The organism is Lelliottia sp. JS-SCA-14 (assembly GCF_035593345.1).
GTDB classification, from domain to species: Bacteria; Pseudomonadota; Gammaproteobacteria; order Enterobacterales; family Enterobacteriaceae; genus Enterobacter; species Enterobacter wanjuensis.
The window spans coordinates 1,435,970-1,666,655 of record NZ_CP141606.1; the positions used below are offsets into that span (position 1 = coordinate 1,435,970).

208 protein-coding genes, 12 tRNA genes and 1 riboswitch (2 of these 221 cut by a window edge) are annotated in these 230,686 nt (G+C 56.8%); of the genes, 114 read left to right on the plus strand and 106 right to left on the minus strand.

Annotated features, from left to right (window positions below; translation table 11 throughout):
* The 6 genes from holA to U9O48_RS06775 all read right to left on the minus strand — a co-directional run.
* Window positions 1–893 carry the 5' portion of a DNA polymerase III subunit delta gene (gene holA, locus U9O48_RS06750; protein WP_285148734.1) on the minus strand. Its footprint begins 139 nt before the window's first position, so 893 of the gene's 1,032 nt are visible here — the first part of the coding sequence; its start codon is at window positions 891–893; its stop codon lies off the left edge, out of view.
* A complete protein-coding gene (gene lptE / locus U9O48_RS06755) occupies window positions 893–1,462 on the minus strand; it encodes an LPS assembly lipoprotein LptE (protein ID WP_282493787.1) in 570 nt (189 codons plus the stop codon). The genes holA and lptE overlap by 1 nt, the downstream gene beginning before the upstream one ends.
* A 14-nt stretch (window positions 1,463–1,476) precedes the next feature.
* A complete protein-coding gene (leuS, locus tag U9O48_RS06760; protein WP_324723918.1) occupies window positions 1,477–4,059 on the minus strand; it encodes a leucine--tRNA ligase in 2,583 nt (860 codons plus the stop codon).
* A gap of 160 nt (window positions 4,060–4,219) precedes the next feature.
* A complete protein-coding gene (locus U9O48_RS06765) occupies window positions 4,220–4,495 on the minus strand; it encodes a hypothetical protein (RefSeq protein WP_285148738.1) in 276 nt (91 codons plus the stop codon).
* Between the two features lie 53 nt (window positions 4,496–4,548).
* Entirely contained in the window at window positions 4,549–13,125 is an 8,577-nt protein-coding gene (locus tag U9O48_RS06770; RefSeq protein WP_324723919.1) for a GH36-type glycosyl hydrolase domain-containing protein, read from the minus strand.
* Window positions 13,126–13,282: 157 nt separating this feature from the next.
* Window positions 13,283–13,447, minus strand: coding sequence for a YnfU family zinc-binding protein (locus U9O48_RS06775; protein WP_164971751.1), 165 nt, complete (start codon window positions 13,445–13,447; stop codon window positions 13,283–13,285).
* A gap of 173 nt (window positions 13,448–13,620) precedes the next feature.
* Here U9O48_RS06775 and U9O48_RS06780 point away from each other — a divergent pair, with 173 nt between their 5' ends.
* Complete coding sequence (locus U9O48_RS06780) at window positions 13,621–14,103, plus strand: zinc ribbon-containing protein (RefSeq protein ID WP_095281227.1); 483 nt, start codon at window positions 13,621–13,623, stop codon at window positions 14,101–14,103.
* Between the two features lie 107 nt (window positions 14,104–14,210).
* Here U9O48_RS06780 and rihA read toward each other — a convergent pair whose 3' ends face one another.
* The 10 genes from rihA to miaB form a co-directional block, all read right to left on the minus strand.
* Window positions 14,211–15,146, minus strand: a complete 936-nt coding sequence (gene rihA, locus U9O48_RS06785) for a pyrimidine-specific ribonucleoside hydrolase RihA (RefSeq protein ID WP_324723920.1) — start codon at window positions 15,144–15,146, stop codon at window positions 14,211–14,213.
* A gap of 121 nt (window positions 15,147–15,267) precedes the next feature.
* Entirely contained in the window at window positions 15,268–15,993 is a 726-nt protein-coding gene (locus tag U9O48_RS06790) for an amino acid ABC transporter ATP-binding protein (protein ID WP_324723921.1), read from the minus strand.
* Window positions 15,990–16,667: a glutamate/aspartate ABC transporter permease GltK gene (gene gltK / locus U9O48_RS06795; protein WP_282493780.1), complete on the minus strand. Its 678-nt coding sequence runs from the start codon at window positions 16,665–16,667 to the stop codon at window positions 15,990–15,992. The genes U9O48_RS06790 and gltK overlap by 4 nt, the downstream gene beginning before the upstream one ends.
* Complete coding sequence (locus tag U9O48_RS06800) at window positions 16,667–17,407, minus strand: amino acid ABC transporter permease (RefSeq protein ID WP_102104168.1); 741 nt, start codon at window positions 17,405–17,407, stop codon at window positions 16,667–16,669. The genes gltK and U9O48_RS06800 overlap by 1 nt, the downstream gene beginning before the upstream one ends.
* A gap of 156 nt (window positions 17,408–17,563) precedes the next feature.
* Complete coding sequence (locus tag U9O48_RS06805) at window positions 17,564–18,469, minus strand: amino acid ABC transporter substrate-binding protein (protein ID WP_282493779.1); 906 nt, start codon at window positions 18,467–18,469, stop codon at window positions 17,564–17,566.
* A 472-nt stretch (window positions 18,470–18,941) separates the two neighbouring features.
* Window positions 18,942–20,480 carry an apolipoprotein N-acyltransferase gene (lnt, locus tag U9O48_RS06810; RefSeq protein ID WP_324723922.1) on the minus strand — a complete coding sequence of 513 codons (1,539 nt, stop codon included), beginning with the start codon at window positions 20,478–20,480 and terminating at the stop codon, window positions 18,942–18,944.
* Window positions 20,481–20,485: 5 nt separating this feature from the next.
* Window positions 20,486–21,364, minus strand: coding sequence for a CNNM family magnesium/cobalt transport protein CorC (gene corC, locus U9O48_RS06815; protein WP_095281233.1), 879 nt, complete (start codon window positions 21,362–21,364; stop codon window positions 20,486–20,488).
* A 101-nt stretch (window positions 21,365–21,465) separates the two neighbouring features.
* The gene (gene ybeY / locus U9O48_RS06820) at window positions 21,466–21,933 is read right to left on the minus strand and encodes an rRNA maturation RNase YbeY (protein WP_282493777.1); all 468 of its coding nucleotides are present in this window, start codon (window positions 21,931–21,933) and stop codon (window positions 21,466–21,468) included.
* On the minus strand, window positions 21,930–22,976 hold the full coding sequence (locus U9O48_RS06825) for a PhoH family protein (protein ID WP_282493776.1): 1,047 nt from the start codon (window positions 22,974–22,976) through the stop codon (window positions 21,930–21,932). The genes ybeY and U9O48_RS06825 overlap by 4 nt, the downstream gene beginning before the upstream one ends.
* A gap of 134 nt (window positions 22,977–23,110) precedes the next feature.
* Window positions 23,111–24,535: a tRNA (N6-isopentenyl adenosine(37)-C2)-methylthiotransferase MiaB gene (miaB, locus tag U9O48_RS06830; protein WP_100777211.1), complete on the minus strand. Its 1,425-nt coding sequence runs from the start codon at window positions 24,533–24,535 to the stop codon at window positions 23,111–23,113.
* Between the two features lie 136 nt (window positions 24,536–24,671).
* On the opposite strand from miaB, the gene ubiF reads away from it, so the two are divergent.
* A complete protein-coding gene (gene ubiF / locus U9O48_RS06835) occupies window positions 24,672–25,847 on the plus strand; it encodes a 3-demethoxyubiquinol 3-hydroxylase (RefSeq protein WP_285148748.1) in 1,176 nt (391 codons plus the stop codon).
* 112 nt (window positions 25,848–25,959) lie between these two features.
* Here the strand turns inward: ubiF and U9O48_RS06840 are convergent.
* The 7 genes from U9O48_RS06840 to U9O48_RS06870 form a co-directional block, all read right to left on the minus strand.
* A tRNA-Gln gene (locus U9O48_RS06840) sits at window positions 25,960–26,034 on the minus strand.
* Between the two features lie 36 nt (window positions 26,035–26,070).
* Window positions 26,071–26,145 (minus strand) — tRNA-Gln (locus tag U9O48_RS06845).
* A gap of 44 nt (window positions 26,146–26,189) precedes the next feature.
* A tRNA-Met gene (locus U9O48_RS06850) sits at window positions 26,190–26,266 on the minus strand.
* Window positions 26,267–26,282: 16 nt separating this feature from the next.
* A tRNA-Gln gene (locus tag U9O48_RS06855) sits at window positions 26,283–26,357 on the minus strand.
* Window positions 26,358–26,389: 32 nt separating this feature from the next.
* A tRNA-Gln gene (locus tag U9O48_RS06860) sits at window positions 26,390–26,464 on the minus strand.
* Window positions 26,465–26,487: 23 nt separating this feature from the next.
* Window positions 26,488–26,572: transfer RNA gene (locus U9O48_RS06865), tRNA-Leu, on the minus strand.
* Between the two features lie 9 nt (window positions 26,573–26,581).
* Window positions 26,582–26,658: transfer RNA gene (locus U9O48_RS06870), tRNA-Met, on the minus strand.
* A gap of 42 nt (window positions 26,659–26,700) precedes the next feature.
* Between U9O48_RS06870 and U9O48_RS06875 the strand changes: the two genes are divergently transcribed.
* Complete coding sequence (locus tag U9O48_RS06875; protein ID WP_282494138.1) at window positions 26,701–26,868, plus strand: hypothetical protein; 168 nt, start codon at window positions 26,701–26,703, stop codon at window positions 26,866–26,868.
* A gap of 14 nt (window positions 26,869–26,882) precedes the next feature.
* Here U9O48_RS06875 and asnB read toward each other — a convergent pair whose 3' ends face one another.
* From asnB to nagB, 5 genes are all read right to left on the minus strand, one after another.
* A complete protein-coding gene (gene asnB / locus U9O48_RS06880; RefSeq protein ID WP_285146617.1) occupies window positions 26,883–28,547 on the minus strand; it encodes an asparagine synthase B in 1,665 nt (554 codons plus the stop codon).
* Window positions 28,548–28,797: 250 nt separating this feature from the next.
* A complete protein-coding gene (gene nagD / locus U9O48_RS06885; RefSeq protein WP_285146616.1) occupies window positions 28,798–29,550 on the minus strand; it encodes a ribonucleotide monophosphatase NagD in 753 nt (250 codons plus the stop codon).
* A gap of 47 nt (window positions 29,551–29,597) precedes the next feature.
* Window positions 29,598–30,818, minus strand: coding sequence for a DNA-binding transcriptional regulator NagC (nagC, locus tag U9O48_RS06890; protein ID WP_324723923.1), 1,221 nt, complete (start codon window positions 30,816–30,818; stop codon window positions 29,598–29,600).
* 7 nt (window positions 30,819–30,825) lie between these two features.
* A complete protein-coding gene (nagA, locus tag U9O48_RS06895) occupies window positions 30,826–31,974 on the minus strand; it encodes an N-acetylglucosamine-6-phosphate deacetylase (protein ID WP_324723924.1) in 1,149 nt (382 codons plus the stop codon).
* Window positions 31,975–32,028: 54 nt separating this feature from the next.
* A complete protein-coding gene (gene nagB / locus U9O48_RS06900) occupies window positions 32,029–32,829 on the minus strand; it encodes a glucosamine-6-phosphate deaminase (RefSeq protein WP_095281242.1) in 801 nt (266 codons plus the stop codon).
* A gap of 331 nt (window positions 32,830–33,160) precedes the next feature.
* On the opposite strand from nagB, the gene nagE reads away from it, so the two are divergent.
* The 4 genes from nagE (at window position 33,161) to chiQ (ending at window position 39,244) form a co-directional block, all read left to right on the plus strand.
* On the plus strand, window positions 33,161–35,179 hold the full coding sequence (gene nagE, locus U9O48_RS06905; RefSeq protein ID WP_282494134.1) for an N-acetylglucosamine-specific PTS transporter subunit IIBC: 2,019 nt from the start codon (window positions 33,161–33,163) through the stop codon (window positions 35,177–35,179).
* 179 nt (window positions 35,180–35,358) lie between these two features.
* Window positions 35,359–37,026 (plus strand): glutamine--tRNA ligase, encoded by a 1,668-nt coding sequence (gene glnS / locus U9O48_RS06910; RefSeq protein WP_285148752.1) that lies wholly within the window; start codon window positions 35,359–35,361, stop codon window positions 37,024–37,026.
* Between the two features lie 441 nt (window positions 37,027–37,467).
* A complete protein-coding gene (gene chiP, locus U9O48_RS06915) occupies window positions 37,468–38,868 on the plus strand; it encodes a chitoporin ChiP (RefSeq protein ID WP_285153503.1) in 1,401 nt (466 codons plus the stop codon).
* Between the two features lie 46 nt (window positions 38,869–38,914).
* A complete protein-coding gene (gene chiQ, locus U9O48_RS06920; protein ID WP_416382212.1) occupies window positions 38,915–39,244 on the plus strand; it encodes a ChiQ/YbfN family lipoprotein in 330 nt (109 codons plus the stop codon).
* 105 nt (window positions 39,245–39,349) lie between these two features.
* Here chiQ and fur read toward each other — a convergent pair whose 3' ends face one another.
* The 4 genes from fur to ybfF all read right to left on the minus strand — a co-directional run bounded on the left by fur (window position 39,350) and on the right by ybfF (window position 41,968).
* Entirely contained in the window at window positions 39,350–39,796 is a 447-nt protein-coding gene (fur, locus tag U9O48_RS06925; RefSeq protein WP_064325325.1) for a ferric iron uptake transcriptional regulator, read from the minus strand.
* Between the two features lie 293 nt (window positions 39,797–40,089).
* Window positions 40,090–40,620: a flavodoxin FldA gene (gene fldA / locus U9O48_RS06930; RefSeq protein ID WP_059178645.1), complete on the minus strand. Its 531-nt coding sequence runs from the start codon at window positions 40,618–40,620 to the stop codon at window positions 40,090–40,092.
* Window positions 40,621–40,777: 157 nt separating this feature from the next.
* Window positions 40,778–41,065, minus strand: coding sequence for a LexA regulated protein (ybfE, locus tag U9O48_RS06935; RefSeq protein ID WP_102104162.1), 288 nt, complete (start codon window positions 41,063–41,065; stop codon window positions 40,778–40,780).
* A gap of 129 nt (window positions 41,066–41,194) precedes the next feature.
* Entirely contained in the window at window positions 41,195–41,968 is a 774-nt protein-coding gene (gene ybfF, locus U9O48_RS06940; RefSeq protein WP_285146610.1) for an esterase, read from the minus strand.
* 183 nt (window positions 41,969–42,151) lie between these two features.
* Here ybfF and seqA point away from each other — a divergent pair, with 183 nt between their 5' ends.
* Together seqA and pgm are read left to right on the plus strand one after the other, a co-directional pair.
* A complete protein-coding gene (seqA, locus tag U9O48_RS06945) occupies window positions 42,152–42,694 on the plus strand; it encodes a replication initiation negative regulator SeqA (RefSeq protein ID WP_324723926.1) in 543 nt (180 codons plus the stop codon).
* Window positions 42,695–42,718: 24 nt separating this feature from the next.
* Window positions 42,719–44,359, plus strand: a complete 1,641-nt coding sequence (gene pgm, locus U9O48_RS06950) for a phosphoglucomutase (alpha-D-glucose-1,6-bisphosphate-dependent) (protein WP_324723927.1) — start codon at window positions 42,719–42,721, stop codon at window positions 44,357–44,359.
* Between the two features lie 144 nt (window positions 44,360–44,503).
* On the opposite strand, the gene potE is transcribed toward pgm, so the two are convergent.
* From potE to kdpF, 9 genes are all read right to left on the minus strand, one after another.
* Entirely contained in the window at window positions 44,504–45,823 is a 1,320-nt protein-coding gene (gene potE / locus U9O48_RS06955) for a putrescine-ornithine antiporter (RefSeq protein WP_282494142.1), read from the minus strand.
* A complete protein-coding gene (gene speF, locus U9O48_RS06960; protein ID WP_324723928.1) occupies window positions 45,817–48,015 on the minus strand; it encodes an ornithine decarboxylase SpeF in 2,199 nt (732 codons plus the stop codon). Before speF ends, potE begins: the two co-directional genes overlap by 7 nt.
* Window positions 48,016–48,270: 255 nt before the next feature.
* Complete coding sequence (gene speFL, locus U9O48_RS06965; RefSeq protein WP_106875989.1) at window positions 48,271–48,375, minus strand: leader peptide SpeFL; 105 nt, start codon at window positions 48,373–48,375, stop codon at window positions 48,271–48,273.
* Window positions 48,376–48,654: 279 nt separating this feature from the next.
* A complete protein-coding gene (kdpE, locus tag U9O48_RS06970; RefSeq protein ID WP_282494117.1) occupies window positions 48,655–49,332 on the minus strand; it encodes a two-component system response regulator KdpE in 678 nt (225 codons plus the stop codon).
* Window positions 49,329–52,016 (minus strand): two-component system sensor histidine kinase KdpD, encoded by a 2,688-nt coding sequence (gene kdpD, locus U9O48_RS06975; RefSeq protein ID WP_324723929.1) that lies wholly within the window; start codon window positions 52,014–52,016, stop codon window positions 49,329–49,331. Before kdpD ends, kdpE begins: the two co-directional genes overlap by 4 nt.
* On the minus strand, window positions 52,017–52,592 hold the full coding sequence (kdpC, locus tag U9O48_RS06980) for a potassium-transporting ATPase subunit KdpC (RefSeq protein ID WP_324723930.1): 576 nt from the start codon (window positions 52,590–52,592) through the stop codon (window positions 52,017–52,019).
* Between the two features lie 12 nt (window positions 52,593–52,604).
* Window positions 52,605–54,653, minus strand: coding sequence for a potassium-transporting ATPase subunit KdpB (kdpB, locus tag U9O48_RS06985; protein WP_324723931.1), 2,049 nt, complete (start codon window positions 54,651–54,653; stop codon window positions 52,605–52,607).
* A gap of 19 nt (window positions 54,654–54,672) precedes the next feature.
* Window positions 54,673–56,352, minus strand: coding sequence for a potassium-transporting ATPase subunit KdpA (kdpA, locus tag U9O48_RS06990; RefSeq protein WP_285149031.1), 1,680 nt, complete (start codon window positions 56,350–56,352; stop codon window positions 54,673–54,675).
* The gene (gene kdpF / locus U9O48_RS06995) at window positions 56,352–56,441 is read right to left on the minus strand and encodes a K(+)-transporting ATPase subunit F (RefSeq protein ID WP_003858638.1); all 90 of its coding nucleotides are present in this window, start codon (window positions 56,439–56,441) and stop codon (window positions 56,352–56,354) included. The genes kdpA and kdpF overlap by 1 nt, the downstream gene beginning before the upstream one ends.
* A 309-nt stretch (window positions 56,442–56,750) precedes the next feature.
* On the opposite strand from kdpF, the gene U9O48_RS07000 reads away from it, so the two are divergent.
* The 10 genes from U9O48_RS07000 to nei all read left to right on the plus strand — a co-directional run bounded on the left by U9O48_RS07000 (window position 56,751) and on the right by nei (window position 64,893).
* Window positions 56,751–56,957 carry a YbfA family protein gene (locus U9O48_RS07000; RefSeq protein WP_095281257.1) on the plus strand — a complete coding sequence of 69 codons (207 nt, stop codon included), beginning with the start codon at window positions 56,751–56,753 and terminating at the stop codon, window positions 56,955–56,957.
* Between the two features lie 228 nt (window positions 56,958–57,185).
* A complete protein-coding gene (gene phrB, locus U9O48_RS07005; RefSeq protein ID WP_324723932.1) occupies window positions 57,186–58,598 on the plus strand; it encodes a deoxyribodipyrimidine photo-lyase in 1,413 nt (470 codons plus the stop codon).
* Between the two features lie 10 nt (window positions 58,599–58,608).
* Window positions 58,609–59,352 carry a type 2 GTP cyclohydrolase I gene (locus U9O48_RS07010; RefSeq protein ID WP_282494141.1) on the plus strand — a complete coding sequence of 248 codons (744 nt, stop codon included), beginning with the start codon at window positions 58,609–58,611 and terminating at the stop codon, window positions 59,350–59,352.
* A gap of 14 nt (window positions 59,353–59,366) precedes the next feature.
* Window positions 59,367–60,023 carry a 5-oxoprolinase subunit PxpB gene (gene pxpB / locus U9O48_RS07015; protein ID WP_282494110.1) on the plus strand — a complete coding sequence of 219 codons (657 nt, stop codon included), beginning with the start codon at window positions 59,367–59,369 and terminating at the stop codon, window positions 60,021–60,023.
* Complete coding sequence (gene pxpC, locus U9O48_RS07020; RefSeq protein WP_324723933.1) at window positions 60,017–60,949, plus strand: 5-oxoprolinase subunit PxpC; 933 nt, start codon at window positions 60,017–60,019, stop codon at window positions 60,947–60,949. Before pxpB ends, pxpC begins: the two co-directional genes overlap by 7 nt.
* Entirely contained in the window at window positions 60,939–61,673 is a 735-nt protein-coding gene (gene pxpA, locus U9O48_RS07025) for a 5-oxoprolinase subunit PxpA (RefSeq protein WP_324724385.1), read from the plus strand. Before pxpC ends, pxpA begins: the two co-directional genes overlap by 11 nt.
* Before the next feature lie 49 nt (window positions 61,674–61,722).
* Window positions 61,723–62,442: a DUF969 domain-containing protein gene (locus U9O48_RS07030; RefSeq protein ID WP_282494107.1), complete on the plus strand. Its 720-nt coding sequence runs from the start codon at window positions 61,723–61,725 to the stop codon at window positions 62,440–62,442.
* The gene (locus tag U9O48_RS07035) at window positions 62,439–63,434 is read left to right on the plus strand and encodes a DUF979 domain-containing protein (protein ID WP_282494106.1); all 996 of its coding nucleotides are present in this window, start codon (window positions 62,439–62,441) and stop codon (window positions 63,432–63,434) included. The genes U9O48_RS07030 and U9O48_RS07035 overlap by 4 nt, the downstream gene beginning before the upstream one ends.
* 9 nt (window positions 63,435–63,443) lie before the next feature.
* On the plus strand, window positions 63,444–64,088 hold the full coding sequence (gene pcp / locus U9O48_RS07040; protein ID WP_285149036.1) for a pyroglutamyl-peptidase I: 645 nt from the start codon (window positions 63,444–63,446) through the stop codon (window positions 64,086–64,088).
* A 13-nt stretch (window positions 64,089–64,101) separates the two neighbouring features.
* Entirely contained in the window at window positions 64,102–64,893 is a 792-nt protein-coding gene (gene nei, locus U9O48_RS07045; protein ID WP_324723934.1) for an endonuclease VIII, read from the plus strand.
* A 300-nt stretch (window positions 64,894–65,193) separates the two neighbouring features.
* Here the strand turns inward: nei and U9O48_RS07050 are convergent, their stop codons facing one another.
* Entirely contained in the window at window positions 65,194–66,480 is a 1,287-nt protein-coding gene (locus tag U9O48_RS07050) for a citrate synthase (RefSeq protein WP_282494103.1), read from the minus strand.
* A gap of 761 nt (window positions 66,481–67,241) precedes the next feature.
* Here U9O48_RS07050 and sdhC point away from each other — a divergent pair.
* From sdhC to sucD, 8 genes are all read left to right on the plus strand, one after another.
* On the plus strand, window positions 67,242–67,646 hold the full coding sequence (sdhC, locus tag U9O48_RS07055) for a succinate dehydrogenase cytochrome b556 subunit (protein WP_282494102.1): 405 nt from the start codon (window positions 67,242–67,244) through the stop codon (window positions 67,644–67,646).
* Window positions 67,640–67,987: a succinate dehydrogenase membrane anchor subunit gene (gene sdhD, locus U9O48_RS07060; RefSeq protein ID WP_095281269.1), complete on the plus strand. Its 348-nt coding sequence runs from the start codon at window positions 67,640–67,642 to the stop codon at window positions 67,985–67,987. Before sdhC ends, sdhD begins: the two co-directional genes overlap by 7 nt.
* Window positions 67,987–69,753: a succinate dehydrogenase flavoprotein subunit gene (gene sdhA / locus U9O48_RS07065; RefSeq protein ID WP_285149038.1), complete on the plus strand. Its 1,767-nt coding sequence runs from the start codon at window positions 67,987–67,989 to the stop codon at window positions 69,751–69,753. Before sdhD ends, sdhA begins: the two co-directional genes overlap by 1 nt.
* Window positions 69,754–69,768: 15 nt before the next feature.
* Window positions 69,769–70,485: a succinate dehydrogenase iron-sulfur subunit gene (locus U9O48_RS07070; protein ID WP_103948365.1), complete on the plus strand. Its 717-nt coding sequence runs from the start codon at window positions 69,769–69,771 to the stop codon at window positions 70,483–70,485.
* 247 nt (window positions 70,486–70,732) lie between these two features.
* The gene (gene sucA / locus U9O48_RS07075) at window positions 70,733–73,540 is read left to right on the plus strand and encodes a 2-oxoglutarate dehydrogenase E1 component (RefSeq protein WP_282494099.1); all 2,808 of its coding nucleotides are present in this window, start codon (window positions 70,733–70,735) and stop codon (window positions 73,538–73,540) included.
* 14 nt (window positions 73,541–73,554) lie between these two features.
* Window positions 73,555–74,781: a 2-oxoglutarate dehydrogenase complex dihydrolipoyllysine-residue succinyltransferase gene (gene odhB / locus U9O48_RS07080; RefSeq protein ID WP_103948364.1), complete on the plus strand. Its 1,227-nt coding sequence runs from the start codon at window positions 73,555–73,557 to the stop codon at window positions 74,779–74,781.
* Between the two features lie 152 nt (window positions 74,782–74,933).
* Window positions 74,934–76,100: an ADP-forming succinate--CoA ligase subunit beta gene (sucC, locus tag U9O48_RS07085; protein ID WP_059355295.1), complete on the plus strand. Its 1,167-nt coding sequence runs from the start codon at window positions 74,934–74,936 to the stop codon at window positions 76,098–76,100.
* A complete protein-coding gene (sucD, locus tag U9O48_RS07090) occupies window positions 76,100–76,969 on the plus strand; it encodes a succinate--CoA ligase subunit alpha (RefSeq protein WP_095281274.1) in 870 nt (289 codons plus the stop codon). Before sucC ends, sucD begins: the two co-directional genes overlap by 1 nt.
* A gap of 82 nt (window positions 76,970–77,051) precedes the next feature.
* Here sucD and U9O48_RS07095 read toward each other — a convergent pair whose 3' ends face one another.
* Genes U9O48_RS07095 through U9O48_RS07105 form a run of 3 tightly spaced genes read right to left on the minus strand, consistent with a single transcriptional unit; the run spans window position 77,052 to window position 81,501 of the window.
* Window positions 77,052–78,986 (minus strand): heparinase II/III domain-containing protein, encoded by a 1,935-nt coding sequence (locus U9O48_RS07095; protein ID WP_324723936.1) that lies wholly within the window; start codon window positions 78,984–78,986, stop codon window positions 77,052–77,054.
* A 17-nt stretch (window positions 78,987–79,003) separates the two neighbouring features.
* Window positions 79,004–80,215, minus strand: coding sequence for an alginate lyase family protein (locus U9O48_RS07100; protein ID WP_324723937.1), 1,212 nt, complete (start codon window positions 80,213–80,215; stop codon window positions 79,004–79,006).
* Window positions 80,216–80,241: 26 nt separating this feature from the next.
* Window positions 80,242–81,501, minus strand: coding sequence for an MFS transporter (locus tag U9O48_RS07105; protein WP_285149041.1), 1,260 nt, complete (start codon window positions 81,499–81,501; stop codon window positions 80,242–80,244).
* Window positions 81,502–81,864: 363 nt separating this feature from the next.
* Between U9O48_RS07105 and U9O48_RS07110 the strand changes: the two genes are divergently transcribed.
* The 19 genes from U9O48_RS07110 to pnuC all read left to right on the plus strand — a co-directional run bounded on the left by U9O48_RS07110 (window position 81,865) and on the right by pnuC (window position 95,179).
* Window positions 81,865–82,620 carry an oligogalacturonate-specific porin KdgM family protein gene (locus U9O48_RS07110; protein ID WP_285149042.1) on the plus strand — a complete coding sequence of 252 codons (756 nt, stop codon included), beginning with the start codon at window positions 81,865–81,867 and terminating at the stop codon, window positions 82,618–82,620.
* 796 nt (window positions 82,621–83,416) lie between these two features.
* Window positions 83,417–84,985, plus strand: a complete 1,569-nt coding sequence (gene cydA / locus U9O48_RS07115; protein WP_095281278.1) for a cytochrome ubiquinol oxidase subunit I — start codon at window positions 83,417–83,419, stop codon at window positions 84,983–84,985.
* Between the two features lie 15 nt (window positions 84,986–85,000).
* Window positions 85,001–86,140 carry a cytochrome d ubiquinol oxidase subunit II gene (gene cydB / locus U9O48_RS07120; RefSeq protein ID WP_282494094.1) on the plus strand — a complete coding sequence of 380 codons (1,140 nt, stop codon included), beginning with the start codon at window positions 85,001–85,003 and terminating at the stop codon, window positions 86,138–86,140.
* Window positions 86,141–86,154: 14 nt separating this feature from the next.
* Complete coding sequence (gene cydX, locus U9O48_RS07125) at window positions 86,155–86,268, plus strand: cytochrome bd-I oxidase subunit CydX (protein ID WP_095281280.1); 114 nt, start codon at window positions 86,155–86,157, stop codon at window positions 86,266–86,268.
* A 136-nt stretch (window positions 86,269–86,404) separates the two neighbouring features.
* A complete protein-coding gene (gene ybgE, locus U9O48_RS07130; protein WP_282494139.1) occupies window positions 86,405–86,686 on the plus strand; it encodes a cyd operon protein YbgE in 282 nt (93 codons plus the stop codon).
* Window positions 86,687–86,835: 149 nt separating this feature from the next.
* Window positions 86,836–87,240, plus strand: a complete 405-nt coding sequence (gene ybgC / locus U9O48_RS07135) for a tol-pal system-associated acyl-CoA thioesterase (protein ID WP_032617092.1) — start codon at window positions 86,836–86,838, stop codon at window positions 87,238–87,240.
* Entirely contained in the window at window positions 87,237–87,929 is a 693-nt protein-coding gene (gene tolQ, locus U9O48_RS07140) for a Tol-Pal system protein TolQ (protein WP_100777167.1), read from the plus strand. The genes ybgC and tolQ overlap by 4 nt, the downstream gene beginning before the upstream one ends.
* A 3-nt stretch (window positions 87,930–87,932) precedes the next feature.
* Window positions 87,933–88,361 carry a colicin uptake protein TolR gene (tolR, locus tag U9O48_RS07145; protein WP_095281284.1) on the plus strand — a complete coding sequence of 143 codons (429 nt, stop codon included), beginning with the start codon at window positions 87,933–87,935 and terminating at the stop codon, window positions 88,359–88,361.
* A gap of 28 nt (window positions 88,362–88,389) precedes the next feature.
* Window positions 88,390–89,658 carry a cell envelope integrity protein TolA gene (gene tolA / locus U9O48_RS07150; RefSeq protein WP_324723939.1) on the plus strand — a complete coding sequence of 423 codons (1,269 nt, stop codon included), beginning with the start codon at window positions 88,390–88,392 and terminating at the stop codon, window positions 89,656–89,658.
* A 134-nt stretch (window positions 89,659–89,792) separates the two neighbouring features.
* Window positions 89,793–91,085, plus strand: coding sequence for a Tol-Pal system beta propeller repeat protein TolB (gene tolB, locus U9O48_RS07155; RefSeq protein WP_285158584.1), 1,293 nt, complete (start codon window positions 89,793–89,795; stop codon window positions 91,083–91,085).
* A 35-nt stretch (window positions 91,086–91,120) separates the two neighbouring features.
* Window positions 91,121–91,642, plus strand: coding sequence for a peptidoglycan-associated lipoprotein Pal (gene pal / locus U9O48_RS07160; protein WP_003858578.1), 522 nt, complete (start codon window positions 91,121–91,123; stop codon window positions 91,640–91,642).
* Between the two features lie 9 nt (window positions 91,643–91,651).
* Entirely contained in the window at window positions 91,652–92,446 is a 795-nt protein-coding gene (gene cpoB, locus U9O48_RS07165) for a cell division protein CpoB (RefSeq protein WP_324723940.1), read from the plus strand.
* 162 nt (window positions 92,447–92,608) lie between these two features.
* Window positions 92,609–92,684 (plus strand) — tRNA-Lys (locus U9O48_RS07170).
* A gap of 134 nt (window positions 92,685–92,818) precedes the next feature.
* Window positions 92,819–92,894 (plus strand) — tRNA-Val (locus U9O48_RS07175).
* A 3-nt stretch (window positions 92,895–92,897) separates the two neighbouring features.
* Window positions 92,898–92,973, plus strand: a tRNA-Lys gene (locus U9O48_RS07180).
* Window positions 92,974–93,002: 29 nt separating this feature from the next.
* Window positions 93,003–93,078: transfer RNA gene (locus tag U9O48_RS07185), tRNA-Lys, on the plus strand.
* 29 nt (window positions 93,079–93,107) lie between these two features.
* Window positions 93,108–93,183: transfer RNA gene (locus tag U9O48_RS07190), tRNA-Lys, on the plus strand.
* A 195-nt stretch (window positions 93,184–93,378) separates the two neighbouring features.
* Window positions 93,379–94,422: a quinolinate synthase NadA gene (nadA, locus tag U9O48_RS07195; protein ID WP_324724386.1), complete on the plus strand. Its 1,044-nt coding sequence runs from the start codon at window positions 93,379–93,381 to the stop codon at window positions 94,420–94,422.
* Window positions 94,423–94,459: 37 nt separating this feature from the next.
* Window positions 94,460–95,179, plus strand: a complete 720-nt coding sequence (gene pnuC, locus U9O48_RS07200) for a nicotinamide riboside transporter PnuC (protein WP_324723941.1) — start codon at window positions 94,460–94,462, stop codon at window positions 95,177–95,179.
* Here pnuC and zitB read toward each other — a convergent pair.
* Together zitB and U9O48_RS07210 are read right to left on the minus strand one after the other, a co-directional pair.
* Window positions 95,176–96,114: a CDF family zinc transporter ZitB gene (zitB, locus tag U9O48_RS07205; RefSeq protein ID WP_324723942.1), complete on the minus strand. Its 939-nt coding sequence runs from the start codon at window positions 96,112–96,114 to the stop codon at window positions 95,176–95,178. The two genes, pnuC and zitB, sit on opposite strands and share 4 nt — an antisense overlap.
* Before the next feature lie 107 nt (window positions 96,115–96,221).
* A complete protein-coding gene (locus tag U9O48_RS07210; protein ID WP_282492526.1) occupies window positions 96,222–96,620 on the minus strand; it encodes a YbgS-like family protein in 399 nt (132 codons plus the stop codon).
* Window positions 96,621–96,937: 317 nt separating this feature from the next.
* On the opposite strand from U9O48_RS07210, the gene aroG reads away from it, so the two are divergent.
* Complete coding sequence (aroG, locus tag U9O48_RS07215; RefSeq protein WP_282492222.1) at window positions 96,938–97,990, plus strand: 3-deoxy-7-phosphoheptulonate synthase AroG; 1,053 nt, start codon at window positions 96,938–96,940, stop codon at window positions 97,988–97,990.
* A 62-nt stretch (window positions 97,991–98,052) separates the two neighbouring features.
* Here the strand turns inward: aroG and gpmA are convergent, their stop codons facing one another.
* From gpmA to modE, 7 genes are all read right to left on the minus strand, one after another.
* Window positions 98,053–98,805 carry a 2,3-diphosphoglycerate-dependent phosphoglycerate mutase gene (gpmA, locus tag U9O48_RS07220; RefSeq protein ID WP_102105244.1) on the minus strand — a complete coding sequence of 251 codons (753 nt, stop codon included), beginning with the start codon at window positions 98,803–98,805 and terminating at the stop codon, window positions 98,053–98,055.
* Window positions 98,806–99,063: 258 nt separating this feature from the next.
* Window positions 99,064–100,104 carry a galactose-1-epimerase gene (gene galM / locus U9O48_RS07225; RefSeq protein WP_285146582.1) on the minus strand — a complete coding sequence of 347 codons (1,041 nt, stop codon included), beginning with the start codon at window positions 100,102–100,104 and terminating at the stop codon, window positions 99,064–99,066.
* Window positions 100,098–101,246 (minus strand): galactokinase, encoded by a 1,149-nt coding sequence (galK, locus tag U9O48_RS07230; RefSeq protein ID WP_324723945.1) that lies wholly within the window; start codon window positions 101,244–101,246, stop codon window positions 100,098–100,100. Before galK ends, galM begins: the two co-directional genes overlap by 7 nt.
* Before the next feature lie 3 nt (window positions 101,247–101,249).
* Window positions 101,250–102,296, minus strand: a complete 1,047-nt coding sequence (galT, locus tag U9O48_RS07235; protein ID WP_324723946.1) for a galactose-1-phosphate uridylyltransferase — start codon at window positions 102,294–102,296, stop codon at window positions 101,250–101,252.
* A 9-nt stretch (window positions 102,297–102,305) separates the two neighbouring features.
* Window positions 102,306–103,322 carry a UDP-glucose 4-epimerase GalE gene (galE, locus tag U9O48_RS07240; protein ID WP_285146580.1) on the minus strand — a complete coding sequence of 339 codons (1,017 nt, stop codon included), beginning with the start codon at window positions 103,320–103,322 and terminating at the stop codon, window positions 102,306–102,308.
* Window positions 103,323–103,529: 207 nt separating this feature from the next.
* Window positions 103,530–105,002, minus strand: a complete 1,473-nt coding sequence (gene modF / locus U9O48_RS07245) for a molybdate ABC transporter ATP-binding protein ModF (RefSeq protein ID WP_285146579.1) — start codon at window positions 105,000–105,002, stop codon at window positions 103,530–103,532.
* 67 nt (window positions 105,003–105,069) lie between these two features.
* Entirely contained in the window at window positions 105,070–105,858 is a 789-nt protein-coding gene (gene modE / locus U9O48_RS07250) for a molybdenum-dependent transcriptional regulator (RefSeq protein WP_285146578.1), read from the minus strand.
* Between the two features lie 129 nt (window positions 105,859–105,987).
* Here modE and U9O48_RS07255 point away from each other — a divergent pair, with 129 nt between their 5' ends.
* The 4 genes from U9O48_RS07255 to modC all read left to right on the plus strand — a co-directional run bounded on the left by U9O48_RS07255 (window position 105,988) and on the right by modC (window position 108,839).
* Window positions 105,988–106,137, plus strand: a complete 150-nt coding sequence (locus U9O48_RS07255; protein ID WP_072241805.1) for an AcrZ family multidrug efflux pump-associated protein — start codon at window positions 105,988–105,990, stop codon at window positions 106,135–106,137.
* Window positions 106,138–106,315: 178 nt separating this feature from the next.
* Window positions 106,316–107,089, plus strand: a complete 774-nt coding sequence (gene modA, locus U9O48_RS07260) for a molybdate ABC transporter substrate-binding protein (RefSeq protein WP_324723948.1) — start codon at window positions 106,316–106,318, stop codon at window positions 107,087–107,089.
* Window positions 107,089–107,778, plus strand: coding sequence for a molybdate ABC transporter permease subunit (gene modB / locus U9O48_RS07265; protein ID WP_282492231.1), 690 nt, complete (start codon window positions 107,089–107,091; stop codon window positions 107,776–107,778). Before modA ends, modB begins: the two co-directional genes overlap by 1 nt.
* Before the next feature lie 2 nt (window positions 107,779–107,780).
* Complete coding sequence (modC, locus tag U9O48_RS07270) at window positions 107,781–108,839, plus strand: molybdenum ABC transporter ATP-binding protein ModC (protein WP_285149049.1); 1,059 nt, start codon at window positions 107,781–107,783, stop codon at window positions 108,837–108,839.
* On the opposite strand, the gene U9O48_RS07275 is transcribed toward modC, so the two are convergent.
* A complete protein-coding gene (locus U9O48_RS07275; protein WP_324723949.1) occupies window positions 108,840–109,658 on the minus strand; it encodes a pyridoxal phosphatase in 819 nt (272 codons plus the stop codon).
* Window positions 109,659–109,786: 128 nt separating this feature from the next.
* Between U9O48_RS07275 and pgl the strand changes: the two genes are divergently transcribed.
* Entirely contained in the window at window positions 109,787–110,782 is a 996-nt protein-coding gene (pgl, locus tag U9O48_RS07280) for a 6-phosphogluconolactonase (protein WP_285146574.1), read from the plus strand.
* Window positions 110,783–111,050: 268 nt separating this feature from the next.
* Complete coding sequence (tisB, locus tag U9O48_RS07285; RefSeq protein ID WP_282492235.1) at window positions 111,051–111,140, plus strand: type I toxin-antitoxin system toxin TisB; 90 nt, start codon at window positions 111,051–111,053, stop codon at window positions 111,138–111,140.
* Window positions 111,141–111,192: 52 nt separating this feature from the next.
* On the opposite strand, the gene U9O48_RS07290 is transcribed toward tisB, so the two are convergent.
* Window positions 111,193–112,476, minus strand: a complete 1,284-nt coding sequence (locus tag U9O48_RS07290; RefSeq protein WP_324723950.1) for a putative acyl-CoA thioester hydrolase — start codon at window positions 112,474–112,476, stop codon at window positions 111,193–111,195.
* A 224-nt stretch (window positions 112,477–112,700) separates the two neighbouring features.
* Here U9O48_RS07290 and hutI point away from each other — a divergent pair, with 224 nt between their 5' ends.
* The 5 genes from hutI to hutH all read left to right on the plus strand — a co-directional run bounded on the left by hutI (window position 112,701) and on the right by hutH (window position 118,944).
* Complete coding sequence (gene hutI / locus U9O48_RS07295; RefSeq protein ID WP_324723951.1) at window positions 112,701–113,924, plus strand: imidazolonepropionase; 1,224 nt, start codon at window positions 112,701–112,703, stop codon at window positions 113,922–113,924.
* Window positions 113,921–114,859: a formimidoylglutamase gene (hutG, locus tag U9O48_RS07300; RefSeq protein WP_324723952.1), complete on the plus strand. Its 939-nt coding sequence runs from the start codon at window positions 113,921–113,923 to the stop codon at window positions 114,857–114,859. The genes hutI and hutG overlap by 4 nt, the downstream gene beginning before the upstream one ends.
* Window positions 114,860–114,876: 17 nt before the next feature.
* Entirely contained in the window at window positions 114,877–115,611 is a 735-nt protein-coding gene (locus U9O48_RS07305) for a histidine utilization repressor (protein WP_324723953.1), read from the plus strand.
* Window positions 115,612–115,738: 127 nt separating this feature from the next.
* Complete coding sequence (gene hutU, locus U9O48_RS07310) at window positions 115,739–117,424, plus strand: urocanate hydratase (protein WP_324723954.1); 1,686 nt, start codon at window positions 115,739–115,741, stop codon at window positions 117,422–117,424.
* Window positions 117,424–118,944 carry a histidine ammonia-lyase gene (hutH, locus tag U9O48_RS07315; RefSeq protein WP_285149057.1) on the plus strand — a complete coding sequence of 507 codons (1,521 nt, stop codon included), beginning with the start codon at window positions 117,424–117,426 and terminating at the stop codon, window positions 118,942–118,944. Before hutU ends, hutH begins: the two co-directional genes overlap by 1 nt.
* 83 nt (window positions 118,945–119,027) lie before the next feature.
* Here the strand turns inward: hutH and U9O48_RS07320 are convergent, their stop codons facing one another.
* Both U9O48_RS07320 and bioA read right to left on the minus strand, forming a co-directional pair.
* Window positions 119,028–119,504, minus strand: a complete 477-nt coding sequence (locus U9O48_RS07320) for a kinase inhibitor (RefSeq protein WP_282492244.1) — start codon at window positions 119,502–119,504, stop codon at window positions 119,028–119,030.
* 69 nt (window positions 119,505–119,573) lie between these two features.
* The gene (gene bioA / locus U9O48_RS07325; protein WP_416382180.1) at window positions 119,574–120,863 is read right to left on the minus strand and encodes an adenosylmethionine--8-amino-7-oxononanoate transaminase; all 1,290 of its coding nucleotides are present in this window, start codon (window positions 120,861–120,863) and stop codon (window positions 119,574–119,576) included.
* A gap of 88 nt (window positions 120,864–120,951) precedes the next feature.
* Here bioA and bioB point away from each other — a divergent pair, with 88 nt between their 5' ends.
* From bioB to bioD, 4 genes are read left to right on the plus strand one after another with little or no spacing between them, the layout of a single operon-like run.
* Window positions 120,952–121,980 carry a biotin synthase BioB gene (gene bioB, locus U9O48_RS07330; RefSeq protein ID WP_282492246.1) on the plus strand — a complete coding sequence of 343 codons (1,029 nt, stop codon included), beginning with the start codon at window positions 120,952–120,954 and terminating at the stop codon, window positions 121,978–121,980.
* The gene (gene bioF, locus U9O48_RS07335; RefSeq protein WP_324723957.1) at window positions 121,977–123,131 is read left to right on the plus strand and encodes an 8-amino-7-oxononanoate synthase; all 1,155 of its coding nucleotides are present in this window, start codon (window positions 121,977–121,979) and stop codon (window positions 123,129–123,131) included. The genes bioB and bioF overlap by 4 nt, the downstream gene beginning before the upstream one ends.
* Entirely contained in the window at window positions 123,115–123,870 is a 756-nt protein-coding gene (gene bioC, locus U9O48_RS07340; protein ID WP_324723959.1) for a malonyl-ACP O-methyltransferase BioC, read from the plus strand. The genes bioF and bioC overlap by 17 nt, the downstream gene beginning before the upstream one ends.
* Window positions 123,863–124,564 (plus strand): dethiobiotin synthase, encoded by a 702-nt coding sequence (bioD, locus tag U9O48_RS07345; RefSeq protein ID WP_324723960.1) that lies wholly within the window; start codon window positions 123,863–123,865, stop codon window positions 124,562–124,564. Before bioC ends, bioD begins: the two co-directional genes overlap by 8 nt.
* On the opposite strand, the gene U9O48_RS07350 is transcribed toward bioD, so the two are convergent.
* Window positions 124,527–125,249 (minus strand): ABC transporter ATP-binding protein, encoded by a 723-nt coding sequence (locus U9O48_RS07350; protein WP_324723961.1) that lies wholly within the window; start codon window positions 125,247–125,249, stop codon window positions 124,527–124,529. The two genes, bioD and U9O48_RS07350, sit on opposite strands and share 38 nt — an antisense overlap.
* Window positions 125,250–125,956: 707 nt before the next feature.
* On the opposite strand from U9O48_RS07350, the gene uvrB reads away from it, so the two are divergent.
* Window positions 125,957–127,972: an excinuclease ABC subunit UvrB gene (gene uvrB, locus U9O48_RS07355; protein ID WP_282492252.1), complete on the plus strand. Its 2,016-nt coding sequence runs from the start codon at window positions 125,957–125,959 to the stop codon at window positions 127,970–127,972.
* A gap of 106 nt (window positions 127,973–128,078) precedes the next feature.
* On the opposite strand, the gene yvcK is transcribed toward uvrB, so the two are convergent.
* Complete coding sequence (gene yvcK / locus U9O48_RS07360) at window positions 128,079–128,987, minus strand: uridine diphosphate-N-acetylglucosamine-binding protein YvcK (RefSeq protein WP_324723962.1); 909 nt, start codon at window positions 128,985–128,987, stop codon at window positions 128,079–128,081.
* A gap of 227 nt (window positions 128,988–129,214) precedes the next feature.
* Window positions 129,215–129,348: riboswitch (molybdenum cofactor riboswitch) on the plus strand.
* On the opposite strand from yvcK, the gene moaA reads away from it, so the two are divergent.
* The 6 genes from moaA (at window position 129,336) to U9O48_RS07390 (ending at window position 132,807) form a co-directional block, all read left to right on the plus strand.
* Window positions 129,336–130,325 (plus strand): GTP 3',8-cyclase MoaA, encoded by a 990-nt coding sequence (gene moaA, locus U9O48_RS07365; protein ID WP_324723963.1) that lies wholly within the window; start codon window positions 129,336–129,338, stop codon window positions 130,323–130,325. (Overlaps the previous riboswitch by 13 nt.)
* A 22-nt stretch (window positions 130,326–130,347) precedes the next feature.
* On the plus strand, window positions 130,348–130,860 hold the full coding sequence (gene moaB / locus U9O48_RS07370; RefSeq protein WP_095281318.1) for a molybdenum cofactor biosynthesis protein B: 513 nt from the start codon (window positions 130,348–130,350) through the stop codon (window positions 130,858–130,860).
* Between the two features lie 3 nt (window positions 130,861–130,863).
* Window positions 130,864–131,349, plus strand: coding sequence for a cyclic pyranopterin monophosphate synthase MoaC (gene moaC, locus U9O48_RS07375; RefSeq protein ID WP_324723964.1), 486 nt, complete (start codon window positions 130,864–130,866; stop codon window positions 131,347–131,349).
* The gene (gene moaD / locus U9O48_RS07380) at window positions 131,342–131,587 is read left to right on the plus strand and encodes a molybdopterin synthase sulfur carrier subunit (RefSeq protein ID WP_282492257.1); all 246 of its coding nucleotides are present in this window, start codon (window positions 131,342–131,344) and stop codon (window positions 131,585–131,587) included. Before moaC ends, moaD begins: the two co-directional genes overlap by 8 nt.
* Window positions 131,588–131,589: 2 nt before the next feature.
* Entirely contained in the window at window positions 131,590–132,042 is a 453-nt protein-coding gene (gene moaE, locus U9O48_RS07385) for a molybdopterin synthase catalytic subunit MoaE (RefSeq protein WP_285146559.1), read from the plus strand.
* 57 nt (window positions 132,043–132,099) lie between these two features.
* Window positions 132,100–132,807 carry a Bax inhibitor-1 family protein gene (locus U9O48_RS07390; RefSeq protein WP_095281322.1) on the plus strand — a complete coding sequence of 236 codons (708 nt, stop codon included), beginning with the start codon at window positions 132,100–132,102 and terminating at the stop codon, window positions 132,805–132,807.
* Window positions 132,808–132,885: 78 nt separating this feature from the next.
* On the opposite strand, the gene U9O48_RS07395 is transcribed toward U9O48_RS07390, so the two are convergent.
* The 3 genes from U9O48_RS07395 to U9O48_RS07405 are packed head-to-tail and all read right to left on the minus strand — an operon-like array spanning window position 132,886 to window position 135,847.
* Complete coding sequence (locus tag U9O48_RS07395; RefSeq protein ID WP_282492259.1) at window positions 132,886–133,848, minus strand: lysylphosphatidylglycerol synthase transmembrane domain-containing protein; 963 nt, start codon at window positions 133,846–133,848, stop codon at window positions 132,886–132,888.
* On the minus strand, window positions 133,848–135,089 hold the full coding sequence (gene clsB, locus U9O48_RS07400; RefSeq protein WP_324723966.1) for a cardiolipin synthase ClsB: 1,242 nt from the start codon (window positions 135,087–135,089) through the stop codon (window positions 133,848–133,850). The genes U9O48_RS07395 and clsB overlap by 1 nt, the downstream gene beginning before the upstream one ends.
* Window positions 135,086–135,847 (minus strand): endonuclease/exonuclease/phosphatase family protein, encoded by a 762-nt coding sequence (locus tag U9O48_RS07405; protein ID WP_324723967.1) that lies wholly within the window; start codon window positions 135,845–135,847, stop codon window positions 135,086–135,088. The genes clsB and U9O48_RS07405 overlap by 4 nt, the downstream gene beginning before the upstream one ends.
* A 133-nt stretch (window positions 135,848–135,980) precedes the next feature.
* On the opposite strand from U9O48_RS07405, the gene U9O48_RS07410 reads away from it, so the two are divergent.
* Complete coding sequence (locus U9O48_RS07410) at window positions 135,981–136,391, plus strand: YbhQ family protein (RefSeq protein WP_282492262.1); 411 nt, start codon at window positions 135,981–135,983, stop codon at window positions 136,389–136,391.
* On the opposite strand, the gene U9O48_RS07415 is transcribed toward U9O48_RS07410, so the two are convergent.
* From U9O48_RS07415 to cecR, 5 genes are read right to left on the minus strand one after another with little or no spacing between them, the layout of a single operon-like run.
* Window positions 136,353–137,459 (minus strand): ABC transporter permease, encoded by a 1,107-nt coding sequence (locus U9O48_RS07415; RefSeq protein WP_095281327.1) that lies wholly within the window; start codon window positions 137,457–137,459, stop codon window positions 136,353–136,355. The genes U9O48_RS07410 and U9O48_RS07415 overlap by 39 nt on opposite strands.
* A 55-nt stretch (window positions 137,460–137,514) precedes the next feature.
* Window positions 137,515–138,648, minus strand: a complete 1,134-nt coding sequence (locus tag U9O48_RS07420) for an ABC transporter permease (protein ID WP_282492263.1) — start codon at window positions 138,646–138,648, stop codon at window positions 137,515–137,517.
* On the minus strand, window positions 138,638–140,377 hold the full coding sequence (locus U9O48_RS07425; RefSeq protein WP_324723969.1) for an ATP-binding cassette domain-containing protein: 1,740 nt from the start codon (window positions 140,375–140,377) through the stop codon (window positions 138,638–138,640). Before U9O48_RS07425 ends, U9O48_RS07420 begins: the two co-directional genes overlap by 11 nt.
* A complete protein-coding gene (gene hlyD, locus U9O48_RS07430; protein ID WP_285155147.1) occupies window positions 140,370–141,365 on the minus strand; it encodes a secretion protein HlyD in 996 nt (331 codons plus the stop codon). Before hlyD ends, U9O48_RS07425 begins: the two co-directional genes overlap by 8 nt.
* Window positions 141,362–142,039, minus strand: a complete 678-nt coding sequence (cecR, locus tag U9O48_RS07435; protein ID WP_324723970.1) for a transcriptional regulator CecR — start codon at window positions 142,037–142,039, stop codon at window positions 141,362–141,364. Before cecR ends, hlyD begins: the two co-directional genes overlap by 4 nt.
* Before the next feature lie 233 nt (window positions 142,040–142,272).
* On the opposite strand from cecR, the gene rhlE reads away from it, so the two are divergent.
* From rhlE to ybiB, 4 genes are all read left to right on the plus strand, one after another.
* On the plus strand, window positions 142,273–143,667 hold the full coding sequence (rhlE, locus tag U9O48_RS07440; protein ID WP_202674773.1) for an ATP-dependent RNA helicase RhlE: 1,395 nt from the start codon (window positions 142,273–142,275) through the stop codon (window positions 143,665–143,667).
* Between the two features lie 72 nt (window positions 143,668–143,739).
* A protein-coding gene (locus U9O48_RS07445) for an IS3 family transposase (RefSeq protein WP_285143722.1) occupies window positions 143,740–145,103 on the plus strand; the annotation gives its coding sequence in 2 pieces (ribosomal slippage) (window positions 143,740–144,217 and window positions 144,217–145,103; 1,365 coding nt in all).
* Between the two features lie 111 nt (window positions 145,104–145,214).
* Window positions 145,215–147,392, plus strand: a complete 2,178-nt coding sequence (gene dinG / locus U9O48_RS07450) for an ATP-dependent DNA helicase DinG (protein WP_324723971.1) — start codon at window positions 145,215–145,217, stop codon at window positions 147,390–147,392.
* Between the two features lie 66 nt (window positions 147,393–147,458).
* Window positions 147,459–148,424, plus strand: coding sequence for a DNA-binding protein YbiB (ybiB, locus tag U9O48_RS07455; RefSeq protein ID WP_324723972.1), 966 nt, complete (start codon window positions 147,459–147,461; stop codon window positions 148,422–148,424).
* A 117-nt stretch (window positions 148,425–148,541) separates the two neighbouring features.
* On the opposite strand, the gene ybiJ is transcribed toward ybiB, so the two are convergent.
* From ybiJ to mcbA, 3 genes are all read right to left on the minus strand, one after another.
* On the minus strand, window positions 148,542–148,802 hold the full coding sequence (gene ybiJ, locus U9O48_RS07460; protein ID WP_100777112.1) for a DUF1471 family protein YbiJ: 261 nt from the start codon (window positions 148,800–148,802) through the stop codon (window positions 148,542–148,544).
* Window positions 148,803–149,087: 285 nt separating this feature from the next.
* A complete protein-coding gene (locus U9O48_RS07465; RefSeq protein ID WP_282492272.1) occupies window positions 149,088–149,354 on the minus strand; it encodes a DksA/TraR family C4-type zinc finger protein in 267 nt (88 codons plus the stop codon).
* A 119-nt stretch (window positions 149,355–149,473) separates the two neighbouring features.
* Window positions 149,474–149,740, minus strand: a complete 267-nt coding sequence (gene mcbA, locus U9O48_RS07470; RefSeq protein ID WP_285146548.1) for a DUF1471 family periplasmic protein McbA — start codon at window positions 149,738–149,740, stop codon at window positions 149,474–149,476.
* 247 nt (window positions 149,741–149,987) lie between these two features.
* Between mcbA and rlmF the strand changes: the two genes are divergently transcribed.
* On the plus strand, window positions 149,988–150,905 hold the full coding sequence (gene rlmF, locus U9O48_RS07475) for a 23S rRNA (adenine(1618)-N(6))-methyltransferase RlmF (protein WP_285149082.1): 918 nt from the start codon (window positions 149,988–149,990) through the stop codon (window positions 150,903–150,905).
* A 34-nt stretch (window positions 150,906–150,939) separates the two neighbouring features.
* Here rlmF and ybiO read toward each other — a convergent pair whose 3' ends face one another.
* The 6 genes from ybiO to rhtA all read right to left on the minus strand — a co-directional run bounded on the left by ybiO (window position 150,940) and on the right by rhtA (window position 157,552).
* A complete protein-coding gene (ybiO, locus tag U9O48_RS07480) occupies window positions 150,940–153,153 on the minus strand; it encodes a mechanosensitive channel protein (protein ID WP_285149083.1) in 2,214 nt (737 codons plus the stop codon).
* A 137-nt stretch (window positions 153,154–153,290) separates the two neighbouring features.
* The gene (gene glnQ / locus U9O48_RS07485) at window positions 153,291–154,013 is read right to left on the minus strand and encodes a glutamine ABC transporter ATP-binding protein GlnQ (protein ID WP_095281340.1); all 723 of its coding nucleotides are present in this window, start codon (window positions 154,011–154,013) and stop codon (window positions 153,291–153,293) included.
* The gene (gene glnP / locus U9O48_RS07490) at window positions 154,010–154,669 is read right to left on the minus strand and encodes a glutamine ABC transporter permease GlnP (protein ID WP_095281341.1); all 660 of its coding nucleotides are present in this window, start codon (window positions 154,667–154,669) and stop codon (window positions 154,010–154,012) included. Before glnP ends, glnQ begins: the two co-directional genes overlap by 4 nt.
* 79 nt (window positions 154,670–154,748) lie before the next feature.
* Complete coding sequence (gene glnH / locus U9O48_RS07495) at window positions 154,749–155,495, minus strand: glutamine ABC transporter substrate-binding protein GlnH (protein ID WP_095281342.1); 747 nt, start codon at window positions 155,493–155,495, stop codon at window positions 154,749–154,751.
* A 362-nt stretch (window positions 155,496–155,857) separates the two neighbouring features.
* A complete protein-coding gene (gene dps, locus U9O48_RS07500) occupies window positions 155,858–156,361 on the minus strand; it encodes a DNA starvation/stationary phase protection protein Dps (protein ID WP_095281343.1) in 504 nt (167 codons plus the stop codon).
* A 303-nt stretch (window positions 156,362–156,664) separates the two neighbouring features.
* Complete coding sequence (rhtA, locus tag U9O48_RS07505) at window positions 156,665–157,552, minus strand: threonine/homoserine exporter RhtA (protein WP_282492276.1); 888 nt, start codon at window positions 157,550–157,552, stop codon at window positions 156,665–156,667.
* A 355-nt stretch (window positions 157,553–157,907) separates the two neighbouring features.
* On the opposite strand from rhtA, the gene ompX reads away from it, so the two are divergent.
* Complete coding sequence (gene ompX, locus U9O48_RS07510; RefSeq protein ID WP_282492277.1) at window positions 157,908–158,426, plus strand: outer membrane protein OmpX; 519 nt, start codon at window positions 157,908–157,910, stop codon at window positions 158,424–158,426.
* A gap of 99 nt (window positions 158,427–158,525) precedes the next feature.
* Here ompX and U9O48_RS07515 read toward each other — a convergent pair whose 3' ends face one another.
* Both U9O48_RS07515 and mntS read right to left on the minus strand, forming a co-directional pair.
* Window positions 158,526–160,109 (minus strand): phosphoethanolamine transferase, encoded by a 1,584-nt coding sequence (locus tag U9O48_RS07515; protein WP_324723977.1) that lies wholly within the window; start codon window positions 160,107–160,109, stop codon window positions 158,526–158,528.
* A 280-nt stretch (window positions 160,110–160,389) separates the two neighbouring features.
* Window positions 160,390–160,518: a manganase accumulation protein MntS gene (gene mntS, locus U9O48_RS07520; RefSeq protein WP_282492279.1), complete on the minus strand. Its 129-nt coding sequence runs from the start codon at window positions 160,516–160,518 to the stop codon at window positions 160,390–160,392.
* Window positions 160,519–160,701: 183 nt separating this feature from the next.
* Here mntS and mntR point away from each other — a divergent pair, with 183 nt between their 5' ends.
* The 9 genes from mntR to U9O48_RS07565 all read left to right on the plus strand — a co-directional run bounded on the left by mntR (window position 160,702) and on the right by U9O48_RS07565 (window position 171,384).
* Window positions 160,702–161,175: a manganese-binding transcriptional regulator MntR gene (mntR, locus tag U9O48_RS07525; protein ID WP_282492280.1), complete on the plus strand. Its 474-nt coding sequence runs from the start codon at window positions 160,702–160,704 to the stop codon at window positions 161,173–161,175.
* Window positions 161,172–162,281: an anion transporter gene (locus tag U9O48_RS07530; RefSeq protein WP_324723978.1), complete on the plus strand. Its 1,110-nt coding sequence runs from the start codon at window positions 161,172–161,174 to the stop codon at window positions 162,279–162,281. Before mntR ends, U9O48_RS07530 begins: the two co-directional genes overlap by 4 nt.
* A gap of 102 nt (window positions 162,282–162,383) precedes the next feature.
* On the plus strand, window positions 162,384–163,469 hold the full coding sequence (locus tag U9O48_RS07535; RefSeq protein ID WP_282492282.1) for an HlyD family secretion protein: 1,086 nt from the start codon (window positions 162,384–162,386) through the stop codon (window positions 163,467–163,469).
* A complete protein-coding gene (locus U9O48_RS07540; protein WP_285145495.1) occupies window positions 163,466–165,037 on the plus strand; it encodes a DHA2 family efflux MFS transporter permease subunit in 1,572 nt (523 codons plus the stop codon). Before U9O48_RS07535 ends, U9O48_RS07540 begins: the two co-directional genes overlap by 4 nt.
* Window positions 165,037–166,560 (plus strand): efflux transporter outer membrane subunit, encoded by a 1,524-nt coding sequence (locus U9O48_RS07545; RefSeq protein WP_285145494.1) that lies wholly within the window; start codon window positions 165,037–165,039, stop codon window positions 166,558–166,560. The genes U9O48_RS07540 and U9O48_RS07545 overlap by 1 nt, the downstream gene beginning before the upstream one ends.
* A gap of 108 nt (window positions 166,561–166,668) precedes the next feature.
* A complete protein-coding gene (locus U9O48_RS07550) occupies window positions 166,669–167,706 on the plus strand; it encodes an aldo/keto reductase (RefSeq protein ID WP_324723979.1) in 1,038 nt (345 codons plus the stop codon).
* Between the two features lie 194 nt (window positions 167,707–167,900).
* Window positions 167,901–169,277, plus strand: a complete 1,377-nt coding sequence (locus U9O48_RS07555; protein WP_324723980.1) for a glycoside hydrolase family 1 protein — start codon at window positions 167,901–167,903, stop codon at window positions 169,275–169,277.
* A gap of 52 nt (window positions 169,278–169,329) precedes the next feature.
* The gene (locus U9O48_RS07560) at window positions 169,330–170,652 is read left to right on the plus strand and encodes a PTS sugar transporter subunit IIC (protein ID WP_324723981.1); all 1,323 of its coding nucleotides are present in this window, start codon (window positions 169,330–169,332) and stop codon (window positions 170,650–170,652) included.
* Between the two features lie 15 nt (window positions 170,653–170,667).
* Window positions 170,668–171,384, plus strand: a complete 717-nt coding sequence (locus U9O48_RS07565) for a GntR family transcriptional regulator (RefSeq protein ID WP_103948755.1) — start codon at window positions 170,668–170,670, stop codon at window positions 171,382–171,384.
* Between the two features lie 48 nt (window positions 171,385–171,432).
* On the opposite strand, the gene ldtB is transcribed toward U9O48_RS07565, so the two are convergent.
* Window positions 171,433–172,353 (minus strand): L,D-transpeptidase, encoded by a 921-nt coding sequence (ldtB, locus tag U9O48_RS07570; protein WP_282492289.1) that lies wholly within the window; start codon window positions 172,351–172,353, stop codon window positions 171,433–171,435.
* A gap of 223 nt (window positions 172,354–172,576) precedes the next feature.
* Here ldtB and U9O48_RS07575 point away from each other — a divergent pair, with 223 nt between their 5' ends.
* On the plus strand, window positions 172,577–174,172 hold the full coding sequence (locus tag U9O48_RS07575) for an ABC-F family ATPase (protein ID WP_282492290.1): 1,596 nt from the start codon (window positions 172,577–172,579) through the stop codon (window positions 174,170–174,172).
* Window positions 174,173–174,308: 136 nt separating this feature from the next.
* Here U9O48_RS07575 and U9O48_RS07580 read toward each other — a convergent pair whose 3' ends face one another.
* Entirely contained in the window at window positions 174,309–176,672 is a 2,364-nt protein-coding gene (locus U9O48_RS07580; protein WP_324723984.1) for a glycoside hydrolase family 31 protein, read from the minus strand.
* Window positions 176,673–176,689: 17 nt separating this feature from the next.
* Complete coding sequence (locus tag U9O48_RS07585; RefSeq protein ID WP_285145490.1) at window positions 176,690–177,991, minus strand: MFS transporter; 1,302 nt, start codon at window positions 177,989–177,991, stop codon at window positions 176,690–176,692.
* Window positions 177,992–178,280: 289 nt separating this feature from the next.
* On the opposite strand from U9O48_RS07585, the gene U9O48_RS07590 reads away from it, so the two are divergent.
* Window positions 178,281–179,354, plus strand: a complete 1,074-nt coding sequence (locus U9O48_RS07590) for a LacI family DNA-binding transcriptional regulator (protein WP_324723987.1) — start codon at window positions 178,281–178,283, stop codon at window positions 179,352–179,354.
* On the opposite strand, the gene U9O48_RS07595 is transcribed toward U9O48_RS07590, so the two are convergent.
* From U9O48_RS07595 to U9O48_RS07610, 4 genes are all read right to left on the minus strand, one after another.
* Window positions 179,351–180,607 (minus strand): DUF1479 domain-containing protein, encoded by a 1,257-nt coding sequence (locus U9O48_RS07595; RefSeq protein WP_282492294.1) that lies wholly within the window; start codon window positions 180,605–180,607, stop codon window positions 179,351–179,353. The two genes, U9O48_RS07590 and U9O48_RS07595, sit on opposite strands and share 4 nt — an antisense overlap.
* Before the next feature lie 158 nt (window positions 180,608–180,765).
* On the minus strand, window positions 180,766–181,575 hold the full coding sequence (locus U9O48_RS07600; RefSeq protein ID WP_324723989.1) for a Cof-type HAD-IIB family hydrolase: 810 nt from the start codon (window positions 181,573–181,575) through the stop codon (window positions 180,766–180,768).
* Window positions 181,576–181,824: 249 nt separating this feature from the next.
* Window positions 181,825–184,257: a formate C-acetyltransferase/glycerol dehydratase family glycyl radical enzyme gene (locus U9O48_RS07605; RefSeq protein WP_324723990.1), complete on the minus strand. Its 2,433-nt coding sequence runs from the start codon at window positions 184,255–184,257 to the stop codon at window positions 181,825–181,827.
* A gap of 4 nt (window positions 184,258–184,261) precedes the next feature.
* The gene (locus U9O48_RS07610) at window positions 184,262–185,161 is read right to left on the minus strand and encodes a glycyl-radical enzyme activating protein (RefSeq protein WP_285149095.1); all 900 of its coding nucleotides are present in this window, start codon (window positions 185,159–185,161) and stop codon (window positions 184,262–184,264) included.
* Between the two features lie 126 nt (window positions 185,162–185,287).
* On the opposite strand from U9O48_RS07610, the gene fsa reads away from it, so the two are divergent.
* On the plus strand, window positions 185,288–185,950 hold the full coding sequence (fsa, locus tag U9O48_RS07615; RefSeq protein ID WP_285149096.1) for a fructose-6-phosphate aldolase: 663 nt from the start codon (window positions 185,288–185,290) through the stop codon (window positions 185,948–185,950).
* Window positions 185,951–186,248: 298 nt separating this feature from the next.
* Here the strand turns inward: fsa and moeB are convergent, their stop codons facing one another.
* Entirely contained in the window at window positions 186,249–187,001 is a 753-nt protein-coding gene (gene moeB, locus U9O48_RS07625; protein ID WP_285149097.1) for a molybdopterin-synthase adenylyltransferase MoeB, read from the minus strand.
* Between the two features lies 1 nt (window position 187,002).
* Window positions 187,003–188,235, minus strand: coding sequence for a molybdopterin molybdotransferase MoeA (gene moeA / locus U9O48_RS07630; RefSeq protein ID WP_285149098.1), 1,233 nt, complete (start codon window positions 188,233–188,235; stop codon window positions 187,003–187,005).
* Between the two features lie 189 nt (window positions 188,236–188,424).
* Between moeA and iaaA the strand changes: the two genes are divergently transcribed.
* The 7 genes from iaaA (at window position 188,425) to U9O48_RS07665 (ending at window position 196,484) form a co-directional block, all read left to right on the plus strand.
* Complete coding sequence (iaaA, locus tag U9O48_RS07635; RefSeq protein WP_285149099.1) at window positions 188,425–189,363, plus strand: beta-aspartyl-peptidase; 939 nt, start codon at window positions 188,425–188,427, stop codon at window positions 189,361–189,363.
* Between the two features lie 11 nt (window positions 189,364–189,374).
* On the plus strand, window positions 189,375–191,240 hold the full coding sequence (gene gsiA / locus U9O48_RS07640; RefSeq protein WP_324723992.1) for a glutathione ABC transporter ATP-binding protein GsiA: 1,866 nt from the start codon (window positions 189,375–189,377) through the stop codon (window positions 191,238–191,240).
* Window positions 191,241–191,273: 33 nt separating this feature from the next.
* Entirely contained in the window at window positions 191,274–192,812 is a 1,539-nt protein-coding gene (gsiB, locus tag U9O48_RS07645) for a glutathione ABC transporter substrate-binding protein GsiB (protein WP_282492302.1), read from the plus strand.
* Window positions 192,813–192,860: 48 nt separating this feature from the next.
* On the plus strand, window positions 192,861–193,781 hold the full coding sequence (gene gsiC, locus U9O48_RS07650; protein ID WP_095281371.1) for a glutathione ABC transporter permease GsiC: 921 nt from the start codon (window positions 192,861–192,863) through the stop codon (window positions 193,779–193,781).
* 1 nt (window position 193,782) lies between these two features.
* Entirely contained in the window at window positions 193,783–194,694 is a 912-nt protein-coding gene (gsiD, locus tag U9O48_RS07655) for a glutathione ABC transporter permease GsiD (protein ID WP_282492303.1), read from the plus strand.
* Between the two features lie 179 nt (window positions 194,695–194,873).
* Window positions 194,874–195,257 (plus strand): biofilm formation regulator BssR, encoded by a 384-nt coding sequence (gene bssR / locus U9O48_RS07660; RefSeq protein ID WP_095281373.1) that lies wholly within the window; start codon window positions 194,874–194,876, stop codon window positions 195,255–195,257.
* 108 nt (window positions 195,258–195,365) lie between these two features.
* Window positions 195,366–196,484: a PQQ-dependent sugar dehydrogenase gene (locus U9O48_RS07665; protein WP_324723996.1), complete on the plus strand. Its 1,119-nt coding sequence runs from the start codon at window positions 195,366–195,368 to the stop codon at window positions 196,482–196,484.
* Here the strand turns inward: U9O48_RS07665 and U9O48_RS07670 are convergent, their stop codons facing one another.
* Window positions 196,485–197,111: a glutathione S-transferase family protein gene (locus tag U9O48_RS07670; protein WP_095281375.1), complete on the minus strand. Its 627-nt coding sequence runs from the start codon at window positions 197,109–197,111 to the stop codon at window positions 196,485–196,487.
* 258 nt (window positions 197,112–197,369) lie between these two features.
* On the opposite strand from U9O48_RS07670, the gene dacC reads away from it, so the two are divergent.
* Window positions 197,370–198,572 (plus strand): serine-type D-Ala-D-Ala carboxypeptidase, encoded by a 1,203-nt coding sequence (dacC, locus tag U9O48_RS07675; protein WP_285149104.1) that lies wholly within the window; start codon window positions 197,370–197,372, stop codon window positions 198,570–198,572.
* A 268-nt stretch (window positions 198,573–198,840) separates the two neighbouring features.
* On the opposite strand, the gene deoR is transcribed toward dacC, so the two are convergent.
* The 3 genes from deoR to U9O48_RS07690 all read right to left on the minus strand — a co-directional run bounded on the left by deoR (window position 198,841) and on the right by U9O48_RS07690 (window position 201,011).
* Window positions 198,841–199,599 carry a DNA-binding transcriptional repressor DeoR gene (gene deoR, locus U9O48_RS07680; RefSeq protein WP_285149105.1) on the minus strand — a complete coding sequence of 253 codons (759 nt, stop codon included), beginning with the start codon at window positions 199,597–199,599 and terminating at the stop codon, window positions 198,841–198,843.
* A gap of 67 nt (window positions 199,600–199,666) precedes the next feature.
* Window positions 199,667–200,275, minus strand: coding sequence for an undecaprenyl-diphosphate phosphatase (gene ybjG, locus U9O48_RS07685; RefSeq protein ID WP_285149106.1), 609 nt, complete (start codon window positions 200,273–200,275; stop codon window positions 199,667–199,669).
* A gap of 7 nt (window positions 200,276–200,282) precedes the next feature.
* On the minus strand, window positions 200,283–201,011 hold the full coding sequence (locus U9O48_RS07690) for a phosphatase PAP2 family protein (RefSeq protein ID WP_282492309.1): 729 nt from the start codon (window positions 201,009–201,011) through the stop codon (window positions 200,283–200,285).
* Between the two features lie 168 nt (window positions 201,012–201,179).
* Here U9O48_RS07690 and U9O48_RS07695 point away from each other — a divergent pair, with 168 nt between their 5' ends.
* Window positions 201,180–202,409 (plus strand): MFS transporter, encoded by a 1,230-nt coding sequence (locus tag U9O48_RS07695; RefSeq protein WP_285149107.1) that lies wholly within the window; start codon window positions 201,180–201,182, stop codon window positions 202,407–202,409.
* Window positions 202,410–202,508: 99 nt separating this feature from the next.
* Here the strand turns inward: U9O48_RS07695 and U9O48_RS07700 are convergent, their stop codons facing one another.
* Together U9O48_RS07700 and U9O48_RS07705 are read right to left on the minus strand one after the other, a co-directional pair.
* Entirely contained in the window at window positions 202,509–203,321 is an 813-nt protein-coding gene (locus U9O48_RS07700) for a Cof-type HAD-IIB family hydrolase (RefSeq protein ID WP_282492311.1), read from the minus strand.
* The gene (locus U9O48_RS07705) at window positions 203,311–204,525 is read right to left on the minus strand and encodes an MFS transporter (RefSeq protein WP_282492312.1); all 1,215 of its coding nucleotides are present in this window, start codon (window positions 204,523–204,525) and stop codon (window positions 203,311–203,313) included. The genes U9O48_RS07700 and U9O48_RS07705 overlap by 11 nt, the downstream gene beginning before the upstream one ends.
* 80 nt (window positions 204,526–204,605) lie before the next feature.
* On the opposite strand from U9O48_RS07705, the gene U9O48_RS07710 reads away from it, so the two are divergent.
* Window positions 204,606–205,148: a TetR/AcrR family transcriptional regulator gene (locus U9O48_RS07710; protein ID WP_285149108.1), complete on the plus strand. Its 543-nt coding sequence runs from the start codon at window positions 204,606–204,608 to the stop codon at window positions 205,146–205,148.
* Here the strand turns inward: U9O48_RS07710 and U9O48_RS07715 are convergent.
* Entirely contained in the window at window positions 205,145–205,933 is a 789-nt protein-coding gene (locus tag U9O48_RS07715; RefSeq protein WP_285149109.1) for an SDR family NAD(P)-dependent oxidoreductase, read from the minus strand. The genes U9O48_RS07710 and U9O48_RS07715 overlap by 4 nt on opposite strands.
* Window positions 205,934–206,040: 107 nt before the next feature.
* On the opposite strand from U9O48_RS07715, the gene U9O48_RS07720 reads away from it, so the two are divergent.
* Entirely contained in the window at window positions 206,041–207,078 is a 1,038-nt protein-coding gene (locus U9O48_RS07720; RefSeq protein ID WP_285149110.1) for a S66 family peptidase, read from the plus strand.
* A gap of 275 nt (window positions 207,079–207,353) precedes the next feature.
* On the opposite strand, the gene U9O48_RS07725 is transcribed toward U9O48_RS07720, so the two are convergent.
* Window positions 207,354–207,965: a GIY-YIG nuclease family protein gene (locus tag U9O48_RS07725; protein ID WP_285149111.1), complete on the minus strand. Its 612-nt coding sequence runs from the start codon at window positions 207,963–207,965 to the stop codon at window positions 207,354–207,356.
* Between the two features lie 78 nt (window positions 207,966–208,043).
* On the opposite strand from U9O48_RS07725, the gene U9O48_RS07730 reads away from it, so the two are divergent.
* Window positions 208,044–208,298, plus strand: a complete 255-nt coding sequence (locus U9O48_RS07730) for a hypothetical protein (protein ID WP_285149112.1) — start codon at window positions 208,044–208,046, stop codon at window positions 208,296–208,298.
* Window positions 208,299–208,560: 262 nt separating this feature from the next.
* Here U9O48_RS07730 and U9O48_RS07735 read toward each other — a convergent pair whose 3' ends face one another.
* Complete coding sequence (locus tag U9O48_RS07735) at window positions 208,561–210,246, minus strand: aspartate:alanine antiporter (protein WP_285149113.1); 1,686 nt, start codon at window positions 210,244–210,246, stop codon at window positions 208,561–208,563.
* A gap of 277 nt (window positions 210,247–210,523) precedes the next feature.
* Between U9O48_RS07735 and U9O48_RS07740 the strand changes: the two genes are divergently transcribed.
* On the plus strand, window positions 210,524–210,895 hold the full coding sequence (locus tag U9O48_RS07740; protein WP_285145470.1) for an inner membrane protein YbjM: 372 nt from the start codon (window positions 210,524–210,526) through the stop codon (window positions 210,893–210,895).
* A gap of 29 nt (window positions 210,896–210,924) precedes the next feature.
* Here the strand turns inward: U9O48_RS07740 and U9O48_RS07745 are convergent, their stop codons facing one another.
* Window positions 210,925–211,194, minus strand: coding sequence for a GrxA family glutaredoxin (locus U9O48_RS07745; protein ID WP_095281388.1), 270 nt, complete (start codon window positions 211,192–211,194; stop codon window positions 210,925–210,927).
* 186 nt (window positions 211,195–211,380) lie between these two features.
* Between U9O48_RS07745 and nfsA the strand changes: the two genes are divergently transcribed.
* From nfsA to U9O48_RS07800, 11 genes are all read left to right on the plus strand, one after another.
* Window positions 211,381–212,103, plus strand: coding sequence for a nitroreductase NfsA (gene nfsA / locus U9O48_RS07750; protein ID WP_282492322.1), 723 nt, complete (start codon window positions 211,381–211,383; stop codon window positions 212,101–212,103).
* Between the two features lie 70 nt (window positions 212,104–212,173).
* The gene (gene rimK, locus U9O48_RS07755; protein WP_282492323.1) at window positions 212,174–213,076 is read left to right on the plus strand and encodes a 30S ribosomal protein S6--L-glutamate ligase; all 903 of its coding nucleotides are present in this window, start codon (window positions 212,174–212,176) and stop codon (window positions 213,074–213,076) included.
* A 55-nt stretch (window positions 213,077–213,131) separates the two neighbouring features.
* Window positions 213,132–213,608 carry a YbjN domain-containing protein gene (locus tag U9O48_RS07760; RefSeq protein ID WP_282492324.1) on the plus strand — a complete coding sequence of 159 codons (477 nt, stop codon included), beginning with the start codon at window positions 213,132–213,134 and terminating at the stop codon, window positions 213,606–213,608.
* Window positions 213,609–213,964: 356 nt separating this feature from the next.
* On the plus strand, window positions 213,965–215,077 hold the full coding sequence (potF, locus tag U9O48_RS07765) for a spermidine/putrescine ABC transporter substrate-binding protein PotF (protein ID WP_282492325.1): 1,113 nt from the start codon (window positions 213,965–213,967) through the stop codon (window positions 215,075–215,077).
* 97 nt (window positions 215,078–215,174) lie between these two features.
* Window positions 215,175–216,308 carry a putrescine ABC transporter ATP-binding subunit PotG gene (gene potG, locus U9O48_RS07770; protein ID WP_285149114.1) on the plus strand — a complete coding sequence of 378 codons (1,134 nt, stop codon included), beginning with the start codon at window positions 215,175–215,177 and terminating at the stop codon, window positions 216,306–216,308.
* A 9-nt stretch (window positions 216,309–216,317) separates the two neighbouring features.
* On the plus strand, window positions 216,318–217,271 hold the full coding sequence (gene potH / locus U9O48_RS07775) for a putrescine ABC transporter permease PotH (protein ID WP_285149115.1): 954 nt from the start codon (window positions 216,318–216,320) through the stop codon (window positions 217,269–217,271).
* Window positions 217,268–218,113 carry a putrescine ABC transporter permease PotI gene (gene potI, locus U9O48_RS07780; RefSeq protein ID WP_095281394.1) on the plus strand — a complete coding sequence of 282 codons (846 nt, stop codon included), beginning with the start codon at window positions 217,268–217,270 and terminating at the stop codon, window positions 218,111–218,113. Before potH ends, potI begins: the two co-directional genes overlap by 4 nt.
* A gap of 42 nt (window positions 218,114–218,155) precedes the next feature.
* Entirely contained in the window at window positions 218,156–218,653 is a 498-nt protein-coding gene (locus tag U9O48_RS07785; protein ID WP_324724387.1) for a YbjO family protein, read from the plus strand.
* Between the two features lie 40 nt (window positions 218,654–218,693).
* Window positions 218,694–219,821, plus strand: a complete 1,128-nt coding sequence (gene rlmC, locus U9O48_RS07790) for a 23S rRNA (uracil(747)-C(5))-methyltransferase RlmC (RefSeq protein WP_324723998.1) — start codon at window positions 218,694–218,696, stop codon at window positions 219,819–219,821.
* Between the two features lie 229 nt (window positions 219,822–220,050).
* Window positions 220,051–220,758: a response regulator transcription factor gene (locus U9O48_RS07795; protein ID WP_324723999.1), complete on the plus strand. Its 708-nt coding sequence runs from the start codon at window positions 220,051–220,053 to the stop codon at window positions 220,756–220,758.
* A complete protein-coding gene (locus U9O48_RS07800; RefSeq protein WP_324724000.1) occupies window positions 220,742–222,214 on the plus strand; it encodes a sensor histidine kinase in 1,473 nt (490 codons plus the stop codon). The genes U9O48_RS07795 and U9O48_RS07800 overlap by 17 nt, the downstream gene beginning before the upstream one ends.
* Before the next feature lie 169 nt (window positions 222,215–222,383).
* Here U9O48_RS07800 and artJ read toward each other — a convergent pair whose 3' ends face one another.
* The 6 genes from artJ to U9O48_RS07830 form a co-directional block, all read right to left on the minus strand.
* Entirely contained in the window at window positions 222,384–223,115 is a 732-nt protein-coding gene (artJ, locus tag U9O48_RS07805; protein WP_324724001.1) for an arginine ABC transporter substrate-binding protein ArtJ, read from the minus strand.
* A 171-nt stretch (window positions 223,116–223,286) separates the two neighbouring features.
* Entirely contained in the window at window positions 223,287–223,955 is a 669-nt protein-coding gene (gene artM, locus U9O48_RS07810; RefSeq protein ID WP_285145462.1) for an arginine ABC transporter permease ArtM, read from the minus strand.
* On the minus strand, window positions 223,955–224,671 hold the full coding sequence (gene artQ, locus U9O48_RS07815) for an arginine ABC transporter permease ArtQ (RefSeq protein ID WP_324724002.1): 717 nt from the start codon (window positions 224,669–224,671) through the stop codon (window positions 223,955–223,957). Before artQ ends, artM begins: the two co-directional genes overlap by 1 nt.
* Window positions 224,672–224,677: 6 nt before the next feature.
* Entirely contained in the window at window positions 224,678–225,409 is a 732-nt protein-coding gene (gene artI / locus U9O48_RS07820; protein WP_285145461.1) for an arginine ABC transporter substrate-binding protein ArtI, read from the minus strand.
* 19 nt (window positions 225,410–225,428) lie between these two features.
* Window positions 225,429–226,157 (minus strand): arginine ABC transporter ATP-binding protein ArtP, encoded by a 729-nt coding sequence (gene artP / locus U9O48_RS07825; RefSeq protein ID WP_282492335.1) that lies wholly within the window; start codon window positions 226,155–226,157, stop codon window positions 225,429–225,431.
* Window positions 226,158–226,374: 217 nt separating this feature from the next.
* Complete coding sequence (locus U9O48_RS07830; RefSeq protein ID WP_282492336.1) at window positions 226,375–226,893, minus strand: lipoprotein; 519 nt, start codon at window positions 226,891–226,893, stop codon at window positions 226,375–226,377.
* Window positions 226,894–227,000: 107 nt separating this feature from the next.
* On the opposite strand from U9O48_RS07830, the gene U9O48_RS07835 reads away from it, so the two are divergent.
* Both U9O48_RS07835 and U9O48_RS07840 read left to right on the plus strand, forming a co-directional pair.
* On the plus strand, window positions 227,001–227,324 hold the full coding sequence (locus U9O48_RS07835; protein ID WP_012016782.1) for a heavy metal-binding domain-containing protein: 324 nt from the start codon (window positions 227,001–227,003) through the stop codon (window positions 227,322–227,324).
* Window positions 227,321–228,148 carry an N-acetylmuramoyl-L-alanine amidase gene (locus U9O48_RS07840; protein WP_285149121.1) on the plus strand — a complete coding sequence of 276 codons (828 nt, stop codon included), beginning with the start codon at window positions 227,321–227,323 and terminating at the stop codon, window positions 228,146–228,148. Before U9O48_RS07835 ends, U9O48_RS07840 begins: the two co-directional genes overlap by 4 nt.
* Here the strand turns inward: U9O48_RS07840 and U9O48_RS07845 are convergent, their stop codons facing one another.
* Together U9O48_RS07845 and U9O48_RS07850 are read right to left on the minus strand one after the other, a co-directional pair.
* The gene (locus U9O48_RS07845; protein ID WP_095284225.1) at window positions 228,149–229,162 is read right to left on the minus strand and encodes an NAD-dependent epimerase/dehydratase family protein; all 1,014 of its coding nucleotides are present in this window, start codon (window positions 229,160–229,162) and stop codon (window positions 228,149–228,151) included.
* A gap of 92 nt (window positions 229,163–229,254) precedes the next feature.
* Window positions 229,255–230,686 carry the 3' portion of an SDR family oxidoreductase gene (locus U9O48_RS07850; protein ID WP_285149122.1) on the minus strand. Its footprint extends 5 nt past the window's final position, so 1,432 of the gene's 1,437 nt are visible here — the last part of the coding sequence; its start codon lies off the right edge, out of view; the stop codon is at window positions 229,255–229,257.

A 230,686-nucleotide genomic window follows, 5' to 3' on the forward strand; every position in this document is an offset into this window, starting at 1 on the left:
AGCTGCTCGGTGCTTAAGCGGTTGACGGCTTCGGTGGTCATGGCGCGGCGGTTTTGCCAGACGCGATGTTTATCAAACAGCGCGCGCAACGGCGTACTGGCCGACTGGCGTTTCAGGGTGTTGAGCAGCAGCAGTTCGCGCTGCAGGGTGCGCAGTAAAATCACCGGTTCGCTGCCTTCGAGCCGCAGCTGCTGCAAAATATGCAGCGCGCGTTTGCTCTTTGCTGCCAGCAGCGCATCGACCCAGTGGAACGGGGTAAAGTGCGCCGCATCGTTCACCGCCTGTTCGACACGCGGTAGGGTCAGTTTGCCGTCCGGCCACAGAAGAGACAGACGATCCAGCGCTTGCGCCAGGGCCAGTAAATTCCCTTCGTAGCAGTAACAGAGCAGCTGATTGGCGGCGTCATCCAGCTGCAGATTATGTTGCTTCGCGCGTACCGCGACCCACTTTGGCAGCTGCGCCTGTTCGGGCGTCTGGCAGGTCACCTGCACGGAATGCGTCGCAAGCTGGGTAAACCAGGCGGCGTTTTCCTGCGCTTTGGTGAGTTTGTTCCCGCGCACGATCAGCAGTAAATCTGAATGCAGAAGCGTGACCAGCGTGGCGAGCTGTTCGTTGATCGCCGCGTTCGGGCCGTTATCCGGCAGCTGGATCAAAATCGTCTGGCGAGAGGCAAACAGGCTCATCGCCTGGCACAGGGAAAAGATCGTCTGCCAGTCGGTGCTGTTGTCTATCTGGAAGGCGTGATGTTCATCGAAGCCCTGAGTCGCGGCCACCTGGCGCACGGCATCCTGGCTTTCCTGAAGTAAAAGGGGATCGTTTCCGAGAAGCAGATACGCCGCGCGCAGCCCTTCATTGAGCTGCGCGCGGAGTTGTTCAGGATACAACCGAACCATTAGTTACCCAGGGTTCCGGTAACTTGCGGCGTGGTGTCCAGCGGAACAGAGTGTTCCGTGCTGGTCTCTTTCGAGGCGACCTGAATGCTTGGCAGTTTACGGATCAGCTGTTCCGCCGCCTTGTCGTACATTTCGTTGATGATAATTTGCTGCTCAGCATCTTTCGCCAGCGCAGTTTGTGGGTTATCAAAGAACGAACGATAGACTTTGGTACTGATCGGATAAATATCTTTACCCGGGATCAGCACGGCAGCACTCACCGACATCACCATCTGGTATTCCGCCGTACGACCATCCTGGAAGATGGACGCCGTGTCTTTGCTCAGTACAGAGCTCAGGACACGGAAGGACGGCACATCCTGACGCAAGGTGCCTTTTTCGATCAGCTCCACGCCATTGAGGCGCAGCTGGTTACGAATCGCCCGGCTCAATGGACCGTTCGGATCCCCGGAATCGAAGATCATCGTTTTCATCTGAGCGGGCACTGCCGTGGTATTGCGCAGATGCCAGCCACAACCAGCGGTGACAAGCACCGCCAGAGATAAGAGTATTGTTGCCAGTTGTCGCACGTTTCCTCCCGCGCTTAGCCAACGACCAGATTCAGCAGTTTACCCGGTACGTAGATCACTTTACGCACGGTAACGCCATCAAGGTACTTCGCCACCAGATGTTCCTGGCCTGCGCGTTCACGAACCTGTTCTTCCGTTGCATCGACGGCAACAGTAATTTTACCGCGCACTTTACCGTTAACCTGAACCACCACCAGCGTGGTGTTTTCAACCATAGCGGCTTCATCGGCAACCGGCCACGGTGCGTTATCGATATCGCCTTCGCCTTTCAGCTCCTGCCACAGGGTAAAGCTGGCATGAGGGGTGAACGGGTTCAGCATGCGAACGATAGCCAGCAGAGCTTCACGCATTAAGGCACGATCCTGCTCGCCTTCCTGCGGGGCTCTCGCCAGTTTGTTCATCAGTTCCATAATAGCCGCAATTGCGGTGTTGAAGGTCTGACGACGACCAATATCATCGGTCACTTTAGCGATAGTTTTGTGAACATCGCGACGCAGCGCCTGCTGATCTTCGCTCAGGGCCGCCACGTTCAGCGCCGGAGCCTCACCCTGAGAGGTGTGCTCGTAAACCAGTTTCCAGACGCGTTTCAGGAAGCGGTTCGCGCCTTCTACGCCAGATTCCTGCCATTCCAGGGTCATATCCGCTGGAGACGCAAACATCATGAACAGACGCACGGTGTCTGCGCCGTAGCGCTCAACCATCACCTGCGGGTCGATGCCGTTGTTTTTGGACTTCGACATTTTGCTCATGCCGGTATACACCAGCTCATGACCTGCCGCGTCTTTCGCTTTTACGATACGACCTTTCTCATCGCGCTCAACGATGGCGTCAACCGGAGAGACCCAGTTACGCTCGCCGTTTTCGCCGAGATAGTAGAACGCATCCGCCAGAACCATGCCCTGACACAGCAGCTGTTTGGCTGGCTCATCAGAGTTCACCAGGCCCGCATCGCGCATCAGTTTGTGGAAGAAGCGGAAGTAGAGCAGGTGCATGATCGCGTGTTCGATACCGCCGATGTAGATATCCACTGGCAGCCAGTAGTTGGCGGCTTTGGAATCCAGCATCCCTTCCTGATACTGCGGGCAAGTGTAGCGCGCGTAGTACCAGGACGATTCCATAAAGGTATCGAAGGTGTCGGTTTCACGCAGGGCAGGCTGACCGTTAACGGTGGTTTTTGCCCACTCAGGATCGGCTTTGATTGGGCTGCTGATACCGTCCATGACCACATCTTCCGGCAGGATCACCGGGAGCTGATCTTCAGGGGTTGGGATCACAGTGCCGTCTTCCAGGGTCACCATCGGAATTGGCGCGCCCCAGTAACGCTGACGGGAAACACCCCAGTCGCGCAGACGATAGTTCACTTTACGCTCGCCCACGCCCAGCGCAGCCAGTTTGTCAGCGATGGCGTTGAAGCCCTCTTCGAAGCTCAGGCCGCTAAATTCGCCGGAGTTGAACAGGGTGCCTTTTTCGGTCAGCGCTTGCTCGGAGAGATCCGGTTCAGAACCGTCTGCCGCCAGGATAACCGGCTTGATGTTCAGGCCGTATTTGGTCGCAAATTCGTAATCGCGCTGATCGTGGCCGGGAACCGCCATCACAGCGCCGGTGCCGTATTCCATCAGCACGAAGTTTGCCGCCCAAACCGGGATCGCTTCACCGGTCAGCGGGTGAATAGCGTTAAAGCCGGTCGCGACGCCACGTTTTTCCATGGTCGCCATTTCGGCTTCGGCCACTTTGGTGTTGCGGCATTCGTCGATGAAAGCAGCCAGTTCAGGGTTCGTTGCCGCCGCCTGCTGTGCCAGCGGATGACCCGCGGCCACGGCCAGGTAGGTGGAACCCATGAAGGTGTCAGGACGGGTGGTGTAGACGGTCAGTTTCTGATCGCTGTTCTGCACGTCAAAGGTGATCTCGACGCCTTCAGAACGGCCAATCCAGTTGCGCTGCATGGTCTTAACGGTATCTGGCCAATGGTCCAGATTATCCAGGTCGCGCAGCAGTTCGTCGGCGTAAGCGGTGATTTTGATAAACCACTGTGGGATCTTTTTACGCTCAACTTTGGTGTCGCAGCGCCAGCAGCAGCCGTCGATAACCTGTTCGTTCGCGAGAACGGTCTGGTCGTTCGGGCACCAGTTCACGGCAGAAGTTTTCTTGTACACCAGGCCTTTTTTGTACAGCTCGGTGAAGAATTTCTGCTCCCAGCGGTAATATTCCGGGGTGCAGGTCGCCAGCTCGCGGCTCCAGTCATAACCGAAGCCCAGCATTTTGAGCTGGTTTTTCATGTAGGCGATGTTGTCGTACGTCCACGGCGCAGGGGCAGTGTTGTTTTTCACCGCCGCGCCTTCAGCAGGCAGGCCAAACGCATCCCAGCCGATTGGCTGCAGAACGTTTTTACCCAGCATACGCTGGTAGCGAGCAATCACATCGCCGATGGTGTAGTTACGCACGTGGCCCATGTGTAGTCGACCAGAAGGATAGGGAAGCATCGACAGGCAGTAATACTTCTCTTTGCTCTCGTCTTCAGTGACTTCAAAGGTACGCTTCTCGTCCCAGTGTTGCTGGACTTTCGATTCTATCTCTTCCGGGCGGTATTGCTCTTGCATGGCAGCCAGTGGTCCTGTTCTCAATACAGCTACAAACGTAGCCAATGGATGTGGTATTTCAGATCCGCATAGCATAGCCCAAACGCCCGCGTCAAAACAGCCCTTATCTGTCTGCGCAGAAGGTGGCGTGAATTGACGTTTTTAGCCGGGTCACACAGGATCAGGTTTCATATTCCGATAACTGCCTGCGGGATTCGTTCTCTTTAATGTACTGAAAAGGCAGCAGATGTATTTTTGCGTCGTGGAAAAACCACTCGGCGTTGTTGCGCTCGAGGGTATCGCCCGGTTGAAAGCACACGCCTGACGCCTCGCGCACGATGGCATATTTACCATTGCTGAAGACCACGCTGTGGATGCAGAAAGGGTGACAGGTTTCGCCGAGCCGTCGGCTTTCGATGATATGCCCTTCAATAAACACCGCTTTTTTGGTTTTCATAAGCCCCTCTCTGCACACGGCAATCATGGATAGACCCTGTTAAGTATAGGTCTTTAATGCTGGATAATTTCCACCTGATGATGATTCCCGTCATCGACCAGCGGGATCTGGTCATCCGGTAGCACAACGTCGTCCAGGGTGACCTGGTACGCCTCGCTGCCCTGTGAAATCCTGATCTGATACTGACTCTGCCCCTGCTGATAGGAGATGCTGAGCGACGGCCATTGCGCCGGGAGCTGTGCATGGACCGTCAGGACATTGCCGAAGCGCTTAATCCCCAGCAGCTCCTCGGTCAGCAGGCGATACGCCCAGCCTGCAGAGCCGGTATACCAGCTCCAGCCGCCGCGTCCGATATGCGGGGCCACGCTATAGACGTCGGCGCTCATGACGTACGGCTCGGTTTTATAGCGCTCCACGTCATCGGGCGTGAGGGCATGGTTGACGGGGTTGATCATCGACCACAGCTCCCACGCGCGCTCGGTGTTCCCCATTCGCGCAAAGGCCATCACCGCCCAGATCGCACCGTGAGTATACTGCCCGCCGTTTTCCCGCACGCCGGGCAGATAGCCCTGAATGTAGCCCGGATTTGGCCCGTGACCGTCGAACGGCGGCGTCAGGAGTTTGATTAGCCCCGCGTCGTTATCCACCAGCAGCTTATCCAGCGACTGCATGGCGCGTTGGCTTCGCGACGGTTCGGCGGCCCCGGAGAGCACCGACCAGCTTTGAGCGATGGCATCAATCCGACACTCCTGCGAGGCTTTCGAACCCAGCGGTTCACCGCCGTCAAAATAGCCGCGCCGGTACCACTCTCCGTCCCAGGCGGAGGTTTCGAGGTTTTTCTGTAGACGCGAGGCTTCGGTGCGGCACAGCTCTGCTATCGTGGCGTCCTGGCGCTGTTCGGCGAGATCCGCGACGCGCTGCAAAATATCGAACAGGAAAAAGCCCAGCCAGACGCTTTCGCCTTTTCCGTCGATGCCGACCCGGTTCATCCCGTCATTCCAGTCCCCCGCGCCCATCAGCGGCAGGCCGTGCGAGCCAAACTGCAAACCGTGCCGAATGGCTTTCACGCAGTGCTGCCACAGCGTCTCTTCGACGGCGCTGATGACCGGCGTATCGTAGACCGACTCTTCGCCAGGCTGGAGCGGACGCCCTTCCAGATAGGGAATGCGCTGCTCAAGCACGCCAGTGTCACCGGTGGTTTGCACGTAGTGGCAGACCGCCAGCGGCAACCAGAGATAATCATCCGAGCAGCGGGTACGCACGCCGTTGCCGTGTGGCGGGTGCCACCAGTGCTGCACATCGCCTTCGATAAACTGCCGCGAGGCGCAGAGGATAATTTGCTCGCGCAGACGCTCCGGTGCGGCGTGGCTCAGGGCCAGCGTGTCCTGCAGCTGATCGCGGAATCCAAACGCACCGCCCGACTGATAGTAGCCGCTGCGCGCCAGCAATCGGCAGGCCACCGTCTGATAGAGCAGCCAGCCGTTGGTGAGTAGATTGACGGCGCTATCCGGCGTGTGGACGACGATTTTATCCAGCACGCTGTGCCAGTATCGGTGAACGCGGCTGAGCTCTTCGCGGGCGGCCTCTTCGTTCAGGTATCGCGCGAGAAGCGTCTGGGCTTCGACCGGATCTTCGCCGACCCCCAGCACAAAGATAAAGGTCTTCTGATCGCCATCGATCAGCGTAACGGCGGATTGCACCGCGCCGCAGGGATCCAGCCCGGCCCCGGTTTTATCCGACAGCCAGCGCAGACGCATCGCCGCGGGGTTGTGCTGAGCCCCGTTGCGACCGAGAAACTCGCGGCGGTCGCCCGTCAGGGAGCAGTGCGCGCCCGTCACGGCGAAAAAGGCGGTGCGCCCGGCGCCGTTGCTGCCGTAAAAATTGTTCGCCATCACGCCGCAGCCGTCCGCGACGCTGGCCGCATGGGTCACGATGTGCAGCGCCGATGAGGTGCGTGACTCGCCGAGCGTCCACTCCACGTAGCCCGTTGCGGAGAGTTTTCGCGTCCGCCCGGAGTTATTGCTGATGGTCAGGATGGCCAGTTTGACCGGTGCCTCTTCGGCGACCAGCACCGTCAGTTCGCTGTCGATGCCGCTCTCACGGTGGGCAAATACGCTGTAGCCGAAGCCGTGGCGAGAGAGATAATCCCCCTGGCCGCGCACCGGTAAGGTGGTCGGAGACCAGCAGGCGCCGCTCTCTTCGTCGCGCAGATAAAACACTTCGCCGGAGCGATCGCTGACCGGGTCGTTTTCCCACGGCGTCAGGCGATATTCATGGGCGTTTTCATACCAGCTGTAAGCTTGCCCGGCCTCAGACAGTACGCTGCCGAAACGGGCGTTGGCCAGCACGTTTGACCAGGGTGCGGGCGTCGGTGCATTTTCCCGCAGCACAATCTGGTACTCGCGACCGTCCTGTGAAAACCCGCCGTGGCCGTTGAAATGCACAAGTTGATCCGTATCCGGCGTCCAGGGGATATGCAGATTGACGCCGGGTATGAGGTGGGGAACGAAAGGTCGCGGAACCGTTTTTAGCGCGTGCAGGCGCTGATCGAGCTGTTCGTTCAGCCCGCCCGCGCGGTCATCCAGAGACAGATGCGCGACGCTTTGCAGCAGCAGGTTGTCTTCGGCGGAGAGATGTTCGCCGTTACGGACAAAAATCCCCCCCGACTTATCCAGCAGGCTGGCCTCGGACCCGGCATAGATCAGATCCATGATGTGATTTTGCAGCGCCTGCTGATAGCCGCCGGGGCTTTCGTTGAGGATCACCAGATCCACCGCCAGCCCTTTCAGCCGCCAGTAGCGGTGCGCCTGAATCAGCGTGGTAATCGACAAAATGCTCTCTTCGCTGCTGATGCTGAGCAGCACGATCGGCAAGTCGCCGGAAATCGCCCAGCCCCACAGGCCGGACTGGCCGCGCCGGTTGCGGCTGATGGTCAGGTTGTCGGCGCGCAACTCCTGGCATGGATAAAGAATGGCACCCGCAAGCCGGTTAAACAGCGCGGCGTCATCTTCGTTGGCGTTAATCTGGCGCAACACCACCAGGCTGTGCGACCAGGCGAGCTCAAAGACGCGGTCGGCGATCGGGTGATCGCGATATTTTTCCAGCAGCGCCAGGCTCTGCTGGCGATTCTCGCTCACGCCATACAGGATATCGACGGTGACCGGCAGGCCGGGTTGCAGGGTGAGGGTCTGGCGGATCGCCAGCATCGGGTCCAGCACTGAGCCGGAGCTATTACTGAGCGCGCCCGATTGCCCGGCGGCCTGCGCATCCGCCGGATGCCTGCCGCGCCCGAGGAACTTCGCCCGGTCGGTTTCAAACGAGACGCCGCTTTGGCTGCTGCCATGCACCACCATCATGTGGAATAACCACGGGCTTTTTTCGTCCGGCGCGCGCGGGCGGCGGTGGCACAGGATGGCGTTCTGCGCGGGGACAAGCTCCGTCTGGATAAACAGATTGCTGAAGGTCGGGTGCGCCAGATCGCTGGTGGCCGGGGCGAGTACGACTTCGGCGTAGGTGGTCAGTTCAATGGTGCGCGCCTGACGCCCGCGATGCAGCAGGGTGACGCGCCGCAGCTCGATATCGTCTTCCGGCGACACCACCACCTGGGTTTTCACGCTCACCGTGCCCAGCGTGCGTTTAAATTCCGCCCCCGCATCGGTAAAGATCACTTCGTCGTTGCTGTCCGTTTCACCGGTCGGCTGCCAGGTATTGCTCCAGATATCGCCCGATTGCAGATCGCGGATGTAGCAGAACGCCCCCCAGTTATCGCGGGTGGTATCGCTGCGCCAGCGGGTGAGGGCCAGATCGTTCCAGCGGCTGTAACTCCCGCCGGTGTGGGTCATCATCAGATGGTAATGGCTGTTGGAGAGCAGCTGCACCTCAGGGATCAGGCTGTCGGCGGCGGTGAAAATACGCGGTTCGTAGCGAACGGGTTTAACGCGCCCTTCGTGCGATTCAAAGTGACGGCGCGGGCTGTAGAGATCGACCGCATCCGGCACGCGCTCCTGCAGCAGCAGGCTCGCCGACTGGAAGGCGGTGCTGGCCATAAACCGGTCGGCCATCGGCGCGTCGAGCAACACGTGCGCCAGGGCCTGGAACGCCATCCCCTGATGGTGCGCCATCCACGACTGTACCACGGCGTAAAGTTGCCCGGTGGCGAGGCGCGACGGCGTATAGTCCAGGGCTTCATAGAAACCAAACTCGCCGCGCGCGCCGTTTTTCTCCAGCCGCGCCAGATTGTCGCAGGCTTTTTGCGGGGCAATCATCAGGGCCAGCAGCGTGGCGTAAGGGGCGACGACCATATCGTCCGCCAGCCCACGGCGCAGGCCGAGGCCCGGAACCCCGAAGGCCTGATACTGATAGTTCTGCTGCACGTCAAAAGCGTGATAGCCAGATTCCGACACGCCCCAGGGCACACCGCGCTCTTTGCCCCAGTGGATCTGACGCATCACCGCCGACTGGCTCATCTCATCCAGCAGGCTGCCGGGCCAGGTCGGCATCACCAGATTCGGCATCAGGTATTCAAACATCGAACCGCTCCAGGACATCAGGGCGGTATCACGATCGATGGTGGTAAACAGCCGCCCCAGCGCGTACCAGCTTTTCAGCGGCAGCTGGTTGGTGGCGATGGCGATAAAACTGGTGAGGCGAATTTCGGAGGGCAGCAGGTCGTAGTGGCTTTTATCCAGCATATTGCTGTCGCAGTTGTAGCCGATGCTGAGCAGGCTGGTCACTTCGCTGTAGAGGAAGGTGAAATCCATCCGCGCGTGCTCGTTCAGCCTCTGCTCCAGTTCGGTGATGATATCCAGGCGCATACGCGCCAGGGCAATCGCCGAGGCGGACGGCGTGCCTTCCCCGCTGTGTTTTGCATTCGCCAGCCAGCTCAGGGACGGCAGGGTCTGCGTGTCCCAGGCGGGCGTGATCCAGCCGAGGAGATGCGACCACTCGTGGCACAGCATCACCAGCTGGCGCTGCAGATGGTCGATCCAGCGCAGGGTGAGGGCATCGTCCTGATGGCATAACGCCGTCAGGTGGTTGCTCTGGGTGCGCATCTGCTTCAGCTCGATATAGAGCTGTGCCGGAGAGAGCGACGTCGCGCCGAGACAATGTTTACGCAACAGTCGTAGCCCCGTCGGGGCGTTCTGCCCCCAGTGTTTTTCCAGAATCCCAAGAGTGTCGTTCAGCCCGGCCAGCACCTGAGCGCTGTTTAACACCGGCTGGTTGCGCATCGCCGACAGCCCTTCGCGCAGGGTCAGCAGATGGCCCGCCATGTTGCCGCTGTCGACGCTGGAGACATAGCGCGGACTCAGCGGAGCGAGGGTCTGCGTGTCGTACCAGTTATACAAATGGCCGCGGAAATGCTCCATTTTATCGAGCGTGTCGAGGGTCAACGTTACGCGCTGCAACACCTCGCCGGACGGGAGATAGCCGAAATCCCAGGCCGTCAGATTCGCCATCAGCGACAGGCCAATGTTCGTCGGCGATGTGCGATGGGCAATGACCGGGTGCGGGATCTCCTGATAGTTATCCGGCGGCAGCCAGTGTTCTTTGGCGGTGACGAAGGTTTCGAAAAAGGCCCAGATTTCACGGCTCGTCTGGCGCAGGAGCTGCTTTTGCTCTCTGTTCGGCGAAAACACGCTGCGGGCGGGCGAGCGACTCATCCAGCTCAGCAGGAGCGGCGTCAGGCACCACAGCAAACTGACCGGCAGCGCGATAAAGGAAAACAGCGGCGCAATATGCGCGGTCAGAACGGTGAGCGCCACGCCGGTGGCGACGTTCATCCACATCGCCCGGTAAAAGCGGATCGGGGACGTTTTTTCCCGATCGTTGTCCGGGCTGTAGCTGGCCCACTGGCTCAGATTGCGCTGGCTGAATCCCAGACGCCAGAGCGTCACGGCAATCGCATACAGGGAATATCCGGCCTCATGGGGCAGGGTGGCGAAATTCATCCCGACGCGGGACAGGCGTTTCAGCGCACCGGTGGCGACCAGCAGCAGATGCTGCACAACAGGGCGGCGGGTCGGTTTGTTAAGCAGATCCCACGCGACCGCCAGCCCGGTCGGCAGGAGCCACACCAGCATCAACACGCCCAGCCAGTAAAACGGATTCGGCACCCACAGCAGGGTGCAAAACAGCAGCGCCAACAGGGACGGAGCGACCAGGCTACGGCGCAGGTTATCGAATAATTTCCAGTACGACAGAGCGGAGAGCGGGTTTTTATCGTGGGTGCCATCCGCTTTCCTGACCCGTGGTTTAAGCCAGTTCAGCAGCTGCCAGTCGCCGCGGATCCAGCGGGTCCGGCGCGCGGCGTCCGAGAGATAGTTGTTCGGATACTGCTCGTAAAGCAACACTTCGCTCAGCAGCCCCGAGCGGGCGTAACACCCTTCCAGCAGATCGTGGCTGAGGACCAGGTTTTCCGGGCAGGTGTTGTGCGTGGCCTGCACAAAGATATCGACATCGTAAATGCCTTTGCCGACGAAGGAGCCTTCGTTGAACAGGTCCTGATAAATATCAGACGACATCATCGAATAGGGGTTATTCCCGGCGATGCTGCTGCACATGGCGGCATAGCGCCCCTGTCCGTTGCGCGGCATCTCTTCGGCGAGGCCCGGCTGCAGGATGCCGTAGCCTTTCACCACGCGCTGACGCGCGGCGTCGTATTCCGGTTTATTGAGCGGGTGCGCCATGGTGGCGACCAGCTTATGCGCCGTATCGCGCGGCAGCAGCGTGTCGCTGTCCAGCGTGACGACGTATTTTATCCGCTCCGGCAACTGGTGCGCGGGCAGCTCGGCGACGCTGGAAAATTGTTTGTCTGGCTGGCGTAGCCAGCTGTTCAGCAGCGCCAGTTTCCCGCGTTTGCGTTCGTAGCCCATCCAGGCGCCCTGGGTTGGGTTCCATTCGGGGGCGCGGTGGAGGAGATAAAAACGCGGGCGAGTGGCCGGATAGCGGCGGTTGAGATCCTGCGTCAGTGATATCGCCTGTTCGAGCAGGGCGTTGTTTTCCGCTGAGGGCTCATTCGCCGAATCGGTAAAGTCGGTTAACAGGGCGAAGCAGAGATGCTCACTTTGGTTGCCCAGCCAGCACACTTCCAGACTGGCGATCAATTTGCTGATCCCGTCTGGGCTGGTGAGCAGGCAGGGGATCACCACCATAGTGGCGGAATCCGCCGGGATCCCGCTGGAAAAATCCATCCGCGGCAGCGGGCGCGGCGTGCGAAAACGGGTGGTCGCCTCGCTGAGCAGATCGCTCGCAAGCTGGCTGAGGACGATAATCAGCGGTATCGCGAGGAGGATCAGCAGCCAGCCCAGGCCCTGCTGCGCAGTGCGGTGCAGGATTTCGGCGGTGGCCGCGGTGGTCAGCAGACTCAGGCTGCCGAGCCAGGACATCAGCGGGATCTGATTGAAACTGTGCCGTAGGCGGATAAGGCGCGAGGCATCGGCTGATAAGAGGATTTCCAGGCGCTGACGCCCTTCGCCCATCAGGTAATAACCGATATGCGCACCCGGCGTGTCGGGGGCGTTTTCACCGGCAAGCGCCAGCACGCGGCGGGCCACTTCCGGCTCGCTGAAATGGCTGTCTCGCGCCAGAAGTTCAATCACGTGGCGATAGTGGTCGCGTGTATCGAAATGCATCAGCGGGTAAATCCCGGCCGGATCCTGGCGCAGCGTTTGTTCCACCACGCTCATGGCCTCGGCGAAATCTGCCCAGTTGGTTTCACTCAGCAAGCGCAGGCCCGCGATGCTGTTACTCACGGAAAGCTGGCTGGCGGCTAACTGCTGATTGAAGCGGTGAATGAGGGTATCGGTGGTCACGCCCTGTTCGGTCAGGCGCTGTTCGATCCAGGTCAGGGGCAGCGCGAGCATATTGCCGCGGCCTTGCAGACGACGCACCAGCTCGGCCACAAAGGCGCTGCTTAACGGCGGGCGCGAGCGCGCCATATCGGCGATCACCATGATCAGCTCGGCGGGCGTGTTCTCTGCGCACTCGAAAATGCGCGTCACCCAGCTATCCGCCAGATTACGTTCCTGCTGAGCCTTGACCACGTCGATGCTGACCCGACGCAGGTTTTCGATGAGCGCCAGACGCAGCATGCCGGGCAGCGCCCAGACTTCGCCCAGCGTCAGCGGCGTCTCCTGCTGATAGGCGGTGATGTAGCTGGTGAGATTCGCGGCGTCCCAGCGCCCGTCACCGTGGGCGATGGCTTCGGCGGCGATATCATAGATGCGCGGACAATCATGCGGCGAAGCCAGCGCCGGAAGCCCTTTGCCGAAATTCTTCGGCAGGTGCTGGCGCACGATGCGGATCTGCTCCTCGATCAGGTAGTAGTTATCCAGCAGCCACTCCCCGGCGGGCATGATACTCGCTTTCTTGCCAGCGTTGAGGACGTAGCAGTTTTGCGTGATCACCGCCTCATTGTCATCGAGGCGTTTGAGCAGGTAGTAGGGCAGCTTGTCAGGCGACAATTTGTGCGAGCGCGCCAGCTTTTGTCCGTAGCGCGCCATCTGGGCCGTCGAAAAAAGCTCGGCTTTAAAACTGTTTTCAGCCGCAGGTTCGTTGCCCGAAAGGGCAGGAGCCAGCGCAGGCGGCAGCGAACGGGAGCGACTCCGCCACTTCTTAAGGTTCATTTTCATAGCGATGCTCTGGTGCGACGTGAACGCGCAGGAGCAGTTGCGAAATCAGATCAGAAACGTTCTCTCAGGATGGGTGTGGGGCATCAGGGATTTAACAGCTGCTGGAATCTTACTTAAGTATAGAACACCGATTTTGCGCCATCAGGCGCATGCGGGATCAGCGCGGTGCCACAAACAGCGCTTTACAGCCGGGGCACAGCATCGCCTGTTTGAGGCGAATTTTTGACGTTGGGTGTGAGGACTTGAGGCCGCAGTGCGGGCAAGTGACGGTGGTGGTCGAGGCTCCACCGATGAGCTTCATTGCGTAATCGAGAAGAGACATGATGATTAACCTTTCAATGAATGAGCTTCATCCTAGCACGAAGTGTTCAAATACTATGCAAGGTATCGCATCTCCCCTTTGCAGGAATTTACCGGGTCTGTGGCTGACCTGACAAAGCGGCGGCAAAATAAGGTCTATTATTAGAATTAGTTACTGACCCGGGAGGCGAAAGGATGAACAAGGTTGCTCAATTTTACCGCGAACTGGTTGCCACACTCACGGAGCGCCTGCGTAACGGCGAACGTGATATTGATGCCCTGGTCGAGCAGGCGCGCGCGCGCGTCGTGCAAACGGGTGAGTTAACGCGGACCGAAGTAGAAGAGGTGACGCGGGCCGTGCGCCGCGATCTGGAAGAGTTCGCGCGCAGCTATGAAGAGAGCCAGGACGAGGTCACCGACAGCGTGTTTATGCGGGTGATCAAAGAGAGTCTGTGGCAGGAGCTGGCGGATATCACCGACAAAACCCAGCTGGAGTGGCGCGAGGTGTTTCAGGATCTGAACCATCACGGCGTGTATCACAGCGGCGAGGTGGTCGGGCTGGGGAATCTGGTGTGTGAGAACTGCCATTTCCATCTGGCGGTGTACACGCCTGACGTGTTGCCGCGCTGTCCGAAATGCGGGCATGACCAGTTCCAGAGACGGCCGTTTGAGCCGTGATTTTCCACCCTCACCCTAACCCTCTCCCTGCGGGAGAGGGGATCAGATCGGCGTGGTTTTCTCCCTCTCCCCGTGGGAGAGGGCCGGGGTGAGGGCACCAGACCGCACTAGTGATAAAACTTCAACCGTTCTGCGATTAAATCCACAAACGCTTCCCGGTCGATATCCAACATCAGCGTGGTATTCGGCGTATTGCCGGTCAGGGAGTAGTAATCCACGACCGTCATCCCCTGGGTGTATTTCCCCTGCGTCTCTACGCCGACCCAACGATCCACCGTGGTAAATATCTCCGGTTTCAACAGCCAGGCGATGGTGCAGGGATCGTGCAGCGGCGCGCCCTGGAAGCCCCATTTCTCGGTTTTGTGATACTCCATAAAGAAGTCGAGCAGCTCGGCGACGGTGGTGGCGACGGGGTTGCCGATCCCACGAAAACGCTCGCTATCTTCCGCCATGATTTGCGCCCGATGGGTCACATCCAGACCTGCCATCACAATCGGGATGCCCGACTGGAAGACGATCTCTGCCGCTTCCGGGTCGACGAAGATGTTGAACTCCGCTGCTGGCGTCCAGTTGCCGAGCCCCATTGCGCCGCCCATGATCACAATCCGCGCGATCTTCGCGTGCAGTTCCGGGTGGCTATTGAGCAGCAGCGCGACGTTGGTTTGCGGGCCCGTGGCGACCAGCGTCACCCGCTCGCGGCTGTCGCGCAGCACCTTCGCCATCAGTTCGACCGCCGTGCAGTTTTGCGGTGCAAAGCCAGGCTCCGGCAGCGCCGGGCCGTCGAGGCCGCTCTCGCCGTGGACGTTATCGGCGATAATCAGATCGCGCATCAGCGGCTTCACCGCGCCGCCTGCCACCGGGATATCCGCTCGTTTGAGCAGGGTCAGCATGCGTAACACGTTGCGCAGGGTTTTATCCGGCGTCTGGTTCCCGGCAGAAGAGGTGACGGCTTTGAGGTCGAGTTCCGGTGAGGCGAGGGCAAGGACCAGAGCGATAGCGTCGTCATGACCTGGATCGCAATCGAGAATGATCGGCAGTGGCATAGGGAGCTCCATTTTTTGGCGTTATTTTGTGACAAGGTTAACGCCGCAAGATGAAGCAGACGAGAAGAAGAGGGCTAAAGCGTGAAGTGGTGCGCAATCCGAAGAGTGCGCACCCTTTTGATTAGTGCAGGATTTTGGCGAGGAAGTCTTTAGCGCGGTCGGACTGCGGGTTGGCGAAGAAATCTTCTTTCGGCGAATCTTCGACAATTTTCCCTTCATCCATAAAGATCACGCGGTTGGCCACTTTGCGGGCGAAGCCCATCTCGTGGGTCACCACCATCATGGTCATCCCTTCGTGCGCCAGTTCCACCATGACGTCCAGCACTTCGTTGATCATCTCTGGATCGAGCGCGGAAGTAGGTTCATCAAAAAGCATGGCGATCGGGTCCATACAGAGCGCACGGGCAATCGCCACGCGCTGCTGCTGACCGCCGGAGAGCTGCGCCGGATACTTATCGGCATGGGCCGACAGCCCAACGCGCTCCAGCAGTTTCAGGCCCTTTTCGCGCGACGCTTTTTTGTCGCGTTTCAGCACTTTTACCTGCGCCAGCGTGAGGTTCTCAATAATCGACAGGTGCGGGAATAGCTCAAAATGCTGGAACACCATCCCGACGTGAGAACGCAGTTTTGCCAGATTGGTTTTCTTGTCGTTGACCCTGGTGCCATCGACGACGATCTCGCCTTGCTGCACGGGTTCGAGGCCGTTGACGGTTTTGATCAGCGTCGATTTACCGGAGCCGGAAGGGCCGCAGACGACAACCACTTCGCCTTTTTTCACTTCGGTGGAACAGTCGGTCAGCACCTGAAAGTGCCCATACCATTTAGAAACATTTTTCAGGGAAATCATGAGACCGTCCTTTTCTTCAGCCAGGTCACCAACAGCGACGCGCTTAAACTAATTGCAAAATAAACCGCACCTGCGAACAGGATCATCTCGACCTGCGTCCCGTCACGCTCGCCGATGGTGGAGGCGGTGCGGAAGAAGTCTGCGAGGCTCAGCACGTAAACCAGTGAGGTATCCTGGAAGAGCACGATGCCCTGGGTCAGCAGCAGCGGGACCATGGCGCGAAACGCCTGGGGTAAAATAATGAGCTTCATGGACTGCCAGTGGGTCATCCCCAGGGCCAGCGCCGCGCTCGATTGTCCGCGGGAGATGCTCTGAATACCCGCGCGAATAATTTCGGAATAGTACGCGGCCTCAAACATCGAGAACGCCACCATGGCCGAGATCAGGCGGATATCGGTTTTCGGCGACAGCCCCAGCACGTTTTGCAGTAGGCCGGGAACGATCAGGTAAAACCACAGCAGCACCATCACCAGCGGAATCGAGCGGAAGACGTTGACGTAGGCCGTGGCGAACCAGGCGAGCGGTTTAAAGCTCGACAGGCGCATGACCGCGAGGATCGTCCCCCAGACAATACCAATGACGATAGCAATGGCGGTGATTTTTAAGGTGATGACCAGCCCGTCGAGCAGATAGGGCATGGCGGGTACAATGGAACTCCAGTCAAAATCGTACATTATTTGCCCCCCAGATTGCCCGGCAGGCGAGTTTTACGTTCAACCAGGTTCATCACCAGCATGATGAATGCGTTAATCAGCACGTAGGCCACGGTAATGGCGGTGAAGGATTCCCACGCGTGGGCGGAGTAATCCAGCAGCTTGCCCGCCTGCGCGGCCATATCGACCAGACCGATGGTGGAGGCGATGGCCGAGTTTTTCACCAGGTTCATCATCTCGGAGGTCATCGGCGGGACGATCACCCGATAGGCGTTCGGCAGCAGCACGTAGCGATAGCTTTGCGGCAGCGTCAGGCCCATCGCCAGAGCTGCGTTTTTTTGCCCGCGTGGCAGCGACTGAATGGCGGCTCGCACCTGCTCGCACACGCGTGCAGCGGTAAACAGCCCAAGACAGAGCATCGACGAGACAAAGAACTGTATGTTCGGGTCGAGTTCCGATTTAAACCACATGCCGAGGTTTTCCGGCAGCAGTTCAGGAACCACCAGATACCAGGTAAAGAACTGCACGATGAGTGGAACGTTGCGGAACAGTTCCACGTACAGGGTGCCGAGAGAAGAGAGAAAACGATTCGGGACGGTACGTAAAATACCGAACAGCGAACCGACCAGGAAGGCGATAATCCAGGCCGTTATCGATAACGCAACGGTGACCTGAAAGCCGCTCCACAGCCAGCCTAAATAGGTGGTGTTGCCGAACGGGGCTTGTTGCAGAAAAATGCCCCAGTTCCAGTCTATTGACATAATAAACTCCAGAAAAAAAAGGGTAGCAGCGCTACCCTCGAAGATTGGTGAGAAGCTCAATGTTCGCGCTGAGTGGGGAACGACCACTCAACGTATAGTCTGTCCGCGCTTCCCGACAATCGAGAGGGCAGGAGGTCCCGCCCCTAATGGTTCTAATTAGTTCAGTGCTTTATCGTTTGGTTCTTTGAACAGGGCTTTCATGTCGTCAGACAGTTCAAAGTTCATGTTGAGATTTTTTGGTGGAATCGGGTTCTTGAACCACTTATCGAACCATTTTTCCGCTTCGCCGGAGGTCTGGACTTTGGCGATGGTGTCATCGATCAGTTTTTTGAAGTCCGCGTCGTCTTTACGCAGCATACAGCCGTACGCTTCTTTCGACTGTGCCGTGCCGACGATTTCCCAGTTGTCCGGTTTCTTCGCCTTCGCACGTTCGCCCGCCAGCAGCGCGTCATCCATCATGAATGCCACCGCGCGGCCGCTTTCCAGGGTACGGAAAGAGTCACCGTGGTCTTTGGCGCTGATGATGCGCATATCCAGTTTCTTCTCGTCGTTCAGCTTGTGCAGCAGCACTTCAGAAGTGGTACCGGAAGTGACAACGACCGCTTTGCCCTTCAGGTCTGCGAAGTCTTTAATCTCGCCGCCTTTTTTGGTCAGCAGACGCGTGCCAACCACGAAGATGGTGTCGGAGAAGGCCGCTTGTTTCTGACGCTCAAGGTTGTTGGTGGTGGAGCCACACTCAAAATCGAAGGTGCCGTTTTGCAGCAGGGGAATACGGTTTTGCGACGTAATTGGAATCAGCTTCACCTGCAGATCAGGTTTGTTAAGCTTCTTCTTGACCGCTTCTACGATCGCGTTGGAGTAGTCCTGAGAGTAGCCTACGACTTTTTGCGTGTTGTCGTAGTATGAGAACGGGACGGAAGATTCACGGTGGCCGACCACGATCACGCCATTTTTGGCAATCTTGTCGAGAGTGCTCCCGGCAGCCGGAGCGTCTTCAGCGTGAACGACGCCTGCGGACATCCCCATTACCAGCATTGCTGTGGCCAGTTTACGTAATTGCATACCCAACTCCTTTATTATCTGCGCCAATGACGCATTGATACCCATTGTGATGTTGTTATATCTCGCGCGATGCGAGTGCAGTGTTATGCAAGCTTGTTAACATTTAGTCTGGCTTAATGTAAAGATTTTGCTGCGTTATTGTTTATTTTTGCGAAGCGCGCCGCACCATTCAGAGGCAAAAATATCTGCCTGCACCGTTTCGGTGCTACCGATGAACTGCGGTGGTGCGACCAGGTTGCACGTTAAGCCAAACGACTGAATCTGTGATTTAACAAAGCAATAGGCGTGCCAGAAATGGAATTTCGAGGGGATTTGCCGGGTGGCGGGGATGGGTTTTGTAGGGCGGGTAAGCGTAGCGCCACCCGCCAGAAATTCGCACGGGAACACGAGCCGGGTGGCGGCTACGCCTTACCCGGCCTACAGGGATGTGTTTTGTAGGGCGGGTAAGCGCAGCGCCACCCGCCAGAGAGGATTATCTACGACGCTGACGAAGGCTCATCAACACCGCGCCAAAACCAAACAGCGCGGTCAGGATCCACAGCGGCCAGTTGCCGGTGCGGGCATATGGCGTCAGACCCGTCGTTGGCGTGACTTTGGTGGTCAACACCGCACGAGTGAACTGCGGGAGCATCGCCTGAATTTCGCCTTTCGGACCAATCACCGCCGTAATCCCGTTGTTGGTGCTGCGCAGCAGCGGACGCGCCAGCTCAAGCGAGCGCATACGCGCCATCTGGAAGTGCTGCCACGGGCCAATCGACTTACCGAACCAGGCATCGTTGGAGATGGTCAGCAGATAATCCGTATCCGGACGGAAGTTATCGCGCACCTGTTCGCCCAGGATGATTTCGTAGCAGATCGCTGGCGTCAACGCGAAGCCGTGCGCATGAAGCTGCGGCTGAACGTATGAACCCCGGCTAAAGGAGGACATCGGCAAGTCGAAGAACGGCGCCAGCGGGCGCAGAATCGATTCCAGCGGCACAAACTCACCAAATGGCACCAGGTGATTTTTGTTGTAGCGATTCGCCGATTCGTAGCTGTACGGATTGTCTTTTCCGAGGGTGATGATGGTGTTGTAGGTGTCGTAACGGTTCTGCTTGTTCAGACGCGCATCGACAATCCCGGTGATCAGCGTGCTGTTTTTGGCGCGCAGGAGATCGTCCATCATGCTCAGGAAACGCTGCTGGTTAATCTCCAGATCCGGAATCGCAGACTCCGGCCAGATGATCAGACTGGATTTTCCCATCTCTTTTTGCGTCGCATCAAGATAGATTTTCAGCGTATTAATCAGCTGATTCTCATCCCATTTCAGCGACTGCGGGATATCCCCTTGCACCATCGATACCTGGGTGGCGCGTTCCGGCTCCAGGGTAAACCACTGGATAAAGCGCAGCGGGAAAGGAAGGGCGAAGAGGACAACGGCGGCAACCAGCGGTTTCCAGTTGCGGCTTACCAGAGCCAGCACCAGCAGGCCGCTCACCACCATCAGCAGGAAGTTGATTGCTTCCACGCCCATCACCGGGGCCAGCCCTTTCAGCGGGCCATCAATCTGGCTATAGCCGAACTGGAGCCACGGGAAACCGGTCAACACCCAGCCGCGCAGGAATTCGGTAATCTGCCAGACCACGGGAGCGGCAATGGCGACGCGCAGCCAGTTTGTTTTCGGCCACAGGCGCGAGAGAATGCCCGCGAACAGACCCGTATACAGCGAGAGATACGCCGCCAGCAGCACGACCAGGAAGACGTTCACCGGGCCAGGCATCCCGCCAAACTGCGCGATGCTGACGTACACCCAGTTAATGCCCGAGCCAAACAGGCCCAGACCCCAGAAGTAGCCGATAGCTGCGGCCTGCACCGGGCGACGATTCAGCGTCAGCCCTTGCAGCCCCATCAGCGAGAGGAGGGCGGCAGGCCAGATGTCATAAGGAGAAAAAGCCAGCGTTCCGCTGGCTCCGAGCAACAGCGCCAGCAGCAAACGGACGCGCTGGCGTTCAAGTAATGGGGCAAATGCCATTTACATTAATCTTCCAGTTTTGGCACCGGGGAGTCGTCCGGCATTCTGACGTGAACCTGAATAATACGTCGGCTGTCGGCCATGGCGACCTTGAACTGGTAACCATCGATGTCAACGGACTCGCCGCGCGCCGGGAGATGGCCAAAGGCCTGCATCACCAGCCCGCCAATGGTATCGACCTCTTCATCGCTGAAGTGGGTGCCAAAGGTCTCGTTGAACTCTTCAATGGAGGCCAGCGCGCGCACCGTCCAGGTGTGACGGCTCAGCTGACGGAATTCGATATCGTCTTCTTCGTCGTACTCATCTTCGATTTCACCGACGATCAGTTCGAGAATATCTTCGATGGTCACAAGGCCGGAAACACCGCCAAATTCATCGATAACAATCGCCATGTGGTAGCGCTGGGAGCGGAACTCTTTCAGCATGCGGTCAACGCGCTTGCTCTCCGGAACCACCACCGCCTGGCGTAACACTTTTTCCATGCTGAAAGCGTCGGCATCGCTGCGCATAAACGGCAGCAGATCTTTCGCCATCAAAATCCCTTCGATGTGATCTTTGTCCTCGCTAATCACCGGGAAACGCGAGTGGGCCGATTCGATGATCACATCGAGGCACTCGTCCAGAGTCTGGTTGCGTTTCAGGGTAATCATCTGCGAGCGGGGGATCATAATATCGCGAACGCGCTGGTCGGCGATGTCCATGACCCCTTCGAGCATTTCGCGCGTATCTTCGTCGATAAGATCGTTCTGCCCGGAATCACGAATCAGCTCCAGGAGTTCATCACGGTTTTTAGGTTCGCCGTGGAACAGCTGGCTCAGAATGAGGGAGAAAAATCCCTTCTTACTGGTTGTCGTGTCGCTACTGTGTGAATTGTCGTCGCTCATGGCGTTTGTTAAGGGTTCTCTTGTGAGTTTAACGCGCGCCGCCGCAGGAAAGATCCTTGTGCGGCGGCATGGTGGGTCAGTTGAGCAAGATGCTTAACTGACTATTCTTTCTCGGCAATGTACGGGTCCTCATAGCCCAGAGCAAGCATTATCTCTGTCTCGAGGGATTCCATCTCTTCTGCTTCTTCGTCTTCAATATGATCATAGCCAAGCAGATGCAGACTGCCGTGGATAACCATGTGCGCCCAGTGGGCGTCGAGGGGCTTTTGCTGCTCTTTCGCTTCCTGTTCAACCACCTGGCGGCAGATGATCAGGTCGCCGAGCAGCGGCATTTCGATGCCCGGCGGCGCTTCGAACGGGAAAGAGAGCACGTTGGTCGGCTTATCTTTCCCGCGATAGGTCAGGTTCAGCTCGTGGCTTTCCGCTTCGTCGACCAGGCGAATCGTCACTTCTGACTCTTCCTGGAACTGCGGGATCACCGCATCCAGCCATGTTTGAAACTGACTTTCTTCCGGCAAACCGGAGTTGTCCTCACAGGCCAGCTGTAAATCGAGGATCACCTGACTCATTTATGCTCTTGCTCCTGGGCTTCGCGTTTACGTTCCGCGGCCTGTTCTGCTTTACGTTTTTGTTCTGCTTCTTCCCATGCTTCATAGGCGTTAACGATGCGGGCAACCACCGGGTGGCGCACCACGTCTTCGCTGTTGAAGAAGTTGAAGCTAATTTCGTCCACTTCCGCCAGCACTTCGATGGCGTGACGCAGACCGGATTTGGTGCTGCGCGGCAGGTCGATCTGGGTGATATCCCCGGTGATGACCGCTTTCGAGTTAAAGCCGATACGCGTCAGGAACATCTTCATCTGTTCGATGGTGGTGTTCTGGCTCTCATCAAGAATGATGAACGCGTCGTTTAACGTGCGCCCGCGCATATAGGCCAGCGGGGCCACTTCGATGACGTTACGCTCGATCAGCTTTTCGACTTTCTCAAAGCCGAGCATTTCAAACAGGGCGTCATACAGCGGACGCAGATACGGGTCCACTTTCTGACTCAAATCGCCTGGCAGGAAGCCGAGCTTTTCACCGGCTTCGACCGCCGGGCGGGTCAGCAGGATACGACGAATATCCTGACGCTCCAGGGCATCGACCGCGGCGGCAACGGCCAGATAGGTTTTACCCGTACCCGCAGGGCCCACGCCGAAGGTGATGTCATGGTCGAGAATATTGGCGATGTACTGCGCCTGGTTTGGCGTACGCGGCTTGATGACGCCACGCTTGGTTTTGATATTGATGGCCTTGCCGTAGTCAGGCACGCTGTCGGCGCTCTGCTCCAGCACGCGCGCTTCTTTAATGGCGAGGTGAATATGTTCCGGTTCGATATCCTGGATTTCCCCGCGCATCGGGGCGGTATCGACATACAGGCTGCGCAGAATATCCGCAGCGGCGTTGACGCAGATGGCGCGTCCGGTGAGTTTGAAGTGATTATCGCGACGATTGATTTCGATACCCAGACGTCGCTCCAGTTGTTTGATGTTGTCATCAAACGGCCCGCACAGGCTCAGCAGGCGAGCGTTGTCTGCTGGCTCAAGGGTAAGTTCACGCGTTTCTGTATTCAAACTGTTCCTCTTAATATGAGTGTCGTCTTACAAGAAATTATTCACGCCACAGAATAAAGGCGCAAGCTTATGCTTGCATATTGGGGACGCAGAGGGGAAATACAAGGCCTGCCAGAGCGACAGGCCTGAAGGAATCAGGGCTGGTAAACACCGACACCCAGATCATTTTCTTTGCGAGTACGGGCAATCACGGACGCTGGCGTTTCGGCGACGCGCAGGCCCATTTCCGCTTCGGTGCGCACCAGTTTGCCGCGCATGGAGTTGGTCAGCACTTCCTGAATCTCGATATCGACAAACTTACCGATCATGTCCGGCGTGCCTTCGAAGTTCACCACGCGGTTGTTCTCGGTACGCCCCGACAGCTGCATCAGGCTCTTACGCGACGTGCCTTCCACCAGAATACGCTGCGTAGTGCCGAGCATACGACGGCTCCAGGCGTTCACCTGCTGGTTGATGCGCTCCTGCAGAATATAGAGACGCTGCTTTTTCTCCTCTTCCGGCACATCGTCCACCATATCGGCGGCAGGCGTGCCCGGACGGGCAGAGAAGATAAAGCTAAAGCTGGTGTCGAAATTCACTTCGCCAATCAGCTTCATGGTGCGCGCGAAATCATCGGTGGTTTCGCCAGGGAAGCCGACGATAAAGTCGGAGCTGATCTGGATATCCGGACGCGCTTCACGCAGTTTGCGGATGATCGCCTTGTACTCCAGCACGGTGTGGGTGCGGCCCATCAGGTTCAGCACGCGGTCAGAGCCGCACTGGACCGGCAGATGCAGGAAGCTCACCAGCTCTGGCGTGTCGCGATAGACATCGATGATGTCGTCGGTAAATTCAATCGGATGGCTGGTAGTGAAGCGCACGCGGTCGATACCGTCGATAGCGGCCACCAGACGCAGCAGCTCGGCGAAAGTGCCGGTAGAGCCGTCGTAGTTGGCACCGCGCCACGCGTTGACGTTCTGGCCGAGCAGGTTCACTTCACGCACGCCCTGAGCCGCCAGCTGGGCCACTTCGAACAGGATATCGTCGCACGGACGGCTGACCTCTTCCCCGCGCGTGTACGGCACGACGCAGTAAGTGCAGTATTTGTTGCAGCCTTCCATGATCGACACGTAGGCGCTTGGGCCGTCGGCGCGTGGCTCTGGCAGACGGTCAAATTTCTCGATTTCCGGGAAGCTGACGTCCACCACCGGGCTGCGATCGCCGCGAACGGAGTTGATCATCTCCGGCAGGCGGTGCAAGGTCTGCGGGCCAAACACGATATCGACGTAATGGGCGCGCTGACGAATCAGTTTGCCTTCTTGCGAAGCTACGCAGCCGCCGACGCCGATAATCAGGTCCGGGTTTTTCTTTTTGAGGAGTTTCCAGCGACCTAACAGGTGGAAGACTTTTTCCTGCGCTTTTTCACGGATTGAGCAGGTGTTAAGCAGCAGCACATCGGCTTCTTCTGCCACTTCCGTCAGTTGATACCCGTGGGTGGCATTCAGCAGATCGGCCATCTTCGATGAATCGTATTCGTTCATCTGACAGCCCCAGGTTTTTATATGGAGTTTTTTAGTCATCGACTTGCTCAGGCTCAGGATTGCAAGCCGCGTATTGTAATGCTTTGGTGGGGTTGTGACCAGTATGAAGGTTGTCGGCCTCAAGGGCGAAAAAATCCGGTAAACTTAAGGGATTCTCTTCAAAGGATTATTGACCATGACACTCCAGAAAACCGAAATCGCCGTGGTCGGCGGCGGGATGGTCGGCGGCGCGCTGGCGCTTGGGCTGGCACAACAGGGATTCCAGGTAACGGTGATCGAGCAGGCCGCACCGCCTGCGTTTGACGAAACCCAGCAGCCGGACGTGCGGATCTCGGCGATCAGCGCCGCGTCGGTCGATCTGCTGCGCGGTCTGGGCGTGTGGGAGGCAATCCTCGCGATGCGCGCCCATCCGTATCGTCGTCTGGAGACCTGGGAGTGGGAAAACGCCCATGTGACGTTTAACGCCGCGGAGCTCAAGCTGCCGCTGCTGGGCTACATGGTGGAAAACAACGTCCTGCAGTTGGCGCTCTGGCAGGCGCTGGAGGCGCACGACAAGGTGACGCTGCGGGTGCCGGATTCGCTGAAAGCACTGCATCGCCATGAAGGCGGCTATTTGCTGGAGCTGGATAACGGTGATGAGTTGGCGGTGAAGCTGGTGGTCGGGGCCGATGGCGCAAATTCCCAGGTGCGTCAGATGGCCGGGATCGGCATTCACGCCTGGCAGTATCAACAATCCTGCATGCTGATTACCGTCAAATGCGAAAACGATCCGGGCGACAGCACCTGGCAGCATTTTACCCCCAACGGCCCACACGCCTTTTTACCGCTGTTTGGAAACTGGGCGTCGCTGGTGTGGTACGACACCCCGGCGCGTATTCGCCAGCTGCAGAGTTTGTCGATGGAGCAGCTGCAGCGCGAAATCGATAAACATTTCCCGGCGCGTCTTGGCAAGGTGACGCCGGTGGCGGCGGGCGGATTCCCGTTAACACGTCGCCATGCCCTGCAATATGCCCGCGAAGGGCTCGCGCTGGTGGGGGATGCGGCGCATACCATTCATCCGCTGGCGGGGCAGGGCGTAAACCTGGGCTATCGTGACGTGGAAGCGTTGTTGTCGGTGATGAGCAGCGCGCGCGGCCATGCGGAACCCTGGGCGAGTGCAGCGGTGCTGAAGCGCTACCAGACGCGGCGCATGGCGGATAATTTCCTGATGCAGTCAGGGATGGATCTGTTTTACGCGGGGTTCAGCAACGATCTTGCACCGGTGCGGGTTCTGCGCAATATCGGCCTGATGGCGGCAGAGCGCGCAGGCGGCCTGAAACGTCAGGCACTGAAATACGCGCTCGGTCTCTAGGCAGTCTTTTCCCTCTCCCTTTGGGAGAGGGTCAGGGTGAGGGGAACAAGCCGCACCGTTCCCAAAGCACAAAAACAAAAAAGCCCGCAGAGCGGGCTTTTTTGCTGTTAAGTGGCTGGGGTACGAGGATTCGAACCTCGGAATGCTGGTATCAGAAACCAGAGCCTTACCGCTTGGCGATACCCCAACAGGGTGCGTTAAACATCTAACGACTTTTTGAAATTGGCTGGGGTACGAGGATTCGAACCTCGGAATGCTGGTATCAGAAACCAGAGCCTTACCGCTTGGCGATACCCCAACAATTTTTTCTAGTTTACCGAAATAATCGATAAATTCCTAATTTGGTGGCTACGACGGGATTCGAACCTGTGACCCCATCATTATGAGTGATGTGCTCTAACCAACTGAGCTACGTAGCCAGACTGCTTTCTTCGATGGCTGGGGTACCTGGATTCGAACCAGGGAATGCCGGTATCAAAAACCGGTGCCTTACCGCTTGGCGATACCCCAATAACCGCGGAGAACCGCTCAATCGAAGAAAATGGCTGGGGTACCTGGATTCGAACCAGGGAATGCCGGTATCAAAAACCGGTGCCTTACCGCTTGGCGATACCCCATCCGTGCAACGCGGACCTGGAAATGGTGCGGGAGGCGAGACTTGAACTCGCACACCTTGCGGCGCCAGAACCTAAATCTGGTGCGTCTACCAATTTCGCCACTCCCGCAAAAAAAGATGGTGGCTACGACGGGATTCGAACCTGTGACCCCATCATTATGAGTGATGTGCTCTAACCAACTGAGCTACGTAGCCATCTTTTTTTCGCGTTACCTTATCGGCGTTGCGGGGCGCATTATGCGTATTGAGTCTTGCAGCGTCAATATCTTTTTCAATGAAAATGGCCGGATTGTGACTGTTTGGTTAGGTTGCGAACAGCGTGACCGAATAATCGGCAATTATTGGTTATTAATCGCTTTTGTTCAGCAAAACGTGAGCAATAAAAAAGGCCCCGAAGGGCCTTAATGCGATCTCTGCGATTACTTATAAGCAGACTGGTGAACACCCACCGCGCGTCCTGATGGATCGTTCATGGATTTGAAGGATTCATCCCATTCGATGGCTTTCGCCGAGGAGCAGGCCACTGACGGACCGCCAGGGACGCATTCCGCTGCGCTCGCGACCGGGAACAGCTCTTCGAAGATTTCACGGTACAGATACGCTTCTTTCGATCCCGGCGTGTTGTACGGGAAGCGGAAGCTCGCGGTTTCCAGCTGTTGATCGGAAACTTGCTTCGCGGCCACCTCTTTCAGGGTGTCGATCCAGCTGTAGCCCACGCCATCGGAGAACTGCTCTTTCTGACGCCAGGCGACGCTTGCCGGCAGGTAAGATTCGAAACATTCACGCAGGATATGTTTTTCCATTTTCCCGTTGCCGCACATTTTGTCCTGCGGGTTGATGCGCATCGCCACGTCGAGGAAAGACTTATCCAGGAAGGGTACGCGGGCTTCCACGCCCCAGGCGGACATCGCTTTGTTGGCACGCGCGCAGTCAAACATGTGCAGCGCCTGCAGTTTACGTACCGTCTCTTCATGCAGCTCTTTGGCGTTTGGCGCTTTATGGAAGTACAGATAGCCGCCAAAGACTTCGTCAGATCCTTCGCCTGACAGCACCATTTTAATGCCCATCGCTTTGATTTTTCGGGACATCAGATACATCGGCGTCGAGGCGCGAATGGTGGTCACATCGTAGGTTTCGATGTGATAGATCACGTCGCGGATCGCGTCCAGACCTTCCTGCACGGTGAAGTGAATTTCATGGTGCACGGTGCCCAGATGGTTTGCCACTTCCTGCGCGGCTTTCAGATCTGGTGCACCTTCCAGGCCGACGGCGAAGGAGTGCAGCTGCGGCCACCAGGCTTCAGAGCGCTCCCCATCTTCCACGCGGCGAGCGGCGAATTTTTTGGTGATCGCCGAGATCACGGAGGAGTCCAGGCCACCGGAGAGCAGCACGCCGTAAGGCACGTCAGACATCAGGTGACTTTTTACGGAATCTTCCAGCGCCTGACGCAGGGCGTTTTTGTCGGTGACGTTGTCTTTCACCGCGTCGAAATCGAACCAGTCGCGCTGGTAGTACTGACGGATTTCACCGTCTTTGCTCCACAGGTAGCTGCCTGCCGGGAACTCTTTAATGGTGCGGCAAACCGGAACCAGAGCTTTCATTTCAGAGGCGACGTAGAAGTTACCGTGTTCGTCGTGGCCCATATACAGCGGGATAATCCCGATGTGGTCGCGGCCAATCAGGTAGGCGTCTTGTTCGCTGTCGTACAGCGCAAAGGCAAACATACCCTGCAGATCGTCGAGGAATTCCGGCCCTTTTTCCTGATACAGGGCGAGGATCACTTCGCAGTCGGAACCGGTCTGGAAAGCGTAACGATCGCCATACTCTGCGCGCAACGCCTGATGGTTGTAGATTTCACCGTTAACGGCCAGCGCATGCGTTTTTTTCTCGTTATACAGCGGCTGGGCACCGGCATTGACATCGACAATCGACAGACGTTCGTGAGCGAGAATCGCTTTATCGCTTGCGTACACGCCGGACCAGTCCGGGCCGCGGTGACGCATCAGGCGAGAGAGTTCCAGTGCCTTTTTACGCAGTTCGCCCGCGTCAGTCTTGATATCCAGTACGCCAAAAATTGAACACATAACCTTCTCCGTTAACCCTGTTGCAGTGTGATGTTGCTTGCTTATGAAAATGCCGCAAAACAGGGTGTGTGCGCAACACTTTTACGGGCGCAAAAGCAAATAACGCAACAGGCATTGCCGAATGTTGAAAAAAGAGTATGTCGAGAGCGGTTTTATTGATGATTATGCAATGAATGGTGGTTTTCGTTAGATGCGGTGATGTTTTTGCGGCTTAAAAATGAAAAACCACGCTCGAGGGCGTGGTTTCTTGTCAGATAACGTCGATTTCGGCCACCGACGGATAAATCCAGCTCGGCCGGAACGGCATGGCGTCGATGTCGTCCAGCGTCGACACGCCCGAGAGCACGAGGATCGTCTCAAGCCCGGCCTGGAAACCGGCCAGAATATCCGTGCGCAGGTTATCGCCGACAATCACCGTTTGCTCGGAGTGCGCCTGCATTTTGTTGAGCGCCGCGCGGACAATCCACGGGCTCGGTTTGCCGACCACGAAAGGTTTGCGGCCCGAGATTTTCTCGATGCCTGCGCAGAGCGCGCCGCACGCCGGGTAATAGCCGCGACCGTGCGTATCCGGGTTGGTGGCAATAAAGCGCGCGCCATTCGCCACGAAGTAAGCGGCTTTGTGCATCATTTCCCAGTTAAAGGAGCGGGTCTCGCCGACGATGACAAAATCCGGGTTCACGTCGGTGATGGTAAAGCCTGCTTTATACAGCTCGTGGATCAGCGCGCCTTCCCCGACCACGTATGCCTTTTTGCCTTCCTGACGTTTCAGGAAATCGGCGGTGGCCATCGCGGAGGTGTAAAACACGCTGTCCGGCACGTCGACACCGGCGGTGGCGAAGCGGTTGGCCAGATCCTGCCCGGTCTGCGACGGATAGTTGGTCAGCAGAACCAGCGGCATTCCTTTTTCCAGAATACGGTTCAGAAACTCAGCGGCACCGGGCACCGCAACGTTATCGTGCATCAGCACGCCGTCAATATCACAAATCACATTCTGAATGGTCATGAACTACCTGGCATCTCAAAAAAAGAAGGCGTCACTATAAAGCGCTCTTAGCTTTCCAGCAAACGCTGGAGCAGCAGACCGTTAAGCATGGCGCGTTTCACCAGCGCAAAAGCACCAATGGCGGAGCGGTGATCGAGCGTCGAGCGCACCACCGGCAGATTCTGACGGAAGGCTTTCAGCGCCTGAGTATTAATGCAGCCTTCGATCGCCGGAAGCAGCACTTTTTCCGCCTCGGTGATCTCACCGGCGATCACCACTTTCTGCGGGTTAAACAGGTTGATGGCAATGGCGATGGTTTTGCCCAGATGGCGGCCCACTTGCTCAATCACCTCGCAGGCGAGGGCGTCGCCTTTGTTGGCGGCTTTGCAGATGGTGTTGATCTTGCAGTCTTCAAGCGTGATGCGGCTTTGATAGCCCTGCTCGAGCAGATGGCGCACCCGGTGTTCAATCGCGGCGTTAGCAGCGACGGTTTCCAGACAGCCGAAGTTCCCACAGTGGCAGCGCTCGCCGAGGGGATCGACCTGGATATGGCCGATCTCGCCGACGTTGCCGTTACGGCCAATAAAAATGCGTCCGTTGGAGATAATCCCGGCGCCCGTACCGCGGTGGACGCGCACCAGAATAGAGTCTTCGCAATCCTGACTCGCACCAAAGTAGTGCTCCGCCAGCGCCAGGCTGCGGATATCGTGCCCGACATAACAGGTGACGTTGAAACGTTTTTCCAGCGCGCCGACCAGCCCCCAGTTTTCGACCTGGATGTGCGGCATGTAGCGAATCACGCCGCTTTCCGGGTCGACCAGACCTGGCAGGATCACCGAGATGGCGATCAGCTCGCGGATTTTACGCTGACAGCTTTCAATAAACAGCGCGATGGTATTCAGCAGGGCGTGCTCCAGGGTTTCCTGGGTGCGTTCCGGCAGGGGATAGTGCTCTTCTGCCACCACTTTGCTGCTCAGATCGTACAGGGTGAGCGTGGTGTCGTGACGGCCAAGGCGTACGCCAATGGCGTGGAAATTGCGGGTTTCGGTAATGATAGAGATGGCGCGGCGGCCCCCGGTGGAGGCCTGCTGATCGACTTCTTTGATCAAGCCGCGCTCAATCAGCTGACGCGTGATTTTGGTCACGCTGGCGGGGGCAAGCTGGCTCTGTTCGGCGATCTGAATCCGCGAGATTGGACCATGCTGGTCAATCAGGCGGTAAACAGCCGCACTGTTAAGTTGTTTAACGAGGTCAACATTACCAATTTGAGCTTGTCCGCCAGATGTCATACTTTACTTACTCAGTGACGACCTCGTTACCATTAACGATGGTCTTAATAATTTTATAATCGCGTGTGAAGGCGGTGAGGTTGGCCACCATGCCCGGAGCGATACCGCCCAGCTGTTTGTCCACGCCAATCGCGCGAGCCGGGTAGAGCGTTGCCATACGCAGCACTTCATCCAGCGCAATGCCGCAATGCTCAACCAGGTTACGTACCCCTTCGATCATCGTCAGCGCAGAGCCGCTCAGCGTTCCGTTCTCATCCACGCACAATCCATTGCGGTAGTATATTGTTTTACCAGCAAAAATGAACTGCTCAATATTTGCACCTGCTGGCGCCGTGGCGTCAGTCACCAGGCACAGCTTATCGCCTTTCAGGCGTTTCGCGTTGCGGATGTTGGTGTAATCCACATGCAGGCCATCAGCGATAATGCCACAGTAAACGTCTGGCTCATCAAGAATCGCACCGACAAGGCCTGGTTCGCGGCCGGTAATGTACGGCATGGCGTTATAAAGGTGGGTCGCAAAGGTAATGCCTGCGCGGAAACCGGTTTTCGCTTCGGCGAGCGTCGCGTTAGAGTGACCCGCGGAAACCACGATACCGGCGGCTGCCAGTTTGCTGATCACTTCCGGCCCGGTCATTTCAGGGGCCAGCGTCACTTTGGTGATCACGTCCGCGTTCGCGCACATGAAGTCGACCAGCTCGGCGTCCGGCTTGCGCACATAATTCGGATTGTGGGTGCCTTTCTTAACAATGTTCAACCACGGACCTTCAAGGTGCAGACCCAGCGCCTGATGCGGGTATTTCGCCAGGTATTCACGCATCACGCGGATACCTTGCTTCATTAATTCGTCGTCGGAGGTGATGAGCGTTGGCAGATAGCTGGTGCAGCCCGATTTCTCATTGGCTTTCTGCATGATCTCCAGCGTTTCAACGGTGACCGCCTCTGGCGAGTCGTTGAACTGCACGCCGCCGCAGCCGTTCAGCTGGACGTCGATAAAACCGGGGGAGATGATTGCTCCATTGAGTGAGCGCTGTTCGATCTCCGGCGGCAGTTCAGCCTGCGGGCAGACACGTTCAATCAGGCCATTGGCGATAACAATCGCATGGTCATCCAGAATTTCATGGCCGGTATAAATCCGACCGTGGGTTAAAGCGTACATAAGACCCCCGGTTTAAAAATTCAACCGCCTCTTTGGGAAGAGGCGGCTAGTCAATTACAGACCTTTAATGTTTTCAGCTTCTAACTCGTTGAAGTATTTCAGCGTCTTCACTTTCAGTTCCATGGTGGACGGCTCGTCGCACACCACAACCGCTTTAGGATGCAGCTGCAGGCAGCTGATGGTCCACATGTGGTTCACGTTGCCTTCAACGGCGGCTTGCAGCGCCTGCGCTTTCACGTTGCCCAGCACCAGAATCATCACTTCTTCGGCATCCAGCAGGGTGCCCACGCCAACGGTCAGGGCGTATTTTGGCACCTGATTTACGTCGCCGTCGAAGAAGCGAGAGTTTGCCACGCGGGTGTCATGGGTCAGGGTTTTAATACGGGTACGAGAGGCCAGAGAAGAAGCCGGTTCGTTGAACGCGATGTGCCCGTCGTTGCCCACGCCGCCCATGAACAGGTTAATTTTGCCGTAAGAGCGGATTTTTTCTTCGTACTGACGGCATTCTGCGTCAATATCAGGCGCGTTTCCATTCAGCAGGTTAATATTTTCAGGTTGAATATCAACGTGATCAAAGAAATTACGGTGCATGAAGCTATGGTAGCTCTCCGGATGCTCTTTCGCTAAGCCCACGTATTCGTCCATGTTGAAGGTGACAACATGTTTGAAGCTAACCTGGCCTGATTTATGCATTTCGACCAGAGCTTTATACGCGGTCAGCGGAGTGCCACCGGTTGGCAGGCCGAGAACGAAAGGACGATCGGCGGTAGGTTTGAACGCGTTGATACGGTTAACGATATGGCGTGCAGCCCATTTTCCGACTTGTTCAGCTGTAGCCAGGGGAATCAGTCTCATTGTTCACCTCTAAAGTTAAAGTTAAAAAAAGTGGGCGGATGGCGCGCCTCAACCTGAAATAAGCGTAACCTGGATCACGCCAGGCGGGGGGCAATCCGACTTGATTTTTTGAATGATAAAATAAGTTTTCACTGTTAGCCAGCAAAAGGGAGGGTTATTAACGGTATTTGGTGACAAAACTCACAAAAAATACGTGTTTAATTTGCGATACGAATTAATTTCTCACACACTCAGAATGCCAGTGATTCATCAACTGTATCGATAAGTTAGTGACACAATAAAAAACAGCTGAGAACGTGCCTTAAACGGGGTCTCATAGGGGGAAGCACAAGTGAGTATTCTAGGTTATTTACAAAAGGTTGGTCGCGCACTGATGGTGCCGGTCGCCACGCTGCCAGCGGCAGCAATTCTGATGGGTGTCGGCTACTGGATTGACCCGGTTAGCTGGGGTGGTGACAACGCACTTGCGGCGCTGTTCATCAAGTCGGGTTCCGCCATCATCGACAATATGTCTGTACTGTTCGCGATCGGTGTCGCTTACGGTATGTCCAAAGATAAAGACGGTGCAGCAGCATTAACAGGTTTTGTGGGCTTCCTCGTGTTGACCACGCTCTGTTCTCCGGCAGCGGTTGCCATGATTCAGAAGATCCCAGTGGACCAGGTGCCTGCTGCGTTCGGTAAGATCAGCAACCAGTTCGTCGGTATCCTCGTGGGTATCATCTCTGCGGAACTGTACAACCGCTTCAGCGGCGTTGAGCTGCCGAAGGCGCTGTCGTTCTTCAGCGGTCGCCGTCTGGTGCCGATCCTGACCTCCTTCGTCATGATCGCCGTCGCGTTCATCCTGATGTACGTCTGGCCTGTGATCTTCGACGGTCTGGTGAACTTCGGTGAGCACATCCAGAAACTCGGTTCTGCGGGCGCAGGTATCTATGCCTTCTTCAACCGTCTGTTGATTCCGGTCGGTCTGCACCACGCCCTGAACTCCGTGTTCTGGTTTGACGTGGCAGGTATTAACGATATCCCTAACTTCCTCGGCGGCGCACAGTCCATCGAAACAGGTAAAGGCATCGTGGGTATCACCGGTCGTTATCAGGCGGGCTTCTTCCCGATTATGATGTTCGGTCTGCCGGGTGCTGCGCTGGCTATCTATCACTGCGCACGTCCAGAGAACAAAGCGAAAGTTCTGGGTATCATGATGGCGGGCGCATTCGCGGCCTTCTTCACCGGTATCACCGAGCCGCTGGAATTCTCCTTCATGTTCGTGGCGCCGGTTCTGTATGTGATCCACGCCGTGCTGACCGGTATCTCTGTGTTCATCGCCGCGTCGATGCACTGGATTGCAGGCTTCGGCTTCAGTGCGGGTCTGGTGGATATGGTGCTGTCGTCCCGTAACCCGCTGGCGACTCACTGGTGGATGCTGATCCCTCAGGGTCTGGTGTTCTTCGTGATTTACTATGTGGTGTTCCGCTTCACTATCACCAAATTCAACCTGATGACTCCGGGTCGCGAGCTGGCTGTTGCCGGTAGCGAAGCGGATGGTCAGGACGTGAATGTGAGCGGTGATAAAGAGCAGGACGTTGCAGGCCTGGCGCGTCAGTACATCGCCGCAGTCGGTGGTTCTGACAACCTGACCGGTATCGACGCCTGTATCACCCGTCTGCGCCTCAGCGTGAAAGATTCTTCTCTGGTTAACGAAGCACTGGCTAAACGTCTGGGCGCATCCGGTGTGATTCGTCTGAACAAAACCAGCGTGCAGATTATCGTGGGCTTCGTGGCAGAAAAAATCGCTAACGCCATGAAAACCACCGGTCCGGTAGCCGCTTCTGAAGCTGCTCCTGTCGCCGCTGCACCTGTAGCTGCAAAACCACAGGCGGTTCCTAACGCCACCACCATCGCGGCGCTGGTTTCTCCAGTGACCGGTGAAGTGGTTGCCCTGGAGCAGGTTCCTGATGAAGCCTTCGCCAGCAAAGCGGTCGGTGATGGTGTCGCTGTGAAACCAACGGAAAAAACCGTGGTTTCTCCGGCAGCCGGTACCATCGTGAAAATCTTCAACACCAACCATGCCTTCTGCCTCGAAACGGAGAAGGGGGCTGAGATCGTGGTCCACATGGGTATCGACACCGTCGCCCTGGGTGGTCAAGGCTTCACGCGTCTGGTTGAAGAGGGTGCCGAAGTGGTGGCAGGTCAGCCGATTCTGGAAATGGATCTGGACTTCCTGAACGCCAATGCGCGCTCCATGATTAGCCCGGTTGTTTGCAGCAACATCGACGACTTTAGCGGTCTGGTTCTCCAGGCGAAAGGTCAGGTCGTTGCTGGTCAAACGCCACTGTACGAGATTAAAGGCAAGTAATCGCTCCTGAGTAGAGTCATGCCTTAAGCGGCGGGGGTTATCCTCCGCCGCTTTTTTTTGCAGCAATCCTCCCCAATATTCACTTCAAAGCCGTTTTTTGCATAACTAAAGGTTGTCACTACGTCCGGCTTATAAGATCATATGCCGTTATACGTTGTTGACGCTTTGAGGAATCCACGATGAGTGAGGCTGAAGCCCGCCCGAGTAACTTTATTCGCCAGATCATCGATGAAGATCTGGCCAGTGGTAAGCACACCACAGTTCATACCCGTTTCCCGCCGGAGCCAAACGGCTACCTGCATATCGGTCATGCGAAATCGATCTGCCTGAACTTCGGCATCGCGCAAGACTACCAGGGCCAATGCAACCTGCGTTTCGATGACACCAACCCTGTTAAAGAAGACATCGAATACGTTGAGTCCATCAAGAACGACGTGCAATGGTTAGGCTTCACCTGGTCTGGCGATATCTGCTACTCCTCTGACTATTTTGATCAGCTGCACGCCTACGCCGTAGAGCTTATCAACAAAGGCCTGGCCTACGTTGACGAGCTGTCTGCTGACGAAATCCGCGAATACCGTGGCTCGCTGACGGCGCCGGGCAAAAACAGCCCGTTCCGCGATCGCAGCGTCGAAGAGAACCTCGCGCTGTTCGAAAAAATGCGTGCCGGTGGCTTCGAAGAGGGCAAAGCCTGTCTGCGTGCCAAAATCGACATGGCGTCGCCGTTCATCGTGATGCGCGATCCGGTGCTGTATCGCATTAAATTTGCTGAGCACCACCAGACCGGCAACAAGTGGTGCATCTACCCGATGTACGACTTCACCCACTGCATCAGTGATGCGCTGGAAGGCATTACGCACTCCCTGTGTACGCTGGAGTTCCAGGACAACCGTCGTCTGTACGACTGGGTGCTGGATAACATCACCATCCCTGTGCATCCGCGTCAGTACGAGTTCTCTCGTCTGAATCTGGAATACACCGTGATGTCCAAGCGTAAGCTGAACCTGCTGGTGACGGACAAGCACGTAGAAGGCTGGGATGACCCACGTATGCCGACCATCTCCGGTCTGCGTCGTCGTGGCTATACAGCTGCCTCTATTCGCGAATTCATCAAGCGTATCGGCGTGACCAAGCAGGACAACACCATTGAGATGGCGTCTCTGGAATCCTGCATTCGCGAAGATCTGAACGAAAACGCACCGCGCGCGATGGCGGTTATCGATCCGGTTAAACTGGTTATCGAAAACTACCCGCAGGGCGAGAGCGAGCAGGTCACCATGCCGAACCATCCGAGCAAACCGGAAATGGGCAGCCGTGAAGTGCCGTTCAGCGCCGAGATCTGGATCGACCGCGCTGACTTCCGCGAAGAAGCGAACAAGCAGTACAAGCGTCTGGTGCTGGGCAAAGAAGTTCGCCTGCGCAATGCGTACGTGATCAAAGCTGAGCGCGTTGAGAAAGACGCCGAAGGCAACATCACGACTATCTTCTGTACTTACGACGCAGAGACCCTGAGCAAGGATCCTGCTGACGGACGCAAAGTGAAAGGCGTGATCCACTGGGTGAGCGCAGCACACGCGCTGCCGGTTGAAATTCGTCTGTACGATCGTCTGTTCAGCATTCCGAACCCGGGCGCGGCAGAAGATTTCCTGGCGACCATCAACCAGGAATCATTGGTCATCAAACAGGGTTATGCAGAACCTTCCCTGAAAACGGCCGAAGCAGGTAAAGCGTATCAGTTCGAGCGTGAAGGTTACTTCTGTCTCGACAGCCGTTATGCAACCGCTACCAAACTGGTATTTAACCGTACCGTCGGTCTGCGTGACACCTGGGCCAAAATCGGCGAGTAAGCCTGGTCAATGAGAGACAAACGCCGCACAACGCGGCGTTTTTTTTGCTTATCGATCATGCTTTTACTTTTCGTGCCATTTTTTAACCGCAAAATAACACGTCAATGAGCTGCTACTTATTTTTTATAATAAAGTTTCGTGTAATACGGAATAAGCCAAATTAAAGTATGTAAGCGCTATCAAATTTCATTACTCACTGAATTTAACCATATTTTTCCGCTTAAGCCTTGTCGCAGGTGATGTGTTACAAATCACTACCAATTATGTGCACTTCGTCATAATCCTGCATTTTGCCCACTGAAAAGCATTGATAATTCGCGTCGCGAAAAATAGTCTAAAGGCGGTAGTTAATTCGAGGGTATTACAGACTACCCCTGACCATTTGGTCTTTTAGATTTTTCGCCGTTTAAGGCGCTTTTATTCGTCAAAGAGGAACAATCTATGCGTACGTTCAGTGGCAAACGTAGTGCGCTGGCGCTGGCTATCGCCGGTGTGACAGCAATGTCGGGCTTTATTGCAGCTCCGCAGGCTCAGGCAGCAGGCTTTATCGATGATTCGACACTCACGGGCGGTATCTATTACTGGCAGCGTGAACGTGACCGTAAAGATGTCACCGACGGCGACAAATACAAAGTTAACCTTTCTCACTCCACCTGGAACGCCAACCTGGATTTCCAGTCCGGTTATGCGGCTGATATGTTCGGTCTGGATATTGCTGCTTTCACGGCCATCGAAATGGCGGAAAACGGCGATAGCGCACACCCGAACGAAATCGCGTTCTCCTCAAGCAACAAAGCGTACAAAGAAGACTGGTCTGGCGATAAGAGCGGTATCAGCCTGTATAAAGCGGCGGCAAAATTCAAATACGGTCCAGTATGGGCGCGCGGTGGTTACATTCAGCCAACCGGTCAGACCCTGTTAGCCCCACACTGGAGCTTCATGCCAGGTACTTACCAGGGCGCGGAAGCCGGGGCGAACTTTGACTACGGCGATGCGGGTGCGTTGAGCTTCTCCTACATGTGGACCAACGAGTACAAAGCGCCGTGGCACATCGAGATGGACAAGTTCTACCAGAACGATAAAAAGACCCGCGTGGAGTATCTACACTCTCTCGGCGCGAAATATGACTTCAAAAACGACCTCGTGCTGGAAGCGGCGTTCGGCCAGGCGGAAGGTTACGTCGATCAGTATTTCGCCAAAGCCAGCTACAAATTCGATATCGTTGGCGGCCCGCTGACCACCAGCTATCAGTTCTACGGTACGCGTGACAAAGTCAGCGATGGCAGTGTGAACGATCTGTATGACGGTACCGCATGGCTACAGGCGCTGACCTTTGGCTACAAAATCGGTCAGGTGGATTTACGACTCGAAGGAACTTATGTCAAAGCCGAAGGGCAGCAGGGCTACTTCCTGCAGCGTATGACGCCAACCTACGCCTCTTCCAACGGTCGTCTGGATATCTGGTGGGATAACCGTTCAGACTTCAACGCCGACGGCGAAAAAGCGCTCTTCTTCGGCGCGATGTATGACCTGAAAAACTGGAATCTGCCGGGCTGGGCAGTGGGCGCATCTTACGCCTACGCATGGGACGCGAAGCCGGGCGACATGGCTACGCCAGACGCTTACTACGATCCAAACTATCGCCTGAAAGAGTCCGCTTACAGCCTGGATGCGATGTATACCCTGCAGGACGGTCGCGCGAAAGGCACCATGTTCAAACTGCACTTCACGCAGTATGACAACCACTCTGATATCCCAAGCTACGCAGGCGGTTACGGCAACATCTTCCAGGATGAACGTGACGTGAAATTCATGGTTATCGCACCATTCACCATCTTCTGATGAACTGCCTGGCGGGGTCACACCCGCCGGAATGGAGACCAACATGTTGAAGAAAATTGTAGTGGTGGCGGTACTGGCATCGGGTCTGGTTGCCTGTGCGCAGCCTCAGGCACCGAAAGAAGATTCTCGTCTCAAAGAGGCTTACAGCACCTGTATCAACACCGCGGAAGGCTCGCCGGAGAAAATCCAGGCCTGCCAGAGCGTGCTGACGGTACTGAAGAAAGAAAAGGCACATGAGCAGTTTGCGACGCAAGAGAATGTTCGCGTGATGGACTATCAGGCCTGTATCCAGGCGCGTAAAACGGGTAATGGTGAAGCAGTGAAAGCCGATTGCGGCCAGCTCTGGCAGGAAATTCGCAAGAACAACGCGCAGTAATCTGCGTTCATCAACGCCCGGCAGCGAGAGCTCGCCGGGCGTTTTGCATTTATTGCAGGCAAAAAAAAAGCCAACCGTCAGGTTGGCTCAGAGTATGAAGCAGAATTATTTGGTATCGTGAGCGTGCTCGTTTTCGCGGCAATCGCCTTCAGCACAGTGACCATACAGATACAGGCTATGGTTGGTCAGACGGATGCCATGTCGGGTGGCAATCTCACGCTGACGTGCTTCGATAGAGTCATCGCTAAACTCAATCACCTTGCCGCAGTCGAGGCAAATCAGGTGATCGTGGTGATGCTGCTGCGTCAGTTCAAAAACGGATTTACCGCCTTCAAAATTATGACGGGTGACAATGCCGGCGTCATCGAACTGGTTCAGAACGCGGTATACGGTCGCCAGCCCAATCTCTTCGCCCATGTCGATCAGACGCTTGTATAAGTCTTCCGCACTGACGTGATGGTTGTCCGGCCCTTGCAGAACTTCCAGGATTTTTAAACGAGGAAGCGTCACTTTCAGGCCAGCCTTCTTTAATGCGGTATTGTTGTCAGTCATGCGGAATCTGTCCTGTTGCTAAACGATTCACTTCCTTAAGAAGTGACAGAAAATGCAGTTGGGATAATGCGTCTCATTATAGAACTGCCATGTCTAAATGAAAACCGCAAGTCTCAAGCAAAGTATGCTTATAAAAACGTGGTATCACCAACAAACTTGTTCGATGGCATCCACTTTAACCCTGGGACATTGTACAGGTATGAACGCAAAAGTTAAAAATTTGTAGCAATTATTTTGATTGGAATTATCTATCAATGAGGCATAGCGTAAAACGCTACACCTCACAGATTTGATCAGGCGTTCAGAATGTCGTCGAGGTGCAGTTCTTCGCGGATCTGTTTCACCCACTTGTCGACGCGCTCTGCGGTCAGCTCTGGCTGACGGTCTTCGTCGATAGCGAGGCCAACAAAGTGGTCGTCATCCGCCAGGCCTTTAGAAGCTTCGAAATGATAGCCCGCCGTTGGCCAGTGGCCGACGATCGCGGCGCCGCGTGGCTCAATGATGTCGCGGATGGTGCCCAGCGCATCACAGAAGTACTCTGCGTAATCTTCCTGGTCGCCGCAGCCGAAGAGGGCCACGAGCTTGCCGTTGAAATCGACTTCTTCCAGCGTCGGGAAGAAATCATCCCAGTCACACTGCGCTTCGCCGTAGTACCAGGTTGGGATGCCGAGCAGCAGAATATCGTAGCCTTCGAGATCTTCTTTGCTGCTCTTAGCAATGTCATGCACGTCGGCAACGTCTTTACCAAGCTGTTTTTGAATGTTTTTTGCGATGTTTTCGGTATTACCGGTATCGCTGCCGAAAAAAATGCCGATGATTGCCATGAGTAAAATAACCTCTTGAAACTTAATGGTATGGTGGCGCAATTTGTCCACGGATAAGGGCAATCATAGCAGAACAGGGAAGTCTGCGGAAACAGCTATCACGCGGGACTGCACTCTGTGCTACATGAAAGGGACAAATGAGTGGATTTTCAGACGATCACCTGGTGCTGCGCCACGCCTGAAGTTGCGCCATCAGCATCTCTTCAATCAGCTCGCTGCGGCTGATTTCGCGGGCGTCGGCCAGTTCACTTAAGGCGTCAGCCGCTTCCGCGTTGAGTTTTAGCTCGACGCGTTTAAGCCCACGACTCTTGTCGCGTTTTAGCTGATTGCGCTTATTGATGCGCAACTGTTCATCACGCGAAAGCGGATTGGTTTTTGGTCGTCCCGGTCGACGTTCAGTCGCGAACAGATCTAATGTCGTGCGGTCCGTTTGTTCTTTGGCCATGATTCAGAGACTTCGGGGGAAAACAAGCAGCCCTGCTATTGCCGGGGCGATGAGCGCGACATCATACATGACGTCAACCTGCACGCCAACGACTGGTGACCCGCAGGCAACCGGTCGCTGGCTTTTTAATCAAATCACATTATCAGAGAGATAACGACGAATCGCCCGCAGCACGGCTTCCGGTTTTTCGGCGTGAACCCAGTGTCCGGCTCCGGCTACCACATGTGCACGCGCCTGGGGGAATTGCGCCAGCAGCTCATCGCGACAGGCGTCGGTGACGTACGGGGAATTCCCGCCACGGATAAACAGGGTAGGGTGCGGCCAGGCCGGAACGTTGTCCCAGCCGACAATATGGGAATATTGATCCCACAGCACCGGCACGTTAAAACGCCATGCGCCATCGACGAAGGATTTCAGCAGAAACTGCACCACGCCTTCTTCATCCAGATGTTCGCGCATCACCGCCGCTGCCTGCTGGCGCGTGGAAACGCCCGCCTCGGTCACGGCGTTGATCGCCGCAAAGATTTCATCATGACGGCGCACGTCGTAATCCACCGGGGCGACGTCGATCACCACCAAATGGTCGATACGCTCAGGAGCCAGCGCCGTCAGAGCCATGACCGCTTTGCCGCCCATCGAATGGCCAATCAGCGTCGCTTTTTCAATCTGGTTGGCATCGAGGGTATCCAGCAGATCCTGCGCCATCGCGGCGTAGGTCATCTCCGGGCTGCGCTCGGAAAGGCCGTGGTTGCGCATATCCACCTGCAGGATATCGTGGTCGGCCACCAGATCGCGGGCCAGCACGCCCAGGTTATCGAGGCTGCCAAACAGGCCATGAACCAGTACGATGGGAGAATTATTGTTCGGCGATTGTGCAGATTGCGCTCGGCTATTCAATTTCATGGCAAAGTTCTTTTTTTACGTATGTCAGGTTAGGGTATTATGTTGACCATTCTGCCGCCCGGCTGCAAGGTTCCAGTTTAATCTGACTTTTGCCGCAAGCCTGGCTTGACCCTATCCGCGGTTGGGATTAGCCCTTATAATCCCAACGACTTGTATTCAGATAAGATATTGCACTGGATTAAGATGAAAACAATCGAAGTTGATGATGAGCTCTATCAGTATATTGCCAGCCACACGCGACATATTGGCGAGAGTGCGTCCGACATTTTACGGCGTATGCTGAAATTTTCCGCCGCCTCACAGCCTGCAACTCCGGTTTCTAAAGAGGTTCGTCAGCTGAGCGCTGCTGTTGAAGTCAAAACAGTCGCCCCGGTGAAAGACAAAGTCCGCGCAGTGCGTGAACTGCTGCTTTCCGACGAATACGCCGAGCAGAAGAAAGCGGTTAACCGCTTTATGCTGGTGCTGTCTACACTCTATTCACTGGATAACAAAGCGTTTGCCGAAGCCACTGATTCGCTTCATGGCCGTACCCGCGTCTACTTCGCGGGCGACGAGCAGACGCTGCTTGCCAACGGCAATCAAACCAAACCTAAACATGTCCCTGGTACGCCGTACTGGGTGATCACCAATACCAACACCGGACGCAAATGCAGCATGGTCGAACACATCATGCAGTCGATGCAATTCCCGGCGGAATTGATTGAAAAGGTTTGCGGTACCATTTAACCCTTGCACAGGAAGGACCAGGCAATGGCAAATCACGAACGTGCGGGTCAGCCTGCACAACAAAGCGATTTGATTAACGTCGCTCAACTCACCGCGCAGTACTACGTGCTGAAGCCGGAAGTGGGCAACGCAGAACACGCAGTGAAGTTTGGTACGTCTGGCCACCGCGGCAGCGCGGCGCGCCATAGCTTTAACGAACCGCATATTCTGGCCATTGCCCAGGCCATTGCGGAAGAGCGCGCGAAAAATGGCGTGACCGGTCCGTGCTATGTCGGGAAAGACACCCACGCGCTGTCCGAACCGGCGTTCATTTCCGTGCTGGAAGTGCTGGCCGCGAACGGCGTTGACGTGATCGTCCAGGAAGATAACGGCTTTACGCCGACCCCTGCGGTCTCGAACGCCATTCTGGTGCACAACAAAAAAGGCGGCACACAGGCGGACGGTATCGTCATCACCCCGTCGCACAACCCGCCGGACGACGGTGGTATCAAGTACAACCCACCGAACGGTGGCCCGGCTGATACCAACGTCACCAAAGTGGTCGAAGACCGCGCCAACGCGCTGCTGGCTGCTGGCCTGAACGGCGTGAAGCGTATTTCACTGGATGAGGCCATGGCCTCCGGCCACGTGAAAGAGCTGGATCTGGTGCAGCCGTTTATTGAAGGGCTGGCGGATATCGTCGATATCGCCGCGATTCAGAAAGCGGGCCTGAAGCTGGGCGTGGATCCGCTCGGCGGTTCCGGGATCGAATACTGGAAGCGCATTGCCGAATTCTACAAGCTGGATCTGACCATCGTGAACGATCAGGTCGATCAGACTTTCCGTTTTATGCACCTCGACAAAGATGGCGCCATCCGTATGGACTGCTCCTCCGAGTGTGCGATGGCTGGTCTTCTGGCTCTGCGCGATAAGTTCGATCTGGCGTTTGCCAACGACCCGGACTACGACCGCCACGGGATCGTCACCCCTGCGGGCCTGATGAATCCGAACCACTATCTGGCCGTTGCGATTAACTATCTGTTCCAGCATCGTCCACAGTGGGGCAAAGAGGTCGCCGTCGGTAAAACGCTGGTCTCTTCCGCGATGATTGACCGCGTGGTGAACGATCTGGGCCGCAAGCTGGTAGAAGTGCCGGTGGGCTTCAAATGGTTTGTTGACGGTCTGCACGACGGCAGCTTCGGCTTCGGCGGCGAAGAGAGCGCGGGTGCATCCTTCCTGCGTTTCGACGGTACGCCGTGGTCGACGGATAAAGACGGGATCATTATGTGCCTGCTGGCGGCGGAAATCACCGCGGTCACCGGTAAGAACCCGCAGGAGCATTACAACGAGCTGGCCGCTCGCTTTGGTGCGCCGAGCTACAACCGTATTCAGGCGGGAGCGACTTCCGCGCAGAAAGCGGCGTTGTCTAAGCTCTCTCCAGAGATGGTGAGCGCGGATACGCTGGCGGGTGACCCGATCACCGCACGTCTGACGGCGGCACCGGGTAACGGGGCGTCTATCGGTGGTCTGAAAGTGATGACCGAGAACGGCTGGTTTGCCGCGCGTCCGTCCGGTACGGAAGATGCGTACAAAATTTACTGCGAAAGCTTCCTCGGTGACGAACACCGTAAGCTGATTGAGAAAGAAGCGGTAGAGATTGTGAGTGAAGTGTTGAAGAACGCGTAATTCTGCGGTCTGATGCCCTCACCCGAACCCTCTCCCACGGGGAGAGGGCGAAAACATTAAAAACGGCAACCCTCGGGTTGCCGTTTTGCTTTTACCTCGTAGGCCCGGTAAGCGTCAGCGCCACCGGGCTTTTTTGTGCCTGGCTTAACTGTGCTTATTCTTCAACTCAAACCGCGGTGACACCAGGCCGTACAACGTCCAGCCCATAAAGGTCACCATCGCGCCGTACAGCATCGCTTCCTGTCCGGAAGAGTAGAGGGCATAGAAGCTATAAATCGCCCCAACCAGCGCCACGAAATTCGCGATCTTAGCTTTACGCGGATCGACGTTCGCCATCTTCTGAATAATCACCAGCGCCGCCATCGACAGAATATACGGAATGATGTTGGTCACCACCGCCAGGTTCACCAGCACGTTGAACTGGCTGTTCAGGGACGGGCTAATGGTCATCAGCGACAGGCCACTCTGGAAGATCACAATCGCCAGCATCCCCTGAATCGGTGCCTCGGACTTGCTGACACGCGAGAAAATTTTCGGGAAATAACCGGAGTCCGCAGAAGATTTAAACACCTGCGCAATGGTGAACTGCCAGCCGAGCAGCGAACCGCAGCAGGACATCACCATCAGGCCCATGATCACTTTCCCGACTTCCGGGGTGAACATCTGCGCAAACGCCAGACCAAACGGCGCGGTGGAGTTCGCCAGATCCATGTTCGGCACAATCCCGGCGATCACGTTGGTGGAGACGATGTAAATCACCGCTGCCCCCAGCGTCCCGCCCAGTACCGCGATCGGCACGTTGCGTTCCGGGTTTTCCACCACTTCGGCGTTGGCACACGCCGATTCAAGACCCAGGAAAGCCCACAGGGTCATGGCGATAGACGAACCAACCGCCGCAAAGAACGGCACGTGGTGCGGGTTCCAGGAGTTGGCGTACAGCGTCGGGCTAAACCAGAACCAGCCGATAATGCACAGACCCACGACCGGAATAATCACGCCCCAGACGGTCACGCTACTGATCTGCCCGGTGATGCGCGCGCCGCCAAAGTTGGCCACCGTACAGAGCCACAGCACGCCGATGGTCGCCAGCCCGATTTGCACCGGACTCAGCGCCACGCCGAACAGCTCCGTGCCGTATCCGACCGCCGAAATCGCAATTGCTACGTTGGCGATGAGCAGCGACACGCCATAGGTGTAGTTAGCCATAAAGTTGCCCGACTTGCCGAAGGCATACTCCGCGTAACCGCCCATGCCGCCAGACTTACGGCTGAACATCCCGCATTTGGCGAAAGCCCACGCCAGCGCCATCGAACCCACCGCCGTCACCAGCCAGGAGATAATCGAGATCGTCCCCACTTCCGCGAGTTTGGTCGGCAGCATGATGATGCCCGAGCCCATCATATTCACCATGGTCAATACGGTGAGCTGCACCACGCCCATCTTGTTGGATTTCTTACTCATAATGTTTCCCCTTTCAGCAGCGCAGGCCGAGCGGCTGGCTGCTTAATCACGTAGCAGCGAACCTGTTTGCGCCCGTCGCACTCTTCGACGTACACGCCCTGCAGTTCAGGTGCGAAGCCCGGCAGAAGGTTGATCCCTTCTTCCAGCGCGGTGAAATAGCGCAGCACCGCATCGCCCCAGACTTCACCAGGAACCACGCACAGCACGCCCGGTGGGTAAGGGAGTGCGCCTTCCGCCGCAATTCGGCCTTCCGCATCGCGCAGGGAAACCAGCTCGACTTCGCCGCGCAGATAGGCGTAGTTCGCCTCCTGTGGATTCATTTTCATCGTCGGGAAGTGCGCCTTGCGGAACATCTCTTTTTGCAGCTGTTTCACGTTGTGACGCGCGTAGAGGTTGTGCATCTCCTGGCAAATCTGACGCAGGGAGTAATCGGCGTAGCGCTCAGGATGCTGTTTGTAGATCGATGGCAGCACCTCTTTCAGCGGCGCGTCGGTTTCCAGCAGTTTCTCGAAACGCACCAGTTGAGCGATCAGCTGCTGCAACTTGCCCATGTCTTCGGCAGGCGTCAGCAGGAACAGGATCGAGTTGAGGTCGCATTTCTCCGGGACGATGCCGTTTTCGCGCAGGAAGTTGGCGAGAATAGTCGCCGGGACGCCAAAATCTTCGTACTCACCGGTGCGAGCGTTGATGCCCGGTGTGGTCAGCAGAAGTTTGCACGGGTCGATAAAATACTGATGCTCGGCGTAGCCTTCAAACGCATGCCAGTTCTCGCCCGGCACGAAGTGGAAGAAGCGCAGATCGGAAGAGATCTCCGCCGTCGGCCAGCTTTCCCACGGTTTGCCATCGACCATATCCGGCACAAACGGGCGGATAAACTGGCAGTTTTGCAGGATCAGCTTCCGGGCTTCGATGCCGTTCACCACGCAGTCCATCCACATGTTGCGGCCACTTTGCCCCTCGTGCATGCGGGCGTTGATGTCCAGGGCGGCAAACAGCGGATAGAACGGGCTGGTGGAGGCGTGCATCATGAACGCGTTGTTGAGGCGTTTATGCGGAACATAGCGCTGCTGACCTTTGATGTGGCGGTCTTTTTTATGGATCTGCGAAGTCTGCGAGAACCCGGCCTGCTGCTTATGCACCGACTGGGTGACCAGAATCCCCGGATCGTTCTCGTTCAACTCCAGCAGCAGCGGGGAACAATCGGCCATCATCGGAATGAACTGCTCGTAGCCGACCCACGCGGAGTCGAACAGAATGTAGTCGCACAGATGACCAATCTTATCGACCACCTGACGGGCGTTATAGATAGTGCCGTCGTAAGTGCCGAGCTGGATCACCGCCAGGCGGAACGGGCGCTGATCGCGCATCCTGCCCGGTGCCACTTCCGCCACCAGTTCACGCAGATAGTTCTCTTCGAAGCAGTGGGCGTCAATCCCGCCGATAAAGCCGTACGGGTTGCGCGCGGTTTCCAGATAAATCGGCGTTGCGCCCGCCTGCAGCAGCGCACCGTGGTGGTTAGATTTATGGTTGTTACGGTCAAACAGCACCAGATCGCCCGGCGTCAGCAGAGCATTCAGCACCACTTTATTTGATGATGACGTCCCGTTCAGTACGAAATAGGTTTTGTCGGCATTAAACACTTTCGCCGCATGTTTTTGCGCGGTGCAGGGCGCGCCTTCGTGGATCAGCAGATCGCCCATCGCCACGTCGGCATTACACAGATCGGAGCGGAACAGCGTCTCGCCGAAGAAGTCGACGAACTGATTCCCGGCAGGGTGACGGCGGAAGAACTGGCCGCCCTGATGCCCCGGGCAGTCAAAGGCGCTGTTGCCCTGTTTGACGTAATCCACCAGCGCGCGGAAGAACGGCGGGCGCAACTGGGTTTCATACTTCACGGCGGCGGCTTCGAGCTGACGTCCGTAGAAGTCGTTGCTGGTGTCGTTGCACTCAAATACCCCGTGAATGCGGGATAAATATTCAGCCGGAACGATCTCTTCTTTGTGGGTGGCAATAAAGACCGGAATGCCAAATCCGGTGGCTTCTATTTCTTCAATGGTGCCGTTAAAAATATCGCCAACGGCCAGAACCACGGCAGCGACATCAATATAATCGGTGGCGCCTACGTCAATCATTTCGCGTGTGGTGGTAAAGCAGTCCGGGCAAGCACGGCTGGCAGCGATTTTTAGCATGTTCATATTTATCTCTTTATTTTAGGCAATATTTGTCCTTCGACTTCGTATAAAAATGAAATCGAAATATTCCGGAAAAAAAAGCAAAGAGGAGCCGCTGATAAAAAATCAGTTCATTGCTTTTAGATGAAATAAATCCACACCGTCCGGTGACGGAAAAAAGCGGATTTAAGGAAAAGGAGCGCAGCGCCCACAGGCAAGTGCCTGTAAGTCAGGAGATTTCAGGATAACCTGTAAGCAGACGCGCCCTGGGTCGAAGGACTACCGGGCGTTGAAGAAATGAAAATCAAAGCTATTGCGGTGGGCGAACATCATAATATGCGTTGTTCGCCTGATATGAGGCATTAAACGATTATTGTTTTCCATGAGCATTTTTCCTTTCAGTAATTGAAAGCACGGCCATTTTATCCAGGAAAGGGCGGTAAACCGTGAAGAAGATCACCAATAACCGATCAAATCAGAAATAAATATTCGTTTTGCGTGAATAGCGCAGTGCATAACGCTGCTTTGTATTAATAATGTTAATGCAATGTATTTTAGGTGTGTTTATTTATTTTAAGGCGATCATATACCAGGAGCGACTTAATAAATGAATAGGTAAAAGGAGAGTATATTATTTGAGTTGAGTTAATTCTGAATAAATATTCAAAGCATAAACCGATAACCGATACCGGTTTCAGTTAATAAATGGCGGGGGCGTGCGGGGTCCATCTCTAATTTTTGACGAAGGTGGCCCATATATATGCGTAAATAGTGACTATGCTCGACGGCGTTTGGTCCCCAGACCTGGTTCAGCAGCTGGCGCTGCGTCAGCACTTTGCCGTGGTTGTTGAGGAGCACCGCCAGCAGGCGAAACTCAATCGGGGTGAGGTGGATCTCTTCCGTGCCGCGCAAAATGCGGCGCGCGGGCAGATCGACCTGAATATCGGAAAAGGTATACACCGGATCGGACGGGGTCGTGGCGCTGTGGCGGCGCAGGGCCACGCGCAGTCGCGCCTGAAGTTCGCCAATCCCAAAGGGTTTGCTGAGATAGTCATCGGCTCCGGCGTCCAGCGCCGCAATCTTGTCCGTCTCTTCGGCGCGAGCCGAAAGCACGATAATCGGCATCTGGCTCCACTGGCGCACTTCGCGGATAAAATCGAGACCGTCGCCGTCCGGCAGGCCTAAATCGAGGATCACCAGATCGGGTTTGCGGGTGGCCGCTTCGATCAGGCCGCGCTGTAATGTCCCGGCGTCGTACACGCGCAAGCCGTCCCCCTCCAGCGCGGCGCGCAGGAAACGGCTAATGGCGAGTTCATCTTCAACAATCAGGACGTTAATCACAAATCCTCTGGTAATTCATCAAGTTCTGGCGGGGCATCCAGCGGAAGTGTAACACAAAAACAGGCCCCGCCTTCCGGGCGGTTGTGGGCGGTGATGGTCCCGCCGTGCACGTCGACAATCGCCTGGCAGATCGCCAGCCCCAGCCCGACGCCGGGGATTGCCGACTCCTTATTCCCGCGCGCAAACTTTTCAAATATCGCCGCTTCCTGACCCGCCGGAATGCCCGGCCCGTCGTCCCACACCTCCAGACGCAGCGACTGATGGGCGACGCCCGCCGTTAAGCCAATTTCCGCTTTCGCTCCCGCATACTTCGCCGCATTTTCCAGGAGGTTAATCAGCACCCGCTCAAACAGCGGCCCGTCGACATGAATAAGCGTAAGCGGCTCCGGCATATTGAGGGTGATATGACGTCCACCCAGCCCCGGTTCCAGCATTTTCAACGCGCTGCCGACCACCTCTTCCAGCGTCAGCCACTCTTTTTTCAGGTTAAACCCGCCGGACTGAATGCGCGCCATGTCGAGCAAATTATTCACCAGCCGGGTGGTGTTCAGGACGTGCTGGCGGATTTCGCTGGCCTGCGGGGCGTGCGGGGAGTTCTCCGCCGCCAGATCCAGGGTCAGGATCTCCGACTGACCAAACAGCACCGTCAGCGGGGTGCGCAGATCGTGGGACAGGGCCGCCAGCAGGGAGTTGCGAATGCTTTCGCGTTCGCTCGCGAGCCGCGCCTGCTCTTCGCTGGTGGTCAATGCCAGACGCTCCAGAGCGCTGGCGACCAGCAGGGTGAAGGTCTCGAGCAGACGCTGCTGTTCCGGGATCATCAGTTGGCGCAGATTCGACGGCTCAACAATCACCAGCCCGAGCGTTTTGTCGGCGCTACGCAGGGGCAGAATCAGATAGGGCACGCCGGGGAGGGTGTCGGTTCCGGCACCGGCAGGCAGACCTTTATCGAAACTCCAGCGGGCGATGGCTTCATCCCACGGTGTCATGCCGTTGGCGGAGGTCAATGGGCGCAGTTTGCCGTGCTCATCCGGAAGCAAAATCAGGCTGCTCGCCTGGAAGGTGGAGCGAATAAACTGCTCGCTGGTCTGGACGATATCCAGCGGTGTGCGCCCAACCGCCAGCGATTTCGACATCTCATACAGATGACGCGTGCGCTGTTCACGATAGCGGGCGATACGCGCCTGATAGCGCACCCCGGCGGTGAGATTCCCGATCACCAGCCCGACGGTGAGCATCACGGCAAACGTCAGAATGTACTGCACATCTGACACGGCCAGCGTCCCGCGCGGGGCGATGAAAAAGAGGTCAAAGCTGGCGACGTTAATGACGGTGGCGAGCACCGACGGCCAGCGTCCGTACAGCAGCGCAACGACCACCACGCCGAGCAGGTAGATCATCACCAGGTTGGCGGCGTCAAAGGCAATCAGCCACTGGCTGGCGACAATAGTGATCAGGGCGCAGAGCACCGTTGCGACCAGACAGCCTCTGAGCTGGATGCGCCATTTATCGCCAAAGGTGCGCGCGTCGGGCGCGCGACCGGGCAGGGGAGCCGGTTTTTCATCGAGGGCGACAATCACCAAATCCAGATCCGGCGCGCGTTTTGCCAGCTTGTCGGCAAAAGATTCCCGGCTAAACCAGCGGCGGTTCTGACGGCGGCCGATGACGATTTTGCCGAGATTGTGTTCCCGGGCGTAGCGCAGAATCGCTTTATCTTCGGCCGGATCGGAGAGGGTGGCGGTTTCCGCCCCCAGCTCCTGGGCAAGGCGCAGGGCGCTGAGGATCGCGCGCCGCTGATTCTCTGGCAGGGCGTGCAGGTGCGGGGTTTCCACATAAACCGCATGCCAGGCGCTGCCGAATTTTGCCGCCAGCCGCGCGGCGGTGCGGACCAGCTTTTCGTTGCCGCTGTTATGCCCGATGCACAGCAAAATCGAATCGCGGGTATGCCAGACGCGATCTTGCCCCTGACGGTCACGCCAGGCGCGCATCTGATCGTCCACCCGGTCGGCGGTGCGGCGCAGGGCCAGCTCGCGCAGGGCGATCAGGTTTCCTTTGCGGAAGAAATGTTCGATGGCACGTTCGGCCTGACCGGCGATATAGACTTTACCTTCGTGCAGGCGCTGGCGCAGATCGTCCGGGGGCAGATCGACAAGCACCACCTCATCGGCGGAATCAAAAAAGGGATCGGGGACGGTTTCGCGCACCTGAATTCCGGTTACGCCGCTGACCACGTCGTTCAGGCTTTCCAGATGCTGGACGTTAACGGTGGTAAAGACGTCGATGCCCGCTTCCAGCAGCTCTTCGACATCCTGCCAGCGCTTGGGGTGGCGCGAGCCTGGCGCGTTGCTGTGCGCCAGTTCGTCCATCAGAATCAACGCCGGGCGGCGGGCGAGGGCGGCGTCGAGATCAAACTCGGTCACCAGACGGCTGCGATGATTGATGCGGCGGGCGGGCTGTGTCGCCAGCCCCTCCAGCAGCGCCGCCGTCTCTTTGCGTCCGTGGGTTTCGACCACCCCTATCAGAATATCCAGCCCCTGGGCCCGTAAACGCTGCGCTTCCGTCAGCATGGCGTAGGTTTTTCCGACGCCCGCACAGGCGCCGAAAAACACTTTGAGTTTGCCGCGATGCGCTTCAACGGTCTGTTCAAGCAGCCTGTCCGGATTCGGACGCAGGGGCTCGTCGGTCATTTAGTTTTTCCTTAATGCGTCCAGCGCCATATTCAGCTCAACAATGTTTACGACCGGCATCCCAATAAAACTCACCAGTGGTTTTTGCGTGTGCTCGGCGACCAATTTGCTCACCTGGTCGGTAGTCAGCCCGCGTGCGGTAGCGACGCGCGGAATTTGCCAGGCTACGGCAGCGGGCGTCAGGCTGTAGTCCAGCCCGCTGGCGGAAGCGGTGACCAGCTCAACCGGCACCGTCGGATTCGCCTGCGGATTGGCGGCGCGCAGGGCCCTGATGCGTTCGCTCACGGCTTTATCCAGCTCAGGATTGCTTCCGGCCAGGTTGCTGCCCCCCGATGCCATCGGATTATACGGGCTTTCGGCGGTGGCGGAAGGACGCCCCTGAAAGTAGCCCGCGTCGGTAAAGTTCTGCCCAATCAGGCGCGAACCGCGACTCTCGCCGTTTTGCAGAATCAGCGAACCGTTGGCCTGATCCTTAAACCACCACTGGCCCAGCGCGGTGGTCACCAGCGGGTAAAGCCCGCCGGTCATCAGGGAGAGCAGAATAAACAGAAGTATAGCGGGACGTAACATAGTCATTTGATTTCTCTCTTAAACCAGCCCGAACAGGGTCAGTAACAGGTCGATAAGTTTGATCCCGATAAAAGGCACCACCAATCCGCCAAGACCGTAAATCCACAGGTTGCGGCGCAGCATGGCGGCAGCGGTCAGCGGTTTATAGCTCACCCCTTTCAGCGCCAGCGGGATCAGGAAGACGATAATCAGGGCGTTGAAAATCACGGCGCTGAGGATCGCCGACGCGGGCGAGTGCAGGTGCATCACGTTCAGGGCGTTAAGCTGCGGATAGGTGGCCGCAAACGCCGCCGGAATAATGGCGAAGTATTTCGCCACGTCGTTGGCGATACTGAAGGTAGTGAGCGAGCCGCGGGTCATCAGCATCTGTTTCCCGATGTGCACCACCTCGATCAGCTTGGTCGGGTTAGAGTCCAGATCGACCATGTTGCCCGCTTCTTTTGCGGCCTGGGTTCCGGAGTTCATCGCCACCGCCACGTCGGCCTGGGCCAGCGCCGGGGCGTCGTTGGTGCCGTCGCCGGTCATCGCCACCAGACGGCCTTCGGCCTGGTACTGACGGATCAGCGCCAGTTTCGCTTCCGGCGTCGCTTCCGAGAGGAAATCATCCACACCGGCTTCAGCGGCGATGGCCGCGGCGGTCAGACGGTTATCCCCGGTTATCATCACCGTTTTGATCCCCATCTTGCGCAGCTGAGCAAAACGCTCTTTGATGCCGCCTTTGACGATATCTTTCAGGGCGATCACCCCGAGCACGTTCGCCCCTTCGGCGACCACCAGCGGCGTAGCCCCCTGGCGCGCCACGCTTTCCACCAGCTGATCGACCTGCGGCGGGAAGTGACCGTTGTTGGCCTCGATGTGGCGACGAATGGCGTCCACCGAGCCTTTACGGATCATGCGGTCCTGGATGTTAATCCCGCTCATCCGCGTCTGCGCCGTGAAGGGCACAAAGGTGGCATGCAGGCTTTGCACGTCGCGCTGACGCAGGTTAAAGCGCTGTTTCGCCAGAATCACGATGCTGCGGCCTTCCGGTGTTTCATCGGCCAGCGACGAGAGCTGCGCCGCGTCGGCCAGGGTTTTCTCATCCACGCCAGGCGCAGGCAGGAAATCCGACGCCTGACGGTTGCCCAGCGTAATGGTCCCGGTTTTATCCAGCAGCAACACATCCACGTCGCCCGCCGCTTCGACCGCACGACCGCTGGTGGCGATGACGTTCGCGCCGAGCATCCGGCTCATCCCGGCCACGCCAATCGCCGACAGCAGGCCGCCGATGGTCGTCGGGATCAGGCAGACCAGCAGAGCCACCAGCACCGTGACGCTCACCGCCGTGCCGCCGTAGGCCGAGAACGGCCACAGGGTGGCGGTCGCCAGCAGGAAGACGATGGTCAGGGCCACCAGCAGAATGGTCAGCGCGATTTCGTTCGGCGTTTTACGACGCTGCGCGCCTTCGACCATGGCGATCATCCGGTCGAGGAAAGTTTCGCCGGGGTTAACGCTGCACTGGATCACCAGCCAGTCGGAGAGAATGCGCGTCCCGCCCGTGACCGAGGCAAAGTCACCGCCGGACTCGCGGATCACCGGGGCGGACTCCCCGGTAATAGCGCTTTCGTCCACCGATGCGCCGCCTTCGATCACCTCCCCGTCGCAGGGGATGATGTCACCGGCTTCCACCAGCACCACGTCGCCTTTGCGCAGCTCATCGGCCGGGACGTGATCCATCTGTGCGCCGTATTTCGGCTCACGCAGTTTGCGGGCAAAGGCGGTCTTTTTGACCCCTTTCAGACTGTTGGCCTGTGCCTTGCTGCGGCCTTCCGCCAGCGCTTCGGCAAAGTTGGCGAACAGCACGGTAAACCACAGCCACAGGCTGATGGCACCGGTAAAGAGGGCATCGCCCGTCAGGTATCCGGTGCTCATGGCGACGGCCAGCACAGTGGTGATCACGCTGCCAATCCAGACGATAAACATCACCGGGTTGTGCCACTGCACGCGCGGGCTGAGTTTTTTTACCGCATCCATCAACGCCTGGCGAACCAAGGTCGGTTCTAAGAGGGCCAGTTGTTTACGACTCATGACTGATATCTCCGCTCTGTTAGCGTAAAGAAAGATGTTCCGCGACCGGGCCTAAAGCGAGGGCGGGGATAAAGGTCAGGGCACCGACCAGCAGGATGGTGCCAATCAGCAGGCCAATAAACAGCGCGCCGTGGGTTGGCAATGTCCCGGTCGACGTCGGCTGGATCTTTTTGCTCACCAGCGACCCGGCGATAGCCAGCACCGGCACGATGACCCCAAAGCGGCCGAAGAACATGCAGAACGCCAGCAGGCAGTTCCAGAACGGTGAGTTGGCGCTTAACCCGGCAAAGGCGCTGCCGTTGTTGTTAGCGGCAGACGAGACGGCGTACAGCACTTCGCTAAAGCCGTGGATGCCAGGGTTGAAAATGCCGCTGCGCCCGGCTTCGGTCATCAGCGCCAGCGCGGTGCCGATCAGCACGAGAGCCGGTGTGACCAGGATAGCGAGGGCTGTCAGCTTCATTTCACGGACGTCGATTTTCTTGCCCAGATACTCCGGCGTGCGGCCAATCATCAGCCCGGCAATAAACACCGCCAGCAGAACGAACAGCAGCATGCCGTACAGACCAGACCCGACGCCGCCGAAGACCACTTCGCCAATCTGCATCAGCCACAGGGGGATCATCCCACCCAGCGCAGTGAAGGAGTCGTGCATCGCGTTCACCGCCCCGCAGGAGGCTGCCGTTGTGACGACGGCATACAGGCTGCTGGCGAGAATGCCGAAGCGGCTCTCTTTGCCTTCCATATTGATGCTGCTGTCAGCGCCCAGCTGCAGGAAGTGGCTGTTACCGTGCCATTCCGCCCACATCACCAGCGCCGCGCAGACCACGAAGATAATCGACATCGCCCACAGCAACGTGCGGCCCTGACGGCGATCGCTCACCACATCGCCAAACGCAAAACAGAGCGCGGCGGGGATCAGGAAGATCGCCAGCATTTGCACGAAATTGGTCAGCGCAGTCGGGTTTTCGAACGGATGCGAGGAGTTGGCGTTAAAGAAGCCGCCGCCGTTGGTCCCGAGCATTTTGATCGCCTCTTGCGACGCCACCGGACCCATCGGCAGCATCTGTTTCACTCCTTCAAGCGAAGTGTAAGACGAGTAGGGCAGGAGATTCTGCAACGTCCCTTGCTGGATAAAGAACAGGGCAATCAGCAGAGAAATCGGCAGCAGCACCCACAGGGTGATGCGTGTGAGATCGACCCACGCGTTGCCGAGCGTGTTGATTTTTTGACGGGCAAAGGCGCGGGTCAGGGCGAAGATCACCGCGATACCGCTGGCGGCAGAGAGGAAGTTCTGCACCGTTAACCCGACCATCTGGCTGAAATAGCTCAGGGTGGTTTCCCCGGCATAGGACTGCCAGTTGGTGTTGCTGACGAAACTCACCGCGGTATTAAGCGCCAGATGCCATGACAGGCCCGGCAGCTGCTGCGGGTTCAGCGGCAGGATGCCCTGCAGCATCAGCATCGCGAACAGAAACGCCAGCCCGACGATGTTCAGCAGTAAAATCGCCGTCAGATACTGACGCCAGTTCATCTCCTCGGTATTCACGCCCAGTATGCGCCATACCCCGTTTTCGACGCCGCCGACTACCGGCAGCGCGCCGCCGTTAATCATCCGCGCCAGCCAGCTTCCTAGCGGTCTTGCAAGCACGAAAAGCACCAGCAGGAAGCTGGCGATCAGTAAAAATGCCTGGGCCACCATCAGAAGGCCTCCGCATTAATCAGGGCATAAATCAGATAGCCCAACAACAGGAACACCAGCACGATGCCAGCAATCAGACCTGCACTCACAATTCACCTCCGGGTGACTTTTGTCGTTGTGCAAAAGGTAGGATTTATGGCGCAAAGATTTCGCAAAAATCAGTGGGGTGGGTGTAAAAAAAGTATAAAAATGGCAAGACCCTAATTTAACTAATGGTAAGTATCTTGTTAACTTTTATGTAACTTAATTACAGGCGGAATGTAAATATTCACTAAACGGACGAAAATAAGTGGTCGGATGAGTAGTAAAATTACAAACAAAGCGGTACTATTTTAGCCAGATAACCACTTTTGAATTTTCCGGATAACGTTTCCGGCCAAGCTATAGGGGAGAAAATCATGGACCTGTATAAAGAGTTTCCAGCACATGTTGTCTTTTTACGTCGCACCTTCGCCGTAGTGGCCGGGATTGTGGCGCTGCCAGTGATGTTATTCTGGAAAGACCGTGCCCGTTTTTACAGCTATCTGCACCGCGTCTGGGCGAAAACCAGCGAGAAACCGGTATGGATGGACCAGGCCGAAAAAGCGACCTGCGATTTTTACTAAGATAAAGCAAAGACTCACACAGCAATGTCGAGCCGCCACAGAGATGTGGCGGTTTTTTTGTGTCTGTAGTTTACCTCACGCTATCTGAGCGAAGGTTACACTTGCTCCTGTAACATAACTTAAACATTATAGAGTTCGTCATCTCGCCGTTTAAGGGAGTGACGACGCGGTTTCGGCCTGCGGTCAGAAACGCTACGCTTAGGTTATGGACAATTATTCAGGAGTGTTATGACCACGCATCTGGTCTGGTTTCGCGCGGATCTGCGCCTTCATGACAACATCGCGCTCGCTGCGGCCTGCCGGTCGCAACACGCCCGCGTGCTGGCCCTGTTTATCGCCACGCCCGAACAGTGGCGTGAGCACGGCATGGCGCCGCGACAGGCGGCGTATCTGCGCGCGCATCTTAACGAGCTGCAGCAAGGCCTGGCACAGAAGGGGATTCCCCTGATTTATGCCGAGGTGAACGACTTTGCCGCGCAGAGCGAAAAGGTTCAGCAAGTCTGCGACGAGCATGACGTCACCCATCTTTTTTACAACTACCAGTACGAATTCAACGAACAACAGCGCGACCGGGAGCTGGAAAAACGGCTGGATACGGTCGTCTGCCAGGGCTTTGACGACAGCGTGATGTTGCCGCCCGGCAGCGTCATGACCGGCAGTCACGAGATGTATAAAGTCTTTACCCCGTTCAAAAACGCGTATCTGAAACGCCTGAAAGAGGGGCTGCCGGAGTGCGTAGCCGCGCCTGCGTCTCGCGGAGCGGCGTTGACTGTTTCCAGCGATCTCAACTTCGATTACCCCCAGACCGATTTCGACCCGGACCACTTCCCCGCGACCGAAAAAGCCGCGATTGCGCAGCTGCGCCAGTTCTGCAAAGACCACGCCGCGGAGTATGAAGAACAGCGCGATTTCCCCGCCGTCGAAGGCACCAGCCGTTTATCGGCGTGCCTGGCGCTGGGCGTGCTTTCCCCGCGCCAGTGTCTGCATCGCCTGCTGGCCGAGCAGCCGCAGGCGCTGGACGGCGGCGCAGGTGCGGTGTGGCTCAACGAGCTGATCTGGCGCGAATTTTATCGTCATCTGATGACCTATCATCCTGATTTATGTAAACATCGCCCCTTCATCCGCTGGACGGATAAGGTGCAGTGGCAGCAGGATGACAAGCAATTACAGGCGTGGCAAAACGGTCAGACGGGCTATCCGATTGTCGATGCGGCGATGCGCCAGCTCAACGAAACGGGGTGGATGCACAACCGCCTGCGGATGATCGTCGCCAGCTTCCTGGTGAAAGACCTGCTGATCGACTGGCGCGCCGGGGAGCGATATTTTATTTCCCAGCTGATCGACGGCGATCTGGCGGCTAACAACGGCGGCTGGCAGTGGGCGGCCTCGACCGGAACCGACGCCGCACCTTATTTTCGTATATTTAACCCGACAACTCAGGGCCAACGATTTGACGCGACCGGCGAGTTTATCCGCCAGTGGCTGCCGGAATTGACCGATGTGCCGGGCAAATCCATTCATGAACCCTGGGCGTGGGCGGATAAAACGGGCGAAACGCTCGATTATCCACGCCCGATTGTTGACCATAAACAGGCGCGAGTCGCCACACTGGCGGCCTATGAAGCCGCCCGCAAAGCGTAAGAGAGTGATGATGAAAAACAGCGAACTGGAAACCTTAATCAATGAAAAGCTGAACAGCGCCAGCTTCAGCGACTACGGTCCAAACGGCCTGCAGGTGGAAGGGCGTGAAACGGTGCAAAAGATTGTCACCGGCGTCACGGCGAGCCAGGCTTTGCTGGATGAAGCGGTGCGTCTGCAGGCGGATGCGGTGATCGTGCATCACGGTTATTTCTGGAAAAACGAAGCGCCGATTATTCGCGGCATGAAGCGCAACCGCCTGAAAACTCTGCTGGCGAATGACATCAACCTGTACGGCTGGCACCTGCCGCTGGATGCGCATCCGGAACTGGGTAACAACGTCCAGCTCGCGCAGCTTCTCGGCATCACCGTGATGGGCGAAATCGAACCCCTGGTGCCGTGGGGCGAACTCTCGATGCCGGTTCCTGGCCTGGAACTTGCTTCCTGGATTGAGGCGCGTCTGGGCCGTCGTCCACTCTGGAGCGGTGACACCGGCCCGGATCTCGTGAAACGTGTGGCGTGGTGTACCGGCGGTGGTCAGGGCTTTATCGACAGTGCCGCGCGCTTTGGCGTCGACGCCTTTATTACCGGTGAAGTCTCCGAGCAGACCATTCACTCTGCCCGCGAGCAGGGTTTGCATTTCTACGCGGCGGGGCACCACGCCACTGAACGCGGTGGCATTCGCGCCCTGAGCGAGTGGCTGACGGAAAATACCGATCTCGATGTGACCTTTATTGATATCCCTAATCCTGCCTGATGAGAGGTGCGTAAGTGCAGCGAGCGCGTTGTTATTTATTAGGCGAAACGGCGGTGGTGCTGGAGCTGGAACCTCCGGTCACGATCACCACGCAAAAAAGGATCTGGCGCTTAACTCAGCGGCTGGCCGAAATCCCGGAAGTGGTGGAAGCCATTCCGGGGATGAACAACATTACCGTGGTACTGCGCAATCCGCAGTCGGTGGCGCTGGACGCTATCGAGCGCTTACAACGCTGGTGGGAAGAGAGCGAGGCGCTGGAGCCGGAGTCGCGCTTTATCGAGATCCCGGTGGTGTACGGCAAAGAGGCGGGGCCGGATCTGGGCGAGGTCGCGCGCCACGCCGGGTTGTCGGAAAAACAGGTTGTTGAACTGCACGCCTCGGTGGACTACGTGGTGTGGTTCCTCGGCTTTCAGCCCGGTTTTCCCTACCTGGGCGGGCTGCCGGAGCAGCTTCACACCCCGCGTCGCGGCGAGCCGCGCCTGCAGGTTCCGGCGGGATCTGTGGGTATCGGCGGGCAGCAAACCGGCATCTATCCACTCGCCTCACCGGGCGGCTGGCAGCTTATCGGCCTGACCCCGCTGGCATTGTTTGATGCTCACCGCGAAGAGCCGGTGCTGTTGCGACCGGGCGATACCGTGCGGTTCGTGCCGCAGAAGGAGGGGGTATGTTGAAGGTCATTCGCGCAGGGTTATACACCTCGGTGCAGGACGGCGGTCGCACGGGGTTGCGTCAGTCCGGGATCAGCTACTGCGGCGCGCTGGACAAACCGGCGCTACAGATTGCCAACCTGCTGGTGGGCAACGAGGCCAATGCCGCGGCGCTGGAGATAACCCTCGGGCAGTGTAGTTTTGAGTTTGCCCGCGACGGCTGGTTTGCCCTGACGGGCGCAGGCTGTGACGCGACGCTGGACGGCGCGGCGGTCTGGACCGGCTGGCGCTTGCAGGTGAAAGCCGGACAGCGCCTGACGCTCCACCGCCCGCAGCACGGTATGCGCAGCTATCTGGCGGTCAGCGGAGGAATTGATGTCCCCCAGGTGATGAACTCTTACAGCACCGATCTCAAAACCGGTATTGGCGGCTTCGAAGGACGACTGCTGAAGGATGGCGACAACCTGCCGCTGGGCGAGCCGTCGCGTGACTTCGCCGAAGCCCAGGGCGTGAAACAGCTGCTGTGGAGCAACCGGATCCGCGCCCTGCCGGGGCCGGAGTATCACGAGTTTGATCAGGCCTCGCAGGATGCCTTCTGGCGTCTGCCGTGGCAGCTCAGCCCGCAGAGTAACCGCATGGGTTACCGTCTGCAGGGCCAGCAGCTGGCTCGTACCACGGATCGCGAACTGGTCTCTCATGGCCTGCTGCCGGGGGTGATCCAGGTGCCGGGCAACGGTCAGCCGATTATCCTGATGAATGATGCCCAGACCACCGGCGGCTATCCGCGCATCGCCTGCATTATTGAGGCGGACATGTACCATCTGGCGCAAATCCCGCTCGGGCAGCCGATCCATTTTGTGGCCTGTACGCTGGAAGAGGCGCTGGAGGCGCGGCGCGTGCAGAAGCAGTTCATCGAACAACTGGCATGGAGGTTGAATGATCGTCGTTGATTTAAATGCGGATCTGGGCGAAGGCTGCGGGAGCGACGCCGAGTTACTGACGCTGGTCTCGTCGGCGAATATCGCCTGCGGATTTCACGCCGGGGATGCGCAGACCATGCGCGAGAGCGTGCGCGAGGCGTTAAAAAACGGCGTGGCGATTGGCGCGCATCCGAGCTTTCCCGACCGGGAGAACTTCGGGCGCACGGCCATGAACCTGCCGCCGGAGACGGTCTACGCCCAGATGCTGTACCAGATTGGTGCGCTGGCGGCGATTGCCCGCGCCGAAGGGGGGCAACTGCGACACGTGAAACCCCACGGAATGCTCTACAACCAGGCGGCAAAAGACGCGCAGCTGGCTGACGCGATTGCCCGCGCGGTGCATGACGTCGACAGCGGCCTGATTCTGGTCGGGCTGGCGGGAAGCGAACTGATCCGCGTCGGAGAGCGTTACGGACTCGCTACCCGCGAAGAGGTGTTTGCCGATCGCGGCTATCGCGCCGACGGCAGTCTGGTTCCGCGAAGCGAGCCGGGGGCGCTGATTGCCGATGAAGAGCAGGCGCTGGCGCAAACTCTGGAGATGGTCCAGCGCAGCCAGGTGAAAAGCATCAGCGGCGAATGGGCCACCGTACATGCGCAGACCGTTTGCCTGCACGGCGACGGGGAACACGCCCTGGAATTTGCTCGTCGCTTGCGCAAAGAATTTGAGTTAAATAATATAAAAATCAGTGCATAACGCACAAAAGCAAACACAACATAACGCTAAACAACGACAGGAAGAAAAAATGGCAGAGACGCTATCGCTCTGGCCACTCATCGGTATTGCGGTGATCGTGGTCGGGTTTATCTTACGTTTTAATCCGGTGCTGGTGGTCATAGTCGCCGGGATTGTCACCGGCGTGGCGGCGCATATGCCCATCGCCACCATCCTTGAAAAGCTGGGCGAAGGGTTCCTGAATACCCGTAACCTGCCCTATATCCTTCTGATTCCTTTAGCCGTTATCGGCTTGCTCGAACGCCACGGACTGAAAGAGCGCGCCCAGGCGTGGATCGCTAAAATCCACAGCGCGACGGCAGGGCGCTTGCTGATTGTCTATCTCTTCGTGCGCGAGGCCACGGCAGCGATGGGCCTGACCAGTCTCGGCGGGCATCCGCAGATGGTGCGACCGCTGCTGGCACCGATGGCAGAGGGTGCGGCGGAGAAAAAATACGGCGAGCTGCCGGGCGCGGTGCGCTATCGCCTGCGGGCGATGTCGGCGGCGACGGACAACGTCGGGCTGTTCTTCGGCGAGGATATCTTCGTCGCTTTCGGGGCGATTATCTTTATGCATAACTTTATGCTGGAGTCAGGCGGGATTCAGACCGAGCCGCTGCACATTGCCCTGTGGGGGATTCCGACGGCGATCTGTGCCTTCATCATTCACGCCACCCGCCTGTGGCGGCTGGATAAGCATCTTGAGCGCGAGCTGGCGAAAACCGCTCATTCGCAGGGAGATGCATCATGAATTTCCAGCAAAGCTATCTCTACTGGCTGGCAGGGCTGGTCCTGCTGATCGTTGCGGTGATGTCATTTCGCGATAAAGCCAACCCCAGACGCATCACTACCGGCCTGTTCTGGGGCGTCTACGGCCTGATTTTCCTCCTCGGTGACTGGACCTATCAGCTGGTGGGCGATAAACGCACGGTGCATATCGCCGTCGGCGTGGCCGTTGTCGGCCTGGCGCTGATCGCCGGTTTTGGCGGCGTGAAGCTCGGCAGCTATCACCAGCGTAAACCCGAAGAGCGGGAGGCCAGCGCGAAGCGGCTCGGCAACCGACTGTTCTATCCGGCGCTCGCCATTCCGGTGGTGACGGTGGTGGGCGTGCTGATGTTCAACCATGTGCCAGGACTGCAGGAAGGTCTGTTTGGGCCGGGGAATCACTCGACGCTGGTGACGCTCTTCTCCATGACCGTCGGGTCGCTGATTGGCCTGGCGATGGCGGTCAAAATGACGCACGAGAAAGTGCATCAGCCCCTGCAGGAGGCGCGCCGTCTGCTGGACTCCATCGGCTGGGCGTTTATCCTGCCGCAAATTCTCGCCACCCTGGGCCTGCTGTTTACCGCCGCGGGCGTGGGCGACGGCATCTCCTGGCTGACGAAAACCTATCTGGCTGTGGACAGCCGCTTTATCGCCGTGGCGGTGTATGCCATCGGCATGGCGCTGCTCACCATGGTGATGGGCAATGCATTCGCGGCGTTCCCGATTGTGACGGCGGGGATCGGTATTCCGATTCTGGTGCTGCAGCACGGCGGTAACCCGGCGGTAATGGCGGCGATCGGTATGTTCTCCGGCTACTGTGGCACGTTGATGACGCCGATGGCGGCGAACTTTAACATCGTGCCCGCCGCGCTGCTGGAGCTGCCGGATAAAAATGCGGTGATCAAAGCGCAGGTGCCGACCGGCGTGTTGCTCCTGATTGCCAACGTGTTCCTGCTCTATTTCCTGATGTTCCTGTAAGGAGAGACGATGCGTTATGTATTAGTCACCGGTTTTGAGCCCTTTGGCGGCGAGACCGTTAACCCTTCCTGGGAAGTGGTCAGCCAGCTTGAGGGAAGTATTATCGACCGCTGTCGCGTGGTGACGCGCCAGCTTCCCTGCGTGTTTGGCGAGTCCTTAAGCGTGCTAAACGCGGCGATCGATGAACTGAATCCGGCGGTGGTGATTGCCGTTGGACAGGCGGGCGGGCGCGTGGATGTCACCATCGAGCGTGTTGCCATCAACGTGGACGATGCGCGGATCCCGGATAATCGCGGCCAGCAGCCGATTGATGTGCCCATTGTACCGGGCGGTCCGGCGGCGTGGTTTACCCGGCTTCCGATCAAGGCGACGGTGGCGGCGATGCGCGAGAGCGGCATTCCGGCGTCTGTTTCCCAGACGGCGGGAACCTTCGTCTGCAACCACGTGATGTACGGATTGCTGCATAAAATCAGCGACAGCGCGGAGGTGAAGGGCGGGTTTATCCATATCCCTTACCTGCCGGAACAGGCCGCAGCCCATCCGGGCGCACCGAGCATGGCGGCGCAGACGGTGAAAGCGGCGCTGATCGTGGCGATTGAAGTGGCGCTGCGCCAGACGGATGACGTCAAAATCGTGGGCGGCGCGACGCACTAACAAAGGAGCAAAGATGCCAGAAGGTCCGGAGATCCGCCGCGCGGCGGATAGCCTGGAGGCGGCGATAAAGGGCAAACCACTCACCGATGCGTGGTTTGCTTTCCCTCAGTTAAAACCCTATGAAGCTCAGCTTATCGGGCAAAGCGTGACCCATATCGAGACGCGCGGCAAAGCCCTGCTGACACATTTCACCCATAACCTGACGTTATATAGCCATAATCAGCTTTATGGCGTCTGGCGGGTGATTAATGTGGGTGAGCAGTTACAAACCAACCGGGTGTTGCGCGTCAGATTGCAGACGGCGGAGAAGGCCATTTTGCTCTACAGCGCCTCGGATATTGAGATGTTAACGCCGGAGCAACTGCTCACTCACCCGTTCCTGCAGCGGGTGGGGCCGGATGTGCTGGATTTGCGTCTGACGGCAGACGAGGTGAAAGCCCGGCTGTTGTCGCCCGCGTTTCGCAATCGCCAGTTTTCCGGGCTGCTGCTCGACCAGGCGTTTCTCGCCGGGTTAGGCAACTATTTGCGCGTCGAAATTCTGTGGGAAGTGGGTCTGGCAGGACAATGTAAGGCGTCTCAGCTCAATGAGGTTCAGCTTGATGCCCTGTCTCACGCGCTGCTGGATATTCCTCGTCTCTCCTACAACACGCGCGGCGTGGTCGATGAGAATAAACATCACGGGGCGTTGTTCCGTTTTAAGGTGTTTCATCGCGAAGGGAAGCCGTGCGAGCGGTGTGGCGGGGCGATTGAGCGAACGATGTTATCGTCGCGGCCATTCTATTGGTGCCCGCAGTGCCAGAAGTAAAAAAGCCGGGTGGCGGCTGCGCCTTACCCGGCCTACAAAGGATATACACGGCTGGGTTACTACCGTAGGCCGGGCAAACGCAGTGCCGCCCGGCAATGCCTGCGCGGAAATAAAAAAGCCGGGTGGCGGCTGCGCCTTACCCGGCCTACAAAAGATATATACGGCTGAGTTATTACCGTAGGCCGGGCAAACGCAGTGCCGCCCGGCAATTCCTGCGCAGGAATAAAAAAAGCCGGGTGGCGGCTGCGCCTTACCCGGCCTACATTCGAACATGAGCCCGGTACATGACCGGGCTGATTCTTACTTCTTCTTCACATCAGACTTAAAATCACGCTGGTCGTAGCCGGTATACAGCTGACGCGGACGCGCGATTTTCATGCCTTCGCTGTGCATTTCGTTCCAGTGGGCAATCCAGCCGACGGTACGCGCCATCGCGAAGATCACGGTGAACATGGAAGACGGAATGCCCATCGCTTTCAGAATAATGCCAGAGTAGAAATCGACGTTCGGGTACAGTTTCTTCTCGATGAAGTACGGGTCGTTCAGCGCGATATGTTCCAGCTCCATCGCCACTTCCAGCAGATCATCTTTAGTACCCAGCTCTTTCAGCACTTCGTGGCAGGTTTCACGCATGACGGTCGCGCGTGGGTCATAGTTTTTGTAAACACGGTGACCGAAGCCCATCAGGCGGAAGGAGTCGTTTTTGTCTTTCGCACGACGCACGAACTCAGGAATGTGCTCAACGGAGCTGATCTCTTCCAGCATCTTCAGTGCCGCTTCGTTCGCGCCACCGTGCGCCGGTCCCCACAGGGAGGCGATACCGGCAGCGATACAGGCGAACGGGTTCGCGCCTGAAGAGCCTGCGGTACGGACGGTAGAGGTCGATGCGTTCTGTTCGTGGTCAGCGTGCAGGATCAGAATACGGTCCATTGCGCGCTCAAGCACCGGGTTCACCTCGTAGGTTTCGCACGGTGTGGAGAACATCATGTTCAGGAAGTTGCCTGAATAGGAGAGGTCGTTACGCGGGTAAACAAATGGCTGACCGATGGAATATTTGTAACACATCGCCGCCATGGTTGGCATTTTGGACAGCAGACGGAATGCCGCGATATCGCGATGGCGTGGGTTATTCACGTCCAGGGAGTCGTGGTAGAACGCCGCCAGCGCACCGGTAATCCCACACATCACGGCCATCGGATGCGAATCACGACGGAATGCATGGAACAGACGGGTAATCTGCTCATGAATCATGGTGTGGCGGGTGACGGTGGTTCTGAATTCATCGTACTGTTCCTGCGTCGGTTTTTCGCCGTTCAGCAGGATGTAGCACACTTCCAGATAGTTGGATTCGGTGGCTAACTGATCGATGGGGAAACCGCGGTGGAGCAGGATACCTTCGTCACCGTCGATATAGGTGATTTTGGATTCGCAAGATGCGGTGGAGGTGAAGCCAGGGTCAAAGGTAAATACCCCTTTAGAACCCAGAGTACGGATATCAATAACATCCTGACCGAGCGTGCCTTTTAGCACATCCAGTTCAATAGCAGTGTCACCGTTTAGGGTGAGCTTTGCCTTTGTATCAGCCATTTACGGTCTCCTTAGCGCCTTATGCTTAAGACCACGAAACACTTAGTCCTTCAAGCTAGCTCTGCGTTGGCTGCGCCCTCGAACCCATGTCACATAGTTATCTATGCTCCCAGGGATTCTCTGGCTTGCCGCCTTGATCTAGCTCGAATGCCTGCGTGTTTAAAACGGATTCGCTTTCAGCTGTTTATCACATCGTTACCAGTTTGTTATTTGGCTTGCCGCTCAGCTCGCGAGGAGAAACCAGGGTACAGAGCTATGGCGCCTTGCAGGTAAACGAATGAAAAATCAGAGAAACAACAGCAAATCAGTGTCTTCGCAGTCCGAATTATTCAAACCTGTATATCACTAATAACTGTCCTGATAACTTCGGTCAATACCATCACACTGTTACATAACTAAATCTCAGGTGAAAGAGAGACCTCATAACTTTTGCGCATTATATGCCTTTTCTGCTGTTGTTTGTAACAATAATGTTTAATCTTTGTCAAATCCGATGATTAAAATTTAAAATAATGTTGTTATCGTGACTCTGATCACTGTTCCGCATAAAACCCGACAAACTGTATGTAGGTTAATTGTAATGGTTTTGTGAACGACCTATACTGCCGCCAGGTCTCCGGAACACCCTGCAATCCCGAGCCACCCAGCGTTGTAACGTGTCGTTTTAGCATTTGGAAGCAATGTTTACCATGACGCGTAGTTATAGAAAGGACGCTGCTTGACCCGCACGCAGACCGGAGGAAGGAAACAATAAGAACAGCATGTGGGCGTTATTCATGATAAGAAATGTGAAAAAACAAAGACCTGTCAATCTGGATCTCAAAACGATCCGATTCCCCGTAACGGCAATAGCGTCCATTCTCCACCGTGTCTCCGGTGTGATTACGTTCGTGGCAGTGGGTATTCTGCTGTGGTTACTGGGGACCAGCCTCTCTTCTCCTGAAGGATTCCTCCAGGCCTCTGCCATTATGAGCAGCTTCTTCGTGAAATTTATCATGTGGGGCATTCTCACCGCGCTGGCATACCACGTTGTGGTTGGCGTTCGCCATCTGATGATGGACTTTGGCTATCTGGAAGAGACTTTTGAAGCAGGGAAACGCTCTGCCAATATTTCCTTTGTGATTACAGTCGTGCTCTCAATTCTTGCAGGAGTCCTCGTATGGTAAGCAACGCCTCCGCATTAGGACGCAACGGCGTACATGACTTCATTCTGGTCCGCGCTACCGCCATCGTCCTCACGCTTTACATCATCTACATGATCGGTTTCTTCGCGACCAGCGGCGAGCTGACGTGGGAGATCTGGAGCGGGTTCTTCGGATCTGCCTTCACCAAAGTGTTCACCCTGCTGGCTCTGTTCTCCATCCTTATTCATGCCTGGATTGGCATGTGGCAGGTGTTGACCGATTACGTTAAACCGCTGGCTATTCGCTTGCCGCTGCAACTCCTGATTGTTGTCGCTCTGGTGGTTTACGTTATTTATGGATTTGTTGTGGTGTGGGGTGTGTGATGAAACTGCCAGTCAGAGAATTTGATGCTGTTGTGATTGGTGCCGGTGGCGCAGGTATGCGCGCGGCGCTGCAAATTTCCCAGAGCGGCCAGACCTGTGCGCTGCTCTCTAAAGTCTTCCCGACCCGTTCCCATACCGTATCAGCCCAGGGTGGTATCACCGTGGCGCTCGGTAATACCCATGAAGATAACTGGGAATGGCATATGTATGACACGGTAAAAGGTTCCGATTATATCGGTGACCAGGACGCCATCGAATATATGTGTAAGACCGGCCCGGAAGCGATTCTGGAGCTGGACCACATGGGCCTGCCGTTCTCCCGCCTGGAAGATGGCACCATTTATCAGCGTCCGTTTGGCGGCCAGTCGAAAAACTTCGGCGGCGAGCAGGCGGCACGTACTGCGGCAGCGGCTGACCGTACCGGTCACGCACTGCTGCACACCCTGTATCAGCAGAACCTGAAAAACCACACCACTATTTTCTCCGAGTGGTATGCGCTGGATCTGGTGAAAAATGAAGATGGCGCAGTGGTCGGGTGTACCGCTCTGTGCATCGAAACCGGTGAAGTGGTTTACTTCAAAGCCCGCGCGACCGTGCTGGCGACCGGCGGCGCAGGCCGTATTTATCAGTCCACCACCAACGCCCACATCAACACCGGCGACGGCGTAGGTATGGCGATCCGCGCGGGCGTGCCTGTGCAGGATATGGAAATGTGGCAGTTCCACCCGACCGGCATCGCCGGTGCTGGCGTTCTGGTGACAGAAGGCTGCCGTGGTGAAGGTGGTTACCTGCTGAACAAACACGGCGAGCGCTTCATGGAGCGTTATGCCCCGAATGCGAAAGACCTGGCGGGTCGTGACGTGGTGGCGCGTTCCATCATGATCGAAATCCGTGAAGGTCGCGGCTGCGATGGTCCGTGGGGCCCGCACGCGAAACTGAAACTGGATCACCTGGGTAAAGAAGTTCTGGAATCCCGTCTGCCGGGCATCCTGGAGCTGTCGCGCACCTTCGCGCACGTTGACCCGGTAAAAGAGCCAATTCCGGTTATCCCAACCTGCCACTATATGATGGGCGGTATTCCGACCAAAGTGACCGGTCAGGCGCTGACCGTGAACGAGCAGGGCGAAGACGTGGTGATTCCTGGCCTGTTCGCCGTCGGCGAAATCGCCTGCGTATCGGTCCACGGTGCGAACCGTCTGGGCGGCAACTCGCTGCTCGACCTGGTGGTGTTTGGTCGTGCGGTTGGCCTGCATCTGCAGGAATCTATCGCCGAGCAGGGCGACCTGCGCGATGCCTCCGAGGCTAACATTGAAGCTTCCCTTGAGCGTCTTAACCGCTGGAACGGCAACCGCGACGGCGAAGATCCGGTGGAAATTCGCAAAGCGCTGCAAGAGTGTATGCAGCACAACTTCTCGGTCTTCCGCGAAGGCGATGCGATGGCCAAAGGGCTTGAGCAGCTGAAAGCGATCCGCGAGCGCCTCAAAAACGCCCGTCTGGACGATACTTCCAGCGAGTTCAACACCCAGCGCGTCGAGTGCCTGGAGCTGGATAACCTGATGGAAACCGCCTATGCAACGGCCGTCTCCGCAAACTTCCGTACCGAAAGCCGTGGCGCCCATAGCCGCTTCGACTTCCCGGATCGTGACGATGAAAACTGGCTGTGCCATTCCCTGTATCTGCCAGAGTCGGAATCAATGACGCGTCGTAGCGTCAACATGGAGCCGAAACTGCGTCCGGCGTTCCCGCCGAAGATTCGTACCTATTAATGCGGAGACAGGATAATGAAACTCGAATTCTCAGTTTATCGTTATAACCCGGATGTTGATGACGCTCCGCATATGCAGGATTACACCCTGGAAGCGGAAGAAGGTCGCGACATGATGCTGCTTGATGCCTTAATGCAGCTGAAAGAAAAAGACCCGACACTGTCGTTCCGTCGCTCCTGCCGTGAAGGGGTCTGTGGCTCCGACGGCGTGAACATGAACGGCAAAAATGGCCTGGCCTGTATCACCCCGATTTCGGCGTTGCAGCGTGCGGGGCAGAAAATTGTGATCCGTCCTCTGCCTGGCCTGCCGGTCGTTCGCGATTTGGTGGTGGACATGGGGCAATTCTATGCACAATATGAGAAGATTAAGCCTTACTTGTTGAATAATGGGCAAAATCCACCCGCTCGCGAGCATTTACAGTCGCCAGAGCAGCGTGAAAAACTCGATGGTCTGTATGAGTGTATTCTCTGTGCATGCTGTTCGACCTCTTGCCCGTCGTTCTGGTGGAACCCGGACAAGTTTATCGGCCCGGCTGGCCTGCTGGCCGCGTATCGCTTCCTGATTGACAGCCGCGATACCGAAACCGACAGCCGTCTCGAAGGGTTGAGTGATGCTTTCAGCGTATTCCGCTGCCATAGCATCATGAACTGCGTCAGTGTATGTCCTAAGGGGCTGAACCCGACGCGCGCCATCGGCCATATTAAGTCGATGCTGTTGCAGCGCAGTGCTTAAGTAACACCGCCGGATGGCGCTTCGCTTATCCGGCCTACGTAAAGTAGGCCCGGTAAGCGGAGCGCCACCGGGCAAAGATAAATTGTAGGAAACCTCTAAAAACTGCCCTGAAGTGCAGACAGTTTTTAAAGGTTCCTTCGCGAGCCCAAGACAACATAAGAGCTCGCAGGTGAACCCCGGCACGTACACGAGGTGTGCGTGGTAGTTTCTACGGCGAAATAAGCATAAAAATGCTTAAGGGATCACGATGCAGAACGGCGCAATGAAAGCCTGGCTGGACTCTTCTTTCCTCTCTGGTGCAAACCAAAGCTGGATCGAACAGCTCTATGAAGACTTCTTAACCGATCCTGACTCAGTGGACGCTAACTGGCGTTCCATGTTCCAGCAGTTACCTGGCACTGGGGTCAAACCGGATCAATTCCATTCCAAAACACGTGATTATTTCCGTCGTCTGGCGAAGGATGCCTCACGTTACTCTTCCTCGATCTCTGACCCTGACACCAATGTGAAGCAGGTTAAAGTCCTGCAGCTCATCAATGCTTATCGCTTCCGTGGTCACCAGCATGCGAACCTCGATCCGCTGGGACTGTGGAAACAAGAACGTGTGGCGGATCTTGATCCGGCGTATCACGATCTGACCGAGGCGGATTTCCAGGAAAGCTTTAACGTCGGCTCCTTTGCCAGCGGCAAAGACACGATGAAGCTGGGAGAGCTGCTTGAGGCGCTCAAACAAACTTACTGCGGCTCCATCGGCGCCGAGTACATGCACATCACCTCCACCGATGAAAAACGCTGGATCCAGCAGCGCATCGAATCGGTAACCGGCCACGCCAGCTTTAGCGTTGAAGAGAAAAAACGCTTCCTGAGCGAACTGACCGCAGCAGAAGGTCTGGAGCGTTACCTCGGTGCGAAATTCCCGGGTGCAAAACGCTTCTCCCTCGAAGGCGGCGACGCCTTAGTGCCAATGCTGAAAGAGCTGATCCGTCATGCGGGCAACAGCGGCACCCGTGAAGTGGTGCTGGGTATGGCGCACCGTGGTCGTCTGAACGTACTGGTTAACGTGCTGGGTAAAAAACCGCAGGACCTGTTCGACGAATTCGCGGGCAAACATAAAGAACACCTCGGTACCGGTGACGTGAAGTACCACATGGGCTTCTCATCGGATATCGAAACCAACGGTGGTCTCGTCCACCTGGCGCTGGCGTTTAACCCGTCGCACCTGGAGATCGTCAGCCCAGTGGTTATCGGTTCCGTGCGCGCGCGTCTGGACAGACTGGACGAGCCAAGCAGCAATAAAGTGCTGCCAATCACCATTCACGGTGATGCGGCGGTGACCGGGCAGGGCGTTGTTCAGGAGACCCTGAACATGTCCAAAGCGCGCGGTTACGAAGTGGGCGGTACCGTTCGCATCGTGATTAACAACCAGGTGGGCTTCACGACCTCTAACCCACTGGATGCGCGCTCCACGCCGTACTGTACTGACATCGGTAAAATGGTTCAGGCGCCGATCTTCCACGTGAACGCGGATGACCCGGAAGCGGTCGCTTTCGTGACCCGCCTGGCGCTGGACTTCCGTAACACCTTCAAACGCGATGTGTTTATCGACCTGTTCTGCTATCGCCGTCACGGCCATAACGAAGCGGACGAGCCGAGTGCAACCCAGCCGCTGATGTACCAGAAAATTAAAAAGCATCCAACGCCGCGTAAAATCTACGCCGACAAACTGGAAGCTGACAAAATCGCGACCCTCGAAGATGCCACCGAGCTGGTTAACCTTTACCGCGACGCGCTGGATGCCGGCGAGTGCGTGGTGAAAGAGTTGCGTCCGATGAATATGCACTCCTTTACCTGGTCGCCGTACCTCAACCACGAGTGGGATGAGAGCTACCCGAACAAGGTCGAGATGAAGCGTCTGCAGGAGCTGGCGAAACGCATCAGCACCGTACCAGAAGCGATTGAGATGCAGTCCCGCGTGCAGAAAATCTACTCCGACCGTCAGTCCATGGCGTCCGGTGAGAAGCTGTTCGACTGGGGCGGCGCAGAGAATCTGGCCTACGCAACGCTGGTTGACGAAGGTATTCCGGTGCGTCTGTCCGGTGAAGATGCGGGCCGTGGGACCTTCTTCCACCGTCATGCGGTCATTCACAACCAGACCAACGGTTCCACTTACACTCCGCTGCAGCACGTGCATAACGGTCAGGGCCAGTTCAAGGTCTGGGACTCCGTGCTGTCTGAAGAAGCCGTTCTGGCGTTCGAATACGGCTATGCCACCGCAGAACCTCGCACCCTGACCATCTGGGAAGCCCAGTTCGGTGACTTCGCCAACGGCGCGCAGGTGGTGATCGACCAGTTCATCAGCTCCGGCGAGCAGAAATGGGGCCGTATGTGTGGCCTGGTGATGCTCCTGCCGCACGGCTACGAAGGGCAGGGTCCTGAGCACTCCTCCGCGCGTCTGGAGCGTTATCTGCAGCTCTGCGCTGAGCAGAACATGCAGGTTTGCGTGCCATCTACCCCAGCTCAGGTTTACCACATGCTGCGTCGTCAGGCGCTGCGCGGTATGCGTCGTCCGCTGGTAGTGATGTCGCCGAAATCCCTGCTGCGTCATCCGCTGGCCGTGTCCAGCCTCGATGAGCTGGCGAACGGCACCTTCCAGCCCGCGATTGGCGAGATTGATGACCTCGATCCGCAAGGCGTGAAGCGCGTGGTGATGTGTTCTGGTAAGGTTTATTTCGACCTGCTGGAACAGCGCCGCAAGAAAGATCAGAAAGATGTCGCCATCGTGCGTATCGAGCAGCTTTATCCGTTCCCGCATCAGTCGGTGCAGGAAGCGTTGAAACCGTACGCACACGTGCATGATTTTGTCTGGTGCCAGGAAGAGCCGCTCAACCAGGGCGCATGGTACTGCAGCCAGCATCATTTCCGTGATGTGATTCCATTTGGGTCCGCCCTGCGTTACGCAGGTCGCCCGGCCTCCGCCTCTCCGGCGGTAGGGTATATGTCCGTTCACCAGAAGCAACAGCAAGATCTGGTGAATGACGCGCTGAACGTCGAATAATTTAAGGATACAAAATGAGTAGCGTAGATATTCTTGTTCCCGACCTGCCTGAATCCGTCGCTGACGCAACGGTAGCGACCTGGCATAAAAAACCGGGCGATAGCGTTAAGCGCGATGAAGTGCTGGTAGAAATCGAAACTGACAAAGTGGTACTGGAAGTACCGGCATCGGCGGATGGCATTCTGGATGCAGTGCTGGAAGACGAAGGCACCACCGTGACTTCTCGTCAGATCCTTGGTCGCCTGCGTGAAGGCAACAGCGCCGGTAAAGAGTCCAGCGCCAAGTCTGAAAGCAAAGAGTCCACTCCGGCTCAGCGTCAGCAGGCATCTCTGGAAGAACAAACGAATGATGCACTCAGCCCGGCGATCCGTCGCCTGCTGGGTGAACACAATCTCGAAGCCAGCGCCATCAAAGGTACCGGTGTCGGCGGTCGTCTGACCCGTGAAGATGTGGAAAAACATCTGGCGAAAGCGCCTGCTAAAGAAGAAGCCAAAGCACCGGCGGCGGCAGCCCCTGCGGCAGCACAGCCTGCGCTTGGCGCACGCAGTGAAAAACGCGTGCCGATGACTCGCCTGCGTAAGCGTGTGGCTGAGCGTCTGCTGGAAGCGAAAAACTCCACCGCGATGCTGACCACCTTCAACGAAGTCAACATGAAGCCAATCATGGACCTGCGTAAGCAGTACGGTGACGCGTTTGAAAAACGTCACGGTATCCGTCTGGGCTTTATGTCCTTTTACGTGAAAGCGGTGGTTGAAGCGCTGAAACGTTATCCGGAAGTGAATGCCTCTATCGATGGCGAAGATGTGGTGTACCACAACTACTTCGACGTCAGCATGGCGGTTTCCACGCCGCGCGGCCTGGTGACCCCGGTTCTGCGTGACGTTGATACCCTGGGCATGGCGGATATCGAGAAGAAAATCAAAGAGCTGGCGCTGAAAGGCCGCGACGGTAAATTGACCGTTGAAGACCTGACCGGCGGTAACTTCACCATCACCAACGGTGGTGTGTTCGGTTCCCTGATGTCTACCCCAATCATCAACCCGCCGCAGAGCGCGATTCTGGGTATGCATGCCATCAAAGACCGCCCAATGGCGGTTGACGGTAAAGTTGAGATCCTGCCGATGATGTATCTGGCGCTCTCTTACGATCACCGTCTGATTGATGGTCGTGAATCAGTGGGTTATCTGGTGGCGATTAAAGAGCTGCTGGAAGATCCAACGCGTCTGCTGCTGGACGTGTAGTAGTAAGTAGCGCCCGGCGGTACTGCGTTTGCCGGGCCTACCATAGATTCACCTGCCCTGTAGGCCGGGTAAGCGAAGCGCCACCCGGCGCAAAAAATCGCACTGCTCTACAGGCTTTATGATAACGATTACCTGAAGGATGGATAGAACACATGAACTTACATGAATATCAGGCCAAACAGCTGTTTGCCCGGTATGGCTTACCGGCTCCGGTGGGTTATGCCTGTACTACCCCACGTGAAGCTGAAGAAGCCGCATCTAAAATTGGTTCCGGCCCTTGGGTAGTTAAGTGTCAGGTTCACGCTGGTGGCCGCGGTAAAGCGGGCGGTGTGAAGGTTGTGAAGAGCAAAGAAGAGATCCGCGCCTTTGCTGAACACTGGCTGGGCAAACGCCTGGTGACCTACCAGACAGACGCGAACGGCCAGCCGGTAAACCAGATCCTGGTGGAAGCCGCGACTGACATCGCAAAAGAGTTGTACCTCGGCGCGGTAGTCGACCGAAGCTCTCGTCGCGTGGTGTTCATGGCGTCTACTGAAGGCGGCGTGGAAATCGAAAAAGTGGCGGAAGAGACCCCGCACCTGATCCACAAAGTGGCTATCGATCCGCTGGCAGGCCCAATGCCTTACCAGGGTCGCGAGCTGGCATTCAAACTGGGTCTTGAAGGTAAACTGGTTCAACAGTTCACCAAGATTTTCATGGGCCTGGCGACCATTTTCCTTGAGCGCGATCTGGCGCTGATCGAAATCAACCCGCTGGTCATCACCACTCAGGGCGACCTGATCTGCCTCGACGGCAAACTGGGCGCTGACGGCAACGCCTTGTTCCGCCAGTCCGATCTGCGCGAAATGCGCGATCAGTCTCAGGAAGATCCGCGTGAAGCGCAGGCGGCACAGTGGGAACTGAACTACGTCGCACTCGATGGCAACATCGGCTGCATGGTTAACGGTGCGGGCCTGGCAATGGGCACCATGGACATCGTTAAACTGCACGGCGGCGAGCCGGCAAACTTCCTCGACGTGGGCGGCGGCGCAACTAAAGAGCGCGTAACCGAAGCGTTCAAAATCATCCTCTCTGACGACAATGTGAAAGCCGTTCTGGTTAACATCTTCGGCGGCATCGTGCGTTGCGACCTGATCGCTGACGGCATCATCGGTGCGGTAGAAGAAGTGGGCGTGAACGTCCCGGTTGTGGTTCGTCTGGAAGGGAACAACGCTGAACTCGGCGCGAAAAAACTGGCTGACAGTGGCCTGAATATTATTGCAGCGAAAAGTCTGACGGATGCAGCTCAGCAGGTTGTTGCCGCAGTGGAGGGGAAATAATGTCCGTTTTGATTGATAAGAACACTAAAGTTATCTGCCAGGGCTTCACCGGTAGCCAGGGGACTTTCCACTCCGAACAAGCGATTGCTTACGGTACGCAGATGGTTGGCGGCGTGACGCCAGGTAAAGGCGGCACCACGCACCTGGGCCTGCCGGTGTTCAACACCGTGCGCGAAGCCGTAGAAGCGACCGGCGCCACCGCGACCGTGATCTACGTTCCGGCCCCGTTCTGCAAAGATTCCATTCTGGAAGCGATCGATGCAGGCATCAAACTGATCATCACCATTACCGAAGGCATCCCGACGCTGGATATGCTGACGGTAAAAGTGAAGCTGGACGAAGCGGGCGTGCGCATGATCGGGCCAAACTGCCCGGGCGTGATCACCCCAGGCGAATGCAAAATCGGCATCATGCCAGGCCACATTCACAAGCCAGGCAAAGTGGGCATCGTCTCCCGCTCCGGTACCCTGACTTATGAAGCAGTTAAGCAGACCACCGACTACGGTTTCGGCCAGTCCACCTGTGTGGGCATTGGCGGTGACCCGATCCCTGGCTCTAACTTCATCGATATCCTGAAGCTGTTCCAGGAAGATCCGCAGACTGAAGCGATCGTGATGATCGGTGAAATCGGCGGTAGCGCAGAAGAAGAAGCCGCTGCGTACATCAAAGATCACGTCACCAAACCGGTTGTCGGTTACATCGCCGGTGTGACTGCGCCAAAAGGCAAACGTATGGGCCACGCTGGCGCCATCATTGCCGGTGGTAAAGGCACAGCGGATGAGAAATTCGCAGCCCTGGAAGCTGCAGGTGTCAAAACCGTTCGTAGCCTGGCCGATATCGGCGAAGCACTGAGCGCTATCATTAAGTAAATCCTCTCTGCTCCCCGTGAGGGGAGCTTTGACATAATAAATGTCCGTTTCGACATGGTTGGCCGCTGAAAAGCGGCCTTTTTTATGCCTGGTATTCCTGCTGTAATCTTTTATCCGTCACGATGATTTCCCCTTCGCATGACTCAATTTTCACTTCACCTTCGCCGCTTAAATCCGTCACAAACACCCAGCAAACCCGCGTGTCGTGGCCGCGCAAAATCAGGTAATCCAGTTCAGACGTCGAGGGGTTGTCTGGCCCTTTGGCCTGAATGATGTGCGCGTTGCTGAGCGAAAAACAGCTGATCGTCACGGGTTTATCAGCCTGATAGCGTAAGTTAGTCTGACCATTCAGCGGCATTTGCGTGGCCTGGTGGACGTAGGGATAACACAGGCTGATCCCGGTTTGCGGCGTATCCGACTGGGATTCACCGCGAATCAGATAGATCGCATCCACGCACTGGGCGTGCGGGTTTTCTACATCCCAACGGTCGATAAGCAGATTCTCCGTGACCTGCACGCTGCGGCGGAAAACGACATCGCGGTAAGCCTCCTCATCCCACTCTACGCGCGTTTTACTGTCGGGCAGGGCGGCGGGGGATCGCCAGTCCACTTCGGTAATCAGGCGCGTAGCAGCCGGTTTCTCCTCATACCGAATTACGCGCGGGACAGCGGGCGGTTGGTTTAGCCCGTTCACGCATAATGTATTGTGTGAAAAAGAGTTTTTGTAGTAGCCGTAGTGCAGCGGTGCGCCGTAGCCCGTGGTGCCGAGATCGGGAAACAGTGCTTTGCCCCGGTTGAAAACGATCAGGTTCAGACGATCGTAATGATCGTGCTCCCCGCCGTAAGGACCGTGTTTAATGCACACCGCCCGTCCTGGCGCGTTTCGGATCAGGGTAAAACCTGCGCCGGGATGGTGCTCGCTGGCGGTCGGAGCTTGCAGGGCGTCAGCAGGCAGCGGTTGGCCGTAAAACAACGCGTCGATATGATTGCGCGGCGTGGTGCGATAGAGACAGGCCAGCAGCTGACCGTACGCCTCTTCGCCATAATAAAAATACGCGAATTCATAGATATCCGCATGACCGAGCCGCTCCTGGCCGTTCACGCAATCATTCACTTTGGGCAGCGTCATATCCGGTAGCAGGAATTTCATCGGCAGGCTAAGCATATGCGGATAGAACGGCTGATCCAGCAGGCTAAACGCGCTGTTTTTCGCCAGTTTCTCAAAGACGAAAAAGGCTTCCAGAGCGTAGTAGTGATAGTGCAGCGAGCCTTCAAACCATAATCCGCCCGGCAGCAGGGCGTGCTCCAGCTGATAGCGCAGGCCGTAAGGGCTGTTAACGGCAAACTCCAGATAAGCATTCTCTTCCAGCACGGCGCCGATGATGCCGACGGTGGCGCTGATCTTCACTTCATGATTGTGCATCTGATTGCTGCGGTGCTGCATTAAAAAATCTGCGCCGCAGCGCAGCAGACGGGTGGCGATGTATTCGTCCTGCTGAGCCGTCAGTTCGCAACGAATCAGATCAAAACCGCGGGCAAAATCGGCATGACAGTTCGCCTCGCACAGCGTCTGGGCGTTGGCTTTGCCGGGGCCGTTGTAGGGAATACCGCCGTGCTCCTGATAATCGGGATAGTACTTCGCGTACTGCATCAGAATATCGATGACCTTATCCCGGTAGCGCGTCTCGCCGGTGAGCAGCCACAGCAGGCTCAGTTCATAGGTTGCTTTCGCATTTAGCCCGTTCAGCCAGCGCCACCAGGCACCGTAGTAGGGTTCGCCCGTAAAAACGGCCCCGTCCACGGGGCAGCGATGTTTATTGGGGGAGTGCCGGTTCCACTGCAGACGCACGCTGTGTTGCGGGCAGAAGAAGTAGTGGTTCCAGGTGGCGCAGCCGGTTTCGGGCACCAGCGTGTCGCTGTCGATGACGTCGCGGTTGCCCTCAATCAGCCCGGCGAGGATCGCCGGGGTGACGTTTTGACGGGCGGCGGCAAGTTGTTCTGCAGTAAATTGTTTCACTCTGCACCTGTACCCGATTATTTTACCAGCGGAGAGCCGGGCATTAAGAAGTTGATATTATCGGCATTCTCTTTGCTCAGAATGGCGACGCTCTGCGTAAAGGTGGCATCTTTATAGGCTCGCGCCGCCGCCAGCATCGGACCGGTGGCTTCCTCCGGGGTGTATTTCAGCTCCTTGTAAGGCCAGCTGCTGGCCGGTTTGCCAATTTGCTCGCTGATGAAGACAAACGCGCTTTTGGTGGTGCGGCTGTCGAGCTCGAAATTCCACACGTCATTGCCGGTCTGCTCCCCGTAACGCCCCATTCGGCCATAGGCGGCGAGGGCGAAACTGGAGTAATGGAAGGAGCGGGTGCGCTCAAGCTCTGCAGAAAGTTCGCCCTTGCTGTTGATCTGCGAGATCAGATGACGATGCTTAAAGATCTCAATCTGCTCTGTGGCCTGTTTTTTATCTCCGGTGAAAAGCGAGAACGCGGTGACCTGGGTGTCGTACCAGGCTCCATGATTGTTATACCAGTTCGCTTCTTCATGCCCGTTCTGACTGGTTTTCAGCCAGCGAGTGTAGTCAGCGTACCAGCGCTGGTAGCGTTTGAAATCCTGATCCGAAAGTGTTTTCGCGTTGTGTAACAGCACAATGCTGTCGGCGACATCAATCAGCACGCGGGTGTCGATGATGCCAATTCCCCGTCCGTTCACGATGCCCGGAATGGCCTGGGCATAGTTGAGGTTCGGGTTCATCCGCGTCTCTTTGTGCAAGAACCAGGTCTGCAGCTGAGTATTCGCCTTTTGCGCATACTTAGGGTCGCCGCTGTAGAACGCCGCCAGGGCTAACGCGCGGATGTCATCAGAGAAATGGGCCATCCTCTCGCTGTCCGTATCATCGGTTTTGGAGGAAGGATTGATATGACCGTCGTCGCGGACGTAGGGGAGGTGGTCTTTGGTGTCCGGGTTTGGCCACCAGTAGGGGCCAAAACTGTAGTAATCGTGTTTGTTGCCGGAGGCGGGTACCAGCTTTTTCTGCGTTACGCTGTACGGCGGATGCTGCAGGGCCGCATCGGCTTTTTTCATCAGCGCCTGAATGGCTGGCGCGTAGACGGCGTCATTCTGGGCGATCTTCGTTTTGATCTCCAGCATCTGCTGGCAGTCGTAAGTCAGGCAGGGATCCGCAGCTGACTGGGCATACAGGGGGGCTGCGCACAGCAGGCCGGTGAAACACAGTGTCAGAATTTTCATTTTTATCTCCCTCTTAATAATGCTATTCACGCGACCACAGGTTTCAATGCCGCGGCAGGATTTTTGATGAGCAGCCACAGGAATGCGGCACCGATCAGATCGAAAACGCCCAGACCAATAAAGAACGCGTTGTAGCCAACCACCGCGACCATCGCGCCGAGGAACAGACTAAACGCAAAGTTGCCCATGCTGCCGGTAAAAGCGGCAAAGCCGGTAGCGGTGGCGACTTTTTGCTTCGGGAAAAGGTCAGACGACATGCTGATCACGGTAATCGACAGACACTGATGGGCAAAACCGGCGATACAAAACAGCGCAATGGCAGCATAGACGTTTTCGACGTAGCCGACTGCGGCCATGGACACCATCAGCAGTGCCGCGAAGGTAAAGGTGATGCGTTTGGCGTTGATAATGTGTACGCCGCGATTGTTGAGAAACTTCGAGATGTATCCGGCAGCCAGACAGCCCAGGTCCGCCGTCAGGAATGGCAGCCAGGCGAACATCGCGATTTCACTCAAATTCATATGACGCACGGTGACCAGATACAGCGGCATCCAGTAGTGCAGGGTTCCCCACGCCGGGTCGGCCATAAAGCGCGGGAGTGAGATGGCCCACAGGTTTTTATCTTTGATCATCGAGCTGAGAGTCGCTTTCTGCGTCGTCACGACCAGACTGTTGTCCGCCTGAACTTCGTCATACTCCGCTTTGAGCAGCGCCGGATGGCTTTCCGGCGATCGATAGCACACCAGCCACAAAATACTCCACAGAATCCCCATCCCGCCGGTGACCACAAACGACATCTCCCAGTTGTAGTTGAGGATCGCCCAGACCACCAGTGGAGGCGCGAGCATCGCTCCGAGAGAGGTGCCGAGACTGTAGATCCCGCAGGCCAGCCCGCGCTCTTTCGCCGGGAACCACTCGGCGGTGACTTTCATCCCCGCCGGGTTAAATGCCGCTTCGGTCAAACCGAGGCCGCCACGCAGGCAGGCTATCGGCAGCCAGGTGCTGAATAGCGCCGTCAGCATGTTGCATAACGACCACAGCGCCGCCAGCACGGCAAAGCTGATGCGCAGGCCAAATTTATCAATGATGAAGCCGCAGGCGATCCCGCCTATCGCGTAGGTGAAGGGAAAGACGGAGACGATCCAGGAGTACTGCTCGCTGGACAAGTTCAGGGTTTTCATCATTTCTGGGGCCGCCACGCCGAGGGTACTGCGTGCCAGGTAGTTGATTATTGTCCCCAGCATGACCAGGGAAATAATATACCAGCGGAGTTTCTTTATCTTCATTATCGCTTCCATGAGTTGGTTGAAATTTCGTTGTTTTAAAAATGAAATGTAATTTCAATTTATCGTATGGAAAAATTTGATGGTCATAATTGATGAGGGTCACAAATTTAAAAACAGAATAGATAATAAATTATTTAAAAAACATATAGGCGGCATGAATTAGTTTTATTAAATCATTTGCGCAAATGATCTATTTTTTATAAATATAAAAACGAAACGGTATTTCAATAAAAAGTGTGGGATTGATCTTATTTTTAAAAATATGCAGATGATCTGTTTTTAGTAATGAATATGATGCCTTCCTGTTGTCAACACCGAGTTCAATGCGGCAATACGTTTAATAAAATATAAAAGGGATGAATTATGCAAAAGAAATGGCTATGGACATTACTGGCTTGTGTTAGCGCATGCCCGGTGGTTTGTCAGGCGCTGACGTTTGACGTACGGGGCGGCTACAGGGCAGGCAGTCACTCGTATGAATCGCGGTACAAGGTCAGCGAAAGCTGGAAAACGGGCTGGTGGGCCAGTATTGAAACCGATAATAAAAACAATAAGAGTAATGGCCGGGGAGCCAATGGGGGGGATAAATCTGACAGTGCTCATTCATTGGGTGACAGCAAAACCGATTACAATGAAATAGAATCTAATTACACGATTCCGTTATCGGATAAATGGAGTTTCCAGCCCGGTGGCATTTATCACTGGAGCAGTAACGGAACGCAAATACGCCCTTATCTCCGGCTGAATTATAAAATCACTCAGGATTTAAGTACGAGTTTACGTTATCGCTATGATTATAACACCTATGAAACCACGAATAGCGCAGGAGAGTCTCATCGCGATAGCGTTAACCGTCTGGACTTGTATCTGGGCTATAAAATCAACCCTAAGTGGAGTGTGCTCTGGCAGGGAACGATATATAAACATGTTAATGATGATTATAAATATAAGAATGACAAATCCTGGTCAACGGAAAATGCCGTTACGCTGCGTTATAAATGGAACAGCTGGTTTAGCCCGTATGTAGAATATGATTATCTCGATAAACAGGGTTTCTACGAAGGGGAAGGGTGCATTGCTGAGTCGCGCTACCGCATCGGTATGACGTTTACGCTCTAAGCAGCAGCAAAATCTGCCCGGCGGATGTGCCGGGCAGGAAGCGCGATGAACATCGGCACTTCTTTCGGCATGAGTCTGCACATGTCACCCCTCAGCAGTACCCAGCCTGACTAAAATTTACACGAACGGACCGGCTAAGACGTTTCGATGATCATTTCGTTAACGTTATAGTTGCGCGATGGTGTTAATTGAAAGCTGGCGTTGGGTGAAATTAATGTTATTTTTGCCTGGGCTATTGCCGTAATGGAAAAAGAAGTCTAAGCCACTATCCTTAAATGTTTGTCAGCTTTATAAAGCGAGACGACAAGCAACGTTAAAAAAAATCACTGTTGTTTATATCCCATTCCGCATTTGCTAACCATTGCTCCGATCAAATCCACATCCCATTAACATTGCATTTACTATGGCTAATGCATTTAAACACCTTTAACAGAATCGGGCGTTTTTGATTTAAATCAATGTTTAATACTTGGAAATGCACCCTAAAAGGCGCTAAATTGTCGGCGATCAAACTGGCTGAAAAGTGGTAAATTCGCTATATATTGATCACCGTCGTAAAACGTAAATCTCCTTCAATAAAAACCTGTTTATTGTAAGGGCTTTGCAGCGTATTATATTTGCGGGATCAATTAGAGTTTTTTCTTAACGTATTTGTAACCTTTCGTCATGGCTTTTTCCTCTTTTGAAGAATAAGTCACGAAGAAGGGAAACAGATAACTTTGTATTGGGGCATGTGTGTGAACCCTTTCGAAGGGATTCACTCTCGGAGTCTTCATGCGATGAGCAAGGAGTCATGATGTTAGATATAGTCGAACTGTCGCGCTTACAGTTTGCCTTGACCGCGATGTACCACTTCCTTTTTGTGCCACTAACGCTCGGTATGGCGTTCCTGCTGGCCATCATGGAAACGGTCTACGTCCTTTCCGGCAAACAGATTTATAAAGATATGACCAAGTTCTGGGGCAAGTTGTTTGGTATCAACTTTGCACTGGGCGTGGCGACCGGCCTGACCATGGAGTTCCAGTTCGGGACTAACTGGTCTTACTATTCTCACTACGTTGGGGATATCTTCGGTGCGCCGCTGGCCATTGAAGGTCTGATGGCCTTCTTCCTCGAATCCACCTTTGTAGGTCTGTTCTTCTTCGGTTGGGACCGTCTGGGTAAAGTTCAGCACATGGCCGTGACCTGGCTGGTGGCCTTAGGCTCCAACCTGTCCGCACTGTGGATCCTGGTCGCTAACGGCTGGATGCAGAACCCTATCGCGTCTGATTTCAACTTCGAAACCATGCGTATGGAGATGGTCAGCTTTGCCGAGCTGGTCCTGAACCCGGTTGCTCAGGTGAAATTCGTTCACACCGTGGCCTCGGGTTATGTCTGCGGCGCGATGTTCGTGCTGGGCATCAGCTCCTACTATATGCTGCGCGGTCGCGACTTCGCTTTCGCCAAACGCTCCTTTGCTATCGCAGCAAGCTTCGGTATGGCAGCCATCCTGTCTGTTATTGTTCTGGGTGATGAATCCGGTTACGAAATGGGCGACGTGCAGAAAACCAAACTGGCGGCTATCGAAGCCGAATGGGAAACTCAGCCGGCTCCGGCAGCGTTTACTCTGTTTGGTATTCCTGACCAGGATGCGCAGGAAAACCGCTTCGCCATTCAAATCCCTTACGCGCTGGGTATCATCGCCACCCGTTCTGTTGATAAGCAGGTCACGGGCCTGAAAGATCTGATGGTGCAGCACGAAGGACGTATCCGTAACGGTATGAAAGCTTATGCGCTGCTGGAACAGCTGCGTTCAGGCTCAACCGATCAGGCTGTTCGCGATCAGTTCAATGACGTGAAGAAAGACCTGGGTTACGGTTTGCTGCTTAAACGCTACACGCCGAACGTCTCTGATGCGACTGAAGCACAGATTCAGATGGCGACCAAAGACTCTATTCCTCGCGTGGCTCCGCTGTACTTCGCGTTCCGTATCATGGTCGGTTGCGGCATCCTGATGCTGCTGATTATCGCGGCGTCCTTCTGGTCCGTGATTCGTAACCGTATCGGCCAGAAAAAATGGCTGCTGCGTACCGCGATGTACGGTATTCCATTGCCATGGATTGCGATCGAGTCCGGCTGGTTTGTAGCGGAGTATGGCCGTCAGCCATGGGCGATCGGTGAGGTGCTGCCAACGGCAGTGGCTAACTCGTCGCTGACTGCAGGGGATCTGATTTTCTCCATGCTGCTGATTTGCGGTCTGTACACCCTGTTCCTGGTGGCTGAACTGTTCCTGATGTTCAAGTTCGCACGCCTCGGCCCGAGCAGCCTGAAAACCGGTCGCTATCACTACGAGCAGTCCACTGTGACTACTCAGCCGGCACGCTAAGACAGGAGTCGTCAAATGATCGATTATGAAGTATTGCGTTTTATCTGGTGGCTGCTGGTCGGTATCTTACTGATTGGTTTTGCGGTCACTGACGGTTTCGACATGGGGGTGGGCATGCTCACCCGTTTCCTCGGTCGTAATGACACCGAGCGTCGAATCATGATCAACTCCATCGCCCCGCACTGGGACGGTAACCAGGTGTGGCTGATCACCGCGGGCGGCGCACTGTTTGCCGCCTGGCCGATGGTCTACGCAGCTGCGTTCTCCGGCTTCTATGTGGCGATGATTCTGGTGCTGGCGTCCTTGTTCTTCCGTCCGGTCGGTTTTGATTACCGCTCCAAGATCGAAGACACCCGCTGGCGCAACATGTGGGACTGGGGCATCTTCATCGGTAGCTTCGTGCCGCCGCTGGTGATCGGCGTGGCGTTCGGCAACCTGTTGCAGGGCGTTCCGTTCCACCTCGATGAATACATGCGTCTGTACTACACCGGTAACTTCTTCCAGCTGCTGAACCCGTTTGGTCTGCTGGCAGGTGTGGTGAGTGTCGCGATGATCATCACTCAGGGTGCAACCTATCTGCAGATGCGTACAGTAGGTGAACTGCACCTGCGTTCCCGCGCGACTGCTCAGGTTGCCGCGCTGGTGACGCTGGTCTGCTTCGCGCTGGCAGGTGTTTGGGTGGTTTACGGTATCGACGGTTATGTCGTGACGTCGGCTATCAACCACACTGCGCCGTCTAACCCGCTGACTAAAGAAGTCGCGCGTCAGGCAGGTGCATGGCTGGTGAACTTCAACAATACCCCTGCGCTGTGGGCTATCCCGGCTCTGGGTGTGTTGCTGCCGCTGCTGACCGTGTTGACATCTCGTCTGGAAAAAGGGGCGTGGGCATTCGTCTTCTCCTCACTGACTCTGGCGTGCATCATCCTGACCGCGGGTATTGCGATGTTCCCGTTCGTGATGCCTTCCAGCACCATGATGAATGCCAGCCTGACCATGTGGGATGCGACGTCGAGCCAGTTGACGCTTAACCTGATGACGTATGTTGCTTGCGTGTTCGTACCGATTATCCTGCTCTACACCACCTGGTGTTACTGGAAGATGTTCGGTCGTATCACGAAAGAAGACATCGAAAGCAACACTCATTCCCTGTACTAAGTAAGGAGCTGAATATGTGGTATTTCGCATGGATTTTAGGGACGCTTCTTGCCTGTGCATTTGGTGTCATTACCGCGCTGGCGCTCGAACATATCGAAGCGACCAAAACCGGTGAAGAAAAGCACTGATGATGAATGTTATCGTAAAGCGATATACGACAGCATTCGGGCTGCATCGAGGCGGCAAGTCTGAGAATCCCCAGGAGCTGACATTAGTCAGTGACTGGGGTGAGCAGACGCAGCCAACGAAGAGGCAGCCTGAATGATTAAGTATATCTATGCGGTAATGGACAAGCGCCCGTTACGGGCGCTTTCCTTAGTGATGGCACTCGTGCTGGCAGGCTGCATTTTCTGGGACCCGTCGCGCTTTGCGGCGAAGACCAGCGAACTGGAGATCTGGCATGGTTTCTTGATCATGTGGGCAGTTTGCGCGGGCGTCATTCACGGTGTGGGCTTTCGCCCGAAAGCCGTTCACTGGCAAGGTATTTTCTGCCCGCTGGTCGCTGATTTAGTGCTTCTCGCAGGACTTGTTTTTTTCTTTAGCTGAATAAGAACTGTCCGTTAATCTTATGGGCTTACCCGAGCCCATAAAAATTTACTCTCCGTTTACTTTCCCCCATTCCAAACCATCATTCCCGCGCGTATAGTAGCGAAGTTTAAAAGCTCTAAACTTTTGTTGCATTACCGGGATGTAAAGTGAATACAACGCTGTTTCGATGGCCGGTCAGGGTCTATTACGAGGATACCGATGCCGGGGGTGTGGTCTACCACGCCAGCTACGTTGCTTTTTATGAACGGGCACGCACTGAGATGCTGCGCCATCATCACTTCAGTCAGCAGGTTTTGTTGGCTGAACGAGTTGCCTTCGTGGTACGCAAGATGACGCTGGAGTATTTTGCGCCCGCCAGACTCGACGATATGCTCGAAGTCCAAACGGAAATAACATCAATGCGTGGAACCTCACTGGTCTTCACGCAGCGGATCGTCAACGCAGAGAACACAGTACTGAACGAAGCAGAAGTTCTGATTGTTTGTGTTGATCCACTCATCATGAAGCCTCGTGCGCTTCCTAAGTCTATTGTCGCGGAGTTTAAGCAGTGACTGACATGAATATCCTTGATTTGTTCCTGAAGGCTAGCCTTCTGGTTAAACTTATCATGTTGATTTTGATTGGTTTTTCAATCGCATCCTGGGCCATCATCATCCAGAGAACCCGTATTCTTAACGCTGCTGGTCGTGAAGCCGAAGCCTTTGAAGACAAGTTCTGGTCTGGTATTGAGCTTTCTCGTTTGTATCAGGAAAGCCAGGGGCGTCGTGACAACCTCTCAGGCTCCGAACAAATTTTCTATAGCGGTTTCAAAGAGTTCGCTCGCTTGCATCGTGCTAATAATCATGCACCTGAGGCGGTCGTTGAAGGGGCATCGCGTGCCATGCGCATCTCGATGAACCGTGAACTGGAATCCCTTGAAACGCACATTCCGTTCCTTGGCACGGTAGGTTCTATCAGCCCGTATATCGGTCTGTTTGGTACCGTGTGGGGGATCATGCATGCCTTTATCGCACTGGGTGCGGTGAAACAGGCTACGCTGCAAATGGTTGCTCCGGGTATCGCAGAAGCACTGATCGCGACCGCAATCGGTCTGTTCGCCGCTATTCCGGCGGTTATGGCCTATAACCGACTGAACCAGCGCGTGAACAAACTGGAACTGAACTACGACAACTTCATGGAAGAGTTCACGGCGATTCTGCACCGTCAGGCGTTTACCAGCACCGAGAGTAACAAGGGGTAAACCATGGCCAGAGCGCGTGGACGAAATCGTCGCGAACTTAAGTCCGAAATCAATATCGTACCGCTGCTGGACGTATTGCTGGTGCTGCTGCTGATCTTTATGGCGACAGCACCGATCATCACCCAGAGCGTGGAAGTTGATCTGCCGGATGCGACAGAATCACAGGCGGTGAGCAGCAATGATGATCCACCGGTCATTATTGAGGTTTCCGGCGTTGGGCAATACAGCGTGGTGGTCGAGAAAGATCGTATGGATCAGCTGCCGCCAGAGCAGGTTATTGCCGAAGCGCAGCGCCGCCTGGAGTCAAATCCGAAAACGGTCTTCTTAATCGGTGGCGCCAAAGATGTGCCTTACGATGAAATTATTAAAGCGCTGAACTTGCTACATAGCGCGGGTGTTAAGTCGGTAGGCTTGATGACGCAACCGATCTAATCATCTGCACAGTTTTTGGGAACCGATAGTGTCAAAGGCAACCGAACAAAACGACAAGCTTAAGCGAGCGATCATTATCTCCGCGGTGCTGCATGTGGTTCTTTTTGCAGTGCTGATCTGGAGTTCGTTCGATGAGCATATTGACGCGTCAGCCGGCGGTGGTGGGGGCTCTTCCATCGACGCCGTCATGGTGGACCCTGGCGCGGTAGTGCAAAACTATAATCGTCAGCAACAGCAGCAGGCGAGTGCAAAACGTGCAGAAGAGCAGCGTGATAAACAGGCGCAACAGCAAGCCGAGGAACTGCGTGAAAAGCAGGCCGCGGAGCAGGAGCGTTTGAAGCAGCTCGAGAAAGAACGTTTGCAGGCGCAAGAAGCGGCGAAAGAGCAGGCTACCGAACAGAAACAGGCTGAAGCCGCCGCGCAAAAAGCGCAAGAGCAGCAGAAGCAGGCAGAAGAGGCGGCCGCTAAAGCCGCAGCCGATGCCAAGGCAAAAGCAGATGCTCAGGCGAAACAAGCCGCCGATGCGGCGAAGAAAGCCGCTGCGGATGCACAAAAAGTCGCAGAAGCAGAAGCCGTGAAGAAAGCCGCTGCCGACGCAGAGAAAAAAGCACAAGCAGAAGCAGCGAAGAAAGCAGCTGCTGACGCACAGAAAAAAGCAGAAGCTGAGGCCGCGAAGAAAGCCGCTCAGGAAGCGGAGAAGAAAGCCGCTGCCGATGCTGCGAAGAAAGCGGCTGCAGCAGAGAAGGCTGCCGCTGAAAAAGCCGCTGCTGCTGAGAAGGCCGCAGCGGACAAAAAAGCCGCTGCCGCTGAAAAGGCTGCTGCAGATAAGAAAGCTGCTGCCGATAAAGCCGCAGCCGCCAAAGCTGCCGCAGCGAAAAAAGCTGCAGCGGAGAAAGCTTCGGCATCCGATGTTGACGATCTTTTCGGTGACCTGAGTTCAGGTAAGAATGCGCCGAAATCGGGCGGTGGGGCGAAAGGAAGCAATGCATCGCCAGCAGGAAGTGGTAACACTAAGAATAACGGCGCTTCAGGCGCTGAAATCAATGGCTATGCCTCGCAGATTAAATCGGCGATTGAAAGTCGATTTTATGATGCTTCATCTTATGCCGGTAAAACGTGTACGCTGCGGATAAAACTGGCACCGGATGGCATGTTACTTGATATTCAGTCCGAAGGTGGCGATCCGGCCCTGTGTACTGCTGCGCTGGCAGCGGCGCGTCAGGCGAAGATGCCAAAACCACCTTCGCAAGCCGTCTATGAAGTCTTTAAAAATGCGCCGCTGGACTTTAAACCTTAAGTCACAATTTCTCCGTGCAAACGGGGAAAAATAGACCAGGTTTAGTCACAGGGTTCTGGTAGTTTTGTCTATTTGAGTTTGTTAACATTCTGCTAAATTATCGCGGGTAAGGTTACCCGGGTAAGGGAGATATGATGAAGCAGGCATTACGTGTTGCAGTAGGTTTCTTTATGCTGTGGGCAGCTTTGCTGCACGCAGAGGTACGCATTGAGATCACCCAAGGGGTGGACTCCGCGCGTCCGATTGGCGTTGTTCCGTTCCAGTGGGCAGGCCCTGGCGCTGCACCTGAAGACGTTGGCGGCATTGTTGCGGCTGACTTGCGTAACAGCGGCAAATTCAATCCATTAGATCGTTCTCGTCTGCCACAGCAGCCGGGTACCGCTCAGGAAGTTCAACCTGCTGCCTGGTCCGCACTGGGTATTGATGCCGTGGTCGTGGGCCAGGTGACTCCGAATCCGGACGGTGGCTACACAGTGGCGTACCAGCTGGTGGATACTGGCGGCGCTCCGGGTACGGTTCTGGCGCAGAACTCGTATAAAGTGAACAAGCAGTGGCTTCGCTACGCAGGTCACACTGCAAGTGATGAAGTGTTCGAGAAGCTGACCGGTATTAAAGGCGCTTTCCGTACCCGTATCGCGTATGTGGTGCAGACCAACGGCGGCCAGTTCCCGTATGAACTGCGCGTCTCTGACTACGACGGTTACAACCAGTTCACCGTTCACCGTTCACCACAGCCGCTGATGTCTCCGGCCTGGTCTCCGGATGGTTCTAAACTGGCTTACGTGACCTTCGAAAGCGGTCGTTCAGCCCTGGTTATCCAGACGCTTGCTAACGGCGCTGTGCGTCAGGTGGCTTCGTTCCCGCGTCACAACGGTGCACCAGCGTTCTCACCGGATGGTTCTAAACTGGCATTTGCTCTGTCTAAAACCGGCAGCCTGAACCTCTACGTGATGGATATCGGCTCAGGCCAGATCCGCCAGGTGACGGATGGTCGTAGCAACAACACTGAGCCAACCTGGTTCCCGGACAGCCAGAACCTCGCGTTCACGTCTGACCAGGCGGGTCGTCCTCAGGTGTATAAAGTGAATGTAAACGGCGGTGCTCCACAGCGTATTACCTGGGAAGGCTCTCAGAACCAGGATGCGGACGTGAGCAGCGACGGTAAATTAATGGTAATGGTCAGCTCCAACGGTGGGCAGCAGCACATTGCCAAACAAGATCTGGTAACGGGTGGCGTGCAAGTTTTATCGTCAACGTTCCTGGATGAAACGCCAAGTCTGGCACCTAACGGCACGATGGTAATCTACAGCTCTTCTCAGGGGATGGGATCTGTGCTGAATCTGGTTTCTACAGATGGGCGTTTCAAAGCGCGTATTCCGGCAACTGATGGACAGGTAAAATCACCTGCCTGGTCGCCGTATCTGTAAATAATAATTAATTGATTACTAAAGGAATCTTAGAAATGCAACTGAACAAAGTGCTGAAGGGGCTGATGATCGCTCTGCCTGTAATGGCAATCGCGGCGTGTTCTTCCAACAAGAATGCAAGCAACGACCAGAGCGGCGAAGGCATGATGGGTGCCGGCACTGGTATGGACGCTAACGGTAACGGCAATATGTCTTCTGAAGAGCAAGCGCGTCTTCAGATGCAGCAGCTGCAGCAGAACAACATTGTTTACTTCGATCTGGACAAGTATGACATCCGTTCTGACTTCGCTGCGATGCTGGATGCGCACGCAAACTTCCTGCGTAGCAACCCATCTTACAAAGTCACCGTAGAAGGTCATGCGGACGAACGTGGTACTCCTGAGTACAACATCTCCCTGGGTGAGCGTCGTGCGAACGCCGTTAAGATGTACCTGCAGGGTAAAGGCGTTTCTGCTGACCAGATCTCCATCGTTTCTTACGGTAAAGAAAAACCTGCAGTACTGGGTCATGACGAAGCGGCTTACTCCAAAAACCGTCGTGCCGTACTGGTTTACTAAGAGAATTGCATGAGCAGTAACTTCAGACATCAACTATTGAGTCTGTCGTTACTGGTTGGAATAGCGGCCCCCTGGGCCGCTTTTGCTCAGGCACCAATCAGTAGTGTCGGCTCCGGCTCGGTCGAAGACCGCGTCACTCAACTCGAGCGTATTTCTAATGCTCACAGTCAGCTTTTAACCCAACTCCAGCAGCAGCTCTCCGATAACCAAAACGATATTGATTCTCTCCGTGGTCAGATCCAGGAAAGTCAGTATCAGTTGAACCAGGTTGTCGAGCGTCAGAAGCAGATCCTGTTGCAGATCGACGGCATGAGCAACGGTGGCGCAGCGGCGCAACCCGCGGCGGGCGATCAGAGTGGGGCGGCGACAGCCACTCCGGCTCCTGCAGCTGATGCGTCAGCCTCCACAGGCGCGCCTGTACAGAGCGGTGACGCGAATACTGACTACAACGCAGCGATTGCCCTGGTGCAGGATAAATCGCGTCAGGACGATGCTATCGCGGCGTTTCAGAACTTCGTGAAAAAGTATCCTGATTCAACGTATCAGCCAAATGCGAACTATTGGCTCGGTCAGTTGAATTACAACAAGGGTAAAAAGGATGATGCGGCGTTTTATTTTGCCTCAGTGGTAAAAAACTACCCAAAATCACCTAAAGCCCCTGATGCCATGTTTAAGGTCGGCGTCATCATGCAGGGTAAAGGCGACAGCGCGAAAGCGAAGGCCGTTTATCAGCAGGTGGTCACCAAGTACCCAGGCACCGAAGGTGCGAAACAAGCGCAAAAACGTCTTGGATCGATGGGTTGAGTGTCGCATGACCAGAAATCGCGTTATTTCTGGTCGTGCCGCCTGATTCGTAAGCAGTTAAGTGATCTTCGTCGAAATTTTTGTTGCGCTGAATTCTTAAATCAGTAATATATGCCGCCGTTGCCAAGGGATATCGAACAGCCCGAAAGCCGCGAAAAAAGTGGGTCGTTAGCTCAGTTGGTAGAGCAGTTGACTTTTAATCAATTGGTCGCAGGTTCGAATCCTGCACGACCCACCAATTAACAAAGCAGTAAGATGGTAGACGTGAAGGATAACGTTGCTTCAGCAACGGCCCGAAGGGCGAGGCGAAGCCGAGTCATCCTGCACGACCCACCACTTAAGATTTTCCTGTAGTACCCGGTAGTATGCGTTGGGTGATTAGCTCAGTTGGTAGAGCACCTCCTTTACACGGAGGGGGTCGGCGGTTCGAGCCCGTCATCACCCACCATTCGGGGCGTTAGCTCAGTTGGTAGAGCAGTTGACTTTTAATCAATTGGTCGCAGGTTCGAATCCTGCACGCCCCACCAATACTACAGAATTCAGGCAGCATCCGAGCGGGTCGTTAGCTCAGTTGGTAGAGCAGTTGACTTTTAATCAATTGGTCGCAGGTTCGAATCCTGCACGACCCACCAGCCTGAATACAATTTGCCCGTCCCGAAAGGGGTCGTTAGCTCAGTTGGTAGAGCAGTTGACTTTTAATCAATTGGTCGCAGGTTCGAATCCTGCACGACCCACCAATTTTAGCATTGTGACTTGATGTTAAATCTCAGTGTAAAAAGGCGCCCTAAAGGCGCCTTTTTGCTATCCAAATATTGTGACTTTTTCCGCCCAACGCGCTATCTTGTTTAGTATACAAAACACAATTGTCGTATCTTTCGTTCAGAACGCAAAAGAGAGACATTATTGTTAAGCCAGTAAAACGAGAAGCTATGATGAGCGTGATGTTTGATCCTGAAGCCGCAATCTATCCTTTCCCGCCTAAGCCCGTGCCATTAGATCTGGACGAAAAACAGTTCTACCGTGAAAAAATCAAGCGCCTGTTGAAGGAGCGAGATGCGGTGATGGTCGCGCATTACTACACCGATCCTGAAATCCAGCAGCTGGCGGAAGAGACGGGCGGTTGTATCTCGGACTCCCTGGAGATGGCCCGCTTCGGGGCGAAGCATCCTGCCTCGACGCTGCTCGTCGCGGGCGTACGCTTCATGGGCGAGACGGCCAAAATCCTCAGCCCGGAAAAAACCATTCTAATGCCTACGCTCAATGCGGAATGCTCTCTGGATTTAGGCTGTCCGATCGACGAATTCAGCGCGTTTTGCGATGCCCATCCAGACCGCACGGTTGTGGTGTATGCCAACACCTCCGCCGCGGTCAAAGCGCGTGCGGACTGGGTGGTCACCTCCAGTATCGCCGTCGAACTCATTGAGCATCTGGATAGCCTCGGACAGAAAATTATCTGGGCACCGGATAAACACCTCGGCAACTACGTGCAGAAGCAAACCGGCGCGGATGTCTTGTGCTGGCAGGGCGCGTGCATCGTGCACGACGAATTCAAAACCCAGGCGCTGGCGCGCATGAAGGCCTTATACCCTGACGCTGCCATTCTGGTACATCCGGAATCACCCCAGTCGGTGGTGGACATGGCCGATGCCGTCGGCTCCACCAGCCAGCTCATCAATGCCGCGAAAACGCTGCCGAATCAGAAGCTGATTGTCGCCACCGACCGTGGCATCTTCTACAAAATGCAGCAGGCGGTGCCGGACAAAGAGTTGTTCGAAGCACCGACCGCCGGGGAAGGCGCGACGTGCCGCAGCTGCGCCCACTGTCCGTGGATGGCGATGAATGGCCTCAAGGCGATTGCTGAGGGGCTGGAGACAGGCGGAGCGGCCCATGAGATCCACGTCGACGCTGCGTTGCGTGAGGGCGCGTTAATTCCGCTTAACCGCATGCTCGATTTTGCGGCTACACTACGCTCCTGAGATGAGATAACGCGTATCACTACGCTCTGGGGAAAAGATGGATTTTTTTAGCACGCAGAACATCCTGGTTCACATACCGATCGGGGCGGGCGGCTACGACCTGTCATGGATTGAAGCTATCGGCACGCTGGCTGGACTGCTCTGCATCTGGCTGGCGAGTCTGGAGAAGATCAGTAACTACGTGTTTGGCCTGATTAACGTCACGCTGTTCGCGATTATTTTCTTCCAGATCCAGCTCTACGCCAGCCTGTTGCTGCAGCTGTTTTTCTTCGCCGCGAACATCTACGGCTGGTACGCCTGGTCGAGGCAAAACAGTGCGCAGGAAGCGGAGCTCCAAATCCGCTGGCTGCCGTTACCGAAAGCCATCGCCTGGCTCGCCGCCTGCGTGGTCGCCATCGGCCTGATGACGGTCTACATCAATCCGGTGTTTGGTTTCCTGACCCGCGTCGCGGTGTCAGTGATGTCGAGCCTCGGCCTGAACGTCACGATGCCCGAGCTTCAGCCCGATGCTTTCCCGTTCTGGGATTCCTGCATGATGGTGCTGTCGATCGCAGCGATGATCCTGATGACGCGCAAGTACGTCGAGAACTGGCTGCTGTGGGTCATCATCAACGTGATTAGCGTGGTTATCTTCGCGCTGCAGGGCGTTTACGCCATGTCACTCGAATACCTGCTGCTCACCTTTATTGCCCTGAACGGCAGCCGGATGTGGATTAACAGCGCGCGTCAGCGTGGCTCCCACGCGCTGTCCAGTTAATGGTGGTGATGGTGTGAATGGTCGGGCTGCGTCTCGTTGAGATGGCAGTCCGGCCCGCTACAGGCCTGATACTCCATCTGGATCGTGACGTGCGAAATCTCGTACTGATGCTCCAGGAAGTGCTGGATACGTCCCAGCAACGCGTCGTGATCGTGCGGAGGGACAACCTGCACATGCAGGGTCATCACCGGTTTCTCACCGACCAGCCAGACATGAACATGGTGCACGTCGCGCACTTCCGGAATATCCCGGCACATCTTGCGTTTCAGGGCCGGAATATCCAGCGACACGGGCGCACCCTCCAGCAGCTCGTTCACGCTCTCCCGTAACAATCCCCACGCGCTGCGCAGCACCAGGCACGAGACCAGCACCGACAGAATCGGGTCGATCGGTGTCCAGCCGGTAGAGATGATCACCAGCGCTGCCACGATAGCCCCCACTGAACCCAGCAGATCGCCCAGCACATGCAGAGCTGCTGCGCGGACGTTGAGGTTTTTCTCCGAGCTGCCGCGATGCAAAATCCAGAATGCAAGGATGTTGGCCAGCAGCCCGGCCACCGCAATCACCATCATTGTCATCCCAGCAACCGGCTGCGGATCGCGGAAACGCTGGATGGCTTCCCAGACAATCAAAATCGTAATCACCACCAGGGCGATCGCGTTGACGAAAGCGGCGAGGGTGGTGAGACGCAGCCAGCCAAAGGTATGGCGCGCGTTAGGTGGGCGACGGGAAAACTGTACCGCGATCAGCGCAAACAGGAGCGCGGCGGCGTCAGTGAGCATATGCCCCGCATCCGCCAGCAATGCCAGCGAGCCGGAAACCAGTCCGCCAATAACCTCGATAACCATAAACGTGGCGGTGACGCCGAAAGCCAGCATCAAACGTTTAGCGTTTTCGTCCCCTGAAGCCTGCGAATGAGAATGCGTGTGCGCCATGAACTCTGTCCTGATGAGTAATCATACTAAGTGTAGATTTTTTAGTATTTTGCACAAAAAAGAAAGGAGAGCTTTCGCTCTCCTTCATTTATCCGATCGGGCTCGAATTACTGGGTCGTGCCGTCGGTTTTGGTATTGACGTCGTTATTCATACCGTCACCGGTTTCAACTTTCTTGTTGATATCCGGGCATTTCCCGTCTTTACACATCGAGTTTTTGTGGATCTCATCCTTTGTCATACCGTCATGATTCATGGTACCGGAATCCGTCCCGTTCGGGTGCAGCATGGTTCCGCCGCTGGTCCCGCTGCCGGTATTGATGTTGCTGTTATCCACATTATTCGGAGCGACGTTCTGTTTCGCATCCGGTGCTACCTGGCCTGCCGCCGCGGCGGCGTTAGCCTGGCCGTTATTGTCGGAACTCGCTGAGTCCGCGGCCAGCGCGGCCCCGCTTGCCATGGTGAGGGTTGCGGTCAGGAAAAGGGTTGCCAGTTTAGTCATTTTCATCATGCTGCTCCTGTTCTGGTCGTTATATGCTGGATAACTTCTTCCAACAGTGCATGCGCGAAAGTATTCGCTCAGTGGTCAAAGATTCCAGAATCCGAACTTATGTCAGGATGGAATCACGTTTAAATGCACAAACAGAGTGGTTACATTTAAAAAGTTTAGGGCAGATCTCGTTATTCGCTACTTTGTCGCGTTTTTTAGCCTAATTCCAGGAATTATCCGTGCGAAGTGTAAAAGCCCGTTTACACTTCCAGGCTGACAAGTTAGATTGAAAGGATTGCATTCCTTACTAAAAATATGTCAGAGCCGGAACGAAGATGAATTATCAGAACGACGATTTACGTATCAAAGAGATCAATGAGTTATTACCTCCTGTAGCGCTCCTTGAAAAATTCCCCGCCACTGAAAACGCCGCCAACACGGTTTCTCATGCCCGCAAAGCGATCCACAAGATCCTGAAAGGCAACGACGATCGTCTGCTGGTGGTGATTGGCCCTTGCTCCATTCACGATCCTGCTGCGGCGAAAGAGTACGCGGCGCGCCTGCTGACTCTGCGCGAAGAGCTGCAGGGCGAGCTGGAGATTGTGATGCGCGTCTATTTCGAAAAACCGCGCACCACCGTGGGCTGGAAAGGGCTGATTAACGATCCGCATATGGATAACAGCTTCCAGATCAATGACGGTCTGCGGATCGCGCGCAAGCTGCTGCTGGAAATTAACGACAGCGGTTTACCGGCGGCGGGCGAGTTTCTCGATATGATCACCCCGCAGTACCTGGCCGATCTGATGAGCTGGGGCGCGATTGGCGCACGTACTACGGAATCTCAGGTTCACCGCGAGCTGGCGTCGGGCCTCTCTTGTCCGGTCGGGTTCAAAAACGGGACCGACGGCACCATGAAAGTGGCGATCGATGCGATCAACGCTGCCGGTGCGCCGCACTGTTTCCTGTCCGTCACCAAGTGGGGCCACTCGGCCATCGTCAACACCAGCGGAAACGGCGACTGCCATATCATCCTTCGTGGCGGCAAAGAGCCGAACTACAGTGCAAAACACGTCGCAGAAGTGAAATCGGGCCTCGAAAAAGCGGGTCTGTCACCGAACGTGATGATCGATTTCAGCCATGCCAACTCCAGCAAGCAGTTCAAAAAGCAGATGGAAGTGGGCGCGGACGTGTGTCAGCAGCTGGCAAACGGCGAAAAAGCGGTGATCGGCGTGATGATTGAAAGCCATCTGGTGGAAGGTAACCAGAGTCTGGAGAGCGGCGAGCCGCTGGTCTACGGTAAGAGCGTCACCGATGCCTGCATCGGCTGGGAAGATACCGACGCGATCCTGCGTCAGCTGGCGAAGGCGGTGAAAGCGCGTCGCGCCTGACCTTTTCCGACCCAATAAAAAAGCGTGGAAGGCTCCACGCTTTTTTTATGTCTGGCGAAAAATTACTTCGCTTTACCCTGGTTCGCTACCGCGGCCGCTTTCGCTGCGATTTCGTCAGCGTTACCCAGATAGTAACGTTTGATTGGGTTGAAGTTTTCGTCGAACTCATACACCAGCGGTACGCCGGTTGGGATGTTCAGTTCAAGGATTTCGTCTTCGCCCATCTTATCCAGGTATTTCACCAGCGCACGCAGGGAGTTACCGTGAGCCGCAACGATCACGCGCTCACCGCTTTTGATGCGTGGCAGAATGGTGTCGTTCCAGTAAGGCACAACGCGATCGATGGTCAGCGCCAGGCTTTCAGTCTGTGGCAGCTCAGCATCAGTCAGTTTCGCGTAACGCGGGTCGTGGCCCGGGTAGCGCTCATCATCTTTGGTCAGCTCTGGTGGAGTCACCGCAAAACCACGACGCCACTGCTTAACCTGCTCGTCACCGTATTTTTCAGCGGTTTCGGCTTTGTTCAGACCCTGCAGCGCACCGTAGTGACGCTCGTTCAGTTTCCAGGATTTCTCAACCGGCAGCCAGGCCTGGTCCAGTTCATCCAGCACGTTCCACAGAGTGTGGATGGCACGTTTCAGCACAGAGGTATAAGCAAAATCGAAGCTGAAGCCTTCATCTTTCAGCAGTTTACCTGCCGCTTTAGCTTCGCTCACGCCTTTCTCAGACAGATCAACATCATACCAACCGGTGAAGCGGTTTTCGTTGTTCCACTGGCTTTCGCCATGGCGCACCAGAACCAGCTTAGTTACAGCCATATTGCACTCCTTAAGCATTTTGAATGATAACAATTCTCATTATATTGCCGTGATCGCTCAGGCGGCAACGCTTAACCCTAACCATAGCGAAAATAGTGTCTCAGTGTAAGATGCTTGTGAATTGCGGGTTATGATTTTGTCTGCGATCGGCGCTATTTTCAGCGATGCGGACAAAAAAAAGCCCTCAGGACGAGGGCCGTGATGTAGTTTTCCGGAGGATCCGTAGGTCGGGTAAGCGAAGCGCCACCCGACATGGTGTCAGCGCGCAGTAAACTGATATTCCGTCACGCTCACATACTCCTGCCCCGGACGCAGCACGCAGTCCGGCTGTGGCCACTCGGCATGGTTCGGACTGTCCGGCAGAAACTCGCTTTCCAGCGCCATTCCCTGCCAGTCGCTGTAATCACCTTCCTCGCGAGCAGGCGTACCGCCGAGGTAATTCCCGGAGTAGAACTGCAGCGCAGGCGCGGTGGTGTATACCGTCATCTGCAGCTTTTCATCGGCGGACCATACCTGCGCGGCGGGCTGAGCCACATCGCCTTTGGCCTGCAGCAGAAACGCGTGATCGTAGCCTTTCACCCTGCGCTGATGATCGTCGCTGAGGAAATCCTGGGCGACGGTTTTCGCACTGCGGAAGTCAAAGCTGGTACCCGCCACGGCCTTCAGCCCTTCAAACGGAATACCCATCTCATCGACCGGCAGATAGGCGTCGGCGAGGATTTGCAGCTTATGGTTGCGCACGTCCGACTGATCGCCGTCGAGGTTGAAGTAGGCGTGGTTGGTCATATTGACCGGGCACGGCTGGTCGACCGTCGCACGATATTCGATGCTGATACGGTTATCGTCCGTCAGACGGAAGAGGGCGGTCGCGGACAGATTGCCAGGGAAGCCCTGATCGCCGTCGGCGGATTCCAGCGCGAACAACACTTCGCAGTCGTTCTGCTGCACGATGCGCCAGCGACGCTTGTCGAACCCGTCCGGGCCGCCATGCAGCTGGTTTTCGCCCTGGCTTGGGGCAAGGGCATACTCTTTGCCATCAAGCGTAAAGCGGCTTTTGGCGATACGGTTCGCATAGCGCCCGACGGAGGCGCCAAGATAAGCCGCCTGATTAACATACTGCTCTGGCGATGCGCAGCCGAGCAGGGTTTCGCGCACGCTGCCGTCCGGCATTGGCACGCGGGCGGAAAGCAGCGTTGCGCCCCAGTCCATCAGCGTGACCACCATGCCCGCGCTGTTGCGCAGGGTCAGCAGGCGATACGACAGACCATCAGGGGCGAGGGTTGGCGTTTCGTTTAGCACTGTCCGGCTCCTTGGGTTGCTTTGCAGACGTAGAAGGTTTCTTTGATGCCCGTTTTAGCTTCGTACTCTTTGGCAACGGCATCCTGAACGGCGGGGACCAGCTCTTCCGGGATCAGCGCCACGATGCAACCGCCGAAGCCGCCGCCGGTCATGCGCACGCCGCCTTTCTCACCGATGGTCGCTTTGACGATTTCCACCAGGGTATCGATCTGCGGCACGGTGATCTCGAAATCATCGCGCATGGAGGCGTGGGACTCTGCCATCAGCTCGCCCATGCGTTTCAGGTCGCCTTTCTCCAGCGCAGAGGTCGCTTCTACGGTGCGGGCGTTTTCGGTCAGAACATGACGGACGCGTTTCGCGACAATCGGGTCCAGCTCGTGCGCCACTTTATTGAATTCATTCAGGGTGACGTCGCGCAGCTTAGGCTGCTGGAAGAAGCGCGCACCGGTTTCGCACTGTTCGCGGCGGGTGTTGTACTCGCTGCCGACCAGGGTGCGTTTGAAATTACTGTTGATAATGACCACCGCCGCGCCTTTCGGCAGGGAAACGGCTTTGGTGCCGAGCGTGCGGCAATCGATCAGCAGGGCGTGCTCTTTTTTACCAAGCGCAGAAATCAGCTGATCCATAATCCCGCAGTTACAGCCGACGAACTGGTTTTCCGCTTCCTGGCCGTTCAGCGCGATTTGCGCGCCGTCCAGCGGCAGATGATAAAGCTGCTGGAACACGGTGCCGACCGCCACTTCCAGCGAGGCGGAAGAGCTCAGGCCCGCGCCCTGCGGAACGTTGCCGGTGATCACCAGATCCGCGCCGCCGAAGTTTTTGTTGCGCTTCTGCAGATGTTTGACCACCCCGCGCACATAGTTCGACCATTGCTGAGTGTCGTGGGCGACAATCGGCGCATCGAGGGAAAACTCGTCGATCTGATTATCGTAATCGGCGGCGATCACGCGCACCATACGGTCGTCGCGTTTGGCGCAGCTGATCACGGTCTGGTAGTCGATAGCGCAAGGCAGGACGAAACCGTCGTTGTAATCGGTGTGCTCACCAATCAGATTGACGCGGCCTGGAGCCTGAATCGCGTGGGTGGCAGGGTAGCCGAATTTTTCAGCAAACAGGGATTGTGTTTTATCTTTCAGATTCATTTATTAGACTCCTGATTCGCGGTAATGGATATCGCTGACGGCGCGCAGACGTTCTGCCGCCTGTTCTGCCGTCAGATCGCGCTGGGTTTCTGCCAGCATCTCGTAGCCCACCATAAATTTACGCACCGTCGCAGAACGCAGTAGCGGCGGATAAAAATGGGCATGTAACTGCCAGTGCTGATTCTCTTCGCCGTTGAACGGCGCGCCGTGCCAGCCCATGGAATAGGGGAAAGAGCACTGGAACAGATTGTCATAGCGGCTGGTCAGTTTTTTCAAAGCCAGGGCCAGATCGTCACGCTGGGCATCGCTCAAATCGGTGATACGCAGAACGTGAGCTTTCGGCAGGAGCAGCGTCTCGAACGGCCACGCCGCCCAGTACGGTACGACGGCCAGCCAGTGCTCGGTTTCGACGACCGTACGACTGCCGTCTGCCAGCTCGCGCTGCACGTAATCCGCCAGCAGAGATGACTGGTTTTCGTTGTAATAGGCCTTTTGCAGACGATCTTCGCGCTCGACTTCATTCGGCAGGAAGCTGTTCGCCCATACCTGGCCGTGCGGGTGCGGGTTGGAACAGCCCATCGCCGCGCCTTTGTTTTCGAACACTTGTACCCACGGATACTCCTGACCCAGTTCGGCGGTCTGCGCTTGCCAGGTAGTGATCACGTCGGTGAGCGCGCTCAGGCTCAGCTCCGGCAGCGTTTTGCTGTGATCCGGCGAGAAGCAGATCACCCGGCTGGTGCCGCGCGCGCTTTCACAGCGCATCAGCGGATCGGCACTTTCCGGGGCATCCGGTGTGTCGGTCATCAGCGCGGCGAAATCGTTGGTAAACACATAAGTGCTTTTATAGTCGGGATTTTTATCGCCGGTGACGCGGGTATTGCCCGGACAGAGGAAGCAGTCCGGGTCATGCTGAGGCAGCGTCTGTTTCGCAGGCGTCTCTTGCGCGCCCTGCCACGGGCGTTTGGCGCGATGCGGAGAGACCAAAATCCATTGCCCGGTTAACGGGTTATAACGCCGATGCGGATGATCGACGGGGTTGAATTGCGTCATGTCGGATCCTTAATCCGGATAGCCCTGGGGATGGCGTGACTGCCAGTGCCAGGTATCCTGTGCCATTTCATCCAGCGTGCGAGTCACACGCCAGTTCAGCTCTTTATCGGCTTTGGAGGCATCTGCCCAGTAAGCGGGGAGATCGCCGTCGCGGCGTGGGGCGAAGTGGTACGCCACCGGTTTGCCACAGGCTTTGCTGAAGGCGTTGACCACGTCCAGCACGCTGCTGCCGACGCCTGCGCCGAGGTTATAGATATGCACGCCGGGTTTATTCGCCAGCTGCTGCATCGCGGCTACGTGACCGTCGGCCAGATCCATCACGTGGATGTAGTCGCGCACGCCGGTGCCATCTTCGGTCGGGTAGTCGTTGCCGAAAATCGCCAGCGAATCGCGACGACCCACGGCCACCTGCGCGATATACGGCATCAGGTTATTCGGAATACCCTGCGGATCTTCACCCATATCGCCTGACGGATGCGCGCCCACCGGGTTGAAATAGCGCAGCAGCGCGATGCTCCAGTCCGGCTGCGCTTTTTGCAGGTCGGCCAGAATCTGCTCCACCATCAGCTTGCTTTTGCCGTACGGGCTTTGCGGCGTACCGGTCGGGAAGCTTTCGACGTAAGGGATTTTCGGCTGGTCACCGTACACGGTGGCGGAAGAGCTAAAGATGAAGTTTTTCACGTTCGCGGCGCGCATCGCGGAGATCAGACGCAGCGTCCCGTTAACGTTGTTATCGTAGTATTCGAGAGGCTTCGCGACGGATTCACCGACCGCTTTCAGGCCCGCGAAGTGGATCACCGTATCGATGGCGTGATCGTGAAGGATTTCGGTCATCAGCGCTTCGTTGCGGATATCGCCTTCCACAAAGGTGGGCTGTTTTCCGGCCAGACGCTCAATGACGGGCAGCACGCTGCGCTTACTGTTGCACAGGTTGTCGAGGATGATGACATCGTGGCCATTTTGCAGCAGTTGCACACAGGTATGACTTCCAATGTAACCGCTACCACCCGTTACCAGAACTCGCATATTTCGCTCCATTAGGCTTATGGTATGTAATAACCATAGCATAACAGAGACGCGAAAAGTGTGACATGGGATAAAATAGTGGAATCGGTTACACTGAATCACACAGGCAATTTCACAACGAATCAGCGCATTGTAAATCAAAGAGATAGCAATGTATTGCTGCCAGTTATCTGAAAAAGAGGGCCGCAGCCCCCTTTAAGAGGATGCTCAGTCAATGCGGTTTAACGCATAGCGATAACCTTCGCCATCAGGCACAAACTCCAGACGGTGGGTGATGCAGGCGGGGGCGTCTTCCGCGTGGTGTGAAACGAACAGCAGCTGGGTTTCGCCTTCGCTAATTAAGACGTCGACAAAGCGGCGAATCAGCTGGCGGTTGAGAGGATCGAGCCCCTGCAGCGGTTCGTCCAGAATGAGTAGCGTAGGGTGTTTCACCAGCGCGCGCACGATCAGCGCCAGACGCTGCTGCCCCCACGACAAGCTGTGGAACGGCGCATCCGCCACGCGTTTATCCATCCCCAGAATATCCAGCCACTGCTGCGCCAGCTTGTGCTGCTTGTCGGAGACCGCCTGATAAATGCCAATCGAATCAAAATATCCCGAGAGAATGACGTTGCGCACTGTCGTGCTGACGCGGTAATCGAGGTGCAGGCTGCTGCTGACGTAGCCGATATGCTTTTTGATATCCCAGATGGTCTCCCCGCTGCCGCGACGACGGCCAAACAGGGTCAGATCGTTGCTGTAGCCCTGGGGATGATCGCCGGTAATCAGGCTCAGCAGGGTCGATTTCCCCGCGCCGTTGGGGCCGGTGATCTGCCAGTGCTCGCCCGGATTCACCGTCCAGCTTAGCTGGTCGAGGATCGGACGATCGTTGTAGGAGACGGTGCCGTTTTTTAGCTCGATGCGCGGCTGGTGGCTCTCCAGCAAATGCCGCGCCGAAGGGGCATCCGGTTCCGGAAGGGCAATCCCGTCGAGCTTTTCGCTGTGCGCCAGCTGGGCAATCAGCGCCTGCTGGAGCAGCGCGTCTTTCTCGCCGGTTTCGGTCAGTGAGCAGTCCGCCAGCACGCCCGCGTACTGCACAAAATCCGGGATTTCATCAAAGCGGTTAAGCACCAGCACCAGGGTATAACCTTGCTGATTCAGCGTGGCGAGCAGGGTGGCCAGCTGCGCGCGGGAGAGCACGTCCAGGCCGTCGAAGGGCTCGTCGAGGATCAGCAGGTCCGGCTCGTTCATCAGCGCCTGGCACAGCAGGGTTTTGCGCGTTTCGCCGGTGGAGAGGTATTTGAAGCGTCGGTCCAGCAGGCCGGTGATGCCGAACAGCTCCGCCAGATCCCGACAGCGGGCGTCGTCTTTTCTCTCGTCCTGAATGATCTCCGCGGTGGTGCGGCCCGTATCCTCTTCACCAGGGCTGAGCAGGTCGGTGTTATTGCGCTGCCACTCGTCGCTGACCAGCTTTTGCAGCTGTTCGAAGGAGAGGCGCGTCACGCGCTGAAAGCTGCACTGGCGTTCACCCTTTAGCTGAGTGAGTTCGCCCGCCAGCGCGCGGGCCAGTGCAGACTTGCCGCTGCCGTTGGTACCAACAAACGCCCAGCTTTCGCCAGCGCGTAAAGTTAAGTCGGGCAGTGAGAGGGTTCGGGTGTCGCTAAGACGAAACGTGCCTTGCGAAATTTGCAATGATGACATGAGTTATCCCATTTTTTGCAGCGATATGCATCAGGGATACCCACTGTCGTTCTGTTTGTCAACGCACTTAGCACAACGTGGCGATAATCACCCGGTCGGCGTTGAAATATGCGGTGACTTGCGCGCCTTGCGTTAAATCTTCTGCATCGGCCAACGGAACCGTGGCGCACAACACTTGCCCGTCGGGCAGCGTCATCAGCACTTCGCACTGCTCCTCGCCGCGCGCGATATGGCTTATCGCCCCCTGCAACTGGTTATCGGCCTCTTTCGCCTGATTCGCGTCGAGCGTGATATTCACCCACGGCGCTTTGAGCAGCACCAGCACCTCTTTGCCTTCGTTCAGCCCCAGTCGCTCGCCGCTCTGCGCGGTAATCGCCACTTTGAGGCGCGTGGTGCCGTCGGCCAGCAAAATATCGACATGCTGCTGCACCTGATCGTGATCGCGCGCAGTCACCGTGCCAAACCACTGGTTTCGGGCGCTGGTTTGCAATGAGAAGCGGGAGATGGCTGCCAGCAGGCTGTCGAGGGGCAGGGCGTCGTCATCACTCAGCACGTCGAAGGCTTTTTGCTGAATTTGCGCCAGCAGATCGTAGAGCTGAATCAGGCGCTGGCCGTAGCGCGTGAGAATCGCACCACCGCCACCCTTGCCGCCCGTGGCGCGGTCGACCAGCGTCTGCTCGCTCAGGGTGTTCATCTCGTTGATGGCGTCCCAGGCACTCTTATAGCTGATGCCTGCATTCTTCGCGCCCTGGCTAATTGAGCCCGTTTGTTCTATCTGTTTAAGCAGGGCGATACGACGCGGATCGGCGAAAAGCTTCTGCTGAAGTCGAAGGGTAAGGAGAATTTCGGCCTGCATAAGACGGTGTCCTGGCAAAAAGCGTATTGTGACCCAATTGCCTGACAGCGCAAAGCCTACCGCACAAAAGGGGATGTTTTTCTGACTTTTCAGGTTAGAATACGTCCTTCACAGAGTCAGGAGAACACCATGTTAGAGTTGTTGAAAAGTCTGGTATTCGCCGTGATCATGGTACCCGTAGTGATGGCCATCATCCTCGGCGCCATCTACGGCTTAGGTGAAGTGTTCAACGTCTTTTCGAACATCGGTCATAAAGACCAGCCTAAAAAGCAGCATTAATTCCTCCCAAAACGCCCGGCTAGCCCGGGCGTTTTGCTCTCAAGTTTCTGCTTCTCCCGCCGATAGTATTCTCATAATCAGCTTTGTTTACCCCTTAAACGGTACGATTTAACGCTAGGTTATCCTTACAGTTATCGTTATATTTATAAATATATAACGACACTCACAGGAGCTACAAATGGCACGCACATGGTTACGCCTTTTCGCAGGGGCAACACTGACACTCTCCGTCGCCGGACATGCACTGGCTGACGAAGGTAAAATCACGGTCTTTGCGGCGGCGTCGCTGACCAACGCGATGCAGGACATTGCGGCGCAGTACAAAAAAGAGAAAAACGTCGATGTTGTCTCTTCCTTTGCCTCGTCCTCAACCCTGGCTCGCCAGATTGAAGCCGGTGCGCCTGCGGATCTGTTTATTTCTGCCGATCAGAAATGGATGGATTATGCGGTAGAGAAAAAATCGATCGACACGGCCACCCGTGAAACCCTGCTGGGTAACAGCCTGGTGGTGGTGGCGCCAAAAGCCAGCGCGCAGGGCGAGTTTACCATCAACAAAGAGACCAACTGGACCAGCCTGCTGAAAGAGGGCCGTCTGGCGGTCGGTGATCCGGATCACGTTCCGGCGGGTATCTACGCGAAAGAAGCGCTGCAAAAACTGGGTGCGTGGGATACATTGTCACCGAAACTGGCTCCGGCTGAAGACGTGCGCGGCGCTCTGGCGCTGGTGGAGCGCAACGAAGCCCCGCTGGGCATTGTGTACGGTTCCGATGCGGTTGCCGGTAAAGGGGTGAAAGTAGTCGCGACCTTCCCGGAAGACTCGCACAAGAAAGTGGAATACCCGATCGCCATTGTTGATGGACATAAAAATGCGACGGTCAGCGCCTTTTACGACTATCTGAAAGGGCCTGAAGCGTCAGCCATCTTTAAACGTTACGGATTTACGACTCACTGATGATATTGACCGATCCTGAATGGCAGGCCGTGCTGCTGAGCCTGAAAGTCTCTTCCCTGGCAGTTGCCTTTAGTTTGCCCTTTGGGATCTTCTTTGCCTGGCTGCTGGTTCGCTGCCAGTTTCCGGGCAAAGCCCTGCTCGACAGTATTCTCCATCTTCCTCTCGTGTTGCCGCCGGTAGTGGTCGGTTACTTATTGCTGATTGCGATGGGGCGACGCGGTTTTATCGGCCAGTATTTGTATGACTGGTTCGGCCTGACGTTTGCCTTTAGCTGGCGCGGCGCGGTACTGGCGGCGGCGGTGATGTCCTTCCCGCTGATGGTGCGGGCCATTCGTCTGGCGCTGGAAGGCGTCGACATTAAGCTCGAGCAAGCGGCGCGCACGCTCGGTGCCGGGCGCTGGCGGGTGTTTTTCACTATCACGCTGCCCCTCACGCTGCCGGGCATTATCGTCGGCACGGTGCTGGCATTTGCCCGTTCGTTGGGCGAATTCGGCGCCACCATTACCTTCGTCTCCAACATTCCCGGTGAAACGCGCACCATTCCGTCGGCGATGTACACCCTGATTCAGACGCCGGGCGGGGAAGGGGCTGCCGCGCGGCTGTGCATTATCTCCATTGTGCTGGCGCTGGTGTCGCTGCTGATTTCTGAATGGCTGGCGCGTTTGAGCCGCGAGCGGATGGGGAAATAATCATGCTGGAACTCAACTTTAGCCAGACGCTGGGCAACCACTGCCTGACGCTCAACGAAACGCTGCCTGCATCCGGGATCACCGCCGTCTTTGGCGTGTCGGGCGCGGGAAAAACCTCGCTCATCAATGCCATCAGCGGGCTGACGCGTCCGCAGACGGGCCGGATTGTGCTCAACGACCGCGTGCTGCACGACGTTGAAAAGAAGATCTACCTGGCGCCTGAAAAACGCCGTGTGGGCTATGTTTTCCAGGATGCGCGGCTGTTCCCGCACTACAAAGTGCGCGGCAATCTGCGCTACGGCATGGCGAAAAGCATGGCCGGGCAGTTTGATAATCTGGTCAATCTACTCGGCATTGAGCCATTGCTGGAGCGCCTTCCTTCGTCACTCTCGGGCGGTGAAAAACAGCGTGTCGCGATTGGCCGCGCGCTGTTAACCGCGCCGGAATTGCTGCTGCTGGATGAACCCCTGGCCTCGCTGGATCTGCCGCGTAAGCGCGAGCTGTTGCCTTATCTGCAGCGTCTGGCGCGCGAAATCAACATTCCGATGCTCTACGTCAGCCATTCGCTGGATGAGATCCTGCATCTGGCGGACAACGTACTGGTGCTGGAAAGCGGCAGCGTAAAAGCCTTTGGCCCGCTGGAAGAGGTGTGGGGCAGCAGTGTCATGCATCCGTGGCTGCCGAAAGAGCAGCAGAGTAGCATTCTGAAAGTCAGCGTGCTGGAGCATCATCCGCACTACGCCATGACCGCGCTGGCGCTGGGCGATCAGCATCTGTGGGTCAATAAGATCGACAAGCCGCTGCAATCCGCGCTGCGCATCCGCATTCAGGCGTCTGACGTTTCCCTGGTGCTCCAGCCACCGCTGCAAACCAGCATCCGCAATATTCTGCGTGCGAAAGTGGCGCAATGTCTGGACGATAACGGACAGGTGGAAGTGCAGCTGGAAGTGGGCAGCAGAAAGCTGTGGGCGCGCATCAGCCCGTGGGCCAGGGATGAGCTGGGCATCAAACCTGGCCTGTGGCTTTACGCGCAGATCAAGAGCGTCTCGATTACCACCTGATCACAGCAGGTGGGTATAAATGTACTGCGCGATGCTGTCGGTGGTGTTGTCACCAATCACCACGTTAGCGCGCGCTTTCACCGCATCGTCGGCATTGCCCATCGCCACGCCGGTTCCGGCGGCTTCGAGCATGCTGATGTCGTTGTAGTTATCCCCGAAGGCGATCACGTCTTTCATCGACCCGCCCTGAGATTCCACAAACTGCGTCAGGCGCTTGCCTTTGCTGTTGCCTTTGCGCGCGATATCCACCTGATCGTGCCATGACCATTCACACTCAAGGCCCAACGTCTGTTCAACGTGTTTCGCGAACGCGTTCAGTTTGCTGGTGTCTTCATCGGTCAGGGCAAATTTCCAGATGGCCTTCACATCAGTTGCAGCCTGACGCAGAGAGGAAACCTGGGTAAAGACCGGACGCTGCGCTTCGGGCAGAGACAGCGCCCAGTTGCTGGTGCGGGTCACGTGGCCGGTAGGGCGCTCATACATCATCGCATCATCCACATACATCAGGCCGTGAATGGCGTGATCATCGAGCAGATCGATCAATTGCAGCGCCTGAGTCGAGGGCAGCGGATCGGCCTGGAGAACCTTTTTTGCATGATAATCATACAAATAAGTGCCATTACAACAAATTGCAGGTGTATCTAACGCCAGTGCCTGATAAAAAGGATGAATGGCAACGTGATGTCGACCGGTAACGATCAAGAGTTGATATCCCGCTTCCTGAGCACGTTTGAGTGCTTCGAGGGAGGAGGGAAGCAGGGTTTTTTGCGGGGTTAACAGCGTACCGTCTAAATCCAGAGCAATCACACGCGAGGTCATTTGTTCTTCCGGGTTAATATTGAATTTAAGGTCTTAAGGGATGGTACACCGAGAGACGTGGCCCACAAAATACCAGGCTAAAATTCAGCATTCACCGTTAAATTTACGCGCAGTGGAGAGGAGTAGTCATGAAACAAACCGTTTATACCGCCAGTCCTGAGAGCCAGCAGATCCACGTCTGGCGTTTGAATGCGGAAGGCTCGCTCACGCTGGTGCAGGTGGTTGATGTGCCGGGACAGGTGCAACCGATGGTGGTCAGCCCGGATAAACGTTTTCTGTATGTCGGCGTGCGCCCTGAGTTTCGCGTGCTGGCCTACCGCATTGCGCCGGACGATGGCGCATTGACCTATACCGCCGAAGCGCCGCTGCCGGGCAGCCCGACGCACATCTCTACGGATCGCAAAGGCCAGTTCATCTTCAGCGGCTCTTACAATTCCGGCTGCGTGAGCGTTACGCCTCTGGTCGATGGTCTTCCGCAGGGGACCGTGGATGTCGTCGAAGGGCTGGAAGGCTGCCACTCGGCGAATATCTCCCCGGACAACCGCACCCTGTGGGTTCCGGCGCTGAAACAGGATCGTATCTGCCTGTTCACCCTGAGCGACGACGGTCATCTGGCCGCGCAGACTCCGGCAGAGATTACCACCGTGGAAGGCGCAGGTCCGCGTCACATGGTGTTCCACCCAAATCAGCAGTACGCCTACGTGGTGAACGAGCTGAACAGCTCAGTCGACGTGTGGGAACTGAAGGATCCGAAAGGCCAGATTGAGCGCGTTCAGACGCTGGACATGATGCCATCTGACTTCACCGACACCCGCTGGGCAGCAGATATTCACATCACTCCGGACGGTCGCCATCTCTACGCCTGCGATCGCACTTCCAGCCTGATCACCATTTTCAGCGTCTCGGAAGATGGCAGCGTGCTGGCCATCGAAGGCTTCCAGCCGACCGAAACCCAGCCGCGCGGCTTTAATATCGACAACAGCGGCAAATTCCTTGTGGCGGCGGGACAGAAATCCCACCACATCGCACTGTATGAAATTAAAGGCGAGCAGGGGCTGCTGGAAGAGAAAGGACGCTATGCCGTCGGCCAGGGGCCAATGTGGGTGGTGATTAACGCGCATTAAGTGGCGTAAAAGCAAAAAAAACCTCGCGGATGCGAGGTTTTTTTATGCCCGGTGGTAACCGGAAAGCACGTCAATTATTACCAACACAACGATATTAATCCTTGCTGCCCGGTATGTAAAATCGATTGATTAATAACTCAGGACATTGTGCCGGCCTAAGAAATCTATCTGTCTGATTTTAAGCGCTGGAAAGGCAAAACCTTTATAAATTCCTAATTAACCTTAACTGGGTTTATATACAGTTTTTAACGGGTATACTTCGTGGCGTATGAGCGGTGTGGAATGGACGATCCTGTTCCTGCAACTCATGGTTGCGATTATGCAACTGTTGGATGCGTATCTTAAACTAAGAGCCTGATGCATTCAGTCGCAGCAAAAAGGGGGATAATTATCCCCCTTTTGCTTATCTCTTACTGCTTCGGCTCAGCAACCACTTTGCTACCCAGACCGCGGTTGTTGTATTCCCACATGCGGTTGAAGTTCGCGTCGTTCAGATTGCGCTGCACGTTGCCTTTATCATCCATCGCCCCGGTGTTACCAGAGTACGGACGTTTGGAGATCGCCGCGTCGGCCCATGGTTTAGCCATGGTGAAGCCTTCGTTGATCACGCTGTCGCGGATCACGACCTGACCGTTGGTGGCAGAGTCGATATCCAGCGAACGGCCCAGCTGTGCCACGCCGTCACCGGATGCGGTAAAGCGGCTGTTCACGGCCAGGAAGCCGTAGAACATGTTGGACAGGGTTGCCGGCGCAAACACGTAACCTTCCTGCTGCGTGCGGGAGTTCACCACGCGGAACTCAGTGTTATCAAACACCACCGCGCCACGACCGGAGACGATATCCACATCACCTTCGATATAGCTGTTGGTGACCTGAGTACGGGTCAGACGGTTATTCTGCAGGGCATTCTGCACGCCGCTGTTGGTCACGAAGAAGGTGTTCTGGCGACCGAGAATGTTCACGTTGTTAATCTGCACTTTGTCGCCGTCAGTACGCAGGGCAACCGCCTGATGGTTACCCGCATCCACGCTGTCACCCAGGGTGTTCTGGATGGTCAGGTTCTGCAGCTGCAGGCCGTTGTTCTGCGACCAGAATACTGCCGAACACATCATGCCGACCGTCGCGGTCTGCTTGCTCTGGCAATTGTCGAACATGTACCATGCCGGTTTGCCTGGCATATATTTCCCGGCCGGGTTCACCAGGTGACGCCAGGTATTACGGTCGATTTCAGAGTCGATCGCCAGACCAATTTTCACGTCGATCGCTTTTTCACCGGTACCGTAAAGGGTGATGCTGCCCGGTGCGGCAGGAACGTAGACCGTCCCTTCATACTCGCCTGGCAGGATTGCGATGTACTGGCGCGATGCGCTGTGCTTAGTAATCGCAGCGTCAACGGCAGCCTGAATGCTGGTGTGCGTCACGCCTTGGGTGCCTGCCGGGCCAACCACGAAGTTAGGCTGCGCAGGGATACTAATAGAAGACGGTGTCCACGGAGCCGCGTTTGGGTCCATGGCAGAGTAATAATGTGCCGCGGTGAAGTTCTTCGCTTCACCGGCAGACAAAATTGGGCGAGAGCCGGTGCCTGGCGCAGTCTGCTCGGATGGCAGCTGGTCAGGTGGAGTTGAGCTGCACGCGGACAATGTCACGCCAAAGGCGAGTGCCAACGCCAGACGAGAAATCCTGGAAATGTTCAAGGGAAAGCTCCTTGCTTCACGAGTCTTAACGGGATGATCGAAATAGCCTGCTTTTTTATACTAAGTTGAGCGAAACGGGAAGATGAAAAGCTAAAAAGTTGCATATTTCACCCGCGCCCGGCGGGGAAGTCGTCACAAATAAATAACAATTTCCGTAAAGCGGGTTGACACAGGCAAACGAATGAAAATAAATGTCTATACAACCCATGACAAGCGGAACTCCTATGCAGCAGCTTCATCCCGACGATGTCCTTTGGCGTAACGCACGGCTGGCGACCATGAACCCTGAGGAGCCAGCACCTTACGGGCTGCGCGAAAAGGTGGCGTTGATTGTGCGCGGCGAGACGATTGTAGCGATCGTCCCTGAATTGGAGCTCCCGGCGACGCATGCGCATCAGGTCGATCTCGAGGGGCGTCTGGTCACGCCGGGCCTGATTGATTGCCACACCCATCTGGTGTTTGGCGGCGACCGCGCGGCGGAGTGGGAGCAGCGCCTGAACGGCGTCTCCTATCAAACCATTAGCGCCCAGGGCGGCGGGATCAATTCCACTGTTTCCGCCACGCGTGAAAGCGAGTCGCAAACGCTGCTGAAACGAGCGGAACAGCGCCTGCATCGCCTGATGCAGGAGGGCGTGACGACGCTGGAGATTAAATCGGGTTACGGACTCAACGCGCAGAGCGAAGAGAAAATGCTGCGCGTCGCGCAAACGCTCGCGCAAAACCATCCGGTGGAGATCAGCCCGACGCTGCTCGCCGCCCACGCCGTGCCGAAAGAGTATCGTCAGGATCCGGATGCGTACATCACACTGGTCTGCGAGCAGATCATGCCGATTCTCTGGCGCGAAGGGCTGTTTGAAGCAGTGGACGTGTTCTGCGAAAACGTCGGCTTTACGCCTTTACAAACCGAGCGGGTATTTCAGGCCGCCGCTGCGCTCGGCATTCCCGTTAAAGGCCACGTTGAGCAGCTGTCTAATCTGGGCGGTGCGGCATTAGTCAGCCGCTATCACGGCTGGTCTGCCGATCATATTGAGTATCTCGATGATGCAGGCGTGAGTGCGATGGCACACAGCGGCACGGTGGCGGTATTGCTGCCCGGCGCGTACTACTTCTTACAGGAACGCCAGCGTCCGCCGATAGAACAGCTGCGAAAGCAGGGCGTGCCGATGGCCGTCGCGACGGATTACAACCCGGGCACCAGCCCGTTTGCCAGCCTGCATCTGGCGATGAACATGGCCTGCGTGCAGTTTGGTCTCACGCCGGAGGAGGCGTGGGCGGGCGTGACGCGCCACGCTGCACAGGCGCTGGGGCGCGGGGCTACCCACGGTCAGTTAAAGGAAGGTTTCGTCGCCGATTTCATTGTCTGGGACGCCGAACGTCCGGTGGAAATGGTGTATGAGCCGGGGCGTAATCCGCTGTATCAGCGCATATTCCGAGGGAAAGTCTCATGAAACTCTGGCGGCCCACTTCGCCTGACATCTGGCAAGGGCGTGACGACAGCGCTGAGGCCCGCAACGCGCTGCGCCTCTACCAGACCCTTGCTCAGACCGGACATTTTGCCCCCAAACATTCAGGCATTGCGCTGATAGGATTCGAATGCGATGCCGGTGTGAAACGCAACCACGGCAGGACCGGCGCGGCACAAGCCCCGGATGTGCTGCGCAAAGCGCTGGCCAATATGGCAAGCCACAGCGGGCACGACAATATTACCGATATGGGCACCATCACCGTTCAAGGCGACCAGCTCGAAGCTGCCCAGCGCGCGCTAAGCGACGCGGTGCAAGCCTGCCAGCAGTCGGGCATGCGCACCCTGGTGTTCGGCGGCGGGCACGAAACGGCCTGGGCGCACGGTCGCGGGGTACTGGATGCCTTTTCGCAGGAGCGGGTGTTAATCATCAATCTCGACGCGCACCTCGATCTGCGCAAGGCCGAACACGCCACGTCGGGCACGCCGTTCCGCCAGCTGGCGCGGTACTGCGAAGAGCAAAACCGTGAATTTCAGTACGCCTGTTTTGGCGTCAGCCGGGCGGCGAATACCCAGGCGCTGTGGGATGAGGCGGCTCGTCTGCACGTCACCCTGGTGGAAGATCTCGATTTTCGCCGCGAGGCGTTACCCGCGCTGGAAAAGGTGCTGGCGCAGGCCGATCGCGTCTACCTGACTATCGATCTCGACGTCCTGCCTGCGGGAGAAATGCCGGCCGTTTCCGCCCCGGCGGCACTCGGCGTTCCGGCCCTGGAGCTGCTGCCGGTCATCGGTGAAATCTGCCGCAGCGGAAAACTTCAGGCGGTCGATTTAGTCGAATTTAACCCAACCTACGATCGCGACGGACAGGGCGCACGGCTTGCCGCGCGTCTGGCCTGGCAAATTGCTCACTGGTGGGCATAAAAATTTAAGGAGTTACGATGTTTTCACGCTCACCGAATCCGCCCACCGGCGCACCCGCACCTTTCTATGAAAAGGTGAAACAGGCCATCAGCGAGAAGATCGCCACCGGCGTCTGGCAGCCCCACGATCGCATTCCTTCCGAGGCCGAGCTGGTGGCGCAGTTTGGCTTTAGCCGCATGACCATCAACCGCGCCCTGCGCGAACTCACGGACGAGGGTCTGCTGGTGCGTTTGCAGGGCGTCGGGACCTTTGTTGCCGAGCCGAAAGGGCAGTCGGCGCTGTTTGAAATTCGCAGCATCGCCGACGAGATCGCCGCGCGCAATCATCAGCACCACTGCGAAGTGCTGGTGCTGGAGGAGACCCAGGCCAGCGCCGAGCAGGCGGTGGAGCTGAATGTCAAAGAGGGGGCACGGATTTTCCACTCGGTGATGGTGCACTTTGAGAACGACATTCCGGTGCAAATTGAAGATCGCTGCGTCAACGCCGACCGGGTGCCCGACTATCTACAGCAGGATTACACCCAGACCACGCCCCATGCCTGGCTATCGCAGGTCGCGCCGCTGACGGAGGGGGAGCATATCGTCGAAGCGGTGCGCGCCACGCCGCAGGAGTGCGAGCTGCTGCGCATTAAAGAGCACGACCCGTGCCTGCTGATCCGCCGCCGCACCTGGTCTTCCGGGCAGATTGTGTCGCACGCCAGACTGTTATTCCCCGGCAGCCGATACCGCCTGCAAGGCCACTTTATGTCATAAGTTTTGAAAGCGTGATAGCTAACACAATATAACAAAATTGTATCTTTATTGTTAAATTCGACCTTGTGCGGGGTTGTCTATACAAGTATATCTGTTTGTATATTCCATCCCGTATGAGGACCACACAATGTCGTCAGGTAAATACCGTCAGCAGGATGTTCGCGCCCCGCGCGGCACCACGCTCACCGCCAAAAGCTGGCTCACCGAAGCGCCGCTGCGCATGTTGATGAACAACCTCGATCCCGAAGTCGCCGAAAACCCGCACGAGCTGGTGGTGTATGGCGGCATCGGTCGCGCAGCGCGTAACTGGGAATGCTACGACGCCATTGTGGAAGCGCTCACTAATCTCGAAATCGACGAAACCCTGCTGGTGCAATCCGGTAAACCGGTCGGGGTGTTCAAAACCCATAAAAATGCGCCGCGCGTGCTGATCGCCAACTCGAACCTCGTCCCGCACTGGGCAACCTGGGAACACTTCAACGAACTGGACGCCAAAGGGCTGGCGATGTACGGCCAGATGACGGCGGGCAGTTGGATCTACATCGGCAGCCAGGGCATCGTGCAGGGCACCTACGAAACTTTCGTCGAAGCCGGGCGTCAGCACTACAACGGCTCCCTGAAAGGGCGCTGGGTCCTGACCGCCGGGCTGGGCGGAATGGGCGGCGCGCAGCCGCTGGCGGCCACGCTGGCAGGCGCTTGCTCACTCAACATCGAATGCCAGCAGAGCCGCATCGATTTCCGCCTGCGCACCCGCTATGTCGATGAACAGGCCGATAATCTGGACGACGCTCTGGCGCGCATTCAGAAGTACACTTCCGAAGGTAAAACCGTGTCGATCGCCCTGTGCGGCAACGCGGCGGATATCGTCCCGGAACTGGTGGCGCGCGGCGTTCGCCCGGACATGGTGACCGACCAGACCAGCGCCCACGATCCGCTCCACGGCTATCTGCCGAAAGGCTGGACGTGGGAAGCGTATCAGCAAAAATCCCAGAGCGACCCGGAAGGGACGGTGCTGGCCGCCAAACGCTCAATGGCGGAGCATGTGTCGGCAATGCTGGCCTTCAGCAAGATGGGCGTGCCGACCTTCGACTACGGGAACAACATTCGCCAGATGGCGAAAGAGATGGGCGTGGAAAACGCCTTCGACTTCCCCGGTTTTGTCCCGGCCTATATCCGCCCGCTGTTCTGTCGCGGCATCGGCCCGTTCCGCTGGGTGGCGCTCTCCGGCGACCCGGAAGATATCTACAAAACCGATGCCAAAGTAAAAGAGATCGTCGCCGACGACGCGCATCTGCACCACTGGCTGGACATGGCCCGCGAACGCATTAATTTCCAGGGGCTGCCGGCGCGTATCTGCTGGGTGGGCCTCGAGTGGCGACAAAAACTCGGCCTGGCGTTCAACGAGATGGTGCGCAGCGGTGAAGTTTCCGCGCCGATTGTCATTGGCCGCGACCACTTAGATTCCGGCTCGGTTGCCAGCCCGAACCGTGAAACCGAAGCCATGCAGGACGGCTCCGACGCGGTCTCCGACTGGCCGTTACTCAATGCCTTACTGAATACCGCCAGCGGCGCGACCTGGGTGTCACTGCACCACGGCGGCGGCGTGGGGATGGGCTTCTCGCAGCATGCGGGGATGGTGATTGTCTGCGACGGCACCGACGAAGCCGCCGCGCGCATTGCCCGCGTACTGCACAACGACCCGGCGACAGGCGTGATGCGCCATGCCGATGCGGGGTATGACATCGCGATTGACTGTGCGAAAGAGCAGGGACTGAACCTGCCGATGGTCGCCGCCACACAAGGAAAACACTGATGAACTCACTGACTATCACCCCCGGCGCGCTGACTTTTGCTCACCTGCGCAGTGCCTGGCGTCAGCCGGTGACGCTAAAACTGGATGAAAACGCCCATCAGGCGATCAACGACAGCGTCGCCTGCGTCGAAGCCATTGTGGCTGAAGACCGCACGGCCTATGGGATCAACACCGGTTTCGGCCTGCTGGCCCAGACCCGTATCGCCACCCACGATCTGGAAAACTTGCAGCGCTCGCTGGTGCTGTCGCACGCGGCAGGCGTCGGCGAACCGCTGGATGACGAGATCGTGCGTCTGATGATGGTGCTGAAAATTAACAGCCTGGCGCGCGGTTTTTCCGGCATCCGCCTGAGCGTGATTCAGGCGCTGATCGCCCTGGTCAACGCGCAGGTCTATCCGTGGATCCCGGCCAAAGGCTCCGTCGGCGCATCGGGCGATCTGGCGCCGCTGGCGCATATGTCGCTCCTACTGTTAGGCGAAGGCAAAGCGCGCTGGCAGGGGCAATGGCTGCCTGCCAAAGAGGCGCTGCAAAAGGCCGGATTAGAGCCGATTACGCTCGCGGCGAAAGAGGGGCTGGCCCTGCTGAACGGCACTCAGGCGTCCACGGCGTTTGCCCTGCGCGGTCTGTTCGAAGCCGAAGATCTGTTTGCCTCGGCGGTGGTGTGCGGTGCGCTGACCACCGAAGCGGTGCTCGGCTCACGTCGTCCGTTTGATGCGCGTATTCATGAAGTTCGCGGTCAGCGCGGGCAAATTGACGCGGCGGCGATGTACCGCCACGTGCTTACCGATACCAGCGCGATTGCCGACTCGCACCACAACTGCGAGAAGGTGCAGGACCCGTATTCTCTGCGCTGTCAGCCACAGGTGATGGGCGCGTGTCTGACGCAAATCCGTCAGGCCGCCGAAGTGCTGCTGGTGGAAGCGAATGCCGTTTCCGATAATCCGCTGGTCTTTGCTGAACAGAACGATGTGGTCTCCGGCGGGAACTTCCATGCGGAGCCGGTGGCAATGGCCGCCGATAATCTGGCGCTGGCGATTGCCGAAATCGGCGCACTTTCCGAGCGTCGTATCGCCCTGATGATGGATAAACACATGTCGCAGCTGCCGCCGTTCCTGGTGCGCAACGGCGGAGTCAACTCCGGGTTTATGATTGCCCAGGTGACCGCCGCCGCGCTGGCGAGCGAGAACAAAGCCCTGTCGCACCCGCACAGCGTAGATAGCCTGCCGACGTCTGCCAATCAGGAAGACCATGTGTCGATGGCACCGGCCGCCGGGCGTCGTCTGTGGGAAATGGCGTACAACACGCGCGGCGTGATTGCAGTCGAGTGGCTGGCGGCAGTGCAGGGGATCGATCTGCGCGAAGGTCTCAAATCCAGTCCGCTGCTGGAGCAGGCGCGGCAAAACTTGCGTGAACACGTGACGCACTATGATGATGACCGCTTCTTTGCGCCGGATATTGATAAGGCGATGGAACTGCTGAGTAAGGGGAGTCTGGTAGGGTTGTTGCCTGCGATATTGTAAGAAACGCCCGGTGGCGCTGCGCTTACCGGGCCTACAAAGTACGACGGTAGGCCGGGTAAGGCAAAGCCGCCACCCGGCTTTTTTCACGAATACATCGCCGTAATCGACGCACTGCCCAGCGTATGGAAATGCACGTTAAAGCCCACCATCGCGCCGCTCGCGCCTTCATCCACGTCAATCTTCTCAACGTCCAGCGCGTGCACGGTGAAAATATAGCGGTGCGTTTCGCCTTTTGGCGGTGCTGCGCCGCCGTATCCCGCTTTGCCGAAATCGGTGCGGGTTTGAATAGCCGCGTCCGGCAGCGCCACGAGATCGGAGCCGGAGCCTTGCGGCAGCACGCGCGTGTCGGCCGGGAGGTTGGCGACGATCCAGTGCCACCAGCCGGAACCGGTCGGTGCGTCCGGGTCATAGCAGGTCACAACAAAGCTTTTGGTCCCCGGCGGAACCTCGTCCCAGGCCAGGTGCGGCGAAATATTATCGCCCTGATAGCCCATACCGTTAAACACGTGACGCTCGGGCAATTTCTCGCCGTCGCGCAGATCCTGACTGAAAATCTTCATACGATTTCTCCTCGGTAGCGGTGCAAAAAGTGTAAACCATCCACAGCATACCGAGGCTAAGGCGTTGGGTTAAATCGCAAAATGTGTGGGAATGTTAACGGCCTCGACCACCGCGCGGGTCAGTTTCTGCAACTGCTGTTGGGTAATGATGTACGGCGGCATCAGATAAATCAGTTTGCCGAACGGGCGCACCCACACGCCGCGCTCTACAAAGAAACGCTGCAATGCCGCCATGTTGACCGGGTGTGTCGTTTCGACGACGCCAATCGCTCCCAGCACGCGCACGTCGGCGACAAATTCGGAATTTGACGCGCTCGCCAGTTCGCGGGTGAGCTGTGATTCAATTGCCGCCACCTGCGCCTGCCATTCGCCGCTCTCCAGAATCGCCAGACTTTCGCTGGCGACCGCGCAGGCCAGCGGATTCCCCATAAAGGTCGGGCCGTGCATAAAGCAACCCGCTTCCCCGTCGCTGATGGTGTCAGCCACGTGGCGCGTGGTCAGCGTGGCGGAAAGCGTCATGGTGCCGCCCGTCAGGGCTTTGCCGAGGCACAAAATATCCGGCGCGATGCCCGCGTGTTCGCAGGCAAACAGCTTACCGGTGCGACCAAACCCGGTGGCGATTTCATCGGCGATCAGCAGGATACCTTCGCGGTCACACATCTTACGAATGCGTTTTAGCCACTCTGGATGGTACATGCGCATCCCGCCCGCGCCCTGAACCACCGGCTCCAGAATCACGGCGGCGATTTCGTGGCGATGGGCCGCCATCAGTCGGGCAAAGCCGACCATGTCCATCTCGGTCCATTCGCCGTCAAAACGGCTCTGCGGCGCCGGAGCAAACAGGTTTTCCGGCAGATAGCCCTGCCACAGACTGTGCATGGAGTTATCCGGATCGCAGACCGACATCGCGCCGAAGGTGTCGCCGTGGTAGCCGTTGCGGAAGGTCAGGAAACGCTGGCGCGGATCGCCTTTCGCCTGCCAGTACTGCAGCGCCATTTTCATCGCCACTTCCACCGCCACCGAACCCGAATCGGCGAGGAAAACGCATTCCAGCGATGCCGGAGTCATGGAGACCAGACGACGGCAAAGGTCAATCGCCGGCTGATGGGTGATCCCGCCAAACATCACGTGGGACATCTGGTCAATTTGCGTTTTCATCGCCGCATTCAGGCGCGGATGGTTGTACCCGTGGATGGTCGCCCACCAGGAGGACATCCCGTCGACCAGCCTTTCGCCGGTCGCCAGATGCAGTTCGCACCCGTGCGCCGAGGCGACCGGATAGACGGGTAACGGCTGGGTCATGGAGGTGTAGGGGTGCCAGATATGCTGCTTGTCGAAGGCGAGATCGTCCGGGGTCATAATCGACTTGTAAACCATTTTGAAAAGTTTTAGGTTTACGAGTATAAACCGAACCCACAATGAACTAAACCCCTTTTGGAGAAGCCCGATGGCTAATCACCCGCGCTGGACAATGTCGCAAGTCACCGAATTATTTAACAAACCTTTCCTCGAACTGATGTTCGAAGCCCAGCAAATCCATCGCCAGCACTTCGATCCGCGCCACGTGCAGGTGAGTACGTTGCTGTCGATCAAAACCGGTGCCTGCCCGGAAGACTGCAAATATTGCCCACAAAGTGCGCGCTATAAAACCGGGCTTGAAGCCGAACGTCTGATGGAAGTGGAGCAGGTCCTCGATTCGGCGCGGAAGGCGAAAAACGCCGGTTCGACCCGCTTCTGCATGGGCGCAGCGTGGAAAAACCCGCACGATCGCGACATGCCATATCTCGAGCAGATGGTGCAAGGCGTGAAAGCCATGGGCCTTGAAGCCTGTATGACCCTCGGCACGCTGAACGAAACTCAGGCGCAGCGCCTGTCGGCGGCGGGCCTGGACTACTACAACCACAACCTCGATACATCGCCGGAATTCTACGGCAACATCATCACCACCCGAACCTATCAGGAGCGCCTGGACACCCTCGACAAGGTGCGCGACGCGGGAATTAAAGTCTGTTCCGGCGGGATCGTGGGCTTAGGCGAAACGGTGAAAGATCGCGCGGGCCTGCTGTTGCAGCTGGCGAACTTGCCGACCCCGCCGGAAAGCGTGCCGATCAACATGCTGGTGAAGGTCAAAGGCACGCCGATGGCGGATAACGACGACGTGGATGCCTTTGATTTTATCCGCACCATCGCCGTGGCGCGCATCATGATGCCGACCTCGTTCGTGCGCCTCTCCGCAGGCCGCGAGCAGATGAGCGAGCAGACCCAGGCGATGTGCTTCATGGCGGGCGCGAACTCGATTTTCTACGGCTGCAAACTGCTGACCACGCCAAACCCGGAAGAGGACAAAGACGTCCAGCTGTTCCGCAAGCTGGGGCTGAATCCGCATCAGACCGAGGTGCTGTCGGGGGATAACGAGCTGGAACAACAGCTTTTCAACGCCGACACCGAACAGTATTACAACGCGGCAGCCGTATGACCTGGCAGCAGCGAATTGATGCCGCCCTTGAAGAACGCCGGGCGGCGGACGCGTTTCGCACCCGCACGGCGGTTGAAGGCGGCGGTCGCTTTCTGATCCGCGATACGCGTCGGTTCTGCAATTTTTCGAGCAACGATTATCTGGGTTTGAGCCAGCATCCGGCGGTTATTCGCGCCTGGCAGCAGGGAGCGGAAAGCTGGGGCGTCGGCAGCGGCGGGTCGGGGCATGTGACGGGCTACACCACCGCGCATCAGGCGCTGGAAGAGCAGCTTGCCGACTGGCTCGGCTACCCACGCGCGCTGCTGTTTATCTCAGGTTTTGCCGCCAATCAGGCGCTGATTGCCGCCCTGATGAGTAAAGAGGATCGGATTGTGGCTGACCGCTTGAGCCACGCCTCGTTGCTCGAAGCCGCCAGTCTCAGCCCGGCGCAGCTGCGTCGGTTTGCCCACAACGACGCCGCTCAGCTTAATACGTTGCTGGCGAAATCCTGCGACGGGCAACAGCTGGTGGTGACCGAAGGGGTGTTCAGCATGGACGGCGACAGTGCGCCGCTGGCAGAGCTGCACGCCGCCGCGCGGGAGCACAACGCCTGGCTGCTGGTGGATGACGCCCACGGGATTGGCGTGCTCGGCGAGGAAGGGCGCGGGAGCGCGGCCAGCCAGGGTGTCAAACCGGAGCTGCTGATTGTGACCTTCGGCAAAGGGTTTGGCATCAGCGGTGCGGCGGTGCTGTGCAGCGAATCCGTCGCGGATTACCTGCTGCAGTTCGCCCGGCATCTGATCTACAGCACCAGCATGCCGCCCGCCCAGGCGGTGGCGCTGCAGGCCGCGCTGCAAGTTATTCGCAGCGGCGAGGGGGAAGAGCGTCGGCAAACCCTGGCGGCGCATATCCAACGCTTCCGGGCAGGCGTTCGCGAGCTGCCCTGGCGGATGACCGACTCGCAAAGCGCCATTCAGCCGCTGATCGTCGGCGAGAACAGCCGCGCGTTGCGCCTGGCGCAGCAGCTTCGCGATCGCGGTATGTGGGTCACGGCGATTCGTCCGCCGACGGTTCCTGCGGGCACCGCGCGTCTGCGTCTGACTCTGACCGCCGCGCATCACACCCAGGACATCGACGACTTACTGGAGGCGCTGCATGACGCCGGTGAATAAGCAGGCCATCGCCTCGGCCTTCGGGCGCGCGGCGCAAAGCTACTCTCAGCACGATGAGTTGCAGCGCCGCAGCGCCCGGGGGCTGAAAACGTTTCTTGGCGAAGGACGATTTAACGCCGTGCTGGATGCGGGCTGCGGCCCCGGCGCGAACAGCCGTGCCTGGCGCGAAGCGGGCAGCCATGTGACGGCCCTCGATCTCTCGCCGCAGATGCTGGAACAGGCGCGCTATCAGCAGGCGGCGGACGACTATCTGGTGGGCGATATCGAAGCCATTCCGCTCCCGGATGCGCAGTTTGACCTCGTCTGGAGCCATCTGGCGGTGCAGTGGTGCGCCAGTCTCCCGCAGGCGCTGCGTGAACTCTGCCGGGTGACGCGCCCCGGCGGTACCGTCGCCTTTACCACGCTGCTGGATAACTCGCTGCCGGAGCTGAATCAGGCCTGGCGCGAGGTGGATGAACAACCGCACGCCAACCGTTTTTTATCTGAGCAGGCGGTGAAGGATGCTCTGGCGGGGTGGCGTTACCGGGCCACCACGGAGGTCATCACGCTTTCCTTCAACGATGCCCTGAGCGCCATGCGCTCCCTGAAAGGCATTGGTGCCACCCATCTGCACGGCGGACGGGCGCGCAAACCGCTGACGCGCGGAGAACTCACGCGCCTCGAACTGGCGTGGCCGCGCGAGCGGGGCGAGTTTCCGCTTTCTTATCAACTTTTTCATGGGATTATCGAACGTGACTGAACGTTATTTTGTCACCGGGACCGACACCGAAGTCGGTAAAACCGTCGCCAGCTCGGCGCTGCTGCAGGCGGCGCGTTTGCAGGGATTCACCACCGCCGGATACAAACCGGTAGCGTCCGGCAGCGAGATGACGGCGGAAGGCCTGCGCAACTCGGACGCGCTGGCGCTGCAACGTAATAGCACGCTTACGCTGGCTTATGAGGAGGTGAATCCATACACCTTCGCCGAGCCGACCTCGCCGCACATCATCAGCGCCGACGAGCAGCGCCCGATTGAATTCCCGGTGCTTTCTGCGGGCCTGCGCGCGCTGGAGCACAAAGCGGAGTGGGTGCTGGTCGAAGGGGCGGGCGGCTGGTTTACGCCGCTCTCAGACCGTCAGACCTTCGCCGACTGGGTGCAGGACGAACAGTTGCCGGTGATCCTCGTCGTCGGCGTCAAACTGGGCTGTATCAATCACGCGATGCTCACGGCGCAGGCGATCACCCAGGCCGGATTGCGCTTCGCAGGCTGGATTGCTAACGACGTGGTCGCGCCGGGAAAACGTCATCAGGAGTATCTCGCCACGCTGCAACGCGTGCTTCCCGCGCCGTTCCTCGGAGAAATTCCGTGGCTGGCTGATGGCGCTGAACAGGCCGAGACCGGCCAGTATCTGGATCTCAGCGCCTTGCATCCCGCGACATCCAGTGCGCAATAAGCGCCTCATCCAGCTCGTTAACGTGGCCCTGGGCCACGTTCCGCCCGCGATACAGCACGCAAAAACGATCCGCTACCCGGCGGATAAACGACAGCTGCTGCTCCGCTAACAGGACCGTCATCCCCAGTTCGCGACTTAAACGCATCAGCAGCTGCGCCAGCTTGTGGGCAAACGTGGTTCCCGTGCCGTGCAGCGGCTCATCCAGAATCAGCAGGCGAGGGCGAGTGATGAGTGCATTGGCGAGAGCGAGCTGGTACTGCTCCTCGGGCGACATGCCCGTCGCACGCGCGTGGCGCAGCGGCCAGAGCTGGGGGAACAGGGCGTAAATTTCACTGCTCGCACCGGCATCCGGTGCGCCTTTGGCGCGCATTGCCACGTGCAGGTTCTCCTCGACGGTGAGCTGCGAGAAAATCCGCCTGTCCTGCGAAACATAGCCAATTCCAGGCATCGCGCACTGCGTCGGTGCAGCGTTGCGCAAATCGCACGGTGGTGCGCCCGCTTCATGCCAGATAATGGTGCCACTTTCTATCGGTAACTGACCGGTGATGCAGTTGATCAGCGTCGTTTTGCCCATTCCCGGCAGCCCGATAACGCCCGTGCACATCCCCGGCGGCAAATCCAAATCCACATTCCACAGCGTGTGCTGGCTTCCATAGAACTGATTAACAGCGCGCAGACTTAACATAATGCTCTCCTGTAAACGCGTGAGGGATAAGACGTCATCAGGAATGTGCAAAACCCCTGCCATAAACCGCAATCCGGTCAAATAAACGGCAATTTTAAGATTAGGCTCACAAAGGTTAAGCGTGGCTACAGGGCACAGAATGACTGAATTGTGATTAAGATCTCGCCAGTGGCTTATGCGCCGTGGGACTGATTATCATCAAAAATGAGTGATAAATATTTTTTACGGACATGCCCATGGGAAAAACCGGGAATTTGCCGAGGGGCGCTCTATATGGGCTGGAAGCAGTTATCCACTATTCCTGTGGATAACCATGTGCATTAGAGTTAGAAAACCTGAGGCAAGCGAGAGAAGACGCGGCCTGCGCCTGAATTGATGCGAAACGCGGCTTTAAGAAATATCTTCTATGAATTAACGAGTTAGACAAAAGCAATCATCGTCATGAAAGTGTCACCTGCTGCCATAAAACTATCATTACGTAGCTTGACAAATGTTAAAAATAGAAATGTTCTGGGGATAACCGCCCATCGCTGGTGTTTTATCTTGTCACAGCCTAAATTTTGACCCGTTTCGTGCTCATGAGTCGGATGCTAATCCAGATATCCTTACACGCCACTGGTTTTACATCCAGTATTTATTACTGGCAAATTTACCAGCCGCGAGTAAAATTACTCACTGCCGCTTTTTCCGTCACCAGGTTGTCGCCCATGAGTAAACTGTTCAAACTGAATTCTGCCTTCCGTCCTTCTGGCGATCAGCCGGAGGCGATCCGCCGCCTGAAAGAGGGGCTGGAAGACGGGCTGGCGCACCAGACTCTGCTGGGCGTGACCGGCTCAGGCAAGACCTTTACCGTCGCCAACGTGATTGCGGATTTGCAGCGCCCGACGATGGTGCTGGCCCCCAACAAAACCCTGGCGGCGCAGCTGTACGGCGAGATGAAAGAGTTCTTCCCGGATAACGCCGTCGAGTATTTCGTCTCCTACTACGATTACTACCAGCCAGAAGCCTACGTACCGAGCTCTGACACCTTCATCGAGAAGGACGCCTCGGTGAACGAACATATCGAACAGATGCGTCTCTCAGCGACCAAAGCGCTGCTGGAGCGGCGGGATGTGATCGTGGTGGCTTCTGTTTCTGCGATCTACGGTCTGGGCGATCCGGACCTTTATCTCAAGATGATGCTGCACCTGACTAACGGGATGATCATCGATCAACGTGCGATTGTCCGTCGTCTGGCGGAGCTGCAATACGCGCGTAACGATCAGGCCTTCCAGCGCGGCACCTTCCGCGTACGCGGCGAAGTGATCGACATCTTCCCGGCGGAATCTGACGATCTGGCCCTGCGCGTTGAGCTGTTCGACGAAGAGGTGGAGCGTCTGTCCCTGTTTGACCCGCTGACCGGGCACGTCGAGTCGGTGATCCAGCGCTTCACCATCTACCCGAAAACCCACTACGTCACCCCGCGCGAGCGTATCGTGCAGGCGATGGAAGAGATCAAAGTCGAGCTGGCGGACCGCCGGAAAGTGCTGCTGGCGAATAACAAACTGCTCGAAGAGCAGCGCCTGAGCCAGCGTACGCAGTTCGATCTCGAGATGATGAACGAGCTGGGCTACTGCTCGGGGATCGAAAACTACTCGCGCTATCTCTCGGGGCGCGGCCCTGGCGAGGCGCCGCCGACGCTGTTCGATTATCTCCCGGCTGACGGTCTGCTGGTGGTGGACGAATCCCACGTCACCATTCCGCAAATCGGCGGGATGTATCGCGGTGACCGCGCGCGTAAAGAGACGCTGGTGGAGTACGGTTTCCGTCTGCCGTCGGCTCTCGATAACCGCCCGATGAAATTTGAAGAGTTTGAAGCGCTGGCCCCACAAACGATCTACGTCTCGGCCACACCTGGGGCCTACGAGCTGGAGAAATCCGGTGACGAGGTGATCGATCAGGTGGTGCGTCCAACTGGCCTGCTGGATCCGATTATCGAAGTGCGTCCGGTGGGAACTCAGGTGGACGATCTGCTCTCAGAGATCCGTGCTCGCGCGTCGGTGAACGAACGCGTGCTGGTCACCACGCTGACCAAACGCATGGCGGAAGATTTGACCGAGTACCTGGAAGAGCACGGGGAGCGCGTGCGCTATCTGCACTCGGATATCGATACCGTTGAGCGTATGGAGATCATCCGCGATTTGCGTCTCGGCGAGTTTGATGTGCTGGTGGGGATCAACCTGTTGCGAGAAGGTCTCGACATGCCGGAAGTGTCGCTAGTGGCGATTCTGGACGCCGATAAAGAGGGCTTCCTGCGTTCAGAGCGATCGCTGATTCAGACCATTGGCCGCGCGGCGCGTAACATCAACGGCAAAGCGATTCTGTACGGCGATAAGATTACGGCGTCGATGGCGAAAGCGATTGGCGAAACGGAGCGTCGTCGTGAGAAACAGCAGCAGTACAACGAAGAGAACGGCATTACGCCACAGGGTCTGAACAAGAAAGTGGTGGATATTCTGGCGCTGGGTCAGGGGATCGCGAAAACCAAAGGGCGCGGCAAAGCGCGTCATCCGGTGGAAGCCGATCCGGTTGAACTGCTGCTGACGCCGAAGGCGCTGCAGCAGAAAATCCATGAGCTGGAAGGGCAGATGATGCAGCACGCGCAGAATCTGGAGTTTGAAGAGGCGGCGCAGATCCGTGACCAGTTGCATAAGTTGCGGGATTTGTTTATTGCGGCTTCGTAGCGGCTTTTGCCGGGTGGCGGCTTCGCCTTACCCGGCCTACGTTTCGAGCCGTTGTACGACCCTTGTAGGCCCGATAAGCGTAGCGCCATCGGGCGCTGTTCGGTTGTTACCCCAGCCCCTGAATCGCTTTCTCCAGCGCCAGGCGCAGCAAATGCCGGTCGTGGCGATACTTAATATCACTCGCTTCCAGCTCCTCCTGCACCACTACCCGGCCTTCCATCCCTGAAACATCCACCTTCGGCCCAACGACCACACCGTCGATAATTTTTTTACCGACGTACTGCTCCATCAGATTCAGTTTATCTGCAAGCGACAGGCTGGCAGCGGCAGGGCTGAGCTCTTTACCCAGATTGCCGATGTAGACCATCGGGGCTGGCGTCCTGCGCAGCGCCTGCGCCAGCTCTTTCACCAGCAGCAGCGGCATCAGGCTGGTGTAGAAACTGCCCGGCCCGATAAGAATCAAATCCGCTTCGCCGATCGCTTCCACCGCTTCACGCGTGGCCGGAACAGAAGGGTAGGTCATCAGCTCCTGAGGCGGCAAAATCAGCTGGTCAATATTCACCTCGCCATAGACTTCATGGCCTTCGGTGTCGATCGCCATCAAATCGACCGGTTGTTCTGACATAGGGATCAGGAATGCATCCACTTTCAGCAGGTTTCGGATTAAATTAATCGCCTCCAGCGGGCGCACGCTCAGGTGATCCAGCGCCTTTAACATCAGATTTCCGAGGTTATGTCCGGAAAGCTCACCATTCCCGCTAAAACGATACTCAAACATTGCCGAAGCGACGCTTTGTTCGGTAATTAACTGGTTAAGACAGTTACGCATATCGCCCCAGGCGATGCCGCCTTCGGAACGACGGATACGACCTGTAGAGCCCCCGTTATCGGTGGTGGTTACGATCCCGGTGAGCCTGGAGCCCAGCGAGGATAATGACGACATCACCCGCCCCAGCCCATGCCCTCCGCCGAGAGCGACCACACGGTCAAGATCCGCAAAAGTGCGATTGCGCATACACATTCCTTATCACATTCGATCCGCGTAACAGTAACCCAACTACCCCTAAAAGACGATGCCCGACCCCCGGCAAAATGACGTATATCAATGCGAAACTATGATTTTTACGTATTCTGTAGTGAAAGTGCGCGATCTGGTCGCTATATATATAATTATATAGCGAAAGCGGCGAATGGCGAAAGTGCCATTTCCGCGCTACTATCGGCATAACCCACGTTTTCGAAAATGAAAACATACACTCTAGCCCTGGCGCCTGTGTCACTTGATATGGCGCCCTGGCCGTAGCGGCAACGCTACCAGGGTACAGAAAGAAATGACTGTGCCTCCCGTACTGGAAAGGTGTACATGGCTTCTCAACTCACAGATGCTTTCGCGCGTAAGTTTTTCTATTTACGTCTGTCGATTACCGATGTGTGCAATTTTCGTTGCACCTATTGCCTGCCGAACGGCTACAAGCCGGGCAGCGTCACCAATAACGGATTTCTCTCCGTCGACGAAGTGCGCCGCGTGACGCGCGCCTTCTCTGAGCTCGGCACGGAAAAAGTGCGTCTCACGGGTGGCGAGCCCTCCCTGCGTCGTGATTTCCCCGACATCATCGCCGCCGTTCGCGAAAATGCCAGCATTCGTCAAATCGCCGTCACCACCAATGGCTATCGCTTAGCCCGCGATGTCACCCAGTGGCGTGATGCCGGTCTCACGGCCATCAACGTCAGCGTCGACAGCCTCGACGCGCGCCAGTTTCACGCCATTACCGGGCAGGATAAATTCCGCCAGGTGATGGAAGGCATCGACGCCGCGTTTGAAGCCGGTTTCGACAAGGTCAAAGTCAACACGGTGTTGATGCGCGATGTAAACCATCACCAGCTCGACACCTTCCTCGCGTGGGTCAAACCCCGCCGCATTCAACTGCGTTTTATTGAGCTGATGGAAACCGGCGAGGGCAGCGATCTGTTCCGCCGTCATCATATCTCCGGCATGGTGCTGCGCGATGAACTGCTCAAACGCGGCTGGATCCACCAGATCCGCCAGCGCAGCGACGGCCCGGCGCAGGTCTTTTGTCACCCGGATTACGAAGGGGAAATTGGGCTTATCATGCCCTATGAGAAAGACTTCTGCGCCACCTGCAACCGTCTGCGCGTCTCCTCTGTTGGCAAGCTGCATCTGTGCCTGTTCGGCGACGGCGGCGTGGATCTTCGCGATTTGCTGGCAGACGATGCCCAACAGGACGCCCTCGAAGCACGCATTTCTGCGGCTCTGACGCATAAAAAACAGACCCATTTCCTGCATCAGGGCGACACCGGGATTACACAAAACCTGTCCTATATCGGCGGGTAATCGGCTTAAAAGGAACCAGAAAATGAGTCAGGTCAGCGCTGAATTTATTCCGACGCGTATTGCTATTCTTACCGTTTCTGAGCGCCGTGGCGAAGAGGACGACACCTCCGGCCACTGGCTGCGCGATGCCGCCCACGAAGCGGGGCACAGCATTGTTGATAAAGCGATTGTGAAAGAGAACCGCTACGCCATTCGCGCCCAGGTCTCTCAGTGGATTGCCAGCGACGAGGTGCAGGTGGTGTTAATCACCGGCGGCACCGGTTTTACCGCAGGCGATCAGGCGCCAGAAGCGCTGCTCCCGCTGTTTGACCGTGAAGTCGAAGGCTTTGGCGAAGTGTTCCGCATGCTCTCCTTTGAAGAGATCGGCACTTCGACATTGCAGTCGCGCGCGGTGGCCGGGATTGCCAACAAAACGCTTATTTTTGCCATGCCGGGCTCGACCAAAGCCTGCCGCACGGCGTGGGAAAACATCATTGCCCCGCAATTAGATGCCCGCACCCGTCCGTGTAATTTTCATCCTCATTTGAAGAAGTAAGCTATGTCGCAATTGACCCACATTAACGCCGCGGGCGAAGCCCATATGGTGGATGTCTCCGCCAAGGCCGAAACGGTACGCGAAGCGCGCGCCGAAGCCTTCGTGACCATGTTGCCGGAAACCCTGGCGATGATTATCGACGGCAGCCACCACAAGGGCGACGTCTTCGCCACCGCCCGTATCGCCGGAATTCAGGCCGCAAAACGCACCTGGGATCTGATTCCTCTCTGCCATCCGCTGATGCTCAGCAAGGTGGAAGTGAATCTGCAGGCCGAACCGGACCACAACCGCGTGCGCATCGAGACCCTGTGCCGTCTGACCGGTAAAACGGGCGTCGAAATGGAAGCCTTAACGGCGGCCTCGGTGGCGGCGCTGACCATTTACGATATGTGCAAAGCGGTACAGAAAGATATGGTGATTGGCCCGGTTCGTCTGCTGGCGAAAAGCGGCGGAAAATCCGGCGATTTCAGGGTGGACACTCATGATTAACGTGCTCTTTTTTGCTCAGGTTCGCGAGCTGGTCAATACCGACAGCCTGACCCTCGATACCCCTTTCGAAAACGTCGAAGCTCTGCGCGCCCATCTGGCGGCGCAAAGCGACCGTTGGGCGCTGGCGCTGGAGGAGGGCAAGCTGCTGGCGGCGGTGAATCAGACGCTGGTGGAATTTTCCCATCCGCTCAACGCCGGTGATGAAGTGGCGTTTTTCCCGCCGGTCACAGGGGGTTAATCATGTCTGATACGCGTATTGTTGTCGGGCCGGAGCGCTTTAACGTCGGCACGGAGTACAGCTGGCTCGCCGAGCGTGACGAAGACGGCGCGGTGGTGACCTTTACCGGCAAAGTCCGTAACCATAATCTTGGTGATAGTGTGAAAGCGCTGACGCTCGAGTATTATCCGGGCATGACGGAGAAGTCGCTTGCCACTATCGTGGAAGAGGCCCGTCAGCGCTGGCCACTCGGACGTGTCACGGTGATCCACCGCGTCGGCGAAATGTGGCCAGGCGAAGAGATTGTCTTTGTCGGCGTCACCAGCTCCCATCGCAGCAGTGCGTTCGAAGCGGGTGAATTTATTATGGATTATCTCAAAACCCGCGCGCCATTCTGGAAGCGAGAAGCCACGCCCGAAGGGGAGCGATGGGTGGAGTCGCGCGACAGCGATAAACAGGCTGCCAGCCGCTGGTAACCGGTTGGCGCAGATGTGTTAATCTTAACAAGTGTGCCCACTTAATCAGGAGTTATCATGGACCGATTTCCACGTTCGGATTCAATCGTTCAGCAGACGCGCAGCGGCCTGCAAACCTACATGGCGCAGGTGTACGGCTGGATGACCTGCGGCCTGCTGCTCACCGCGTTTATCGCGTGGTACGCAGCAAATACCCCCGCCTTGATGATGTTTATCTTCTCCAGCAAAATCACCTTCTTCGGGCTGATTATCGCCCAGCTGGCGCTGGTCTTCGTGCTCTCCGGTCTGGTGCAAAAGCTCAGCGCAGGGATGGCGACGACGCTGTTTATGCTCTATTCGGCGCTCACCGGGCTGACGCTCTCCAGTATTTTTATCGTCTACACCTATTCGTCCATTGCCAGCACCTTTGTGGTCGCGGGCGGGATGTTTGGTGCCATGAGCCTGTACGGCTACACCACCAAACGCGATCTAAGCGGCTTCGGCAATATGCTGTTTATGGCGCTGATCGGGATTGTGCTGGCGTCGCTGGTGAACTTCTGGCTGAAAAGCGAGGCGCTGATGTGGGCGGTGACCTATATCGGGGTGATTGTGTTTGTCGGCCTGACGGCCTATGACACGCAGAAGCTGAAAAACATCGGCGAGCAGATTGACGTGCGTGACAGCTCGAACCTGCGCAAATACGCGATTCTTGGCGCACTGACGCTGTATCTGGACTTCATCAACCTATTCCTGATGCTGCTGCGGATTTTCGGCAACCGTCGATAACCTCGTTGCCCGGTGGCGCTAGCGCTTACCGGGCCTACAATCCGTAGGTCGGGTAAGCGCAGCGCCACCCGACTTTCGTCACTTCGCCATCGCCTTCTCGTTCTTCGCCCGCAGCTTTTTCGCCCGACTCTCCAGAACCAAATACCCCACCGTCGCCAGCGCCAGCGGCAGGAAGTAATAGAGCATGCGATAGGCCAGCAGCGCCGCGATAATCTTGCCGTGAGAGACATGCTCCCCCGCCAGCAGGGCGATAAACACCGCTTCCAGCACCCCAATCCCCGCCGGAATATGGACAATCACCCCGGCGATACTGCTCACTAGCAGCACGCCGAGCACGAAGAAATAGTTCACCTCTTCGCCAATCAGCAGCCAGATAATCGCCCCCATCACCATCCAGTTAGCGCTGGAGACCACCATCTGCACCAGCGCAAATTTCCATGACGGCAGCACCAGCTTTTGCCCTTTGACGGTCATGTGACGGCGTTTGGCGAACGCACAGCCCCACAGATAGACCGCAATAATCAGCAGCAGGACGATGCCCAACATCTGCAGCGTCGATTCATCTATGTACCAGTGGGCAGGCAACTGAACCACGCCGAAACTGAAAATCACCCCGCCGAGCAGAATATACCCCAGCCAGTTGGTGGTAATGCTGAGTGAGAAAATGCGCGTAATGGTGCTCCCCGGCAGCCCAAGGCGCGAGTACAGGCGGTAGCGCATCCCGATGCCGCCTACCCAGGTGCTGAGGGTCAGGTTAAAGGCGTAGCAGATAAACGACACCAGCATCACCTGGCGCTTTGCCAGCTTATGTCCGCAGTACGCGCGGCCCAGCAGGTCATAACAGCCATAGATCAGATAGCTGACGACCACTAAACCCAGCGCGCTGAGCAGCACCATCCGGTTGTAGTTGCGGATAACTTTCCACACCTCTTCCCAGTCAATTTTTTGCGCGTAAACCACCAGCAGCACGGCGACGGCAATGAAAAACAGCCAGGTGAGGATGCGCTTCGCCAGTCGCCAGCGGGGATGTGATTTGCTCATTACGGTTTCACCCCTGAGTTTTCGGTTTCAACGCGGTCCTGGGTTTCCATTTCCGGCTGAACCGGAGCGGGCACCTGCGCGAGTTTCGGCTTGTGGGCCGGGAGCCAGCCGACCAGCGCCGGGAAGTGGCGCAGGAAGTGGAACACCACCACGCTTTTGCTCAGGTTCCACCAGGTGCGTTTCGGCACCATCGAATCATCCACCCGCACGCAGTCACGGTCGATAATGCCGGTCAGGTTATCGCGCAGGGTCTGGTTGAAGGTGCGATCGTGAATAATCAGATTGGCTTCCAGATTGAGCGACAGGCTTAAAGGATCGAGATTGCTCGATCCAACCGTCGCCCAGTGATCGTCCATCAGCGCCACTTTGCCGTGCAGCGGTCGACGGCGGTATTCGTAAATCTGCACGCCGCCTTTGACCAGGTAGTTGTAGAGCAGCCGCGCGCCGACGGTGACGATCGGCATATCCGGCTCGCCTTGCACGATCAGTTTGACGCGCACCCCGCGCCGCGCGGCATTACGCATGGCGTGCAGGAGACGGTAGCCGGGGAAGAAATAGGCGTTGGCGATGATCACCTCGCGTTTCGCATTGGCGAGCATCTTCAGGTAGTGCCGCTCGATGTCGTCCCGGTGCTCGCCGTTGTCGCGCCAGATAAACAGCGCCTGCGCCTCGCCGGGCTGGTGGTTCTCTTCCGGGCGATGATGGCGCTTCCACCAGCGGCGAACGGCTGATTGACCCGGCAGGTTTTCCAGCTCAAACAGCAAAATGTCCTGCACCACCGGGCCTTCGACTTTCACCGCATAATCCTGCTTCGCCTCCGGGCCGTAGTCGGACATGTGCTCGTCGGAGTAGTTAATTCCGCCGACGAAGGCGACGGTGCCATCCACCACCACAATTTTGCGGTGCATCCGGCGAAAAACGTTGGTCCGCATCCCGAGCAGCGGCGGGCGCGGGTCATAATAGCGGAACACCACGCCCGCTGCGGTCAGCTCGTTGACAAAACTATCGCTAAGGTCCGGCGAGCCGTAGCCGTCGAGCAGCACTTCCACTTTGACCCCGCGCTGAGCCGCGCGCAGCACCGCCTCGTGCAGCTGACGGCCGACGCCGTCCTCAAACCAGATAAAGGTTTCGAGGATCACTTTTTGCTCTGCCGCATCGAGCGCGGCAAACACCGCCGGATAGTACTCATCGCCATTTTCCAGCAGCGTGATTTGATTACCTTCTCGCCATGAACATTTCATAAGTGGATCTCCGCACTTAACGGGGCATGGTCAGACAGGTGACGCCAGCTCTTCAGCGCCAGCGCGCTCGGTTGACTGGCGTGGGCGTTCTTGACATAGATACGGTCAAGGCGCAGCAGGGGAAAACTCACCGGGAAGGTGCGCGCCGGGCGGCCGTGGGCGCGGGTGAAAATCTCATCCAGCCCGGCGTCGGCTTTCAGCGAACGACTGGCGCGCTGTTGCCAGTCGTTGAAATCCCCCGCGATCACCACCGGATCGTTTTCCGGCAGGGAGTTGACCCAGCGCGCCATCATCGCTAATTGCGCCTGGCGGTGTGCCTCCCGCAGCCCCAGATGCACGCACCCCACGTGAACTGGAAAGGCCAGGTCGGGCGGGGTGATCCGACAGTAAAGCAGCCCGCGTTTTTCGCTTTCGCCCACCGAGACGTCGTGATTCTCATAATGTTCGATGGGAAAACGCGACAGCACCGCGTTGCCGTGGTGGCCTTCCGGGTAAACCGCGTTGCGCCCGTAGGCGTAGTCGCTCCACATGGTATCGGCCAGAAATTCATAGTGTGACGTGTCCGGCCAGTTCTCGACGTGCAGCGGGTGAATATCATGTGCGCCCATCACTTCCTGCAGGCAGACAATATCCGCGCCGACGGTGCGTACCGCGTCGCGCAGCTCGGGTAAAATGAAGCGGCGATTAAATGCCGTGAAGCCTTTGTGTGTGTTAATCGTCAAAATTTTTAGCGAAAAATGCCGGGTTTTTTGCGTCATATGCTCCTGCCAGCGTCACTATCCTGATGAAAATAAAGTGTAGTCGGCGTCACAAAAAGATGCGGTGTTACGGAATTTTCCGTAAAGTGCGGTACTCTGAACTAGCAGAGAAATATCCTTCAGGAGAGAAGCCATGAAGTGGCAACAACGCGTTCGTGTCGCAACTGGCCTCAGTTGCTGGCAGATAATGTTGCATTTACTGGTCGTGGCGGTACTGGTAATGGGCTGGAAGAGCGGCACACTGGTGCACGTCGGCTTAGGATTATGCGCGATGTATGGCGTGACCGTGCTGTCGATGCTGTTTTTACAGCGTCACCACGAGGCGCGCTGGCGTGAAGTGGGTGATGTGCTCGAAGAGCTCACCACCACCTGGTATTTTGGTGCAGCGTTAATCGTCCTGTGGCTGTTGTCACGCGTGCTGCAAAACAACCTGCTGCTGGCCCTGGCGGGCCTGGTAATTCTGGCAGGACCCGCGGTGGTCTCGTTGCTGACCAAAGAGAAAAACTCAGGCGATATTGCGTCTAAACATCGCGTACGCCACTGAGCCCGTCGTGGCCGCTATGACCAGTAGCGGCCACAAACTTCCCCACACAATATCCAGACTCGCATCCTTCAGATAGATTTGCTTGGTGATATCGGTGAAGTGCCGAATCGGGTTCACCCAGGTTAAATCCTGAAGCCAGACTGGCATGTTTTCCACGGGCGACACATACCCTGAGAGTAGAATCGCCGGCATCATAAAGACAAACACCCCGATAAACGCCTGCTGCTGCGTTGAGCAGAGCGCCGAAATCAACAGCCCGAATCCCACCAGCGACAGCCCGTAAATCAGCATCGTGAAGTAAAACAGCCCCAGCGATCCGGCAAACGGAATTTGATACGCCCAGATGCCGATCCCCAGCACGATGCTGGCCTGGAAGGTGGCGACGATCAGCGCAGGCACCGCTTTGCCGACGAAAATCTGCCAGGTGGCGAGCGGGGAAACCAGCAGCTGATCCAGTGTCCCTTGCTCGCGCTCGCGGGCGACGGAGAGCGACGTCACAATCATCACGCCAATGGTGGTGATCATGGCGATCAGCGACGGCACCACAAACCATTTGTAATCCAGATTCGGGTTGTACCAGTTGCGCACCACCAGCTCGCTGTTGTTCGGTTTAGGTTTCCCTTCCATCAGCTCCTGCTGATAATTTTTCACCACCTGCTGCAGATAGTTGGCGGCGATTTGCGCGCTGTTGGAGTTGCGCCCGTCGAGGATCAGCTGCATCGGCGCGGTCTGGAAGGTATCCAGATTGCGCGAGAAATCCGCCGGGAAGCGCACCAGCAGCAACGCCTTTTGCTGGTCGATGGTCGGCTGGATCTCCTGCGGGCTTTTCAGGAGCAGCACGTGAGTAAAGGCTTTGGCGCGGGCGAAGCGCTGGGTCAGCTCCACGGAGTGTTTGCCGTTGTCCTCGTTGTAGACGGCGATGGTGGCGTTGGTCACTTCCAGCGTGGCGGCAAACGGAAACAGCAGAACCTGGATGAGCACCGGCAGGATCAGGATCGCGCGGGTTTGCGGCTCACGCAGCAGAGATTGCAGCTCTTTGCGAATTAATGTCCATAAACGGTGAAACATGGTGTCGTCCTCGCGTCGGGTGGCGATTCGCTGACCCGACCTACAAAAAACGGCATTAATCTAAACGCCGTTTCGTTTTCATCCACGTCAGGCCGATAAACATCACCGCCGACGCCATCAAAAACAGAATATTGATCATCAACACCGACGGAATATTCCCCGCCAGGAACAGGCTTTGCAGCGTGTTCACAAAGTAGCGCGCCGGGATGATGTAAGTCACCGCGCGGATAATGGCGGGCATACTGTCGATCTGGAAAATAAACCCGGACAGCATAATCGACGGCAGAAACGCGGCGTTCAGCGCCACCTGCGCGGCGTTAAACTGGTTGCGGGTGATGGTCGAAATCAGCAGGCCCATCCCCAGGGTGCTGAGTAAAAACAGGCTGGTGATGAAAAACAGCAAAATCAGCGAGCCGCGATAGGGCACACCAAGAATAAATACCGACACCAGCATGCAGAGCAGCATCGCCAGCATCCCGAGGAAGTAGTAGGGGATAAGCTTGCACAGCAGCAGCTCGACGCGCGTCACTTCCGTGGAGAGCAGCGCTTCCATGGTGCCGCGCTCCCATTCGCGGGCGATCACCAGCGAGGTGAGGATCGCCCCGATCACGGTCATGATAATGGTTATCGCGCCGGGAATAATAAAGTGCTGGCTGATGGCGGCGGGGTTAAACCAGTAGCGGGTTTGCACGTCGATCAGCGGCTCAAATTCTTCGCCTCTGTCTTCCGCCCGCTGCATCTGCCACAGCTGCCAGATCCCCTCGACGTAGCCCTGCACAAAGTTCGCGGTGTTCGGCTCGCTGCCGTCGGTGATCACCTGAATCGGCGCATCGGTACTGGCGCGCGCCATATTGGCGGCGAAATCAACGGGGATCACCACCAGGCCGCGAATCTTCCCGGCCTGCATCTTCTGAATCAGCTCCTGGCGGTTATCGCTGATCGTCGCGTCGATGTACGGCGAGCCGGTCATGGCGTGGGTGAAATCGAGCGCTTCCTCGCTCTGCTGCTCCAGTAAAATCCCGACCCGCAGCTTGCTGGAGTCGAGGTTAATCCCGTAGCCAAAGATAAACAGCAGCAGCAAGGGGATGACTACCGCAATCAGCCAGCTGCTCGGATCGCGCACGATCTGCCGCGTCTCTTTGATGCACAGGGCGCGCACTCGCCGCCAGGAAATCGCCTTAATGCTCATGGGCGTGCTCCTTATCCCAGTCGTTAATCAGGGTGATAAACGCCTGCTCCATAGTCGGATCGGGCTGCTCCTCGTCGGCGGCCTGGGCTTTTAAATCGTCCGGCGTGCCGTGGGCGATGAGCTTCCCGCGATAGACCAGCCCGATGCGGTCGCAATACTCCGCCTCGTCCATAAAGTGGGTGGTGACCATCACGGTGACGCCTTTCTCGACCATGCTGTTGATGTGCAGCCAAAACTCCCGGCGGGTGAGGGGATCGACGCCGGAAGTCGGTTCGTCGAGAAACAGAATATCTGGCTCGTGCATCAGAGAGCAGGCCAGCGCCAGACGCTGCTTAAAGCCGAGCGGCAGTTCGTCGGTGGCGTGTGAGGCGATATGGGTCAGGCCAAAAGCATCGCTCATGCGGGCGATTTTCTCGCTCTGCGCCCGCCCGCGCAGGCCGTAGACGCCGGAGAAAAAGCGCAGGTTCTGCTCAACGGTCAGGTTGCTGTAGAGGGAAAACTTCTGCGCCATATAACCCAGATGCTGGCGCGCCTTGCCGGAGCTCACTTTAAGATCCATATCCAGCACCAGCGCTTTACCGGATGTCGGCACCAGCAGGCCGCACATCATTTTAAAGGTGGTCGATTTCCCGGCGCCGTTCGGCCCCAGCAGACCAAAAATCTCTCCGCGCTTCACCGCAAAATTGACGTTATCCGTCGCGGCGAAATCCCCGAACTTTTTGGTTAAGGATTTAGCTTCAATCACTGTTTCACCGGGCGTGCCTTCTACGGTGTGCAAAATCGCGCCCAGCGGCGATTCGGAGGTACTCGCCCCGCCGAGCAGGTCGATAAAGGCATCTTCGAAGCGCGGGGCGGTCTCGTCGATCTCAATCTGCGGCATGCCCTGCGCCTGCCGAATGTCTTCCGCGGTGGCCTCTTTTTTGAGGATCACGCGCACCGAGCGCCCCTGAATCATCCCGTCGCTGACCTGCGGGAGTTTCAGCACCCGCTGCAACAGCTTGCGGTTGGTCTCGTCCGGGTTGTGCAGCAGGAAACAGCGCCCGGCCATCTGCTGCGTCAGCGCCGTCGGTTCGCCCTGATAGAGCAGCTCACCTTCGTTCATCAGCAGCACGTCGCGGCACTGTTCGGCCTCGTCGAGATAGGAGGTGCTCCAGAGGATCAGCATTCCGTCCCCGGCCAGCTCGTGGACCATCTGCCACAGTTCGCGGCGAGAGATCGGGTCGACGCCGACACCGGGCTCATCGAGCAGCAGCACTTTCGGCTCGCCGACCAGCGTACAGGCCAGCCCCAGCTTCTGCTTCATCCCGCCGGAGAGCTTACCCGCCAGCCGGTCGGTGAACGGTCCGAGCGAGGTAAATTCCAGCAGCCGGGCAAAGGTTTTCTCGCGGACTTCGCCGGTGACGCTGCGCAGATCGGCGTACAGCGTCAGGTTTTCCATCACCGTCAAATCTTCGTACAGGCCAAATTTCTGCGGCATGTAGCCGAGCATCGCGTGCAGCTCGCTGTCGTTTTTGATGGGATCAAGCCCCAGCACGCTGGCCGTGCCCTCATCGGGTTTGAGCAATCCGGCGAGCATGCGCATCAGCGTGGTTTTGCCTGCGCCATCGGGCCCGACCAGGCCGGTGACGTAGCCTTTTTGCAATGTACAGTTCAGCGGTGCGACGGCGGGTTTATCCATGCCCGCAAAGCGTTTCACCAGATTGTTGAGCTGGATAACCGCATCATTCATGTCGGTCCCCATCGTTGAATTTCACGGTAATCGGCATCCCCTGACGCAGCGCGTCGTCGGCGTCGGTGACGATAATGCGCAGGCGATAGACGAGGTCGGTGCGCAGATCCGGCGTTTCAACGGTTTTTGGCGTGAACTCGGCGGTAGGGGAGACAAACCCGACTTTCCCGTGGTACGGCTTATCGGGCCGTCCGTCGGTGTAGAGCAGCAGTTCGCGCCCCGGCTGGGCCTGATTCAGATTCGGTTCATCAATGTAAGCGCGCACCCACACCGGACGGGTGAGGGAGAGCGTCAGCACGGTGCTGCCTGCGCTCAACATGCTGCCGGGTTCAACCGCGCGGGTCATCAGCGTGCCGTTGGACGGGGCGACCAGCGTGGTGTCGTGCAGATCCAGCTCGGCCTGCGCCAGCTGCGCCTGAGCCTGTTCAAGATTCGCTTTCGCCTGGGCGATATCCTGCGGGCGGTTCCCGGTGCGGTACTGGCTTAACTTATCCTGGGCTGATTTCAGCGTCGCCTGAGCCTGATCGCGCGAGGAGCGGGCGTTTTCCAGGTCGTTGGCGGAGATGGTGCGGCTTTTCCACAGCCCCTGCTGGCGGTTGTAGAAGTTCTGCGCGTAATCGAATGCAGCCTGCGCCTGTTTCACCGCGGCGGCGGCCTGCGCCACTTCCTCATCGCGATAGCCCGCCAGCATCAGGTCATACTGCGCCTGAGCAACCGACACGCTGGCTTTGGCCTGCATCAGCGCATTTTTATACGGGGCTTGATCCAACTGGCCTAACGTCTGACCGGCGTTGATCGTGTCGCCTTCGTCCACGGTAAGGGACTCCAGCCGCCCGCCGACGCGGAAGCTCATATTCAGCGTGCGGATATCCACGTTGCCGTAGAGCGTCAGGCCGCGATCCTGCTGGCTCTGATACCACAGCCAGCCGCCGATCCCGGCTGCCAGCACAACAACCACCGCCAGGATGGCGACGACAGGTTTTTTCATGACTCCAGGCTCCTTTGCGTTAAACCTTGCAGGATCAGGTCGAGATGACAGGTGATGACCTGACTAATCTGCGCGGATTTTTCCTCATCGAATTGTGTCCAGCCCGTGCGCAGCAGGATGGTCTCCCGGCCCAGGCGAAAAGCAAGCACTTCGCCGAGCAGCGCATGGGTATGCAAAATGGTCTGTGTGTCGTTCGCATCGCGCCCGGTGTAGGCCGCAATCAGGTGCGTCAGATGGGTGTGCATCGGGGCAATCACCTGATCGTGGACCCGCTGATAGGCGGCGGTCGGCGAGAGTTGCTCGCGTGAGATAAACTTACTCAGGTTCAGGGTATCGTCGTGGGTGAGCAGGGCGATCATGTTGTTGCAGGCGTTCAGGATAAGCTGGCGAATGGCGGCGCGATCCGATGACGGCTCGCTCAGCAGCGCGGTGGCGGCGGCTACCTGATCGTGAAAACGACTGCCGATGAAATCGGCGATCCACTGGGCGCAGGCGAGATACAAATCTTCCTTCGAACCAAAATAGTAGGTGATGGCGGCGATGTTCTGCCCGGCCTGCGCGGCGATATCCCGGGTGGTGGCGTGCAGGCCATACTCGCCGAACTGGGCCAGTGCGGCGGCAATCAGCTGGCTTTTCGCCTGTTCACCTTTGGTGGTCGTCGGAGTTGGATTCATGGCGTCATTAAAAATTAATCAATCGATTGATTAAGATTATGTTTGAATTTTCACCTTGTCCAGTCGGGGTGGAGCAATATTTCGCTGATGAATCGCAGAGGGATATTTTATGCGCCATGTCACAAAACCTGCTACACTCCGCTGCTTCGCGACATTGTGGTTTTTGTCCTACTCGTTTCGTCTTATCTCCCTGAAAACTACACCTGTGACGGTCGGGGCGGTTCGGAGTTTTTATGTCTTTTGATACCCTTGGCCTGAACCCTGAAATTCTGCGCGCTGTTGCAGAGCAGGGCTACGTTGAGCCAACCCCAATCCAGCAGCAGGCGATCCCTGCGGTGCTGGAAGGCCGTGACCTGATGGCCAGTGCCCAGACCGGCACCGGTAAAACCGCAGGCTTCACGCTGCCGCTGCTGCAGCGTCTGGTTCAGAAAGAGCCGCACGCCAAAGGCCGTCGCCCGGTACGCGCGCTGATCCTGACCCCCACCCGTGAACTTGCCGCGCAGATCGGCGAGAACGTGCGTGAATACAGCCGTTACCTCGACATTCGCTCGCTGGTGGTTTTCGGCGGCGTGAGCATTAACCCACAGATGATGAAACTGCGCAGCGGCGTTGACGTTTTAGTCGCCACGCCGGGCCGTCTGCTGGATCTCGAACATCAGAATGCGGTCAAACTGGATCAGGTTGAAATCCTGGTGCTGGATGAAGCGGACCGTATGCTGGACATGGGCTTTATCCATGATATTCGCCGCGTGCTGGCAAAACTGCCTGCGCGTCGTCAGAACCTGCTGTTCTCCGCCACCTTCTCTGATGAGATCAAAGGTCTGGCGGAAAAACTGCTGCGTAACCCGCTGGAAATCGAAGTGGCGCGTCGCAACACCGCCTCTGAGCAAATCACCCAGCACGTTCACTTCGTTGATAAGAAGCGTAAGCGGGAACTGCTCTCCCAGATGATTGGCGAAGGCAATTGGCAGCAGGTGCTGGTCTTTACCCGTACCAAACACGGCGCTAACCACCTGGCAGAACAGCTGAACAAAGATGGCATCCGCAGTGCGGCCATCCACGGCAACAAGAGCCAGGGTGCACGTACCCGTGCGCTGGCTGATTTCAAATCCGGTGACATTCGCGTGCTGGTGGCGACGGATATCGCCGCGCGCGGTCTCGACATTGAAGAGCTGCCGCACGTCGTGAACTACGAGCTGCCGAACGTCCCGGAAGATTACGTTCACCGTATCGGTCGTACCGGCCGTGCGGCGGCCACCGGTGAAGCGCTCTCTCTGGTTTGCGTCGATGAACACAAACTGTTGCACGACATCGAACGTCTGCTGAAAAAAGAGATCCCACGCATCGCCCTCGAAGGCTATGAAGTGGATGCTTCCATCAAAGCGGAGCCGATCCAGAACGGTCGCCAGCAGCGTGGCGGCGGCGGTGGTCGTGGACAGGGCGCTGGCGGTCGTAGCCAACAGCCGCGCCGTTCAGAAGGTGGCGCACCGAAAGCCGCAGGCAAACCGCCGCGTCGCACCGGTGATGCCAAACCCGCCGGGGAAAACCCATGGCGCAGCGGGGAAGCGAAACCCGCAGGTGAAGGCCAACGCCGACGCCGCCCGCGTAAACCTGCTTCAGCGCAGTAATCTGGAAGCCCGGCCGTAAAGTGGACTGCACCCTAAAAGTTGGACACCCAACTGAGTAAGGTGCAGTTTTTTATGGCAAAGCCAAAATATTCCCTCGAAACCAGATTAGCTGTCGTCAATCACTACCTTGCCGGAAAAGATGGAACACATCGTACCGCTGAACGTTTTGGTGTTGAAAGAACATCAGTGCGACGCTGGGTAAGAGCCTGGCAACTCCACGGTATTGATGGCATTACCTGGAAAAATGACCGCCATTCTCCGGCGTTCCGGATTGCTGTCGTACGCACTGTTCTCGCTGAAGAACTTTCGATGCGCGAAGCTGCCGCACGGTTTAATATCTCCACTGAAACCGTTGTCCGGCACTGGGTGAATGTCTACAAAGACGCAGGTGAAAAAGGACTTCTGAGCATAAAACCTGGCCGGAGCAAGGACATGACAAAACCCAAAAAAACACCTCCACTTACCGATGCGGCGCTGGAAAAGTTATCTCCCGAAGAGTTGCGGGCTGAACTTCGTTACCTGCGCGCAGAGAATGCCTACCTAAAAAAGCTGAAGGCCTTAGTTCAAAGCGAGAAAAACGGCAGAAAGCCGCAATAATCAGTGAGCTAAGGCTGAAGTATGCGCTCAGTGATCTTCTGCGTGCAGCGGGCATGTCCCGCAGTACGTGGTATCACAATATAAATGCGCTGAAGCGAGTGGACAGGCATGCCGGGCTGAAAGACAAAATCAGAGAGATTTACCACTATCACAAAGGGCGTTATGGCTACCGCAGGATCACGCTCTCATTGAGAAAACTAGGGTTGTTGGTAAACCATAAAACAGTGCAGCGGCTGATGGCAGAGCTGTCGCTCCGCTCTCTGATAAGGGTGAAGAAATATCGTGCCTGGAAAGGTGAGGTGGGCAAGGCTGCACCCAATATCCTGGGCCGGAACTTCGGTGCATCGAAAGCCAATGAAAAATGGGTCACGGATGTCACCGAGTTCTCGGTGCAGGGTAAAAAGCTGTACCTGTCGCCGGTGCTGGACCTTTTTAACCGGGAAATCATCTCATACAGCCTGTCGGAAAGGCCGGTGATGGAGATGGTTAATACGATGCTGCATGATGCATTCTCAGTGCTCGAACCGGAGGATGCACCGTTGCTGCACACGGATCAGGGCTGGCAATATCGAATGGCAGGTTATCAGGCAAAGTTAAAGGCGAAGGGTATGACACAAAGCATGTCACGCAAGGGAAACTGCCTGGATAACGCGGTAATGGAGAACTTCTTCGGCACACTGAAATCGGAGTGTTTTTACCTGAACAGGTTCAGCAATCTGAATGAACTGAGGAAGGCGATAGAGGACTATATCCATTACTATAACAACGAGCGGATCAGTCTGAAATTAAAAGGCCTGAGTCCGGTAGAATACCGAACCCAGACCCCGATAGCCGCTTAACATGAACTGTCCAACTTTATGGGGTCAGTCCAAAGCCGGGCTTTTCTTTTTGCGACAACCCCGCGAACGTGCCACAATAGTGGCTGTTTATACAGTATTTCAGGTTCCCCGATGGCTTTAACCGCTGCGCTCAAAGCGCAAATTGCCGCCTGGTATAAGGCGTTGCAACAGCAGATCCCCGACTTTATTCCCCGAGCCCCGCAGCGGCAGATGATTGCCGATGTGGCGAAGACGCTCGCCGGAGACGACGGACGGCATCTGGCGATTGAAGCCCCGACCGGCGTCGGGAAAACCCTCTCCTATTTAATTCCTGGCATTGCGATTGCTCGCGAAGAGCAAAAAACGCTGGTGGTCAGCACCGCCAACGTGGCATTGCAGGATCAGATCTACAGCAAAGACCTGCCGCTGCTGCGCAAAATCATCCCTAAGCTGCGCTTCACCGCCGCGTTTGGACGCGGACGTTACGTCTGCCCGCGCAATCTGGCGGGGCTTGCCAGCACCGAAGCGACCCAGCAGGATCTGCTGGCGTTCCTCGACGATGACCTCACGCCGAACAACAAAGCCGAGCAGGAGCTGTGCGCGAAGCTCAAAGTCGATCTCGACGGCTACAAGTGGGACGGCCTGCGCGATCACACGGACAAAGCCATCAGCGATGACCTGTGGCGACGACTGAGCACCGATAAAGCCAGCTGTCTGAACCGCAACTGCCATTACTACCGCGAATGTCCGTTCTTCGTCGCGCGTCGTGAAATTCAGGAAGCGGAAGTGGTGGTGGCTAACCACGCGCTGGTGATGGCGGCGCTCGAGAGCGAATCGGTCCTGCCGGACCCGAAAAATCTCTTACTGGTCCTCGATGAAGGACACCATCTGCCGGACGTGGCGCGCGATGCCTTAGAAATGAGCGCGGAGATCACCGCCCCGTGGTTTCGTCTGCAGCTCGATCTGTTCTGCAAGCTGATTTCCACCTGCATGGAGCAGTTCCGCCCCAAAACCACGCCGCCGCTGGCGGTGCCTGAGCGGCTGAGTGCCCATTGCGAAGAGATTTACGCGTTAATCGCCTCGCTGAACACCATTCTCGATCTTTATCTGCCTGCGACTCAGGAGGCCGAACATCGTTTTGCGATGGGCGAACTGCCGGAGGAGATCATGGAGATCTGCAAACAGCTGGCGAAGCATCTGGAAAAACTGCGCGGGCTGGCGGAGATGTTCCTCAACGATCTCAGCGAAAAAACCGGCACCCATGACGTGGTGCGCGTGCATCGCGTGCTGCTGCAGATGAACCGCGCCCTGAGCATGTTTGAGAGCCAAAGCAAGCTGTGGCGGCTGGCGTCGATGGCTCAGGCCTCCGGCGCGCCGGTCACCAAGTGGGCGACGCGGGACGCCAAAGACGGACAAATTCATCTCTACTTCCACTGCGTGGGCATTCGCGTCAGCGATCAGCTGGAGAAGCTGATCTGGCGCAGCGTGCCGCACGTGGTCGTTACCTCCGCGACGCTGCGTTCCCTGAACAGCTTCTCGCGTTTGCAGGAGATGAGCGGTCTGAAAGAGAAAGCGGGCGACCGTTTTGTCTCACTGGATTCGCCGTTTAACCACTGCGAGCAGGGCAAACTGGTGATCCCAAAAATGCAGCACGAGCCGCTGATGGAGCACGAAGAGCAGCACATTGCCGAAATGGCCGCCTATTTCCGCGAGCAGGTCGAGAGCAAAAAATATCCCGGCATGCTGGTGCTGTTCGCCAGCAACCGCGCGATGCAGCTGTTTTTAACCTATGTCACCGACCTGCGTCTGTTGCTGCTCGTGCAGGGCGATCAGCCGCGCTACCGGCTGGTGGAAACCCATCGCAAGCGCATTGACGGCGGCGAGCGCAGCGTGCTCGTCGGCTTGCAGTCTTTTGCAGAAGGTCTGGATCTGAAGGGCGATTACCTGACCCAGGTGCACATCCATAAAATCGCCTTCCCGCCGATCGACAGCCCGGTGGTGATCACCGAAGGCGAGTGGCTCAAAAGCCTCAACCGCTATCCGTTCGAAGTGCAAAGCCTGCCCGCGGCGTCCTTCAACCTGATTCAGCAGGTGGGGCGACTGATCCGTAGCCACGGCTGCTGGGGCGAAATCGTCATTTATGATCGACGTCTGCTGACCAAAAACTACGGCCAGCGCCTGCTCAACGCACTGCCGGTATTCCCGATCGAGCAGCCCGACGTGCCGGAAGTGACAAAGCGTCCGACGCAAGTAGTGGCCGCGCGGAAAAAAGCGCCCGGCGCAAGACGCCGTAGTCCCGGCAGAAAATAAGCAACACTATCGTTGATGGCTTTATCAGGGCTATAGTGTGTCTATGATGTTGCCAGGAGAAATGTCGTGGATTATCGCAAAATTATCAAAGAGGTAGGCCGCGGGAAAAATCACGCCCGCGATCTGGATCAGGAAACTGCCCGCGCGCTGTACACCCACATGCTGAACGGCGATGTGCCGGAGCTGGAGATGGGCGGCATCTTAATTGCCCTGCGCATTAAAGGCGAAGGCGAAGCGGAGATGCGCGGGTTTTACGAGGCGATGCAGGCGCAAACCCTGCAACTGACGCCGCCTGTGGCAAAGCCGATGCCGATTGTGATCCCGACCTATAACGGAGCGCGCAAACAGGCGAACCTCACGCCGCTGCTGGCGGTACTGCTCAACAAGCTGGGCTTTCCGGTGGTGGTGCACGGCGTCAGCGCCGATCCGACGCGCGTACTGACAGAAACCATATTTGAATTAATGGGCATTGCGCCCACTCTCCATGCCGGTCAGGCACAGGCCAAACTCGAAGGTCATCACCCGGTCTTTATTCCGGTCAGCGCACTCTGTCCGCCGCTCGAAAAACAGCTGGATATGCGCTGGCGGATGGGCGTGCGTAACAGCGCGCACACTCTGGCAAAACTGGCGACGCCGTTTGCGGAAGATGCTGCGCTGCGTCTGTCGAGCGTTTCGCACCCGGAGTATGTCACTCGCGTGGCGGGCTTCTTCGCCGATATTGGCGGTAAAGGGCTGCTGATGCACGGCACCGAAGGCGAAGCCTACGCCAATCCGCAGCGCTGTCCGCAGATGACGCTGATCGACAAGCAGGGCACACGTGTGGTGCTCGAGCGCAGTGAAGAGCCGCCGGGCGAAGTGGTGCTCCCGACGGCGAAAGATGCTGAAACCACGGCCCGCTGGACCGAGCGCTGTCTCGCCGGAATTGAGCCGGTACCGCATTCACTGAAGCTACAGATGGCGTGCTGTCTGATGGCGACAGGGGAGACGGATTCCGTTGAGGCTGGGCTGGCGCGCGTGGCGCAGTATTTTTAGATAAAAAAAAGCCCGTCCGGTGAGGACGGGCAAACAAAGGGTAACAACAACAGGGTCAATGAGGGTTGGAGCAACTCGCCAGAGGGTGTAGCGAGCGATGGAGCATAATCCGTTGGGTTATTTGTAGATAACCGCAGTACCGCTAAGTTTGTTGTTGGTGTTAGCAGAGGTGATGGTGTATCCGCTTGCACCCGCAGCTGACGCTTTCTCAGCCAGTTTTGCTTCCAGACCGTCCAGCGTGGTCGCGCCTTCTGCACTCACCACACCGATTTTATTCATGTTCTGCGCCTGAGCAGAAGTCACAGATTCCGCAGCGAATGCGCCAAATGACAGAGCAGACAGGGCAACAGCGGCAACAGCATATTTGATGGTTTTCATAGTTAATCTCTCGCAGGTTATTCTGTTAAGGGGACGATGTTCCGTCGATGTGATAAGTATCACGGTTTTTCGCGAAAGATAAAATCGAAGAGAATTGACAGCGTTGCTCAAAAAAATTGAATGACAAATAACTTATTGATTATTAATAAATTCAGAGAGTCGTTTTACAGTTCTTGTCGCTTCGCTTTACAGACGAGGTGAAGAGGGCACGTTTTGCCACGCGATGTTGAAAAAAGCGTGAGCGTAAAGCTAACTGCTTGCCGCTTCGGTTTAGGTAAAGAAGAGTCAACGTAGCTGGCTGTCTTTAGATCCTCTGCGATTATATCCTGAGTGTGAAGTATTTTTTGAATCTTTATTCTGCTGGCAAGTGATGCAAAGCCGCACGCCTGGCATGGCTTTACGTCGCGCCTCAGGGATAGGCTCGCCACACTCTTCGCACTCCACCAAACTTTCACCCTGCGGTAAATCGCTGCGAACGCGCGCAACAGCATCTTCAATCGTACTGTTGATCTGTTCGTTCACTGCATCGTCATTCGCCCAACCGGATGCCATATCCGTCTCCTGATAAGTAGAAGCACATAGTATGAATATGGGGTTAAAAAACGCACAGTCAAGAAGGGGGGGGAGAAAGCACTGCACCTGTTGGGCAGATGCAGCGGGTGTGCGGGGAACTATTTATAGATGGTGGCTGTGCCGAACATATGGTTGTCGCCGCTCGCGGATTCAACAACGAACCCTTTCGCCCCTTGTTCACGGGCTTTTTCTGCCAGCTTATGCTGGAGATCGTCCAGATTGGCGGCCCCGGTGGCGGAAACGGTTCCGGCAGGGCGAAGCTGGCTGGTGTCGTTATCGGTCGTCAGGGACTGAACGGACCATGCGGGAAACGATGCAGCGGCCAGTGCGCCAGCCACAACGATGAGAGTCAGGTATTTTTTCATAATCACATCCTCTGAGTCTGAATGACAATGGGTGATTCAGATTAAGTTTAGAAGGTTAGAGAGTGTGATTTAGCGCAAAAATTTGATGGTGATCTGCTTATTTTTTGAACGATATAAACTGACAAATGATTGACAGATCATAGACATACAGGTTGCTGATTTTTAGTGATTTGTTGTGGCGGTAAGAGAGTTATTTACCGTTGGGCCCCCAGAGGGTATCTTACGCCGCTGTGAAAAGGAGAATGCCATGACTGCCCAAAAGCCGGGATTACACCCGCGTAACCGCCACCGTAGCCGCTACGACATGAATGCCCTGTGTCAAAGCTGCCCGCAACTGCAGGAATTTATCGTGCAGACCCCCGCGGGTGAACCCTCAGTTAATTTTGCCGATCCACTGGCGGTAAAAGCGCTGAACAAGGCGCTTTTGGCCCATTTTTATGGCGTGGCGCACTGGGACATTCCGGAAGGTTTTCTCTGTCCACCGGTGCCGGGGCGTGCGGATTATATCCACCATCTGGCTGATTTACTGGCAGAAAGTAATGGCGGAGAGATCCCGAAACAGGCCACGGTGCTGGATATCGGCACCGGCGCGAACCTGATTTATCCCCTGATTGGCGCACATGAATATGGCTGGCGCTTTACCGGCAGTGAAACGGGCCCGGAAGCTTTCGCCAGTGCGCAGGCGATTATCAACGGCAACGAGGGGTTAACCCGCGCCATCCGTTTACGTCGTCAGAAAGATGCCTCCCTGATTTTCAACGGCATCATTCATAAGAATGAAAACTACGATGCCACAATGTGCAATCCGCCGTTCCATGATTCGGCAGCCACTGCCCGCGCGGGTAGCGAGCGTAAACGCCGCAACCTGGGTCAGGCAGAAGATGGCGCGCTCAACTTTGGCGGCCAGCAGCACGAACTGTGGTGCGAAGGCGGCGAAGTGGCTTTCATCGAGAAGATGATCGCCGAAAGCCAGCAGTTTGGCCGTCAGGTGAAGTGGTTTACGACCCTGGTCTCTCGAGGAGATAATTTGCCGCCTCTTTACCGCGCACTGACGAATGTCGGCGCAGTGAAAGTGGTGAAAAAGGAGATGGCCCAGGGGCAGAAACAGAGCCGCTTTATCGCGTGGTCCTTTATGGATGATGCGAAACGCCGCCGTCCGTTCTGACAGGTTTTGCCCGGTGGCGCTGCGCTTACCGGGCCTACAGGGTGGGCTCTAGCGGCGGCGGCGGTGACCCCGGCGCAGGCAGTACCTGGTAGGTTTGCACCGGCGGCCGTACATCGGCGAGATCGAAATGTTTTTTCACCATGCTGTCGAGCGCAAACCGTACCGTCCACTGCTTAAGCGGCTGTGTGGTGAACGACACGCGCAGGGTAAAGGCGGTATTCGTCAGCCCGACAATCCCGGCAAACGACGGTTCGCCTATCACCAGCCCGCGAATATCCTCCATCTCCATAAGCTCCTCAACCGCCGCTCTCAGCGCCTGTTTCGCTTTATCCGCATCCTCATGACGATCCACGTCATAATTCGCCACTACTGAACCAATCCCGCGCACAAAGTTCGCAAAGGTCGTAATCGATGACCACGGGATGATGTGGTACGCGCCCGTATCCTGGCGCACGCCGACCGACCGAATCGACATTCGTTCGACCGTGCCGGTTAATGGCCCAATCGTCACCAGATCGCCCGTATTCATCCCGTTCTCAAACTGGATAAAGATCCCGGTAATAATATCTTTCACCAGGGTTTGCGACCCGAAGGAGATGGCCAGACCCAGGGCACCGGCGCCCGCCAGCAGCGGGGCGATATTCACGCCGATTTCCGAGAGTACAATCATGATGGTGATGGTGCTGATGATGACTGCCAGCGCGTTGCGGAACAGGGTTAACAGCGTGCGGGCGCGAGCGCTGGGGAGCGGGCGTCCGTGAATATCGGAGACCAGGCGGTTTTCGATCAGGCTGGCGAGCAGCGTCCAGCCGATTGCCGAGAAGAAGAGGATCAGCGCGATACGGATCAGAATATCCACCGTCTTCTCGCCTGCGCCGTTGTGCATCCAGTTCCAGAAATCAAACAAGCTCCAGGCGCTGAGGAGTAGCATGATGGCGATGCAAACGGTCAGGATGCGCGCCACTTTCAGCGAGGCGGAGATCCAGCCGTTCACCCGTTTTTGCAGCTCGGGATAATTGCGTTGCACCTGCGGCGAGAGGGTGATGGTTTTTGAAATCCAGCGCGACAGCAGGCCGGAGACAAAAGCCGCGATCCCAATGATCGCCAGACTGTGGAAAGTGGCGCCCATCATAAACTTCAGGCTGTTACCCGGATCGAACAGGGAGAAGAAGCACAGCACGATAAAATAGGCGCTGGCGAGCCAGTGCCAGACCAGCGCGAAGGCGCGGATAAACAAACTAAAGAAGGAAAGGGAGCGGTCGGCCAAATGCAGCAGCCCGGCGGTGATGGCTTTCTTATTGTGGAAAATCAGATACAGCGCCCAGACGGTAATACAGAGCATAATCAGCACGTTGGCGAGTGCGCCGATCTGCACGTTGACCTGATTCGAGATAATCGGTACAGCGACCAGCAGGCCGTAGCCAATCAATCCACTCAAAATGCTGAGGCGCAGCGCCCAGTATTTTGCGCCCTGATCATTAACCGAAAACGGACGCAAATCCGGCACGCGTGGGCTGAAGATCAGACGTAAAAGGGCTTTGAAAAACTCGATCAGCGCGAAGGCGTTGAGGAACAGGCTTTGCTGGAAGGCGATAGTTTTACTTCCGGCGTTCAGGTTGTCGCTCAGGAGCTGACCGACAAACAGCGTCAGCGCCAGCAGGAGTAAATCAATCACAAAGGCGCCTGCAATCATCAGCGGCAGATGCAGCCAGCTGCTTTTTTCCCGATTTTTTCTGCGCCCCCACTCCCCCATCTTGCGATACAGCGGCCAGGCACACAGCCGCGCCAGCCAGTAAAAAGCGAAGATCGCCCCGGCCAGCATCAGGAAGTGGCTGGCGGCATTGCCGAAGGTTTGCGGATTAAAGGCTTTGTGCGGGGAGCCAATCAGATTGCGGTAGAGCTGCGCGAAGCGGGCGGAGAGGGCTTCGCCGTAGTGGCGGCTGACGTCCGTGACGTTCTCTAGCACGGTTTTGTCGCTGGTCACTTCCGGCGGCGTAATACTCGGGACCGGCTCCTGCGGCGGTGTTTTGGCTACGGTTCGTAGCTGATCGATCAGCTCTTTGCGCGAGGTATCATTCTCCAGCACATCCGCCAGCGCGCCATAGGCCGCTTTCTTTTGCTCAACGTCAGGTTCCGGCGCGGTGGCTGGCGGCTGAGAGGAGGACGTGCTGGTGGTGACGCCAGGGATGGTGACTGCCTGGGCGGGCGCACCGAACAGGCAAAGCAAAAGCAGCAGGATCCACGGCACGGCTTCCTCCGGTGAAGAAAATGTTCAGCAAAATGATAAGTATAGATGGCAGGTGGGGGAGGGGAGTTTTTGGGAACAATCCGGCATAAAAAAGCCGGGCCATTGAGAGGCCCGGCAGGTAGCAAGCAAAGCGATGATCAGGAGACGTGCTGCAAGAACTCCTGCAAGCGCTGGCTTGGTGGGTTCGCAATCAGCTCCTGCGGATTACCATCTTCCGCAATACGCCCTTTGTCGATGAAGATCAGTCGGGAGGCCACTTTCTCGGCAAAACCGATTTCGTGGGTCACGATGACCATTGTCATCCCTTCTTCCGCCAGGTCCTGCATAACCTTTAATACTTCGTGGCGCAGTTCCGGGTCGAGCGCGGAGGTCGGCTCATCGAACAGCATCATTTTCGGTTTCACGGCCAGCGCACGGGCGATAGCTACACGCTGCTGCTGGCCACCGGACAGCTCAGACGGATAGTGATGAGAACGCTCGGCAAGGCCGACTTTCGCCAGCAGCTCTTTGGCCAGCTTCTCAGCCGCCGCTTTGTTGGCTCCGCGCACGCGCAGAGGACCGAACATCACGTTTTCCAGCGCCGTCAGGTGCGGGAAGAGATAAAACTGCTGGAACACCATGCCCGCTTCCTGACGAATCAGGCGCTCGTCCACTTTCGGGTCGTTGACCTTCAGGCCGTCGACGATCAGATCGCCGCTGGTGATCTCTTCGAGCTTGTTGATGCAGCGCAGCAGGGTTGATTTACCCGAGCCTGACGGCCCGATAATCACGACCACTTCGCCCTGTTTGATATCCAGATCGATATTGTGCAGCACCTGGGTTGGACCGAAGTGCTTGGAGACGTTTTTAAATTCAATCACAGGATTTTCATCCTTCTTTCAAGGCGACGCAGAACAAAGCTCAGCAGCAGCGTAATAATCAGATAAACCACCGCCACGGCACTCCAGATTTCCAGTGCGCGGAAGTTACCGGCAATGATCTCCTGGCCCTGACGGGTCAATTCGGCCACGCCGATAACGATAAACAGCGAGGTATCCTTGATACTGATAATCCACTGGTTACCGAGCGGTGGCAGCATGCGGCGCAGCGCCAGCGGCAGGATCACGTGGCGGATGGTCTCGCGACGAGACAGACCCAGCGCCAGACCCGCTTCGCTAAAGCCTTTATGAATCGACAGCACCGCGCCGCGCGTGATTTCCGCGATGTAGGCGCCGGAGTTGATCATAATGGTCACCACGGCGGCACTGAACGGGTCAATGCGCAGATCGGTGAAGGCCATTGGCAGGGCGAAGTAGATGAACATGACCTGCACGACGATAGGCGTCCCGCGGATCACTTCGATGAAAACCAGTGCGATGTGGTTAGCAATCCAGCCGCCGTAGGTGCGAGCGAAACCAGCCACGAGGCCGATAAACAACCCGCCAACCAGACCGAGGACCGAAATCCACAGGGTCATTTTGGCGCCTTCAAGCAAGAGAGGAATGGCAGGCCAGATGGCGCTCCAGTCAAACTGCATGATAATTTCCTGTTACCGTGGTTCTAAAAGTGCAGGGGCGAAAGGTCGCCCCTGAGCGTACTTCTTGTTTTAAGAATAATTATTTTGGCTCAGTGCCGAACCATTTTTTGTAGATTTCGTTGTACGTGCCGTTCTCACGCAGGGTTTTCAGCGCGCCGTTCACTTTGGTACGCAGATCGTCGCTGCCTTTCGGGAAGGCGATACCGTACTGCTGCGCTTCTAAAGAGTCGCCCACGGCTTTGAACTTGCCGTTGCCCGCGGTTTTGATGAAGTACAGGATGTTTGGTGTGTCGTGCAGTACCGCGTCAGCGCGGTTGGTGCCCAGTTCCATGTAAGCGTTATCGATGTTCGGGAACTGACGCAGGTCTTTGGTTTTGATGTTTGCTTTGGCGTAATCAACAGAGCCGGTGCCGCTTTTCACTGCAACCACTTTACCGTCGAGATCTTTCACGCTTTTTACGTCGTTGTTGTCCGCTTTCACCATCACCAGCAGGCCGCTTTTGTAGTAGCCATCGGAGAAGTCGATCGCTTTTTTACGTGCGTCGGTAATAGTGATACCCGCCAGCGCCACGTCAACGTTTTTGGTTTGCAGTGCCGGGACAATGCCGCTGAAGTCCATAGGCTTCAGGGTGTAGTCCAGTTTCAGTTCCTTCGCGATAGCCGCCCACAGATCCACGTCAAAACCAACGTACTGGTCGCCCTGTTTGAATTCAAACGGGACGAACGCGGTGTCGGTCGCGACAATCAGTTTTTTATCTGCAGCGTGAGAGGACATGGCAAAAGCCAGGGTAAGTGCAGCCAGTGAAACTTTTAATACAGACTTCATAGCATTTCCTTTTATATCCACGGGGCGATCCCCTGCGAGAACAAACGGCTACATGAAAAAATCGTGCCAACATTGCAACTCATTGTTTTGCAAAGAGGATGATGTCATGTGTTGCACAATAAACGATGCAAACCCCTTTTGATGCACCATAATGGAGCGCTGTTTTGGTGCAGTCGGGTTTACACAGCCGACGGGTGGCTATTAAGCGCAAATAACGGCGATAAAACAATCTTTCGTTAACGATTTTGTGAGGTGATTATTACAACTAATTTACTTTTGCGGGAGGGGAGAGTAAAAGCGTGCACCATAAACGTGCAAAACCCCCGCCGGGTGGCGAGGGTTTTATAGATAATTCGTATGGATTATTCGATGTTAGATTCGATAAACCACAGGAATTGATCCAGGTCGCGGGAAGCCGCGGTTAAGATATCTGCGGTGTCTTCGTCTTTGGTTTCACCGATCGCTTTACGCACGTCGTTGGCGACAACCGCATAACGATCCGCCAGCTCTTTCAGGTGATCCTGCACGGTATGAATGTCCAGCGGGTAGCTTTTCAGCGGGGTTTTGCTGTTAATCACCTGCGTGGTACCCAGTGCAACGCCGCCCAGCTGCACGGCACGTTCTGCCATGGTGTCCAGGTGAGTCACTAACGCGGTTCGGAATCCATCCAGCATTTCATGAACGGCAATAAAGTTTGCGCCGCGCATATTCCAGTGGGCCTGTTTAGTGATCAACGACAGGTCAATGAACTGGATCACCTGGCGATTCAGCAGCTCAATCGTTGCTTTCTTATCGCTATCCGAGACATCGTTACGGGTATAAAGCAGATTAGACGCTTTCGTTTTAACCAGTTTAGCGGTACTCATAATCTCATATCCTCTTGATGTTTTATGTTCCAGGTAATTACCGGAAATAAGTATAGCACCGCTTTTATAATCTGCCGGAATGGCTGTGCCTATCGGTTTAATAGTGCAATGGAGTGAGTTTTAGTAACTGGTTGATATTGAAGGTTTGTCATTTATTTTATGCGGATGAGTCTTAATTACTTCATCTTTTTATCAGCGTGAGGGGATATTTCACATCGATGACAAAAAATGTAAGAAAATAACAATATGGACAAGTTGGCCTCTATTCTGCATGGCTGAATAAACCATGCAGAATAGAGAGCATTAATTGACGTCGACTTTCTTGATTTTGGTTTCAGGCCGCATGGTGAGAGTCGATCCCATCGACGCGGCAATAATGGAGCACAGCGCCAGCGTCTGAGTTAAGGTCAGGCTTTCGCCGAGGAAAACCATGCCGGACATGGCGGCGAGCGCTGGTTCCATACTCATCAGGGTGCCGAAGATACGGGTCGGCAATCGCGTCAGGGCGATCATTTCGAGAGAGTAGGGGAGCGCGGTGGAGAGTACCGCAACCGCCAGACCAATCGGCAAAATGGACCACTGCCAGATGGATTCCGTCGCTTGTGCCATGCCGATTGGCACAAAGATGATGGCTGCAATCAGCGAACCGAGCGCCACGGTGGCCGGGCCGTGCTCTTCTCCCGCACGCTGCCCGGTGAGGATGTATACTGCCCAGCAGGCTCCAGCGCCCAGCGCCAGCGCGGCACCGGTTAAATCGACGTGAGAGATGTTCTGCCCAAGCGGCAGCAGGAACCACAGACCGAGAACAGCCAGCACCACCCAGACAAAATCCACGGGGCGACGAGAAGAGAAAAGGGCCACGGCCAGCGGGCCGGTGAACTCCAGCGCGACGGCAATGCCCAGCGGCACAGTCTGAATCGACAGATAAAAGAGATAGTTCATGCCGCCCAGTGACAGCCCGTAAAACAGCAGCGGCAGGCGTTGCTCTTTTTTGAATCTCAGACGCCACGGTTTAAAGATGACCACCAGAATCAGGGTGCCCAGCGCAATACGCAGGGCAGTCACACCGGGCGCGCCGACCAGCGGAAAGAGGGATTTAGCCAGTGATGCGCCACTCTGAATGGACAACATAGCGATGAGTATTACGACGATGGGCAACCAGACTGGCGCCTTGCGAGACATCCCCGGCATCCTTTCTCCTGTCAATTTTTGTCAAATGGCGTAAGGTTCGCAGTGTAATTGAAATAAACGGCGAGCGGTTGAGACTTTGTTGAAAAAAAAAGCCAGAAAATCCGTAAAATGACTCTTTATTGATGGTTTATTCAGCTAACAGATTAGGATTAATCTGGATGAATGTAACGCCATTGGCGCGCAGAATCAGCGTATTAATGTAGAAATTCCGCGTTTTTTGAATGAGATAGCTGCGCCTTGAAATGTTCTGTTACATCAAAGGCTGGGTTAGACAATACGAATCACAAAGAGTTTCACAAGATTTTTTGATATATTTAAAACTTACGGATTTACTTGAAGCACATTTGAGGTGGTTATGAAAAAAATTGCATGTCTTTCAGCACTGGCCGCTGTTCTGGCTGTTTCCGCAGGTACCGCTGTAGCTGCTACTTCCACTGTTACCGGTGGTTACGCTCAGAGCGATATGCAGGGCGTAGTAAACAAAGCTAACGGTTTCAACCTGAAGTACCGCTACGAGCAGGACAACAACCCGCTGGGCGTGATCGGTTCTTTCACTTACACCGAGAAAGATCGTACTGAAGATGGCGCTTATAACAAAGCTCAGTACTACGGTGTGACCGCTGGTCCTGCTTACCGCCTGAACGACTGGGCAAGCATCTACGGTGTTGTAGGTGTTGGCTACGGTAAATTCCAGCAGACTGAAAACCAGGGTCTGAACCGCACTGCATCTACCAGCGACTACGGTTTCTCTTACGGCGCAGGTATGCAGTTCAACCCAATCGAAAACGTTGCTCTGGACTTCTCCTATGAGCAGAGCCGTATCCGCAACGTTGACGTTGGCACCTGGATCGCAGGCGTGGGTTACCGCTTCTAATCACTTCGGTGAGCCAGTAAAAAATCCGCCCAATGTGGCGGATTTTTTTTTATGTTTTTATCCTCTCCCACGGGGAGAGGGTATCAGGCCGCACCTTACCTATCTGCTTTTCACCTCAAAAAGATCTGTACCCAAATGGGTATACTCCACTTTCTGTAGCTTGAAGTTAGTAATGTAGACCGGCGGCGCTTTCTTGTTAGATATGAACGGGTAGCTGTTGGCGATCTCTTTCGCAGAAATCCCCGTCCACTGGGAGAAGAAGCTCAGGAAATCATTCGCGGAACGGCGCGCTTTGATGATGCGATGGGTTTTATCATCGCTCGACAGCACCATAAACGGCACCTGGAAGTTCTGCTGGAACTTATCGTCGTGGGCCAGGTACTGCACCTCTTTGCCGCGCTCTTTGAATGCCAGACCGTGATCAGAGAAGTAGACCATCGAGAAGCTATCGCCGGTATTACGCAGCTGGGTATAGAGCTTGTTCAGCAGATCGTCGGTCTGGGTCATGGTATAGAGATAGCAGGAGGTCTCTTTCGACTGCACAAACTCCGCGTATTTCCCCTGCGTACGATCGCAGGCCTGCGGGTGAGAACCCATCAGATGCAGGACAATCAGCTGCGGCTGGGTGCGCTGGCTGGCAAATACCTGCGACGTCATCTTGAGCAACGCTTCGTCTTTGGTATTTTTATCCGCCTCAAAATCCCCGTTTTTCAGGAACTGCGCTTCGTCCGCACGCTTGGCGATACTGGCGATGGCGGTATCGTATTCGCCGATTTGTCCCTGATTCGAGAACCACCAGGTCTGGAAACCGGCGCGGTTAGCCAGAGTGACAAAGTTATCCTGATACTGCGGTTTACCGTCCACGACGCGGCTGAGCGTCAGGCCGAGCGATTTCTGCGTCGAGCCGCTCGCCGCCACGTAATCCGTAAACAGGGTGCCGTTCACCGAGCTGGCAAACGGCGTATTATTCCAGTGACCGCCAAATGCGCCCAGCGCATCGCGACGCGCGCTCTCGCCAATCACCACCACATAGGTGTGATATTTCGGTTTCACCGCCAGCACGTTCCAGGTGTCTTTCATATTCGAAAGCTCAGCCATGCGCGTCTGCTCGTCGAGCACTTCTTTATTGTTCACCACAATATCTTTGACGAAGCGGAACACCGGGTAGCCGGTATCTTTCAGTTTGAACACGCCGCCCCAGGCCAGGTTTTGTACCGGTGCGACAAAGAATGTCGCCACACCGATGACCAGGCACAGGTTTTCAATCATGCTCCACGGTTTTTTCTCTTGCGGCTTGCGACGCACGGCGATCACGCCGAGCGCAAAAATAAACAGGCCGATAACGTAGCTGTACCACGGGAAGATCGTCAGGATCTCCGTGGACTCTTCCATATTGGTGGAGTGCAGCGCCAGCAGAGTGTTGAAGTTGGGCGCACCATAGGCCTGACCAAAGGGGTAGTACATTGCCGCCACGACAGAGCAGATCCCGACCACCACTTTTTGTGCACGTGGCGCGCTGCGCCACATCAAATGCAGCAGACAGGTAAAGGCCACGGCGTAAAGCAGACTAAAGGGATAGCCCAGCGCAAAGTTAATGAGCAGCGATTGCAGAAAGTAGAATCCCGTCCACGGGCTTAAGGCCCGACTGCGGGTAATTAATGTTTCTTTCAGGGTTAAATTCATAGGTCACTATCGTGAAAACGCCATGTGCTCACCCTGGCGTCGAGGGTCAAAGCCTGCCTGACAGTGCGTGGAGAGGGAATGAGGGTCCGCTTCAGCGAGCCGCAAATGGTGCAGGGCTGCAAGAAGATAGAGCCAGTCGGCATTCAGGTCAACAGTTGCTAAGAAGATGTTTTGCGAGAGGGATTACAAATCCGTAAAAAAGATCGGGAATTGGGGGCTAACAGGGCAGTATGCGCGGGAATTGTGACGAAAAAATGAAAGCGGCGTACCGCGACGCCGCTTAGTGGGATGGCTTGTCGTTCTGCTGTGGTTTGCCGTTGATCATATCGCACAGCATGTTCAGCAGCATTAAGCGTACTTTAAAGGGGGAGTGGCTAAACACTTTCATACACCTCTTGAATTCGTTCATGTGACCTCCTGATTTCGGATCCCTTCGATCCGTGAAGGGTGACTGCATTACATACAGATATAGCACAGGCTATATTGTATAGCTATGGCTAATTCGTTAATTTTTTGTGCTTGTAGAGGGATGGTTTACACTGTGCGCTCTCGTTACAGGACGCCAGGGGCGTCAACCCACTGAGGAAGTGCAATGAACCGTCGCGCAGGTAAGCCAACTACAAAAAAAAAGACGCAACTGGTGAATGTTGAAGAGCATGTTGAAGGGTTTCGTCAGGTGCGTGAGGCGCACCGTCGCGAGCTGATTGATGACTACGTTGAGCTGATTTCCGATCTCTTTCGCGAGGTCGGGGAAGCGCGTCAGGTGGACATGGCCGCACGCCTGGGCGTGTCGCAGCCAACGGTTGCCAAAATGTTAAAGCGCCTGGCCTCGGTCGGGCTGATTGAAATGATCCCGTGGCGCGGGGTGTTCCTGACGCCGGAAGGGGAAAAACTGGCGCAGGAGAGTCGCGAGCGCCATCAGATTGTCGAAAACTTCCTGCTGGTGCTGGGCGTGAGCGAAGACATCGCTCGTCGCGATTCGGAAGGGATTGAACACCACGTCAGCGAAGAGACGCTGGAGAAATTCCGCGAGTTCACGCTCAAATTCGGATCGGCTGCTGAATGAACATTCCGGGGCTGCGGGCGCTCGCCCGCGATCGCTTTTTCCATCTTCTGTTACTGATTGGCGTCGGGCTGAGTTTTTTCGTGCCCTTTGCGCCCGCCGCCTGGCCGGAGGCCATCGACTGGCACACCATCATTACCCTGAGCGGGCTGATGATGCTTACCAAAGGGGTGGAGCAGAGCGGCTATTTCGACGTCATCGGGCGCAAAATGGTGCGCCGCTTTGCCACCGAGCGAAAGCTGTCGCTGTTTATGGTGCTGGCCGCCGCGCTGCTCTCCACCTTTCTGACCAACGACGTGGCGCTGTTTATCGTCGTTCCTCTCACTCTGACGCTGCGCAAGCTGTGCGAGATCCCGGTCAATCGGCTGATTATCTTCGAAGCGCTGGCGGTTAACGCCGGATCGCTGCTGACGCCGATCGGCAACCCGCAAAACATTCTCCTCTGGGGGCGCTCCGGGCTGTCGTTCACGGCGTTCACCTGGCAAATGGCGCCTCTGGCGCTGGTGATGATGCTCTCCCTGCTGGCGGTGTGCTGGTTCGCCTTTCCGAATAAAGCGCTCAACTACCACAGTGGAACCCAGGCCTCGTCATGGAATCCACGTCTGGTGTGGGGCTGTCTGGCCCTGTATATCGTTTTCCTGACGGCGCTGGAACTGAAGCTGGCGCTGTGGGGCGCCCTGCTGGTGGCGGGCGGTTTTTTAATTCTGGCGCGGCGGGTGCTGATCAGCGTTGACTGGACGCTGCTGCTGGTATTCATGGCGATGTTTATCGACGTGCATCTGCTGATTCAACTCCCCGCCCTGCAGAATTCCCTGCACAGCGTGAGCGGACTGTCACCGCTCGGCCTGTGGCTGACGGCAATTGGCCTGTCGCAATTTATCAGCAACGTCCCGTCGACTATCCTGCTGATCAACTACGTCCCGCCAACGGCGCTGCTGGCCTGGGCTGTGAACGTGGGCGGATTCGGCTTACTGCCGGGATCGCTCGCCAATCTGATCGCTCTGCGCATGGCAAACAACCGCCGGATCTGGTGGCGATTCCACCTCTGGTCCCTGCCAATGCTGGTCTGGGCGGCCGCCGTCGGTTTCGGATTATTCCTTCTCATATAGTGCGCTAATTGTCAGCTTTTCCTGGCAAATGTATAGCAACGTCCTAACTTTAGTGAACGGCATAAATGTGATGCCGTTCACTGACAGGAACGTTGTTGGCATATGGCAGACGAAAACGAAACCTCAGAACAAAACGAAAAACCAGAGCGCAAAGGTCCCGGGAAAAAACCGTTAATCATTCTTGGGATCGTGGTGGTGGTGATGGTCGTCGCGGCGCTGGTGTGGTGGTTTCTCACCCGCAACGAAGAGACCACCGACGACGCCTTCACCGATGCGAACGTGGTGACCATAGCCCCGAAAGCGGCAGGCTATGTCACGGATCTGCGGGTGCGCGATAACCAGCGGGTCAAGAAGGGCGATCTGCTGGTAGTCATCGATCCGCGGGATACCACCGCTCAGCGCGATCAGGCTCAGGCGCAGTTGGGCCTGGCCGTGGCGCAGCTGCATCAGGCGCAGGCCCAGCTGGCGCTGTCGAAGGTGCAATATCCTGCCCAGCGCGATGAAGCCAAAGCTCAGGTCCTGAAAGCGCAGGCGGATATGGCGAATGCGCAGGCCGAGTATCGTCGCCAGCGCGGTGTCGATCCCCGCGCCACCACCCAACAAAGTATTGATTCCGCGAATGCTCAGCTGCGCAGCGCGCAAGCCGGGCTTGCCAGTGCACAGGCTCAGCTGGAAGTGGCGGAGCAGGTTCAGCTCCAGATCCGCCAGCAAGAGACCAACGTCGAAGCGCGTGAACGTCAGGTCGATCAGGCGAAAGCCCAGCTTGAAACCGCCAACCTGAATCTCTCCTATACCGAAGTGCGCGCTCCGTTCGACGGTTTTGTCACCAAGCGTAACGTTCAGACGGGCACCCTGGTGCAGGCCGGTACGGCGCTGTTTTCGCTGGTCTCGCCGGACATCTGGGTGGTGGCCAACTTCAAAGAGTCGCAGCTTGAGCGCATGCGCCCCGGCAATAAAGTGGCGATCACCGTCGATGCCTGGCCGGATATGAAACTCGAAGGCCACATCGACAGTATCCAGCAGGGGAGCGGCTCGCGCTTCTCAGCCTTCCCGGCGGAAAACGCCACCGGCAACTTTGTGAAAATCGTGCAGCGCGTTCCGGTCAAAATCGTCATCGACAAAGGACTGGACCCGAACATGCCTCTGCCGCTGGGCCTCTCCGTTGCGCCGAAGGTCACACTGGAATGACGGACCACAGCCACGAAAACTGGCGGCCCGCCAGTAATCCCTGGGCGGTGGCGATTGTCGTCACGCTGGCGGTGTTTATGGAGATCCTCGACACCACCATCGTCAACGTGGCGCTCCCGCACGTGGCCGGTTCACTCTCGGCCAGCTACGACGAATCGACCTGGGTGCTCACCAGCTATCTGGTCGCCAACGGCATCGTGCTGCCCATCTCGGCGTTTCTCAGCCGGGTATTTGGCCGCAAGCAGTTCTTCCTGATCTGCATCGTGATGTTCACCATCTGCTCGTTCCTGTGCGGGATAGCCACGGAGCTGTGGCAAATCATTCTGTTTCGCATCATGCAAGGCTTTTTTGGCGGCGGGCTTCAGCCCACGCAACAGTCGGTGCTGCTTGACTACTTCAAACCCGAAGATCGCGGCAAGGCCTTTGGCCTGTCGTCGATCGCGATCATCGTTGCCCCGGTGCTGGGGCCAACGCTCGGCGGCTGGATCACCGATAACTACTCCTGGCGCTGGGTCTTCTTTATCAATATCCCGGTTGGCATCGTGACGGTGCTGGCGATTTACCAGCTGCTGGAAGATCCGCCGTGGGAGCGTAAATCCGAAGAGAAACTGAGTATCGACTGGACGGGGATTGGCCTGATCGCCCTTGGGCTCGGCTGTCTGCAGGTGATGCTCGATCGCGGCGAAGACGACGACTGGTTCTACTCGAACTTTATCCGCACCTTCGCGGTACTGACGCTTATTGGCATCATCGGTGCGATTTACTGGCTCCTTTACGCCAAAAAACCGGTGGTGGATTTGCGCTGCATGAAGGACAAAAACTTTGCCGTGGCCTGTCTACTGATGGGCGGCATGGCGATGATTTTGTACGGCAGTTCGGTGGTGATCCCGCAGCTGGCCCAGCAGGATTTGGGCTACACCGCCACCTGGTCCGGGATGGTGCTCTCGCCCGGCGCGGTGCTGATTGTCCTGACCATTCCGCTGGTGCTGAAACTGATGCCCATCGTGCAAACGCGGTGGATCATCGCCTTTGGTTTCGCCTGTCTGGCGGTGTCGTTCTTCTGGTCGCGAACTCTGACGCCGGATATTGATTTCGAGACGCTGGTGCTGTTTCGTAGCGCCCAGTCGTTCGGGCTGGGGTTCCTGTTTGTTCCGCTCACCACCATCGCCTTTATTTCGATACCCAGACAGCTCAACGGCGACGCCGCTGCGCTCTTCACCATGTTCCGTAACGTCGCCGGATCGATCGGGATTTCGCTTTCGACCGCCGCCATCACGGAGCGCGCCCAGACGCACAGCGCGTATCTGGCCTATCACGCCTCGCCGTTTAACGAGCAGTTCCAGCTGGCGCTGCGGGAGTCGGCGCAGGCGATCCAGAACTTCACCACCCAGGTCGGCAATCCGCTGGATATCGCCACCGGGCGCATGTACCAGACCATGATTGAACAGTCGCGTTTTCTGGCCTACGTGGACGTTTTCACGATCCTGAGCGCGGTCGCATTACTGCTTATCCCGTTTTGTTTGTTGCTCTCGCCGGTGAAAAGCGAAGGCAGTGCAGGAGCACATTGATGATCTACACACGTTTGTCCCCCCTGTTTTTAGTGTTGCTGTTAGCCGGGTGCGCCGTGGGGCCGGACTACCAGCCGCCGGCGCCGAATACGCCCGCGAAGTGGAACGATCCGGGCGATGCGGGGGTGAAATCAAAAGCCGAGAGCACGGCGGTGAATCCGCGCTGGTGGAAGACCTTTGGCTCTCCACAGCTCGATAGCCTGATCGACCGGGCGATTGCCGGAAATCTCTCCCTGCAACAGACGGTTCTGCGCATCGCCGGAGCCCGCGAGCAGATTACCCAGGCGGGCGGGGCGTTTTATCCCTCGGTGAACGGCAATTTACAGGCCACCCGCCAGCAGCTGGGTCTGGAAGGCGAACTGAAATCGCACGGGGTTTACGACCAGATAGATAACGTCGACCCGGATCTGAAAGGCGCGCTGGGCCCGCTCACCCAGCCGGTGAATCTGTATCAGGGCAGCTTTGACGCCCAGTGGGAGCTCGACCTGTGGGGCAAAGTGCGTCGTCAGGTGGAAGGCGCAGAGGCGCAGCAGCGGGCGGCGATTGAGCAGCGTAATGACGCGCTGGTCTCCCTGGAAGCCGAAGTGGCGCGTGCCTGGCTGCAGCTGCGCGGCGCGCAAAGCGTGATGGCGACGCTCAATACGCAAATCGAGAGCGCGCAGCAAACCCTCGATCTGACCGAGAGCCGCCAGCGCGGCGGACTCTCGCCGCAGATGGACGTGGAAAACGCCCGCGCGCAGCTGGGCAATCTGGAAGCCCAGCTCCCGCAATATCAGGCCCAGGAGCGTCAGGCGATGAACGGCCTGGCAATTTTACTCGGCAAACCGCCGGGTGCGCTGGATGGCGAGCTACGTTCTGTTCAGCCTCTCCCGGCGTTGCCGGAGATTGTACCGACGGGGATCCCGTCGACGCTCGCCCGCCGTCGTCCGGACGTGCGCGAGGCGGAAGCTAATCTTCACGCGGCGACGGCGCAAATCGGCGTTTCCGTCGCCGAGCTGTTCCCGAGCGTGTCGCTCTCCGGGCAGTTTGGCCTGCGCAACAGCGAAACCAACTGGCTCACGGACTGGAGCAGCCATTTTTACAGCGTCGGCCCGCAGGTTTCGATCCCGATTTTCCAGGGCGGACGGCTGGTCTCCAGCGTCAAAGTGGCGCGCGCGCAGCAGGGCGCGGCGGTGCTGGACTATCGCCAGACGGTACTCACCGCGCTGGGCGATGTGGAAAACGCGCTGGTCAGCTATCGCACGGATCAGCAGCGTGAAGCGGGTTTAGGCAAAACCATTGATGCGCTGCAAAACGCCTTCGATCTGGCGAGCGACAGCTATCGCCAGGGGATCGCCAGCTTTATCGACGTGCTGGATGCCCAGCGCCAGCTGGCTCAGGCGCAACAGCAGCGCGCGCAGGCCCAGGTGCAAAGTGCGCTCGATCTGGTGGCGCTCTACAAGGCCCTCGGCGGGGGCTGGGAGCCGTATCAGCAGGTGAATTTGCCGGATTATTCGGTATTTGGCGACGCCCCGCGCGGATAACGTTCAGAGGATTGGGCAAGAAACAGACAGGAACGCCACATTCGCGTTTTGCAGGGGCGGAGTATAACTATCCGGCACCCATCAAACGAACACTGTGAGGAACGTCATATGCGTTATCAAAAACTGGGAAATACCGGTCTGTTTGTTTCTGAACTCTGCCTCGGCACCATGACCTTCGGGGGCGAAGGCGGCATGTGGGGTAAAATTGGTCAGCTCCAGCAGAGCGAGGCGGAAAAGCTGGTAGGCCGCGCGCTGGATGCCGGGATTAACTTTATCGACACCGCCAACGTCTACTCGGAAGGACGCTCGGAGGAGATCACCGGCCAGGCGCTGAAAAATCTTAAGATCCCGCGTGAAAATGTGGTCGTTGCCACCAAAGTCTTCGGCGAAACCGGCACGGCGGGCGTCAACTCGCGCGGCAGCTCGCGCTATCACATCATCAATAGCGTCAAAGAGAGCCTGCGCCGCATGCAGCTCGATCATATCGATCTCTATCAGCTGCACGGTTTCGACCCGGCAACGCCAATTGAAGAGACGCTCTACGCCCTGGATAATCTGGTGCAGCACGGTCACGTGCGCTACATCGGGGTGTCGAACTGGGCGGCGTGGCAAATCACCAAAGCGCTGGGGATCTCCGAGCGCCTCGGGCTGGCGCGGTTTGCCTCGCTTCAGGCGTACTACACCATCGCCGGGCGCGATCTGGAGCGTGAGCTGGTACCGATGATGCAAAGCGAAGGCGTCGGGCTGATGGTCTGGAGCCCGCTGGCCGGCGGTCTGCTGAGCGGGAAGTATAGCCGCGACGGCCAGAGCGAAGCAGGCAGTCGTCGTCAGGAGTTTGACTTCCCGCCGGTGGAGAAAGATCGCGCGTTCGACTGTGTCGATGTGATGCGCACCATTGCCGAGAGCAAAGGTGTGTCGGTGGCGCAGATCGCGCTGGCGTGGCTGCTGCATCAGAAGGTGGTGAGCAGCGTAATCATTGGCGCCAAACGCGTTGACCAGCTGGACGACAATATCGCCGCGACCGCAATTCGCCTGAGCGACGATGAACTGCACCAGCTCGACGCCGTCAGCGCGCTGCCGCGGGAATACCCGGGCTGGATGCTGGAGCGTCAGGGCGAGTATCGCCGGAATCAGCTGAAGGGTTAACCTTCATTGCCGGATGGCGCTTCGCTTATCCGGCCTACAAAACCCGCGACAGTAGGCCGGATAAGCGAAGCGCCATCCGGCTTTTTTATTTCTATCCCGCTCACAAAAAACGATCCTTCCCTTTGATTGATTTTTCATCTTTAGCTATATGACTAGTCATGAAATTTAAATGACTAGTCATATAGGGAGAGACCATGAAGCAATCACTGCCAGCTAACTTTTTATGGGGTAACTCGGTGTCCAGCATGCAGACCGAGGGGGCGTGGAACGAGGGCGGAAAAGGGATGTCGGTATACGACATCCGCGAAGCCGGTGAAAACGCCTCGGACTGGAAAGTCGCCACCGACTCCTATCATCGCTACCAGGAAGATTTCGACCTGATGCAGGATCTGGGCATGAACTGCTACCGCTTCCAGATCTCCTGGAGCCGCGTCTGCCCGCAGGGCGATGGCGAATTCAACGAAGAGGGCATCGCGTTCTACGATCGTTTCATCAACGATCTTATCGCGCGCGGTATCGAGCCGATGGTCTGTCTGTATCACTTCGACATGCCGCTGGCGCTGGCCCAGGAGTACAACGGCTTTAACGACCGTCGGGTGCTGGACGCGTTTGTGCGCTATGGCAAAAAGATGATCGACTGCTACGGCGACCGCGTGAAGTACTGGCTGACCTTCAACGAGCAGAACATTTTCCACATGCCGGAAGCGTTCCGGGTGTCGGGCTACATGAAGGGCGAGCAAACCCTGCGTGAACTGTACGAAATTCAGCACCATACGATGGTGGCGCACATGGCGCTGACGGAGTATCTGCATCAGGCCAAACCGGGCCAGATGATGGGCGGCATGCTGGCGCATCAGTTGATCTACCCGGCGACCTGCAAACCGCGCGATATCTTCTGCGCCCAGCAGTACGACGAATTCCTCAACCAGAACCTGCTGCGCGTCTTTGCGGGGCAAGGCTACAGCCCGGCGGTGATGGCGGTGGTTGAGCAGCAAGGCTTCGGCGATATCTATCGCGCGGAAGATCTGGCTCTACTGGCGCGCACCAAAAACGACTTCATGGCGTTCAGCTACTACGCGAGTAAAACCCTCGACAGCGACCCGATCCCGGAAGGCACGCCGGTCAACTACTACCTGGCACACGGCGAGAAAAACAACCCGTTCCTGAAAGCCACCGAATGGAACTGGCAGATCGACCCGCTCGGTTTCCGCACCATCATCACCCGTTACTACAACGACTGGCGGATGCCGGTGTTCCCGATTGAAAACGGCATCGGGGTGATTGAGTCCTGGGACGGCGTCAATCCGGTCGAAGATGACTACCGCATCGACTATCACCGCAAGCATTTCGAGGCGATGAAAGCGGCGATCTTCGAAGACGGTGCGCAGGTGATCGGCTATCTCGGCTGGGGTTTGATCGACATTCTCAGCTCGCAGGGCGACATGCGTAAACGCTACGGCGTGGTGTACGTCAACCGCGAGAACCACGATCTTAAAGATATGAAACGCGTGCCGAAAAAGAGCTACGCGTGGTTAAAACAGGCTATTCATAGCAACGGAAGCGAGCTGTAAGTCGTACGCTGCCGGACCGGTTTTTGTGACTGATTGATGGGAAATATCCGCTATGTCTGATACAAAAATTACACCTGCGATGCAGTCGTTTGTCGACAGATTTGTTGAGTTCTCCGCGCGCCTGGCCAACCAGGTGCACTTACGCTCCCTGCGCGATGCCTTCGCCACGGTGATGCCGATCTTCATCCTTGCCGGTCTTGCGGTACTGGTGAATAACGTGGTGTTTCCGTGGGTGCTGGAGGGTGAAACCCTCGCCCAGTTCAAAGTGTGGGGCGAGGCGATTATTAACGGCACGCTGAACATCGCGGCGCTGTTGCTGGCCCCGATGATTGCCTGGTCGCTGGCGCGCAACAAAGATTTCGACAACCCGGTTTCGGCAGTGGTTATCGCCGTCAGTAGTTTTATCATTATGATGCCGATGCAGTTGCAATTAGTGCCCGTCGGCAGCCAGACTGCGGTGAACGTCACCCAGGTGCTGACGTTCGGCAATATTGGCTCGACGGGGATTTTTGCCGGGGTGCTGATCGGCCTGATTTCCACGGAAGTGTTTATCGCCATTTCGCGCCTCAAAGCATTGCACATTTCGCTCGGTGAGAACGTCCCGCCTGCGGTGAGTAAATCCTTTACGGCGCTGATCCCGACCATAATCACGCTTTCGCTCTTCGCCATCGTGGCGGCGCTGCTGGCGAACGTGCTGCACACGGATCTGATCCACCTGATCACCCATTTCATCCAGCAGCCGCTCCGACTGATTAACACCAGTCTGCCCGGCACCATTTTTATCTACAGCTTCGGGAATTTCCTGTTTACGCTCGGTATTCACCAGTCGGTGGTGAACAGTGTGATTCTGGAACCTTTCCTGTTAATCAACACCAATGAGAACATGCTGGCCTTCGCCAACGGTCAGCCGATCCCGCATATCATCAACAATATTTTTGTCCCGACCTTCGGGATGATTGGCGGGACGGGCAGCACCATTTCGCTGCTGATTGCCATCTTTATTTTCTCGCGTCAGAAATCGGCCAAACAGGTGGCGCGCCTGTCGCTGGCGCCGGGACTGTTTAACATCAACGAGCCGGTGATTTTCGGCCTGCCGATTGTCTTTAACCTGCCGCTGATGATCCCGTTTGTGTTACTTCCGGCGATCGGGATTTACTTCGCCTGGCTCTGTACCACGCTCGGGCTGATGTCGCGCTGCGTGGTGATGATCCCATGGACCACGCCGCCGATACTCAGCGCCTGGCTGGCGACGGCGGGGGACTGGCGGGCGGTGGTGGTTCAGTTGGCAATCATCGTATTTGGTGTATTCTTCTACCTGCCTTTCCTCAAGATTGCTGAGAGGGTGGCGTTGAAAAACAGTGTGATAGCGGATTAATCAAAAGGAAAAGGCATGGCGGCGAAGTACATCACCATCGCGCGGGAAATTAAGAAACGCATTATCAGCCAGCAGTATGCCGCCAATGAACCGCTGCCAGACCAGTTTGCGCTGGCGGCGGAGTTCAGCACCAGCCGGATGACCATCCAGCAGGCGATGCGCCAGCTGATCGTCGAAGGGCTGGTCTACACGCGTCAGGGGCAGGGGACCTTTATCCGTAAGAACTTCCTGCAGCTCTCCCAGTGGGATCTCTCCGGCAGCGACTACTTCGGTGCGACCAAAACCTGGGAACATCTCGGGACGGTGAGCAGCAAAGTCGTTCATTTCGAGCTGCGCTTCCCGAATGAGAAAGAGCAGTCGTCCCTGATGATTAATGCCGATACGCCGATCTATGATTTTATCCGCCTGCGTTCCCTCAACGGCGAGCCGATGTCGCTCGATTCCACGGTCATGCCGCTGAATCTGGTGCCGGGCTTGAACAAAACCCATCTCGAAAGCTCGGTGTTCCAGTATGTTCAGGAGACGCTGGGGCTGAAAATCATGGGGTCGTATCGCGTGGTGCGGGCGCTAAAACCTAACGCACTGGATATGCAGCATCTGGTCTGCGAACAAACCGACCCGGTGCTGGAGGTGGAGCAGGTGATCTATCTTGAGGATGGCACGCCACTGGAGTACGCGCACTGCCACTACCGCTACGACCACGGCGGCATCGTTATCGTGAATAACGGGTAATAAAAAAGCGGGCTGATGAGCCCGCTTTTTTGTTTGCGACAACTTAAATCAATTCAAACGTACCGGCATACCGGAACGGTTCTGCACTGCCTGATCTACAACGGTCGATTCAACATCGGCCTGGCCGGTGACCGCCTGAATGTTGCTCTTCAGGGTGATCGGCACGATCTCGTTGTTGTTGATCTGGTCTTCGCTGGTGGACAGCGGGTTATGAACTTCGATGTAGCGGCTGCCATCTGGCTCGGAGGTCGCTTTGACCGGCTCATTGATGAACTGGACGCGGGTACCGACCGGCACGTTCTCGAACAGGAACTTGATATCGTCGTTACGCAGACGCACACAGCCGTGGCTCACGCGCAGGCCGATACCGAAGTTGGCGTTGGTCCCGTGGATCGCATACAGACGACCGATGTACAGCGCGTACAGACCCATAGGGTTGTCCGGACCGGCTGGCACAACGGCTGGCAGCGGTTCACCGGCAGCGATGTACTCGGCGTGCATTTTGGCGGTTGGCGTCCAGGTTGGACCCGCTTTCTTACGCTCTACTTTGGTGGTCCAGTTCAGCGGGGTGTCTTTACCCAACTGACCGATACCAATCGGCAGAACGATGACGGTGTTGGTGCCTTTCGGGTAGTAATACAGACGCATTTCGGCGCTGTTGATCACGATACCTTCATGGACAGTGTCCGGCAGGATCAGCTGCTGAGGAATGTTCAGCACGGTCCCGGCTTTTGGCAGATACGGGTCAACGCCCGGGTTCGCTTCCAGCATGTTGGACAGGCCCAACTGGTATTCAGCGGCGTAATATTCCAGCGGCTGGGAGTTGCCTTCCGGAACAATAACCACCTGGTTTTGACCCACCAGACGGCTACCGTCTGTCGGCAGCGGATAAGTCACCGCAGAAGCGGTATTGCAAAAACCTACTACGGCTAACGCCGCCGCAAAAAGCGTTGATAATTTCATATTCATGTTATGCGAGGTATCTTTGCCACTCTGGCGATTAGTTGATGAGTCTGAATCATTGATGGGAGCGCATTATATGTGCATTCCCTCGCGCATGGAATTCAGATGTGTACGAAATCACATTTTTTTCGATTTTGTTAAAGTTTAGTGGTTCGTTGCAACACGGGATCTCATTTCGGAATTGTGGCATAATGCCGTGTTTATCACACTTTTTCGCAGGAATCTCCCCGTGTTAGTTACCAGCAACGTCACTATGCAGTTTGGCAGTAAGCCGCTGTTCGAAAACATTTCCGTCAAATTTGGCGGCGGCAACCGTTACGGCCTGATTGGTGCCAACGGTAGCGGAAAATCCACCTTTATGAAGATTCTCGGCGGCGATTTAGAGCCGACGCTCGGCAACGTGTCGCTCGATCCGAATGAGCGCCTCGGTAAGCTGCGTCAGGATCAGTTCGCCTTCGAAGAGTTTACCGTGCTCGACACCGTGATCATGGGACACGGGGAACTGTGGGAAGTGAAGCAAGAGCGTGACCGCATTTACGCGCTGGCTGAAATGAGCGAAGAGGACGGCTATAAAGTGGCTGACCTCGAAGTGCTGTACGGCGAAATGGACGGCTACTCTGCCGAATCCCGTGCCGGTGAGCTGCTGCTCGGCGTCGGTATTCCTGTTGAACAACACTACGGCCTGATGAGCGAAGTCGCGCCAGGCTGGAAGCTGCGTGTCCTTCTGGCGCAGGCCCTGTTCTCCAACCCGGACATTCTGCTGCTCGATGAACCGACGAACAACCTGGACATCGACACCATCCGCTGGCTGGAGCAGACCCTGAACGATCGCGACAGCACCATGATCATCATTTCGCACGACCGTCACTTCCTGAATATGGTCTGCACCCACATGGCCGATCTGGACTACGGCGAGCTGCGCGTTTATCCGGGCAACTACGACGAATACATGACCGCGGCCACTCAGGCGCGCGAACGTCTGCTGGCGGATAACGCCAAGAAAAAAGCGCAGATTGCTGACCTGCAATCCTTCGTTAGCCGCTTTAGCGCCAACGCCTCTAAATCTCGTCAGGCGACGTCTCGTGCCCGTCAGATTGATAAAATTAAGCTGGATGAAGTCAAAGCGTCCAGCCGTCAGAACCCGTTCATCCGCTTCGAGCAGGACAAGAAACTGTTCCGTAACGCGCTGGAAGTGGAAGCGCTGGCGAAAGGGTTTGATAACGGCCCGCTGTTCAAAAAATTCAACCTGCTGCTGGAAGTGGGCGAGAAGATTGCGGTACTGGGCGCGAACGGCGTGGGTAAATCAACCCTGCTGAAAACCCTGGTCGGCGAACTTCAGCCTGACCACGGTACCGTGAAGTGGTCTGAAAACGCCCAGCTCGGTTACTACGCGCAGGACCACGAATACGAGTTCGAAAACGATCTGACCGTCTTCGACTGGATGAGCCAGTGGAAGCAGGAAGGCGATGACGAGCAGGCCGTGCGCGGCATTCTGGGCCGTCTGCTGTTCAGCCAGGACGACATCAAGAAGCCAGCCAAAGTGCTGTCCGGTGGTGAAAAGGGCCGCATGCTGTTCGGTAAGCTGATGATGGAAAAACCAAACATCCTGATCATGGACGAACCGACCAACCACCTGGATATGGAATCGATCGAATCCCTGAACATGGCGCTGGAGATGTATCAGGGCACCCTGATCTTCGTCTCTCACGACCGTGAGTTTGTGAGCTCCCTGGCGACCCGCGTGATTGAGATTACGCCGGAGCGCATCGTGGACTTCACCGGGAATTACGAAGATTATCTGCGTAGCAAAGGTATTGACGGCTGATGTAAAAACGCCGGGTGGCGCTGACGCTTACCCGGCCTACAAGGTCAATGCAAAACGGCAACCCAAGGGTTGCCGTTTTTAATGGTTCTGAACCTGTAGGCCGGGTAAGGCGAAGCCGCCACCCGGCAATCAACGACTACAAAGCCCACTCACTCTGCTCGATACCGTTCACCAGCAACTTACGCTTCTCACCCACCGGCAACGACACCTTCAACGCTTTCCACGCCGGGCGATAATCCCCGCGCGTCGTCACGTTCAGATTGATTGTCGACCCTTCGCACACCATCTCCCACTCCAGCCACAGGGCATTGCCTTTCTGATAACCCCAGCTCTCGCCGTCGTCCTCAAACAGCATGCCTGACGTTGTCCCCACCCCTTTCACCGGGAACAGCTGTAGCTCGCGCGTATCATCTTTCGCGGCACTCACATGGGTAATGCGTTCGCTGAGCGGCAGACCCGCACCGGCGCGTACCAGCAGCGGCAGTTTTTCCAGCGGTGCGTCGCGGACGATCCACTGCCCGCCGGAGAACCACTCGTGAGTGTAAAAATCGTACCAGCCGGTTTCGTTATCCGGCAGCCAGAGGCGGCGCTCGCGCTGACCTTGTTCGACGACACTGGCGACCAGCACATCGCGGCCGAGCAGGAAATCGTCGCACTCTTCGAAGGTTTGCGCGTCATGCTCGTGATCGAGGAAGGTCGGGCGCAGCATCGGCTCGTCATCCGCATGGGCCTGCCACAGCAGGGTGTAGAGATACGGCAGCAGACGATAGCGCAGCTCAATCGCGCCGCGAATGGCAGGCGTCACGCCCGGATACATCCACGGCTCGTTCACCGTATGATCGTCATTCCACGAGTGAATGGTGAAGCGCGGGTGCATTACGCCGTTTTGAACCCAGCGTACAAACAGCTCGGCGTCCGGTTTATCGCCGGAGAACCCACCGACATCGTGCCCGACGTTAAACAGCCCGGAGAGGCTCATGCCCAGCCCCATGCGGGTGTTGTAGCGCAGGGTATCCCAGTTGGTGCGGTTATCGCCGCTCCAGGTCTGGACGTAGCGCTGCATCCCGGCGCAGCCGGAGCGGGAGATCAGGTACGGACGTTTGTCCGGGGCAAAACGCTGCTGAGCCTCCATCGAGGCGCGCATCATCAGCAGCGGCATCACCGGACGAATATGCTTGATCGCAATCTCCTGACCAAAACCGTGGCAGCGCGCTTCCCCGTCCCAGACTTCGAACTCGTTGTTGTCGTTCCAGGTGGAGTCGATCCCCATCTCCAGCAGTTGGGTGGTTACGCCTTCCTGCCACCACTGAATGGTCTGCGGATGGGTAAAGTCGAGGTGCGATCCTTCGTCATCCCAGAAGCTGGAACGTTCTGGCGCATCCGTTTCTGAATCACGGATAAATAAGCCACGTTCTGCCACTTCGTTATAGCGTGGATGATCCTGCAGCAGGCACGGCTTGATGTTCGCCGCCAGCTTCAGCCCCGCGTCGTGGAACGCCTGGCTCATCACCTTTGGCTGCGGCACTTTGTCGTAGTTCCAGTTGAAGACGTAACGCTTGCCGTTGATCGAGGTATACCCGGACGACAGCTGGAAGGAATCGCACGGAATCGCGTGCTCTTCGCACAGGCGGATAAAGTTCATCAGCTGGTTCTGCGCGTCCGGCGCGTCGGTGTAGTGCATGGTCGAGCCGCTGTAGCCGAGGCTCCATTTCGGACCGAACAGGGTTTTCCCGGTCAGACGAACAAAGGCTTTGGTCACGTCCAGCACGCGTTTGCCGGTGAAGATGTAGTAATCGATATCGCCCGCTTCCGCCTGCCAGCGGCGATACGCCGTGTGGTAGTTGTCGATTTCGTTGCCCAGATCCAGCCAGCAGCTGCTCAGGTTGTCGTAAAACAGACCGTAGCTGATGTCGTCGCGGCGGGTGATGGTGAACGGAATATGCTTGTACAGCGGGTCGGTGCTGACCGCGTTATAGCCCATCGCGTCGAGGTTACGCATCTCGTAGCGTTTGCCGTTGCGCTGAAAATCGCCCGCTTTCTCGCCCAGACCGTAAAAACGCTCGTCCTTACGACGGCTGAGATAGTGCGCCGCGCCGTCGCCGTGGGCGTTTAGCAGGTAGGCGCTGGTCGGGCGATCGTGCGCCAGCTCCAGCCACTCACCTGCCTCGTTGCGGTAGTGCCACTCCAGCCACAGAGGCTGATGGACGGTAACGCGCAGCTGCTCGGTGGCGATCGTCAGGACGTCGTCCTGCTGGGTCAGCGTCCATGTCGGGCAGGTGAATCCGCTCAGATCGTCGCGCTGACGACCTTCCCACGGCACATCCTTATCCGGCGCGATGCTCCAGGTTTTATCCAGCGACAGCTCGCCTTTGCGTTTGATCAGCACGCGGAACAGATTCTGTTCCAGCACATACAGGCACAGACGGTGCTGATTATCGACCAACAGTTCCAGATGGTTCGCGGACTGTTCAAGAAGGGTCCAGTTTTTCAGGGTTTTCATATGCAATACATCCACTATCAGGCGCGCTTGGCGCGACGTTCAGCAATAAATGCCACCAGGAAAACAGCGCCAATCAGGTCAAAGAAACCCATGGCAATGAAGAGCGGGTTGAAGCCGATTTTGTCGGCGGTCACACCAATTAACAGAGAGAACAGGAAGCTCGCGATCCACGCCGCCGAGCCGCGCATACCGTTGACGGTGGCCATCTGGCCTTTGTCGAACGACTCCACCACCAGGGCGCTTAACATGCAGGAGATGATCTGATGGCCGAAACCGCCGATGGAAATCAGCACGATGGTGATGTAGGGGTCACGGGTGATGGCAACCGCCGCCAGGGAGATCATCAGGAAGGCACCGGTGACGGAGCTCGCCACGACGGAGTTCACGCGAGTACAGCCGAACCAGCGGGTGTAGAGGCGGGTGAGGTAGCCACTGACCACGCTGCCCAGATCGGCGGCGAGGAACGGCAGCCAGGCGAACATCGCAATCTGTTTCAGATCCATGCCGTGCTCTTTCGCCAGATACAGCGGCACCCAGAAGCTCAGCACCGCCCAGGCCGGTTCCGCCATAAAGGCCGGAATAGCGATCCCGTAGAAGCGTTTGTTTTTGGAGACGGTTTTCAGCGCGGTCAGGAACGGCATTCTGACGGCTGGCGGTTCGTTATCCTGCTTAATAAACGCCAGCTCGTCCTTGCCCAGATTCGGGTGCTGCTCCGGGTTGTGGTAGAAGGCCCACCACAGGATCACCCACAGCAGCGCCAGCACGCCGGTAAACATAAACGCGCCCTGCCAGCCGAAGGAGGCGTGAGCGAAGTAGATGATTGGTGGAGCCAGCATCGCCCCAATCGAGAAGCCGACGCCTGCCCAACCGGCAGCCACCGGACGCTCAGATTTCGGGAACCACTCGCCGATGGTTTTGGCGTTCGCCGGTGTCGCGGCGGCTTCCGATGCCCCCATGAAGAAGCGCAGAACCGCCAGATGCAGCCAGCTGCTGGCTCCGGCGTGGAAAATACACATCAGCGCCCAGATCCCGGCGCAGACCATAAAGCCAATCTTCAGGCCAATCACGTCAATCAGCCAGCCGCACAGGGGCTGGAACAGGGTATAGGCAATCTGGAATGCACCGACGATCCAAGAGTACTGCTCGGTGGTGATCCCCATGCTCTCTTTCAGCTCGGGCGCGAGGATACCTAACGAGTTACGGGTGATGTAGTTAACGGTGACGCCCAGTAAAAACAGCACCAGCACGTACCAGCGCAGATTCTTGATGACGCGGCGGGCTTTGCTTGCCACGACAGGGGTATTAATGTCCTGACTCATTTTTCTCTCCACAAGACGGACGGTAAGGGGATGAACGTATCGGGTGTCACACCGGTTTTTATGCCTTTGATAGTTATCTGTTTTATGACTTCAAGTTGCTATGCAACTAGTATGGAAGTGGTGTGACAAGTTCACCTTAAGGGAGAGAATGAGCGGGAAATAGTGGATTTTGTGCAAGCTTTCTCATAACTGCGCGGTTTATTTTGGCATGATGCCGTTAAAGCCTGCTGTTACCGCAATCTCACGCTATGAAAATTTTTTCATTTGGCAAATGGAGCGAGATCACAAAATGGATAAAAGACTTAAAATCGCCGAAATCGCCGCCCGGACGCAGCTTTCCATCAGCACTGTTTCCCGCGTGCTGGCCGGGAAGTCGAACACCAGTGAAAAGGCGCGCATCAAAGTGCTGGCCTGCGCGCGCGAGCTGGGGGTGATGGACGGCATGGCCGCCGGGCGCTTGCTGCTCAACAGTCTGGTGGTCTTCGCTCCGCAGCGCGCGTTTGACGAGCGGTCCGACATCTTTTACTACCGCGTGATCCAGAGCGTGAGCAAAGGGCTGGCCTCCCATGAAGTCCGGCTACGCTACTGCGCGCTGGAGGAGAACGACAGCGACGCGCAGCTGTTTCTCGCGCGCATGAACGAGCCCGACACCCAGGCGGCGATTTTGCTCGGCATTGACGACCCGCATATTCACGATCTGGCCGTCGATATCGGCAAGCCCTGCATGCTGATTAACTGCCGGGACCAGCGGATGCGCCTGCCCGCCGTGGCACCCGATCACCGCGCGATTGGCGAACGGGCGGCTGAGTATCTGTTCGAGATGGGCCATCGCGAGGTAATGAACGTTCTGTGCCTGCGTCGCTACACCATGGAGCTGCGTCTGGCGGGCATTCGCGATGCGTGGCGCGGGCATAATCTCAAATTCAACGACAAGCGCGACCTGCTGGTGGTGCCGAGTTTCAGCGCCAAAGAGACCGAGCAGCAGGTGAGCGAATGGCTGAGCCAGATGGCGGAAAAAACGCTGCCGACGGCCTTTTTAGTCGGCGGGGATTTCATGGCTGAGGGCACGATTCGCGCCCTGCAAAAGCACGGCCTGCGCGTCCCGCAGGATGTCTCGGTAATGAGCATCGACGGCTTTAATCTGGCCGCGATTCAGGATGTGCCTTTGACGGCGGTGCATGTCCCGCGCGACGAACTGGGAACCGAAGCGGTGCATATGCTCCAGCAAAGGCTGATGCGCCCGGACGCGCCGGTCGGGACGCTGTTGCTGAACGGCACGCTGGCAGTGCGGGAGTCGGTACGGCGGATACGTCAGGGAAAACGACGCACCGCCGTGGAGCGGGAAGGGCTGTACGACGCTTAGGCCATGCCCAGCGCGCGTTTCCCGTGGATATTAAGATCGTTCAGGGTGAAGCGGTCCTGCCAGGTTTTCTCATAATCTTCGCGCGGGAAATCGCCCGGTGACGCCCCGGTTTCCAGCGCCGCTTTCACTTTCTGCGCGTAGGCGAGGTTTTTCTCGCACATCGGCGCGGCAGGGATGTACATCACGTTGCCCCAGCCCTGCTGATTCTCCACCGGCGCGACCGAGTGGATCACGTCGCAGTGCCACCACACGGAATCGCCCGCCTCCAGCGCCGGAATGCTGGTCAGAGCTTCGATAAGCAGCGGATGCCACTTCTCGGAGACCGGCAGCACGCGGCCTGGGGCAACGCCGCAGAGTTCATCTTCCGGTACATCATCCAGCAGCGGACGCAGCAGAATGTAGGCCATCGCCTCCGGGATCGGCACCACGTGCAGCAGACCCTGATTCGGGATCATATCCGACAGCGCGGTCCAGCCCTGGAAGGTACGGAACACCGAGCATTTGGTGGTGTTATCCACGGTGTACTCTTCCACTTCGGTACGGTGCGCCGCATTCCACGGATCGTACTGATCGACATTCCCGTCAAACACGCGGGCAAACACCTGCTGATAGGCGGGGAGCAGCCAGCGTTCCAGCGCGCCGGAGTCCGTATGCGCGCCCAGTCCTTTCGAGGTGGTGCCCGGCGGGCGGCGGCGGATGCGATCCGGGTAGATCACGCTGACGTCCGGGTTGAACCACTGTTTGCCGTTGCTCTCGAATGTCCATAAACGGTTCAGGAACGATTGCACCTGCGCCATCTCTTCACTCTGACGCGCCTGCATCTGCGCCTGCGACCAGTAGATCGGGAAAATCTCCGGGCGTGACGCGGTTAAGGTGCCAAAGAAGTTATCCCCCGGCCCTTTGTACACCTCGTCAAACTGGTTGAGATCGAGATAGTCGAGCATCGAGTTATCCCACGCCAGCGCCTGCTCGCGCGGGAAATGACCTTTGATCACCGCGCAGCCACGGCGTTTCACCGCCTCGCGCTGCGCTGCCGTGATCTTCCCGTTCTTCACATCTTCAAACGGAATCACCGGCCAAACGCTTTCACCCTTGCTTTTCAGGGCGTTGATTTCCGCCACGCGGGTGGCAATTTTATCGCTGAGCTTATCAAAAACGCCCTGAACGTCACCGATTTGGGCACGTAACTCGCGTTTTAACTGTCGAATGGCGGCTTTGTGGTCCGCAGGCAAAATTTCACTGGAGAAGGTCATAACTGCCTCGCTGTCTTTCATTCGAAAGTAAAAGTATCTACAAGTGATACTTTAAGTTAAAAATAAGTTAATGCAAGTTTAAAAACTTGACGGGCAGCACAGGATGAAAAAAAGAGTGAGGTGCCGGAGCGTCGCCCCGGCAGGGGAGGGATCAGAGGTTAAAACGGGGCGGTATTGTCGAGCACGGCCTGAATGACGTTCAGCGCGCCCTGATGGTTATTGTCATCGGTGCTGAATTTGCTGATGGTTTTGATGCTTTCCGCCGCATTGCCCATGGCAAACGAGTATTTCACCAGCTTGAGCATCTCCGCGTCGTTGTCGCTGTCACCAATCGCCACGCACTCCTGGGGAGAGACATTCCAGCGTTTCAGCAGGCGGCTGATGCCGTTGGCTTTGTGCAGGCCAGGAATGATCAAATCAACAAAGCCAAAGCCGCTGGTGACGGGTTTCATGATGCCGTCTAACGAGACGTGCAGTTTGTCGATGAGGTCAGGAATATCGCTGTCCGGCAGGTTCAGGGAGAACTTAAACAGCACGTCGTCGATCTCCTGATAGTCGCTGATGCGCTGTAAGCGATGGTAGTGTTTGGACATCAGCGCCACGAATTCGTCCGGTGCGTTTTTGCTGACGTAGGCGCTCTCCAGCCCGCAGGCGACGAAGTTGAGCTGTTTGTCTTTCAGTAATTCGCCGATCACGATCTGTGATTCGTGACGCGTCAGTTCGCCGTGGAAAATTTGCTCGCCGTGATCGAAGACCAGGGCGCCGTTTTCCGCCACGAAGGAGATCTGTTCTTTCAGTTCCGGGAAGAAGGAGATGAGCTGGTAATACTGATTCCCGCTGGCGACCACGAACTCGATGTCGCGGGCCTGAAGCTGCTGAAATTGCGCCAAAAAGCGGTCACGATCGTACTGCTTGGCGTCATCAAGGAAAGTTCCGTCCATATCGGTGACGATAACTTTTACGGTCATACATTGCTCTCCAGAATATTACTGCGACCAGCAACATTCTAATAACAATGTGACCCGAACCACAAATTTATTTCATTCGAAAGCAAAAGCAAACAGCAACCCAAAGGTTGCTGTTTTAGTGTTTGCACCCTCTCCCCGTGGGAGAGGGCCGGGGTGAGGGCATCAGACCGCACGAACCCGCATCAGCGCGCGCATTTCCCCCTCACCCTAACCCTCTCCCTCAAGGGAGAGGGGACCGTCCGGTGGAAATTAAAGCGTATGCTCAGTCCGGGCGATAATATCGTCCTGGGCATCCGGCGACAGGGCGGTGAAGAACGCGGAGTAGCCCGCGACGCGCACCACCAGGTCACGATACTGGTCAGGATGTTTCTTCGCTTCCAGCAGCGTCTCGCGCGACACGATGTTGTACTGAATGTGCCAGCCTTTATGCACCTCGAAGAAGGTGCGCAGGAGTACCATCAGCTTCTGGCGGTCCGAATCGTTTTCCAGCGTCGCCGGGTTCAGCTTCTGGTTCAGCAGCACGCCGCCGAGAATCGCCTCCGTTGGCAGCTTGCCGACGGAACCAATCACCGCCGTTGGGCCGAGATGGTCGGTACCGGAAGCCGGGCTCGCGCCTTCCGCCAGCGGCGTATGGGCTTTACGACCGTCCGGTGTCGCCATCGTTGCTGCGCCAAACGGCACGTTCGCGGAGATAGACGAGGTACCCGCGTAGTAGTTCCCGCCAATCGGACCGCGACCGTAGCGCGGGTTGTGATACTGCTTCAGCTCTTCGATATAAGTTTCATAAGCACGAGTAAGCAGGAGATCCACGCTGTCATCGTCGTTGCCGTACTTCGGCGCGCCGTTGATCAAACGCTGGCGCAGCTGTTCGTGCGTCAGACCGTCGTAGTCCTCTGCCAGCGCCTTCGCCAGCTGCTGCTGACCGATAGTGCCCTGTTCGAACACCAGCTTTTTCACCGCCGCCAGGCTGTTGCCGAGGTTGGCGATACCGACCTGCAAACCGGACACCCAGTCATATTTCGCGCCACCTTCTTTGATGCTTTTCGCGCGTTCGATGCAGTCATCCACCAGCGCCGAGCAGAGAATATCGTGGACGTTCTCCTCCAGCATGGTATCGACCACGTACTCAATTTCGATCGATTTGCGGGTGTAGTAGCGGATCTGGTTATCCCAGGCGGCCATCACCTCGTCGAAGTTGTCGAAGTTACCCGCCGACAGCGCTTTGTCCTGCGGCAGGAACACCTTGCCGCTGGTGGCGTCGCGGCCACCTTCCATCGCCGCCAGCATCACGCGGGCGAAGTTGATAAAGCTCATGCCGGTGCAGCGATAGCCCCACTTGCCGCCGACGGCGGTTTCGATGCAGCCGATCGCCGCGTAATCGTAAGCGTCCTCTTTTTCGACGCCGAGTTTGATGAACTCAGAGATAACAATTTCGTCGTTGTTAAACGCTGGCATGCCGAAGCCGCAGCGGATCACCTGCACGCAGGCGTCGAGGAAATCGTTGCTCATCCCCGCGTGATAACGCACGCTGAGGTTTGGCTGGGTGGAGCGCAGACGACCGCAGGATTCCAGAATCGCGTAGGAGAGCGGGTTGACCGCATCCATCGGCTCGCCGTTCACCAGTTTCTGCCCGCCAATGGTGACGTTCTGATACAGCGGGCTGCCCGCCGACGCTTTCGAGTGCGAGCCGGAGCGGATCTTGTTCACTTCCAGCAGTTTCAGCCAGCAGCTGTGCAGCAGTTCAATCGCCTGTTCACGTCCCAGCGTGTTATTCAACTCCACGTCGCGGCGGTAGAACGGATAGAGATACTGGTCCATACGCGCAAACGAAACCGAGTGACCGTTGGATTCAATTTGCAGGATCAGCTGGATGAAATAGCACAGCTGCAGCGCCTGCCAGAAAGTTTTTGGCGGCTCGTGGGCAATCACGTCGCAGTTTTCCGCCATCGCCAGCAGCTCGTCGCGGCGGCTTTCGCGGATCTCATTGCTCGCCATTTCACGCGCCAGGGCGGCAAAGCGCTGGATGTGCAGGGTGACCGCTTCCAGCACGATATCAATGGCTTTCAGGAACTGATCGCCGTGCAAGTCTTCCAGCACGGTCAGGTTGATGCGGGTCCGGCGCTCTGCCACTTTGGCGCGCATCCCGTCGAGGCCCTTTTCCAGCAGCAGCGGGAAGTTCACCGCCAGGTGCGCATCGCCGGAGGTCATGTTGCCTTCGGCTTTAATGATGCCGGTTTCCAGCAGCCCTTTTTGCTCGTCGGTAAACATGCCGTAGCAGCGATCCTGAACCGTCTGGCCGCGCCACCACGGGCAGACGTCGTGCAGCACGCGCTTGTTCTCTTCGCTCACCGCGAAGCCTGCGCCCGGACGGTCGGCCAGATCGTCGATCTCTTTTTCAATCCACGAGACGGTGTACTCCGGGAAGATCGGCGCGGCGCGCACAACGCTGGCCTGGTTGCCAATAATCAGTTCGTCGTGTTTGATCCAGATGGTGCGTTTGGCCAGATGATGGGCCAGCGCCAGCGCGCGACGCACCGGGATCGGTTTGTCCATGTGCTGCTGGTACATTTCGGTGTAGTGCTGCGCGCGCTCGGTACAGACCGGCGGTTTGACGATATGCACCAGAGCGGTTTTGTGCGCCTTAATGCGGTCTGTCAGGGTGTTCAGATTCAGCTGTGTCATAACATTATCCTCGTAAGGTCGCCGTTAACCCATTCTGGGCCGCAAACTGTTGGGCAAAATCCAGTAACTCAGGGTTATCGAGCGGTTTGTCAGGGGCAGAGTAGGGAAGGCCGAGCAGGGTGTATTTGTTCATGCCAAGGGTGTGGTACGGCAAAAAGTGGATATCGCGGACGTTCAGTTCGTCGGCGGCGAAACGGGTGATGGCTTTAATCGAGGCTTCGTCGGCGTTAAAACCCTGAATCAGCGGGACGCGGATGGTCAGCTCTTTTCCGGCAGCGGCCAGGCGCTTTAAGTTCTCCAGCACCCGCTTTGCCGAGCCGTCGGTCCACTGTTTAAAGACCTCGGCATCGACGTGTTTCAGGTCCGCGAGGAACAGATCGACATAGGGCAAAGCCGGTTCGATGTAATGCCATGGCACGTGCAGGCAGGTTTCGACCGCCGTATGAATCCCTTGTTCGTGGCTGGCTTTAAACAGCGAATGGGCCAGGCCCGGGCTAATAAAGGGTTCGCCGCCGGAGAGAGTGATCCCGCCGCCGCTGCGATCGTAAAAAGGCTTGTCGCGCAGGACGGTGGCCATAATGTCGGCCACCTGTTTTTCTTCGCCGCAGACCGTCAGCGCCTGGGTCGGGCAGCATTCGGTGAGGGCGTCGAGATGGGTTTCGTTGAGTTTTTCGCGATGGATGATCAGTCCGTTCAGCGCGCGGTCGATAATCCCCGGTGCGGCCTGCTGGCACAGGTCGCAGCCTTCGAGGCACAGACGCGCATCAAACAGCACATCCCGCGTGCGGGAGCGGCTCTCCGGGTTCTGACACCAGCGGCAGCCGAGGGAGCAGCCCTTCAGGAACACCACGGTACGAATACCTGGGCCGTCGTGGGTGGAGTAACGCTGAATATTGAAGATCATATTTTCGCCTCTTGTTGCGTATGAATATTAAATAACTTTCGAATGAAAGTTATTTTGATGTGCGTCAACTCTGAGGAAGGTTTTTACGTGGTAGTGTTACGGCAGGTTAATTTTGAGGGTGACATCATGGAATTCTATCTCGACACATCTGACGTAGCCGCAGTCAAAAAACTGGCACGCATTTTCCCGTTAGCGGGCGTAACGACCAACCCAAGCATCGTCGCCACCGGTAAAAAGCCGCTGGACGTGTTGCTGCCAGAGCTGCATGACGCCCTCGGCGGAAAAGGGCGTCTGTTCGCGCAGGTAATGGCGACCACCGCAGAAGGCATGGTGGAAGACGCCCGTAAGCTGCGCGCCATCATTAACGATCTGGTGGTGAAAGTGCCGGTCACGGCGGAAGGGCTGGCGGCGATCAAAATGTTGAAAGCGGAAGGGATTCCGACGCTGGGGACGGCGGTGTACAGCGCGGCGCAGGGGATGTTGTCGGCGTTAGCGGGGGCAGATTATGTCGCGCCGTACGTCAATCGCCTGGATGCGCAGGGCGGAGATGGAATTCAGACCGTGGTGGAACTTCAGCAGCTGTTAACGCTGCACGCCCCGCACGCCAAAGTGCTGGCCGCGAGCTTCAAAACCCCGCGTCAGGCGCTGGACTGTATGCTGGCGGGTTGCGAGTCGATCACCCTGCCGCTGGACGTGGCGCAGCAGTTAATTACCTCTCCGGCAGTGGATGCGGCGGTAGTGAAGTTTGAGCAGGACTGGCAGAGTGCGTTTGGACGGACGTCAATCTAACTTCATTGCCGGATGGCGCTAACGCTTATCCGGCCTACGAGGTAAATGCAAAACGGCAACATCGTTGCCGTTTTTAATGTTTTCTCCCTCTCCCCGTGGGAGAGGGCTGGGGTGAGGGCACCAGACCGCACAGCACAGGTTTTACCCTCCGCACACCTCGCACCCCGAATTGCGCATCAACTTCATCTCCCGAAACTGGCAGGTCATCGCGTCGTACATCACGATTTTCCCGGCGGCCGGCGTGCCGTAATGCGTCAGTTTTGTAGGCCGGGTAAGGCGAAGCCGCCACCCGGCTTTTTTATGAATGACACACCTCGCACCCTGAATTGCGTATCAACTTCATCTCCCGAAACTGGCAGGTCATCGCGTCGTACATCACGATTTTCCCGGCGGCCGGTGTGCCGTAATGCGTCAGCACTTTAATCGCCTCCATCGCCTGCAATGAACCAATCACCCCTACCAGCGGCGCCATCACGCCCGCTTCGACGCAGGTGAGGGCATTCTCGCCGAACAAGCGGCTTAAACAGCGATAGCACGGCTCGCCGTCCGCATAGGTAAAGACAGAGATCTGCCCTTCCATGCGAATCGCCGCTCCGGAAATCAGCGGAGTTTTATGGGCAAAACAGCCCGCGTTGAGCTGGTTGCGCACGGTCACGTTGTCGGTGCAGTCGAGCACGATATGGTGCTGCGCGATTTGCGCGGACAGCGCCGCCTCGTCGAGCATCCCGTCGATAAGGGTAAAGTGAACATTCGGGTTAATGCGCGCCAGCGCGTCGCGCGCCGAGACCACTTTCGGCTGGCCGATGGTCGCGTCGCTGTGCAGCGTCTGGCGCTGTAAGTTCGACACCGACACGGTATCAAAATCCAGCAGCGTCATATTGCCGACGCCCGCCGCTGCCAGGTATTGCGCCGCCGCGCAGCCTAAACCACCCAGTCCGACGACCAGCACGTGCGCCGCTTTCAGCGCCTCCTGCCCGTCGAAATCAAACCCGCGCAGGACGATCTGCCGGTTATAGCGCAGCATCTCCTGGTCGCTCAGCTCCACCGTCATCTTAGCCTCCGAACAGATGGTTAAAGGCTTCAACCTCAACCCACTCACCGGCTTCTACATTCCCGCGCTCACGCTCCAGGACGATGAAACAGTTGCCCTGGCTGAACGAGCTAAAGATGTGCGAACCCTGATGCCCGGTGGTGCTCACTTCCAGCTCGCCGTCGGCGTTAAGCGCCAGAATGCCGCGCTGGAAATCCAGACGCCCTGGCGATTTCTTGAGTCGCGTAGCAGCGCGCACCCGCTGACGCACCGGCAGGCCCGACGCTTTATCACCGGAGAGTTTCGCCAGCAGCGGCTGCACCAGCTGATAAAAAGTCAAAGCCGCCGAGACCGGATTGCCCGGCAGGCCGCAGAACCAGCTGTGCTCCAGTTTGCCAAAGGCAAAAGGTTTGCCCGGTTTGATCGCCAGCTTCCAGAAGCCGATTTCGCCCAGCTCGTCGAGAATGGTTTTGGTGTAGTCCGCCTCGCCGACGGAGACGCCGCCGGAGCTGACCACCACGTCGGCGGATTTGTCCGCTTCGATAAAGGCCGCGCGCAGTTTTTCTGGATCGTCCGGGATAATGCCAAGGTTAATCACCTCGCAGCCCAGCTGCTCCAGCATCAGATGCACGGCCAGACGGTTCGTGTCGTAGATTTGCCCTGCCTGCAACGCCTCGCCCGGCAGCTGCAGTTCATCCCCGGTGGAGAAGACCGCGACGCGCACTTTGCGCACCACGTCGATATCAGGAATGCCGAGCGATGCCAGCACCGGCAGCTCCGCCACTGTCAGTTTCGTACCGGCGGCGAAGACCGTCGCGCCCTGGGCGATATCTTCTCCGGCGCGGCGGATGTTCTGGTTTGCTTTGACGCTGGCGGTAAAGCGGACGCCTGCGTCGGTCTGTTCGGTCTCTTCCTGCATCACCACCGCGTCGCATCCGTCAGGCACCGGCGCACCGGTCATGATGCGAATGCACGAACCCTGCGGCCACTCGCCAGCGAAAGGCTGACCGGCGAAGGCTTTCCCGGCAACCGGTAAAGCATTTCCCGCCTGAATATCCGCCAGGCGCACCGCGTAACCGTCCATCGCCGAGTTATCAAACCCCGGCACGTTCAGCGGAGAGACCACGTCGCGCGCCAGAACGCGCCCAAAGCCGCGCAGCAAAGGTAGCGTTTCGTGCTCTCTCAGCGGGGTGATTCGGTCGAGCATCTGTGCGAGTGCCGTTTCAAGCGGCATCAGTCCGGCGGTAAAATCCATGGGTTACTCCTGCGGGTGAGCTACGAAAGCGGGCATTATGACAGAAAAGTGCCTCTAACTGTATGACACGGAGGGTGTAGTCTTTACATCACCTCTGCGTCTTTCTATATTCAAAATTCATCTGAAAGATCTGACCACGATAATGATATTTATAGGAAAAGCAGCGCCTTTACGCTGACAGGTGATGAAATGGGTAATGCGGTAATCGCAATTCACGGCGGCGCAGGGGCGATTACCCGGGCGAAGCTGAGTCCGGAGCAGGAAATTCGCTATGTCGATGCGCTTTCTGCCATTGTCGAAGCGGGCCAGCGGATGCTGGAGGCGGGCGAGAGCGCGCTGGATGTCGTCACCGAGGCGGTACGTTTGCTGGAAGAGTGCCCGCTGTTTAACGCGGGTGTTGGTTCGGTCTTTACCCGCGACGAAACCCACGAGCTGGACGCCTGCGTGATGGACGGCAACAGCCTGAAAGCGGGCGCGGTGGCGGGTGTCAGCCATCTGCGCAACCCGATTCTGGCGGCGCGTCTGGTGATGGAGCAAAGCCCGCACGTCCTGATGACGGGTCCAGGCGCGGAGCAGTTTGCCGCGGAGCATGGCATGGAATTAGTCCCTGCACAGATCTTCTCGACGCCCGAGCGTTATCAGCAATTATTGGAAGCGCGCGACGCGGGGATCACCCAGCTCGATCACGCGGCACCGCTGGATGAAAGCACCAAAATGGGCACCGTCGGCGCGGTGGCGCTGGACAAAGAGGGCAACCTCGCGGCAGCCACCTCGACCGGCGGTATGACCAACAAATTACCGGGTCGGGTAGGGGACAGCCCTCTGCCGGGCGCGGGATGCTATGCCAATAACGCCAGCGTGGCGGTCTCCTGTACCGGCACCGGCGAAGTCTTTATCCGCACGCTCGCCGCGTATGACATCGCCGCATTGATGGATTACGGCAACTTAAGCCTCGCCGAGGCCTGCGAGCGCGTGGTGATGGAAAAACTCCCGGCGCTCGGCGGCAGCGGCGGGCTGATTGCCGTCGATCGCGAGGGCAACGTTGCCTTGCCGTTTAACAGTGAAGGGATGTATCGCGCCTGGGGTTATGCCGGCGATGCGCCATCGACGGGAATTTATCGTGAATAAGGGGTTTATGCGTGCCGCACAGTAACGAACTGGACAGCCGGGAAGTTCTGGCCGTCCACAACCTGAACATCGCGTTTCAGGAAGAGCGGCGGCCTGTCCCGGCGGTAAAACAGCTTTCGTTCTCTCTCAAGCGAGGCGAAACGCTGGCGATTGTCGGTGAGTCCGGCTCCGGGAAATCCGTCACCGCTCTGTCGCTGATGCGTCTGCTGGAACAGGCGGGCGGGATCATCGACTGCGACAGCCTGCTGTTGCGCCGTCGCAACCGGCAGGTGATCGATCTTACCGAACTGAGTCAGTCGCAAATGCAGAGCGTGCGCGGCGCGGACATGGCGATGATTTTCCAGGAGCCGATGACTTCGCTCAATCCGGTGTTTCCGGTGGGCGAGCAGATCGCCGAATCTATTCGGTTGCATCAGGGGCTCAACCGCGAGCAGGCGCTGGCGGAAGCCAAACGCATGCTGGAGCTGGTGCGCATTCCTGAAGCCCAGACCATCCTCGGGCGCTATCCGCATCAACTTTCGGGCGGGATGCGCCAGCGGGTGATGATCGCCATGGCGCTGTCGTGCCGTCCGGCGGTGCTGATTGCCGACGAACCGACCACCGCGCTGGATGTGACCATCCAGGCGCAGATCCTCCAGCTCATCAAAGTCCTGCAGCAGGAGATGGAGATGGGGGTGATTTTTATCACCCACGATATGGGCGTGGTCGCCGATATCGCCGACCGGGTGCTGGTGATGTATCAGGGTGAAGCCGTTGAAACCGGCAGCGTGGAGCAGATTTTCCACGCCCCGGAACACCCTTACACCAAAGCGCTGCTGGCGGCGGTTCCGCGATTAGGTGCGATGAACGGCACCGATTTGCCGCGCCGTTTCCCGCTGATTTCGCCAGGCGTGGCGCAAAGTGCGGAAACCGAACAAGACACAGTGGTACCGGGCGAGCCGATTCTTAAGGTGCGCGATCTGGTCACCCGATTCCCGCTGCGCGGCGGGCTGCTTAATCGCGTGAAGCGCGAAGTGCATGCCGTTGAACACGTCAGTTTTGATCTCTGGCCGGGCGAAACCCTGGCGCTGGTGGGCGAATCCGGCTGCGGAAAATCGACCACCGGACGGGCGCTGCTCAGACTGGTGGAGTCCCAGGAGGGGAGCATTACCTTTAACGGCGAGCGCATCGACACCTTGCCCGCCAGTAAATTGCAGCCCCTGCGCCGGGATATTCAGTTTATCTTCCAGGATCCGTATGCGTCCCTCGATCCGCGCCAGACGGTCGGTTACTCGATCATGGAGCCGCTGCGGGTGCATGGCCTGCTGAAAGGCGAAGAGGGGCAGCGGCGCGTCGCCTGGCTACTGGAACGCGTGGGGTTGAAGCCGGAACATGCCTGGCGTTATCCGCACGAGTTTTCCGGCGGTCAGCGCCAGCGTATCTGCATTGCCCGCGCGTTGGCGCTGAATCCCAAGGTGGTGATTGCCGACGAATCCGTCTCGGCGCTGGATGTCTCCATCCGCGCGCAAATCATCAACTTATTGCTCGATCTTCAGCGCGAGCTGGGCATCGCGTTTTTGTTTATCTCCCACGACATGGCGGTGGTCGAGCGCATCAGCCATCGCGTGGCGGTGATGTACATGGGGCAGATCGTCGAGATTGGCCCACGCCGCGCGGTGTTTGAAAACCCGCAGCATCCTTATACCCGCAAGCTGATGGCCGCCGTTCCGGTGGCCGATCCGGCGCATCGCCACGGCCAGCGCGTGCTGTTGCAGGATGAGATGCCGGGCAATATCCGTAAACGCGGCGAAGCGACGGAGCGTGTGGTTCTGCGCGAAGTCGGCCCCGGTCATTTTGTGGCCCCGCCGCATCAACACAATGCATTTTCACGCTTATAGCCTTTGACAGACAGGGAACAACAGGAGAATACAATGACAAAATTTGTTGCTCGTTCATGGCTGTTAGCCGCGAGCGTGACGGCCGCGCTGGCTGCAACGCCCGCGTTTGCGGCCAAAGATGTGGTGGTCGCCGTGGCGTCCAACTTCACCACGCTGGATCCGTATGACGCCAACGACACGCTGTCGCAGGCGGTGGCAAAATCTTTCTATCAGGGGCTATTCGGCCTTGATAAAGAGATGAAGCTGAAAAACGTGCTGGCCGAGAGCTATACCGTCTCCGATGACGGCCTGGTCTACACCATCAAACTGCGCAGCGGCGTCAAGTTCCAGGACGGGACCGATTTCAACGCCGAGGCGGTGAAGGTGAACCTCGATCGCGCGAGCGATAAAGAAAACAGCCTCAAGCGCTATAACCTGTATAAAAACATCGCCAGCACCGAAGCGGTCGATCCGACCACGGTGAAAATCACCCTGAAAGAGCCGTTCTCGGCGTTTATCAATATCCTGGCGCACCCGGCGACGGCGATGATCTCCCCGGAAGCGCTGAAAAAATACGGCAAAGAGATTGGCTTCCACCCGGTCGGCACCGGGCCGTACGAGCTGGTGACCTGGAATCAAACCGATTTTGTGAAGGTGAAGAAATTCGCCGGGTACTGGCAGAAAGGGCTGCCGAAGCTGGACACCATCACCTGGCGTCCGGTGGTCGATAACAACTCCCGCGCGGCGATGCTGCAAACCGGCGAAGCGCAGTTTGCCTTCCCGATCCCTTACGAGCAGGCCGCGATTCTGGAAAAAAACAGCAAGCTGGAGCTGGTCGCCAGCCCGTCGATCATGCAGCGCTACATCAGCATGAACGTCACGCAAAAGCCGTTTGATAACCCAAAAGTGCGTGAGGCGATCAACTACGCTATTAACCGTCAGGCGCTGGTGAAGGTGGCTTTTGCGGGTTACGCCACCCCGGCGACGGGTATCGTCCCGCCGTCAATTGCCTACGCCCAGACCTACAAGCCGTGGCCTTACGATCCGGCGAAAGCGCGCGAATTGCTGAAAGAGGCGGGCTTCCCGAACGGCTTTAGCACCACGCTCTGGTCTTCGCACAATCACAGCACTGCGCAGAAAGTGCTGCAGTTCACCCAGCAGCAGCTGGCGCAGGTGGGCATCAAAGTGCAACTGACGGCGATGGACGCCGGCCAGCGCGCCGCCGAAGTCGAAGGCAAAGGGCAGAAAGAGAGCGGCGTGAGAATGTTCTACACCGGCTGGACCGCCTCGACGGGTGAAGCGGACTGGGCGCTGTCGCCGCTGTTTGCCTCGCAGAACTGGCCGCCGACGCAGTTCAACACCGCGTTCTACAGCAATCCGCAGGTGGACAAAGATCTGACGGACGCCCTCAAAACCACCAAAACCGACGAGAAAGAGCGTCTGTACAAGGATGCGCAGGATACCCTGTGGAAAGAGTCGCCGTGGGTACCGCTGGTGGTTGAAAAACTGGTCTCTGCCCATAACAAGGCGCTGACCGGGTTCTACATCATGCCGGATACGGGCTTCAGCTTCGATGACGCGGATTTGAAATAACAGAACTCATTCCCGCGGGCGATGGCCTGCGGGATAAGAGGGAAAGGCATGCTGAATTATGTTTTTAAACGCCTGCTGGGCTTAATCCCCACGCTGCTGATTGTGGCGGTGCTGGTGTTTTTGTTTGTCCATATGCTCCCCGGCGATCCGGCGCGGCTCATCGCCGGGCCGGAGGCGGATTCGACGGTCATTGAGATGGTGCGCAAGCAGCTGGGTCTCGACAGGCCGCTGTATGTGCAGTTCTGGCACTACATCACCAACGTGTTGCAGGGCGATTTCGGTACGTCGATGGTGTCGCGCCGTCCGGTCTCCGAGGAGATTGCCAGCCGCTTTATGCCGACCTTCTGGCTGACGATTGCCAGTATGTGCTGGGCAATGATCTTCGGGCTGGCGGCAGGGATCATCGCCGCCGTCTGGCGCAATCGCTGGCCGGATAAGCTCGGCATGGCGCTGGCCGTCACCGGGATTTCGTTCCCGGCCTTTGCACTGGGGATGCTGCTGATGCAGATTTTCTCCGTCGAACTGGGCTGGCTGCCGACGGTGGGGGCGGATACCTGGAAGCACTACATTCTGCCGTCGCTGACCTTAGGCGCGGCGGTGGCTGCAGTAATGGCGCGCTTTACCCGCGCGTCGTTCGTCGATGTGCTGAGTGAAGACTACATGCGCACCGCGCGAGCCAAAGGGGTGAGCGAGAAGTGGGTGATCCTCAAACACGGCCTGCGCAACTCGATGATTCCGGTCGTGACGATGATGGGCCTGCAGTTTGGCTTTTTGCTCGGCGGCTCGATTGTGGTGGAGAAGGTCTTTAACTGGCCGGGGCTCGGTCGTCTGCTGGTCGATTCCGTCGACATGCGCGACTATCCGGTGATTCAGGCAGAAGTGCTGCTGTTTTCACTGGAGTTTATTCTTATCAACTTAGTGGTGGATGTGCTCTACGCCGCCATTAACCCGGCTATCAGGTACAAGTAAGATGCGATTGTTTAACTGGCGTCGTCAGGCCATTTTGCAGGCCATGCCGGGGTTAAAACCGGACCATATCCGCACGCCGTGGCTTGAGTTCTGGCGTCGATTTCGCCGTCAGCCGGTGGCGATGACCGCCGGATTGTTCGTTCTGCTGCTGATCCTGGTGGCGATTCTGGCGCCGTGGATCACGCCGTTCGATGCCGAAAACTACTTCGACTACGACCGGCTGAACGATGGCCCGTCGATGATGCACTGGTTTGGCGTGGATTCCCTGGGGCGCGATATCTTTAGCCGCGTGCTGGTGGGCGCACAAATTTCGCTGGCGGCGGGCGTGTTCGCGGTGCTGATCGGCGCGGCGATTGGCACGGTGCTGGGATTGCTGGCCGGTTTTTACGAAGGCTGGTGGGACCGCATTATCATGCGCATCTGCGACGTGCTGTTTGCCTTTCCTGGTATTTTGCTGGCGATCGCGGTGGTGGCGATCATGGGCAGCGGGATGGCGAACGTGATTATCGCCGTGGCGGTGTTTTCCATTCCGGCGTTTGCCCGCCTGGTGCGCGGCAATACGCTGGTCCTGAAACAGCAGACGTTTATCGAGTCGGCGCGCAGTATCGGCGCCAGCGATGCGACGATCCTGTTCAACCATATCCTGCCCGGCACGGTCTCCTCGATTGTGGTCTATTTCACCATGCGTATCGGCGTGTCGATCATTTCGGCGGCGAGCCTGTCGTTTCTGGGACTGGGCGCACAGCCGCCGACCCCGGAGTGGGGCGCGATGCTTAACGAAGCGCGGGCCGATATGGTGATTGCGCCGCACGTGGCGATCTTCCCGAGCCTGGCGATCTTCTTTACGGTGCTGGCGTTTAATCTGTTGGGTGACGGCTTGCGCGACGCGCTGGATCCGAAGATTAAGGGGTAGTGTGGCGGAAAGTGCCGGGTGGCGGCTGCGCCTTACCCGGCCTACGGCCCTGGCGCCAGGAAAGTTGTTACATTGTAAATGATGTTAATTAGTTTCGATTTATTGACCTGCCGCATTATTCTGTACAAAAAATGAGCTTATTCTGATCCTGCACAATGGCTGACAAGGGAGGAAATAGCATGTCCGTTGACAGACTGAAACGCGATCTTCTGAACAAGCTGATCAATGCCCGGATTGACCTTGCGGCATACCTGCAGTTAAGGATGGCAAAAGGGTACATGTCAGTCAGCGAAAGCGACCATCTGCGTGATAATTGTTTTGAACTGTGTGACTACATGCGTGAAAAAGCGCCGATCCTGCGGGATCACTACGACGCTGATGAACAGCTTGTCCTGCAACGCGCGGCTGACGCGTTGTCCAAAGCTGCCGTATGCCTGATGACCGGACACCATGATTGTCCAACGTTTGTCGCCGTCAGCGCAGAGAAACTCGAACACTGCCTGACGACACTGACTCTCTGCATTATGTGCCTGAAAGAGCATGCCGCGCTCCATCAGCACTGAATCTCGGGGGAGGCGACTCCCCCTTCTGCTTAAGCTTTTGTAAAAGTGCTCACGCGCCCGAACGACCTGGCTACTCTTTATGCCAAATGTCGAAAAAAGGAGTGCGTAATGCGCCGATCTTCGCTGATTCCCCTCTCGCTTGTATTCCTCTCTGCTTCGGTGATGGCCGCGCCCGCAGCCGTTAAAGTCGATGTGCTGCAAACCAAACTCGATCACCCCTGGTCGCTGGCCTTTTTGCCGGATAACCAGGGGATGTTGATAACGCTGCGGGGTGGGCAGCTCAAGCACTGGCAGGCGGGGAAAGGGCTGTCGGATCCGATTGTCGGCATCCCGAAAGTTTGGGACAGCGGACAGGGCGGGCTGTTTGACGTGGTGCTGGCCCCGGATTTTGAAAAATCGCGCCGCATCTGGCTGAGCTACGCCGAAGTCGGCAATGACGGGAAAGCGGGCACGGCGGTGGGATATGGTCGTCTGAGCGACGATCTGTCGCGCGTCGAAGCCTTCCTGGTGGTGTTCCGCCAGATGCCGAAACTCTCAACGGGCAATCACTTCGGCGGACGGCTGGTCTTCGACGGTAAAGGCTATCTCTTTATCGGGCTGGGTGAGAACAACCAGCGCCCGACGGCGCAGGATCTGGATAAACTCCAGGGCAAAGTGGTGCGTCTGACGGATCAGGGTAAGGTTCCGGCGGACAATCCGTTCGTCGATAAAGCGGGCGCGCGCCCGGAAATCTGGTCCTACGGCATTCGCAATCCGCAGGGCATGGCGATGAATCCCTGGACCGACGTGCTATGGCTCAACGAGCACGGCCCGCGCGGCGGGGATGAGATCAACATTCCCGAAAAAGGCAAAAACTACGGCTGGCCGCTGGCGACGCACGGCATCAACTACAGCGGCCTGAAAATTCCGGAAGCCAAAGGCGAGCACGTCGAAGGCACCGAGCCGCCGCTGTTCGTCTGGAAAGTCTCGCCCGCAGTGAGCGGGATGGCGTTCTACAACAGTGACGTTTTCCCGCAGTGGAAAAACAAACTGTTTGTCGGCGCGCTGAAAGAGAAGGACGTGATTGTCCTCAGCGTGAACGGCGATAAGGTGACGGAGGACGGGCGGATTCTGGGGGATAGAGGCAACCGCGTTCGCGATGTGCGCGTCGGGCCGGATGGTTATCTGTACGTGCTGACCGACGAATCGGACGGGCAACTGCTGAAAGTCAGCCCGTCCGGGGCCTGATTAGCTGACCGGGATCATCACCGCCTTCTGGAAAGCCGGGCGCTCTTTAAGCTGCGCGATCCAGCGCTCCAGGTTCGGATGCGATTGCCACTCCAGCCCGACGTTGGTCAGGTTCCAGATAAACGGCCCGACGGCGATATCGCCCACGCCAAACGCGCTGCCCGAGAGCCACGGCTGATTCGCCAGGGCGTCGTCCAGCAGCGCAAACATTTTCTCGCAGGCCTCTTTCCCGGCGTTGATGGCGGCGTAATCGCGCTCGGCTTCCGGGGTTCTGACCAGTCCCATCAGGATCGGACGGTGTGCCACAGAAAGCGTCTGGTTCGCCCAGTCCATCCATTTTTCCCCTTCGGCGCGACGGGCAGGATTATCCACCCACAGGCGATTTTGCCCGTATTGCGCCGCCAGATAACGTACGATGGCGTTGGATTCCCACAGGGTTAAATCGGTTTCATCGTCGCGTAACAGCGGCACCAGCCCGTTCGGGTTCATCGCCAGATATTCGGCGTCTTTGTTCACGCCAAACTGCAAACCGGCCATGATCTGGTTAAACGGTAAATCCAGCTCTTCCAGCGTCCACAGCACTTTCTTGACGTTGGTTGAATTGTTCCTGCCCCACAGCGTAATCATATTGGCTCCTGAATGAGTGAAATAACCTGAGTGGTGAATCAAAGCCTGCGGTTTCACATGGTGAGATAAACCTAACATTTACGCAACAGAAGACAAAAAAATCGCATCAGGAACAGCGCCCCGGCCCGTTATTGCGTAAACTTTAAAAACTTTACCTGGTTTAGGTTTCTTTAGACTCATTAGTACGTTATTACTCATCGCTTCTTGCGACACGGTGATGTGACGTGATTTTTTAGAAAGGACACTCGGGTGGCATTTATGACGCATAAAACTTCTTCTCTGCGAAGCCTCGCAGCAGGCTCCGTACTGCTTTTCCTGTTTTCTCCAACCCTGTATGCAGCGGAAGCCGCGGCCCCTGAAGCGCCGCCGGTCGACGCGCGCGCGTGGATCCTGATGGACTACGCCAGCGGCAAAGTGCTGGCCGAAGGCAACGCCGACGAACAGCTCGATCCGGCGAGTCTGACCAAGATCATGACCAGCTACGTGGTCGGGCAGGCGCTCAAAGCCAACAAAATTAAGCTCGACGATATGGTGACCATCGGCAAAGACGCCTGGGCCACCGGCAACCCGGCATTGCGCGGTTCATCCGTGATGTTCCTGAAACCGGGGGACCAGGTTTCCGTATCGGATCTGAATAAGGGGGTGATTATTCAGTCGGGTAACGATGCCTGTATCGCGCTGGCGGATTACGTCGCCGGGAGTCAGGACTCCTTTATCGGCCTGATGAACGGCTACGCGCAGAAGCTGGGTCTGACCAAAACCACCTTCAAAACCGTTCACGGCCTGGACGCGCCGGGGCAGTTCAGTACCGCGCGCGATATGGCGCTGCTGGGCAAAGCGTTGATCCACGACGTGCCGGATGAGTACGCTATCCACAAAGAGAAAGAGTTTACTTTCAACAAGATTCGCCAGCCGAACCGCAACCGTCTGCTGTGGAGCAGCAACGTGAACGTGGACGGCATGAAAACCGGCACCACCGCGGGCGCGGGCTATAACCTGGTGGCTTCTGCGACCCAGGGCGATATGCGTTTGATCTCCGTGGTGCTGGGCACCAAAACCGACCGTATCCGCTTTAACGAATCTGAAAAACTGCTGACCTGGGGCTTCCGCTTCTTTGAAACGGTGACGCCGATTAAGCCGGATGCGACCTTCATCAGCCAGCGCGTCTGGTTTGGCGATAAGAGCGAAGTGAATCTGGGCGCGGGTGAAGCGGGTTCTGTGACGATTCCGCGCGGACAGCTGAAAAACCTGAAAGCGAGCTACACGCTGACCGATCCGCAGCTCACCGCGCCGCTGAAAAAGGGCCAGGTGGTCGGGACGATTGATTTCCAGCTGAACGGCAAATCCATCGAGCAGCGTCCGCTGATCGTGATGGAAGCGATAGAAGAGGGCGGGTTCTTTAGCCGGATGTGGGACTTCGTGATGATGAAATTCCACTCGTGGTTTGGCGGTTGGTTTTAAGTGATTTCAGCGCCGTCTGCCATGCCCGGCGGCGCTTCGCTTGCACGGGCCTACAAAACCCGCGCACAATGCATCAATGTAATCCGGTTTTGTAGGCCGGGTAAGCGTGAGCGCCACCCGGCGAAACCCGTGCACAATGCATCAATTGAATCCGGTTTCGTAGGCCGGGTAAGCGTAAGCGCCACCCGGCAAAACCCGCGCACAATGCATCAATTGAATCCGGTTTCGTAGGCCGGGTAAGCGTAAGCGCCACCCGGCAAAACCGCACTCAATACATCAACTTAATCTGCTGCGCCTTCGCATGGGTGACCAGCTCGTCATCCGGCTTACAGTCGCTCACAATCGCGTCAAAACGCGCCAGCTCACCCATCCGTGCCGGGCGGACTTTGCCAAATTTGCTGTGATCCACCACCAGCACATGATACTGCGCGGCATTCATCGCCCAGTGCTTCACCGTCAACTCTTCGAGATTAAAGCAGGTCGCACCCTGACGCACGCTCACGCCCGCTGCCGAGTAAAAGGCGATATCCGGACACAGATTGCTCAGCGTATCCTGCAAATTCAACGGTTTGAAAATGGCATTGCTGGCGTGAAACTCGCCGCCGCAGAGGATCACCCGACACTCAGGTTTCTCCTGAAGCGCCAGAAAGGTGTTCAGGGAGTAGCACACCGCCGTGAACGGCAGCGTGTTATCGATGGCTTCGATAATCCACGGCGTGGTCGTGCCGCAGTCGAAAAACAGGGTCTGATGGGGTTGCACAAGGGAAGCGGCCAGCCGCGCGGCTTTGCGTTTCTCCTCGACCAGGCGGGTTTTTTGATCGCTCAGCAGATAATGGCTGCCGCTGCGCGGCTCCAGCACAATATAACCGCCGAGCAGTACCACTGGGGCACTTTCGCTGTTCAGGTCGCGACGGATGGTCATCTCGGAAACGCCGAGCAAGGTAGCGGCTTCTTTGAGATGCAGCTTATCGCTGCGCTTCAGGGCGTGCAGCAGCTGGGAGATGCGGTCGTCGCGTCGTGTTTCCATAGATCCTCGGGGCGAAAAAGTGAACCCCCACAATGTGGGGGTTCAAGTGTAACCTGTCGGACCGGGATTAGTCACGTATCCAGCCCTTGCGGATGGGCAGGGCGAAGCAGACGCGGTAAACCCGCTGCAGCCCGCGATAAATCTGCTGGCCCATGATATTCCACAGGATTTGCGCCGTCAGACAGCCCATAAAACCAACCAGCAATCCGCCCAGCATATCCAGCGGCCAGTGGACGCCGAGATAAACGCGCGACCAGGCGATGCCAAGGGCGATAACCATCAACACCACGCCCGACCAGACGCGATGCCAGAACAGGAACGCCAGCGCGAAGGTGAAAATCACCGTGCCGTGATCGCTTGGGAAGGAGTCATCTGCCGCGTGGTGCAGGAAGTTTGAACCGATATGGTCGACAAACGGACGGTCGTGCGGGAACAGATGTCCCAGCGTCCAGGAGGCGGTCATGCTCACCGCCAGGGCCATCGCAATCTTAATCACCAGCTGACGCTGGGCGCTGACCTGCCTACGCGGGCCCCACAGCCAAAGGATCGCGATGAGCAGGGGCACGATGTTAATCAGATCTTTGGCGACAAATTTGGCAAAGATAATCATCCACTCCGGTGACGCCGGGGTGGCATTAATCAGATAAAACAGTCCGTAATTGAGATTCTCTAACATTCCATCATCACTCTTTTGCAAACCAGGCAGAAACAAGGCCGTAAGCCACGACCTGAGAAAACCACACCCACCAACCTGCCCACAGGTTGTGAGAGAAGAAATGCGCACCGCGCATCACCTGACCGAAGCCCATCGCCAGCCCGACCGCTGCGCCCAGGGCGACGAAGCACCACGCCAGACGAGGACGCTCACGCCAGAAGGCGAAAAACAGCCCCATGATCATAAAGCCGCTCGAAGCGTGCCCACCAGGGAAACAGCGACCGGGGCCGCTACCCTCAGGCGCGCTGCCAAACAGCGGATACGACACCGCCTTGCCGCCGTACTCCAGCAGATCCCACGGGCAGCTGTGGTGGCTGATACTTTTTAGCACGCCCACCACCAGCGTTCCGAGTCCCATCAACAATGCGCCCGTCACCAGCGGCATATTGCGGCGCAACGCGCCATAAATCAGCGCGACTGCTGCCAGCGCAATGGCGATGTACTTCGCCAGTCGGTGGTTCAGCAGGTCCAGCAGGTGATTTTGCTGGAGCGGGAAATGGTGCGTGGCGGCGTCATACCAGAAACCCGTTATCCACCGATCCAGCGTTTCATCGCGTGAAAGCCAGGTAAACAGCACCGCCAGAACAATCAGCACGAAAAGCTGATAACCATAAAAGCGGGCCGGTAAACGGTAAAGGGGTTTTGTCTTAGTTGTCGGCGACTTAGATAAATCTGATGGGGCAGTATTGTGGGCCATAAATGACGTTCGTTGACGGGAAATAGAGGCATCATAAAGGTGTCAACTTAAGGAAACCTTAAACGGCGACGATATGTGCTTTATTTCTGTTTATCTTCGATAATTTACTATCTCGCGACCCGTCATTTCATTACACTCATCGCGATTTTTACATCAAAAAGAGACCGCATGTTAAACCGTTCTTCTTCCGGTAATCGTCTGGGTCGTCAGGCGTTACTTTTCCCTCTGTGTCTGGTGCTTTACGAATTCTCTACCTATATCGGCAACGATATGATCCAGCCGGGTATGCTGGCGGTGGTGGAGCAGTTCAACGCCGGGATCGAGTGGGTTCCAACCTCCATGACCGCCTATCTGGCTGGCGGCATGTTTTTGCAGTGGCTGCTCGGGCCGCTGTCAGATCGTATTGGCCGTCGCCCGGTCATGCTCACCGGCGTGGTGTGGTTTATCGTCACCTGCCTCGCCATTCTGCTGGCGCAAACCATTGAACAATTTACGATCCTGCGCTTTTTGCAGGGGGTGAGCCTGTGCTTTATCGGCGCGGTGGGGTATGCCGCCATTCAGGAGTCCTTTGAGGAGGCGGTGTGCATCAAAATCACCGCCCTGATGGCGAACGTGGCGCTGATTGCGCCGCTGCTCGGCCCGCTGGTGGGCGCGGCCTGGGTGCACGTTGCGCCGTGGGAAGGGATGTTTGTGCTGTTCGCGCTCCTGGCGGCAATCTCATTCTTCGGCCTGCACCGCGCGATGCCGGAGACCGCCACCCGTCTGGGCGAAAAGCTGTCCCTGAAAGAGCTGGGGCGCGACTATAAAGAAGTGCTCAGAAATGGCCGCTTTGTGGCGGGCGCGCTGGCGACAGGTTTTGTGAGCCTGCCACTGCTGGCGTGGATTGCCCAGTCGCCGGTGATCATCATTAGCGGCGAGAAGCTCAGCAGCTACGAATATGGTCTGCTCCAGGTGCCGATTTTTGGCGCGCTGATTATCGGCAACCTGGTGCTGGCGTGCCTCACATCGCGTCGTTCCGTGCGGTCGCTGATCATCATGGGCGGCTGGCCGATTGTGGCTGGACTGGTGGTCGCCGCTGTGGCCACCGTCGCCTCTTCACATGCTTACCTGTGGATGACGGCCGGGCTGAGTATTTATGCCTTTGGTATTGGCCTGGCAAACGCCGGGCTGGTGCGCCTGACGCTGTTCGCCAGTGAAATGAGTAAGGGCACGGTCTCCGCCGCGATGGGGATGCTGCAGATGCTGATTTTCACCGTCGGAATCGAAGTCAGCAAACACGCCTACAGCTTTGGCGGCAACGGGCTGTTCAGCCTGTTTAACCTCGCGAACGGCGTGCTGTGGCTGGGGCTGATGGTGGTGTTCCTGAAAGATAAGCGCGTCGGCAGCGCGTTGCAGTAAGTTTTGCCGGGTGGCGGCTGCGCCTTACCCGGCCTACAAATCGTGTTTGTCGCTTTTGTAGGCCCGATAAGCGTAGCGCCACCGGGCGTTTAGCGGGCACTAATTAAACGGTGCTTCCCCGTTCAACGCTTTCTCAATCACATCCAGCACGCCTTCATCGTTGTTATGCGGCGCTTCAAAACGTGCGACCGCTTTGATGTGCGGTTTGGCGTTGGCCATCGCGAAACTGAAGCCCGCCTGACGCAACATCTCCACGTCATTCCCGCTGTCACCAAACGCCACGACTTCGCTATCGGCAATGCCCCAGTGCTGCTGCAAAATCCGCAGACCGTTCGCCTTGTGCACGCCTGGAATGATCAGGTCGATATTGCCATGCCCGGTGGTCACCGGAACCATAATGTCGCTCAGCTCGGCGTGGATCATCTCCTGCACGCGCGGAATATCGCTGTCCGGCAGATTCAGTCCAAATTTAAAGAAGATATCGTCCAGATGGTCAAAGTTATCGACCATTTCCAGGCGATGGTAATACTTCGCCGCCATCTCTTTCAGGCTGTCGTCATAGGCTTTGAGGGTATAGGCGCTGCTTTTCCCGCAAGCGATCACTTCCACTTCCGGCAGCGCGCAGAGAAAACGCGCCACCGTATCAAACTGGGCTTTGGTCAGCTCGCCGTTAAACACATCTTCGCGGGCATTCACCACCCAGCCGCCGTTTTCCGCGACAAAGGCGATCTCATCGGCAATCTCCGGGAAGAAGGAGATCAGCTGGTAATACTGATTCCCGCTGGCGACCACGAAGCGAATGTCCTGCTCCTTCATGCGTGCATACTGCGCCAGAAAGCGCTCGCGGTTGTAGGTCTTGGCGTCGCTCAGGAAGGTTCCATCCATGTCGACAGCGATTAACTTAACGCTCATATCCCTTCTCCATTGCAGAATGTTGCGTAACAGGTTTTGCCACGGCTTTCGCGACCAGCGCGGCGACAATGACCAGGGCTAACACCACCAGCATCGCGCTGCGCAGCCCGTAATGTTCACCGAGGAAACCGAGCAGCGGCGGGCCGACCAGGAAGGCGAGATAGCCGGTGGTCGCAACCACGCTGACGCGGGTTGGGGCGTCCGGGCCCGTATCGCTGGCCGCCGAAATGGTCAGCGGGAAACCGAGCGATGCGCCCGCGCCCCACAGGATAACCGAGACTCCGGCGATCCAGTCCACGTCGACAAAAATAATCAGCGCGATACCCAGCGCACCCATCATCGCACTGGCGCGCACCACGGCGACGCGGCTGTAGCGGTCGATAAACCAGCCGCCGGTAAAGCGCCCGACGGTCATTCCGAGGGTAAACCCGGCGTAAATCAGCGAGCCGGAGGTCGGGCTAAACCCGTGACCGTCGACCATCAGCAGCGGCAGCCAGTCGTTGGCGGAGCCTTCGGCAAACGCCATCGCCAGGACCACCACGCCGATCAACATCAGCTGCATATCGCGATAAAAGGGTAACCCTTTCTCGGTCGTTTTTTGCTCTTCCGCGCTGTTTTTGCCGGTACCATCAGGAATAAAAGTGATGCCGGTCAGGATCGGCAGAATGCACACCAGCGCGGCCAGCAAAATATGCAGACTGGCGGCGGTGCCAAAGGCGGTCAGCGCCATGCCGACACCGGCGCCAGCGAGCGTACCGAGGCTGTAAAAGCCGTGCATCATTGGCAAAACGGTTTTGTTCAGCTCGCGCTCAACCGCTGCGCCTTCGACGTTAATCGCCACTTCCGCCGCGCCAAAGCTGCCGCCAAAGACCATCAGACCAAAGGCAAACATCACTGGCGACGCGAACCACAGGGCTGCGCTCAGGAAAAACATGCCAACCACGGCGCTGCACATAGTGGTGCGGATCACTTTCCGCGTACCAAAACGCTTCACCAGCCATGCCGAACAGAGAATGCCGCTCATCGATCCGATCGACAGACCGAACAGCACGATACCCATTTCTGCCGTCGACACCGACAAAATATCGCGGATCGCAGGGGTACGCGTCGCCCAGGACGCCATCAGCAATCCGGGAATAAAGAAGAACATAAACAGCGCCCACAGGCGTCGCTGCAGGGCTTTACGAGGAGAAATCAACGTCATTGAGGAGCACCGGAAGTACAACAATAGCGACAACACTAGCAAGTTTGTGTACATTTGTACACAAACCGAAAGGGGAAAATATGACTAGAAGACCAAACGATCCGCAGCGGCGGGAACGGATACTGCAGGCCACGCTGGAGTCCATCGCCGAGCATGGGATCAATGCGGTGACGCACCGTAAAATCGCCACCTGCGCGGGCGTGCCGTTGGGGTCGATGACCTATTATTTCGACGGTATCGACTCGCTGCTCGAAGAGGCATTCACCGGATTTACCCGCGATATGTCCCGACAATACCGGGAGTTTTTTGCCGGTGTAACCGGACCGGAGATGGCCTGTGAAGCTATCACTACGCTGATCCACAGCTCAGAGGTCACTACGCCGCACAATATGGAACTGATGTACCAGCTCTATGCGCTGATGAACCGTAAACCGGCGCTAAAAAAAGTGATGCAGGACTGGATGCAGACCAGCCAGAGCACCCTTGAGCAGTGGTTTGATCCGGTGACCACCCGTGCGCTGGATGCTTTTATTGAGGGCATGACGCTGCATTTTGTCACCGATCGCGAACCGCTATCCCGGGAAGAGATCCGGGCGATGGTGGGGCGGATTGCGGGGCTTTAATGCGTCGCCCCGGCGGTCACGTTGACTACTGTTCCGGTCATCGCCCCGGCATGTTCGGAGGCGAGGAAAGTCACCAGTTCGGCCACTTGTGCGAGCGTCGGCAGCCGCTTCAGTACGGTACTTTGCGCGGCGCCTTCCAGAAATTGATCAACCGTTAACCCCATCGACTGCGCTTTTATCGTAAACAACTCCCCGGTATACGAACCCGCCTCAACTGCGCCGGTAATGGCATGAGACCGCACGCCGACGACACGAATATTCTTCGGCCCCAGTTCGCTGGCGAGCGCCCGGACGAACGCCTCGATCCCCGCGCAGCCGACGATATGACCCAGATGGTTTGGCATCGCCATCGTCGCCGCTGGGGCAACGACAGTAATCATTACGCCCGAGCGATCGCCGCCCATGTAAGGAGTGACGGCTTTTGAGATATTGAAGAGGGCAGTGAGGAACGGATCGAACCCTTGTTTGAACTCGGCTAGAGAAAGTTCAGCGAGCGATTTGCCCTGATTGTGCATAAACCCCGTCGCGTTAACGACAATATCAATGCCGCCAGCTTGTTGGGCCAGCTTTGCGGTTTGCTCATGGATGGATTGCTCATCGAGGGCATCGATGACCCAGGTATCTACTGTCCCACCAGCTGCGCGGATTTCATTCGCGATGCGATCGAGCTTATCCTGATGCCGCGCGGCAAGGTAAACATGCGCCCCTTCGCGCGCCAGAGTTCTGGCGGTTTCGCTGCCGATGGCACCACTGCCACCGAAAATGACGGCGGTTTTGTTTTTCATCAACTTATCTCCCGGGTGTTTAGCATTTAAAAATTATGGGTAAGGATTGGCACTCGTTCCACAATTTATGGATGATGGATTGCGCTCTTCTGATAAGGATTTATGAGATGAACATAAGTTTTCCGCCCAAACTGGTTCCAGGGGATTTGATTGCGATTACCGCACCCTCGTCAGGCGTTCCTCCTCATTTGCATCAGCGGTTGGACCTTGCCATTCAGCAACTAAAAAACCGGGGATACAGGGTTCGTGAGGGGGAGTGTTTACGCTCTCAGCATAAAAATAAAAGTGCCTGTAAGCGGTTGCGAGCGACGGAGCTGATGGCCTTCCTGACCGATCCAGAAGTGAAAGCCATCATGCCGCCATGGGGCGGAGATCTGGCTATGGAGCTGCTTGAACTGATTGATTTCCAGAGGCTAGCCACTCTGGAGCCGAAATGGTTTGTGGGTTTTTCTGATCTAAGCACTTTGCATTTCCCGCTGACCACGCTGTCGCACTGGGCAACCTTACATGGTCCTAATCTGATGGATTTGGGAGCCAGAGAATTGGATCCCACAACACAAGCCATTTGGAGCATTCTTGAAAACGAGCGGGCAACTCATATCAAGCAGTACTCCTCCCAGGCTTATCAAATCGAAGAAAACCAATGGGGACCGGCTTCGGATGAGGGTTTCAATCTTACAAAGGAGACGAAGTGGAAGCGACTGGATGGCGGCACGACGCCCGTCAGTTTCGAGGGCCGATTAATAGGTGGTTGCCTTGACATCATCTCGAGACTTGCCGGAACACCTTATGGTCAATTATCGCGCTTCCGGGAGCTGAATCGCCAGGACGGTATTATTCTCTATTTTGAAAATGTGGAAATGGGCCCTTGTGAATTAACGCGAGCATTATTGAGCTTACGTTTGCAGGGCTGGTTCAACGATTTAGCTGGCGTACTCATAGGAAGGAGTGCTGCTTTAGATGTTACAGAAGCGACGCAGCATAATTATTTAGACGCCCTTCGTTCGGCCCTGGGAGACCTTAGCGCTCCGGTTCTTTATGACGTCGATATTGGTCATATTCCTCCGCAAATTTCACTGGTCAATGGTGCCAGTGCGACGGTGGAATTTACTGAACAGGGAAGTACGGTGACGCAAGTGATTTGATGTGGGGTCTGAAATTCAGGCGGCTTAAAAGCCGTCTTTTAATGGACTTATTGAAAAAATGGCTTACAAGATAATCAATATACCAATGGCAAGGAGTGGCGATTACGGGGCATTGCCAATTGTTCTCGGCACTAAAGCATTACTAATGGATACCTCTATTTTTGGCTTCCATATCCATCATAAAGCCGGTCATGTAGTTAGGATTGAAATCCAGGTCCTTAGTTTTCCAGTATGCAGCTCTCATTTCCTTTAATTGGAATCTCAGGATATGTTTTTTATTCATTCATCAATTCTGCAATGACACTCCGTCTAAATCCTCTTTCATCCGCGATCTCCATTATTTTGGCTTCTGCCATGGCTTTGCTGCGCATTGCTGAGAGTATCGGTTTAAAGTTGTGGTTGTTACCCTGAAGGTTTAATGGCAGCGAAATGCTGGAAATTAATTTTTCTTCCAATACCCAGGGTTCTTCATTTGCTACCCAATACACATGTGCATTCTTTTCCATCCACTTGTCCAGCCACTGCTCGCCAGGATGGGTAAATGTCGTTCTGGTTCCCGAGCCAACACGGCGGAGAGGAAAATTGCTTTCCGCCGATAGCAATACCCCGAGCGTGCGCCTGAGCGTTGAGCCCTCGGCGTTGCCGCTATAGTGAGTTTTGATGCGCTGACGAAGATTGGCGCGGCTGTTCGGTTTTCCTTTTTTATCCGGTGAAATACCGACATAGAGTAATGTATATCCATCCTGAATAATGCAACCCTCAGTCGGAACACCTGGCGGGATCTCTTTGAACCACCAAAAATAGATACCATTTACAGCAGGAACAGGTGTGGGGCGACTCATGACATCTGTTCTGCTGAAAAATCTGTCAGGATAAAAATTAAACACGCGTATTCTCCGGGCTGATTCATCCTGATATTTTATAGGATTGTTATCTGGGAATGCTTGATTAACTTGGGGGAAATAATGAGTTTAAGAGTTACGACGCAGCTGGTGGACACCTGGAAGAAACGCATTCAGCGGGAGGGCTTGAAAGGCTCTACCTACTTTTGCCAACAGAGTGGGGCTGTTTGGGTTTCCGCCTCAGCCGATCATCAGGCTATCTGTCAGAAAATTTTAGGTAGGGATTCAGGAACCAGTTCTTTGGCGAGTTATTTGCGCTGGGATGATGTCGGCGCGGTTGCTTTAGTTGAACTGCTGTACGCGATTGAATCGGCATAGAGCAACGATTTATGCGCATAGCAAAAGCGCTGCCGCCACTTTGTCGCCATACATGGGACAGTGGCTGTGTAAGTGATTGATCTGATAGATGACAAATCCCAGGCAACAAAAAACCCATCAACCTTGAACCAAAGTGGCGGGGTTGATGGGCTCCACAAATTGGGGGACATCAAAGAAAAGCAGTGGCAATAGTTATGACTGCCTCATATACGAAAAGTTCTGCGCATCGCAAAAAAATTTGCGCGATGCGCATTCTTCAGAGTTATCCGAGCGCGGGCCAGATGACGATGATCAGCGTACCGGCGAGGGTCAGCAGGACGTTGGCGATGGCGTAAGTGCCAGCGTAGCCCAGCGCCGGGATGTTGCTGCGCGCGGTGTCGCTGATGATTTCCATTGCCGGGGCGCAGGTGCGCGCGCCCATCATCGCGCCAAACAGCATTGCGCGGTTCATGCGCAGGACGTAGGCGCCGAACAGGAAGCAGATCACTACTGGCAGCAAGCTGACGATCAGACCGGCGACCAGCATCTGCCAGCCGACAGTGCCCAGGCTGTGGCCGATGCCGCTGCCTGCGCTCAACCCCACGCCTGCCATAAAGACCATCAGACCGAACTCTTTCACCATGTTTAGCGCGCCCTGCGGGATATAGCCAAAGGTCGGGTGGTTGGCTCGCAGGAAGCCGAGCATGATCCCGGCGAACAGCAGACCGGCAGCGTTACCCACGCCGAAGCTAAAGTTGCTGAACTGGAAGGTGATCATCCCAATCATCAGGCCGACAATAAAGAAGGCGCAGAAGGCCAGCAGGTCGGTCACCTGGCTGTGGATGGAGATAAAGCCGATGCGATCGGCGACGGTTTTGACGCGGCGCGCGTCTCCGCTTACCTGCAGAACGTCGCCTTTGTTCAGGACGACATTGTCGTCAATCGGCATTTCAATCTGGCTGCGGATCACGCGGTTCAGGAAGCAGCCGTGATCGGTCAGCTTGAGCTGCGCCAGACGGCGGCCAACGGCGTTGTGGTTTTTCACCACAATCTCTTCCGTGACGATGCGCATGTCGAGCAGGTCACGGTCGAAGACCTCTTTACCGTTACGGAAGCTCGGATCGAGGCGCGCGTGGGCGTCCGGGTAGCCGACCAGCGCGATATCATCGCCCATCTGCAGTACGGCGTCCCCGTCCGGGTTAGCCAGTATGCCGTTGCGGCGGATACGTTCGATGTAACAGCCGGTCTGGCGATAGATGCCCAGCTCGCGCAGATTTTTACCGTCGGCCCAGGCGACCAGCTCCGGCCCGACGCGATAGGCGCGAATGACAGGCAGATAGACTTTGCGTTTAGTGTCGGTATCCAGACCACGCTCGCGAGCAATCTGCTGGGCGCTGGTCTGGAGATCCTGGTGCTGGAGTTTAGGCAAATAACGGGCGGCGACAATCAGGCTCACCAGACCAATCAGGTAGGTCAGGGCATAGCCCAGGCTCAGATGATCGAGCGCCAGCGAGAGCTGGCTTCCCGCCATGCCCGAGTGGCGCAACGTATCGCCCGCACCAACCAGCACCGGCGTTGAGGTCATCGAACCGGCGAGCATCCCCGCGGTCAACCCGATATCCCAGCCAAACAGTTTACCCAGCCCTAACGCGATCACCAGCGCGCTGCCGACCATCACCAGCGCCAGCATCAGATAATTTTTGCCGTCGCGGAAGAAAATTGAAAAAAAGTTCGGCCCGGCTTCCACACCCACGCAAAAAATAAACAGCATAAAACCGAGATTCAGTGCATCCGTGTTAATGCTGAAATGCTGCTGGCCTAATAATAATGAGACCACTAAAACGCCAATGGAATTACCAAGTTGAACTGAACCCAGGCGTAATTTACCCAGACACAGTCCCAGTGCCAGTACAACAAATAATAACAGGATGTAATTCCCATTTAACAAATCTGCGACGTTTATATTCACGGAGGCTAACTTCTTGTTTACCGTTAAGCTGTTGAAAGGATGGGGGATTTAGGCTACTGTTTTATCCCATGTGAGTGCAGGGATTTTCCCTTTCGCCCATACAGAATATATCCCACAGAACAATAACTGGCCGATAGTCTAATCGTATTAGATATCCAGGGCCAGAAAAGATCGCGTAACAATGTATGAGCTTTGGCAAGGAATGCCACATTGCATTATCTGACTGGGCGTCCGTTGGACGATTGTGTATTCGATAGTGATGGAGTCAGGAGGATTTTTGAACATCAAGCGGAACTGGGCAGGCGTCGTCTGCTGCTTTCTACTGTTTATCGCGGTTTGCCTCTCTTTAGCATTCCACGTCAAAGGCGCATTCAGAGCCTCAGGCCATCCTGAGCTGGGTTTGCTCTTTTTCATTTTACCCGGCGTGATCGCAAGCTTCATTTCCCGCGGGGGAGAAGTGGTGAAACCGCTGATTGGCGCGATGCTGGCGGCACCGCTGTGTCTGGTGCTGTTACGTCTCGTTTTTGCCTCGCCGCGTTCGCTATGGCAGGAGCTGGCGTGGCTGATGAGCGGGATATTCTGGTGTGCGCTGGGCGCGCTCTGTTTTATGTTTGCGCGCAGCCTCGTTCATCGCTGGCGACACAAATAAAAACGCCCTCCTGAGAGGGCGTTAACGCGTTACTGGGCGGCAAACAGCCCCAGATTTTCTTTCGCGTAGGCTTCGAAATCGGTAAAGCCGCCGATGTGCGTCTGGTCGAGGAAAATCTGCGGTACAGTCTCAACAGGTTTACCCACGGTTTTTTCCAGATCGGCTTTGCTGATGCCTTCCGCGTGAATGTCCACGTAGCGGAAGTTAAAGTCATCGCGCTCAGCGGTCAGTTTTTCTGCCAGTTCTTTAGCGCGGACGCAGTAAGGGCATCCCGGACGTCCAAAAATCACTGCAAACATATCTCTCTCCTCAAAACGTAAGCCCAACGGCGAATGCGCTTAGTTTGCCCGATAACCGTTGCTCATGGAAAGCAGGTTTTACCTGTCGCTTTAATACTTACAGGCTATGTTTCGCCAATTACATCACACTTTTCTTTGCCTATACTGGCTGTCATTCCGCGTACAGACTGAGAAAAGAGAGACCTAATGACGCCGACGATTGATGTGATTCGCGCCCACCGTTCCATCCGCCATTTCACCGATAAGCCGATTAGCGACGCCGAACGTGAAGCGATTGTGGACAGCGCGCGCGCGACCTCCAGCTCCAGCTTTTTGCAGTGCACGTCGATTATTCGCATCACCGACCGCGCGATGCGTGAACAGCTGGTGACACTCACCGGCGGGCAACCGCACGTGGCGCAGGCGGCGGAGTTTTGGGTGTTTTGCGCCGACTTCAACCGTCATCTGCAAATCTGCCCCGATGCGCAACTGGGCCTGGCGGAACAACTTCTGCTCGGCGTCGTGGATACAGCGATGATGGCACAGAACGCGCTGACGGCGGCCGAATCCCTTGGATTAGGCGGCGTTTACATCGGCGGCCTGCGCAACAATATTGAAGCCGTGACCGAACTGCTGAAGTTGCCAAAACACGTGTTACCACTGTTTGGCCTGTGCCTCGGCTGGCCGGCGGATAATCCGGATCTCAAGCCGCGTCTGCCTGCGGCGATGATCATGCACGAGAATCATTACCAGCCGGTGGATGCGCAGGTTCTTGCCCAATACGACGAAGAGCTCGCCAGCTATTACCTGTCACGCGGAAGCAATAATCGCCGCGATACCTGGAGCGATCACATCCGTCGCACCATCATCAAAGAAAACCGTCCGTTTATTCTCGACTATTTGCATAAACAGGGCTGGGCTGTGCGATAAGTCCATTCATCCTGTGCCAGCCTGCGTGTATGATACGCAGGCTTTTATCGAGTCTTTAGAGAGGTGCAGGGTGAAAATTGCCATTTTGTCCCGGGATGGAACGCTCTATTCGTGTAAACGTCTGCTTGAGGCAGCCAATAAGCGTGGTCATCTGGTTGAGATCCTCGATCCGCTGTCGTGCTATATGAACATCAGCCCGGCGGCGTCCTCGATTCACTATAAAGGCCGCCATCTGCCGCACTTCGATGCGGTCATCCCTCGCATCGGCTCACAAATTACCTTCTACGGCACCGCCGCGCTGCGCCAGTTTGAGATGCTCGGCAGCTACCCTTTAAATGAATCCGTCGCTATCACCCGCGCGCGCGACAAGCTGCGCTCCCTGCAGCTGCTCGCTCGTCAGGGGATCGACCTGCCGATTACCGGCATCGCCCACTCGCCGGATGACACCAGCGATCTGATTGACATGGTCGGCGGTGCGCCGCTGGTGGTGAAACTGGTGGAAGGCACGCAGGGCATTGGCGTGGTGCTGGCCGAAACGCGCCAGGCGGCTGAAAGCGTCATCGATGCCTTTCGCGGTCTGAATGCGCACATTCTGGTGCAGGAGTATATCGAAGAGGCGAAGGGGCGCGACATCCGCTGCCTGGTTGTCGGCGACGAAGTGGTGGCCGCCATTGAGCGCCAGGCCAAAGACGGCGATTTTCGTTCGAACCTGCATCGCGGCGGCGTGGCGCGAATCGCCACGATCAGCGACCGCGAGCGAGAAATTGCCATCAAGGCGGCGCAAACCCTGGGGCTGGATATCGCGGGCGTGGATATTCTGCGCGCGAACCGTGGTCCGCTGGTGATGGAAGTGAATGCGTCACCCGGCCTTGAAGGCATTGAAAAAACCACCGGGATCGATATCGCAGGTAAAATGATCTCATGGATCGAGCGCCACGCCACGCCGGGCTTTTGCCTGAAAACGGGTGGTTAGGGCTGCTTTTTTTGCGTAATCTAGGCGAAGTTTTTACTTAAGAGGCTGCACTGCTATGGATTTACAGGTCGTTCCAACACTGGATACGTTACGTCAATGGCTCGACGATGCAGGCATCACCTATTTTGAGTGTGATTCCTGCCAGGCGTTGCACCTGCCGCATATGCAAAATTTCGACGGCGTGTTTGATGCCAAAATCGATCTGATCAACGACGTGGTGCTTTTCTCGGCGCTGGCGGAGGTCAAGCCCTCGGCATTGCTGGCCCTGGCGTCTGATTTATCGGCCATAAATGCCGGTTCTTTGACGGTGAAAGCATTTCTCGACATACAGGATGATAATCTGCCGAAACTGGTGGTTTGCCAGTCTTTATTCGCCGGACCCGGTGTGTCGTTTAAACAGTTTGCCTGGTTTATGCGCCAGAGCGAAGAGCAGATCTCCATGGTGATGCTGGAAGCCAGCGCGCACCATTTACTCTTTACCACCGAAGAGGATATGGAGAATAACGATTCACGGGACTCGTTCCTGCACTAAGCCTTTAAGACCTCACGCAGTCGCTGCCATGGCGGCTGCGTATCACAAAATTTTCCTCTGGCTGTAACCTTTCTTTAAAGAATTATTCACTTACCCGCAGGCCATTTCGGCTTATCCCATAGACAGATCCTGCATAAAAAATTGATAAAAGGCGTTTTTTAATCTGGGCTATAGCCTGGGGCACGGGCTACAGTTATTCTTGCGGAGCTTAAAAAAGCGAGCAGAAACTGCCAAAAGATTTTTTCTTTTGCGTCAGGCACAGCGACAAAATATGCACGATTCTTGCATATCACCAATTGCATGGTTTGAGTTCGTTTGTTAACAACTGTTAACGAGCTTTCATAAGGAATAACGCTATGATCGCCTTACATAAAAAATGGTTATCGGGTCTGGTTGCGGGTGCTCTGATGGCTGTCTCTGCCGGTACGCTCGCTGCGGAACAAAAAACGCTGCACATCTATAACTGGTCTGACTATATCGCCCCGGACACGGTCGCGAATTTCGAAAAAGAGACCGGGATTAAAGTGGTCTACGACGTCTTCGACTCCAACGAAGTGCTGGAAGGCAAACTGATGGCGGGCAGCACCGGTTTCGACCTGGTCGTGCCGTCAGCCAGCTTCCTTGAGCGCCAGCTCACCGCCGGTGTGTTCCAGCCGCTGGATAAAAGCAAACTGCCGAACTGGAAAAACCTCGATCCTGAGCTGCTGAAGCTCATCTCCAAACACGACCCGGAAAACAAATTCGCCATGCCGTACATGTGGGCGACCACGGGTATCGGCTATAACGTCGATAAAGTGAAAAAAGCGCTGGGTGCAGACGCGCCGGTGAACAGCTGGGATCTGGTGCTGAAACCGGAAAACCTCGAAAAACTGAAAAGCTGCGGTGTCTCCTTCCTTGATGCGCCGGAAGAGGTGTTTGCCACCGTGCTGAACTACCTCGGCAAAGATCCAAACAGCACCAAAGCCGACGACTACACCGGCCCGGCGACGGATCTGCTGCTGAAGCTGCGCCCGAATATTCGCTACTTCCACTCCTCCCAGTACATCAACGATCTGGCGAACGGGGACATCTGCGTAGCTATCGGCTGGGCGGGTGACGTCTGGCAGGCGGCGAACCGTGCGAAAGAAGCCAAAAACGGCGTGAATATCTCCTATTCGATTCCGAAAGAGGGGGCGATGGCGTTCTTCGACGTCTTTGCGATGCCTGCGGATGCGAAAAACAAAGACGAAGCCTATCAGTTCCTGAACTATCTCCTGCGTCCGGACGTGATTGCGCACATCTCTGACCACGTCTTCTACGCCAACGCCAACAAAGAAGCGACGCCGCTGGTGAGCGCAGAAGTGCGCGACAACCCGGGTATCTACCCGCCGGCTGACGTGCGCGCCAAAATGTTTACCCTGAAAGTTCAGGATCCGAAAATCGACCGCGTCCGTACTCGTGCGTGGACGAAGGTGAAAAGCGGTAAATAAACCGTTATCCAGGCCGGGCATGCGCGACATCGCCCGGCAACAGGCGCACCTTTTCGGTGCGCCTGCACCCGTTTAGATTTCTGCCGGAGAGCACCCCGTGAACGAAACCCTCCCACGCCCGCAGGCGAAAACCCGTAAAGCGCTGACTCCGCTCCTCGAAGTCCGTAACCTGACCAAATCCTTCGACGGCCAGCACGCCGTGGATGACGTCAGCCTGACGATCTATAAAGGCGAAATTTTTGCGCTGCTGGGCGCTTCCGGCTGTGGAAAATCCACGCTGCTGCGCATGCTGGCCGGGTTTGAACCGCCAACGGCCGGACAAATTATGCTGGATGGGGTCGATCTCTCCCGCGTTCCGCCCTACGAGCGCCCGATCAATATGATGTTCCAGTCCTACGCGCTTTTTCCCCACATGACGGTAGAGCAGAACATCGCCTTTGGCCTCAAGCAGGACAAGCTGCCAAAAGCAGAAATCGCCGCCCGCGTCGCGGAAATGCTGAGCCTGGTCCACATGCAGGAGTTTGCGAAACGTAAACCGCATCAGCTCTCCGGCGGCCAGCGTCAGCGCGTGGCGCTGGCGCGAAGCCTGGCAAAACGACCAAAGCTTTTGCTGCTTGACGAGCCGATGGGGGCGCTGGATAAAAAACTGCGCGACCGGATGCAGCTCGAAGTGGTGGATATCCTCGAGCGCGTCGGCGCGACCTGCGTGATGGTGACTCACGACCAGGAAGAGGCGATGACCATGGCCGGGCGTATCGCGATCATGAATCGCGGGAAGTTCGTGCAAATCGGCGAGCCGGAAGAGATTTATGAGCATCCGACCACCCGTTACAGCGCCGAGTTTATCGGCTCGGTGAACGTCTTCGAAGGGCTGCTGAAAGATCGTCAGGAGGACGGCCTGGTGATTGAGTCGCCGGGTCTGGTGCATCCGCTCAAGGTCGACCCGGACGCGTCGATTGTCGATAACGTCCCGGTTTACGTGGCGCTGCGCCCGGAAAAAATCATGCTCTGCGACGAGCCGCCAGCCGATGGCTATAACTTTGCTGTCGGTGAAGTGGTCCACATTGCCTATCTCGGTGATCTCTCGATCTATCACGTGCGCCTCAAAAGCGGGCAGATGATCAGCGCTCAGCTGCAGAACGAACACCGCTACCGGAAGGGACTGCCGACCTGGGGCGACGAAGTGCGCCTGTGCTGGGATGCGGACAGTTGCGTCGTGCTGACGGTATAAGGAGTGGCCATGAATACACTTGAACCACCGGCCCGCGTGCAAAAACCGGGCGGTTTTGCGCAGTGGCTGACGCGCGTGCAGATGGCGCACGGCCGCAAGCTGGTGATTGCCATGCCGTACGTGTGGCTGATCCTGCTGTTCCTGCTGCCGTTTTTGATCGTCTTCAAAATCAGCCTCGCGGAGATGGCGCGGGCGATCCCGCCGTACACGAATCTGATGGAGTGGGTCGACGGGCAGCTGTCGATCACGCTTAATCTCGGCAATTTCCTGCAGCTCACGGACGATCCGCTCTATTTCGAAGCGTATCTGCAGTCCTTGCAGGTGGCGGCGATCTCGACGATCTGCTGTCTGGCGATGGGCTATCCGCTCGCCTGGGCGGTGGCGCACAGCAAACCCTCGACACGCAACATTCTGCTGCTGCTGGTGATTTTGCCGTCGTGGACCTCGTTCCTGATCCGCGTGTACGCCTGGATGGGAATTCTGAAAAACAACGGCGTGCTGAATAACTTTCTGATGTGGCTCGGCGTTATCGATCAGCCGCTGACGATTTTGCACACCAACCTGGCGGTCTATATTGGGATTGTGTACGCCTATCTGCCGTTTATGGTGCTGCCGATCTACACGGCCCTGACGCGGATTGATTACTCGCTGGTGGAAGCCTCGTTGGATCTCGGCGCGCGTCCGCTGAAAACCTTTTTCCAGGTGATCGTGCCGCTGACCAAGGGCGGGATTATTGCCGGTTCGATGCTGGTCTTTATCCCGGCGGTGGGCGAGTTCGTGATCCCGGAACTGCTCGGCGGTCCAGACAGCATCATGATTGGTCGCGTGCTGTGGCAGGAGTTCTTCAATAACCGCGACTGGCCGGTGGCGTCGGCGGTGGCGATTGTGATGCTGCTCCTGCTGATCGTACCGATCATGTGGTTCCATAAACATCAGCAAAAACAGATGGGAGATCACGGATGAACAACTTACCGGTCGTGCGCTCTCCGTGGCGAATTCTGATTCTGGTGCTCGGCTTCACTTTCCTCTATGCGCCGATGCTGATGCTGGTGATCTACTCGTTTAACAGCTCAAAACTGGTGACGGTCTGGGCGGGCTGGTCGACGCGCTGGTACGGCGAGCTGTTTCGCGACGACGCGATGATGAGTGCCGTGGGGCTGAGCCTCACGATTGCCGCCTGTGCGGCCACCATGGCGTCGGTGCTCGGCACCATTGCGGCGATGGTGATGGTGCGTTTTGGCCGTTTCCGCGGTTCGAACGGTTTTGCCTTTATGATCACCGCGCCGCTGGTGATGCCCGATGTGATCACCGGTCTGTCGCTGCTGCTGCTGTTTGTCGCCCTGGCGCACGCCATCGGCTGGCCGGCGGATCGCGGGATGCTGACTATCTGGCTGGCGCACGTGACGTTTTGTACCGCCTACGTGGCGGTGGTGATTTCGTCGCGCCTGCGCGAACTGGATCACTCCATCGAAGAGGCGGCGATGGATCTCGGTGCCACACCGCTGAAGGTCTTCTTCATCATCACGCTGCCGATGATCATGCCTGCAGTGATCTCCGGCTGGCTGCTGGCGTTTACCCTGTCGCTCGACGATCTGGTGATCGCCAGCTTCGTCTCCGGGCCGGGGGCGACGACGCTGCCGATGCTGGTCTTCTCCAGCGTGCGCATGGGCGTGAACCCGGAGATCAACGCCCTGGCGTCGATCATCCTCGGCGTGGTCGGGGTTGTCGGTTTTATCGCCTGGTATCTGATGGCGCGGGCTGAAAAACAGCGTGTACGTGATATCCAGCGTGCAAGACGCGGCTGAAGCATTTAAAATTCTCAGTGAAGTGCCGCGCCTGTCGCGGCACTGTTTTTCAGGGAAGTAAAAACATTGGGATTTTTTAGCAAATCACGACATTCGCATGCGCGCCTCAACGTTCCTGCTCTGGTGCAGGTGGCTGCGCTCGCCATTATTCTGATTCGCTGCCTTGATCTGCTGATGGTGTTTAACATGCTCGGCGTGAAAGGCGTGGGCGAGTTTATCCATCGCAGCGTGCAGACATGGAATCTGACGCTGGTCTTTTTCGCGAGCCTGGTGCTGGTGTTCGTCGAGATTTACTGCGCGTTTTCCCTGGCGAAAGGGCGCAACTGGGCGCGCTGGGTCTATCTTCTGACGCAGGTCATTGCCACGGGCTATCTGTGGGCCGCCTCGATTGGTTACGGCTACCCTGAACTGTTCAGCATTGCCGGGGAGTCGAAGCGGGAGATTTTCCGCTCGCTGGTGATACAGAAACTGCCGGACCTGCTGGTGCTGTTCCTGCTGTTTGTTCCGGCGTCCAGCCGGAGGTTCTTCCGCCTGCAATAATGTGTATAATCGCTGCCCTCGCGAACAATGAGGTTTTCCTATGCAGTGCGCACTCTATGACGCCGGTCGCTGCCGCTCCTGTCAGTGGATAGAACAGCCGGTTTCCCAACAACTCGCCGCCAAAATGGCCGATCTCCAGCAGCTGCTGGCTGAGCATCCGGTGGCGGAGTGGTGCGCGCCTGTCAGCGGTCCGGAGCAGGGCTTTCGTAATAAAGCCAAAATGGTGGTCAGCGGCAGCGTCGAACGACCGCTGCTCGGCATGCTGCATCGCGACGGCACGCCGGAAGATCTCACGGATTGCCCGCTCTATCCCGCGTCCTTTGAGCCGGTCTTCGCCGCGCTGAAACCCTTTATCGCTCGCGCCGGTCTGACGCCCTACAACGTCGCTCGTCAGCGCGGTGAACTGAAATATCTCCTGCTGACCGAAAGCCAGCTCGACGGCGGGATGATGCTGCGCTTCGTGCTGCGCTCTGAAACCAAGCTGGAACAACTGCGCGCGGCGCTGCCGTGGCTGCAACAGCAGCTCCCGCAGCTGAAGCTGATCGCTGCCAATATTCAGCCAGTGCATATGGCGATCATGGAGGGGGAGAAAGAGATTTTCCTCACCGAACAGCAGGCGCTGGCTGAGAATTTCAACGGCGTGCCGCTGTGGATCCGCCCGCAAAGTTTCTTCCAGACCAACCCGGTGGTCGCCAGCCGTCTTTACGCCACGGCGCGCGACTGGGTGCGGGCGTTAGATATCGATCATATGTGGGATCTGTTCTGCGGAGTCGGCGGCTTTGGCCTGCACTGCGCGACGCCAAACATGAAACTGACCGGGATCGAGATCTCCGCCGAGGCCATCGCCTGCGCGAAACAGTCTGCCGCCGAATTGGGTCTGATGGATCTGCATTTCCAGGCGCTGGACTCCACGCAGTTTGCCACCGGGCAGGGCAGCGTTCCGGACCTGGTGCTGGTCAATCCGCCGCGTCGCGGCATCGGCAAAGCCCTCTGTGAATACCTGAGCCAGATGGCACCGAAGACGATTATCTACTCCAGCTGTAACGCCCAGACCATGGCGAAAGATATCGCGATGCTTTCGGGTTACCGCGTCGAGCGGGTGCAGCTTTTCGATATGTTCCCGCATACGGCGCACTATGAAGTGTTGACGCTGCTCATCCGTTTGTAAGACATGCCGGGTGGCGGCTGCGCCTTACCCGGCCTACGGGTCCGGTGCGATCTTTTTGCCGGGTGCGGCTTTGCCTTACCCGGCCCACAGGTCCGACGCTTTTTGTAGGTCGGGTAAGGCGTAGCCGCCACCCGACAGAACCCCCGCACAATCTTCAACAAAATGTGAACTCTTTCGCCGCCCAAAATCAGGTAAGCTTTAGCTATTCAAGATGAATTAAGGCTTACCGATGAAGCAGATCCTGCTGGTGGAAGATGACAGCGATATCGCATCCCTTTTGCGATTAAACCTCGAAGACGAAGGCTATGCGATCACGCACGAAGCAGACGGGGCGCGGGCGCTGGAACGAATTGACCAGGTCCACTGGGACGCGGTGATCCTCGATCTGATGCTGCCAAACGTCGACGGACTGGAGATCTGCCGCCGCATCCGCCAGCTCACCCGCTATCTGCCAATCATCATCATCAGCGCCCGCAGCAGTGAAACCGACCGCATCACCGGCCTCGAAACCGGTGCCGACGACTATCTGGCAAAACCTTTCTCCGTGCAGGAGCTGATCGCGCGCATCAAAGCCCTGTTTCGCCGCCAGCAGGCGATGGGGCAGGCGCAGGCCAATGACACCATTTCAGCCCACGGCCTGACCCTCGATCCGCTTTCGCGCAGCGTGCGTCTGCACGGCAAAGAGGTGGATCTCACCCCGCGCGAGTTCGAACTGCTCTGGTTTTTTGCCCGTCATCCGGGCGAAGTGTTCTCGCGGCTGGCGCTGCTGGAGCAGGTCTGGGGCTATCAGCATGAAGGCTACGAGCACACCGTCAACACCCACATCAACCGCCTGCGGATCAAAATCGAAAAAGACGCCGCCGAGCCGGAAATCATTCGCACCGTCTGGGGCAAAGGCTACAAATTTGCGGAACTGAACCATGATGCGACGTCTTAGCCTCAGCCAGCGGCTAACGCTGCTGTTTATCCTGCTGCTGATCCTGTGCGCCTCCGTGGCCTGCGTGGTGCAGCTTTACGCCAGCATGCAGTACGGCAACGCGATGGTGCAACGCCTTTCCAGCGGGTTGGCGCAGCAGATTGTCCAGCGCGAGCCAGTGCTGGACGCGCAGGGGCAGGTCGATCGCAGCCGCCTGAAACCGCTGTTTGATCGGCTGATGACCTTTAACCCGAGCGTGGAGCTGTACGTGATCTCGCCCGACGGCGATCTGCTGGCGGACGCCGCGCCGCCGGGGCATATCCAGCGCCAAAAAATCGCGATGGCACCGGTGCAAACTTTTCTCAGCGGCACCAGCTGGCCGGTGTATGGCGACGATCCCCGGAGCCTCGATAAACAGAAAGTGTTCAGCGTGACGCCGCTGAGGCAGGGCGGGGAGCTGCGCGGATATCTGTATATCATCCTGCAGGGCGAGGAGTTTAACGCTCTGGCGGACATGGCGTGGCACAAGACGCTCTGGAGTACGGCGATGTGGTCCCTGCTGGTGGCGGCGATGTTTTCCCTGCTGGCGGGAGGGCTGGTCTGGTTCTGGGTGACGCGGCCGGTGAAGCGGCTGACGGCGGAGGTTTCCGGGCTGGAGCAGGACAGCATCAGCGCCATTAAAAAGCTCGCGGCACAAACGCCGGAACCGGGTACGGCGGATGAGGTCACGCAGCTGCGCAATACCTTTATCGAGCTGGCGCGGCAGATCACCGCTCAGTGGGACAAACTGGCCGACAGTGACCGCCAGCGCCGGGAGTTTATCGCCAATATCTCTCACGATTTGCGCACGCCGCTGACGTCGTTGCTGGGCTATCTGGAAACCCTGTCGCTGAAATCCGCCACTCTGAGCGCGGAGCAGCATCAGCAGTATCTGGCGACGGCGCTGCGCCAGGGGCAGAAGGTGCGTCATCTTTCGCAGCAGCTGTTTGAGCTGGCCCGGCTGGAGCACGGCGGCATCAAGCCGCAGCGCGAGCGTTTTGCGATGGCGGAGCTGATCTCCGACGTGGCGCAGAAATTCGAGCTGACCGCCCAGACGCGGCAGCTGCGGCTGCATATTGACGTGCCGGGGCCGCTGCCGCTGGTGTTTGCCGATGTGTCGATGATCGAGCGGGTGGTGACGAATCTGCTGGATAACGCGGTGCGTCATACGCCGTCGGGCGGGGATATTCGGCTGTCTGTGTGGCAGGAGAATGAGCAGTTGCAGGTGGAAGTGACGGACAGCGGGCCGGGGATTGACGAGTCGTTACGTGAGGATCTATTCCAGCGGCCATCAGCGTTAAACCCGCAGGCATCGCGTGAGAATCGCGGTGGGCTGGGGTTGTTGATTGTGAAACGGATGCTGGAATTGCATGGAGGCGGGATAGCTTTGCAGGATTTTGAACCGGGGGCGAAGTTTAGGTTTTATGTTCCTCTGTAAGAGGTGCCGGGTGGCGCTTATGCTTACCCGGCCTACAAAAACCTCAATGACGGTTTATGTGCCGTTAAATGAAATGCCGGGTGGCGCTTACGCTTACCCGGCCTACAAAAACCCCCGATCCCGTAGGCCGGGTAAGGCGTAGCCGCCACCCGGCAAAATCATCGCACAATTACTGCGGGAACCACTGGTCGCTAATTTTCTGATACGTCCCGTCGGTTTTGATCGCTTTCAGCGCGCCGTTCAGTTTTTCCAGCAACGCTTTATTATCCGGACGAACCGCGATACCCAGACCGGTGCCGAAATACTGTGCGTCGGTCACTTTCTCCGTCGCCGTACCCAGCTGCGGATTGGTTTTCAGCCACTCGTTCACCACCGCCGTGTCGCCAAACACGCCATCGATACGGCCATTTTTCAGGTCGATGATCGCGTTCTGGTAGCTGTCATACGCCACGGTTTTCACTTCCGGATGCTTATCCTGCAGGTATTTCTGGTGCGTGGTGCCGTTTTCCATGCCGATGCGTTTGCCTTTCAGCTGCTCAAAAGAGCTGAACGCCCCTTTCTTCGCAATCACCACCGCCGAGTTGGCGTAGTACGGGTCGGTAAAGGAGACCTGCTTGCTGCGCTCTGGCGTGATGTCCATTCCGGAAATCACCGCGTCGTATTTTTTGAATTTCAGAGACGGGATCAGGCTGTCGAACGCGTGGTTGGTGAAGGTACAGTCGGCCTGCATCTGTTTGCACAGCGCTTTGGCGAGATCGATATCAAAACCGACGATCTGGTTGCTGGCATCCAGCGATTCGAACGGTGGGTAAGTGGCTGAAACGCCGAAATTGATTTTATCAGCGGCCGTAGCGCCTGCGGCGAAGGTTGCCAGTAATGCAGCCAGAACTAACTTTTTCATTTTAATGCTCCCGTCTGTCAATCTTGTCATTATGCGCCGTGTCTGCGGCATGGACGTACAATGCCAGTTAATGAATTTGTATGCAATAAATATGATTAAGTATTTTCATTGAGAGAAAAAAAACGGGCAGTCGTTAGACTTACCCGTTTTCGTAATGCAGTTATTATGCAGTTAGTTGCGGCGTTCGAAGGCCAGCGCTTTGCTCTCAATGAGGCGCATCAGCAGCGTCAGCAGGCCGTTCACCACCAGATAAACCAGACCCGCCGCGCCGAAGACCATCACGTCATAGGTGCGTCCGTAGAGCAGCTGCCCGTGGCCCATCACTTCCATCAGCGTAATGGTGTAGGCCAGAGAGGTACTTTTAAACACCAGCACCACTTCGTTGGAATACGAAGAGAGCGCGCGTTTAAAGGCATACGGCAGCAGGATCGCCAGGGTGTCTTTCTTGCTCATCCCCAGCGCACCGCAGGACTGCCATTGTCCTTCCGGAATAGCGCGAATCGCACCGTAGAACAGCTGAGTGGTATAGGCAGCACTGTTCAGGGAGAGCGCAATCAGGGCGCACAGCCACGGTTCAGACAGCAGATGCCAGATGACCGGATAGTTCTGCAGCGACGGGAACTGGCCCGGCCCGTAGTAAATCAGGAAGATCTGCACCAGCAGCGGCGTGCCGGTAAACAGGGTGATATAGGCGCGAACCACCCATACCAGCACCGGCGTTTTCAGCGTCAGAACGATGGTGAAAAAGAGTGCCAGAATCAGAGCCACCACGATGGACGCCACGGTCAGCGTCAGGCTGGTGTGCAGCCCTTTCATCAGCTCCGGTAAATACTCAAGCATCAGCCAGGTCTCCGTTCAAAACGCGTTGCGCGCAGGTCAATACGTTTAAGAACGTACTGGCTCAGCAACGTGATCACCAGGTAGATAGCCGCCGCAACGATATACCAGGTGAAAGGCTCCTGGGTGCGGGTGGCGATGCTTTTGGTTTGCAGCATTAAATCGTTGACGCTGATCAGGCTGACCAGCGCGGTATCTTTCAGCAGCACCAGCCACTGATTGCCCAGCCCTGGCAGGGCATGACGCCACATCTGCGGCATCACCAGGCGGAAGAAAATCGCCGCTTTCGATAACCCCAGCGCCTGGCCGGATTCCCACTGGCCGACCGGCACCGCTTTCAGCGCGCCGCGCAGCGTCTGGGACGCATAGGCGGAATAGAGCAGGGAAAGGGCGATCACGCCGCACAGGAACGGGCTGACGTCGAAGTTCTCGATCTGCATCTGCACCGGGATCTGCGCAAAGCCGAGATTAATCGTGAAGCCGTCCGACAGCATCAGCAGCAGCTGTGACGAGCCGAAATAGATAAACAGGACCACCAGGATTTCCGGCAGTCCGCGCAGAACGGTCACCAGCCCCGAGCCTGCCCATGCGACCGGGCGCCATTTGGCTGACTCCCACACCGCAAAGAACATCGCCAGCACCAGGCCGATAATGAGTGCGCAAACGGCAAGGCCGACGGTCATCCCGGCGGCGCTTGCTAATGGAAAAAGTTCGTTCATCAGATCTTACTTCTGGAACCATTTGGAATAGATGGTCTGGTAAGTACCGTCTTTTTTCACTTTATCCAGCGCAGTATTGAGTTTCTGCTGCAGGTCGGTGTTGCCCTGACGAACGGCGATGCCAAGACCCGTACCGAAGTAATCTTTGTCCGTCACTTTATCGCCGATAGCGGCCAGTTTCGGCTCTGCTTTCAGCCACTCGGTTACCACGGCAGTGTCCCCGAATACCGCATCAATACGGCCATTCTGCATATCCAGCTTGGCGTTCATGTAGCTGTCGTAAGGCACAACGGTGATTTCCGGGTGCTTATCGGTGATGAATTTCTGGTGCGTGGAGCCGTTCTGCATCCCGACTTTTTTGCCTTTCAGCGCGGCGATATCGGCAATTTTGCCTTTCTGGCCGACGAACAGGGCAGAGTTTTCATAGTACGGCTGGGTGAACAGAACCTGCTTTTCACGCTCTGGGGTGATGTCCATACCGGAAATCACCGCGTCAAAACGACGGAACTTCAGGCTTGGGATCAGGCTGTCGAACGCCTGGTTGGTGAAGGTACAGGTGGCGTCGATCTCTTTGCACAGGGCGTTGGCCAGATCCACGTCGAAGCCGACGATCTTATTGCTGGCGTCCATGGATTCAAACGGAGGATACGAGGCTTCCATGGCGAAACGAATGGTCTGTGCGGCGGAAGCGGAAAGGCTGACGCTAGCAAGCAGGGCGGCTATCAGTACTTTTTTCATTGTCATTTTCCCTAACACATCAGTGAGATAAATAGTTTTTAAAGGCGTCGGTTTGCGGGGCGGTAAAGCAGCTCGCATCACCTTGTTCAACAATATGACCGTTTTCCATGTACACCACGCGGCTGGCGGTTTTGCGCGCCACTTCCACTTCATGGGTGACGATCACCTGGGTGATATTGGTTTCGGCCAGCTCGCGGATAATGCTGACGATCTGGGCGGTAATTTCCGGGTCCAGCGCGGCGGTCGGCTCATCAAACAGCAGCACCTGCGGCTCCATCATCAGCGCGCGGGCAATGGCAACACGCTGCTGCTGACCGCCGGAGAGGTGCAGCGGATAGCGATCGCTGTAGGGTTTTAAGCGCAGACGTTCGAGCAGTTTTTCCGCACGGGCGAGGGCCCTTTCTTTGCTTAACCCCAGCACGCGGCAGGGCGCTTCGATCAGGTTTTGCTGCACGGTGAGGTGCGGCCAGAGATTGTATTGCTGAAACACCATGCCGACGTTCTGACGAAGAGAGCGGATCGCTTTATCGGAAGGGGCTTTGGTGAAATCGAAATGATTCCCGGCGATATCGAGCTGGCCGGAACGTGGCATTTCAAGCAGATTGAGGACGCGCAGCAGTGAGCTTTTACCTGCGCCGCTTGGGCCAAGCAAAACCAGCGTTTCGCCCTCTGGGCAGTTCAGCGTGATGTCGAACAGCGCCTGGTGTGCGCCGTAGAAGCAGTTAATGCCGTTTAGTTGAATACTCATCGGGGCAGTCTTTACTCATCCAGGCAATCTATAGCAATTGAGGCCGCAGATAGTACCGTTGACAGAATAGTTATGCAATATTTATGCGTTAAAAGTTAAATATAAACCGTATTCAGGTTTAAACATAGCACAAAATCGCGTACGGCTATGGGCGCGAGTATAAATGTCGGCATTCCTCACGAAATGCCGCACATTTTACGGGGGAAACCATTCTGAACTAACGATTCTCGATCGACTGGCGAAGCGTACCGGCAGGGGCGTGGACGCTGCCGCCGATGTAACGCACGTCGTCGATGGCCCAGCACTGGCCCTCGCGGATCATCAGCACTTCATCCTGCCAGGTCTGGCTGCCCTGGGTCAGTTTGACCCGCAGCGGAATGTTGCGTGCGTCGGTGTTCGGGATGGTGGAAGCGCTGGAAACCTCGGCGCTGTCAGGCAGCGTGGTACGGCTGGAGAACGGATCGGATTTGAGCAGCGCGTTATGCTGCGGATCGCGTGAAGCGTCGTTCAGCAGTTTCGCCAGATTATCACTCAGGTACGGGCGCAGGGCGGTGAGATCGCTGCTCTTGTGGGAAATACGGTAATCGTAGAACTGTTGAGCCACGGTGTCAGGGCCGCCGTCAATGCACGGACCGCTGCGTGTCCCGATATCCTTAAAAGCAGGGGTGACCGTGGTGGTGCAGGCGCTGAGCAGCAGCGCGCACGGCACTAAAAGCGTCAAAGCAGAATAGCGCATGTTGATTTCCTTAATGATTAACTATCCTTTCAATAATAGCGTAACGAACCGATAATGCTGTTGAGTTAGCCGCCTAAGGCATTGAACGCTAAAGAGGGAGATAAATGATGCAATTTTCCACAACCCCGACGCTGGAAGGACAACCGATTGTCGAGTATTGCGGCGTCGTGACCGGTGAAGCCATTCTTGGCGCGAATATATTCCGCGACTTTTTCGCCGGGATCCGCGATATCGTCGGCGGTCGTTCCGGAGCCTATGAGAAAGAGCTGCGCAAGGCGCGCGAAATCGCCTTTAAAGAGCTGGGCGAGCAGGCCAAAGCGCTGGGCGCGGATGCGGTCGTTGGCATTGATATCGACTACGAAACCGTCGGGAAAGACGCCAGCATGCTGATGGTGAGCGTCAGCGGGACGGCGGTGAAAACGCGCCGATGAAACGCGTATTATCGACACTCCTGCTGGCGCTGTTGCTGGCAGGCTGTGCGGAGAAAGGGATTATCGATAAAGGGGCCTATGAGCTGGACACCCGCCATCAGGCGCAGGCCGCGTATCCGCGCATTAAAGTGCTGGTGATCCACTATACCGCCGATGATTTTGACAGCTCGCTGGCGACGCTCACGGACAAAAACGTCAGCTCCCACTATCTCATCCCCGCGAATCCCCCTCAGCCATCGGGCAAGCCGCGCATCTGGCAGCTGGTGCCGGAGAAAGAGTTAGCCTGGCACGCGGGGATCAGTTTCTGGCGCGGGACCAACCGCATCAACGATACCTCGATTGGCATCGAGCTCGAAAACCGCGGCTGGCAAAAATCGAACGGCGAGAAAACCTTTACCCCGTTTGAACCGGCGCAAATCGCGGCGCTGATCCCTCTCGCCAAAGACATTATCGCCCGCTACAACATCAAGCCCGAGAACGTGGTGGCCCATTCGGATATCGCCCCCCAGCGCAAAGACGATCCCGGCCCGCTGTTCCCATGGCAGATGCTGGCCCAGCAGGGCATCGGTGCCTGGCCCGATCCCGCGCGCGTGACCTTTTATCTCAACGGAAAGTCGAAGTATGAGCCCGTCGATACGGCAGCGCTGCTCGATCTGCTGATGCGCTACGGTTACGAAGTGCCGGATAACAGCACCGCGGCGCAGCAAAAGCGGGTGATTATGGTCTTCCAGATGCACTACCGTCCCGAGCTCTGGAACGGTATTGCCGATGCTGAAACGCTGGCGATTGCTAGAGCGTTGTTAGAGAAGTACGGGCAGGGGTAATTAGCGGTGCAGCTTGCCGTGATCCCGCAGCCACGCCGCCGTGCGCACAATCCCTTCATCGAGGGTTACGATCGGCTGATAGCCCAGCTCGGTCTCGGCGCGCGTGGTGTCCAGCGTAAAATCGAAGTTCAGCTTTGACACGCCGTAGTGCGTCAGGGCCGGTTCTTTCGCCGATTTATTGCCAAAACGTTCCATGCTGCGGGCGATCATATCCAGCATCGGGTAGGGCACAGAACGAATGCGGCAGTGGATGTTCAGCTCATCGATCAGGCGCTGGACGATACTGCGCAACGTTTGCGGTTCGCCGTTGGTGATGTTGTAGGCGCGACCGGAGACCAGGTGATCGCACTCGGTCTGGCTCGCCAGCCACATCGCGTGCACCGCGTTTTCGTAGTAGGTCATATCCACCAGCGCATCGCCGCCGCGCGGCAACAGCACGCTGCCGTAGTGGTGCATCATCTGCGCCAGGCGCGGGATAAACACTTTGTCGTGCGGCCCAAACAGGCTCTGCGGACGCAGAACGGTAAAGCGGGTGTGCGGGTTGGATTGCGCCAGCAGATCGATCACCTCTTCGCTGGCCGCTTTGCTGCGCGCGAACTCACAGGCGAAACGCGCCGGGCGGAAATCTTCCTGAATATCGCGATGGTGGTGATAGTCAAAATAGAGCGACGGGGAGGAGATATGCACGAAGTTGCGCACGCCCCAGGCCACGGCCCATTCGCCGAGTCGGCGGGTGGCGCGAACGTTGGCCAGGTCGAACGCCTGCTGCGTTCCCCACGGCGAGGTAAAGCTGGAGCAGTGCCACAGTGTGTCGATACCGGCGAGCATGGCTTTGGCTTGCGAGGAAACCAGCTCCGTCAGATCGGCGTGGATAAATTCCGCGCCCATTTTTTGCAGGAGTTTACCCATCGCTTCGTTACGACCGGTAGCTCTGACGCTGATGCCTTTCTGACGCAAAAACTCGACCGCATTTCGACCTAAGCCGCTGGTGGCGCCGGTAACCAGTACCTTCATATCTATCCACTGTGTTGAAAAGAATTTCGTGCGCATTCTTCCGTGAATTACGTCATGTTGCAATGGGAAAGGTGAAAGAATCAGAGGATTAATCAGACTTTTTCCGTCATTCCTTCTGCAAGATGCGCAATACGCTTCGCCATACCCCGGAAGATGAACAGATGCGCCGGGATCATAAACAGCCAGTAGAACAGCCCCGGCATGCCGTGCGGGTGCCACCAGGCGCGAACGTCCAGCTCGCGGTGATCGCCTTTGTCCTTCAACGTAAAGCATAGACGACCCAGGCCGGGGGCTTTCATACCGAACAGCAGCGCCAGCTGTTTTTCCGGCTCGACGATGATCACCTTCCAGCTATCGACGGCGTCACCGGTCTGTAAATACGGGTGCGCAGGGCGGCCTTTTGCCAGCTTATGCCCGACCAGCAGATCCATCATCCCGCGCGTGTCCCAGAGAATGTTGCCAAAGAAATAGCGCTCTTTGCCGCCGATCTGGTTAATGACTTCCCACAGCGCGGCGAGGCTGGCGGTGGTTTTCACCGTGCAACCGGCCTGCTTCGGATAGTAGCCATACTCCGGTCGCCAGCGGGCAAAGGCCTGAGCGTCATATCCCCAGTCGCTGGAGTTCATCAGCTCCTCTTCCTCTTTGAGGGTGTGGCGCACCGCGTCGTCAAAGCGGGTCAGATCCTGCGGAATCAGCGCCCGCAGTTCGCGGTCGTCGGCCAGCAGATCGTGCTTCAGCCCCTGGATCAGCGCCTTGGCGGTGGTCGGGGGAACCGAAGTGATCACGTTCAGGAACCACACCGAAATCCAGCGGGTGGGGAAGGGGATGGGTACCAGCCAGCGACGACGGCCGCTGACGGTCATGAAGTGTTCGAACTGCTCCTGATAGCTGAGGACTTCCGGCCCGGCCGCTTCCAGCACGCGATGGGTTTGTGTGGGATGATTCAGCAGTTCCACCAGATAGTGCAGCAGGTTTTCCAGCGCAATCGGCGTGGTGCGCGAACGCACCCAACGAGGCGGCGTGAGCACCGGCAGGTTGTAGACCATATCGCGCATCACTTCGAAGGCCGCGGAACCGGCGCCGACGATAATGCCCGCCCGCAGTTCCGTCACCGGGATCTCCGCGCTGCGCAGCATTTCGCCCGTCAGCTGACGGGCGCGCAGATGGTCGGACTGTTCGTTTTCTGGTGCCTGGAGTGAGCTGAGGAAAATAATCTGCTTCACCGGCGTCTGGAGCAGCGCATCGCGCACGTTCAGCGCCACCTGGCGCTCATGGGCGATAAAGTCACCGCCTTCGCCCATGCTGTGCACCAGATAATAGAGCGTATCGACGCCTTCCAGCAGCGCGGGCAGCTCCTTCGGCCAGTTGAGATCCACCGCGTGGCAGGTGACGTTGGGCAGATTAAGTTTTTGCAGGCGTTCCACATTACGTGCCGCCGCCAGCACCTGATGACCGTGCTGGCTGAGCGCTGTCGTCAGATGTTGACCGATATACCCGCTGGCGCCGAGCACCAGAATTCGTTGC

Bases quoted from the DNA above. Each gene is read 5' to 3' on its own strand.
- U9O48_RS06775 (WP_164971751.1), bottom strand. From the start codon at position 13,447: ATGTCTCTTCTCGATTACGCAATGAAGCTCATCGGTGGAGCCTCGACC.
- U9O48_RS07010 (WP_282494141.1), top strand. From the start codon at position 58,609: ATGAAAAACAGCGAACTGGAAACCTTAATCAATGAAAAGCTGAACAGC.
- modF (WP_285146579.1), bottom strand. From the start codon at position 105,002: ATGTCATCATTGCAAATTTCGCAAGGCACGTTTCGTCTTAGCGACACC.
- artI (WP_285145461.1), bottom strand. From the start codon at position 225,409: ATGAAAAAAGTACTGATAGCCGCCCTGCTTGCTAGCGTCAGCCTTTCC.
- moaA (WP_324723963.1), top strand. From the start codon at position 129,336: ATGGCTTCTCAACTCACAGATGCTTTCGCGCGTAAGTTTTTCTATTTA.
- pxpC (WP_324723933.1), top strand. From the start codon at position 60,017: ATGTTGAAGGTCATTCGCGCAGGGTTATACACCTCGGTGCAGGACGGC.
- U9O48_RS06800 (WP_102104168.1), bottom strand. From the start codon at position 17,407: ATGTCAATAGACTGGAACTGGGGCATTTTTCTGCAACAAGCCCCGTTC.
- glnS (WP_285148752.1), top strand. From the start codon at position 35,359: ATGAGTGAGGCTGAAGCCCGCCCGAGTAACTTTATTCGCCAGATCATC.
- U9O48_RS07465 (WP_282492272.1), bottom strand. From the start codon at position 149,354: ATGGCATCCGGTTGGGCGAATGACGATGCAGTGAACGAACAGATCAAC.
- moaC (WP_324723964.1), top strand. From the start codon at position 130,864: ATGTCGCAATTGACCCACATTAACGCCGCGGGCGAAGCCCATATGGTG.
- miaB (WP_100777211.1), bottom strand. From the start codon at position 24,535: ATGACTAAAAAACTCCATATAAAAACCTGGGGCTGTCAGATGAACGAA.
- U9O48_RS07105 (WP_285149041.1), bottom strand. From the start codon at position 81,501: ATGAAGATAAAGAAACTCCGCTGGTATATTATTTCCCTGGTCATGCTG.
- gsiB (WP_282492302.1), top strand. From the start codon at position 191,274: ATGACAAAATTTGTTGCTCGTTCATGGCTGTTAGCCGCGAGCGTGACG.
- clsB (WP_324723966.1), bottom strand. From the start codon at position 135,089: ATGAAATGTTCATGGCGAGAAGGTAATCAAATCACGCTGCTGGAAAAT.
- moaE (WP_285146559.1), top strand. From the start codon at position 131,590: ATGTCTGATACGCGTATTGTTGTCGGGCCGGAGCGCTTTAACGTCGGC.
- U9O48_RS07050 (WP_282494103.1), bottom strand. From the start codon at position 66,480: ATGGCTGATACAAAGGCAAAGCTCACCCTAAACGGTGACACTGCTATT.
- U9O48_RS07595 (WP_282492294.1), bottom strand. From the start codon at position 180,607: ATGACCTTCTCCAGTGAAATTTTGCCTGCGGACCACAAAGCCGCCATT.
- sucC (WP_059355295.1), top strand. From the start codon at position 74,934: ATGAACTTACATGAATATCAGGCCAAACAGCTGTTTGCCCGGTATGGC.
- modA (WP_324723948.1), top strand. From the start codon at position 106,316: ATGGCACGCACATGGTTACGCCTTTTCGCAGGGGCAACACTGACACTC.
- U9O48_RS07600 (WP_324723989.1), bottom strand. From the start codon at position 181,575: ATGACCGTAAAAGTTATCGTCACCGATATGGACGGAACTTTCCTTGAT.
- U9O48_RS07530 (WP_324723978.1), top strand. From the start codon at position 161,172: ATGAACATTCCGGGGCTGCGGGCGCTCGCCCGCGATCGCTTTTTCCAT.
- U9O48_RS07110 (WP_285149042.1), top strand. From the start codon at position 81,865: ATGCAAAAGAAATGGCTATGGACATTACTGGCTTGTGTTAGCGCATGC.
- cydX (WP_095281280.1), top strand. From the start codon at position 86,155: ATGTGGTATTTCGCATGGATTTTAGGGACGCTTCTTGCCTGTGCATTT.
- U9O48_RS07070 (WP_103948365.1), top strand. From the start codon at position 69,769: ATGAAACTCGAATTCTCAGTTTATCGTTATAACCCGGATGTTGATGAC.
- U9O48_RS07515 (WP_324723977.1), bottom strand. From the start codon at position 160,109: ATGAATTTAACCCTGAAAGAAACATTAATTACCCGCAGTCGGGCCTTA.
- iaaA (WP_285149099.1), top strand. From the start codon at position 188,425: ATGGGTAATGCGGTAATCGCAATTCACGGCGGCGCAGGGGCGATTACC.
- hlyD (WP_285155147.1), bottom strand. From the start codon at position 141,365: ATGAAAAAACCTGTCGTCGCCATCCTGGCGGTGGTTGTTGTGCTGGCA.
- cecR (WP_324723970.1), bottom strand. From the start codon at position 142,039: ATGAATCCAACTCCGACGACCACCAAAGGTGAACAGGCGAAAAGCCAG.
- hutI (WP_324723951.1), top strand. From the start codon at position 112,701: ATGCAGCAGCTTCATCCCGACGATGTCCTTTGGCGTAACGCACGGCTG.
- speFL (WP_106875989.1), bottom strand. From the start codon at position 48,375: ATGGAAAACAATAATCGTTTAATGCCTCATATCAGGCGAACAACGCAT.
- ybfF (WP_285146610.1), bottom strand. From the start codon at position 41,968: ATGAAATTGAATAGCCGAGCGCAATCTGCACAATCGCCGAACAATAAT.
- tolB (WP_285158584.1), top strand. From the start codon at position 89,793: ATGAAGCAGGCATTACGTGTTGCAGTAGGTTTCTTTATGCTGTGGGCA.
- U9O48_RS07100 (WP_324723937.1), bottom strand. From the start codon at position 80,215: ATGAAAATTCTGACACTGTGTTTCACCGGCCTGCTGTGCGCAGCCCCC.
- glnP (WP_095281341.1), bottom strand. From the start codon at position 154,669: ATGCAGTTTGACTGGAGCGCCATCTGGCCTGCCATTCCTCTCTTGCTT.
- lnt (WP_324723922.1), bottom strand. From the start codon at position 20,480: ATGGCATTTGCCCCATTACTTGAACGCCAGCGCGTCCGTTTGCTGCTG.
- U9O48_RS07795 (WP_324723999.1), top strand. From the start codon at position 220,051: ATGAAGCAGATCCTGCTGGTGGAAGATGACAGCGATATCGCATCCCTT.
- U9O48_RS07830 (WP_282492336.1), bottom strand. From the start codon at position 226,893: ATGCGCTATTCTGCTTTGACGCTTTTAGTGCCGTGCGCGCTGCTGCTC.
- sucD (WP_095281274.1), top strand. From the start codon at position 76,100: ATGTCCGTTTTGATTGATAAGAACACTAAAGTTATCTGCCAGGGCTTC.
- seqA (WP_324723926.1), top strand. From the start codon at position 42,152: ATGAAAACAATCGAAGTTGATGATGAGCTCTATCAGTATATTGCCAGC.
- U9O48_RS07555 (WP_324723980.1), top strand. From the start codon at position 167,901: ATGAAGCAATCACTGCCAGCTAACTTTTTATGGGGTAACTCGGTGTCC.
- ompX (WP_282492277.1), top strand. From the start codon at position 157,908: ATGAAAAAAATTGCATGTCTTTCAGCACTGGCCGCTGTTCTGGCTGTT.
- cpoB (WP_324723940.1), top strand. From the start codon at position 91,652: ATGAGCAGTAACTTCAGACATCAACTATTGAGTCTGTCGTTACTGGTT.
- U9O48_RS06875 (WP_282494138.1), top strand. From the start codon at position 26,701: ATGCGTATTGAGTCTTGCAGCGTCAATATCTTTTTCAATGAAAATGGC.
- U9O48_RS07565 (WP_103948755.1), top strand. From the start codon at position 170,668: ATGGCGGCGAAGTACATCACCATCGCGCGGGAAATTAAGAAACGCATT.
- U9O48_RS07730 (WP_285149112.1), top strand. From the start codon at position 208,044: ATGAGTTTAAGAGTTACGACGCAGCTGGTGGACACCTGGAAGAAACGC.
- U9O48_RS07410 (WP_282492262.1), top strand. From the start codon at position 135,981: ATGAAGTGGCAACAACGCGTTCGTGTCGCAACTGGCCTCAGTTGCTGG.
- U9O48_RS07390 (WP_095281322.1), top strand. From the start codon at position 132,100: ATGGACCGATTTCCACGTTCGGATTCAATCGTTCAGCAGACGCGCAGC.
- artM (WP_285145462.1), bottom strand. From the start codon at position 223,955: ATGCTTGAGTATTTACCGGAGCTGATGAAAGGGCTGCACACCAGCCTG.
- U9O48_RS07695 (WP_285149107.1), top strand. From the start codon at position 201,180: ATGTTAAACCGTTCTTCTTCCGGTAATCGTCTGGGTCGTCAGGCGTTA.
- ybjG (WP_285149106.1), bottom strand. From the start codon at position 200,275: ATGTTAGAGAATCTCAATTACGGACTGTTTTATCTGATTAATGCCACC.
- U9O48_RS06780 (WP_095281227.1), top strand. From the start codon at position 13,621: ATGAACAAGGTTGCTCAATTTTACCGCGAACTGGTTGCCACACTCACG.
- U9O48_RS07745 (WP_095281388.1), bottom strand. From the start codon at position 211,194: ATGTTTGCAGTGATTTTTGGACGTCCGGGATGCCCTTACTGCGTCCGC.
- sdhA (WP_285149038.1), top strand. From the start codon at position 67,987: ATGAAACTGCCAGTCAGAGAATTTGATGCTGTTGTGATTGGTGCCGGT.
- cydB (WP_282494094.1), top strand. From the start codon at position 85,001: ATGATCGATTATGAAGTATTGCGTTTTATCTGGTGGCTGCTGGTCGGT.
- U9O48_RS07700 (WP_282492311.1), bottom strand. From the start codon at position 203,321: ATGAGCGTTAAGTTAATCGCTGTCGACATGGATGGAACCTTCCTGAGC.
- U9O48_RS07420 (WP_282492263.1), bottom strand. From the start codon at position 138,648: ATGAGCATTAAGGCGATTTCCTGGCGGCGAGTGCGCGCCCTGTGCATC.
- ybiJ (WP_100777112.1), bottom strand. From the start codon at position 148,802: ATGAAAACCATCAAATATGCTGTTGCCGCTGTTGCCCTGTCTGCTCTG.
- nagC (WP_324723923.1), bottom strand. From the start codon at position 30,818: ATGACATCTGGCGGACAAGCTCAAATTGGTAATGTTGACCTCGTTAAA.
- yvcK (WP_324723962.1), bottom strand. From the start codon at position 128,987: ATGCGCAATCGCACTTTTGCGGATCTTGACCGTGTGGTCGCTCTCGGC.
- tisB (WP_282492235.1), top strand. From the start codon at position 111,051: ATGAGCGGTGTGGAATGGACGATCCTGTTCCTGCAACTCATGGTTGCG.
- hutG (WP_324723952.1), top strand. From the start codon at position 113,921: ATGAAACTCTGGCGGCCCACTTCGCCTGACATCTGGCAAGGGCGTGAC.
- U9O48_RS07405 (WP_324723967.1), bottom strand. From the start codon at position 135,847: ATGACGCAAAAAACCCGGCATTTTTCGCTAAAAATTTTGACGATTAAC.
- U9O48_RS07560 (WP_324723981.1), top strand. From the start codon at position 169,330: ATGTCTGATACAAAAATTACACCTGCGATGCAGTCGTTTGTCGACAGA.
- hutH (WP_285149057.1), top strand. From the start codon at position 117,424: ATGAACTCACTGACTATCACCCCCGGCGCGCTGACTTTTGCTCACCTG.
- potH (WP_285149115.1), top strand. From the start codon at position 216,318: ATGAATACACTTGAACCACCGGCCCGCGTGCAAAAACCGGGCGGTTTT.
- bioA (WP_416382180.1), bottom strand. From the start codon at position 120,863: ATGACCCCGGACGATCTCGCCTTCGACAAGCAGCATATCTGGCACCCC.
- U9O48_RS07845 (WP_095284225.1), bottom strand. From the start codon at position 229,162: ATGAAGGTACTGGTTACCGGCGCCACCAGCGGCTTAGGTCGAAATGCG.
- kdpD (WP_324723929.1), bottom strand. From the start codon at position 52,016: ATGACCGACGAGCCCCTGCGTCCGAATCCGGACAGGCTGCTTGAACAG.
- rlmF (WP_285149082.1), top strand. From the start codon at position 149,988: ATGACTGCCCAAAAGCCGGGATTACACCCGCGTAACCGCCACCGTAGC.
- U9O48_RS07800 (WP_324724000.1), top strand. From the start codon at position 220,742: ATGATGCGACGTCTTAGCCTCAGCCAGCGGCTAACGCTGCTGTTTATC.
- U9O48_RS07690 (WP_282492309.1), bottom strand. From the start codon at position 201,011: ATGGCCCACAATACTGCCCCATCAGATTTATCTAAGTCGCCGACAACT.
- nagA (WP_324723924.1), bottom strand. From the start codon at position 31,974: ATGTACGCTTTAACCCACGGTCGGATTTATACCGGCCATGAAATTCTG.
- U9O48_RS07535 (WP_282492282.1), top strand. From the start codon at position 162,384: ATGGCAGACGAAAACGAAACCTCAGAACAAAACGAAAAACCAGAGCGC.
- galT (WP_324723946.1), bottom strand. From the start codon at position 102,296: ATGACGCAATTCAACCCCGTCGATCATCCGCATCGGCGTTATAACCCG.
- rihA (WP_324723920.1), bottom strand. From the start codon at position 15,146: ATGCCACTGCCGATCATTCTCGATTGCGATCCAGGTCATGACGACGCT.
- potF (WP_282492325.1), top strand. From the start codon at position 213,965: ATGATCGCCTTACATAAAAAATGGTTATCGGGTCTGGTTGCGGGTGCT.
- U9O48_RS07670 (WP_095281375.1), bottom strand. From the start codon at position 197,111: ATGATTACGCTGTGGGGCAGGAACAATTCAACCAACGTCAAGAAAGTG.
- ybfE (WP_102104162.1), bottom strand. From the start codon at position 41,065: ATGGCCAAAGAACAAACGGACCGCACGACATTAGATCTGTTCGCGACT.
- ubiF (WP_285148748.1), top strand. From the start codon at position 24,672: ATGACACTCCAGAAAACCGAAATCGCCGTGGTCGGCGGCGGGATGGTC.
- glnH (WP_095281342.1), bottom strand. From the start codon at position 155,495: ATGAAGTCTGTATTAAAAGTTTCACTGGCTGCACTTACCCTGGCTTTT.
- bioC (WP_324723959.1), top strand. From the start codon at position 123,115: ATGACGCCGGTGAATAAGCAGGCCATCGCCTCGGCCTTCGGGCGCGCG.
- nei (WP_324723934.1), top strand. From the start codon at position 64,102: ATGCCAGAAGGTCCGGAGATCCGCCGCGCGGCGGATAGCCTGGAGGCG.
- U9O48_RS07705 (WP_282492312.1), bottom strand. From the start codon at position 204,525: ATGACGTTGATTTCTCCTCGTAAAGCCCTGCAGCGACGCCTGTGGGCG.
- pgl (WP_285146574.1), top strand. From the start codon at position 109,787: ATGAAACAAACCGTTTATACCGCCAGTCCTGAGAGCCAGCAGATCCAC.
- pal (WP_003858578.1), top strand. From the start codon at position 91,121: ATGCAACTGAACAAAGTGCTGAAGGGGCTGATGATCGCTCTGCCTGTA.
- nagB (WP_095281242.1), bottom strand. From the start codon at position 32,829: ATGAGACTGATTCCCCTGGCTACAGCTGAACAAGTCGGAAAATGGGCT.
- artP (WP_282492335.1), bottom strand. From the start codon at position 226,157: ATGAGTATTCAACTAAACGGCATTAACTGCTTCTACGGCGCACACCAG.
- kdpB (WP_324723931.1), bottom strand. From the start codon at position 54,653: ATGAGTCGTAAACAACTGGCCCTCTTAGAACCGACCTTGGTTCGCCAG.
- moaD (WP_282492257.1), top strand. From the start codon at position 131,342: ATGATTAACGTGCTCTTTTTTGCTCAGGTTCGCGAGCTGGTCAATACC.
- gsiD (WP_282492303.1), top strand. From the start codon at position 193,783: ATGCGATTGTTTAACTGGCGTCGTCAGGCCATTTTGCAGGCCATGCCG.
- zitB (WP_324723942.1), bottom strand. From the start codon at position 96,114: ATGGCGCACACGCATTCTCATTCGCAGGCTTCAGGGGACGAAAACGCT.
- deoR (WP_285149105.1), bottom strand. From the start codon at position 199,599: ATGGAAACACGACGCGACGACCGCATCTCCCAGCTGCTGCACGCCCTG.
- dps (WP_095281343.1), bottom strand. From the start codon at position 156,361: ATGAGTACCGCTAAACTGGTTAAAACGAAAGCGTCTAATCTGCTTTAT.
- dinG (WP_324723971.1), top strand. From the start codon at position 145,215: ATGGCTTTAACCGCTGCGCTCAAAGCGCAAATTGCCGCCTGGTATAAG.
- rlmC (WP_324723998.1), top strand. From the start codon at position 218,694: ATGCAGTGCGCACTCTATGACGCCGGTCGCTGCCGCTCCTGTCAGTGG.
- U9O48_RS07305 (WP_324723953.1), top strand. From the start codon at position 114,877: ATGTTTTCACGCTCACCGAATCCGCCCACCGGCGCACCCGCACCTTTC.
- moaB (WP_095281318.1), top strand. From the start codon at position 130,348: ATGAGTCAGGTCAGCGCTGAATTTATTCCGACGCGTATTGCTATTCTT.
- U9O48_RS07540 (WP_285145495.1), top strand. From the start codon at position 163,466: ATGACGGACCACAGCCACGAAAACTGGCGGCCCGCCAGTAATCCCTGG.
- nagD (WP_285146616.1), bottom strand. From the start codon at position 29,550: ATGACCATTCAGAATGTGATTTGTGATATTGACGGCGTGCTGATGCAC.
- U9O48_RS07275 (WP_324723949.1), bottom strand. From the start codon at position 109,658: ATGACCTCGCGTGTGATTGCTCTGGATTTAGACGGTACGCTGTTAACC.
- modC (WP_285149049.1), top strand. From the start codon at position 107,781: ATGCTGGAACTCAACTTTAGCCAGACGCTGGGCAACCACTGCCTGACG.
- leuS (WP_324723918.1), bottom strand. From the start codon at position 4,059: ATGCAAGAGCAATACCGCCCGGAAGAGATAGAATCGAAAGTCCAGCAA.
- U9O48_RS07665 (WP_324723996.1), top strand. From the start codon at position 195,366: ATGCGCCGATCTTCGCTGATTCCCCTCTCGCTTGTATTCCTCTCTGCT.
- gsiC (WP_095281371.1), top strand. From the start codon at position 192,861: ATGCTGAATTATGTTTTTAAACGCCTGCTGGGCTTAATCCCCACGCTG.
- U9O48_RS07035 (WP_282494106.1), top strand. From the start codon at position 62,439: ATGAATTTCCAGCAAAGCTATCTCTACTGGCTGGCAGGGCTGGTCCTG.
- galK (WP_324723945.1), bottom strand. From the start codon at position 101,246: ATGAATCTGAAAGATAAAACACAATCCCTGTTTGCTGAAAAATTCGGC.
- U9O48_RS07255 (WP_072241805.1), top strand. From the start codon at position 105,988: ATGTTAGAGTTGTTGAAAAGTCTGGTATTCGCCGTGATCATGGTACCC.
- U9O48_RS06805 (WP_282493779.1), bottom strand. From the start codon at position 18,469: ATGCAATTACGTAAACTGGCCACAGCAATGCTGGTAATGGGGATGTCC.
- mcbA (WP_285146548.1), bottom strand. From the start codon at position 149,740: ATGAAAAAATACCTGACTCTCATCGTTGTGGCTGGCGCACTGGCCGCT.
- nfsA (WP_282492322.1), top strand. From the start codon at position 211,381: ATGACGCCGACGATTGATGTGATTCGCGCCCACCGTTCCATCCGCCAT.
- modB (WP_282492231.1), top strand. From the start codon at position 107,089: ATGATATTGACCGATCCTGAATGGCAGGCCGTGCTGCTGAGCCTGAAA.
- fur (WP_064325325.1), bottom strand. From the start codon at position 39,796: ATGACTGACAACAATACCGCATTAAAGAAGGCTGGCCTGAAAGTGACG.
- U9O48_RS07720 (WP_285149110.1), top strand. From the start codon at position 206,041: ATGAACATAAGTTTTCCGCCCAAACTGGTTCCAGGGGATTTGATTGCG.
- fsa (WP_285149096.1), top strand. From the start codon at position 185,288: ATGGAATTCTATCTCGACACATCTGACGTAGCCGCAGTCAAAAAACTG.
- rhtA (WP_282492276.1), bottom strand. From the start codon at position 157,552: ATGCCGGGGATGTCTCGCAAGGCGCCAGTCTGGTTGCCCATCGTCGTA.
- kdpA (WP_285149031.1), bottom strand. From the start codon at position 56,352: ATGGTGGCCCAGGCATTTTTACTGATCGCCAGCTTCCTGCTGGTGCTT.
- mntR (WP_282492280.1), top strand. From the start codon at position 160,702: ATGAACCGTCGCGCAGGTAAGCCAACTACAAAAAAAAAGACGCAACTG.
- U9O48_RS07760 (WP_282492324.1), top strand. From the start codon at position 213,132: ATGGATTTACAGGTCGTTCCAACACTGGATACGTTACGTCAATGGCTC.
- pgm (WP_324723927.1), top strand. From the start codon at position 42,719: ATGGCAAATCACGAACGTGCGGGTCAGCCTGCACAACAAAGCGATTTG.
- U9O48_RS07585 (WP_285145490.1), bottom strand. From the start codon at position 177,991: ATGAGTCAGGACATTAATACCCCTGTCGTGGCAAGCAAAGCCCGCCGC.
- sdhD (WP_095281269.1), top strand. From the start codon at position 67,640: ATGGTAAGCAACGCCTCCGCATTAGGACGCAACGGCGTACATGACTTC.
- U9O48_RS07550 (WP_324723979.1), top strand. From the start codon at position 166,669: ATGCGTTATCAAAAACTGGGAAATACCGGTCTGTTTGTTTCTGAACTC.
- potI (WP_095281394.1), top strand. From the start codon at position 217,268: ATGAACAACTTACCGGTCGTGCGCTCTCCGTGGCGAATTCTGATTCTG.
- bioF (WP_324723957.1), top strand. From the start codon at position 121,977: ATGACCTGGCAGCAGCGAATTGATGCCGCCCTTGAAGAACGCCGGGCG.
- uvrB (WP_282492252.1), top strand. From the start codon at position 125,957: ATGAGTAAACTGTTCAAACTGAATTCTGCCTTCCGTCCTTCTGGCGAT.
- sdhC (WP_282494102.1), top strand. From the start codon at position 67,242: ATGTGGGCGTTATTCATGATAAGAAATGTGAAAAAACAAAGACCTGTC.
- moeA (WP_285149098.1), bottom strand. From the start codon at position 188,235: ATGGATTTTACCGCCGGACTGATGCCGCTTGAAACGGCACTCGCACAG.
- gltK (WP_282493780.1), bottom strand. From the start codon at position 16,667: ATGTACGATTTTGACTGGAGTTCCATTGTACCCGCCATGCCCTATCTG.
- artQ (WP_324724002.1), bottom strand. From the start codon at position 224,671: ATGAACGAACTTTTTCCATTAGCAAGCGCCGCCGGGATGACCGTCGGC.
- asnB (WP_285146617.1), bottom strand. From the start codon at position 28,547: ATGTGTTCAATTTTTGGCGTACTGGATATCAAGACTGACGCGGGCGAA.
- U9O48_RS07840 (WP_285149121.1), top strand. From the start codon at position 227,321: ATGAAACGCGTATTATCGACACTCCTGCTGGCGCTGTTGCTGGCAGGC.
- mntS (WP_282492279.1), bottom strand. From the start codon at position 160,518: ATGAACGAATTCAAGAGGTGTATGAAAGTGTTTAGCCACTCCCCCTTT.
- ybeY (WP_282493777.1), bottom strand. From the start codon at position 21,933: ATGAGTCAGGTGATCCTCGATTTACAGCTGGCCTGTGAGGACAACTCC.
- tolR (WP_095281284.1), top strand. From the start codon at position 87,933: ATGGCCAGAGCGCGTGGACGAAATCGTCGCGAACTTAAGTCCGAAATC.
- U9O48_RS07610 (WP_285149095.1), bottom strand. From the start codon at position 185,161: ATGATCTTCAATATTCAGCGTTACTCCACCCACGACGGCCCAGGTATT.
- fldA (WP_059178645.1), bottom strand. From the start codon at position 40,620: ATGGCAATCATCGGCATTTTTTTCGGCAGCGATACCGGTAATACCGAA.
- aroG (WP_282492222.1), top strand. From the start codon at position 96,938: ATGAATTATCAGAACGACGATTTACGTATCAAAGAGATCAATGAGTTA.
- cydA (WP_095281278.1), top strand. From the start codon at position 83,417: ATGTTAGATATAGTCGAACTGTCGCGCTTACAGTTTGCCTTGACCGCG.
- modE (WP_285146578.1), bottom strand. From the start codon at position 105,858: ATGCAGGCCGAAATTCTCCTTACCCTTCGACTTCAGCAGAAGCTTTTC.
- bioB (WP_282492246.1), top strand. From the start codon at position 120,952: ATGGCTAATCACCCGCGCTGGACAATGTCGCAAGTCACCGAATTATTT.
- U9O48_RS07415 (WP_095281327.1), bottom strand. From the start codon at position 137,459: ATGTTTCACCGTTTATGGACATTAATTCGCAAAGAGCTGCAATCTCTG.
- U9O48_RS07425 (WP_324723969.1), bottom strand. From the start codon at position 140,377: ATGAATGATGCGGTTATCCAGCTCAACAATCTGGTGAAACGCTTTGCG.
- U9O48_RS07580 (WP_324723984.1), bottom strand. From the start codon at position 176,672: ATGAAAACCCTGAAAAACTGGACCCTTCTTGAACAGTCCGCGAACCAT.
- U9O48_RS07590 (WP_324723987.1), top strand. From the start codon at position 178,281: ATGGATAAAAGACTTAAAATCGCCGAAATCGCCGCCCGGACGCAGCTT.
- phrB (WP_324723932.1), top strand. From the start codon at position 57,186: ATGACCACGCATCTGGTCTGGTTTCGCGCGGATCTGCGCCTTCATGAC.
- ldtB (WP_282492289.1), bottom strand. From the start codon at position 172,353: ATGAATATGAAATTATCAACGCTTTTTGCGGCGGCGTTAGCCGTAGTA.
- U9O48_RS06770 (WP_324723919.1), bottom strand. From the start codon at position 13,125: ATGAAAATGAACCTTAAGAAGTGGCGGAGTCGCTCCCGTTCGCTGCCG.
- U9O48_RS06790 (WP_324723921.1), bottom strand. From the start codon at position 15,993: ATGATTTCCCTGAAAAATGTTTCTAAATGGTATGGGCACTTTCAGGTG.
- corC (WP_095281233.1), bottom strand. From the start codon at position 21,364: ATGAGCGACGACAATTCACACAGTAGCGACACGACAACCAGTAAGAAG.
- sucA (WP_282494099.1), top strand. From the start codon at position 70,733: ATGCAGAACGGCGCAATGAAAGCCTGGCTGGACTCTTCTTTCCTCTCT.
- artJ (WP_324724001.1), bottom strand. From the start codon at position 223,115: ATGAAAAAGTTAGTTCTGGCTGCATTACTGGCAACCTTCGCCGCAGGC.
- galE (WP_285146580.1), bottom strand. From the start codon at position 103,322: ATGCGAGTTCTGGTAACGGGTGGTAGCGGTTACATTGGAAGTCATACC.
- U9O48_RS07835 (WP_012016782.1), top strand. From the start codon at position 227,001: ATGCAATTTTCCACAACCCCGACGCTGGAAGGACAACCGATTGTCGAG.
- gpmA (WP_102105244.1), bottom strand. From the start codon at position 98,805: ATGGCTGTAACTAAGCTGGTTCTGGTGCGCCATGGCGAAAGCCAGTGG.
- nadA (WP_324724386.1), top strand. From the start codon at position 93,379: ATGAGCGTGATGTTTGATCCTGAAGCCGCAATCTATCCTTTCCCGCCT.
- pnuC (WP_324723941.1), top strand. From the start codon at position 94,460: ATGGATTTTTTTAGCACGCAGAACATCCTGGTTCACATACCGATCGGG.
- U9O48_RS07395 (WP_282492259.1), bottom strand. From the start codon at position 133,848: ATGAGCAAATCACATCCCCGCTGGCGACTGGCGAAGCGCATCCTCACC.
- U9O48_RS07605 (WP_324723990.1), bottom strand. From the start codon at position 184,257: ATGACACAGCTGAATCTGAACACCCTGACAGACCGCATTAAGGCGCAC.
- bssR (WP_095281373.1), top strand. From the start codon at position 194,874: ATGTCCGTTGACAGACTGAAACGCGATCTTCTGAACAAGCTGATCAAT.
- rhlE (WP_202674773.1), top strand. From the start codon at position 142,273: ATGTCTTTTGATACCCTTGGCCTGAACCCTGAAATTCTGCGCGCTGTT.
- kdpC (WP_324723930.1), bottom strand. From the start codon at position 52,592: ATGACTATGTTACGTCCCGCTATACTTCTGTTTATTCTGCTCTCCCTG.
- U9O48_RS07320 (WP_282492244.1), bottom strand. From the start codon at position 119,504: ATGAAGATTTTCAGTCAGGATCTGCGCGACGGCGAGAAATTGCCCGAG.
- odhB (WP_103948364.1), top strand. From the start codon at position 73,555: ATGAGTAGCGTAGATATTCTTGTTCCCGACCTGCCTGAATCCGTCGCT.
- U9O48_RS06765 (WP_285148738.1), bottom strand. From the start codon at position 4,495: ATGAAAACCAAAAAAGCGGTGTTTATTGAAGGGCATATCATCGAAAGC.
- U9O48_RS07210 (WP_282492526.1), bottom strand. From the start codon at position 96,620: ATGAAAATGACTAAACTGGCAACCCTTTTCCTGACCGCAACCCTCACC.
- dacC (WP_285149104.1), top strand. From the start codon at position 197,370: ATGACGCATAAAACTTCTTCTCTGCGAAGCCTCGCAGCAGGCTCCGTA.
- U9O48_RS07000 (WP_095281257.1), top strand. From the start codon at position 56,751: ATGGACCTGTATAAAGAGTTTCCAGCACATGTTGTCTTTTTACGTCGC.
- U9O48_RS07350 (WP_324723961.1), bottom strand. From the start codon at position 125,249: ATGTTAAGTCTGCGCGCTGTTAATCAGTTCTATGGAAGCCAGCACACG.
- moeB (WP_285149097.1), bottom strand. From the start codon at position 187,001: ATGACGGTGGAGCTGAGCGACCAGGAGATGCTGCGCTATAACCGGCAG.
- speF (WP_324723928.1), bottom strand. From the start codon at position 48,015: ATGAACATGCTAAAAATCGCTGCCAGCCGTGCTTGCCCGGACTGCTTT.
- pcp (WP_285149036.1), top strand. From the start codon at position 63,444: ATGCGTTATGTATTAGTCACCGGTTTTGAGCCCTTTGGCGGCGAGACC.
- chiP (WP_285153503.1), top strand. From the start codon at position 37,468: ATGCGTACGTTCAGTGGCAAACGTAGTGCGCTGGCGCTGGCTATCGCC.
- U9O48_RS07545 (WP_285145494.1), top strand. From the start codon at position 165,037: ATGATCTACACACGTTTGTCCCCCCTGTTTTTAGTGTTGCTGTTAGCC.
- U9O48_RS07715 (WP_285149109.1), bottom strand. From the start codon at position 205,933: ATGAAAAACAAAACCGCCGTCATTTTCGGTGGCAGTGGTGCCATCGGC.
- hutU (WP_324723954.1), top strand. From the start codon at position 115,739: ATGTCGTCAGGTAAATACCGTCAGCAGGATGTTCGCGCCCCGCGCGGC.
- U9O48_RS07030 (WP_282494107.1), top strand. From the start codon at position 61,723: ATGGCAGAGACGCTATCGCTCTGGCCACTCATCGGTATTGCGGTGATC.
- U9O48_RS07710 (WP_285149108.1), top strand. From the start codon at position 204,606: ATGACTAGAAGACCAAACGATCCGCAGCGGCGGGAACGGATACTGCAG.